The organism is Hahella sp. NS-SX17, assembly GCF_057367735.1.
In genome coordinates this window covers 3,290,235-3,520,920 of sequence record NZ_CM170632.1, presented here as the reverse complement: position 1 = coordinate 3,520,920, position 230,686 = coordinate 3,290,235, and the positions used below count along the sequence as shown (strand labels likewise).

181 protein-coding genes, 1 pseudogene and 1 riboswitch (2 of these 183 only partly in view) are annotated in these 230,686 nt (G+C 55.3%); of the genes and pseudogenes, 62 read left to right on the top strand and 120 right to left on the bottom strand.

Translation table 11 applies throughout. The features are described 5' to 3' along the window. Window positions 1–428 carry the 3' portion of a bacterioferritin gene (gene bfr, locus AC2IBB_RS15665; protein ID WP_486333766.1) on the top strand. The gene continues 37 nt to the left of window position 1, outside the view, so only the last 428 of its 465 coding nucleotides appear in the window; its start codon lies off the left edge, out of view; it ends in the stop codon at window positions 426–428. A gap of 15 nt (window positions 429–443) precedes the next feature. Here the strand turns inward: bfr and AC2IBB_RS15660 are convergent, their stop codons facing one another. The 4 genes from AC2IBB_RS15660 to AC2IBB_RS15645 all read right to left on the bottom strand — a co-directional run bounded on the left by AC2IBB_RS15660 (window position 444) and on the right by AC2IBB_RS15645 (window position 3,908). After that, a complete protein-coding gene (locus tag AC2IBB_RS15660; RefSeq protein WP_486333765.1) occupies window positions 444–1,184 on the bottom strand; it encodes a substrate-binding periplasmic protein in 741 nt (246 codons plus the stop codon). Between the two features lie 278 nt (window positions 1,185–1,462). Further along, window positions 1,463–2,587 carry a sulfite exporter TauE/SafE family protein gene (locus tag AC2IBB_RS15655; protein ID WP_486333764.1) on the bottom strand — a complete coding sequence of 375 codons (1,125 nt, stop codon included), beginning with the start codon at window positions 2,585–2,587 and terminating at the stop codon, window positions 1,463–1,465. 118 nt (window positions 2,588–2,705) lie between these two features. Further along, a complete protein-coding gene (locus AC2IBB_RS15650) occupies window positions 2,706–3,437 on the bottom strand; it encodes a response regulator (RefSeq protein WP_486333763.1) in 732 nt (243 codons plus the stop codon). Between the two features lie 99 nt (window positions 3,438–3,536). Next, window positions 3,537–3,908 (bottom strand): hypothetical protein, encoded by a 372-nt coding sequence (locus tag AC2IBB_RS15645; protein WP_486333762.1) that lies wholly within the window; start codon window positions 3,906–3,908, stop codon window positions 3,537–3,539. 423 nt (window positions 3,909–4,331) lie between these two features. On the opposite strand from AC2IBB_RS15645, the gene AC2IBB_RS15640 reads away from it, so the two are divergent. Then, entirely contained in the window at window positions 4,332–5,231 is a 900-nt protein-coding gene (locus AC2IBB_RS15640; protein ID WP_486333761.1) for a hypothetical protein, read from the top strand. Window positions 5,232–5,453: 222 nt separating this feature from the next. On the opposite strand, the gene AC2IBB_RS15635 is transcribed toward AC2IBB_RS15640, so the two are convergent. Further along, on the bottom strand, window positions 5,454–6,263 hold the full coding sequence (locus AC2IBB_RS15635; protein ID WP_486333760.1) for a phytanoyl-CoA dioxygenase family protein: 810 nt from the start codon (window positions 6,261–6,263) through the stop codon (window positions 5,454–5,456). Window positions 6,264–6,643: 380 nt separating this feature from the next. On the opposite strand from AC2IBB_RS15635, the gene AC2IBB_RS15630 reads away from it, so the two are divergent. From AC2IBB_RS15630 to AC2IBB_RS15605, 6 genes are all read left to right on the top strand, one after another. After that, a complete protein-coding gene (locus AC2IBB_RS15630) occupies window positions 6,644–7,885 on the top strand; it encodes a diaminopimelate epimerase (protein WP_486333759.1) in 1,242 nt (413 codons plus the stop codon). A gap of 77 nt (window positions 7,886–7,962) precedes the next feature. Next, a complete protein-coding gene (locus tag AC2IBB_RS15625; RefSeq protein ID WP_486333758.1) occupies window positions 7,963–10,239 on the top strand; it encodes an MFS transporter in 2,277 nt (758 codons plus the stop codon). A 13-nt stretch (window positions 10,240–10,252) separates the two neighbouring features. Continuing rightward, complete coding sequence (locus tag AC2IBB_RS15620; RefSeq protein WP_486333757.1) at window positions 10,253–11,758, top strand: hypothetical protein; 1,506 nt, start codon at window positions 10,253–10,255, stop codon at window positions 11,756–11,758. 150 nt (window positions 11,759–11,908) lie between these two features. Continuing rightward, the gene (locus tag AC2IBB_RS15615; RefSeq protein ID WP_486333756.1) at window positions 11,909–13,087 is read left to right on the top strand and encodes an ABC transporter substrate-binding protein; all 1,179 of its coding nucleotides are present in this window, start codon (window positions 11,909–11,911) and stop codon (window positions 13,085–13,087) included. Between the two features lie 48 nt (window positions 13,088–13,135). Then, the gene (locus AC2IBB_RS15610) at window positions 13,136–14,311 is read left to right on the top strand and encodes an ABC transporter substrate-binding protein (RefSeq protein WP_486333755.1); all 1,176 of its coding nucleotides are present in this window, start codon (window positions 13,136–13,138) and stop codon (window positions 14,309–14,311) included. 2 nt (window positions 14,312–14,313) lie between these two features. After that, entirely contained in the window at window positions 14,314–16,845 is a 2,532-nt protein-coding gene (locus AC2IBB_RS15605; RefSeq protein ID WP_486333754.1) for a cache domain-containing protein, read from the top strand. Between the two features lie 58 nt (window positions 16,846–16,903). Here AC2IBB_RS15605 and AC2IBB_RS15600 read toward each other — a convergent pair whose 3' ends face one another. The 6 genes from AC2IBB_RS15600 to AC2IBB_RS15575 form a co-directional block, all read right to left on the bottom strand. Beyond that, entirely contained in the window at window positions 16,904–19,429 is a 2,526-nt protein-coding gene (locus AC2IBB_RS15600; RefSeq protein ID WP_486333753.1) for an EAL domain-containing protein, read from the bottom strand. Window positions 19,430–19,556: 127 nt separating this feature from the next. Continuing rightward, window positions 19,557–21,611, bottom strand: coding sequence for an elongation factor G (fusA, locus tag AC2IBB_RS15595; RefSeq protein ID WP_486333752.1), 2,055 nt, complete (start codon window positions 21,609–21,611; stop codon window positions 19,557–19,559). Window positions 21,612–22,078: 467 nt separating this feature from the next. Beyond that, entirely contained in the window at window positions 22,079–24,871 is a 2,793-nt protein-coding gene (locus tag AC2IBB_RS15590; protein ID WP_486333751.1) for an Hsp70 family protein, read from the bottom strand. Between the two features lie 2 nt (window positions 24,872–24,873). Beyond that, on the bottom strand, window positions 24,874–26,730 hold the full coding sequence (locus AC2IBB_RS15585; protein WP_486333750.1) for an Hsp70 family protein: 1,857 nt from the start codon (window positions 26,728–26,730) through the stop codon (window positions 24,874–24,876). Beyond that, window positions 26,727–27,320, bottom strand: coding sequence for a DUF2760 domain-containing protein (locus tag AC2IBB_RS15580; RefSeq protein ID WP_486333749.1), 594 nt, complete (start codon window positions 27,318–27,320; stop codon window positions 26,727–26,729). Before AC2IBB_RS15580 ends, AC2IBB_RS15585 begins: the two co-directional genes overlap by 4 nt. Window positions 27,321–27,636: 316 nt before the next feature. Next, window positions 27,637–27,852 (bottom strand): hypothetical protein, encoded by a 216-nt coding sequence (locus AC2IBB_RS15575; protein WP_486333748.1) that lies wholly within the window; start codon window positions 27,850–27,852, stop codon window positions 27,637–27,639. A 456-nt stretch (window positions 27,853–28,308) separates the two neighbouring features. Here AC2IBB_RS15575 and AC2IBB_RS15570 point away from each other — a divergent pair, with 456 nt between their 5' ends. Further along, window positions 28,309–28,596: an HlyU family transcriptional regulator gene (locus AC2IBB_RS15570; RefSeq protein WP_486333747.1), complete on the top strand. Its 288-nt coding sequence runs from the start codon at window positions 28,309–28,311 to the stop codon at window positions 28,594–28,596. 9 nt (window positions 28,597–28,605) lie between these two features. Here AC2IBB_RS15570 and AC2IBB_RS15565 read toward each other — a convergent pair whose 3' ends face one another. Next, window positions 28,606–29,325, bottom strand: a complete 720-nt coding sequence (locus tag AC2IBB_RS15565; protein ID WP_486333746.1) for a DUF4272 domain-containing protein — start codon at window positions 29,323–29,325, stop codon at window positions 28,606–28,608. Between the two features lie 410 nt (window positions 29,326–29,735). Between AC2IBB_RS15565 and AC2IBB_RS15560 the strand changes: the two genes are divergently transcribed. Next, on the top strand, window positions 29,736–30,602 hold the full coding sequence (locus AC2IBB_RS15560; RefSeq protein ID WP_486333745.1) for a cytolethal distending toxin subunit B family protein: 867 nt from the start codon (window positions 29,736–29,738) through the stop codon (window positions 30,600–30,602). A gap of 23 nt (window positions 30,603–30,625) precedes the next feature. Then, entirely contained in the window at window positions 30,626–31,147 is a 522-nt protein-coding gene (locus tag AC2IBB_RS15555) for a ricin-type beta-trefoil lectin domain protein (protein ID WP_486333744.1), read from the top strand. A gap of 76 nt (window positions 31,148–31,223) precedes the next feature. Here AC2IBB_RS15555 and AC2IBB_RS15550 read toward each other — a convergent pair whose 3' ends face one another. The 3 genes from AC2IBB_RS15550 to AC2IBB_RS15540 all read right to left on the bottom strand — a co-directional run bounded on the left by AC2IBB_RS15550 (window position 31,224) and on the right by AC2IBB_RS15540 (window position 33,562). Continuing rightward, window positions 31,224–32,054 carry a class I SAM-dependent methyltransferase gene (locus AC2IBB_RS15550; RefSeq protein ID WP_486333743.1) on the bottom strand — a complete coding sequence of 277 codons (831 nt, stop codon included), beginning with the start codon at window positions 32,052–32,054 and terminating at the stop codon, window positions 31,224–31,226. Between the two features lie 99 nt (window positions 32,055–32,153). Beyond that, window positions 32,154–32,672 (bottom strand): hypothetical protein, encoded by a 519-nt coding sequence (locus AC2IBB_RS15545; protein WP_486333742.1) that lies wholly within the window; start codon window positions 32,670–32,672, stop codon window positions 32,154–32,156. A gap of 116 nt (window positions 32,673–32,788) precedes the next feature. Beyond that, entirely contained in the window at window positions 32,789–33,562 is a 774-nt protein-coding gene (locus tag AC2IBB_RS15540) for a hypothetical protein (RefSeq protein ID WP_486333741.1), read from the bottom strand. 128 nt (window positions 33,563–33,690) lie between these two features. Here AC2IBB_RS15540 and AC2IBB_RS15535 point away from each other — a divergent pair, with 128 nt between their 5' ends. After that, window positions 33,691–34,572, top strand: coding sequence for a hypothetical protein (locus AC2IBB_RS15535; protein ID WP_486333740.1), 882 nt, complete (start codon window positions 33,691–33,693; stop codon window positions 34,570–34,572). 1,049 nt (window positions 34,573–35,621) lie between these two features. Here the strand turns inward: AC2IBB_RS15535 and AC2IBB_RS15530 are convergent. The 4 genes from AC2IBB_RS15530 to AC2IBB_RS15515 all read right to left on the bottom strand — a co-directional run bounded on the left by AC2IBB_RS15530 (window position 35,622) and on the right by AC2IBB_RS15515 (window position 40,667). Next, complete coding sequence (locus tag AC2IBB_RS15530) at window positions 35,622–37,475, bottom strand: sensor domain-containing phosphodiesterase (protein ID WP_486333739.1); 1,854 nt, start codon at window positions 37,473–37,475, stop codon at window positions 35,622–35,624. A 219-nt stretch (window positions 37,476–37,694) separates the two neighbouring features. Continuing rightward, entirely contained in the window at window positions 37,695–39,050 is a 1,356-nt protein-coding gene (locus AC2IBB_RS15525; protein WP_486333738.1) for a phytase, read from the bottom strand. A 103-nt stretch (window positions 39,051–39,153) separates the two neighbouring features. Then, a complete protein-coding gene (locus AC2IBB_RS15520) occupies window positions 39,154–40,443 on the bottom strand; it encodes a DUF2254 domain-containing protein (protein WP_486333737.1) in 1,290 nt (429 codons plus the stop codon). Window positions 40,444–40,484: 41 nt separating this feature from the next. Then, window positions 40,485–40,667, bottom strand: a complete 183-nt coding sequence (locus AC2IBB_RS15515) for a hypothetical protein (protein WP_486333736.1) — start codon at window positions 40,665–40,667, stop codon at window positions 40,485–40,487. 201 nt (window positions 40,668–40,868) lie between these two features. On the opposite strand from AC2IBB_RS15515, the gene AC2IBB_RS15510 reads away from it, so the two are divergent. Further along, a complete protein-coding gene (locus tag AC2IBB_RS15510) occupies window positions 40,869–41,318 on the top strand; it encodes a hypothetical protein (protein WP_486333735.1) in 450 nt (149 codons plus the stop codon). Window positions 41,319–41,469: 151 nt separating this feature from the next. On the opposite strand, the gene AC2IBB_RS15505 is transcribed toward AC2IBB_RS15510, so the two are convergent. The 4 genes from AC2IBB_RS15505 to AC2IBB_RS15490 form a co-directional block, all read right to left on the bottom strand. Continuing rightward, window positions 41,470–43,833, bottom strand: a complete 2,364-nt coding sequence (locus tag AC2IBB_RS15505; protein ID WP_486333734.1) for a DNRLRE domain-containing protein — start codon at window positions 43,831–43,833, stop codon at window positions 41,470–41,472. A 93-nt stretch (window positions 43,834–43,926) separates the two neighbouring features. Next, entirely contained in the window at window positions 43,927–44,595 is a 669-nt protein-coding gene (locus tag AC2IBB_RS15500) for an Lcl C-terminal domain-containing protein (RefSeq protein WP_486333733.1), read from the bottom strand. Beyond that, on the bottom strand, window positions 44,592–46,118 hold the full coding sequence (locus AC2IBB_RS15495) for an ethylbenzene dehydrogenase-related protein (RefSeq protein ID WP_486333732.1): 1,527 nt from the start codon (window positions 46,116–46,118) through the stop codon (window positions 44,592–44,594). Before AC2IBB_RS15495 ends, AC2IBB_RS15500 begins: the two co-directional genes overlap by 4 nt. A gap of 599 nt (window positions 46,119–46,717) precedes the next feature. After that, window positions 46,718–47,293, bottom strand: a complete 576-nt coding sequence (locus tag AC2IBB_RS15490; protein WP_486333731.1) for a TMEM165/GDT1 family protein — start codon at window positions 47,291–47,293, stop codon at window positions 46,718–46,720. Between the two features lie 7 nt (window positions 47,294–47,300). Beyond that, window positions 47,301–47,472: riboswitch (yybP-ykoY riboswitch) on the bottom strand. A 439-nt stretch (window positions 47,473–47,911) separates the two neighbouring features. On the opposite strand from AC2IBB_RS15490, the gene AC2IBB_RS15485 reads away from it, so the two are divergent. The 5 genes from AC2IBB_RS15485 to AC2IBB_RS15465 all read left to right on the top strand — a co-directional run bounded on the left by AC2IBB_RS15485 (window position 47,912) and on the right by AC2IBB_RS15465 (window position 53,663). Then, window positions 47,912–48,667 (top strand): peptidoglycan-binding protein, encoded by a 756-nt coding sequence (locus AC2IBB_RS15485; RefSeq protein ID WP_486333730.1) that lies wholly within the window; start codon window positions 47,912–47,914, stop codon window positions 48,665–48,667. A 3-nt stretch (window positions 48,668–48,670) separates the two neighbouring features. Further along, the gene (locus tag AC2IBB_RS15480; RefSeq protein ID WP_486333729.1) at window positions 48,671–49,216 is read left to right on the top strand and encodes a DUF5991 domain-containing protein; all 546 of its coding nucleotides are present in this window, start codon (window positions 48,671–48,673) and stop codon (window positions 49,214–49,216) included. Continuing rightward, the gene (locus AC2IBB_RS15475) at window positions 49,213–49,539 is read left to right on the top strand and encodes a hypothetical protein (protein WP_486333728.1); all 327 of its coding nucleotides are present in this window, start codon (window positions 49,213–49,215) and stop codon (window positions 49,537–49,539) included. The genes AC2IBB_RS15480 and AC2IBB_RS15475 overlap by 4 nt, the downstream gene beginning before the upstream one ends. A 465-nt stretch (window positions 49,540–50,004) precedes the next feature. Beyond that, window positions 50,005–52,338, top strand: coding sequence for an immune inhibitor A domain-containing protein (locus tag AC2IBB_RS15470; protein WP_486333727.1), 2,334 nt, complete (start codon window positions 50,005–50,007; stop codon window positions 52,336–52,338). 425 nt (window positions 52,339–52,763) lie between these two features. Continuing rightward, on the top strand, window positions 52,764–53,663 hold the full coding sequence (locus AC2IBB_RS15465) for a DMT family transporter (protein WP_486333726.1): 900 nt from the start codon (window positions 52,764–52,766) through the stop codon (window positions 53,661–53,663). Window positions 53,664–53,738: 75 nt separating this feature from the next. Here the strand turns inward: AC2IBB_RS15465 and yfbR are convergent, their stop codons facing one another. The 15 genes from yfbR to AC2IBB_RS15390 form a co-directional block, all read right to left on the bottom strand. Further along, window positions 53,739–54,344 (bottom strand): 5'-deoxynucleotidase, encoded by a 606-nt coding sequence (gene yfbR / locus AC2IBB_RS15460; RefSeq protein WP_486333725.1) that lies wholly within the window; start codon window positions 54,342–54,344, stop codon window positions 53,739–53,741. 82 nt (window positions 54,345–54,426) lie between these two features. Beyond that, window positions 54,427–55,065 carry a cation efflux transmembrane domain-containing protein gene (locus tag AC2IBB_RS15455; RefSeq protein WP_486333724.1) on the bottom strand — a complete coding sequence of 213 codons (639 nt, stop codon included), beginning with the start codon at window positions 55,063–55,065 and terminating at the stop codon, window positions 54,427–54,429. An 87-nt stretch (window positions 55,066–55,152) separates the two neighbouring features. Continuing rightward, a complete protein-coding gene (cadR, locus tag AC2IBB_RS15450) occupies window positions 55,153–55,590 on the bottom strand; it encodes a Cd(II)/Pb(II)-responsive transcriptional regulator (protein ID WP_486333723.1) in 438 nt (145 codons plus the stop codon). A 54-nt stretch (window positions 55,591–55,644) separates the two neighbouring features. Further along, window positions 55,645–56,571: a TolB family protein gene (locus AC2IBB_RS15445; RefSeq protein ID WP_486333722.1), complete on the bottom strand. Its 927-nt coding sequence runs from the start codon at window positions 56,569–56,571 to the stop codon at window positions 55,645–55,647. Window positions 56,572–56,963: 392 nt separating this feature from the next. Further along, window positions 56,964–58,814 carry a protein kinase domain-containing protein gene (locus tag AC2IBB_RS15440; protein ID WP_486333721.1) on the bottom strand — a complete coding sequence of 617 codons (1,851 nt, stop codon included), beginning with the start codon at window positions 58,812–58,814 and terminating at the stop codon, window positions 56,964–56,966. Between the two features lie 17 nt (window positions 58,815–58,831). After that, entirely contained in the window at window positions 58,832–60,418 is a 1,587-nt protein-coding gene (locus AC2IBB_RS15435) for a dihydrolipoyllysine-residue acetyltransferase (RefSeq protein ID WP_486333720.1), read from the bottom strand. A gap of 10 nt (window positions 60,419–60,428) precedes the next feature. Further along, window positions 60,429–61,406, bottom strand: a complete 978-nt coding sequence (locus tag AC2IBB_RS15430) for an alpha-ketoacid dehydrogenase subunit beta (RefSeq protein WP_486333719.1) — start codon at window positions 61,404–61,406, stop codon at window positions 60,429–60,431. Further along, a complete protein-coding gene (locus tag AC2IBB_RS15425; RefSeq protein WP_486333718.1) occupies window positions 61,399–62,586 on the bottom strand; it encodes a thiamine pyrophosphate-dependent dehydrogenase E1 component subunit alpha in 1,188 nt (395 codons plus the stop codon). The genes AC2IBB_RS15430 and AC2IBB_RS15425 overlap by 8 nt, the downstream gene beginning before the upstream one ends. Window positions 62,587–63,043: 457 nt before the next feature. Then, window positions 63,044–64,201 (bottom strand): hypothetical protein, encoded by a 1,158-nt coding sequence (locus AC2IBB_RS15420; RefSeq protein ID WP_486333717.1) that lies wholly within the window; start codon window positions 64,199–64,201, stop codon window positions 63,044–63,046. A gap of 55 nt (window positions 64,202–64,256) precedes the next feature. Beyond that, complete coding sequence (locus tag AC2IBB_RS15415; RefSeq protein ID WP_486333716.1) at window positions 64,257–65,126, bottom strand: hypothetical protein; 870 nt, start codon at window positions 65,124–65,126, stop codon at window positions 64,257–64,259. 241 nt (window positions 65,127–65,367) lie between these two features. Continuing rightward, window positions 65,368–66,234 carry a hypothetical protein gene (locus AC2IBB_RS15410; RefSeq protein ID WP_486333715.1) on the bottom strand — a complete coding sequence of 289 codons (867 nt, stop codon included), beginning with the start codon at window positions 66,232–66,234 and terminating at the stop codon, window positions 65,368–65,370. Window positions 66,235–66,481: 247 nt separating this feature from the next. Continuing rightward, window positions 66,482–67,390 (bottom strand): DMT family transporter, encoded by a 909-nt coding sequence (locus AC2IBB_RS15405; RefSeq protein ID WP_486333714.1) that lies wholly within the window; start codon window positions 67,388–67,390, stop codon window positions 66,482–66,484. A gap of 86 nt (window positions 67,391–67,476) precedes the next feature. Continuing rightward, window positions 67,477–68,541: a PLP-dependent cysteine synthase family protein gene (locus AC2IBB_RS15400; RefSeq protein ID WP_486333713.1), complete on the bottom strand. Its 1,065-nt coding sequence runs from the start codon at window positions 68,539–68,541 to the stop codon at window positions 67,477–67,479. 55 nt (window positions 68,542–68,596) lie between these two features. Next, on the bottom strand, window positions 68,597–69,982 hold the full coding sequence (locus AC2IBB_RS15395) for a Y4yA family PLP-dependent enzyme (RefSeq protein ID WP_486333712.1): 1,386 nt from the start codon (window positions 69,980–69,982) through the stop codon (window positions 68,597–68,599). Between the two features lie 19 nt (window positions 69,983–70,001). Continuing rightward, entirely contained in the window at window positions 70,002–71,144 is a 1,143-nt protein-coding gene (locus AC2IBB_RS15390; protein WP_486333711.1) for an NAD/NADP octopine/nopaline dehydrogenase family protein, read from the bottom strand. Between the two features lie 554 nt (window positions 71,145–71,698). On the opposite strand from AC2IBB_RS15390, the gene AC2IBB_RS15385 reads away from it, so the two are divergent. After that, window positions 71,699–72,616, top strand: a complete 918-nt coding sequence (locus AC2IBB_RS15385; RefSeq protein ID WP_486333710.1) for a LysR family transcriptional regulator — start codon at window positions 71,699–71,701, stop codon at window positions 72,614–72,616. A gap of 148 nt (window positions 72,617–72,764) precedes the next feature. Further along, window positions 72,765–73,484 (top strand): SDR family NAD(P)-dependent oxidoreductase, encoded by a 720-nt coding sequence (locus AC2IBB_RS15380; RefSeq protein ID WP_486333709.1) that lies wholly within the window; start codon window positions 72,765–72,767, stop codon window positions 73,482–73,484. A gap of 130 nt (window positions 73,485–73,614) precedes the next feature. Here the strand turns inward: AC2IBB_RS15380 and AC2IBB_RS15375 are convergent, their stop codons facing one another. Beyond that, a complete protein-coding gene (locus AC2IBB_RS15375; protein ID WP_486333708.1) occupies window positions 73,615–74,592 on the bottom strand; it encodes a calcium/sodium antiporter in 978 nt (325 codons plus the stop codon). A gap of 463 nt (window positions 74,593–75,055) precedes the next feature. Between AC2IBB_RS15375 and AC2IBB_RS15370 the strand changes: the two genes are divergently transcribed. The 3 genes from AC2IBB_RS15370 to AC2IBB_RS15360 are packed head-to-tail and all read left to right on the top strand — an operon-like array spanning window position 75,056 to window position 79,094. Continuing rightward, complete coding sequence (locus AC2IBB_RS15370; protein WP_486333707.1) at window positions 75,056–75,586, top strand: heme NO-binding domain-containing protein; 531 nt, start codon at window positions 75,056–75,058, stop codon at window positions 75,584–75,586. Beyond that, window positions 75,583–77,976: an ATP-binding protein gene (locus AC2IBB_RS15365; protein ID WP_486333706.1), complete on the top strand. Its 2,394-nt coding sequence runs from the start codon at window positions 75,583–75,585 to the stop codon at window positions 77,974–77,976. The genes AC2IBB_RS15370 and AC2IBB_RS15365 overlap by 4 nt, the downstream gene beginning before the upstream one ends. Then, window positions 77,973–79,094, top strand: coding sequence for a response regulator (locus AC2IBB_RS15360; protein ID WP_486333705.1), 1,122 nt, complete (start codon window positions 77,973–77,975; stop codon window positions 79,092–79,094). Before AC2IBB_RS15365 ends, AC2IBB_RS15360 begins: the two co-directional genes overlap by 4 nt. 78 nt (window positions 79,095–79,172) lie before the next feature. Here the strand turns inward: AC2IBB_RS15360 and AC2IBB_RS15355 are convergent, their stop codons facing one another. From AC2IBB_RS15355 to AC2IBB_RS15315, 9 genes are all read right to left on the bottom strand, one after another. Then, on the bottom strand, window positions 79,173–80,276 hold the full coding sequence (locus AC2IBB_RS15355) for a protein-glutamate methylesterase/protein-glutamine glutaminase (RefSeq protein WP_486333704.1): 1,104 nt from the start codon (window positions 80,274–80,276) through the stop codon (window positions 79,173–79,175). Next, window positions 80,273–81,232: a chemotaxis protein CheD gene (locus AC2IBB_RS15350; protein WP_486333703.1), complete on the bottom strand. Its 960-nt coding sequence runs from the start codon at window positions 81,230–81,232 to the stop codon at window positions 80,273–80,275. The genes AC2IBB_RS15355 and AC2IBB_RS15350 overlap by 4 nt, the downstream gene beginning before the upstream one ends. Next, window positions 81,205–82,044: a CheR family methyltransferase gene (locus AC2IBB_RS15345; RefSeq protein ID WP_486333702.1), complete on the bottom strand. Its 840-nt coding sequence runs from the start codon at window positions 82,042–82,044 to the stop codon at window positions 81,205–81,207. The genes AC2IBB_RS15350 and AC2IBB_RS15345 overlap by 28 nt, the downstream gene beginning before the upstream one ends. Continuing rightward, the gene (locus tag AC2IBB_RS15340) at window positions 82,044–82,556 is read right to left on the bottom strand and encodes a chemotaxis protein CheW (protein WP_486333701.1); all 513 of its coding nucleotides are present in this window, start codon (window positions 82,554–82,556) and stop codon (window positions 82,044–82,046) included. Before AC2IBB_RS15340 ends, AC2IBB_RS15345 begins: the two co-directional genes overlap by 1 nt. A 67-nt stretch (window positions 82,557–82,623) precedes the next feature. After that, on the bottom strand, window positions 82,624–84,285 hold the full coding sequence (locus tag AC2IBB_RS15335; protein WP_486333700.1) for a methyl-accepting chemotaxis protein: 1,662 nt from the start codon (window positions 84,283–84,285) through the stop codon (window positions 82,624–82,626). A gap of 90 nt (window positions 84,286–84,375) precedes the next feature. Continuing rightward, window positions 84,376–86,514, bottom strand: a complete 2,139-nt coding sequence (locus tag AC2IBB_RS15330) for a chemotaxis protein CheA (RefSeq protein ID WP_486333699.1) — start codon at window positions 86,512–86,514, stop codon at window positions 84,376–84,378. Between the two features lie 206 nt (window positions 86,515–86,720). Continuing rightward, window positions 86,721–86,987 (bottom strand): STAS domain-containing protein, encoded by a 267-nt coding sequence (locus tag AC2IBB_RS15325; RefSeq protein WP_486333698.1) that lies wholly within the window; start codon window positions 86,985–86,987, stop codon window positions 86,721–86,723. A 32-nt stretch (window positions 86,988–87,019) separates the two neighbouring features. Next, window positions 87,020–87,388, bottom strand: a complete 369-nt coding sequence (locus tag AC2IBB_RS15320) for a response regulator (protein ID WP_041598726.1) — start codon at window positions 87,386–87,388, stop codon at window positions 87,020–87,022. Window positions 87,389–87,592: 204 nt separating this feature from the next. Then, window positions 87,593–89,299: a putative bifunctional diguanylate cyclase/phosphodiesterase gene (locus AC2IBB_RS15315; protein WP_486333697.1), complete on the bottom strand. Its 1,707-nt coding sequence runs from the start codon at window positions 89,297–89,299 to the stop codon at window positions 87,593–87,595. Window positions 89,300–89,607: 308 nt separating this feature from the next. Here AC2IBB_RS15315 and AC2IBB_RS15310 point away from each other — a divergent pair, with 308 nt between their 5' ends. The 6 genes from AC2IBB_RS15310 (at window position 89,608) to AC2IBB_RS15285 (ending at window position 96,356) form a co-directional block, all read left to right on the top strand. Next, window positions 89,608–90,786, top strand: coding sequence for an ATP-binding response regulator (locus tag AC2IBB_RS15310; protein WP_486333696.1), 1,179 nt, complete (start codon window positions 89,608–89,610; stop codon window positions 90,784–90,786). Between the two features lie 149 nt (window positions 90,787–90,935). After that, window positions 90,936–91,802 (top strand): alpha/beta fold hydrolase, encoded by an 867-nt coding sequence (locus AC2IBB_RS15305; protein ID WP_486333695.1) that lies wholly within the window; start codon window positions 90,936–90,938, stop codon window positions 91,800–91,802. Window positions 91,803–92,277: 475 nt separating this feature from the next. Then, window positions 92,278–93,192 (top strand): 30S ribosomal protein S6--L-glutamate ligase, encoded by a 915-nt coding sequence (gene rimK, locus AC2IBB_RS15300; protein WP_486333694.1) that lies wholly within the window; start codon window positions 92,278–92,280, stop codon window positions 93,190–93,192. 57 nt (window positions 93,193–93,249) lie between these two features. Further along, window positions 93,250–94,119, top strand: a complete 870-nt coding sequence (locus AC2IBB_RS15295) for a mechanosensitive ion channel family protein (RefSeq protein ID WP_486333693.1) — start codon at window positions 93,250–93,252, stop codon at window positions 94,117–94,119. 23 nt (window positions 94,120–94,142) lie between these two features. After that, the gene (locus AC2IBB_RS15290) at window positions 94,143–94,970 is read left to right on the top strand and encodes a magnesium transporter MgtE N-terminal domain-containing protein (RefSeq protein ID WP_486333692.1); all 828 of its coding nucleotides are present in this window, start codon (window positions 94,143–94,145) and stop codon (window positions 94,968–94,970) included. A 51-nt stretch (window positions 94,971–95,021) separates the two neighbouring features. Beyond that, a complete protein-coding gene (locus tag AC2IBB_RS15285) occupies window positions 95,022–96,356 on the top strand; it encodes a magnesium transporter (protein WP_486333691.1) in 1,335 nt (444 codons plus the stop codon). A 47-nt stretch (window positions 96,357–96,403) separates the two neighbouring features. Here AC2IBB_RS15285 and AC2IBB_RS15280 read toward each other — a convergent pair whose 3' ends face one another. Beyond that, window positions 96,404–96,694, bottom strand: coding sequence for a hypothetical protein (locus AC2IBB_RS15280; protein WP_486333690.1), 291 nt, complete (start codon window positions 96,692–96,694; stop codon window positions 96,404–96,406). 325 nt (window positions 96,695–97,019) lie between these two features. Here AC2IBB_RS15280 and AC2IBB_RS15275 point away from each other — a divergent pair, with 325 nt between their 5' ends. Continuing rightward, on the top strand, window positions 97,020–97,379 hold the full coding sequence (locus AC2IBB_RS15275) for a hypothetical protein (protein ID WP_486333689.1): 360 nt from the start codon (window positions 97,020–97,022) through the stop codon (window positions 97,377–97,379). 176 nt (window positions 97,380–97,555) lie between these two features. Here the strand turns inward: AC2IBB_RS15275 and AC2IBB_RS15270 are convergent, their stop codons facing one another. Next, window positions 97,556–98,386, bottom strand: coding sequence for an SDR family oxidoreductase (locus AC2IBB_RS15270; protein ID WP_486333688.1), 831 nt, complete (start codon window positions 98,384–98,386; stop codon window positions 97,556–97,558). On the opposite strand from AC2IBB_RS15270, the gene AC2IBB_RS15265 reads away from it, so the two are divergent. Next, entirely contained in the window at window positions 98,387–98,773 is a 387-nt protein-coding gene (locus AC2IBB_RS15265) for a winged helix-turn-helix transcriptional regulator (protein ID WP_486333687.1), read from the top strand. Between the two features lie 43 nt (window positions 98,774–98,816). Here AC2IBB_RS15265 and AC2IBB_RS15260 read toward each other — a convergent pair whose 3' ends face one another. Continuing rightward, window positions 98,817–99,551, bottom strand: a complete 735-nt coding sequence (locus AC2IBB_RS15260; RefSeq protein ID WP_486333686.1) for a hypothetical protein — start codon at window positions 99,549–99,551, stop codon at window positions 98,817–98,819. A gap of 65 nt (window positions 99,552–99,616) precedes the next feature. Beyond that, on the bottom strand, window positions 99,617–100,000 hold the full coding sequence (locus AC2IBB_RS15255) for a hypothetical protein (protein WP_486333685.1): 384 nt from the start codon (window positions 99,998–100,000) through the stop codon (window positions 99,617–99,619). A 220-nt stretch (window positions 100,001–100,220) separates the two neighbouring features. Between AC2IBB_RS15255 and AC2IBB_RS15250 the strand changes: the two genes are divergently transcribed. Both AC2IBB_RS15250 and AC2IBB_RS15245 read left to right on the top strand, forming a co-directional pair. Further along, window positions 100,221–100,940 (top strand): HupE/UreJ family protein, encoded by a 720-nt coding sequence (locus tag AC2IBB_RS15250; RefSeq protein ID WP_486333965.1) that lies wholly within the window; start codon window positions 100,221–100,223, stop codon window positions 100,938–100,940. A gap of 10 nt (window positions 100,941–100,950) precedes the next feature. Beyond that, window positions 100,951–101,547 (top strand): hypothetical protein, encoded by a 597-nt coding sequence (locus AC2IBB_RS15245; protein ID WP_486333684.1) that lies wholly within the window; start codon window positions 100,951–100,953, stop codon window positions 101,545–101,547. Between the two features lie 352 nt (window positions 101,548–101,899). Here AC2IBB_RS15245 and AC2IBB_RS15240 read toward each other — a convergent pair whose 3' ends face one another. Next, complete coding sequence (locus tag AC2IBB_RS15240; protein ID WP_486333683.1) at window positions 101,900–103,105, bottom strand: carbohydrate-binding protein; 1,206 nt, start codon at window positions 103,103–103,105, stop codon at window positions 101,900–101,902. Window positions 103,106–103,387: 282 nt separating this feature from the next. Here AC2IBB_RS15240 and AC2IBB_RS15235 point away from each other — a divergent pair, with 282 nt between their 5' ends. After that, entirely contained in the window at window positions 103,388–104,539 is a 1,152-nt protein-coding gene (locus AC2IBB_RS15235; RefSeq protein WP_486333964.1) for an IS4 family transposase, read from the top strand. A 50-nt stretch (window positions 104,540–104,589) separates the two neighbouring features. Here the strand turns inward: AC2IBB_RS15235 and AC2IBB_RS15230 are convergent, their stop codons facing one another. The 14 genes from AC2IBB_RS15230 to AC2IBB_RS15165 all read right to left on the bottom strand — a co-directional run bounded on the left by AC2IBB_RS15230 (window position 104,590) and on the right by AC2IBB_RS15165 (window position 136,468). Beyond that, window positions 104,590–105,003, bottom strand: a complete 414-nt coding sequence (locus AC2IBB_RS15230; protein ID WP_486333682.1) for a hypothetical protein — start codon at window positions 105,001–105,003, stop codon at window positions 104,590–104,592. 149 nt (window positions 105,004–105,152) lie between these two features. After that, window positions 105,153–105,533, bottom strand: coding sequence for a Rid family detoxifying hydrolase (locus AC2IBB_RS15225; RefSeq protein ID WP_486333681.1), 381 nt, complete (start codon window positions 105,531–105,533; stop codon window positions 105,153–105,155). Window positions 105,534–105,581: 48 nt separating this feature from the next. After that, window positions 105,582–106,955 carry a hypothetical protein gene (locus AC2IBB_RS15220; protein WP_486333680.1) on the bottom strand — a complete coding sequence of 458 codons (1,374 nt, stop codon included), beginning with the start codon at window positions 106,953–106,955 and terminating at the stop codon, window positions 105,582–105,584. 138 nt (window positions 106,956–107,093) lie between these two features. After that, window positions 107,094–108,455: an HlyD family type I secretion periplasmic adaptor subunit gene (locus tag AC2IBB_RS15215; RefSeq protein WP_486333679.1), complete on the bottom strand. Its 1,362-nt coding sequence runs from the start codon at window positions 108,453–108,455 to the stop codon at window positions 107,094–107,096. A gap of 38 nt (window positions 108,456–108,493) precedes the next feature. Then, complete coding sequence (locus AC2IBB_RS15210) at window positions 108,494–110,269, bottom strand: peptidase domain-containing ABC transporter (RefSeq protein ID WP_486333678.1); 1,776 nt, start codon at window positions 110,267–110,269, stop codon at window positions 108,494–108,496. After that, on the bottom strand, window positions 110,266–111,222 hold the full coding sequence (locus AC2IBB_RS15205) for an NAD(P)-dependent oxidoreductase (RefSeq protein WP_486333677.1): 957 nt from the start codon (window positions 111,220–111,222) through the stop codon (window positions 110,266–110,268). Before AC2IBB_RS15205 ends, AC2IBB_RS15210 begins: the two co-directional genes overlap by 4 nt. Continuing rightward, the gene (locus tag AC2IBB_RS15200) at window positions 111,219–115,784 is read right to left on the bottom strand and encodes an alpha/beta fold hydrolase (RefSeq protein WP_486333676.1); all 4,566 of its coding nucleotides are present in this window, start codon (window positions 115,782–115,784) and stop codon (window positions 111,219–111,221) included. The genes AC2IBB_RS15205 and AC2IBB_RS15200 overlap by 4 nt, the downstream gene beginning before the upstream one ends. A 40-nt stretch (window positions 115,785–115,824) precedes the next feature. After that, window positions 115,825–118,710 (bottom strand): non-ribosomal peptide synthetase, encoded by a 2,886-nt coding sequence (locus AC2IBB_RS15195; protein WP_486333675.1) that lies wholly within the window; start codon window positions 118,708–118,710, stop codon window positions 115,825–115,827. Between the two features lie 159 nt (window positions 118,711–118,869). Then, window positions 118,870–120,201, bottom strand: a complete 1,332-nt coding sequence (locus tag AC2IBB_RS15190) for a PLP-dependent aminotransferase family protein (RefSeq protein WP_486333674.1) — start codon at window positions 120,199–120,201, stop codon at window positions 118,870–118,872. After that, a complete protein-coding gene (locus AC2IBB_RS15185) occupies window positions 120,198–126,458 on the bottom strand; it encodes an amino acid adenylation domain-containing protein (protein WP_486333673.1) in 6,261 nt (2,086 codons plus the stop codon). The genes AC2IBB_RS15190 and AC2IBB_RS15185 overlap by 4 nt, the downstream gene beginning before the upstream one ends. Beyond that, window positions 126,455–133,153: an amino acid adenylation domain-containing protein gene (locus tag AC2IBB_RS15180; RefSeq protein ID WP_486333672.1), complete on the bottom strand. Its 6,699-nt coding sequence runs from the start codon at window positions 133,151–133,153 to the stop codon at window positions 126,455–126,457. Before AC2IBB_RS15180 ends, AC2IBB_RS15185 begins: the two co-directional genes overlap by 4 nt. A 450-nt stretch (window positions 133,154–133,603) precedes the next feature. Further along, the gene (locus AC2IBB_RS15175) at window positions 133,604–134,656 is read right to left on the bottom strand and encodes a serine hydrolase domain-containing protein (protein WP_486333671.1); all 1,053 of its coding nucleotides are present in this window, start codon (window positions 134,654–134,656) and stop codon (window positions 133,604–133,606) included. 331 nt (window positions 134,657–134,987) lie between these two features. After that, window positions 134,988–135,737: an IS5 family transposase gene (locus AC2IBB_RS15170; protein WP_486328406.1), complete on the bottom strand. Its 750-nt coding sequence runs from the start codon at window positions 135,735–135,737 to the stop codon at window positions 134,988–134,990. Window positions 135,738–135,823: 86 nt separating this feature from the next. Then, window positions 135,824–136,468: a hypothetical protein gene (locus tag AC2IBB_RS15165; protein ID WP_486333670.1), complete on the bottom strand. Its 645-nt coding sequence runs from the start codon at window positions 136,466–136,468 to the stop codon at window positions 135,824–135,826. A 471-nt stretch (window positions 136,469–136,939) separates the two neighbouring features. On the opposite strand from AC2IBB_RS15165, the gene AC2IBB_RS15160 reads away from it, so the two are divergent. The 4 genes from AC2IBB_RS15160 (at window position 136,940) to AC2IBB_RS15145 (ending at window position 140,480) form a co-directional block, all read left to right on the top strand. Continuing rightward, a complete protein-coding gene (locus AC2IBB_RS15160) occupies window positions 136,940–138,088 on the top strand; it encodes a hypothetical protein (protein ID WP_486333669.1) in 1,149 nt (382 codons plus the stop codon). After that, the gene (locus AC2IBB_RS15155; RefSeq protein ID WP_486333668.1) at window positions 138,085–138,834 is read left to right on the top strand and encodes a hypothetical protein; all 750 of its coding nucleotides are present in this window, start codon (window positions 138,085–138,087) and stop codon (window positions 138,832–138,834) included. The genes AC2IBB_RS15160 and AC2IBB_RS15155 overlap by 4 nt, the downstream gene beginning before the upstream one ends. Window positions 138,835–139,100: 266 nt before the next feature. Continuing rightward, window positions 139,101–139,604, top strand: a complete 504-nt coding sequence (locus tag AC2IBB_RS15150; RefSeq protein WP_486333667.1) for a hypothetical protein — start codon at window positions 139,101–139,103, stop codon at window positions 139,602–139,604. Between the two features lie 207 nt (window positions 139,605–139,811). Then, on the top strand, window positions 139,812–140,480 hold the full coding sequence (locus AC2IBB_RS15145; RefSeq protein ID WP_486333666.1) for an HAD family hydrolase: 669 nt from the start codon (window positions 139,812–139,814) through the stop codon (window positions 140,478–140,480). A 275-nt stretch (window positions 140,481–140,755) separates the two neighbouring features. Here the strand turns inward: AC2IBB_RS15145 and AC2IBB_RS15140 are convergent, their stop codons facing one another. The 5 genes from AC2IBB_RS15140 to AC2IBB_RS15120 form a co-directional block, all read right to left on the bottom strand. After that, window positions 140,756–141,256, bottom strand: coding sequence for a hypothetical protein (locus AC2IBB_RS15140; RefSeq protein WP_486333665.1), 501 nt, complete (start codon window positions 141,254–141,256; stop codon window positions 140,756–140,758). A gap of 219 nt (window positions 141,257–141,475) precedes the next feature. Further along, entirely contained in the window at window positions 141,476–142,015 is a 540-nt protein-coding gene (locus tag AC2IBB_RS15135; RefSeq protein ID WP_486333664.1) for a hypothetical protein, read from the bottom strand. 338 nt (window positions 142,016–142,353) lie between these two features. Continuing rightward, window positions 142,354–142,791, bottom strand: coding sequence for a hypothetical protein (locus AC2IBB_RS15130; RefSeq protein WP_486333663.1), 438 nt, complete (start codon window positions 142,789–142,791; stop codon window positions 142,354–142,356). Between the two features lie 105 nt (window positions 142,792–142,896). After that, complete coding sequence (locus AC2IBB_RS15125; RefSeq protein WP_486333662.1) at window positions 142,897–143,754, bottom strand: hypothetical protein; 858 nt, start codon at window positions 143,752–143,754, stop codon at window positions 142,897–142,899. Then, window positions 143,735–144,313, bottom strand: coding sequence for a hypothetical protein (locus AC2IBB_RS15120; RefSeq protein ID WP_486333661.1), 579 nt, complete (start codon window positions 144,311–144,313; stop codon window positions 143,735–143,737). The genes AC2IBB_RS15125 and AC2IBB_RS15120 overlap by 20 nt, the downstream gene beginning before the upstream one ends. Before the next feature lie 649 nt (window positions 144,314–144,962). Between AC2IBB_RS15120 and AC2IBB_RS15115 the strand changes: the two genes are divergently transcribed. Then, a complete protein-coding gene (locus AC2IBB_RS15115) occupies window positions 144,963–146,891 on the top strand; it encodes a M66 family metalloprotease (RefSeq protein ID WP_486333660.1) in 1,929 nt (642 codons plus the stop codon). 294 nt (window positions 146,892–147,185) lie between these two features. Here the strand turns inward: AC2IBB_RS15115 and AC2IBB_RS15110 are convergent, their stop codons facing one another. The 5 genes from AC2IBB_RS15110 to AC2IBB_RS15090 form a co-directional block, all read right to left on the bottom strand. Further along, window positions 147,186–147,737 carry a GNAT family N-acetyltransferase gene (locus AC2IBB_RS15110; RefSeq protein ID WP_486333659.1) on the bottom strand — a complete coding sequence of 184 codons (552 nt, stop codon included), beginning with the start codon at window positions 147,735–147,737 and terminating at the stop codon, window positions 147,186–147,188. 72 nt (window positions 147,738–147,809) lie between these two features. After that, the gene (locus tag AC2IBB_RS15105; protein WP_127970261.1) at window positions 147,810–148,067 is read right to left on the bottom strand and encodes a YjhX family toxin; all 258 of its coding nucleotides are present in this window, start codon (window positions 148,065–148,067) and stop codon (window positions 147,810–147,812) included. Between the two features lie 324 nt (window positions 148,068–148,391). Then, window positions 148,392–150,380, bottom strand: a complete 1,989-nt coding sequence (locus AC2IBB_RS15100) for a methyl-accepting chemotaxis protein (RefSeq protein WP_486333658.1) — start codon at window positions 150,378–150,380, stop codon at window positions 148,392–148,394. Window positions 150,381–150,843: 463 nt separating this feature from the next. Beyond that, the gene (locus AC2IBB_RS15095) at window positions 150,844–151,350 is read right to left on the bottom strand and encodes a hypothetical protein (RefSeq protein ID WP_486333657.1); all 507 of its coding nucleotides are present in this window, start codon (window positions 151,348–151,350) and stop codon (window positions 150,844–150,846) included. A 112-nt stretch (window positions 151,351–151,462) separates the two neighbouring features. Beyond that, window positions 151,463–152,401: a HEAT repeat domain-containing protein gene (locus AC2IBB_RS15090; protein ID WP_486333656.1), complete on the bottom strand. Its 939-nt coding sequence runs from the start codon at window positions 152,399–152,401 to the stop codon at window positions 151,463–151,465. 295 nt (window positions 152,402–152,696) lie between these two features. Between AC2IBB_RS15090 and tcyJ the strand changes: the two genes are divergently transcribed. From tcyJ to tcyN, 3 genes are read left to right on the top strand one after another with little or no spacing between them, the layout of a single operon-like run. Next, on the top strand, window positions 152,697–153,497 hold the full coding sequence (tcyJ, locus tag AC2IBB_RS15085) for a cystine ABC transporter substrate-binding protein (protein WP_486333655.1): 801 nt from the start codon (window positions 152,697–152,699) through the stop codon (window positions 153,495–153,497). Next, window positions 153,494–154,162 carry a cystine ABC transporter permease gene (gene tcyL / locus AC2IBB_RS15080; protein WP_011397554.1) on the top strand — a complete coding sequence of 223 codons (669 nt, stop codon included), beginning with the start codon at window positions 153,494–153,496 and terminating at the stop codon, window positions 154,160–154,162. The genes tcyJ and tcyL overlap by 4 nt, the downstream gene beginning before the upstream one ends. A gap of 5 nt (window positions 154,163–154,167) precedes the next feature. Further along, a complete protein-coding gene (tcyN, locus tag AC2IBB_RS15075; RefSeq protein WP_486333654.1) occupies window positions 154,168–154,944 on the top strand; it encodes an L-cystine ABC transporter ATP-binding protein TcyN in 777 nt (258 codons plus the stop codon). On the opposite strand, the gene AC2IBB_RS15070 is transcribed toward tcyN, so the two are convergent. Together AC2IBB_RS15070 and AC2IBB_RS15065 are read right to left on the bottom strand one after the other, a co-directional pair. Then, window positions 154,920–155,621, bottom strand: coding sequence for a gamma-glutamyl-gamma-aminobutyrate hydrolase family protein (locus AC2IBB_RS15070; protein WP_486333653.1), 702 nt, complete (start codon window positions 155,619–155,621; stop codon window positions 154,920–154,922). The genes tcyN and AC2IBB_RS15070 overlap by 25 nt on opposite strands. Continuing rightward, window positions 155,594–156,580 (bottom strand): amidoligase family protein, encoded by a 987-nt coding sequence (locus AC2IBB_RS15065; protein WP_486333652.1) that lies wholly within the window; start codon window positions 156,578–156,580, stop codon window positions 155,594–155,596. Before AC2IBB_RS15065 ends, AC2IBB_RS15070 begins: the two co-directional genes overlap by 28 nt. A gap of 371 nt (window positions 156,581–156,951) precedes the next feature. Here AC2IBB_RS15065 and AC2IBB_RS15060 point away from each other — a divergent pair, with 371 nt between their 5' ends. Beyond that, window positions 156,952–158,046, top strand: coding sequence for an efflux RND transporter periplasmic adaptor subunit (locus AC2IBB_RS15060; protein WP_486333651.1), 1,095 nt, complete (start codon window positions 156,952–156,954; stop codon window positions 158,044–158,046). Next, on the top strand, window positions 158,043–161,171 hold the full coding sequence (locus AC2IBB_RS15055; RefSeq protein ID WP_486333650.1) for an efflux RND transporter permease subunit: 3,129 nt from the start codon (window positions 158,043–158,045) through the stop codon (window positions 161,169–161,171). The genes AC2IBB_RS15060 and AC2IBB_RS15055 overlap by 4 nt, the downstream gene beginning before the upstream one ends. 66 nt (window positions 161,172–161,237) lie before the next feature. Here the strand turns inward: AC2IBB_RS15055 and AC2IBB_RS15050 are convergent, their stop codons facing one another. From AC2IBB_RS15050 to AC2IBB_RS14975, 16 genes are all read right to left on the bottom strand, one after another. Beyond that, on the bottom strand, window positions 161,238–161,504 hold the full coding sequence (locus tag AC2IBB_RS15050) for a hypothetical protein (RefSeq protein WP_486333649.1): 267 nt from the start codon (window positions 161,502–161,504) through the stop codon (window positions 161,238–161,240). Between the two features lie 88 nt (window positions 161,505–161,592). Continuing rightward, complete coding sequence (locus AC2IBB_RS15045) at window positions 161,593–162,078, bottom strand: hypothetical protein (RefSeq protein WP_279506391.1); 486 nt, start codon at window positions 162,076–162,078, stop codon at window positions 161,593–161,595. A gap of 318 nt (window positions 162,079–162,396) precedes the next feature. Continuing rightward, on the bottom strand, window positions 162,397–162,654 hold the full coding sequence (locus AC2IBB_RS15040) for a hypothetical protein (RefSeq protein ID WP_486333648.1): 258 nt from the start codon (window positions 162,652–162,654) through the stop codon (window positions 162,397–162,399). Continuing rightward, window positions 162,648–163,133 (bottom strand): hypothetical protein, encoded by a 486-nt coding sequence (locus tag AC2IBB_RS15035; protein ID WP_486333647.1) that lies wholly within the window; start codon window positions 163,131–163,133, stop codon window positions 162,648–162,650. The genes AC2IBB_RS15040 and AC2IBB_RS15035 overlap by 7 nt, the downstream gene beginning before the upstream one ends. A 25-nt stretch (window positions 163,134–163,158) precedes the next feature. Then, the gene (locus AC2IBB_RS15030; RefSeq protein ID WP_486333646.1) at window positions 163,159–163,482 is read right to left on the bottom strand and encodes a hypothetical protein; all 324 of its coding nucleotides are present in this window, start codon (window positions 163,480–163,482) and stop codon (window positions 163,159–163,161) included. Window positions 163,483–163,728: 246 nt separating this feature from the next. Continuing rightward, complete coding sequence (locus AC2IBB_RS15025) at window positions 163,729–163,998, bottom strand: immunity protein Tsi6 family protein (protein WP_486333645.1); 270 nt, start codon at window positions 163,996–163,998, stop codon at window positions 163,729–163,731. 107 nt (window positions 163,999–164,105) lie between these two features. Next, the gene (locus AC2IBB_RS15020) at window positions 164,106–164,492 is read right to left on the bottom strand and encodes a hypothetical protein (RefSeq protein ID WP_486333644.1); all 387 of its coding nucleotides are present in this window, start codon (window positions 164,490–164,492) and stop codon (window positions 164,106–164,108) included. 222 nt (window positions 164,493–164,714) lie between these two features. Beyond that, window positions 164,715–165,149 carry a hypothetical protein gene (locus AC2IBB_RS15015; protein WP_486333643.1) on the bottom strand — a complete coding sequence of 145 codons (435 nt, stop codon included), beginning with the start codon at window positions 165,147–165,149 and terminating at the stop codon, window positions 164,715–164,717. After that, window positions 165,133–166,116, bottom strand: coding sequence for an RHS repeat domain-containing protein (locus AC2IBB_RS15010; protein WP_486333642.1), 984 nt, complete (start codon window positions 166,114–166,116; stop codon window positions 165,133–165,135). The genes AC2IBB_RS15015 and AC2IBB_RS15010 overlap by 17 nt, the downstream gene beginning before the upstream one ends. A 491-nt stretch (window positions 166,117–166,607) precedes the next feature. Next, window positions 166,608–166,928: a hypothetical protein gene (locus AC2IBB_RS15005; RefSeq protein WP_486333641.1), complete on the bottom strand. Its 321-nt coding sequence runs from the start codon at window positions 166,926–166,928 to the stop codon at window positions 166,608–166,610. Then, entirely contained in the window at window positions 166,925–171,046 is a 4,122-nt protein-coding gene (locus tag AC2IBB_RS15000) for an RHS repeat-associated core domain-containing protein (RefSeq protein ID WP_486333640.1), read from the bottom strand. Before AC2IBB_RS15000 ends, AC2IBB_RS15005 begins: the two co-directional genes overlap by 4 nt. Before the next feature lie 265 nt (window positions 171,047–171,311). Next, the gene (locus tag AC2IBB_RS14995; RefSeq protein ID WP_486333639.1) at window positions 171,312–172,289 is read right to left on the bottom strand and encodes an ATP-binding protein; all 978 of its coding nucleotides are present in this window, start codon (window positions 172,287–172,289) and stop codon (window positions 171,312–171,314) included. A gap of 17 nt (window positions 172,290–172,306) precedes the next feature. After that, window positions 172,307–172,669 carry a hypothetical protein gene (locus AC2IBB_RS14990; RefSeq protein WP_486333638.1) on the bottom strand — a complete coding sequence of 121 codons (363 nt, stop codon included), beginning with the start codon at window positions 172,667–172,669 and terminating at the stop codon, window positions 172,307–172,309. 158 nt (window positions 172,670–172,827) lie between these two features. After that, on the bottom strand, window positions 172,828–173,973 hold the full coding sequence (locus AC2IBB_RS14985; protein WP_486333637.1) for an iron-containing alcohol dehydrogenase: 1,146 nt from the start codon (window positions 173,971–173,973) through the stop codon (window positions 172,828–172,830). A 310-nt stretch (window positions 173,974–174,283) separates the two neighbouring features. Continuing rightward, window positions 174,284–177,454 (bottom strand): efflux RND transporter permease subunit, encoded by a 3,171-nt coding sequence (locus tag AC2IBB_RS14980; protein WP_486333636.1) that lies wholly within the window; start codon window positions 177,452–177,454, stop codon window positions 174,284–174,286. Between the two features lie 9 nt (window positions 177,455–177,463). Beyond that, on the bottom strand, window positions 177,464–178,681 hold the full coding sequence (locus tag AC2IBB_RS14975; RefSeq protein ID WP_486333635.1) for an efflux RND transporter periplasmic adaptor subunit: 1,218 nt from the start codon (window positions 178,679–178,681) through the stop codon (window positions 177,464–177,466). A gap of 163 nt (window positions 178,682–178,844) precedes the next feature. Between AC2IBB_RS14975 and fepB the strand changes: the two genes are divergently transcribed. After that, complete coding sequence (gene fepB, locus AC2IBB_RS14970; RefSeq protein ID WP_486333634.1) at window positions 178,845–179,909, top strand: Fe2+-enterobactin ABC transporter substrate-binding protein; 1,065 nt, start codon at window positions 178,845–178,847, stop codon at window positions 179,907–179,909. A gap of 84 nt (window positions 179,910–179,993) precedes the next feature. On the opposite strand, the gene entS is transcribed toward fepB, so the two are convergent. Further along, the gene (gene entS, locus AC2IBB_RS14965; RefSeq protein WP_486333633.1) at window positions 179,994–181,280 is read right to left on the bottom strand and encodes an enterobactin transporter EntS; all 1,287 of its coding nucleotides are present in this window, start codon (window positions 181,278–181,280) and stop codon (window positions 179,994–179,996) included. A 146-nt stretch (window positions 181,281–181,426) separates the two neighbouring features. Here entS and fepD point away from each other — a divergent pair, with 146 nt between their 5' ends. From fepD to AC2IBB_RS14950, 3 genes are read left to right on the top strand one after another with little or no spacing between them, the layout of a single operon-like run. Next, entirely contained in the window at window positions 181,427–182,464 is a 1,038-nt protein-coding gene (gene fepD / locus AC2IBB_RS14960; protein WP_486333632.1) for a Fe(3+)-siderophore ABC transporter permease, read from the top strand. After that, window positions 182,461–183,510 (top strand): iron-enterobactin ABC transporter permease, encoded by a 1,050-nt coding sequence (gene fepG / locus AC2IBB_RS14955; RefSeq protein ID WP_486333631.1) that lies wholly within the window; start codon window positions 182,461–182,463, stop codon window positions 183,508–183,510. The genes fepD and fepG overlap by 4 nt, the downstream gene beginning before the upstream one ends. After that, entirely contained in the window at window positions 183,507–184,367 is an 861-nt protein-coding gene (locus AC2IBB_RS14950; RefSeq protein WP_486333630.1) for an ABC transporter ATP-binding protein, read from the top strand. The genes fepG and AC2IBB_RS14950 overlap by 4 nt, the downstream gene beginning before the upstream one ends. A gap of 17 nt (window positions 184,368–184,384) precedes the next feature. On the opposite strand, the gene AC2IBB_RS14945 is transcribed toward AC2IBB_RS14950, so the two are convergent. Next, on the bottom strand, window positions 184,385–185,065 hold the full coding sequence (locus AC2IBB_RS14945) for a glutathione S-transferase family protein (protein WP_486333629.1): 681 nt from the start codon (window positions 185,063–185,065) through the stop codon (window positions 184,385–184,387). 1 nt (window position 185,066) lies between these two features. Further along, the gene (locus tag AC2IBB_RS14940) at window positions 185,067–185,465 is read right to left on the bottom strand and encodes a DoxX family protein (protein WP_486333628.1); all 399 of its coding nucleotides are present in this window, start codon (window positions 185,463–185,465) and stop codon (window positions 185,067–185,069) included. 101 nt (window positions 185,466–185,566) lie between these two features. Here AC2IBB_RS14940 and AC2IBB_RS14935 point away from each other — a divergent pair, with 101 nt between their 5' ends. Beyond that, window positions 185,567–186,433, top strand: coding sequence for a LysR family transcriptional regulator (locus tag AC2IBB_RS14935; RefSeq protein ID WP_486333627.1), 867 nt, complete (start codon window positions 185,567–185,569; stop codon window positions 186,431–186,433). A 387-nt stretch (window positions 186,434–186,820) separates the two neighbouring features. Here the strand turns inward: AC2IBB_RS14935 and AC2IBB_RS14930 are convergent, their stop codons facing one another. The 8 genes from AC2IBB_RS14930 to AC2IBB_RS14895 all read right to left on the bottom strand — a co-directional run bounded on the left by AC2IBB_RS14930 (window position 186,821) and on the right by AC2IBB_RS14895 (window position 194,519). Then, entirely contained in the window at window positions 186,821–187,384 is a 564-nt protein-coding gene (locus tag AC2IBB_RS14930) for a protein tyrosine phosphatase (RefSeq protein ID WP_486333626.1), read from the bottom strand. 17 nt (window positions 187,385–187,401) lie between these two features. After that, entirely contained in the window at window positions 187,402–188,208 is an 807-nt protein-coding gene (locus AC2IBB_RS14925) for a class I SAM-dependent methyltransferase (RefSeq protein WP_486333625.1), read from the bottom strand. A gap of 171 nt (window positions 188,209–188,379) precedes the next feature. Further along, window positions 188,380–188,844 carry an NUDIX domain-containing protein gene (locus tag AC2IBB_RS14920; RefSeq protein ID WP_486333624.1) on the bottom strand — a complete coding sequence of 155 codons (465 nt, stop codon included), beginning with the start codon at window positions 188,842–188,844 and terminating at the stop codon, window positions 188,380–188,382. Then, window positions 188,841–189,707 carry a UDP-N-acetylmuramate dehydrogenase gene (gene murB / locus AC2IBB_RS14915; RefSeq protein WP_486333963.1) on the bottom strand — a complete coding sequence of 289 codons (867 nt, stop codon included), beginning with the start codon at window positions 189,705–189,707 and terminating at the stop codon, window positions 188,841–188,843. The genes AC2IBB_RS14920 and murB overlap by 4 nt, the downstream gene beginning before the upstream one ends. Continuing rightward, window positions 189,707–191,005, bottom strand: coding sequence for a UDP-N-acetylglucosamine 1-carboxyvinyltransferase (locus AC2IBB_RS14910; RefSeq protein ID WP_486333623.1), 1,299 nt, complete (start codon window positions 191,003–191,005; stop codon window positions 189,707–189,709). The genes murB and AC2IBB_RS14910 overlap by 1 nt, the downstream gene beginning before the upstream one ends. Further along, entirely contained in the window at window positions 191,002–191,940 is a 939-nt protein-coding gene (locus tag AC2IBB_RS14905; protein ID WP_486333622.1) for a GSCFA domain-containing protein, read from the bottom strand. The genes AC2IBB_RS14910 and AC2IBB_RS14905 overlap by 4 nt, the downstream gene beginning before the upstream one ends. A gap of 30 nt (window positions 191,941–191,970) precedes the next feature. Beyond that, window positions 191,971–193,152, bottom strand: a complete 1,182-nt coding sequence (locus tag AC2IBB_RS14900) for a serine hydrolase domain-containing protein (protein WP_486333621.1) — start codon at window positions 193,150–193,152, stop codon at window positions 191,971–191,973. Window positions 193,153–194,096: 944 nt separating this feature from the next. Further along, window positions 194,097–194,519: a hypothetical protein gene (locus AC2IBB_RS14895; RefSeq protein ID WP_486333620.1), complete on the bottom strand. Its 423-nt coding sequence runs from the start codon at window positions 194,517–194,519 to the stop codon at window positions 194,097–194,099. Between the two features lie 181 nt (window positions 194,520–194,700). Here AC2IBB_RS14895 and AC2IBB_RS14890 point away from each other — a divergent pair, with 181 nt between their 5' ends. Together AC2IBB_RS14890 and AC2IBB_RS14885 are read left to right on the top strand one after the other, a co-directional pair. Next, entirely contained in the window at window positions 194,701–198,267 is a 3,567-nt protein-coding gene (locus AC2IBB_RS14890) for a response regulator (RefSeq protein ID WP_486333619.1), read from the top strand. 129 nt (window positions 198,268–198,396) lie between these two features. Continuing rightward, window positions 198,397–198,870 carry a hypothetical protein gene (locus AC2IBB_RS14885; RefSeq protein WP_486333618.1) on the top strand — a complete coding sequence of 158 codons (474 nt, stop codon included), beginning with the start codon at window positions 198,397–198,399 and terminating at the stop codon, window positions 198,868–198,870. Here AC2IBB_RS14885 and AC2IBB_RS14880 read toward each other — a convergent pair. Further along, complete coding sequence (locus tag AC2IBB_RS14880) at window positions 198,852–199,145, bottom strand: hypothetical protein (protein ID WP_486333617.1); 294 nt, start codon at window positions 199,143–199,145, stop codon at window positions 198,852–198,854. The two genes, AC2IBB_RS14885 and AC2IBB_RS14880, sit on opposite strands and share 19 nt — an antisense overlap. 475 nt (window positions 199,146–199,620) lie before the next feature. On the opposite strand from AC2IBB_RS14880, the gene AC2IBB_RS14875 reads away from it, so the two are divergent. Further along, window positions 199,621–199,767, top strand: a complete 147-nt coding sequence (locus tag AC2IBB_RS14875; RefSeq protein ID WP_486333616.1) for a hypothetical protein — start codon at window positions 199,621–199,623, stop codon at window positions 199,765–199,767. A 455-nt stretch (window positions 199,768–200,222) separates the two neighbouring features. Here AC2IBB_RS14875 and AC2IBB_RS14870 read toward each other — a convergent pair. Beyond that, a pseudogene (locus AC2IBB_RS14870) lies at window positions 200,223–200,387 on the bottom strand (ATP-binding protein); the annotation flags it as partial. A gap of 155 nt (window positions 200,388–200,542) precedes the next feature. Between AC2IBB_RS14870 and AC2IBB_RS14865 the strand changes: the two are divergent. After that, window positions 200,543–202,561: a hypothetical protein gene (locus tag AC2IBB_RS14865; RefSeq protein ID WP_486333615.1), complete on the top strand. Its 2,019-nt coding sequence runs from the start codon at window positions 200,543–200,545 to the stop codon at window positions 202,559–202,561. A 345-nt stretch (window positions 202,562–202,906) separates the two neighbouring features. Here AC2IBB_RS14865 and AC2IBB_RS14860 read toward each other — a convergent pair whose 3' ends face one another. After that, window positions 202,907–203,389, bottom strand: a complete 483-nt coding sequence (locus AC2IBB_RS14860) for a P-loop nucleotide/nucleoside kinase family protein (protein ID WP_486333614.1) — start codon at window positions 203,387–203,389, stop codon at window positions 202,907–202,909. Between the two features lie 220 nt (window positions 203,390–203,609). Next, window positions 203,610–204,665 carry an alpha/beta hydrolase family protein gene (locus AC2IBB_RS14855; RefSeq protein WP_486333613.1) on the bottom strand — a complete coding sequence of 352 codons (1,056 nt, stop codon included), beginning with the start codon at window positions 204,663–204,665 and terminating at the stop codon, window positions 203,610–203,612. 332 nt (window positions 204,666–204,997) lie between these two features. Here AC2IBB_RS14855 and AC2IBB_RS14850 point away from each other — a divergent pair, with 332 nt between their 5' ends. After that, entirely contained in the window at window positions 204,998–205,573 is a 576-nt protein-coding gene (locus AC2IBB_RS14850) for a hypothetical protein (RefSeq protein ID WP_486333612.1), read from the top strand. Window positions 205,574–206,210: 637 nt separating this feature from the next. Here AC2IBB_RS14850 and AC2IBB_RS14845 read toward each other — a convergent pair. The 3 genes from AC2IBB_RS14845 to fes all read right to left on the bottom strand — a co-directional run bounded on the left by AC2IBB_RS14845 (window position 206,211) and on the right by fes (window position 216,730). Next, the gene (locus AC2IBB_RS14845) at window positions 206,211–214,841 is read right to left on the bottom strand and encodes an amino acid adenylation domain-containing protein (RefSeq protein ID WP_486333611.1); all 8,631 of its coding nucleotides are present in this window, start codon (window positions 214,839–214,841) and stop codon (window positions 206,211–206,213) included. A 166-nt stretch (window positions 214,842–215,007) separates the two neighbouring features. Further along, window positions 215,008–215,229: an MbtH family protein gene (locus AC2IBB_RS14840; RefSeq protein WP_486333610.1), complete on the bottom strand. Its 222-nt coding sequence runs from the start codon at window positions 215,227–215,229 to the stop codon at window positions 215,008–215,010. Window positions 215,230–215,284: 55 nt separating this feature from the next. Further along, window positions 215,285–216,730, bottom strand: a complete 1,446-nt coding sequence (fes, locus tag AC2IBB_RS14835; protein ID WP_486333609.1) for an enterochelin esterase — start codon at window positions 216,728–216,730, stop codon at window positions 215,285–215,287. Between the two features lie 357 nt (window positions 216,731–217,087). Here fes and AC2IBB_RS14830 point away from each other — a divergent pair, with 357 nt between their 5' ends. Continuing rightward, window positions 217,088–219,205 (top strand): TonB-dependent receptor, encoded by a 2,118-nt coding sequence (locus AC2IBB_RS14830; protein ID WP_486333608.1) that lies wholly within the window; start codon window positions 217,088–217,090, stop codon window positions 219,203–219,205. A gap of 1,528 nt (window positions 219,206–220,733) precedes the next feature. On the opposite strand, the gene AC2IBB_RS14825 is transcribed toward AC2IBB_RS14830, so the two are convergent. The 4 genes from AC2IBB_RS14825 to AC2IBB_RS14810 all read right to left on the bottom strand — a co-directional run bounded on the left by AC2IBB_RS14825 (window position 220,734) and on the right by AC2IBB_RS14810 (window position 222,591). Beyond that, complete coding sequence (locus AC2IBB_RS14825; protein ID WP_486333607.1) at window positions 220,734–221,171, bottom strand: hypothetical protein; 438 nt, start codon at window positions 221,169–221,171, stop codon at window positions 220,734–220,736. Between the two features lie 6 nt (window positions 221,172–221,177). After that, complete coding sequence (locus AC2IBB_RS14820; protein WP_486333606.1) at window positions 221,178–221,648, bottom strand: NUDIX hydrolase; 471 nt, start codon at window positions 221,646–221,648, stop codon at window positions 221,178–221,180. 84 nt (window positions 221,649–221,732) lie between these two features. Further along, window positions 221,733–222,209 carry an NUDIX hydrolase gene (locus AC2IBB_RS14815; protein ID WP_011397624.1) on the bottom strand — a complete coding sequence of 159 codons (477 nt, stop codon included), beginning with the start codon at window positions 222,207–222,209 and terminating at the stop codon, window positions 221,733–221,735. Window positions 222,210–222,231: 22 nt separating this feature from the next. Next, window positions 222,232–222,591: a VOC family protein gene (locus AC2IBB_RS14810; RefSeq protein WP_486333605.1), complete on the bottom strand. Its 360-nt coding sequence runs from the start codon at window positions 222,589–222,591 to the stop codon at window positions 222,232–222,234. Between the two features lie 407 nt (window positions 222,592–222,998). On the opposite strand from AC2IBB_RS14810, the gene AC2IBB_RS14805 reads away from it, so the two are divergent. Continuing rightward, window positions 222,999–223,661, top strand: a complete 663-nt coding sequence (locus AC2IBB_RS14805) for a hypothetical protein (RefSeq protein WP_486333604.1) — start codon at window positions 222,999–223,001, stop codon at window positions 223,659–223,661. Between the two features lie 36 nt (window positions 223,662–223,697). After that, on the top strand, window positions 223,698–224,393 hold the full coding sequence (locus tag AC2IBB_RS14800; protein WP_486333603.1) for a hypothetical protein: 696 nt from the start codon (window positions 223,698–223,700) through the stop codon (window positions 224,391–224,393). Between the two features lie 89 nt (window positions 224,394–224,482). Here AC2IBB_RS14800 and AC2IBB_RS14795 read toward each other — a convergent pair whose 3' ends face one another. Then, entirely contained in the window at window positions 224,483–225,055 is a 573-nt protein-coding gene (locus tag AC2IBB_RS14795; protein WP_486333602.1) for an isochorismatase family protein, read from the bottom strand. Window positions 225,056–225,164: 109 nt separating this feature from the next. On the opposite strand from AC2IBB_RS14795, the gene AC2IBB_RS14790 reads away from it, so the two are divergent. The 5 genes from AC2IBB_RS14790 (at window position 225,165) to AC2IBB_RS14770 (ending at window position 229,353) form a co-directional block, all read left to right on the top strand. Beyond that, complete coding sequence (locus AC2IBB_RS14790) at window positions 225,165–226,055, top strand: LysR family transcriptional regulator (protein ID WP_486333601.1); 891 nt, start codon at window positions 225,165–225,167, stop codon at window positions 226,053–226,055. 132 nt (window positions 226,056–226,187) lie between these two features. After that, complete coding sequence (locus tag AC2IBB_RS14785; protein ID WP_486333600.1) at window positions 226,188–226,451, top strand: FeoA family protein; 264 nt, start codon at window positions 226,188–226,190, stop codon at window positions 226,449–226,451. 16 nt (window positions 226,452–226,467) lie between these two features. Beyond that, window positions 226,468–226,704 carry a FeoA family protein gene (locus tag AC2IBB_RS14780; protein ID WP_011397629.1) on the top strand — a complete coding sequence of 79 codons (237 nt, stop codon included), beginning with the start codon at window positions 226,468–226,470 and terminating at the stop codon, window positions 226,702–226,704. 31 nt (window positions 226,705–226,735) lie between these two features. After that, a complete protein-coding gene (feoB, locus tag AC2IBB_RS14775; RefSeq protein ID WP_486333599.1) occupies window positions 226,736–229,120 on the top strand; it encodes a Fe(2+) transporter permease subunit FeoB in 2,385 nt (794 codons plus the stop codon). Next, on the top strand, window positions 229,117–229,353 hold the full coding sequence (locus AC2IBB_RS14770) for a FeoC-like transcriptional regulator (RefSeq protein WP_486333598.1): 237 nt from the start codon (window positions 229,117–229,119) through the stop codon (window positions 229,351–229,353). Before feoB ends, AC2IBB_RS14770 begins: the two co-directional genes overlap by 4 nt. A 3-nt stretch (window positions 229,354–229,356) precedes the next feature. Here AC2IBB_RS14770 and AC2IBB_RS14765 read toward each other — a convergent pair whose 3' ends face one another. Together AC2IBB_RS14765 and AC2IBB_RS14760 are read right to left on the bottom strand one after the other, a co-directional pair. Beyond that, on the bottom strand, window positions 229,357–230,523 hold the full coding sequence (locus AC2IBB_RS14765) for a fatty acid desaturase family protein (protein WP_486333597.1): 1,167 nt from the start codon (window positions 230,521–230,523) through the stop codon (window positions 229,357–229,359). Window positions 230,524–230,558: 35 nt separating this feature from the next. Continuing rightward, window positions 230,559–230,686 carry the 3' portion of a ferredoxin reductase gene (locus AC2IBB_RS14760; protein ID WP_486333596.1) on the bottom strand. It continues 1,015 nt past the right edge of the window, so 128 of the gene's 1,143 nt are visible here — the last part of the coding sequence; its start codon lies beyond the right edge, outside the window; the stop codon is at window positions 230,559–230,561.

Genomic DNA, 230,686 nt, shown 5'->3' with positions numbered 1-230,686 from the left:
CGGTATTAGGCAATGAGTTAATCGCCATTAATCAGTATTTCCTGCACGCGCGCATGTACAAAAACTGGGGACTGAAAGAACTCAACGAGCATGAGTATGATGAGTCCATTGATGAAATGAAGCATGCGGACAATCTGATCAATCGCATTCTCTTTTTGGAAGGCCTGCCCAATTTGCAGAAACTGGGCAAACTGCGCATCGGTGAAAACGTACGCGAAATGCTGTCCTGCGATCTCAGCCTGGAAATGGACGCCGCCAAAGACCTTCGCGCCGCCATCGCATACTGCGAAAAGCATGCGGACTATGTAAGCCGGGATCTGTTTCAGGACATTCTGGAAGACGAGGAAGAGCACATCGACTGGCTGGAAACCCAACTGGACTTAATGGACAAAGTGGGCGAGCAAAATTACCTGCAGTCTCATATGTGAGGACGTCATCAGCCTTTATGGCTGCAGGGGTTGCTGGTAGCGGTAACGCTCCAGGACGCGGGCGTATACGCCATCGTCCTGCATGGATTTAAACGCGGTGAGCCATTTCGCCGCTTCCAACGGCCCCAATCCAGACGATCCCGCCAAATAGATACGCACACGAATGCCCACCGCGCCCCGGCGTATTGCATCGTCAGGATACCCCAGGTCCCGCTGCGCCTGCCGCATGACGTTCCAGGACCCCAGCCAGGCGTCAATGCGTCCCGCCGCCAGCTTACGCACATTCAACTCTTCGGTGTAAACCTCCTGCACGTTGAGCAGCCGCTGGTCACGAATGATCTGAGCGGATGCGCCGCCGATCAATACGCCAATGTTCAGCTTTCTGGCCGCATCGAAACTGGAGATATCCACCTGACTCGCACGAAGCGCCGCCAACAGAAACTCTTCCTGCAGTATTTCCGTCAGCCATTGATAATCCGGGCCCCGTTCAGCAGTTCGCGCCACGGGAACCATCAGCGCCTCCTGCGTGTGTTTGGTCTCATGCAGCGCCCGTTTGAACGGCATCAACTCAATGTTTCCCGAGTGACCTACCCGTTGCGCCATCTCTCGGAGCAGGTCGCAGGCCACACCGCGCACTTTACCGCGCTCCATGTAGCAAAATAGCGGCGCCTCGCCCGCGATCAAGCGAGGTTCAGCCCGTAGCGTGGCGGTCATCACAAAGGTAAGACAAATCAACAATAACAGCCTGTAACGCATCGTGGGCTCCCCTTGCTAGGGTAATGCGCCAATCCCGGGCGAATCCGATTTTGTATATGAGGCGGGACCTTCGATCAATCAATATAAGACTGTCCTGATCTACAGATCCTGATTCACTAAAGGTAGGAGCGCAGCAGCGCCAAGTCAAAGTGAGCGGCCAAAACAAACTGGCTTATTTCATTGATAAAAACTTGAAAAGCGGCTGGAGGCTTTCCGGCCGCTTACTCGTCATTACGTGAATCCAGGCTGTCAGTGTTGTCCAGCCACGAAGAGCCGCCTCAGCTCACGTCCGCCGCTTCCACCTGTTTCACAGTGGGCCCCTGAGACGGATAGGGATTCTGAGACAAGGACTGTCCAGACATTTCCGCCAGATACGCCAGACGAGTCTTCGCCGCCTGCTTTTCCTTGGCCTCTCCTACCAGTACCGCACCCCAGGCGCGCAGACGTTCAAAGCCATACAGGCAGACGCCCACTGCGCCCACGGCCATCAGAACGCCGCCCACGCCCAACGTGTGACGCTCTACGGAGCAGGTCCAGATAAACTGTCCCACGCACAGCACCGCTACAAATAACAATGTTGGTTTACGCCCGATCAAGTCGACGATATAAGCCCCCAACGGTGCGCCCAGGGCGACAATTGGGGCCGCCGCCAACCAGTTTTCATACACGCCGGGCTGCATGCCGGTGGACAGATTCTTGACGACCACGCCCAGCACGGACGTGAACGCCATAATGACAACGGACGTCGGGATAGCGATCTTGAGGTCTGCGCGGCACAACAGCACCAACGCACTGTAGATCACCATATCAATGCCAACGCCGGTCACGGAAGCAACGGTTGCGCCCGCACACAAACCAAGCATGGCGCCAACGCGAAAATCCCAGTTTTCATCAAACTCAGTCATGCCGCTATGGCCGGCGATTTCGCGGATGCGATACAGATGCAGGATGCCAAAGCTGGCCCAGATCACCGCGAACACAACCTTGATCAGTAATCCGGGGACATAAGGGGCGACAAAAAAGATGCCCAGAGGCGTACCAATTAACGCGCCAAACATAGCGCCGAACAACATGGACCAGGCAAGCGGCTGACGGCGGGCGAGAATAAAAATGCTGGCGCTGGTCATACCGATCGCCTGCACGGCGAAACTAAAGTCCCGCCCCAAAGTCGCCGGCATTTCGAACAGCAATACCAATACAGGAAACCCAATCGTGCCGCCGCCCATGGGCGTAGACCCGGCGGCGTAACTCCCCAGCGCCATCGCCAGGGCAATCGGCCAGTGCTCCGTCACCTCGCCCCATTGATCGAGGCCGAACACCAGGAACGCCCACACACTGTAAAAGCCAACCAGCCATAACAGCCAAATCCAAATGAATTTCTTGCGCGGAGCTTGTATCGTCATAAAAGTTACCAGGCGTTAATTGCAACTGAGCCTAGATACTAAAATGACGCTCCTGTCGGCTGCTATGGACAAAACCGGGACTTACTGTCCCAGGTTTGGTTATTGCCCTGCCCGGCTTTTACTGAAAATCCGAAGGAAAAACATAGAAGACAATGCGCTCCACGCACCCGTCGCTGTCTCGGAAAGGCTTAATCAAAGTTTCCGTTTTCAGGGAACCGCCATCCTTACGCCGCAAATGCAGCTCGCCTTCCCAGCAACCTCGATCCACCACATCCGCGTACAGCGCCTGATACGCCTCACGGGCCTGCCGCTCTGAACGTAATGCGGATGACGCCACGCCGACCAGCTCATGCGGCTCATAACCCAGCCAGAAGCAGAGTTTCTCATTGATATCCGTGACCACGCCGGTGCGATCGATCACCACCACCCCTTCCCTTGCGCTGTCGAGAATCTCCCGAAACGCCTGAGCGTCCCCCCGCCCCGCCGCCGAACGCAATGACTGGGTCACCACGCGCACTAAATCCTCATCGTTCCAGGGTTTGCTGATGAATGTGCTGACGCGAGCGCTGTTGACCGCATCCCGCAACATGGAGAACTCACTCAAGCCGCTCATCAGCACTCGTTCGATACGCGGATACTTGTGACCGACTTTTTGCAAAAACTCCACGCCGTTCATGTAAGGCATGTTGAAGTCGGTGATCACCACATCGAAATCGTGCTGCTGCATCAACCGTAGTGCGGCCACGCCATCGTGAGCGGAATGGGAGCGGTAGCCCCGTCGATGCAGCAGACGGGTCAGAGATTGGGTCACCCCGGGCTCATCATCAACCAAAAGGACTGCGCCGTTCATTGAATCACCCTCTTTCGCTTGATTGTGATTCAAGTCTAGGCGTCAGTCCCCGGTTAGTAAGCGAGGTTTTGGTAAATTAGGGAAACGGTTTGTTATGTCTTATGACCGGATTTGCAGCGCTCCCAAACCCAATAATCCCAGCCCGATCAGGCTGAGTCCAAATACGCCCGCCACGGTTGGATTGGCGGATAACGAAGAGCCGCCGGATATCGATTCTGACGCAGTCAAAACGGCGCTCGCAGGGGCCATATCCGATGACTTGCAGAAGTCCGTATTGATGTAAAGTCCGCCTCCCATGCCGCACTTGCCGGCAGGCAAGCGATCAAGCTGCGGCTCTTCATAGCCGTACTTGATATTCATGCTTTCCAGGGGGCGTTTGATATCGTACTCAGTAGAGTCCGTTGAGGCGACATAGGCCGCTTCCGCGTCCCACGCCAATAACAATAAGAGCCATAGCGATATTGTTTTCATGGTTTCCTTTCCTTGTAAACCGCAAAAGCGCTTCCTGACTATTTCCAGGATCTTCGAACGGCGTTACTCCATATGATTAGATTATTAATCCTTTGGTTGAATCCCGTCCATCACTTTTTGCGACACAGGTCACATTTTCTATAGAAAACTTAACAGTGTAAATTTATAAAAAAGGAAACGCTTTCATATCATAGAAGCCTTTCCACCACTCGTTTCTTCCACTAAGCATAGCGCAAGTGAGCTTAATCGTTTTAGTAATTTTACGTATGGGATGTGTTACAGAAAGGTAATTAAAGTTCGCCTCCCTGTTATTAATCAGGCAGAAAAATAGTCTCCTTCTACTTTTTTGTCTGCAATGACAGGGGCTGCGCAGTTAGCGCGTGGCGTACATCCCTATTTTGGTTCTCTTGGAAAATATAACGAATGAAAACACGTAGCATCGCTTTGGTATCGGTATTAGCTTTGCTCACAGGATGTGGCGGTGGTGGAGGCGGCGGCTCTTCATCAGGTAATAGCTCAACGGGAAAAAACACAATCAGCGCCTATGAATTCTCGCTAGCCAGACAGGCGTACGCCATCACTTATGCGCCGCTGGCGGAAGCACGGTTATACAGCTTCCATCTCTTTGAACTCGATGACAAGGCGTTCCCCGATTCTCTGAATCAAGAAAAAAACGTTACCTGCCCTAATAGCGGTTACTACACCGTCAAGTTCAAATCGCTGGAAGCTAAAACACTCACACTCACTCAGGCTTTCTTCAACTGCTCCATGGACTACGGAGTCATGGACAACATCACTTTCGTGAGCGGCTCTCGCGACATCTCAATTGAGCTTCCAGAAGGCGATGCGCTTGAAGTGACGACAAAGTCAGTGAATGACGACGTAAACGTCTCTCTGGACGGTCTGCCGTTTGAATACTCAGGCGTCATTACTTCCAAAGTGACTCGCAACGATGGAGAAGACAACTACCCGGTCAAGATGGAAGTCACCCTTGGCGGCGACGTCAGCCTTCTCACGGACGCGTATTTCACATTGAATGAGATGCATAAAAGTATTTCTCCCGTTCAGTTCACGATCAAGCCAAACGCCGTTTTGCCAAGGGTCATGAAAGTCAAAACCAATGGCTCCGTCATGCTGGAGAGCCTTTCGCTCAAACAAGTACTGGTTTACCCAGGCGATAAAGAAGGAGATGGCGGCCTCCTCGGCGTAGAACGCGACTCTCTATTCGAAATGGACAGAGGAAGAGTGATCTTTATCACTAATAAAGATCTGGGCGGGCGCACTTCCATCACTCGTCTTAATGATCATTTCAGTGACCTTTAATAATTGACGGCAAAGCGATCAACTTTGCAGGCAAGCTGCGCAATGACGTCTTTACGTCAACGCACTTAAACGATTTCGATCGACCGCTCCCGACGCAAGACGGTTTGCTACTTCTCATTGTCGGGAGCGGCTTTTTTTCAGCGCTGAATAGGCGCCGCCCGCTTTGACACCATGCTGCGCTTATCTTTTACAGAGCTTATCTTTTCAGAGCTTGTCTTTTACTTACAGGCCCAGCCCTTTGTATGTGTAATAACCGGTGACAATCTTGCGCTCGCCTTCTTTCAACACCGTTGAGCGGTGTAACGCGCGCGAATCAAAGATAAACATGGTTCCTTTCTTGCCGGTCACGGTCTTTTCTTTGTATTTCCAGAGCTTACGAATCGTCGCCGCCTCGTGAGGCCAGAACATGCCGGAATAGTCGGTCATTTCCGTGTAACGATTGTTTTCATCCGTGCGGAAATGCAGAAAGTAATTGTACTCCGGCCAGTAGCGCCACAAATGGTTCTTGTGACTGCCCAGAGTAATCGTAGTCGGCGCCTGGTTTTCTGTAACATCGGTGAGGTATACCCAGACTTTTATCCGGTGACGCCAGTCATCGAAGTGATGATGGTTGGACTGGGAGGAGGTTCCCACCTCCCTCTTCTCTTCATAGAAGGTTTTCAGCAACTCGCACTTACTGGAGCAGTATCCCTTGATCAGACTGAGGACCATGGGATCTTCAAAAATCTTACGGGTCATCGGCGCAGCGTTGACGACATCGTAAACGCGGGAAATGCCGGTATCGATATGGCCATTGGCGACGCGGGTGATGTCCTGACGCTTTTTGGCGGCTTCAATGTCATCAAGGAACTCATCCACCTGCTCCGGTGAAAAATATTCCTCAAACACCACACAACCGTCCCTGTTCAACGTGTCCAGGTGCTCTTTGTATTCCTTCGCCACCGGGAAAGGAGAAAGAGCGCAACGAATTTTGTAGTCCAATTTCTGTACTAAAAAATCCACCATTGAATCTTTAGCGTACAAGCTCAGCATGTCAGACTCCTTCGGCTATGCGGGCGTCGCCGATAATCAAAAAATAATTTAGCTTAGCCGCTCACAACTGCAGAATGTCAGCAGGCCGCTAAGATATAGCAGAGCGGACGCAAATGACTGTAAGCCTCTGTGGAAATTTGCAAGCGATACGCCCCATCCAGATACACAGATAGGGAGCCCGATCGGCTTATGTATCAGAATTTGACAATACATTTCTCACAAAACTTCCATCACTTCCTCGCGCCCTTCGCGATCACAGTTAATAATCTAAGTTTACCAATCATTTCCAATTATCGCCGTTATGCAATGGCGAAGAATTTAGACCATGCTATTTTCTATGGCGAATTTGTACTGTTTGTCACCAAGTGAGGTCACTCCAGATGTTCATAGATAAGAACGAAACAGCAGTAACCGCGAAAACTGTTCCTTTCGTTAAATACACTTCCTGTGGTAATAACTTCGTTATTGTCGACGCCACCGAGGACAGCGTATTGGCGGAAATGGAATGGTCCGCGTTCGCACCCAAGGCCACAAGCACGACTTTTGGCATTGGCTGCGACAACCTGCTGGTGGTGCAACGCTCGAATGCACGGACGCTGGACGCGATCGCTAAGGATAGAAACTACTGGGACGCAAAGCCGGATTTATCCGCTGCGGACTATGTTTTCAGAATGTTTGAGCCCAACGGTGAGGAAGCCGCCTGCTGCGGCAACGGCCTGATCTGCATCGCCGACTTTTTGCGTCGCAAACACGGCGTAGCGGTGTCCAATATCGCCACTGAAATCCCGTTGTCCACTCCTAACATCATTTCCATCGGCAGCCTCGGCTACGACGGCAGCTGGGTCAATCTGGGCATGCCCCGCCATACTCCGACTCAACTGGTCAACCGCGACAGCCTGACCCCGCTGGATGACACTATCGACATCATCGAAGAACTCACCATTCAGTTCCGCCGGGACGACCTCAAGCCCTTTACGGATGCGTCCACTTTGACGATCAAGGGCTATCTGGTGTTCACGGGAGAGCCCCATCTGGTGATTTTTCCGGACCACGACTTCTCCGTGCCTGAGCTGGCCAACTTTATTTTCGGCGCCACTCCCGAAGGCCATACGCCAGAAGACAGACGTCGTGGCTTGGGCGCCTGGCTGGTGCATCGCATCGGCACTTTCATCAACAATCGCTGCCGCCATATTTTCCCCGAAGGCGTCAGCGTCAACTTCGCCCGCATCCATAATGTGGACTCCGTCTCCAACCGCTGCTTCGAACGGGGCATCAACCGTGAGACGCTGGCCTGCAGCACTGGCGCGCTGGCGGTGGCTTACGTGGTGCAACAGTTGTTCTCCATGCCGATTACCAATATCAACCTGCTGCCGATCCGTTGCCGCGAAGAAGATCCGGATGCAGTGATCAATATTCAGCAAACCAGCGATGGCTGGGTATTGACAACCAAGCCCTACATGCTGTTCGAAGGTCAATATCGCATGCAGCCGATCAACGTGACGGCGCCCACCGTCAACGAATATCTTATGGCGGAGAGCGAAGCGCGTTTATTTAAGCAGCGCCTGACTCTGGAGGCGGCCAATTCAGCCATCATCCGCAAGCGTTTGATGGCCAAGCAGTAATCTATTCGTCTGATAGTAGTCTGGAGGTATTTCAATGAGTTACGATCGTCACACTTAGCTAAGAGGACCGTCGCTACATGGACGCGCTAAACCCGTTGCGGTTTTCCGCAAGAATGACGTTGCTGTTGATTCTCACACTGCCCCTCAGCGCTTTCCTTTCTTATGTTGTATTCGAGCGTTTGCACGAGCAGCACTTTCTGTCCGCGTCGCTGTATGACGCGGGAGCCGTAAAACTTCGTATCCAGGATACGATAGATTCCGAGAATCTGAGTCAACGTCGATCCGAGCTTGCGGACAGGCTGCGGGAGTCCGCCGCATACAACGCCGTATTGCAGGGCCCCGGCGTTCAGAGCAGTCGCGCGTCCGCCGTCGCCGAACCGGAGCTGGCTCTGGCCCAGGATGGCGAGATCATCCTGAGTACAGACGCCAGCCAGCTCGGCGCCGAGCTTCCCAATGCTTATCGCCTGAAAAAACTGCTTGATAGTGAACTGAAATATGCGTCCACGCCGGAGCGTTTTCAGATCCTTCTTCCAGATGCGCAGTCCAACTCGAATCTGGCCGCCATGCTCTCATTGGATAAGGCCGCTATCGCCGCCAACGGCGATCATCGCGCCCGTCAGATATGGGATAGTCTCGCGCAAGGGTTCATCGCCGGTTTCGCCGCGCTGGCGGCCATGACCTTGCTGTTGATGTTGCTCAATCGGGTGGCGAACGTCTCCATTGAAGAAGGCGACGGCAAAGGCGCCCGTCGCTTCGCCCGACTTGCTCGCGCCTGCGCCGGAATTATCACTGCCGTAAGCGCCCATGGAGCCCTGTTCTTTTGCGCATGGCTCGCCATTCAAACGGACCTCGCCACGACCCGCGGCGACGCGACGCAGAGCCATGCGGAATTCATCGCCCTGATCGCGGATAACTCCACGATTATGCTGATCGCCCTGTTGATAGCGGTGGAAATGTCCGTCGTTCTGTTCGCTTCGCGCACGCCAACGGAAGCGCCGCAAGCGACCGAAACCGCTCCGTCAGCTCCCTCGCCCGCCGCCTCCGAACTGTATAAGGCCATGCGCCCGGCGATATTCCTGTTTCTGTTCGGCGTGGACCTGTCCATGTCGATTCTTCCCCTGCACATGGAAAGGCTGTATGAAGTCATGCCAGGCATCTCCAGAGAATTCGCGCTGGGGCTGCCCGTTGCGGTGGAATTCTTGTGCGTGGGCATCGCCATCTTTGTTTCCGGCGCCTGGCTGGATCGTAAAGGCTGGGTGCAGCCATTTTCCGTCGGTTTGCTGTTGACCCTCGCGGGAGGACTGTATTCCTGGCAGGCGCCTGACGCCCTGCAGTTTGTCCTGTCCCGCGCTATTCTTGGCTTCGGTTACGGCCTGACCCTGCTGGCGGCGCAAGGCTTTGTCGTCCGCCACACCAACACCCGCACCAAAACTCAGGGATTGGCGCACTTATTCGCTGGTTTATATTCAGGCAGCATCTGCGGCGCCGCCACCGGCGCCCTGATCGCCGAACGCTTCGGCTACGAAGCCGTGTTCCTGACCGGCGCGCTGCTGGTGTTCACCGTCGTCGCCTATGCCGCCATCTATTTGCGTCAGGGCGCATCCGGCCCAGCCAGGCCCCAGAGCGCCGCCAGCCCGGTGACGCAAGGCGGAGAAATCAGTATCTGGCGCTTCCTCGGCGACCGCAACGTGCTCGCCGTCAGTCTGCTCAGCAGCCTGCCCGCCGCCATCGCCGCCATTGGCTTCATGCATTATTTCACTCCGGTCTACCTCAGCCGCATTGGCGCTCCGGAAGCCAAGATAGGCCAGATTCTGATGCTGTTCGGACTCTGCCTGACCTTTCTCGGCCCGCTGGTCGGACGTCTGGCGGACCGAATGCCAAGCAAGAAAATTCCAATTTTCATCGGCGGCCTGTTGGGCAGTGTGGCGTTCCTTTCGTTCATCGGTCTGCAGGGCGTCGCCGCCACCTCTTGCGCGGTCATTCTGCTGGGGCTGTCGAACTGTTTCGTATTATCCTCCCAGAGCGCGTACGTTCTGCATCTGGACGTCAGTAAAAAACTGGGCGAAGGCAAAGCGCTCGGCCTGTTCCGAGCCTCCAGCCGTATTGGTCAGATGCTCGGTCCCATGTTGTTCGCCGGCTTGGTCGGGCTCTCCGATATTCGTCACGGGGTGGCGGTGTTGGGCGGCGTCTACCTGATCACCGTCATTCTGTTTCAATTGCTGGCCGCGCGGGAGACGCCCGCAGGCGACAGCGGCAAAACGGCGGAAAACGCAGCGCAACCGGACCTCGGTTCACAACGCCCGCAAACTCGTCAAAGCCAGAGCGCATTATCCAGCCGCCGCAAAACCGCATAAGGACCTCAGCATCATGGAATCACTCCTCTCGGAAAGCAGCCTGACCGATTCGCTGCTGGCCAAGATTCGCACGCGTCTTCCCGTCGTGGACGCAACCCTGCAAAACCACGCCGCCTCCCTGGTCTGCGACTATACACGGAGCGGCTTCCGCATCGCCCAACGCAGTTACCAGCCCCGCCAGGACTTGGCGGATGCGCTACGGACCTACGTAGCCCCCCTGCTTGGCGACGCCATCGCCGAAGCAGTCAGCGCAGACATTCTGCATCACCCGGTGGCCCTGACCGCCAATCATCATGGCGTGGACTATTTCGCCCAGTCCGTGCAAGGCACGCTATTGTTTGGATTGTCCGCCGCCACCACCACCTTGCCAGTATTCGCCTGCGCCAATATTCCTCTCAATAACCTGACCTACCCTCGCGGCATGTTGCTGTACCCGGAGGCGAAGTTCGCCGACAGCGCTGACAGTGGCGGATTTCCGCTAAAGATCCCCTTGTTCCCCGACCGCCTGAAGCGCACCATCGTCGCCCGCGCTCCCGCCCTGGACGCAACCATGCTCCAGAATGCGCAAAAGCGCGTGCGCGCCGCTTGCAGCGAAGATTCCCGCCTGACCAAGGCCGCGCTCGACATTCTGCATGACGACTATGAGGCCCAGGCGGTAATGTCCGCCGCCCATTATTCAGACCAGGCCGTGCTGTTGAATCAACGAATCTGGCGCCGTCTGTTCGCCGCCGACGTCGCCGCGCCGACGCTGGTGTATCTGGAAATGGAAAAAATAGCGACTATGCTTCTGGAATATGACTTGGCTAACCCGGATAGTCTCGCATCCATACTCTTTTTCGAGCAGCCTTTGTTGCGGGCTCTGGACGCTGAACTGAAGGGAGTCAACGGTTCCGGCACATGTCTGTTCTGGGGCGTTGACGACGCCGGGCGCAGAGTATCACTCGGCCTGTCGGCTGAAGACGGAGGCGCGGCGACATTGCGTGCAGTAGACGGACAACAAAGCGACTACGCAGTTCCCGTGGCGGCCGAACCGTTACTGCAGGAACTCCGCGCGGGAAGGCTAATGCCTTCTTTATTCACGAATTTTCTTGTCATCGCACTGGCACGCGGCGTAACCTGCGCCGGCGGTTACTATCAGGCTTCCTATTTGCCCCGTATGCAGCGAGGTGTGATGAACGCATTGCATCGTTACAACGGCGAAGACGCTCGCTTTCAGGCCATCGCTGAAACCTTCACAGGTTTCTATCTGTCTGGCATGCAAACCGTCGTCACCCGCACTCGCGACGATGGCTACGCGCCAGCGGGGCCGGTTGAGATAATCGCCGCCGGCGGATTGGACGCAAAGGCCATCGCGCGCATTCGCGCCATGACCGTGGAGCAGGCGCACATCGCCTCCCTGCTGGAAACGACGGCGGATGTCATAGCGGGTCAGGAATCCATGCCGGCGGGCTGGACAGCCGCTCTGGCGGATGAGTGCCGACGCCGCCTGGAAGGTATTCCCGTAACCATCCCGGTGTAAAATGGCCTGATAGTGCGCTATAAGAGCGCAATAGAAACAAAGGGTTAAATGGACAAAGTTGCAGTAGCGCAGTAAAGCAGTCAAAGCGAGTGAGGTGTTAGGGAACTATAATTGCGAAAACGAGTTTGGGGAGAATAAGGAGAATAGCGAATGAGGATAAAACTTTATCTGGTCGCTCTGACAACAATGATATTGACGCTGCCCGCCAGCGTCGCCACGGCGGCCACATCCGCCAAAGTCGAAGCCGCTTCCAAGTTCAGCATGGAGCCGACGACCAATGAGGGTAAACGCTGGCGAATTGGCTACTACGAAGGCGGCGAATACCCGGACTATCAACGGGAGTTGATTGTCACGGTGCGCTCGCTCATGGATCTGGGCTGGATCAAAAAGACAGATTTACCTCTCCAAAAAGGCGATCAGACCAGCGATCTGTGGCGCTGGCTGTCGGAGTCCGCGCAGAGCGACTATATCGAATTCGTCAAAGACGCTCACTACAACGCCAATTGGGACGATAACCTGCGCGCCCAGATGAAAAAAGACATCATCAAACGTCTCAATGAAAAGAAAGACATCGATATGATGATCGCTATGGGCACCTGGGCCGGACTGGATCTGGCCAACAACGAACACAGTACGCCCACGCTGGTGTTTTCCGCCAGCGACCCCCTGTCCGCCGGCATCATTAAGAGCATCGACGACTCTGGTTACGACCATTTGCACGCCACCATGGACCCCTTCCGTTATGATCGGCACATCAGGGTGTTTCATGACATCGCCGGTTTCAAACGCCTCGGCATCGCCTACGAAAATACCCAGAATGGCCGCAGTTACGCAGCGGTGGACACCATCGAAGCGTTGAGTAAGGAACTTAAGTTCACCATCGTGCCCTGCTACACCAAAAGCGATATCGCCGACGTCAGCATGGCGGAGCACAGCGTTCTTGACTGCTTTCAGAAGCTGGCGCCGAAAGTGGACGCTATCTACATCACCGAACAGGGCGGCGTCACCCGGAAAACGCTGCCGCTTATCGTAAGAACAGCTCAAAAGCACAACATCCCCACGTTTTCTCAGTCCGGCTCGGAAGAAGTCCGCTATGGCGTTCTGGCCAGCCTGTCCCAGTTCAATTTTAAGTACTTCGGCGAGTTCCACGCACAAACCATCGCGCGGATTTTCAATGGGGCCAAGCCCAACCAGCTGCCTCAATTGTTCGAGGAACCGGCGAGAATGGCGCTGAATTTAAAAACAGCAGAGATTATCGGGTTTAACCCCTCCCTGCTGTTACTCGGCGCCAGCGATGAAATTTATAGAGAGGTTGAAGCGCCCCAATAAGCGCAACCGCCCGCTCCCAGAGCGGGCGCCTGCAACATGGAGCATGTCATGCGCAATTCGATTACCAGGTCTGTCTCTCTCCTCACAGGCGTGCTGGGACTCGCGCTCCTGCTCGCCTTGACGCCTCCCTCCGTCGCCTCTCATCCCCCTGACGCACCGCAGTCGCAAATCCCGCCTGCTCACGCCCCCTGGCGGCTGGCCTACTATGAAGGCGGCCCCCATGACAACTATCATGACTACCTGGAAGCGACCATTCGCGGTTTGATGACGCTGGGGTGGATCGAGCAGGCGGAGCTGCCATCCAGCAGCATCGACGCGCGCACGCTTTGGACCTGGCTGGCGCAAAACGCCAAAAGCCAATACCTGACGTTTCTGGACGACGCCTACTATTCAGCCGACTGGGAGCAAGGGTCCCGGGAGAAAGTCCGCAAGGATATTATCGATAGAATGAACCGGCAGGATGATATCGATCTTGTCTTCGCCATGGGCACCTGGGCCGGGCAGGATCTGGCCAACGATCGCCATCACACCCCGGTATTTGTAATGTCCGCCAGCGACCCGATTCAATCCGGCATCATCAGAAACGCCGAAGATTCCGGCTATGAACATGTGTTCGCCCGGGTGTCGCCCCAGCGTTATGAGAAGCAGCTGCGCGTATTTCACGAAGCCGTCGGCTTCAAAAAACTGGGGGTGGCCTACGAAAACTCCGTGGACGGGCGCGCTTATGCAGCGCTGGAGAACATAGAAAAAGTCGCCAAGGAGAATCGCTTCAAAGTGGTAAGTTGTTATACCCTTAGCGATATTCCGGACAACAGCAAAGCGGTGGAAAGCGTACTTTCATGCATCGACAAGCTGGCGCCGGAGGTGGACGCGCTGTACATTACCATGCAAGGCGGCGTAAATGAGCGCAGCATTCCGAAGATAGTTAAAATCGCCAATCAGCATAAAATACCCACTTTTTCCCAACTGGGCTCGGAAGAAGTAAAATACGGCGTTTTAATGAGTATGTCGCGACCGGACTTTGAATCCGTCGGTAATTACCTGGCTTCCTGCCTGGGTCGGGTTATAAACGGGGCGAGCCCAAGAGCCCTGAAACAACTGTTTGAGGAGAAAACCAATATATCCCTTAATCTTAAGACGGCGGAAGTCATTGGCATTTACCTGCGCGCAGACTGGCTCGCCGCTGCAGACGAAATTTATCGAGATATACAGGTTCCCGATTAAACATGGTTCGAGCTAACAGCCGTTTTTTCAGCCGCTACCGTTTTTACTCGCTAAGAACCAGGATAATTTCTCTCATCCTGTTGATCATGACCACCGTGGCGCTGTCGATTCTTTACTTCACCCACCGCGATGTGGGCCGCGCCATGCTGCACGCCGAAGAATCGTCAGCGCAGAACGTGTTGAAGCTGGTCGAGCTGAATATCAAGGGCGGATACGATCAATTAACCGGCGACAAGATAGAGATCCTCTCCAACCTGCAGAGTGATTTGCAGAGCGTGTCAGAGATCGCACAGTCCTCTTTCAGGGTATACGGGGAGCTGTATAAATCCGGCAAAGTCTCGCAGGAAGAAGCGGAGGCCATGGCCTTCAAATGGCTGCGGGAAGTGCGTTTCGGCGAAGTGGAAGTCTTCGTGTTCAACCGTCAAGGCGGCGTTATGGCCCACCCGGACCCCAGTGTGGAGGCGACTTACATCACTTCGCTACGGGACTTCAAAGGCCGCGTCATCTATCAAACCATGGCGGACGATAATCTGGACGCTTCCGGCGACAAAGCCATCTTCAACTGGCGTAAGCCCGGCAGCGACCGCGACAGTCGGCATATCGGCTATTTCCTGCCCCTGCCCGACTGGAAACTGACCCTGGTCGCCATGGTGGATTTCGAGTACGTTGAAGCGGAAAGCAGGAAGAAGATGAGCGCCATCATCGACAGCCTGCGGAAGACCTTTCCTGACATAAAAGTCGCCAATACCGGTTACGCTTACTTGTTCGACGGTCAAAGCGAAGTGCTGGTGCCGCCTCCCAGCAAAAGCGGCGAAGCCGAAACGCCTCAGCCGCTGAATGGCGAACAACGGGATCTGCTGACAGAGCTGATCGGCCAAATCGCCGCGCAGGAACAAATCGGTCAGGTGGTGTACCACTACAGTGATCCCTTTGTCGTTGGGTCCAGGCCCGATCAGGAACGGCAGGTGGTGGCCTATGTCAGCTATTTCAAACCCTTCGACTGGTATCTGTCTGTGGTGGTGCCAGTAGAGGAAATCTCCGCCCCGGCGGAGAGTCTGGTGAAGAGTCAAAGCCTCGTCATCGGTTTCTTCTTCATCGGCAGCATTCTAGTGGCCTTTATCTGGGTGTCGCGCATATCCCGGCCTCTCGACTTTCTCACCAACTACGCCAAGCAGCTGCCCTCCCAGGACTTCCTCAAAGACGAACAGCCCAACAGCACCATTCAGTCCCTGGCGGTGCGCTCCCGTGATGAAGTGGGGCGTCTGGCGGAGTCCTTCATCTTTATGGAAGTCGAGCTGAAAAAGAACATCAAGGAAGCCTGCCGCGAGAAAGAAGCGGCGGAACAGGCCAACCAGGCGAAGAGCGAGTTCCTGGCCAGAATGAGCCATGAAATCCGCACGCCCATGAACGGCGTGCTGGGCATGGCCAGTATTCTCGCTGACACGCCGCTGTCAGAAAAGCAGCGCAAATACCTGGACACCATCGTCAGCTCTGGCGAATCGCTGCTGAACATCATCAACGACATTCTGGACTTCTCCAAAATAGAAGCCGGCAAGCTGGAGCTGGATAACCATGCATTCAAGCTGCCGGAGCTGCTGTCCTACCTCACGGATATCTTCTCGCCCCGCGCGCACAGTAAAGATATAGAGCTGAGCTGCGCCCTCAGCGACGGCATACCGGAAACTCTGATCGGAGACAGCGGACGCCTGCGGCAGATTCTCACCAATCTGGTGGGCAACGCGCTCAAGTTCACGCAGCAAGGCAGCATTCAGATCATTGTGGAGATCTGCGACGAGGACGCCCGCAATCTGAAGCTGAAAATATCGGTCTGCGACACCGGCATCGGCATTCCCCAAGAGAAGCAGCAACAGATATTCGAGTCCTTTTCCCAGGCTGACGGGTCCACTACCCGCACCTATGGCGGCACCGGTCTCGGTCTGAGCATTTCCAAGAGTCTGGTGGAGCTGATGGGCGGCGAGCTTGGCGTGGAAAGCATTCCCGGAGAAGGCTCCACCTTCTGGTTCTCCGTCTGGCTGGAAAAAGACCCCGCCACCAGCGGCGTCTCCACCCTGTCCGCTAAAACAGGAACCGGCGTCACAAGCCGCAGCCAGAATCCGCCGCTTAGCGGGCGCGTTCTGCTGGTGGAAGATCATCCGATCAATCAGGAGTATGCCGTAGAGCTGCTGAATATGATCGGCATCACTGCGGACATTGCAGAGAACGGACGCGAAGCGCTGAGCCGCCTCGCCAAGAACCATTATGATATGGTGCTGATGGATTGTCAGATGCCTGTCATGGACGGCTATGAAACCACCATGGCCATCCGCGCCGCAGAGCAGTCCCACCCCGGCAGCCGACGGTTGCCGATAGTAGCGTTGACCGCCAACGCCCTGCCCGCGGACCAACAGCGTTGCATAGACTCCGGCATGGATGATTTCCTGGCCAAGCCGTTCAATATCCAGCAATTGTATACGTCACTGGCGCGCTGGCTGCCCCCGGCCAAAACGCGTATCGCGGACCGCAGCGCAAAATAGTGGCTCAGATGAACCGCCACGAAGCCAAGAGAAGAACCGGAATGATCAAGACAGGCGTCTAGACGCCTTTCTCGTATTGCTTGAACGCCGCGCCAAGTGTTTCCTGCAGGTGCGTGTTGTCCCAGGGTTTGGATATATAGCGATATATCTCACCCTGATTGATCGCCCCCTCCAGACTTTCAGAGGAGCCGTGCCCCGTGAGCAATATCCGCAATGACCGCGGATGCATGGTTTTAATTTTGGAAAAAAACTGTACGCCGCTCTCTCCCGGCATCTGCAAGTCCGACACAATCACCGCCACTTCACGCCGCGCCAGCACTTCGTACGCGTCTTCCGTGTTTCCCGCCACCAGCACCTCATAAGCTTCGTCACGGAGAATCCGCTTGATGCTGCGCAGGATGTTGACGTCATCGTCCACCACCAGCACTGCGCCCTTGTCATTGCTGCGGCCAAACTCGCTCATATCCAGCCGCGGCCGTTCCTTGAGCATGGCGCAGACTTTGTCTTCCGGCAGCGGGCGGCTGAAATAGAAGCCCTGTATCGCATCGCAACTTTCCGCTGCTAACAGTGAAATCTGGCCGGCGGTCTCCGCCCCTTCGGCGATCGTCTTCAGGCCCAGGCTCTGCGACATGCGAATAATGGCTTTGACGATAGAGTAGTCGTCAGGATTATTTGTCAGCCCGGACACGAAGGACTTATCGATTTTCAGTTTGTTAACCGGAAAGCGCTTGAGATAGCTGAGGTTAGAGTAGCCCGTGCCAAAGTCATCAATGGACAATGACACGCCGATATCCTTGAGCCTCTGCATGAGAGAAATTGAGGTGACCGGGTCCAGCATGGAGAGAGATTCAGTTAGCTCCAGCTCCAGATATTTGGGCTCCACCATGTACTGATCCAGCGCGCGCTTCACCAGCTCTTCGGTTTTTTGCTCCATAAACTGCAGCGCGGAGATATTGATCGCCACCGGCACAATTTTCAGTCCTTGCCGCCGCCAACTGTCCAAACGTTTGCAGACCGCGAATATCACCCACTCGCCAATGGCGGAAATTAAACGCCCCTCTTCCGCGGCGGGAATAAAATCCCCCGGCGGCACCAGCCCCAGTGTCGGCGACTGCCACCGTATCAATGCCTCCAGTCCGATGATCTTACCTGTGCTCAAGTCCACCTGCGGCTGGTAGTGCAACACGAACTCGTCGTTTTCCAGCGCCAGCTTGAGGCTGCTTTCCAGCTTCAGGCGTTCATTGAGGCGATCCTGCATCTGGTGCGTAAAGAACTGGTAGGCGTTGCGCCCTGATTCTTTGGCTCGATACATGGCGATGTCCGCATGACGCATCAGCGCTTCCACGTTGTCGCCGTCTTCCGGAAAACTGCTGATGCCCAGGCTGCAGGTAATGGAGTGATTCTGCCCCAGCAACAAGACCGGCGCACTGACAGAAGCGATCAGACGCGCCGCCAGATGGGTCAGGTCGCCCTCGCTCTCCAGATTATCCACCAGCAGTACAAACTCATCGCCGCCAAACCGGGCCAGCGTGTCGCAACTGCGAGTGCATTCCTGCAGCCGCTTCGACATGATATTTAGCAGCTCATCGCCAGCGTTATGTCCCAAGGTGTCGTTGATGAGCTTGAATTTGTCCAAGTCGATAAAAATCAACGCCAGCCGCGACTCATTGCGCAATGCATGATTGATCGACTGGGAAACCCTGTCCAGAAACAGACTGCGGTTAGGCAGGCCGGTCAAAGCATCATGAGTGGCCTGAAACTCGATCGCCGCCTCCTGACGCCGTCTCTCAGTGATGTCCCGCAATACAAACATGTGAGAAGGCGAACGGTGATAGGAGATAGGAATACAGTTGACCTCCACCTCCACACGATTCCCGTCCAGCTGCCGCAACAGCATGATCTCAGGCGGCCCGGCGCTCCTCTCCGTCGAGCAGGCCTGCTTTAACTGCATCACTGCGTACTCTTTCTGGTCATCGGAAACGAAATCCAGTAGAACGCGGCCCAACAGTTTGTCCGGGTCGTCCGCTTTTAGCATTTTCACTGCCGCGGAGTTCAAGAACACGATGCCTTCGTCGCTTTCCACCAGGATAGCGTCCGGCGTCGTCTCCACCAGTTTGCGATAGCGTTGCTCGCTGTCTTTCAGGTGTTGATAGGCGGCTTTCAGTGCGATATGGGTATGCACCCGCGCCACCAGCTCCTCCACTTGAAAGGGCTTGGTGACATAGTCCACGCCGCCGGCGTCAAAGCCCGCCTTCTTGCTTTTGACGTCGCTGAGCGCCGTCATGAAGATCACGGGTATATCGTCGCATCCGTCCAGTTTTTTCAGCTTACGGCAGGTTTCGAACCCATTCATTTCCGGCATCATGACATCCAGAAGAATGAGCGAAGGCTGGCTCTGCTCGGCGATTCGAAGCGCCTGCAAACCATTTTCGGCGGAGATTGTGCGATAGCCTCTGCTTTCCAGACAGGCCACCGCGACATCCAGATTGAGCGGCGAGTCGTCGACAATTAGTACCGTGAACTCAGAGAGATCCTCTATCGTGGCGCAATCCTCGAATCCATCAGCTTGCAAGATAGTCGTCATGAAAGAGACTCTGATTCCCGTTAGCCATTATCCAAAAGATAGCTCCGCGGCCATAGATTTCAAGGCCGCTTGCAGCGCCGCCGCCCTAATCACGCCGTCATATCCGGCTAAGCGCCTGTCATGCGGCTTATCCACCGCTTTGTTTTTGTTTGTAGCGATCCATCAACTCATGTTGCAGTTTCGGGGGCGCGTAATCGTAATGGCTGAACTCAAGCGTGTAAGCTCCTTCACCGCCAGTCATTGATTTCAGTTTGGACTGATAATTGTCCAGCTCCGCCAAAGGAATCAACGCCGTTACCGCAGCCCGGTTGCGACTGAGCGCGTTGCTGCCGGTCACCATGCCCCGCGAGCCGGAAATATCTCCCGTGATATCCCCGACGCTGGCCGCCGGCGCGGTCACATTAAGTCTCACCATCGGCTCCAGCACCATGGGTTGAGCTTTGGTCACCGCGTCCAGAAAGGCTTTCTTACCGGCGGTGACAAAGGCGATTTCCTTGGAGTCCACAGAGTGATGTTTCCCGTCATAGACCGTCACGCGCAGGTCCTGCAGAGGAAACCCGGCGATGGCGCCGCCCTCCAGCACCTGGCGCACGCCTTTTTCCACGCCAGGTATGTATTGAGAGGGGATCGAGCCTCCCACCACTTTGTTTTCAAACTCAAACCCCTTACCCCGCTCCAGCGGCTCTACTTTCAGAAACACCTCGCCAAACTGTCCGGCTCCGCCGGTCTGCTTTTTATGCCGGTAATGCCCTTCCGCCGGTTTGGAGATGGTCTCTTTGTAGGCGATGGAGGGCGGATGGGTGATCACCTCTACATTGAACTGCTGTTTCATACGCTGCAACACGACGCGCAAGTGTAAATCGCTGACACCGTACATCACGGTTTCGTTCAAAGAAGCGCGATGCTCCAGCTTGAGGCTGGGGTCTTCCGCACAGACTTTCTGCAAGGCGTCAGACAGTTTTTGCTCGTCGCCTCTGCGCACCGGCTCCAGGGCGATGCCGCAGATCGGCGGCGGAAAGTCGATGGATTTCAGGTGGTATTGCTCTTCATCCGTCGAATCATGCAACACAGAGTCGAATTCAATGTCATCCACCTTCGCCACCGCGCAAATATCCCCGGGGACGCCGTAGCCGGTCTCCCGCGTCTTTTTCCCTTGCAGCTTCAACAGGTGAGCGACTTTGAAGGGCTTACGGGCGTCCCCCACATACATTTGCGTATTAGGCGTGATGCGCCCCTGATGAATGCGAAACACGCCCAGCTTGCCCATATAGGGGTCCACGGTGACTTTGAACACATGGGCGATGGCGTGTTTGTGAGGGTCCGGCTCCACCGCCACTTTGCTGGCCTCAGCGCCCTCGCCTTTCAAGAACTGTGGCGGGTTGCCTTCCAGAGGCGTCGGCATCAGGTGGGAAATGACCTTCAGTAATTCCTCTACGCCTGCGCCGGTGTGCGCCGACACGAAGCAGACTGGAATCAGGTGGCCTTCGCGCAGGGCCTGCTCAAAGGGATCATGCAACTGGGCGGGATTCAGCTCCTGGCCCTGCTCCAGATAGACCTCCATCAACTTCTCGTCCACTTCCACGACTTGATCGACCAGCGCGCTGTGCGCCTGCTCCACCGAAGAAAAGTCTGTGACGCGGCTTGCATCCGGCGCGAAATAACAGTCTACGACAGCATGGCCGGACTCCGCCGGCAGATTAATCGGCAGACACTCAGAGCCGAACGCCTCGCAAATGCTGTCCATGAGTTGACCAAAGTCGATATCGTTCATGTCTATCTTGTTGACGATGATCATGCGGCAGAGTTCGCGCTTTTTCAGCGCCGCCATCAGCCGTTCCGTGACCATCTCAACGCCCGCCTGAGCATTGATGACCACTGCGGCGGAGTCCACCGCCGGCAAGATGCTCAGTGAGCGGCCAAGAAAGTCAGGGTAACCGGGGGTGTCGATAAAGTTGATGTGAGCGTCGTCGTAATCCAGGCTGCAAACAGAACTGTAGAGTGAATGCCCCAGTTCTTTTTCCTGCGGATCGAAATCGCTCAGTGTCGCGCCTTTTTCTACGCTGCCGGCGCTGGGGATTTCCCCCGATTTGACCAAGAGCGCTTCCAGCAATGTCGTCTTGCCGCAGCCGACATGTCCCAGAAGCGCGATATTGCGGATATTTTCTGTGTTGTACTGCGCCATAGCTCTTCCTTTTAGTAAGTGGAGACGACTTGCGTCGTCGAACGGGAGCTTCGGCCAGTATCCCGCTCGCATTTCGCACGGAGGACCCGTCGAAAAAACGAACTGCGATGGATTCTGGAAGGAGTATTTCTATGAATTAAAGCAGAAAAATCAGGTTTTGGGAAAAGGCGGGGTCAACAAAAACGGAAAAAGAAGTAATGGGCATATTCAGCGGAAATAAAGCGCAATTTTGCACAGAAGTCACCCTGCGCTAAGGAGATACTATCCCTGTCCGACAGCGGTTTCAGAAGCGCTTACCCCGCTTCTGACTCCCCTTCCGCTTACGGAAGCTGCTCCTGGCGACTGCGATCACTGGAGAAGCTCCCCAGCGACCGAGGCGTTAATGAGCCAGGGTGGGCGCCTCGGTTTTTTTCCTCATCCAGGCCGACGAAACTGGCGTTAGCTGGTCAGCTCTGACGATTCTGCGACTATTCCATCAACAGCTTGAGGCCGGACGGCAGCGCCTCGCCAAATACGCGTTTGGTTTCCGCTTCATCCAGCTCCACCACCTGTGACGCCATGTCGACCCAGACCGCAGGCGCTTTCACGCTTTTCAGCGCAGCAATCACCGCATCGCGATCCGCTTCGGACAGGTCGCGCACGCGATCGCCGCTCATTCGCGACAGCATGACTGTGGCGAACGCCGCTTCCTGGTTCTTTTTCCAGTCCTGCTTGAGCAACTGCGGCAGCCACCCCGACACAGTATCTGCGGGAATGACGTTGTGAGCGCTGCCGTGGAAAGGTTGTCGCGAAGCAATGCGTCCCAACGCCCACCAGCTGGCGACCGGCTCACTGGGTTTCTGCAAGCGTTGCAACAGCCACTTGGCGACTTCCACTTTGGTCGCCACCGGTAAGCGCTCCAGCGCCGCCGCCAGACGCACCATGTCCTCATATGACTTGAAGGCCGGGGTCGCCAACAGCTTGCGACTACGCAATGCGGCCGGATTGATATAGACCGCCGCATCCTTGTACACGCGCTGTTGCTGCTCGCTGTTGAGTCCTCCGGCGACGCGACGCCAGAAGGTCCACCATTCGCTCCACAGCTGCCCTTCTTTATCGAACTGCAGGCCCTGCTGGTACATTTTCCATACCTGCTGTACGCGCCAGTCGTCCAGCGGGTCGCCAAAGCCAGGCCGCAAACAATAGCCGGCGAAGTTCAACCAGATACGCTCGTGCGCCGCTGAGCGGCGGCGGTTCCTGGCGCCTTCCAGAAACTTATCGAAAATAGCCCGCAGCGTGGGCATATCCCATTGGTCGCGTTTGCCGAGCAGCTTTTCCAGATCGTTACGCAGGGTTTTGATGGAATCGCCGCCTTTCTTGTCAGAACTGTACGCGGCTTCGATTTTGTTCGCCGCTTCAGCGAATTTGGCGGGCAGTTGCGCCCCACAGTCTTCCGCCGGCGTCTGTTTGCGTAACTGAAAATCCAGGCGCCAACGCGACGGGGTCACGCCATCGCTCTCAATCCCTACACACTCCACCTGCAAAGCGCCGGCCTCCGTCAGCGTCGCGCTCAACTCCACCTCCACTTCCGCGCCGCTGTCATCTGTTTCCGCGCTCAATGCGGACACCATCGGCGGCAGGAAGATGAAATCCTCTTCGTCCATCTCTTCCAGGTCACCGGCGTTGAAGATTTTATCGCCTGTGGAAGACGCCAGATGAAAGCGCACCGGGCGTCCGATGCGCAACGCGAATTTACGACCATGCAGACGAATTTCTTCGCCTTCTTCCGTCGCTTTGGGCAATAAGCAAACGCCAAATTTCTTATCTGCGGCGGCGTCACTGGACGCCTCTACAATCAGAAAATAAGAACGGGCCGAACCGCCGCCAATTTTGATCTGCGCGCCTTTACGCGCCAGCCCGTAGGCCACCGCGCCAAAAGCCACCGCCAGATTGGGGTGCGCATTATCCAGCAGCTTGACCGGGGCGCCGTTCCATTGACTCAGCAACGCCCGCGCCCGCTCGCTGAGTAACGGGCTGTTGAATACGCCGCCGTTCAGCAACAGCACGTCGGGAACCGCCGCAGCCGTTTCGCTGGTCTTTAGCGCCTGTCGGCAGGCATGCTCATGACGGGCCAGGAATTCCGCAATGTATTTGCTGACGGCGGGGTCCGGCGCATAGGGCAAACCAAACTCCACCACCGCGCTGCGGCGTTTGGCGGGACGTTCGCTGAATTCACAGAGAGGAAAGAAGCCGTCCACGGCGATCTGGTGCGCTTCTTCACGGGTCAGCTCGCAGCTTTTGGCGCCGCCGATCAACTTGGCGCCGCCGCCCAGCACGGTCACGGATGCGGCTTCGGGCGCTTCCGGCGACAATAGTAATTCTTTCGCTTTTCGGGTTTGCTGAATCAGCTGGGAAAGCGCCGCTGCGCTGAGTTTACGCGCGCTGGCGATGCGCTGTTCCGCTATGTGCGCCAGCGCCAGATCGATATTGTCGCCACCCAGCATAAGATGGTCGCCCACACCGACGCGATTCAGGGTCAGCTCGCCTTTGCCGGCGGCGCCGGCCGCCACGCTGATCAAACTCAAATCCGTGGTGCCGCCGCCGACATCACACACCAGCAGCAGTCTGGCGTCCTGCAGTAAAGTCTGCGCCTGCTCTTTATTACGAGCGCACCAGTCGTACACGACGGCCTGCGGCTCCTCCAATAACAGTACTTCCGGTAAGCCCGCTAAGCGGGCGGCTTCCAGGGTCAGAGAACGGGCGCCTTCATCAAAAGAAGCAGGCACGGTGATCACGACTTCCTGCTGCTCCAGCAGATCTTGCGGATGCTCCCGGTTCCATGCCTGCCTGACGTGATGCAGATAGCTGGCGCTGGCGAGCAACGGAGAAACTTTGACCACATCTTCCGCTGCGGCCCAGGGCAATATATCCGCCGTTCGCTCTACCTGTGGATGGGACAGCCAGCTTTTCGCGCTGGCCACCAGGCGACCGTCGACCTTGGAGCCCAACTCCCGCGCCCATTCTCCGATCACCACCTGGCCGATCTCGCCGGGCAGCGCCTGGGGACGCCAGGGCAGTTGCAGATGATGCTCCGCAATTTCTCCAGGCGCTGGATGGTAGCGGAAAGACGGCAGCATGGGTTTCCTGGCCAATTCGCCCGGCGCCGCCAACTGTTCGATTTCAAACAGACGGGGCACTGCGTTTTCCGTTCCCGTCGAAATGTCCGTATAAGCCACCACCGTATGCGTGGTGCCCAAATCTATCCCTACCAGATATTTCACTCTCAACCCTCGCGTACGTCGAATTCAACCTGCCATCTTGCATCGCCGCTTCTGGGAATGGCTTCCAGGCAGAGAGTGCCGACTTCCGTGACCCGCGCAGACAGGCGCACTGGCACGATCTCGCCAGGGCGACGCCCTTCTGCTGGCAGCGAGGCCTGAATTTCCGGCAACTCTTCCAGCTCCTCAGGGTCCCAGGCGTCCAGCACCCTGCCCGGTTCGTCGTCGCGACGCAGCGTGGAGCCGAAGAATTTGAAACGGACGGGTTCGCCGACGACCAAGCCCAGTTCCTGGCTTTCCACTTTCACTTCCGAGCCTTCTTCCATACCGAAGGGGGCGACGCACAGAGCTTCCATCGGCGCTTCCATGCCCGGCACCGCCGGCATGGCGCTCTCGATTCCCACATAGTAGGCGCTGGCGATGCCGCCGCGAATGCGCACGCCGCGTCCACGGCGCACATAGCCGTAATAGGCCGCCCCGCAGGCTACCGCCAAATCCAGATCGCTGTCCTGCAGTAGGCGGGCGGCGGGCGCGCCGGCGTCGCTCAGCCAGCCGTTGATGATGTTCATCAGGCGCGAGGACAACGCGGGCGCCTTCAACACGCCGCCGTTGAACAACACCGCGGTGGGTTTGATAAATTCGCTTTCGTTTTGCGCCAACAGTTCGTTGGCGGCGGCGTGTTGTCGGCTTAAGAACGCCGCCAGATGCCGCGTAACCGCGGCGTCTTGGGCGTAAGGCAGACTGATTTGCGTCAGCGCGCGACGCATTTGCTGTTTCGGATGCTCTGCAACGCCGACCACAGGGAAGAACCCTTCCACCAGAGTCTGTTGCACCTCTTCCCGGGTCAACTCAGTACGCAGTGAGCCGCCCAGCAGTTTAGACCCTCGACTGGGTACGACAATCGGCACGGCGTTGACGTCTTGATCCGACAGCAATGCCTCTTTGGCGTCGCGGCAACCGTGTACGATCGCCTGAATTTGCCAGGGCTGCAGCTCTTTGCCTTCTTGCGCCAGTTTGCTTTTCACCCGATAGGCCAAAGCCAGGTCCATATTGTCGCCGCCCAGCAGAATATGTTCGCCGACTGCGACGCGGTTCAGTTCTAAACCGCCGTTCTGTTCGGTGACGGCGATCAAGGACAAGTCAGTGGTGCCGCCGCCGATGTCCACCACTAGGACGATGTCGCCCACGCCCACCTGATCCCGCCAGGAGCCGCCACTGGCCTTGATCCAGTTGTAAACGGCGGCCTGGGGCTCTTCCAGCAACGTCAGGTTGCCGAGCCCGGCGGATTTGACCGCTTCCACCGTCAGGTCGCGGGCGGCCGGGTCGAAAGACGCCGGCACAGTCACCACTACATCCTGCTGACTCAGCGGGTGCTGGGGATGTTTATGATTCCAGGCATTGCGCAAGTGTTCCAGGTAGCGGATCGTCGCCGCCAGAGGAGAGATGCGCGCCACTTCTTCCGGGCTGTTCAGGGGAAGAAAATCGGAACGGCAGTCAACGCCGCCATGACACAGCCAGCTTTTGGCGCTCGCCACCAGGCGAATGGGCGTTTTCGATCCCAGCTCACGAGCGACGCCGCCCACTAGGGCGTCCGCTTTGGCGGTCCAGGGCAAGGCCAGCTCCCCTTCCCCCAGTTCAGATTCGTGGGGCTGATACAAAAAAGACGGGAGTTGTTTCTTTTCCTCAACGCTGCCAGGACGGGTCAGTTGAGGGACCGGCATCACTTCCTGATGCAGTTGGTCTTCATCCGGCAGCTGTCCGTTCTCATCCGCCAGCTCAATATAGGACAACACACAGTTGGTGGTGCCCAGATCGATGCCCACACTATAACGGGGCGATCTATCGGCGTTCATATCGCTCATAGTTCGACCTCCGCCGGCGCGATAATAGCGGCGTCATGTTCTTTGGCGAGTTTCGGCAGCTTCACGTCCACCGCCTTCCAGCCGCGATGCACCAATACGCCGGTGAACGGCGCTGCGCCTGCGACATTGCCAGTCAAACGCACTTCAGAGGCGTTGAATCCTTCCGGCAGAGTGACGCGGCTTTCTTCTTCCTCCTGACGCAGCGGCGCCAGAGTGAAGTATTCATTCAGGGTTTTTTGGCCGCCTTCATGCACAACACGCGCCGCAGCGCCGATATCCGCATCGCTGAATCCGGCCAGGTCTTCTTTCAGGAAATCAATAAAGCGCGCGTTCTGTTGTAACAGGGCCAATAACTGCAAAGCTGAGTCCGGGGTTGAATCTTTGAAGGGGTTAACAGGTTCCGGTTTGACTTCCGGGGCCGGTTCGGCGGGCTTTTCAACCGGTTGTGACGCGGGCTGCGTCGCGACATCCTGTGATTTCGCATTTTTTCTGGCGCTCAGCCACGCCGCCAGAAATATCACTGCGAATACAGCCAATCCCAAATGCATCAGATCAATTGTTGTGGGCATTGCGGTTAAATTCAGATTCATTATTTTCTCTCTTGATCCTTAGCTATGTTGATGCTGGATTCCGTTGCTGATCATTTAATATGCATATGCGCTTCGTTTGAAGCGCAAATACGCGCCGGGCTTGTAATACGACAGCAACAGACAAATAAACTTGTTGGCCCGGGCGGCGGATAATTCGGGCGTGCGAACGCAGTGCGGCGGCGCAGCCGGCGCATATGATAGCAATAACTCTAAGACGAAGTAACACCGTACGGCGGACGACTCGGCGTCTGCCATCATTCTACTGCTCACTATAAAGACTGCTCGTGGAAGAGACGGTTACGTGCGGGAACTTTATTTAGTCTGGTTTATGAGTTTCGTTAAGAGACAGAATATCAATCACGTCGGATATATCCTTGTGGTATTCCTCCATTAACTGATCCAGTTTCCGCTTGAAGTCTTCCTGTTTGCGATCTTTCATGCTTGTGTCCATTTCCTGCAGCGCTTCTGACAAGCGTTGCGAGACTTCGCGTGGGCTGAGCTTTTTCAGATCTTTTAAAATCTTTAACTGCATGTATGACTAATCGTTTTTAGCTATCGGGTTAATTGAAAAACTGTCCGGGAGATCGGCATCCGACGGTGGACAGGTTTCGTTCAATATAGTGGAGGCGGCGCATCAAGACAATTTGAGGCCGATTTATATTACCCTGTTTGTCGTCCAGAACAAACATTCAGTTGTTTATAATACCACGGAGATCTTAATTGATTACTTTAAGATTATTAATAAATGTATCAATCGGTCAAAAAGTCATCATCCTTTTGTGATTTTACCCACTCGATTGCCCTCTCCTACTCGACCAAACACAGAACCTGACCTGTCGGACAAATAGATCCACCCACTTAATACTTCTAAGCGCCGCATATTGAACAGGAACCTCACCCATTTGAAAAATCCAGCGCTTACGCCACAATAAGCGACTGAGCGGGACCTCATAGGTCCTCATTACCTTGTTATAAACAGGAGAAAAGCATGGGCCTGGGCTCATTTTTTAAATCCATGTTCGGCGGCGAAAAAGCCCCTGAGCCAGAAGATATTATCGAACACAAAGGTTTCCAGATAATTCTGAAACCACGTAATCTGGGCGGAAATTACGGCGTCGGCGCGGTTATTCGCAAAGAAATCGACGGCGAGGTTCGTGAACATCAGTTCATCCGCGCCGATCAGATCCCCAGCAAAGAACAGTGCAATGAAATTACCTTGATGAAGGTAAAAACCGCCATCGACCAACTGGGCGACGACCTGTTTCAACCACAATAATCTGACCGCTCAGGTGTCAGTGGTAATAGCGTCCCAGTCCTGATTCATATAACGAATCAGCCAATTAAGCGCGTAATGCCGTTCCATAATGATTTCTTCATTAATAGCGGCATTGCTTGCGCCTTTCATGCGAAGCTCAATCGCCGCCCAATGCAGACGATAATAAAAGTCCGCCATATCAAGTATCTCATCCATTGAGCGAAGCTGCGCTTGTGTCGCCAGAGTGTCTCCAGGATGACTGACAATAACGCCAACGTCCGATTCGACATCGCATATCTGATCGGGCGGCGGCAAAGCCTCTTTATAACCCAACGCCCATAACAATACGTCCAGCCCTTCATAGCGCCAGCTGAATTTGCTCCGGTCTTTTTCCGATGGCGTCGCTGTATTCACAAACGCCAACTCTTCCGGAGAGAAATAGGATTCCGCGCCCCAATTGTCGATAATCCCGCGCACCTGTTCATGGGGCATGCCTTCCGCCTTGACCGCCGCAATGGCCACGGCAATCGCTCTGCGCGCAACGTCGGCCTTCTCTCTTGGTTCAATTGCAGCCGCATCTTCCACTACCGGCAGATTCTGATTCACTGGGCCGCCCAGGGCTTTCACCTCAGCCGTATATTTGCGTTTTCTCTCCAGCTGCGCCGAGGTCGGCTGCGGCGAATCCAGATTGGTTCTCACCACGCCTTGCAGCGCCTCCTCAGCTACCTGAACACTCCGTTCTTCCGCCACAGCTGTTGCTCCTGTCAGTATGAAATTAGAAATGAATGTCGCCAGACACACGCCAAATAGTTTCAGTTTCAATGCAAACCATCTTTAGATACATGATAAAGCGCACAACAAGTTACAACCTATTACTTTTAATCGCAATATAAATGACAACTCATAGGCTTTCAGACAATCTTTACGGTCTGTCGCCGGAAACAGAAAAGCGATCTTTTTCTATCACTCCATCACGTTTATACGTGGCCTTATAAAAACACTTAGCCAGCCATTCATTTAAATCAGGTCAAATATCCTTTATATGGGGATCTTTTAATAAAAAACAGGGAACCAAAACCCGAAGGCATTGTTTAATTGATTCGAATGCGAAGGCATTCGCATTCAAAACGAGAAGATATATCACAATAGAGGATGTTTTAATGCCTATTCAGGTTTATCGATGGATATTTAAACAGCTGTCCTTTTGGACATTAACGTTACTGGTTGTTCCACTTTCTCATGCCGCTTTATTCGACCGTGTCGCCGTTACCTGGAACTTACAAGGCTCCAGCCATGCATCGGAAAGTAAATGGAATGTAAGCATCCGCCAGTTGCTGCGCGGCTCTGATCGCGCACAGGTATTGGCGATTCAGGAAGCTGGTTCGGTTCCTGACTCCGCTGAACTGATGCCGCAGCTTACCCCGCCGCGACTGGATAATCCCCATGCGGTTCAGGTTCCGGTTGAAGAGTACCGTTGGAATATTGGCACACGCTCTCGCCCTGAATACCGTTGGATCTATTTTTCACGCAACGACGCCGGCGCTAACCGGGTTAACGTCGCCATCGTCACGGAAGAGCGCGCCAACCGGGTGATTATCCTTCCTCCTCCCGCCAGTTACGCCAGCGCTCGCCCCATTCTGGGCGTTGAAGTGGGCAATGCCGGGGATACTTACTTCTCCATTCACGCTTCCGCCAACGGGGGAACGGACGCCGCGCTGATCGTAAACGCCGTGCATAACTACTTCGCTACGGCGAACAACAACGCCCCTTTCATGATCATGGGCGACTGGAACCGCAGCCCTCAGGCGCTGAATACGCAACTGGCGACCAACCACCCAGCGGTTCACGCCAATATCAATCTGGTCAATCAGGATTCCGCCACCCAGCGCAGCGGGGGCAACCTCGATTACGCCGTCACCGGCTCCATCACCGGCGGCGCCAATTTAATGCGCGCGTTACTGGGTATCGCCTCTCTGGTCGGACAACTTTCTTCAGACCATACCCCAGTCAGATTTCAACGTTATTAATTAAATAATCAGGACTATTAAATATGTTATCTCGAATTCTACCTGCACTTATTATCAGCGCCGCTATAGCGCAAACCAGCCACGCCCAGGATTATGTCAATGCGGCCTTGGAGAATGTTTATACCGGACAATTATTAGTTAACTATCATAATGGCGCAGGCTATGTATTTACTTACCCTGCTTATGAATATACGGGGAGTGATTTCGAACGCATCAACTGGCGAACGGAGTATCTTGCAGACGGCTCACTGCGTTTTAGAAATGCTTATTACACAGATGTATGTCTGCATGTGGACAGTGATTATTCCGGTGTTTATACGCAAGCCTGCGACAACTCTGATCATCAGCGTTTCACGCCGATTTATACCTCCACTGGCGCAGTGCAATTGAAAAACCGCAGCAATTCCAACTGCCTTTATGTGGACTCAGGCAGTTCCAACTCAAGCGTCTACCATAAGAGCTGTTCCACAGGCTCCATCGACGCCAGCGAGTTATGGGTGATTACGGTTCCTCGGGGCGCGGCGAAATCGTTGCCGACGCAATAAGCATTATTGACGAAGTCACTGGATTGACCCGTTAACAGCCTGGCGCAGGGATGCGCCGACTCAACAATCAAAAGCTCTATTTCCTTGCGACTACTTGCGCAAGCGCTATGCGTCCCTCCTGCAGATTACGCCCTTGATTTTCGGCCATCGCCCGAAACCCCTCCCCCATCAGGACATGCACGCCAAGCGAAGAAAGCCCGTTCTTCCGTATCTTTTCGAGCTGCGCGGCGAACCAGGAACGCGCCGCCTCTGTGGCGTCCACCCAGGCTGAAATACTGAAACCAGCGCTTGCAAGCAGGTTGCGCAGCGTACCCGGCCCGATCAGAAAGCTGGTGTCAGACGTACGCGCCCAGGGCGTTGGATACAACACCGGACCGGAGGGACCGGCTAGAACGTCGTGAATCGCCAGGGAGCCACCCGGCTTGAGGACCCGGTAAACTTCATGGTAAAGCCGGGATTTATCCGGAATATTCATAGCCGCATGCTCGGTCCAGACAATATCGAAGGATTCATCCTCAAACGGCAGATGAGCGGCGTCCCCCTGACGAAAGTCAGTCAGCGCCTCAAGACCCACTCTGGCGGACAGCATGGCCGCAGCGCGACAATATTCCTCCGTCAGATCAATGCCGGTAACGCGACAACCATACTCCCGCGCCAGATAACGCGAGGTTCCGCCAATGCCGCACCCCACATCCAGCACACGTCTGCTCGCCTCCAGCGACACAATCTCGGCCAACTCACGCGTCGCCGCCCGGCCGCGCAGGTGAAACGCGTCCATCGGCGCCAGATCCTCCAGCGTAAGACGATGCAGATCTTTCCCCGCGCCTTCCAGCGCCGCCAATATAAGACTCCCCACATCTTGGCGAGCGTAGTGGTTTTCTATCGCTTCATTGACTTGACTGGGCATATAAAGTCCTTCTCGCCATTATCATGCTTACACTTCTTCCGTTTTAATATCGCCCCTCTGCGCTGAAGCCTCAATACCGGCGTCACGTATTCGCGCCTGTCAGTCCACGAGCATTAGTCCGAACTTCTCCACCTCTTTGCTCGACAGCCTTTCTTTTATGAGATCTTTTTTGGCTTCAGGCAACGTTGTTTGATCAACCAGCACTTGCCATTCGCCAAGCAGTTTACGGTTATATAACCACTCGTAATGGCGGGCGAATAGTCTTTCAGCCAGATGTTTATCGGCGGCTTTTACAGTGTCGATAATTTCCTGATCTTCATTCGTAGAGGCATAAAAATACAACCCGGAAATCGCGCCTTCACATACCGCCATTGCTTCATTTTCCGCGTCGGGAAGACAGTATTTACGGATGGCCGCCAGTGTCGCAGACAAACCTTGCTGACTTGAAACAGCCAACAATTGACTCTTCGCCGCCTGGACTCTTTTTACAACGTCAAGACAAGGTTGATAATTAGCCGACTGACAATCTTGCAACCCGGATTCCGAGGGGGGAAACTCCAGTCCATTATGCGCCAGCCATAATGTGCGGAACTCCGACTCGTACGATTGAGAGTCCACTTCTACATTCCGATCAGAAGCGCAAGCGATTGAAAACAAAAGCATGGAAAAAATGGCCATGCATCGGTATAGATTTCTTCTCAGTCTGACTATTTTTTGCTTCATAGCCCAGCCCACTAATAGGTAGTCCATCCAGGTGATCCAAGTGTTGTTGGCGTTTTCTCTATTCTTTCCATAACATTGCTGATTGTAGAGGGTCTGTCTAGCACTCCAAAGTCAACTTTGCGCACGGCTCCTTCCGCCTTAACTTTAAATATATCACTCCATCTCTTTGCAAAACTGCTTGTATAGCAACCATAAAACTTAGAGGGTGTTTTTGACGAGTTGGAAAACTTGCCAATAAGAGATTTATTTAAGTTAATGGAGTCAACTTCAACAATATCAGAGGTGTGAGCAACAGGTTCACATCCTTTGTTATGATCCAAGCTCAAAAACAAGCCTGTATCGGAGGCATGTCCGCTGTACCAGACGCGACTAATACTGCCGTCTGAAAGCTTTTGCAAGTAGTCCCAGAAGTCTTGAGGCTTCGATATCCCCTTATATTTAATACTATGCTTCGCTGCAACCTGCTGCATTCTATGAATATAGTTGTGCGCGCCCTTGTCTTTTACTTTCTTCGTCGCAGCTTTTCTAATAGAGTGCAACCAATATCCATCGCTTTGAGCCATTTCTACTTTAGAAATTTCGCTATCATCGTCCCACCTGTTTTTGTACGATGGCTCGTAAACCAGCCAATGCACAATCTCTCCAGCCTGTTTTTTATACAGGTCGCGAACTGCTGCTAACTGAACAGGAACGAAATAGTTTGTCCAGCTTTGATCATGCGCTTTATCACAGCCAACAAACTTCCCAGGCCCGCCTATTAAAATAATAAAATTCTTGACGCTCATTTGATCTCCTTTTCAATTAAAAGTTCTATCCCCACACGCACTCTGGCAAACTCACAGTAGTTATCTGAAGCTAACTTAGCCTACTCTTAAAAGTCAAAGTATATTCATCCGCCACAGCCAAGGTATTTATGTCCGAAATACGCACTATCGAATGCATCGTAGACAACCGCACACTGATTCTGGCCCTGGACGAGTTGTATCGCCAGCGCATGCAGTCTTTTGAAGTAAATACGCTCCTGCCGGCGGCCAAAGCGGTGGCGAAGGTATTGGATGTAGAGCCATGTAGTGGGCCGGTAGAGGGTTACTATGCAGAGACAGAAGCGCTGACAGAGTACTTTCAGTTCATGCGCTCTTTACAGCAACAGGGTGCGCGTTCCGCAGATAAGGTGGAAGAGATGCCTGAATTCCGACAGTTGCTGAAAGTCTGCAACGCGGCGATTTATGGCGCTGGCGCCAACTATAGCGGACTCTTGCCTTCACGACATGATCCCCTCTACTACGCACTAAATGCGCTGCCCCCTGATGAGTGGGCGTTGGCGACATTGACGGAATTGGCGGTGAACATCGCCCGGGAGAAAGACGATTATTCATTGGTCGGCATCGCCTCTTTATCCAAGGAGCCCTTACTGATTGCCGCATTACGTGAAAGTTGCGTCTTGTATGGGGCGGTTGCAGCAGGATGCGCGCCCGGCGTTTCTCCGGTTCAGTACCACTACATCTGGAAAGTGGACAAGGAAATTGAAGACGCCTGCAACCGATTCATCAACGAATTCAACTCACTGACGCAAAGCGACATTCTTCCTGCAACGCCGGATAACGCTGAATATTTCTTTGACGCCGCACAGGATGCGGATATTACCGGTCGCTGTGTTCGCATTGGCTATGACGACAGCGTTTATCCCACCCGACATTACCACTGGGCGATTAACGACAGACGCAAAGTCGAGGAATTTTGGAGTGATGAGCTGTGGACAACAGAGCGCTATTGCAACGAAAAACTTTGGCCATGACAAGGCGACTACAAAGTCGACTTAAACCCGGATTGCAACATACAAATTATTGAAGGCGCCGAGACGGCGGTCACTCCTGGCCTCGGCCATTAGCCTTTACTGGATTATTGTTTCTTGGGGGATGCACTGACAACGATGGGCAAGATGTTAGAAAAAGTCATAGATAACCGCATGCTGTTAATCGGGCTGAACTAAAGACGAACGCCCCACCCCGTTCGCCCTGAGCCTGTCGAAGGGCCTCCCAGAGCGCTAGTCCAAACAGAATCCCTTCAAGTGAAAACTATTTTCCCGCTTGATTAGTAACACTTCTGGTATTGCGGGGGACTGCCAGCCCTTCGACAGGCTCAGGGCGAACGGAGTATTGGTTGCTGTGATGCCAATCCGACGTTCAAATAACGCCCTTTATCCGAAAAGGAACAGAAATATTGAGCAAACCCCAAGTAAAACCCCAGCCCGTTCACCCTGAGCTTGTCGAAGGGTCTCCCAAAGCGCTAGTCCAAACAGAATCCCTTCAAGTGAAAACTATTTTCCCGCTTGATTAGTAACACTTCTGGTATTGCGGGGGACTGCCAGCCCTTCGACAGGCTCAGGGCGAACGGAGTCTTGGTTGTTGTGACGCCAATCCGACGTTCAAATAACGCCCTTTATCCGAAAAGGAACAGAAATATTGAGCAAACCCCAAGTAAAACCCCAGCCCGTTCGCCCTGAGCTTGTCGAAGGGCTTCCCAGAGCGCTAGTCCAAACAGAATCCCTTCAAGTGAAAACTATTTTCCCGCTTGATTAGTAACACTTCTGGTATTGCGGGGGACTGCCAGCCCTTCGACAGGCTCAGGGCGAACGGAGTATTGGTTGCTGTGATGCCAATCCGACGTTCAAATAACGCCCTTTATCCGAAAAGGAACAGAAATATTGAGCAAACCCCAAGTAAAACCCCAGCCCGTTCGCCCTGAGCTTGTCGAAGGGCCTCCCAGAGCGCTGGTTCAATAGAATCCCCCTCCATTTTCCCGCTGGACTCAAAGCAATATTCCTCTTTCAAAGAACACGTGCCGTCATATACCAAAAAATTGCAGGGAAACCTCCTCCGGCGGCAATGGACGGCTGTAGAGATAGCCCTGGGCCTGATCGCAATTCATGCTGCTCAGTATTCGGGCCTGGGCGGAATCCTCAACGCCTTCGGCCACCACGATTAATCCCAGCTCCTGGCTCAGGGCGATAATGTGCTTCGCTAAGGCTTTGCATTTGTCGGAGTGTTCAATTCCTGAAACAAAACTGCGGTCTAACTTCAGCTTATGCAGCGGCAACTTGTTCAGGTAACTAAGAGAAGAGAATCCCGTTCCAAAATCATCAATCAAGAAATTGAAGCCCAGGTCCACCATCTTCTGCATATTGCGGAGAGCCGTGTCAAAATCCTTCAGAAAACAGCTTTCAGTGACTTCGAGCTGAATCAGCGCACTGTCCACGCCGGCGCGGGTCACGATTGATTCAACTTCCTGCGCAGTCTCTGATCTCATTAACTGGATCGTAGACAGATTGATCGTCACCGGAACGAGCGGATGCGCATAGTGACTTTTCCACGCAGCCAGTTGCGAGCAGACCTCCTCCACCACCCAGCGCCCTATGTCGGCGATAGCGCCGGTAGCTTCCGCCACGGGAATGAAGTCCGCGGGCGGAACATTCCCCAACTGTTCATCCCGCCATCGCAAAAGCGCCTCCAGAGACTGCAACCGACCGGTTTTCAGGTCAATAATGGGCTGATAGTGCAGATGAAGCGATTGGTTAAGGATAGCTGAGCGTAAACGCTGCTCAATGGCGAAAGCTCTGGACGCCTCATCGGACAGTGATTGTGAATAGTACTGAACATGCGACGAAGCCCCGGCGGTCTTTGAGCACCTGGTGGCGTTTTCCAGCAATGAGGTCGCTTCTCCGCCATCCTGCGGGTAGCTCGCCACACCAACAACAACTTCCAGGTGCAGCGCCACACCTGCGATTTCCACCGACTCGCTAAAGACATCATTCAATTTAAAAGGAAGGGAGTCTCGTAGGTGAGGCGGAGATTTTTCATAGCGGGAAACTTTAGCTCGATGGGTGAATACAGCGAACCGGTCACCTGATAAACGCGCCACGGTTCCTCTGTTTTTGAGCGACAGCTTGAGCCGTTTGCCCACCTCGATTAACGTTTTATTGGCGTTATCTTTACCCCAGGCGCTAATGACATTGGAGAAACGGCAAATATTCACCACGCATACCGTGACAGTATCCAGACTTCCGGCGATCTTGAGGCGCTGCTCAAGGCGATCCAGAAAAAGCCGCTGATTCGGCAGCCCGGTAAGAGGGTCGAAGTAGGCCGACATAACCGTTTCCTGCTGTAATCTCGTGAGCTTCACAGACTGCATAAGCTCGCTTTCCAGCAATCTGGCGAAAGCCAGCAATCGCCCTTTGTCCCGTTCGCTCAACTTACGGGGCTTTCTATCGATCAAACAGCAGGTGCCAATGGGCATCCCCGACGGCCCCCTGATTACGGCCCCGGCATAAAAGCGGATATTGGGCTCTCCGGTGACGAGAGGGTTCAGGCAAAAACGAGGGTCCTCGTTTGCATCCTCCACCACCATGGCGTCAGGCTCAAAAATGGCGTGCCCGCAAAATGAAATTTCCCTGGAGGTCTCCTGCACATTGAGGCCATAGGCGGACTTGAACCACTGCCGGTCCCGATCAACCAGCGACAACAGCACTATCGGCGCATCAAAAACGTCCGCGATCAGTGCGGTCAGACGATCAAACCGTTCTTCGGCTTCTGTGTCGAGAACTTTCAGGCTTTCAAGGTCTTTGATGCGCAACGCTTCAGAATCAGGGATGGGCGCAGGGGTGAAACCCTTCTGATCAGGTTTTTTCTTCGCCGAGCACATGCTTTTCCCACTCCTCCAGGTCGTACTTTCCCTATAGGGTTACGGAGTAAACCTCGTCACGGCTCATTTCAAACGCCAGTGCGCCCTTAATGCGCCATGCCCTTAAATTTAGTCCAACCGTCCATCAAACCCTATCATTTCCCACAAATACTCTCCTTTTTTTGGCCGTCCCTGCAACGACAGGGCCCGCACAGGTCAGGCCCTGTTGATATTCAGACTTCAGCGAGGAAAACGATGCTGACGACGCGGCCCCCAGCTCTCCGTGTCAATCATCAACGGAGGAAACTGGCTGTTGGCGACGTCTTGCCAAGGTACGAACTTGAAGTTGGTGTTATCCCTTTTTTCGCCCTCATCATTCAGCTCATCCGGGGTGTTGTCGCCATCCTGCACCACCAACAGACCGTAGGGGAAGTCAGGACCCAGATTGACGTTGATGACGGCGCCCCCGTCCGTTTCCTGGGTTCTGTCCGTATAGGGACCGTCGACGATGGCGAACTCTCCCACATAGGCGTTGCTCCCCTGCCGATCATAGACGACGTAACGGTCGTCCCCCTGACTGGAGGCCAGCAGATAGCCGGATTTTCCTGGCCCGTAATAGATGGTCAGGCCTTCGACATCCGCCTTCAGATGCTGACCGCCCTGTCCAGGGTCCTGATCCCACAGCAAAGTGCAGGCGTATTCTTCTTCCTCCTCGTCCCACTCCCGCGTGTAGGGGACGCCAAAGGACGCTACGACATCCACTAACTCGGCTTCGTCCGGATCATCCATCGGAATCCGCCAGATACCAACCTGTTCCTGCGCCGCATACAAAACCTGATTGCGCTCATCGATCACCATCCCCTCCACCTGGGGGTCCTGACCATCCTCATCCTGACAGGGGGACCATTCCACATCATCAGACAGCTCAAACTCATCAGGCAGATCCGTCAGTTCATCCACCTCATAAGTCATGAGGCCCTCTTTGGTCATTTTGAACTCCGCAATAGCCAAGTCCGCGTCTTCACGCTGACTGATCACCGCGTAGCCGTCTTTGTGCTTTTTCCGTTTGGATACGGCCAAGCCATAGCCCGTACGCTGCTCGTTCACTTCGTCCTGATCATCAGAGAAAATCCAGGGGGCGTCCGGCGAGGTTACATCCGTTAATGGATCGATATCAGCGCTGTGATAATCAGGGTTAATGCGGTAAAAACGCAGCTTGTCGGAACCGCGGTCGATAACCACAGCAAAGTCATTTTCGTGTCTTCTTGCTTTTAAACCATAAACCACATCGACATTGTTGAAGCGTCCGGGCGCATCGCCAGCGCTGGGAGGCATCGGCGCCTCAATGCGCTGCAGCGTCTGTCCCTGCAGGTTCAATACAACCAGACCGCCCTCTTTCAAAGTGGCGATGACCAGGCTTTTAGCGGGATCGTCAGGGTGCGCCCAAATGGCGGGGTCGTCCGCATCGGAGTTGTTACCGGCGTCATCGTCATAGAATGCTTCCGATTCGAAACGGGCGACCACTTCAGGTGGTGCGGCAAATGCGTGGACGGAGAGAGCGGCGAGTGTAAAAGGCAGTAATCTAGAGAGTTTCATTCCTTCAATTTCCTTCTGATTTCTTATCCGTGGCGCACAATGAATTTCCATTGCGTTTAGGAACTTAGACTCTTTTTATTACAATTAAAATCGCCTCTTTAGGTTACTGCTTATTGTCGTCCCTGGACGATAACTCACAACACAACCCGGTATTGCGAATCACCTCCAGATCGTCCTCCAGAGTTAAGCGCTGCTCCGCTCGGGCCAGCGCCAGCCGGGAGTGCTTTTCCGCCATGTCACGCATGTCTCCGTCTCCGTAATGAGCCAGCGCATAGAGCGTCTCCTGCAATCGTAGCTGAACTTCAGGGGCGCCTGCGCCTTCTCTGGCGATATTCGTAAAAGCATCATCGAACATATCCCACAGAGAGAGTTCAGGGACCTGCACCCGATCAAATTCACAGGTCTCGGCAGCTTCTTTTTTCCCCTCTGGCGCCATCCAGAGAACAAACAGACGCCCCAACGCCCCGACAATGTCACGCGCCGTGCCGGGGTCGTTGATGGCTGGCGACAGTCCCCGAATAGCGATCTCCGAGAGCACCGTCAAACCAAAGCAGGGATCTTCATCAAAGAGGCGGTTGCGCCCGATGACAAAGGCGCTCTCGAACTTATCCGTCTCAAGCTCCTTATCGCCGCCGACGATGAAGGCGATAGGAATGCTGGGAGTGACAAAAGCGCCCGGCAACGCTGCAACCCGAATATGCACGTCATGCTTCTTCGCGCAGGCTTGCAGTTTGTTGCACTCGATATGCTGGACGTAACCGACTTGGCGGGTATACAGCGGGCGCCCGTCACGGGAGGAGCCTTCGATTTCCGCACAGCGCATCGTAGGCTGCGCGCGCCGACGCTTCAGCGACAGTGACGTAGCGGTCTCTACTTTCTCGATCACCGAACCCAGACGCCCCAAACGGGCGATGCGATCCACCCAGCGCACGAAGGTGACAATCACCACCGACAGTATCGCAAGCGTGATGGAGCACAGCACGAATCGTCCGCTGTTGCCGTAATAGCCGTTCATCAGGGCGACCAACGCCACAATGCTGAAAATAAAGGCGCCGATAAAGGTGGACAGCGCGTTCTGCGAAACATCGTCGGCGATCACCAGCGCGAACGTGCGCGGGGTCGCAGTGCTGGCGGCGGACGCATAAGCGGACACCATGGAAGCCACCGCCAAAGTAGCAATGACCAGCATGCTGGCGGCGCAGATCTTCAACAGCTCGATCAAGGATTCCTTCGACACCTCCGGCGTCCACTGCTCCCACCCCATCTCAGCGCCAAACGAATCCGCGCCCCGGGACGCCAGCGCCGCTGCAATGGAAAGCAAACAGACAATCAACGGCTTGATCCAAAGCCGCTCCCGGATGCGGTTGAGAATAAACTCCAATTTATCGAGCATTCCGTTTCTCTCCTGAGTTCAATGTCGCACCAGCGCGGCGCTTATCTGTTAACGAAGCTTATATAGTTCATGTCCAAAACCTCCCAATCTGTCCAACCGTCCAGCAACCGCTCTTTAATCACACAATCCTTCAAGATCTGAAAGCAGGCATGCAGCATGACGCTGTCTTTATCGCGCCACTCTTTATCCAGAGTATCAATTTCCAATCGGTTTGAGGGTTTCATTCTTAATTATCGCTATAGTCCGGTTATCAAGAAAAATCATGCAGTTCGGCAAGTTAACGCAGGTTTCACGACAGTAAAGCAGTTCGCTTTGCGAGCGCAACTTGAGCCCGGCCGCAATCCACGCAATAATCCCCGGCCCCGTTTTTATACGTTATTTACGCCAGTTTTAGTCACTACGGGGCGGTCATACAGGTAGCCAAGATGTACGATTTATCATTGAAAGTTAAAGGTTTTCAGAATACAGCGTCAGCGAAGCACGGCAGTTGCCTTGCGCAATGCGAGACGCTGGCCGGAAAGATTTTTGTGGATACGGATCAGCGTTGCGATCTGTATGCGCTGAACGCCATGCACTACCACTTGCGTTTACCCAGCAAGCTGATTGTCGACCCTACCATCAGTCAGTTTTTTGATGTTCCGCCCAACTATCAGCCTGAGGTGTTCGTGGGCGATATGATGGATTTGAAACGCCATCTCAGCGAAATGATGGCCCGTTTCGGCGTCGCCAAACATCACCGCGCCATTTCCGTCAATATGAGCAGCGTCGACCAGTTACTGACGCTTTGGTCCACAGCGACAGCTAAGAAGACTGGAGATCGTCTGGTGAAACATGTGGGCTCCGCCAGCGGCAGAATCAGGGCGTATTATTCTTGAATCGCTGACATTGGCTTCATCCTTTCGCCCAGCGCAACAGGACTGTCACAGGATCTACGGTGAGATGGCGATGAAGGATGGCGCGGCGATCCCATCCGCGCCATCCTTAAACAGCTATAGATCTCAAGAGCGATCTACAAACAGGTAGACTCTACAACTCGTACTCCACGACCAGTTTCGGCGCGCGGCTGCTTTCTCTGCTTTCGATGTCCACGCCGTTGCTGGTGCCGTCGGATGACAATACCACTCCATTGTTCGGCGCGCCGGACAACCAGCTCTGCACCAGTTCCACACCGGCCGCGCCCAGATTGACGGACAAGGAGCCATTGTTGGAAGGCGTCAGCGTCGCTATTTTGGAGCCGGAGGTTTCCGCGTCGCTCCATTGCGCCGCCCCCTCACTCCAATCGCCTTTCGCCGCATACAGTGAGTATGACCCGCTGGACGGATCAACGATGGAGAACTCCGCTTTCACGCTGGTGATCCTAGCCTGAGCGGGCAACTCGCTCAGATTCCAATGCATCAGGACGCGTAATTCCTGGCCGCCGTCGCTGCCATCCGCTTCCAGACGGCTGGTGTTGCGTCGACGCCCTTGCGAACCGACAGAGACGTCCTGATCGGAGGAAAGCGATTTGGAGCCACGCCCGGAAGGATCGCTGCCGGACTGGTGAGCCACTATTAACTTGGCGGCCTGACCGCCTTCTCTGGAGACGAAATCAACGCCGTCGGACGTGCCCATGCTGGCGATAATCAGGCCGTTATTGGCTTCTTCGCCCGAGATCCAACCTTGCACCAGGCGACGGCCTTCTTCGTTCAGGCGGATGCTCACCCCCCCTTTGCTGGACGGAGTGAAACTTCCCACTTTGGCGCCAGTCTGTGACGCCGCGCTCCAGTCCGCGCCTTTTTCCGACCAGCCAGTGGAACCTGCGTAAACACTGTATTCGCCACTGGAGCTATTGACGACTTGCAAGGCCAGCTCTACAGAATCAACGCTGGCGTCAGCGGGTATCGCGCTCAGGTCCCAGGACAACAGGGCTCTTAGTTCCTGACCGCCGTCGGAACCATCCGCATAGACATCGTTGCCGTTATTGTAGAAACCATCGCTGCCGACAGTAACATCCTGACCCGCCGCAACAGTCGTGGCGTCGCCATCCCCGGGATCGCCCGGGTCGCCGGGATCACTGCCGCCGTCCACCTGCGTGAGGCCATCGCCGGAGCGGGTCAGTTTCATGACTTCTCCCACTGACTGCGGCTTCCAGAGGTTCAGGCCAGTGGGCAACGCCAATGGATCAGCGTCGCGCTGCGCCTTGGAAAGGCCCGTCACATCGCCTTCCCCAGAGAAACGAGCAGTACGCACCAGCACCTCATCGCCGGAAAACTGCACGATTTTCAACTGGGCGAAGCTGTCCTGATCGATAATCCAGTTCGCATAACGATCCGCGGATCTCGTGGGCGCGCCCCAACTGCCCTCACCCACATACAGCGTGCCGGCGGACGCCTGCGCATAGCCGCCGTTATCCGGCACAACCGGCCAGGTGTATTTCACCAAATGGCTGTCCGACTCGAACGACAGGTTCATCTTGTAGGTGTAAAACGGCTGCGCCCATTCGTACATCTTGTCGTACTTGGACGGCTTTGACGTCGTGCGCGGGAACATGGGCTTGTGATACTGAGTCATGCGCCATGTCACGCTGGAGCCGTCAGAGGCGAGATCCGCCTTAAGCCAATCCATTTGCTCGCGCCACTCAGCCTCGTATCCAGAATTGCGGAACTCGGTGTTCAACGTATAGAAGCGCGCCTGACCGCCGCCAATGGTGAAGGCGAAGTAGGTGTCCTCCAGCGTACAGGAGCCGTCTTTGTTGGCGTCTACGCCGAACACCTTACAGATAAAGGTCTGGTCATTGTCCTCGTGGTTACCCACTGTAGGAACCAGCGGATACACCCGTTTGTAATCCACGCCGTCGATGACGTCGTTGGAATAGGTTTCGGTCCAGTTATCCAACCACTCGTCCACTTCGCTGGCGCGATTATCGTCGGTGAGATCGCCGCCAAACAAAACGAATTGAGGACGCACTTTGCTGACCAGCCGATTGCCCTGACGACGCGCCGTCGGGTTACTGCGGGAGTCGCCGCCGGCGATGAAGGTCAGGTCGCCGGCGCTGTCCGGCGCCGTGGTGAACCAGAAACGGTCGCCGCATCCTTTACTGTCGCAAGCGCGAAAGTAGTAGTTGGCGCCGGGTTGCAGGTCCGTCAGACGCACGAAATAGCTGCGTAGACTGCCGTCGAAGGTGTAGTTCTTCTGATAGGCGGTGTTCTCCCAGCTGGACTCGTCGGTACTATCGCCCCACAGAAGATAAGGAGAGCCGCCGGAGCCCTCGGAAAAGGCGATAATAGCTTCATGGGCGGGATCGTGGTCCCAGACCACGCGAATCTGCGTCGGCGCCGCCAACGCAGTGGACCCGGTCGCCGCCAGGGTTAAACCGGCGATTACGGCGAGAATGGGTTTATCGTTATTCATCGGTTGTAGTTTTCTCCAGGTAGTTTTAGACATTGCGACGCACCGGCCTGCCGCAGCCGGATATTCCCCACGTCGCTCCCTTGCTCATCTCCGCTACTGCTCCATGGAAGACACCAGCCTCGCCCACGCTACGGTGCGAGGGGGCAGGGCCTGTTCACTTCCCTGATAAAAATTGAATGTCATGACGCTGAAATCGCCACTGTCTCCATCCCGCAACGTGGAGGACCAATAGGGTCCAACGGCGGTTCGAGGAAACAAGTAGGCGTTGATCATGGGCTGGCCAGGGTAGGTTTCCCTATCCTGCAAAGAGCGTAATTCCTCAATGGTGGGTAAACGCCAGGAGGCGACGCCGCAATATCGAACGCGGTTGAGGGCCTGGATCAGATCACCGGTATCGCAGGGCTCGATATGCTCGCCGAGAATACAGCTGCCCCGCCCGGCTTCACCACGATCGCCCAGCCGCCAGGAAAAGCTTGATTTGTAATGATGGACGTTCTCCTGCCAGCTCTTCACTTCCCAGATCACGTTATTGCGGGCGTCCGCCACGCAGGCCCATGGCCCGAGTTTAGGAGCGACTTCCGCGCCGTTCGCGTCCAGCTTGCGCCAGCGCGCCAGTTCCGCCTGCATCCGGCGTTGCGCATGTTCGCCGGAAGCGCCGGCGTCCTGTCCTCCGTTGACGGTCATGGCCACAATCATCGCAGCCGGGGCCACAATGCTAAGAGCGATTCCCGTGATGATCTGAGTTCGCAGTCGCTTGCTCATGGACTTACCCTCAAGCGAATGGGACGGTGATGATAGGCATGACGGGTTTGCGCATGATCAAAGGGCGCCACCCACATAAACACGCCGTCCTCAATCGCAATATCAAAGGCGGACCCCGTGTCTCTGGCGCGGGCCAGCTCCAGATGCCAGCGCCCGTCACGCCATTGTGCGCGACCGCGCACGTCACCGCGATCGCCTTCGTAATGGCTCATCCAAAGCACGGAGGGCAGCCCTTCACCCACAGGCGTCTCATCACGCTCCGCCTTGTATGTCCGAGATCCATACCAGGTCATGGCGTTCTCCCCTTTTGTCACGCCCGGTCCGTCGCGGGGCGTGCGCAGAGGCGTCACGCCGCTGGTGCGAAACCATTCCCAGTTCTGGCGCACCCCGCCGTCCTCCACCGGATCGGGTTGATAGCCGGCTTTGTATCGAGGGCAAAACGCACAGGCCGCTTCCGGCTTGCCGAAGTGGTCGTCGTCCAGCACCGCCATATCGCCGCCGCGCACTGCTTTCCAATGCCAGACGTCGCGAATCGATCCGTCCGTTGTATAGTGATAGCCCCGACCCGAACGGCTGGCCGGATGCCCATCCAAAGGCCGGCTCCCCAGATGAATACTGTGATCCCCCCCAAAACCGCCGCCTTTAGACAGCATCACCGCCAGCTTGTCTTCGTAATAGACGCGCTCATCGTCTTTCTCGAAGCCCGCATGCAACGCCTTCCAGCCTGTTTCCGTTTTTTGCAGAGGCAGGTGGCTGTAGTCCGCCTGCGGATCAGGCCAGCTAATGAAGAAATAGACCGTATAAGGACTCGCCAACGCCTTTACTTCGACAGGAATGACGGCGTGATAATCATTGCCCTGGTAGGTGGTCACCGTCAGGGGTTTAGCATTCGCCCATGCTTCTTCGTCTGGAATTCCGTCGATTTGAATGCGCGCCTTTTCCGCCAGCGGCGCGACGGTCAACTCCTGGCTGTCCGCGCCCCCGCCCCACCAGAGCGTAGCGCCCGCAACGCAGGAAACCGCCAGCAAGCCCAGCCCCTGAGAGAATTTGCGTGGGATAAAGACCGCTGGCAAAAAACGCCCGCCATGGAGCGCCAGTTGCTCCGTCAAATGAGCGACGATCAACGTCAGCAGAAGCAAAGCGCCCCAATAATGAATCGCCAACACCCAGTCCAACACGCCTGCGCCCACTCCCAAATAGAAGACGACGCCGCTAAGAAGTTGTACCGGTAAAGTCAGATATAAGGCTCGTATCAGCAGCCCTTTGGGGCGATTTTGTGCAGCGTCCGTGCGCTTTTTAGCCCAGGCGAACAAAACGGTAAGACTGACAGCCAGCCACCCCAGCGCGGCGCCAAGGTGCCAGGAAATCATATCGCCCTGAGGGGCGACGGCAGTCCAGTATGCCTGCAAAGGCCAGTCGCCGTCCGCCGCCAGACGCATACCGCTGGAGAGACTGACGGTGAACAGGGAAATCGCGCAAAGATGAAGTAAAACGCGTAACCAGTGAGAAGCGGGAAAAATCATTTTCTGTTGTTATCGATTTAATGCACTCCGCCCTCAATGGCCCGGGCTTATGGAAATGCAAAGTTAAAGATGACTACCAATAGCGTTACTTCTATATAAATCATTGTCGAATAAGGAGTTTTCATCCTAAAACTCGAACATCGTCAGAACAATTGCCTTTCCTGCATAGTCCAATCAAGTGAAATCAGATCAGACTGCATTTGTGAAAGGCATGCAGCCTAGTCATCTCCTGTTGCAGGCGCATGACATAACGCCGAGAGGGAAACCAGATTTTGTGGAGGCGCAGCGCTTAACGGTGGGGGTTGGCGCCGGATAAATTTAGTGTGAGCGTTCATAAAACATTCCTTATTTCATGAAGACAAAGTGTGACGTGGGGTGTCACCCGTGCGAGTGTAAGTCCTGCTTAAATTTTAGCCCGCACGAAATGCAATTCAATCTCATTTACGCACGTTTCACAACCTGGATCACTATCAATCAGGCAGACAAATAGCTTCCTTCTATTTGTCTTGTCTGCTATTTGTCCGCAACGACAGGGCCTGCACAGGTCAGGTCCTGTCTCCCGCGGCTGGCCGCTGCACAAATTAACAAGTCAGAGCGACTCAGAATCCCAGACTGGCGCCGACGCCAAGCAGCGTCGCAACGCCCAGTACGATAAAGATCAACGCCGCCGCGCCGTGTACGGCGCGCACCGGCATGCGATGAGCAATACGATCCCCTAGCAGCACCGCAGGCGCATTGGCGATCATCATCCCCAGCGTCGTACCAGCCACCACCCCAAAAAAAGAAGAATACTGCGCCGCCAGCGCGACAGTGGCCACTTGGGTCTTATCGCCCATTTCAGCCAGAAAGAAAGCCACGACCGTGGTTCCAAACACGCCCAGTTTCGCGAATTTCGCCTCGCTTTCGTCGAACTTGTCGGGAACCAGCATCCATCCGGCCATGGCGATAAATGAGACTCCCAACACCCAGCGCAATATTTCCGGTGTAACCACAGACGTCGCCCAGGCGCCCAACGCGCCGGCAAAGGCGTGATTGAAAACCGTGGCCACGAAAATACCGAGAATAATGGGAACCGGCTTGCGGAATCTGGCGGCGAGAATAAACGCCAGCAATTGCGTTTTGTCGCCAATCTCTGCGAGGGCGACGATGCCGGTGGAAATCAGAAAAGCTTGCATTTGGGATATCTCCTGGGCCGGACTTAACCATATGACTACGCCTCGCCCCGGCCCAACCGGTGCGGCATAGTCAAAGGTCTTGCCAAGTTATGGAACCGTTTACGCCATGGCCTGTGGGCCAAGTGTGTTGACGCAAACCTCTTCAGGGCGAAGAGAGGCTACTCCCCAGTGACGCGGCGCATACTAGTGCAATGCGCCGCATAAATCCAGTGCATGTTTGTATTCGCCATAGCGCGCATCCTGCCGGCGGGAAACTGTTGTTGCGTATTGATGAGGAACATGGTCCCAGCTGATGGGAATGCGCCGTGGCGAACATCTTTTCAGATCGCCGACAGCAGGACTTGCAAGGGGTCTTCGCACACTCTGACACAGGCAGGTCCAGGCTCCCAGCGCCACTGTAAAAAATGGGAAAAGGCGGGATTAAATCATGACATTATCTATCATAATCAAAAGGTTGCAGGCATAACCTTATCGGACGATAAGTTAGTCCATACGCCCGGTTGTTCCCGCTTCGGTCAAGTTTTACTCTGCCTTGCCATGTTATTTATCAGACGCATCCATACGCCTGATTAGTAACACGCCGATCTCATGGTCATGTTAATAACTTCAAGGATCGACATGCAGAGTATTCAACAATCCGTAGGGCTCAGCGGCGTCAATAGAAAAGCCGACGTCATCCTCGCTCAGACACTGCTGAACCGCTTCGCCAAAACCCATAGCTCGCGCTTAGTGGTGGATGGCGTGGCAGGCGGCGCCACCGTTTCCGCCATCAAACGATTTCAACGCGATAAAGCCGGCATGAGCAAACCCGACGGGCGCATTGATCCCGGCGGACGCACCTTGAACGCGCTGCTGGAAGGCAAGCGCCTGCGCATCGCCTGGGGGAGCCGCACCTCCTCCACTTTCAACAACAAGGTCATCAAAATCGCCGCTGCGATGGGTATGTCTCCAGACTACCTCATGGCCTGTATGGCGTTCGAAACCGGTGAAACATTCAGCCCCCGCATCACCAACGCCGCCGGTAGCGGCGCCATCGGTTTGATTCAGTTCATGCCCTCGACCGCAAAGGCGCTCGGCACCAGCGTTCAGGCGCTCAAGGGCATGTCGGCGGTGCAGCAATTGAAGTACGTGGAAAAATATTTCAGCCCCTATCAGGGACGCCTGCAGAATCTGGAGGATGTCTATCTTGCGGTGCTGTATCCCGCCGCGGTGGGTATGAATCCGTCTCAGGCCCTGTTCCGGCGCGGTACGCTCACCTATACCCAGAACAGTGGTTTTGATAAAAACAAAGACGGTATCATTACCCCCGCAGAAATTTCACTGAAAGTCCGCGCCGCTTACGAAAAGGGTCTTACAACGGGCTATATGGGATGAGCTATGACCGCACGCCAATCAATTTTATCGCTGTTTCTGATCACCATCGTCTTACCGACATTCGCTGACGAGCCCGATGACTCCACGCTGATCGTCAATTGGGACGGGCGTTATCGTTACGAATCCCAACAAGGGAATTCCGCTGGCGGTTCGCCAATCATAATGATCCACCTGTTGACCGTGGCCAAAGGAGAGACGCCCTGTCGCCTTGAAATCAATGGCTTCCAGACAGCGGAGAACCTGGTTTGCGCCACCGAAAAATCCGGCGCGCGCATTGATATCAACTTCGTATCCCATGCCGGCGGTTTGGTGAAAAACAGCTATGGCGTGGAAGTCTACAAACCCGGCGAAACGCTGTTTTCCCTGGAGCGCAGCGCGCAGGACGGCGATCTTATCACCCACTGGGGAGCATTGGCCCCGGACGGAGTGAAAAGTCAGAGCGGCGCCTACTTCGTGAAAGAAGCGTCGGAGCAATCCCTTTCATCGCCGCAACAAAAAACCTTAGACTTATCGTCTCCAGCCAATCAAAAAAACGAGTCAAGTGAATGATGAAACTATTTAAAAGGACCCTTACCAATACACTACTATCCCTGCTGATCGCTTCCGCTCCCACCCTGGCCTGCGATGACGATCACGCCGGGCCGCAAGCCGGAGCGCCGGCCAATATCGAAAGCGTCATCAAAAAACTGCGCACTGAAGGCGCCATTCCAGAAAGCGCTACTTACGCCGAAGCGGAGGAAGCTGCGCGGCAGTATTTGAGAGAAAAAGCGCATGCTTCCGCGCAGTCAAAAAAGCTCACCGAAAAAACTAAATCCGGGATCGATTCCGGTCAACCGCAATACTCGCCCGCCCCCTCTCCCAACAACTCCTGACACGCACGGCGCGGGCTCCGGGCCTGCGCCGCTCATACTAAAGATTATTTACCCAAAGTACTGATATTATAGAATTTTTTCTGGTTTACTAATTAGCGCGACCACGTAAGCGCTTGCTTATGAGGCCGTTTAAAAGGAAGCAAGGACGTCTCCGGCGTCCCTCCGTAATGTACGTTATTGGGGACGTTTGACCGCTAAGGACATTCCTTATCGGATCGGCAGGGAAACTATAAAACCAAATGGCTTTTGTGATCGTCATCCGTCACCGTTCAACGGTTGCATCGACTTTCACTAGGCGTCGCGGGGACTTGGCGTTCACCTGACCGGCGCGGCATCCGCGCCTGTCCGGGCGAACTACTTTTTTATCTCGTTTTGAGATCCGCCGGCAATCAACTTGCCAGCTTTCCCCGCTTGGGCCGAAACCGGCTTAACACAAAAGGGCAATCAATAAAAAAGGAATTAATCATGCATAAAAAAAGCATACTGTCGCTCGCTATATCGGGGCTGCTCGCCTCCGCCTCGCCATTTGCGGCCAACCAGCCGCATCAGCATGGCGCAGGCGCTTTCGACCCCAGCATCGCAAATGAAGGCCGCCTGATCCAAATGCTGAAGGCCGGAGGCAAAATTTCCGAAGGCGCTACGCTGGAAGAAGCCACCGCCAAATTGCAGGACTGGTTAAAAGAACGCAAAGCGCACGAACTGCAGCGCGCTCACATGCAGGCCACAACTTCAGCTACCGCTGCGGCGCTGGCTGAAGTCCCCCGCCGTATAAACAGCGACCATCTGAGAGACCAAAGATGGCGGGAGCTGGACAACCGCAAGCTGTTTCCCGATAACCTGCAATTGGAAGAATGGACCGAAGGCGCCCGTAAGGCCAAAGTACTCGCCATTCTGATGGAGTTCCCGGACTTTCCGCATAACTCCATCCAGCCCGGCGAAACGGACATGTACTACGAGGACTATAACCGGGAGCACTTCCAGGACCTGTTATTCTCCGGCTCCGGTTACGAAGGGCCCAATGGCGAAAACCTGATCTCCATGCGTCAGTATTATGAAGCGCAGTCCGGCGCCAGCTATTCTGTCGAAGGCAATGTGGCGGGCTGGTACATGGCGCAGAAACCAGCGGCGTTTTACGGCAACAACGTGGACGGCGACGCCCGCGCTCTGATCCGCGAAGCCCTTTTGGCCGCGGCGGCGGACCCCAATGTGGATCTGAGTGACTACGACATCGAAGACCGCTATGACCTGGACGGCGACGGCGACTACTGGGAGCCGGACGGTCTGGTTGACCACGTGATGGTGTTCCACTCCGCAGTGGGTGAGGAAGCCGGCGGCGGACAACTGGGTGAAGATGCAATCTGGGCGCACCGCTGGAACCTGGGGCAAGTCTTCCCAATCGAAGGCACCACATCCGAGTCCGACAACTGGGGCGGCCTGATGGCGGCGTACGACTACACCATACAGCCAATCTCCGCCGCAGCGGGCGTATGCGCGCATGAATACGGACATGACCTGGGTCTGCCGGACGAGTACGACACCCAGTACACCGGCAAAGGCGAACCGGTCTCTTACTGGTCGATCATGTCCAGCGGCTCCTGGGCGGGCAAGATACCGGGCACCGAACCAACCGGTTTCAGCGCCTACGCCAAAGAGAAGCTGCAAGGCATCTGGGGCGGTAACTGGCAGCACGGCGCCACCCTGTCCATCGACGAACTGGACCGCAAAGGGGAAGTATTGTTGCTGGACGAAGCAGTCAGCAAAGGCTCCAACAACGATGTCATCCGCATCGACCTGCCGAAGAAAAAACGCGTGATCACCACGCCGACCAGCGGCCAGTACGCGTACTTCGGCGGCAAAGCCAACGACCTGCACACCAGCATGTCCTACGAGTTGGACCTGACTTCCGCCACCTCCGCCAAACTGGCGTTCAAAACCTGGTACGACATTGAAGCAGACTGGGATTACGGCTACGTCATGGTGGAAAGCGAGTCAGGAAAAGTCAGCCTGCCGGCTCCGATCACCACTGACGCCAACCCCAATGGCAATAACCTGGGCAACGGCATCACCGGCGCGTCCGAAGGTTGGGTGGATGCTGAATTCGATCTGTCCGCTTACGCGGGTCAAACCGTTAAAGTCAGCATTGAGTACTTCACCGATTCCGGTACGCTGAATCCCGGCATGTACGTGGATGATATCGCCCTGTCCGTAGACGGAGCGGTGGTGGCCAGCGACAACGCGGATTCCGCGCCAGTATTCACCTTGGATGGCTTCGCCACCAACGAAGGCTTCACCTTGTCCAATCGCTACTACCTGATGGAATGGCGCACGCACAACGGCGTTGACGTCGGTCTGGAGCGCATCAGCGTGTCCGGTAAATTGATGTCCTTCAATCAGGGACTGGTGGTTTGGTATGTGGATGATTCCTGGGATAACAACCATGTGGGCGTTCACCCCGGCGAAGGCTTCCTGGGCGTGGTTGACGCCGACCAGAGAGTGGTGAAGTGGGAAGACGGGGCCGTCGCCTCCACCAAGTTCCAGTTGCATGACGCCGCATTCAACGTTATCGCGTCCGAGCGCCTGAAACTGGACCTGACCGATGTGGACTCCGTTGGCTCCACCATTAAAGACCAAAACCGTCGCCCCTATCCGCGTTTCATCGATCGCCTCAACTACATGAGCGACGAGATTCCTGATGCAGGGCGCAACATTCCGGAATTCGGCCTCAACGTTCTGGTGCTGTCACAAAGCGCCGATGGCAAAGTAGGCAAAGTTCTGGTGAGAAACACCACTTCCCGATAGTCACCCTTACGACTATTCGCTAAGCGCCCTGCAGGGCGCTTTTTTTATGCGTCGGGGCCAGAGATGCTCCTGTTGCGCCACCGGCACGGAACCCAGTATCTAGCTGACTTATAACTGATTTCTCTCCGATGCTTGATTCCCGCATTCCCGGGCCGTAAGATCAGCGTTCGATCATATTCAACGATTTGCAAACATGACCCAAGCTCAGGACATCGCCAAAGCCTCCCCTGCATCCAGTCTGGATGTTGGCCGCGTTAGCGTCCGGGATGTTTTCATGTTTTGCTTCACTCCCCCGCCCCGTCGCCTTCAAGCTGGCGCGCCTCCGCCGCCCGCACTTCATTGAAATAAATTTCGCGCCTTCCGCTTGAGGTCAGCACTGCGCTGACGTGGTCGGCATGTCTTTTCCCTGCGACGGGCAATTAATTATGTCTATAAATCGAACGACGCTACTGTCTTTGGGCGCGACGGCGCTCTTCGTGCTCCTGTGGAGCAGCGGCGCTATCTTTTCCAAAATGGGTCTGGAGTCCGCCTCCGCTTTCGCCTTTCTCCTCCTTCGTTTCACCATCGCTTTTATTGTGGTGCTGAGTATTGGCCTGAATCGTAGCCAGTGGCTGCCGGCGCCCGGTACGCGACTTCGTGTGGCGGTGACCGGTTTACTTATGATCGGCGGTTACTCAATTTGCTACTTCAAAGCCCTGGAGCACGGCGTCACGCCGGGAGTGCTCGCCACCGTGCTGGGCGTGCAGCCTATCCTGACCTTGCTGGCGACAGAGTCCGCCTTTTCCCTGCAACGTCTCTCGGGACTCTTTCTGGCGTTATCGGGACTGGTTCTGGTGGTGTATCACAGCATTGGACTGGCGCAAATTTCCACGGCCGGCGTGGTGTTCGCCCTGGCCGCCTTGGGATCGATCACCACTGGCGCCATTCTGCAGAAAGGCGTCAAGCAGTCGCCCCTAGCAGTTCTGCCGCTGCAGTACGCCATGACGCTGCTACTGTGCCTTGCATTTACGCCTTACGAGCCTTTAACCGTGACAATCAGTCTTCGCTTTGGCGTGGCGCTGTTATGGCTGGGGGTCGTTATCTCAGTCATCGCCACGCTACTGTTGTACAGGCTTATCCAGGCCGGAAATCTGGTGAATGTCACCAGCCTCTTCTACTTGGTTCCCGGCGTTACCGCCGTCATGGACTACCTGTTTCTGGGCAATCGAATGTCTCTTCTGAGTTTGCTTGGCATGGCGGCTATTCTGCTCGGACTGACTCTGATCTCCAGGACGCGCCAAACACAAAGTGATGGTTTGGAGCCCGTTGCGGCGACGGAAAGGTGATCACTTAAGGCCTTCTTACATAGCTGGGTAGCGCCCAACACAGGGCGCTGCTTCTATGCCCTGGCGATGACGGAATCAGTCTCGCGTCGGATCGTGGTGTTTCAGTAGCTCATCCAACGTCAGCAGATAACTGTCCACGAAGGTCGCCATGAAATATTCCACTTCCGGCATCTGCAGCGCACGGATGCGCGCCTCCACATCCGCCTTGGCGTCCTCAAACTCCTTGTTGCCTGCGGCCACTTCCATCTGACACTTGAGATAAGCGCTGATCAGATCAGCCGCTTTGACGAACTTCACGGCGGCGGCGTCAAACTTGTCATGCAGCAACAGAGACTCAAAAGGGTTTTGCAGTTCGTCCGGCAGCGTGGACAACACTTCTTTTTCCGCTTCCCGTTCAATGGCGTGATAAGCGTGCTTGATCGCGTCGGAGTGATATTTGATGGGGCTCGGCATATCTCCGGTGATGATTTCCGAGACATCGTGATACAAAGCGGCCACCGCCAGGGCGTTAGGGTCGACATCGCCATTGAACTTGCGATTGCTGATCAGCCCCAACACATGGGCGATGGTGGCCACCTGCCAACTGTGCTCCATGACGTTCTCCTCCACCACATTCCTTTTCAACCCCCAACGTTTGATCCAGCGCAGGCGTTCAAGGTAAGCGAAGAATTTACTGGTCATGGGCGAGTCTCCTGGGGCAATGTCGGCGGCCGGTAATAAAGACGAATTATAACCGTCCGCCCTCGTCTACGCCCAGACGTCTTCAGGCTTCCGCAGCCCCTTCATGATCGCGCCGCAGCTCTTGTCTGGCGTGGCGGAATACCTGGATAGCGGCGCTTAGCGCCAGACAGGCCATGACGCCAGCGACGATCAGGTCAGGCCAGGCGGTCCCGGAGCCGAATACGCCCAGCGCGGCGAACATGACGGCGATATTGCCCAACGCGTCATTGCGAGTGCATAACCACACGCTGCGCATATTGCTGTCGCCCTCTCGGTAGGCGTACAACATGGCGGCGACGCCCAGATTGGCGACCAGCGCCAAAGCGCCGATAATTCCCATGGTGGACGCATCCGGCAAGGTTCCCGCCATAGCGTTCCATGCCGTCGAACCCAATACCCACACGCCAAAAGCGCCCATGGAGGCGGCCTTCAGTAATGAAGCCTTCGCCCGTATGGCCAATCCCATGCCCAACACCCAGAGACTGATGCCGTAGTTGGCCGCATCTCCGAGGAAGTCCAGTGAGTCCGCCAGCAATGATACGGAGCCAGCCTGCAACCCGGACAATAATTCCACCGCAAACATGCCGCCGTTGATCAACAGGGCCCAAAACAGGATTCTGCGATAACGTCCGTCGACTTTCGGTTTTTCTTCATGCTCATGGTGACAGCAATGCATACCCATTCGTTGTTCTCCTTACATTTGGATATGCTCAGGTTAAAGTCTGGAGTCGCTACAGGGTCAAGCGCCCAGTAGAAAAAAATCACCCCATCAGGAAGGGGGCGTTTCCCCGTGACAAGGACACTCGCCTTCCGCCGGATCGTGATTCAATCCTGTCAGAATGCCGCACTCGGAAGCGCGATTGTGAATACGACACTTATCGCGCAGGGATTGTAGCTGCTCCCTGAGTTTCTCCAGGTCGGATATTTTCTGCTCCAGCGCCACCAGATGGGAATCCACCAGGTCATTGACCTCGCCACAGTCCAGAGAGGGGTGATCGCGAAAATACAGCAGGGATTTGATTTCGTTGAGAGACATATCCAGAGAACGGCAATGGCGAATAAAGTTCAAGCGCTCCAAATGACTGCGTCCGTACTCACGATAACCAGAAGCGCTGCGCGGCGGCGCCGGCAGCAGGCCTATTTTCTCGTAATAGCGGACGGTTTCCGCATCGCAGTTTGTCGCTTTCGCCAGCACGCTGATTCGCATGATTTCCCCTCGTCCGATCGCTGTCGCCAATAAAGTGAAAGCGGAAAGCGACGCTTATCGGGTGACCATATAAATACGCGTTTTGCCGCTTTCCGTCTTCTGATAATACAGCTCAGAGCCGTCGCCGGAAATGGAAGGCGCTTCCGCCATCGCATCCTCGCCAACTCCTGTCACCTCTACCGGCGATTCAAACGGCTGACTGGTGGAGCCGCGCACCGCTCGCATGATCAACGCGCGGTCACGATTATTGGCGCGGTCCGCCAGCAGGATACGGGTAAAAAACAGCTCCAGCCCATCCGATGAGATCGCGGGACTGTACTCGATATCCCGTGAGTTGACGTTTTCCATCACTCGCGCGACTTCACTCTGGTCGTAATAGTAGGTAGCGCCGCCGCGGTGGGTGGCGAAGTGAATATCGGCCCGCAGCAGCTGCCCGCTCATGAAACCGCCCGCGCCCCAGGCCGCCTCAGTGAAATACAGTACACGGCTGTCCGGGCTGACTTCCGGTCCCATATTGCCCTGAAATTTGCGGGCGAAGGCATTCGCCTTACGAGGCGGCAGTCCGTCAATCGCGCGCACGGATGTCAGCTTGCCGCCGGAAAAGCGTCCGCTGCGCACCATGGAGTCCACCCCCGTGTCGGAAAATACCAGATTGTTATCTACGTCGATGGCGGGCGCGCCTTGCAGATATTTCTCGTCCTCGCCCTCAAGGCTGATCTGGCCGCGATAAGCCCAGCCGCCATTGGCGTTACGCTCGGCGTAATGCAACAGGCGTCGATTGTTCTCAGCGCCGCCGTTAAAGAACAGTGTTTTACCGTTGCGGGAAATGTAGGGCTCTTCCTGATTCATCGGGGAACCGTCAGGCCCGTTGGGGAGACCGGAAATCGTCACCTGCACAGGATTTCCGAAATCAGCCGCGTGGGTGAACCCAGCAGCGGAGGCCAGCGTCAATATACAGGCGGTCAAAACGTTATATCGCATATGCATTCTCTGTATGGTCTTTCGTTGTTCTACTCCCTACAGTGAACATCCCTGATATTTGTTCTAGTTTTTCCCACAGCTTTCCCCATTCTGCCGGGCCTTGAGGGCAAATAAACCAACCTTCGTCACAAAAGAAACGAAAACCAGTTCACGTAATGCGCCGCCCCATGTTGGCGGGCGTCCAGGGAGGGAGCCAGTAAGGCCACCAGTTATGCAAAAATTACGCCCCGATTACTGCTTTAAATACAGCACGTAATAACGCAACTTTCAAGTTATCTGGCGCCACAGAACGTAAAGAAATGCACTAAATTGGTGTTTTAGTGGAATGATAAAGCGCCAACTTGGCGCACTTTGGTTTACAAACAAAGGCGCGCCTCTTTGTAGGGCTGACGTTAGGAGATCGAACTGGCGGTTTGCGCAACCACTTCATCACGCGGGTTCTTCGGATAATATTTTTCCGGCAGGTGCTCAATATGCGAAAAGAACTTGGTGTCCTTATAAGGCATTTTCATGAATCCCGAGACGCCTAATCCCTTGATCAAGGGAATAGCGGCGATGATGGCGTCCAGACAATAACGAAATTCCTGTTCTCGGGAGGGGTCAAGCAGGCGGTAATAACTGTGGATCTTCAAGTGGGTGGGCAGGCTCTCAAAAATGATCAGCCCCGTATGATGTATATTATTAAGAAGTTCCAGTATCTCCATGATTTCTATAGGAAGAACAAGAAATTCTTCTGGGTCGGGACCGTCTTCAAAATAGGAATGCACCCGGGTTTGATCTTCCAGATCCGGGGTGGCGCTCACCTCGTAGCCCAGACTCAGTCCTGACTCGGGAATGAAGGGTTTATCCGGCCCGTCGCGGTCTACGTGTAAGGTGTCGCGGGCGTTAAACAGACAGCTCTTGAACACTCCCTGCCGGTGTATCGCCCGCGCCAGATTCACCATATTATTCACGGCGGCGACAAACGCTGGCTTTAAATCCGGGTCACGCAGATTAAGACTGGTGTCGATATACACGCCCTCCTTCTCCCAGCGCACCGCCAACCCGCCTACCACAGGATAGCGGCCAAGACGGCTGACGGCGGCGATGAACGCTTTTTCGACCTCTCCCATGCCCTGCATGAAATTCTTGTAGTAGCGATCCAACTGCACGTCGTTAATCTCTTTCAGCTCTTCCTTGACGCCCTCTTCCCGCAGGAAGGACTTGCGCGAGCTGTACACCACTGTATCGATGCCACGCTTCTGCGGTCGCACCCAGACCGGCGCCAGCGGCGTTTCCTGAACCGGCGGCAGATCCAGCATGACCAGTCGCGCCATGCGCGGCATATGGCGCAGAAAATAGTCCCCCGCCTTGGCGCGCACGGCGGGATCGTCATCCATCATGGCGTCCAGCATGCGCGCAAACTCCGCCGGCAGGCCAAGCGATACGGCGGGCAAGGCGCGATGGCCAAAACGGCAGGACTGCCCGGACGCAAGCGCATACAAGGTTCCCGCCACGCCCTGCTCGTCGAAACGAGGCGACGACAGGCCGCCATTGAGCTGCTCGTCGCCGATAAAGTAGACGTCGCCCAGGCGAGCATTGGTTTGTTGCAGGTCGCTGGACATCAGCTCCATGACGTTGGCGGAGACGTATTGATTGTTCTCGTCCAATTGCGCAAAGACGGCGGAGCCCCAGTCGATCAACGCCACCTGCTCGGTTTCAGGGTCATACACCAGATTGGAAGGTTTTATGTCGCCATGCACAAGAGGGCGTCCCGCCGGACCTTTATCTGAGCGGAGATTTCTTAATATATCAGCAAGTTGTGCGGCAATCTTAATAATAAGTCGAGGTGGAAGCCGTCCTACTTTGAGAGAATATTGCTCAAGATCCACTCCCGGCGCGCGCTCCATCACCAGAATGGACTGCCGGCGAATGCGCTGGAAGGCGATCAGGCTGGGCACTCTGGGGTGCTCCACCAATCCCAGCATAAACGCTTCTTCTTCAAGGCGATCCTGCAAGTGCTGGGGCAAGGTGATGCGGGAAAATTTGAAAACATACTGTTCGCCGCCGGCGGTGACGCCGGCGAACACAAAACCGTAGGCGCCCTTGCCCACCATTTCTATATCCCGATAGCCAAGCTGCTCAAGCTGGACCTTGCACAAGGCAACCCAGTCCTTGAGCTTCTTGGCGTCATTGTGACTGAGCAGGTAGATCGACTGCTCTTCCGGAATATAGAACTGTTGTAGTTTAGGCGCGCCGGTCATTCACTCTCACAGGGTTATCAGCTCAGATGCAACAACATCGAAGTCGGGTCCTGCAGGTAAGATTTCCACATATTGCTGAAGCGGGCAATGGTCCCGCCATCGATGATGCGATGATCCCCTGACCAACTGATGTTCATGATCGAGCGCGCCACCACCGAGCCCTCGCTGTCGAATCTGGGTACGGTCTGGGTTTTGCCCAGCGCCACAATCGCCACTTCCGGCAAGTTGATGATTGGCGACGCGTAGGTGCCGCCCAGCGCGCCAATATTCGAGATGCTGATGGTGCCGCCCTTAAGGTCTTCCTGACGCACTGAGCCATCCCGCGCCGCATTGGTCAGCCGCTCCACCTCCCGCGCAATATCGAGAATGCTGCGGCTTTCCACATGCTTGACGTTGGGCACCAGCAGACCGACTTTGGAGTCCACCGCCATGCCAATATTGCAATGCGGCAGATAATGAATCTCTGTGCAGTCTTCATTGACCCGGCTGTTCATAATCGGATGTTTGAGCAACGCCAACGCCATGGCTTTCATGATGAAAGGCATCAACGTCAGACGCACGCCCGCTTTTTCCGCTTCCGGTTTGAGCTGCTCACGCAAGGCCAACAGGTCGGTGACGTCGACCTCATCGCCAAAAGTGAACTGCGGAATGGTTGTGGCGGCTTCCACCATGCGTTTGGCCATGACCGCGCGCACGCCGCGAATCGGCTCCACTCGCACTTCGCCGATGCTGGCGGGTGTTTCCGGGGCTTTGCTTTGCGCGGGCGCAGCGTCAGCCTGCAGGGACTTCTGATACTTATGGACGTCTTCCTTCAGCACTCGCCCATGCTTTCCTGAGCCTGGCACGCGGTTCAGGTCCAGAGACAACTCTCTGGCCAGACGTCGCACAGCGGGGCTGGCGGGGACTTTAACCCGTCCTGAGACCTGCGCCGGTTTCTGCGCAGACGACGCCAGACAGGCGGACCTGGAGGCGCTGTCGCCATTGACCCTGGCGGTCGTCGCAACAGGCGCTGCGCCATCCGCTTCAAAGGAGAAAAGGGGCGTATGCACTCTGGCGATATCGCCTTTCCCGTAATGCAGTTTCACGATGCGTCCGGCGCGAGGGGCGGGAATTTCAACCACCGCCTTGTCAGTCATCACATCAACGACTGGCTGATCCTCTTCCACATGGTCGCCTTCCGCCACACGCCATTCAACAATTTCGCACTCTACGATACCTTCGCCGATATCCGGCAGGATGAAGTCGTCCCCGCTCTTCCCGGCAGGCTGAGACACTGGAGGTGAACTGTCCTCCACCGCTGCCTTGCTGTCCGCTTGTTTGACCTCCGCCACCGGCGCAGGCTCTTCATTGGCCGCTTTCGCAGCGCCCGCCATATCCACTGCAAACAAAGGAGAGTGCACTTTGGCGGTGTCGCCCTCACGGTAATACAATTTGGCGACGCGGCCGCTATTGGGCGCAGGAATCTCCACCAAGGCTTTGTCGGTCATTACTTCCGCCACAGGCTGGTCTTCCTGTACGAAGTCCCCTTCCTGCACCAGCCATTTAACCAACTCACACTCAACAATGCCCTCGCCAATGTCGGGCAAAATAAAATCAGTCACCATCTTCGCCCCCTTAAAAGTTCACGCTCTGTTTAATCGCTTCATAGATCTTCAGGGGATCCGGCAGATACTCTTTCTCCAGCACCAGCGGGAAAGGCGTATCCAGACCGGTCACCCTGGCGATGGGCGATTCCAGATAGAGGAAACAGCGCTCCTGAATGGCGGCGGCGATTTCGCCGGCGAATCCGCCGGTCAAAGGCGCTTCATGTGAGATCACCAGACGCCCGGTTTTCAACACCGAATTGGCGACAGTATCCACATCCCAGGGAAGAATGGTTCTTAGATCGATAATTTCGCAGGAAATGCCGTCTTTTTCCGCCATTTCCGCTGCTTTTTCGATGTATTCCATTTGCGCGCCCCAGGCCAGCAGGGTGATGTCTGAGCCTTCCTTCAACACCTCCGCTTTACCCAGAGGCAGCTCATAATCTTCCTCAGGCACCTCGCCTACAGAGGCGCGATAGATGCGTTTGGGCTCGAAGAACACCACCGGGTTAGCATCACGAATGGAGCTGAGCAGCAACCCTTTCGCCTGATAAGGATTACGGGGAACCACAATCTTCAGGCCCGGCGTGTGCGCAAAATAGGCTTCCGGCGATTGTGAGTGATAATGCCCGCCTGAAATGCCGCCGCCGTAGGGCGTACGAATAGTCAGGCCGCCGACATCAAAGAGGTTGCCGGAGCGATAACGATATTTGGCGGATTCATTCACAATCTGGTCGAAGGCGGGAAAAATGTAATCCGCAAACTGGATTTCCGCCACCGCCAGATGGCCTTGAGCCGCTAATCCGTTGGCGAAGCCGATAATGCCCTGCTCCACCAGCGGCGTGTTGAAACAGCGGGCGCGACCGTACTTCTCCTGAAGATGACTGGTGGCGCGGAAAACGCCGCCGAAAACGCCGACATCTTCGCCGAAACAAATTACTTTTTCATTCTCCGCCATCGCAATGTCGAGGGCGTTGTTGATCGCCTGTAACAGGTTCATCTTAGCCATGCGTCATTCTCCCCGCGCTCTTGGGATACGCGTCCGGATACTTGCGGACATGCATCTTGAGTTTTTCTAATTGTTCATGCAGTTGCGGGGTCACTTCGTCGTAGACATCCGTCACCAGCGACTCCACCGGCGGCGGCGGCCGTTTCTCGGCTTTCTTCATTGCGTCCAGCACTTCCTGGCGCATGCTGTCCTGAAGTTGCTTTTCTTCCTCCTCGGACCACCACTTTTTCTTGATAATCCAGTTACGCATACGCGCAATGGGATCTTTGGCGCGCCAGACGTCTTCTTCTTTTTTGCTGCGATAGCCGGATGGGTCGTCGGAGGAGGAGTGGGCGGCCAGACGATAAGTCATGGCTTCGATCAAAACAGGTTCATTTTCTTCCACCGCGATCTTGCGCGCGGCCTGGGTCGCCAGGTACACCGCCAGGATATCGTTGCCGTCTACGCGAATGGCGCGCATGCTGTAACCTAACGCCCGCGGCGCAATGCCGTCTGCGGCGAACTGTTCGCTGGAGGGAGTGGAAATGGCGTAGCCGTTGTTACGACAGAGGAAAATAACCGGCACTTTGTGCACGGAAGCCATGTTCAGCGCGGCGTGGAAGTCCCCTTCAGAGGCGGCGCCTTCGCCGAATACAGTTACGGTGCACAGCCCCTTGCCTTCCAGTTTCTGACCGTAGGCATAACCGGCGGCCTGAGGAATCTGGGTGGCCAGAGGCGAGGAAATCGTCATGTAATTGAGTTTGGCGGAGCCGTAGTGAATCGGCATTTGCCGGCCCTTGCCATAATCCAGCTCGTTGCCGAACAGCTGGTTCATGAACTCATCCACCGAGAATCCGCGATAGGCCAAAGCGCCCTGCTCCCGGTATTGAGCCATGATCATGTCCCGGTCATCCAACGCCGCAGCGAAGCCGACAACCGTGCCTTCTTCGCCGGTGGATTGCAGGTAAAAACTGAGACGCCCCTGACGCTGAGCGGCCAGCATGCGTTCATCCAGCACACGGGTGAACACCATGGTGCGGTAGATCTTCAGGGCTTCTTCCTGATCCATCTCCGGCAGCTTAGCCCCTTTATAGGTCGCGCCATCCTGTTTCAGGACCTGAAAGATGGGAAACTTAAATTCATTTCCCTGAATGAATTCAGGTTTATGAATAACTTCTATTGTTTTTGTTGTTTGACTCATAGGGTCCTCTTCCTGGATACGTTCGGAGGCAAGACGGGCCCCTTTTGAAGGCTCCGCTCCACTTTCTACTGTAGACGGTAATCCACCCTGAGGATAATAGACTTTAGTGACGTTGACGTAAACGTCAGCATTGAAAAAAGATGCGGACTGTTCAATCCAGTGACTACAGAGTTTTGTGCGGCACGAAATTGCTCGATATATCTGCTTTCGTAAGCAATTGAAAGCCCCTCCTGCGTGATCAGAGGAGCTCAGGAGACAAAACCCATGTCGTCCCATAAAAGAAGTCTCTCGGCTTGCGGGCATCAATCGCAAGAGATAACCCAACAGCCGAGCGAATGTTATGTAGGTGGGGGATAGTTAGATATCTGAATCCGTGATTACAACTATCGTGTCAAAACAAGCGAAATCGATTAATACGCTTGAACTGATAACGACTGACGATTATGGAAAGGTTTCATCAACCCTTCCATTCCTGGTTGCCTTTGCCAAAGGCTGTGGACACAAATCCTGGTACATTCCGGGCGTACGCGCTGAACTTGCCCGCACTTTCCTTGGCTAATACGTAACCAGACACACCAAAAAAAACCGCAGCCAAAATACTACTGGCGGAGGAGAACATTTCATAACTTTTCTCAAGCACTGTGTAGCCCGCAGCCCCGGTCACTCCAGAGATAACAGACTTTGCCGCAAGTTTTTCCATTTCCGCGATAAATGCTTGACGAGCGTCTTTGTTACCTAAAATATCAGTAGGATTAACCTGAACGCCAGCATAGTGTAAGCCCACTTTTTCACACAGGTCTTTCAACGCTTTTTCCGTGGTGTTTTTCCCTCGTGGGTTGGAAAAATACACAATCTGATTTTCCAACTTATTCCCAGCGGCAATTACATTATTGGCAAGAGGGTTACTTTGAATAGTTTCCAGGGCTTTTACAAAAGAGCCCGCCCCTTCGCCATGAATCAGCCAGCGAATATTCGCGTTTTTCTTTTGCGCATTCTGAATCATGGAGGCTATGTTTTTCACGTACTGCTGGTTGTTGAAATCATTATTCAGCCAGACCAGAGAAAAGTGGCTACCCGCCTGTTTGACGGTGTTTGGACTGAAGGCCACGGAGTAGGCGTTGGCGATATGGACAAAGATCTTCTGACCAGCTTCCTCTTTGTTTGCAAACTTACCCACCACCGCTGCGGTATGGGCACCGCTCCACTGATGGCTAAGTTCCATCACCGTCTGTGGTTTATTGTCTGTTTCCCAATCTTTTTCCGCCTGATTCCAACCAACTTGGTAAAGCCCAGGATTATTGCTGGTAGCCGGCTCAAGGCCTTTTTCGTCGACACACAACCACAACACTTTGACATCACCATTTGGCTCAATACTGTATTGCAACCGCATAGCCCCGAAGTCTTGTTGTTTCATCCCGCCGGTCTGGGCGCCGGGAGTCAGCGCCAGCGTATAGATAGCCCTGTACATACTGGTCATGTAAAAGTTCCCGGAGTGCTGACGCTTAATCCTCAGCCAGTTGTCATAATTCCGCTTATTGATCAGCACATTGCGCTGCACATTGGGATCTTCTTCTTTAGTGATAATCGCAGGCCATTGTGGGTCCTTAAGAGACACAACTTTCTCCTCGTTTAAGTTCGTTATTTAGATGGTTTCCGGTGAGCAAATATACTTAGGGGACAAAAGACGGCGGTGAGGAACCGGGTTTAAGAATCACCACACGGGGTTCGCCTATGCCGGACTCTCCATACCGCCATTCCGGGTACACCCAGTTTTCCGGCTCCCGCTGGAGTGAAATGCGGGCACCAGGCCAGCGCTGTCGGGCCTGTTCCTGCCGGGCTCGGGCCGAGGGACTATGTTTCAACTCGATATGGTGGCAGACCTTGTCCCGCAGGACATTCAGGTGTCGGATGGCGTATTCCACGGGGGCATAGCCGTTGTTATGGAACATTAGACGAAGGTAATGGCGGTCATCCAAGGGGGTCACGGCGTAACTGGAGTATTGGGCCCGCATAAAAGCCTCCTCTTCAATCAGCTCTCCCAAGTTCTTATGTACTTCATAGTGCACCCATAAGCTATCGCCCGACTGACGCACCGCCCAGTTCACTGGTGCGATCCTTTCACCTCTGGCTGGAGTATTCGGCCCCATTTGATAAATTAAGTGTATTAGCGCCTGCTCCAGATGATGGGGGTTAAAACAACTCATCCCTTCCGGCAGGCAGTTAGCCCGTTCCACGACCGCAATGAAGGTCGTATAACCCAGACGCCTCAAGCGCCAGAACGGGCCGTAATAATCCCAGTTTCGCTTAATAAACACGGTGCTGGAAAAGGGGTCATCAAGGGTGCTGTCACGGTACAGCGCTGGGTCATAAATATTGACCTGGGAAATCGGTGCTTGTACGTCCTCAAATCCATCAGAATCGTGATGAGGTGGCAGTTGCAAACACAGTTTGGCGCCGCTTAAGTCAATTTCGATATTTTCTGGTTTGTCTAAGCCAGGAATGTAGGGATGTCTGCGGGAGGCGAATAAGCGTTTTAGCATAGAATATTTGGCGTTAATCCATTTCTGCCCTGTCAGCATAAGCGACAGAGGCTACTCACTATATGAAGGGTATCGCAAATACTAGGGACAGGCTCTAATAGGGTCAATCGTCCATATTACTTATGTTTTGTTGGTCGTGGGCCAGCGCGTGGATTGCTGGCCATGTGAAATGACCACAATGTGCAGCGTTTTACTCTCGCACAGGTACGTTTTTCCAGATGTTTCCAGCAAGCAAATTTACTTAGGGCACAAAAGTCGGAGGCGGCGAACCGGCCTTCAGTATCACCACACGGGGTTCGTTGTCGTTTTTTCCATCTCGCCACTCTGGATACACCCAGTTTTCAGGTTCTCGGCGGGGAGAAATGCGAGCATCTGGCCAGCGTACTCTGGCTTGCTCCATTTGCGCTCGGGACGAGGGACTGAGCTCCAGCGTGATATGTCTGCATACTTTGTCTCTCAGGGCATTCATATTCCGAATTGCGTCTTCCACTGGTACATAACCATGATTATGAAACATCAGACGCAGATAATGGCTATCATCCAGAGGCGTCACCACATAGCTTGAATAACTAGCCGCACTGGAAGGTGAAGGCGCATGGACTTTGCTTAGATCCTTGTGGATTTCATAATGCACCCACGAGCTACCACCTAAATTCCGAACTACCCAATTAACTGGCGCTAATATTTCTCCAAAATGTGGATTCTCTGGCCCCATACGATAAAGCAGACGTATGAGGGCTTGCTCTAAATGATTAGGGTTAAAGCAACTCATCCCTTCTGGCAAACAGTTAACCTGTTCCACCACTGCAATAAAGGTGGTGGAGGCCACTGGCTGCATACGCCATATTGGGCCGTAATATTCCCAACCCCGCTTAATGAAGAAAGAGCTCGAAAATGGATCTTCAGGTGTACTGTCACGATAGATTGACTGGTCATAAATATTGACCTGGGGAATAGGAGCTTGCCTTGCTTCAACCCCCTCATAATTGTGATGCGGCGGCAGTTGCAAGCACAGCTTGGCGCCGCTTAAGTCAATTACGATATTTTCTGGTTTGTCTAAGCGAGGAACGTAGGGATGTCTACGGGAGGCGAATAAGCGCTTTAACATGGGGTACTTGGCGTTTGTCAGCGTAAAACGAATAAAGGCTACTAAATGTTGAAATCAGGGATACTAGAGATGAGGTACAGCAGGGTCAATCGGTCGTTTTATTAGCGGCATGCGCTGAATTCCTGTGACAACTTCGCCTTGAGCGCCTTTATATCGCAAAGCATTGGGGCTATAAGGTGTTTCGGCTGTTGATGATAGAAATCAGAAAATCATCGGTTTTCCCGGGTCGCCTGGACCCGGGACTCAGTCAGGATGTCTTGGCGTTGTAGGTTTTGCCTCGCCGCAAGGCTCGTGGAATGGGTAGTTTCATGCCGTTTTTCACTGACACCATCAGTACGGACAGGAAGATGACTCCGCTTCCTAATAAGGTATAGATGTCCGGCGTTTCATCGAAGAACGCCCAGCCGATCAGGTAGGCCAACGGTAAAGAGAGATAGCTGATGTGGGCGGCGATGGCGGCGCTGCCGATACGCAGGCCGACTATCCAGAAGTAGCTGTATACAGAGCCTAATACGGCGATCAGGCCGATAAAGGAAAAGTCTTTTACAGACACCGGCGACCAGTCCGCCACCGCCATGGGGCCCGACATCAGAATCGTCAGGATCGCCAGCCAGAACATCAGGCTGATAGGGCTTTCCTGAGAGCCGTACTTTTTAGTGCCGATATGTAGCAGAGCGAAGCCCAAAGCGCCGGCGAACGGATAAATAATCTCCAGCGGCGTGAAGTCGCCACTGGGTCGGGCGATCAACAGAACCCCGATAAAGCCGACAAGTGTCGCCAGCCAATGTCCAGGCGCTACCTTTTCTTTCAACCAAAGCGCAGAGATGGGCACGATAAACAAAGGCTCCGCGAAGAAAATCGTCACCACCACCGCCAGCGGCAGATTGGCGAGAGAATAAAACAGCAGAAAGGAAGCGATGCAGTTGAGCACGCCGCGCATCAGGTGCGCTTTCGGCGTCTTCCAGACGAAAATATCCGCGCCTTCTTTTACCGCCATGGGTATTAAGAGCAGCGCAGCGAAGCACCACCTCAGGAACAGCAGCTGCCATGTGTCGACTTCTTCCCCCACCTGTTTGACGAAAGCATCCATCCCTGTGCCAGCGACGACAGCAATAAAAACAAACGCCATGGCTTTGCTATTGTGTGTGTTTTCCATTTTGGTATCCCTGTTTTTTATTCACGGTTGACTGCTCGGCGTTCACCCCCTTGTGAACGCCAAAACCGCATCGCGTCACGCCTGTGTCAGAGACACAGGCTCGCCGCTCTGGCGTCCGCCGCCGCCCGGGCCTTGTTGATCCTCCCGGGAGAAGCGGGCGTCAGCCAGCGGTTTAACTCCTGATGCACGCGCGGCTCGAACAGCCCCCTCTCGTTCATCCACTCATCATTGAAAATCGTCGGCAGATATTTTTCCCCTCCATCACAGACAATACAGACCATCGTCCCGCCGCCACTCAGGTTCTGAGCGAGCTTGACGCTTTGATACACCGCGCCTCCTGCCGAGCCGCCAATCAACAGCCCGCGCTGACGCGCCAGATAACGGCAGGTTTCAAACGCCTCCGCATCGGTCACCTGATAACCGCAATCCACTAACTCCCTACGAAACGCCGCGCCGATGGAGTCACCCGGTGGAACGCCGGTGCCGGATTGGTAGTAAGGCCCGCCCTCATTTCGAAACACCACTGACCCCACCGGCTCTACGCCAAAGATGCGAATATCCGGACAATAGCGCTTCAATTCCGAGGCCACGCCGGTGATGGAGCCTCCAGTGCCGACACAGGCCACCAGCACATCGATGCCGCCATCGGTGTCGCGAATCAGCTCATGAGCCAGCGTGCTGGAGTAGCCGCCTGGATTCGCCAGGTTGTTGGACTGATCCATAAAACAGGCGCCCTCGATTTCACTGGCCAGACGCGCCGCCGTCAGCTCTCTCTCCACCGTCGCCACCTCATCGTCGGCGTAATCGCCTTTGACGATATGCACTTCTCCGCCATAGGCCTTCACCGCCATGACTTTCTCGGCCGCGGCGTGATGATCCATCACAGCGATAAAGCGAAAGCCCATTTCCGCCGCCAATAACGCCAATCCGGTTGCGGTATTGCCGGAAGACGACTCCACGATGACGCCGCCCGGCTGTAAACGCCCCTCGCTCAGCGCAGTTTCGATCATGCTGCGGGCCATGCGGTCTTTCATGCTCATGCCGGGATTGAACTTTTCCAGCTTCAGCAACAATTTCCAGGAGCAGTCCTGCAAAGGCAGCTCCAGTAGAGGGGTCTCGCCGATTAATTCCGACACTTTCGTTTTAATCATGTTCATTCCTTATTCGTTATATATCAGTGCTTTCCAGTCCTGATTGCGAAACTGCTCAGAACGACTCATCCAATCGCCATGACCAATCGCCATGCCCTCCTTCATGGGCGTCGGTTGCGACTAACGCAAGTTTTTGCGGTGTCGGCGCACGATGAAAACGGGTCTCCATGAGATCCATCTGATAACCGGCGGTGTTCACAAAGGCCAGACAATCTCCTGGTTGCGGCAGATTCTTGAAAGGAATCCATCGCTTCGTCAGCACGTCCGACTCCAGGCAGCTACCGCCTGCGATATAGGCGACGCCAGCATCGCCCTGGCCAGCGCCAATCACGATCGGGTCGACCAGAAATTCCGAATGGAACCAGGTTTCACAAGCGCTGAAGCTGAAGCCGTCGATGATGATGACGTGCTTATCCGCCCCCAAACGTTTGACGCCTTTGACGCGAAACAAGGTGGCGCCCGCCTGATCCACCAACGCCCGCCCGGGCTCGGCGTATAAGGCCACACTCTCCTGACGCAGGCGTTCGCGATTGCCGCAGGTCGCCAAAATGTCCTCCAGCGCTTCTTCCTTGACGCGAGGGGACCAATAGGGATAAAAATCGTCCGGGGGGCGGCCGTCTATATAGTATTGAGGCCCGTTGTACCTTTGGAACGCCTCCCAACTGTCTCGGGAGAGGTATCGGGTCGGAAAGCCGCCGCCGATATTAACGCCATGGGCGTTAAAGCCCAGTTCACGGAAGTAGCGAATCATTTCAATGGACACCGCCAGCGCCTCGGCCCGCTGACGGATGGAGTAACCTCCCAGATGAAAGGCGACGCCCTCCAGCTCAAGTCGCCCTCTGAACGGTTTCAGCGCATCCGCCAGCCTCCTCAACATCTCGCTGTTCATACCAAAGCGACTGGCGCCGACGTCGCCGTTCCAGCGCAGCTTGATACGGGCTTTACCCCCTTTGTGAGACGCCAGCAGCAGCTCCTGCAGGCCATGGAATTCTTCCGCCGAGTCGATGGCGACGACCGCTCCCACTTTCACGCCCAGCTCGACAAAATCAGGGCTCTTGAAAGCGCCGGACAGGGAGCATTTATCGCCCTCCACGCCCGCCGCCAGGGCGTCTTGCAGTTCGAACAGGCTGGAAGCGTCCGCCCCCACGCCATTGATCGCAGCGGCTTTAAGAAAGCTGTCGCAGCGGTTGACCTTCATCGCATACAACAGGTCTCCGCGGATGTCGGCGTTGGCGTAGACCCGCCGAAAGCGGTAAAGATTTTCTTCAAATATCTGTGGAAACATCAGGTGTACGGGGGAGCCCTGCGCTTCCATCAGAGCATTCACCCGGGCCGGATCGGAATCCAGCACTCTTTGCGTCAGAGGATGAATCAACGGCGCCAGACAGGGCGCAGCCTCTCCTCTCACGCCGCCTTGCCGGCATGATTTAATTGTCACCATTACTACCCTGCTCCTTCGGTTAACGCACCAACGCCATGGGACGTTGCGGCCAACCCGAGGGGAAATAACGTGTGATGCTGTCTTCAAAGCCCCCGCAGTATTCATAAGCCCAATCACGAATTTCAGTGAGCATGGGGGTATATACGTTCAGTCTTTTAGCGGCTTCCAGGAAGAAATCCATACCGTAAGGCACATCTTCCGTGAAAATACGATGGCGACGATTGACTTCAAAACCGCCTTCGCACGTCAGCATGGGAATCTTGATGCCGGCATAAGCCGGGTTGGTGCGGAAGGTGGTGTACAGTGTGCGTGGATCGGAGATCTGTCTGCCGTATATTTTCACGACATCTTCGTGCAGCGGCAGAGCGAACGGAAATTCAGAACGATAGACGTCTTTCAGCGCAGCCAGAATGGCCTGCTGCTCTTCGTCGCATTTTTTGATGAGATAGGCGGCGAACTCCGTAAGATCCTCATAGAAGTTCAGCCGTTCCTTGAAGGGCTTGCCGTCCCACTGCGAATACGGCCCCACCAGAGAATACAGAATTGGCAAGTGCTCTATGGGGTTGCCGGCGCAGGCGCTCAGCTCAATGTAGTGCTCCACCCGGCTCGCCGGCTGGTAGAACAGCTTCTCCAGGGCTTTCTTGGCCAATTCCACTTTGATATGGGTTGGATTGGAAATGGCGTAAAACAGTTCCTTCTTGAACCCGAGTATGCTCACGCTTTGGCCCGGCACAAGATGGGACGCCATTACCGGCGTGTCCTTGATGCCCCAGGCGTACACATTGGAGCGTCGGCCGATGTGATAGTCCACCATCCAGTCGAAAGCGCCCCAACCGGGTATCGCGCATAGCTGCACGACCTTGTCTTCAGAAATCAGATTGGCGATCTGCGCCAATACGCGGGGACGATCGTTAGCGGGATTGGTGATAAAAATCAGATCCGCCTGAGGTATGACTTCGGCGGGATTGTCCGTCACCCGCACCGGCTTGGCGTGTAGATCCTCTCCATAGGGGGTGGATACGACAATCTGGCCATTGGCGCCCAGTCTTTCGTTTATTTCCTGGGCTTTCCGGGTCAGCATCGAAACTTCCTGCCCTCGTGAGGCGAAAATACCCAGAAGCGCGTGGGCTTGTTGGCCCCCGCCAATGATTACGATATTCATATTGCGAACTTCCTTTCCATTACTTCTTGACTTGGAACATTGGTTTGTCAGGTCAAACGCGTTACCTTACGCTTGGCGTTGCTGCGTTATATCGCTCTGAGCCGGGTCCTGCAATTGCCTGCAACATCCGGGTTTGCGGCGGGCTTTCCATGTGCGCCCCTGGCCTGGGCGTCATACGCTGGAAAATCATTGGATGAATGTCGGGTTTGGACGCCCGTTGTATCACAAGCCTCCAAACAACCACCCACAAAACCAGCGACGAATCGAACGGTGCGTGGACGGAGAGTTGAAATACCAGGCCAGTCAGGAGGAAAATCCCTCTAACCGGCATGACGACACATCTATCCGGCCGACGGTCCGCCTCTCATTGCGCCAGTCAAACCGCCGCATTCCGAGAACTAAACCTGTCGCCGCGAACAGTGACAACCTTGTCAAAATCATGCAAAAAGCAACGTTACAATTTGTTTTTATTTAGAAAAAGATATTTTAATCGACTCAAAAAAGTAAATTGATTATATTGCACATCGCTGTGATATTTTTTCCAGGAGGGATGTATGAGGAGTAACTCACGGCCTTCATTAAAAGCCTTGGAAGTTTTTGAAGCAGTCGCCCGCCACCAGAGTTTTTCTAAAGCGTCAGAAGAGCTGTGCATCAACCACAGCGGGGTCAGCAAGCATATCAAGTCTCTGGAGCTGCATTTCGAAAAGCGGCTGTTGGTGAGAAACAACAAGCAGGTGCAACTGACAGACAGCGGACAGCGTCTGTGGGAGCAGCTAACCCAGGCCTTTGAAATCATTCGCGGCGCCTGCGGCATCCCCCACGAAAAGAACTTTATCGAAATCAAAGTGCCCGTCACTTTCGCCATTCGTTGGATGCTGCCGCGCCTCAGCCGCATTCGCGAAGAAACAGAGCTCAATCTGAAGGTGACGACCGCCTGGCGTCATTCCGTCGATTTTCTGAAAGAACATTACGATATGGGCATCATCTTTTGCGATGACCCGTCCGAGGAGTTCTTTTACGAGGAAAACCTGGTCGCCGTGTGCTCCAAAGACTATTACGAGCAATTGCGCGGATTGAGCGACCAGGAGATCATGAATCAGGCGAATTTCATCAGCCCCAACCCCTCTATGTCCGACTGGGAACTGTTTTTCTCCCATACGGGCCTGTCCAGCGCTCAGGTCAGTGCGGACCGGATGCTGATCATGGACTCCATGGAATCCGCCATCACCGCCGCCGTGAAATTCAGCGGCGTCGCTGTCACCGACGTACTTTACGTGCAAAATGAACTGGCCAACGGCCAATTGATCAACGTGTTTTCCCGCACCGTGAAGACTGGCCTGGGCTATAAGCTCACCTGCGTCCCCTCGTTACGGGACAGCCGGGAATATGAAACCTTACAGAAGTGGGTTACCCGCGAGGCCAACAATCAGCCGGCGCGCATCATGGACAAAGAGGCCGTGACAGCGGAATAGCTGTGACCACGGTCTTTCTTCCTCGCCCTCTTTCCGCCGCACTGCATTACCGCCTCTACCGCCCACGCTGAACCTTTCCGTCGTCCTCTGCGTATCATTCCCAGTATTCGCCAAAGACATTGCAATAACCTCACACAGATAGCCCAACATGACCCAATTCCGCATCGTTATCGTCGGCGCTTCCGGCGCTATTGGGGCCGCCCTGACCTATCGGTTCGCCAGCGAGCCCGACGCCGAGGTATTTGCATTCTCCCGTTCGCCTCGCACTTGGGAGCACAGCAATATCCAGTCAGGCCGCCTGGATTTTAGCGATGAGGAATCCATTCAACAGGCTGCGAAGATCGCCGCCGCTTCAGGTCCAATTGATAGAGTGATCGTGGCGGCGGGTCTCCTGCACACGGCGAGTATGCGACCTGAGAAGGCGCTGAAAGAGCTGGAAAGAACGAACTTTGAAGCCTGCTTCCTCGCCAATGTTATTGGTCCGATGCTGGTGGCCAAACACTTCCTCGGACTGTTACATCCAAGCCGCCCTGCGGTTTTCGCCGCCTTATCCGCCAGAGTCGGCAGTATCTCCGATAACCGTTTAGGCGGCTGGTACGCTTACCGCAGCTCTAAAGCCGCCCTGAATATGGGGCTCAAGACCGCAAGCATTGAGGTGGCGCGCCGCAATAAACAGGCGATTGTCGTCGGTCTGCATCCTGGCTCCGTGGCCAGCGCCCTCTCCGCACCCTTTCTGGAACGCGTCCCGCCACAGCGGCTTTTTACGCCGGATCAGGCCGCAGGGTATCTCATGAAGGTTATCGAACGATTGCGCCCAGAGGACACCGGCAAACTATTCGCCTGGGATGGTAGCGAGATTCCGTTTTGAGGCCTTCAGTGGGCTAATAATGCGAGTCAGGATTTGTCCGGCGTTGCAGGAGATGCTCGCCGAGATACACTCAGGAAGATAAATCATCCGCAGGCGTCGGGACTCAGTCCCAACGCCCGCTTCGATCTGTTTAAGCAGCGGCCACCACGGTGTAGCCGAGATAACTGGTGTAGGCGATGTACACCGCCACCAGAATACCGCCTTCGACGCGGTTGATGCGGCCCTGTTTGCCTTTGAAGCCATAGCCCATGACGAATAGCGCCAAGGTGAGGCCAGCCATCAGCGACCAGTCGCGGTACAGGACTTCCTGTTGCACTTCCAGAGGATGAATAGCGGCGGCGATGCCGACGACGGTGAGCGTGTTGAACAGGTTGGAGCCGATGACGTTGCCGATGGCGAGGTCGTGCTCGCCTTTACGGATCGCCGCCAGCGAAGAGGCCAGCTCCGGCAGCGAGGTGCCGACGGCCACGATGGTCAAGCCGATGATCAGGTCGCTGACGCCCAGGCTGTGCGCTATGGTAACCGCGCCCCACACCAGAATACGGGAGCTGACGATCAACAGGATCAAACCGGCGACCAGCCAGAATATGGCGCTTTTCAAAGGCATCGGATGCGCGATCATTTCATCGTCCACCTCTGACGCCAGGGCGTCGGAGCGTTGCTGCATGCCTTCGCGGATGGTCCAGCCCATCAGGCAGGCGAACACAACCAGCAGAATCGCCGCATCCAGTCGAGTCAGGTCGCCATCCCATAACAAGCCAGCGGATAGCAGCGTAACCGCCGCCAATATCGGCAGTTCTTTACGCAATACCTGTGAGTGCACGGCGATGGGGCTGATCAGCGCCACCAGACCAAGAATCAAGGCAATATTGGTAATGTTGGAGCCGTAGCCGTTGCCCAGCGCCAGTCCGGGATTGCCCTCAGACGCAGCCAGGGCCGACACCACCATTTCCGGGGCGGATGTGCCGAACCCCACGATCACCATGCCTATCAGCAGGGGCGGCATGCCTCCATGCTTCGCCGTCGCGGCGGCGCCTTCCACAAAACGATCCGCGCTCCAAACCAACAGCGCCAGGCCAGCGACAATAGCAAGCAATGCAAGCGTCATGCGATCACCTCGCCATTAGCGGAGTTCGGCGCGTACGCCCTGGGTGCGACCGGATTCCAGGGAACGGAGCCCGCGTTAAGAAGAGCAAGTAGTTTCATCATATGCAGCCTCTGGGGTGGAAGGATAAACGCCAAGACGCACGAAAAACATCCACCCCTGGGTGTTTTTCGTGCGTCTTAGGTCTCATCAATCCTGGGAGGGACACGATCGCCACGGACTTTGCGCCCGGAGACTGTTGACGACCGTCCCGGCTGTCGCCGGGAGACTACTCCCCTAAGAGTGGGCGAATCCTAGCAAACTCCGCTGAGCGGGACAACCGAAACCCGCAAGCGCACCGGCCTGCGCCTCCGAAACCCTTGCGCCCCGCGGCTTAGCCGCCATTAACAATCGCTCAGGTTACATTGCATTGCTCACCTTCACTGCTACAATTTTGATAACGGAGCTGCTCAGGAAGAGAAGAAAGATGAAAGGCATCGTTTTCACCGAATTTCTGCAACTGGTGGAAGATAAATTCGGGCTTGAGGAAGTCGACGCTCTCATTGATGAGTCCCACGTGTCAGGGATATACACCTCCGTAGGCACCTACGACCACAACGAAATGGTCGACCTGCTGAAAACCTTAAGCACCCGTCAAAGCGCCCCCATACCCGACTTGTTGAAAACCTTTGGCGAACATCTGTTTGGTCGCTTCTATGTGCTGTATCCGCAGTTCTTCGAGGGTATCAACAACTCTTTTGAGTTCCTCAGCAAGATCGACGTTTATATCCACCAGGAAGTGAAGAAGCTCTACCCAGACGCGGAACTGCCGCGTTTCGACTGCTCGCAGCCGCAGCCCAGCCAGTTGCTGCTTTTCTACTATTCAACCCGACACCTGGAAGACCTGGCGGAAGGGTTGATACGGGGCGCGCTCGCCCACTTCAATGACGGAGCCGTACTAAGTCAACGAACCGAGGAAAAGGACCATATCACCTTTGAGCTGAACAAACCCCAATGACAACCATCGCCGTACTTGAACGCGCCCTCGCCCGGGAACGCGCCGCCCGTCATCAGGCGGAGCAATTGCTGGAGCAGAAAGCCAGCGAACTCTATGAAAGCCACCTGCTGCTGGAGGACGCGCTGCAAAAGACCGCAGGTATGGTGCATTCCTTGGGCGACATGGTCAAAGATCGCACCAAGCGGTTGGAGGAGGCGCGAGACGAAGCCATGGCCGCCAACAAGGCGAAAAGCCTGTTTATCGCCAACATGAGCCATGAAATACGCACGCCCCTGAACGGCGTTATCGGCATGTTGCAGGCCATGTTGCAAGGCGACCTGTCCCGGGACCAAAAAGCGCGCGCGAAGACCGCTTTCACTTCCGGCAAACTGTTGCTGGCGGTGATCAACGATCTGCTGGACTTCTCCAAACTGGAAGCGGATAAAGTCAATCTGGAGCGCATTCCCTTTTCGCTCGGTCGTCTGCTGGATAGCTGCCTGCCTGTCGTCTGCGGTCAGGCTTCCGACAAAGGGTTGCGCCTGACCCTCAGTCTGGCCGCCCACCTGCCTGATCAGATAATGGGTGATCCGACACGTCTCAAGCAGATTCTCTGCAACCTGCTCTCCAACGCCGTGAAGTTCACCAAACAGGGAGAGGTGACGCTGTACTGCTACCCGGTGGAGGACCGCCTCGTCTTTGGCGTCGCAGACACGGGCGTCGGCATTCCCACAGATCGACAACAGCAGATTTTCGAGCCGTTCAGCCAGGCGGATGACTCTCATACGCGACGCTACGGCGGCACCGGGTTAGGCCTGTCCATCAGCTCCCGGTTAGTCGAAGCCATGGGCGGACGCCTGCAAGTGCGCAGCGAGCCCGGCGCCGGGGCGGACTTTCACTTCTCCTTGCCCTACCACTCAGTGTCTTTGGACGGTGCGACTCGGGAACCGCCACCCGCTCCCTGGGCTGACAAACCTATTCTGCTGCTGGCGGAAGAATCCATTGCGCCATTTTTCAAACGTAGCCTGCGAGAACTCGGCATCGCCAATCTGGCGCCCTCCAGCTCTACGGAGGAGGCCATGAAAGCCCTGGAGTCCGCCTACCGGCCCTTTGATCTGATATTGATCCATCAGCAGGCGCCGCCCACGGCCATTTTGAATTGGCTGCGCGACAAACACGGCGATCAGGTCGTCACCTCCGTACAGGTATTCGGCTCCCAAATGAATCTGGCGAACGATGAGAATATCCAATACACCGAGTTACGGCCCCCTATTCGTCCCCATGACTTATTCATACTGCTGCAAAACCATTATGTAGGCGAAATCTGTCGACCCTGCTGTCTGGATGACGATCCCGATGACCCTATCGAGCAAAGCTGGTGGTTCGGGGGCTCCAGGGTGCTGCTGGCGGAAGACAATGTGGTGAACCAGGAAGTGGCCATTGACCTGCTCAGCTCCGTCGGCGTCAAACCCGACGTGGTGGACAACGGCCTGTCCGCCGTCCACGCCGTGCAAGGAAAAGAATACGACCTGATACTGATGGACGTACAGATGCCGGAGCTCAATGGCCTCGACGCCACTCGCGCCATCCGCGCCCTGGGAGGCCGCTATGCGGACATTCCCATTCTCGCGATGACCGCACATGCGCAACAAAGCGACCGCGATCTGAGCCGTGATGCAGGCATGAACGGCCACATCGTCAAACCCTTCGCCGCAGAGGAACTGTTCCAGACCCTGAGCCAATGGCTGCAAAGCCAAACCCCCGCGCCTCCTAACGGGAAAGACCTTCACCCCGAATCTGCCGGAGCCCACGACATTCCCTCCCTGCCAGGCCTCAATATCACTGAAGCCCTGCAGCGACTGGGAGGACGATGGCCCCTGTTCCAACGCATTCTCAGCAGCTTTTATGAAAAGTGGTCGGATACGCCCCAGGAACTGCGAACACTGACGGAGCAGAACGCCGTGGGGGAGATCTCCATCATCACTCATGGCCTGAAAGGCAGCGGCGCCACTATTGGCGCTGAAACCCTGGGGAAAGCCGCCAGCCTGGTGGAAAGCGCCGCCCGCGCAGGCGACCATGGCAAAATCCACGACCTCATGGGCCCTCTATTACAAGCACTGGAGGAAGTGCTGACGGGACTATCCCGCCTGGACCGGCAAGAAACCGCACCTGCGTCATCGACTCCCAGCCAGAAGCATGCTCCGTTACTGCCGCAATTGCTGCTTCTGAGGGGCTACCTGGAAAGCGACCTGGGACAGGCGCAAAAATCTCTCTCACAACTTCGCGCAACCATCAGTGATCCGCCACAGGCCAAATTGCTGTCGGCGCTGGAGGAAGCCTTGTTCCAATTTGATATCGAGCGGGCTCAAACCCATTTATCCCAACTCATTCAAACTCAGGATGAACCACAATGAGCGACGAAAAGCCCCATGTGATGATCGTCGACGATTCTCCTAACGACCTGCATTTTCTGCTGGAGAACCTGAAAGACGACTATGCGGTGCAAGCCGCCACCAGCGCCGCCAAAGCGTTGCAAATGGCGGAGAAAGACTCGCAACTGGATGTAGTGCTGTTGGATGTGACCATGCCGGAAATGGACGGCTATGAATGTTGCCGACGCCTGAAGGCGAATCCCGCCACGCAGCATCTGGAAGTCATTTTCGTATCCGCTCACGATACCGTGGAGGAAAAGCTTGCGGGCTATGATGCGGGGGGCCGGGATTACCTGATCAAACCCGCGCAACCGGACGTGCTGCGGAAAAAAGTACGCATGGCGATCCAGCAAATACGACAGGCCAAGGCGGGAGAAGAAGCCCAGCAAGCGGCGATGTCCACCGCGATGACCGCCATCACCGTCGCCGGCGAGCAAGGGGTGATTCTGGAGTTTCTGCGTCGCAGTATGAGCGTCGACAGTCTGCAGGATCTGGCGGGGCTGGTCATTGATACGCTGGAGGAGTTTGATCTGCAGGGCTCCGTGCAGATCAACCTGGAGAACGACAAAATCAGTCATAGCAGCAAAGGCTTCGTCTCGCCCCTGGAGTCTGAACTGCTGCTCCGAGTCAAAGATCAGGAACAGCGCCTGCTGGAGTTCAACAAACGCTTGTTAGTCAATATTCCGCCCTTCTCACTGTTAGTGCCCAAAACCCCGGATGATGAGGAGAAAAAAGGCCGCGTCCGCGACAACTTGTTGCTGTTGCTGGAGTGCGCTGAGTTTCGCCGCCAGGGACTGGAGAACCAGATACTGATAGCTCTGATAGAAGGCGTATTGAGGGACAGCCGCAAAGCCCTGAAAGAGATCAACGATATTCGCGAGCGACAACATAAAACCGCCTTCCAGGTTCTGGAGGAAACGCTGGATGAGCTGGTGATCGCCTACGACAGTCTCGCTTTACTGGAAAGCCAGGAAAAGACCTTGACCAAGGTGGTGCGCAAAGGGCTGGAGCGCACTTTCAAAACCTACGAGGAAGTCACCGGGCTGGATGATCAGTTACAGGCCATTATCCAGCGCATGGAGCACTTCCGGGGAGCCTGACCGCTCCCATTCTCCGGCGCGGATGGCGCATGCCTGCTGTGTACTGAAACGTCCCCGTCGCCACAAGGCTGAACGTCATCACCGCTGGGCGCTGGCGGTGAGAGAAGCGCCCATATCCAAAATACACTGCGGAATACGATCCAAGGATATTTCCCGGACTACCGCGCCGATTTTCGCCGCCTCTTTGGGCATGCCGTAAACGATGCAGGAGCGCTCATCCTGACCAATAGTCAGGGCGCCGGCGTTGCGCAACTCCAGCAGCCCTTTGGCCCCGTCGTCCCCCATGCCGGTCATGATGACGCCTAACGCATTGCGACCCGCTGTCTGGGCCACAGAACGGAACAACACATCCACGGATGGACGATGCCGGTTCACCGGAGGCCCGGTCATGATCTCGACAAAATACTGTGCGCCACTGCGCCGCAACAGCATATGCTTGCCGCCGGGAGCAATCAGCGCACGCCCCGGCGCCACCTGATGGCCGCTTTCCGCCTCCAGAATTTCCAGTTCACAGATACTGTTCAAGCGCTCCGCAAACGCCGCGGTGAATTTTTCCGGCATGTGCTGGACAATCACGATACCCGGGCAATTACGGGGCAGCCGCGTCAGCACGTACTCCAGAGCCTGAGTGCCGCCGGTAGAGGTGCCCAGCGCGGCGATTTTATTGGTGGCGCTGAATGCGCCGCCGCTGCGCAGCGGTATCACTGCGTCGGCGGTCAGCTTGGCGGGCGTCGCCGTCGCCTGAGCCGGCGCAGCCATGGATGACATATTGCGCATGTTGGCTCTCGCCGCCGCTTTGATTTCCATGATCAGTTCGCCAGCGGCGCTTTCCAGATACTCTTTCACCCCCACAGTCGGCTTCGCCACCACCGCCACCGCGCCGGCGGCCAGCGCCTTCATGCTGGTCTGCGCGCCCTTGCTGGTCAGACTGGAACACATCACCACCGGCGTGGGCCGTTCCGCCATCAGCTTTTTGAGGAAAGTGATGCCGTCCATACGGGGCATTTCCACGTCCAGCACCACGACATCCGGCCACTGTTTGCTCATCCTTGACTGCGCAAAAATCGGGTCCGCCGCAGCGCCGATCACTTCGATATTCTTGTCCCGCTCCAGCACCTGCTGCAGCACTTGCCTGACCACAGCCGAGTCATCCACCAGCATGACTTTGATCTTAGTGTTCATCGGCTTCCCTTCCTTAGCCACACATCGCCGCTCCAGACGTCGAACACCAGATTGCGATGAGCCCGGCCGCCGAGGTCTTCGCCCACCAGCCGAAATCCATGATGCTTGAGCAGGCGATACGCCGCTTCAATGTTTCTTTTACTCACGTCGATAGAAGACCCCTCCAACATAGAGCTGCCTCCAAAGATTTTGACCTCGTATTCCGGCGGCCGCGTGTTCTCCTTCTTTAAGGCGGCCACCAACAGTTGCATCGCCTCGTCCGCATAACGCCCGTCCAGCCCGTGATTGGACGCTGCGCCGTTACGCTGCGGAAGCATGTAGTGACACATGCCTCCCAGGCGCTTTTTGGGATGCCACAGCACCACCGCCACGCAAGAGCCCAGCAACGTCTTCATGCGGGTGTCCGCATCGGAGAAATACCATTCCCCCGGGTCCAGATAAACCTCCAGAATATCCTGCGGCGCTTTTCCGGCGTCGACCATGCTGGGAGCGTCTTTCTGAATCCAGACGTCCCCGTTCCAGACATCGAACACCAGATTGCCGCTGCCGTTATGATCCAACGCCAGCTTGAGGCCAAAATCATGCAGCAGCCTGCCCGCTTCTTTCGCCGTCTCGTCGGCGCCGGGACCATCGAAGACAAACAGCTTCGCCTCGAAACGCCGAGGCGGCGCCCCCGCGCGCACCATTTCCAGTTGCAACAGACTCAACGCCGCATCCGCATAGGAAGCATTCAGCGCCCGACCGCAGGGCTCGCCGGCGTCCATGCGCACTTTCCTGAAATGGCACATCCCTCCCAGTTTCAGTTGGGGATGCCACAGCGTAATGATCCCCCCTTCTCCGAGCAGGCTGCGAATGCGGGTGTCGGCCTCCGCCAGATACAACTCCCCTACGTCCAGAAATATCTCTAGGGGCTCCTCCGGCTTTATCGTTACGGTTTGCGATACACGGCGGGACATATCTGCTCTAGCTGCTCCGTCACGCCATTCAGACTCTCCGACCTGCCGATGAACAAATGACCGCCCGTATGTAAATGCTGAACCAACTTCGCGATCAGTTGGCGTTTGGTGTCCGCCTGAAAATAGATCATGACATTGCGTAAAAAAATGACGTCGAACTGCCCGACATTGGGCAGTGTGGCGTTTAAGTTAAGGTTTCTGAATTGCACGGCGCCGCGCAGTTTTTTGTTCACCAACAGATTACCCTCCTCCGGCCCCACCCCTTTCAGGCAATAGCGCTTCAGATAGTTCGGCGGCATGTGCTGCGCCCGTTGCATGGAATAACAACCCCGCTTGGCGTGATTAAGCACATCGGTGGAAATGTCAGTCGCCAGAATTTCCCAGTTAGCCTGTCCCAATGCGTCATCCAGCAGCATGGCGATGCTGTAGGGCTCTTCCCCTGTGGAACAGGCCGCGCTCCACACCCGGAACGCGCGGCCTCGCGCGCGCTGGGGCAGAATATGGCGCTGCATATAGTCGAAGTGCTGGGGCTCACGGAAAAAATAGGTTTCGTTGGTGGTCAGGAGATTCAGTGCGATCTGGCGCTCGTCCGCGTCGGCGTCGATCAGTCGCAGATAGTCTCCGTAGCTTTCCAGGTTGTGCGCCTGCAAACGTTTGGCGAGACGGCCGGTGACCAGATTCTTCTTGGCGTCGGTCAGAAAGATGCCCGCCGCATCATGCACGAAGCGTTTAACAACGGCGAAATCCCTGTCGCCAATCCGATATAGCCCGGACTTGGGCGTAACGCCCTCGCCAACCAGGGTTTTGGTCATCAGGCCACGCTCTCCTGTATAACTTCCGCCAGACTGGTGATTTCATCGACGGAAAGCACCCTGTCGATATCCATGACGATGACGAAACGATCGTTGGACTTCCACATGCCCTGAATGAAGTCCACCCGGATCTTGGCGCCGAAGGCCGGCGGCGGCTGAATGTTGGTCGCGGGAATATCGATGACCGCGCTGACGCTGTCTACGATCACGCCCATGTCCTGGTTTTCTTCCCCCGAGCCCACTTCCACAATAATAATGCAGGTGCGCCGGGTCACCTCTCTTTCCGTTTTGCCAAAACGGCAGCCCAGATCAATCACCGGCACCACCCGGCCGCGCAGGTTAATCACGCCACGGATAAAATCCGGCAGGGTTGGAATCGGAGTGATGCCGCCATACTCAATGATTTCTTTGACCCCCAACAGCGGAATCGCATACATGTCCCCGCTTTGCATAAAGGTCAGGTACTGTTCGCTATCCGCGGGCTGAGCGCTTGTCTCCAATGCCTGAGCCATGTCCGTCTCCTTATTAATCTGGCAGACAAATCGCTTCCTTCTCTTTGCCTGCGACGAAGGTTTCCGGTTAAAAACGGATGAAGTGCGCTTCATCCGGCTCCTGCGTTTCCGCCGCCGGCTTGTTGACCACCCGCAAAGGTTTGACCTTGGCGGACGGCTTGGCCCCGAACTCTCTCTGTACAGGCGAAATCGTCCGCGCCGCGCCAGACAGGCTGTCGCCCAATTTAAAAAACGCCATGATATGCTGCAGTTGCTGCGCCTGACTGCTCAACTCTTCCGCTGTCGCCGCCAGCTCTTCGCTGGAGGAGGCGTTGCTTTGCGTCACCTGGCTGACCTGGGTCATAGCGGTGTTGACCTGGGCTACGCCGCTGGCCTGCTCGGAACTGGCGGCGGCGATTTCCTGCACCAGGCTGGCGGTTTTCACAATGGAGGGCACCAGTTCATCCAGTAGCGTACCAGCCCGTTCGGCGCGATCCACGCTGTTGTCAGCGAGATTGCTGATCTCCTGCGCCGCAGTCTGACTGCGTTCCGCCAACTTACGCACTTCCGCCGCCACCACAGCGAAACCTTTGCCGTGTTCCCCCGCCCGCGCCGCTTCAATGGCGGCGTTCAAGGCCAACAAGTTAGTCTGGTAAGCGATGTCATCAATGATTTTGATCTTGCCGGCGATATCGCGCATGGCCGTGACTGTGGCCTGCACCGCCTGTCCGCCCTCTTGCGCTTCTTTTGACGACTTGGTGGCGATGTCTTCGGTGATTTGCGCGTTTTCCGTATTCTGTGAAATGCTGGCGTTCATTTCTTCCATGGACGCAGTGGTTTCCTCCACGCTGGCGGCCTGTTCGCTGGCGGCCTGGGACAGGGATTGCGCGGTGGAGCTGACTTCTTCACTGGCGGAGGACAGGTTATCCGCCGAACTGCGCACCTCGCTGATGATGTCGGTGAACTTCGACACCATCTGCGACATCGCCGCCAGCACCTGACCGGTTTCATCCCGGCTGCTGACATTGACGCTCACATTCAGGTCGCCCTCAGACAGCCGATAGGCTACATCCGCCGCATGTCCCAGAGGGCGCGATATCGCGCGGGAAATAATGAACCCCAACAGCAGCCCCAATACAGCAGCGACGCCGATCACCGCCAGCATCACCGTTTTGCTGGTAGTGTACAGCTGGTCATTGGATACAGAGGTGGCTTTCGCGTTTTGCTCGATCACCAGCACCAGCTCATTCATCAACCCATCCAGCGCATCCGCCTTCGGACGCAGAGTATTCATGGCGAAATCGGTCGAATCCCGGCTCGACACCAGACTTTCCTGCCTGATGATGTTCAACAGGCGGTCACGCAACGGAATGAATTCCTGGTAAGCCCGATCAAGGTCTTTATACAGGCGTTTAGCCTCATCGGTTTCCGCAAGGCTTTTGGAAATATTCAGCTCGGTATTCAAGGCGGTGTCGAACTCCTGCACCGAACGCATGAAAAGCTCTCGCTCTTCTATGGTGCTCGCCAGCATCAGGTTGCGGAGCGCGCGGCTTTGGTTGAGAAGCTGGATATTGGCTTCCTTGATATGGGAGATGCCCAAGGTGTCGCGTTCATACATCTTGGTGTCGGACTCGTTGATTTTCCCCATATTGGAGATGCCGAGGTAACCCACCACCGCCATCAGTATGAGCATCAACAGAAAGGAGCCTATCAGCTTTACGGAGACTTTCAGATTATTGAACCAACCCATGATCCCTCTCTCCTATTTCCAGCGTTTCTTTCTCTGCTACTGGCGTTTAGTCAATGAATTCATTACATCCGCTTGGACGTTCGCACCGGCTCAACCCGCCGCTATTTTCCTGCCTGCGAACTGGTTCTGGGCGTTTTCCGCCCGGGTGACCAGTTCCGGGATATCCAGTATCAGCCCCACATCGCCGCTGCCCAGCAATGTGCATCCGCTGACCCATTTCAACGGCGAGAATATGTCTCCCAGCGGCTTGATGACGGTTTGCAGTTCGCCCATTAAACGGTCCACCACCAACCCCGCGCGGCGACCGGCGTACTGCACCACCACCACGCTTTGCCGATCAGCGGGACGACCGTCGATATTGAATAATTCCCGCAAGCGCAGGAATGGCAACGCCATCCCGCGCAATCCCATGAAGTCGCCGCCGCCGTCGCCATTCAGTTCGACGCACTCGTCAACCACTTCCATGGGCACCACATATTTGCTTTCTCCCACGCCCACCAAAAAGCCGTTGATGATGGCCAGGGTCAGCGGCAGCCGCAGGCGAATGGTGGAGCCTTTGCCCAGTGCGCTCTCCACCTCCACGCTGCCGCGCAGTTCCTCCAGGGTTTTCTTCACCGCGTCCATGCCCACGCCGCGACCGGAGACATTGGTCACCTGTTCCGCCGTGGAAAAGCCCGGTTCAAAAATAAGTTTGAAGATCTCTCCGTCGCTCATCCCTTCGCCGCTGCGGATCAGTTGCTTTTCGATAGCCTTGGCGACGATTTTTTCCGGGTTCATGCCACCGCCGTCATCGCTGACTTCAATGACAATGCTACCGCGCTCATGAAAGGCGTTAAGACGAATCACGCCGGTGGCGGCCTTGCCCCGCTCCCGTCGCAGGCGATCTGGCTCGATGCCATGGTCGATGGCGTTGCGCACCAGATGGGTTAAAGGTTCGCTGATGCGCTCCACCAGAGTCTTATCGAGATCGGTATCGCCGCCGCTGACCACCAGTCGGATGTCCTTACCCAGATCGCGGGCGAGGTCGCGCACGACCCGTTGAAAGCGATTGAATGTGTCGCCGATTTGCACCATGCGCAGGCTGAGCGCGCAGTCTCGCACGGCTTCGATGAAGCGGGTGGAGTTGGCGATAGATTCATGCAGAACCGCTTCTTGGGTGCGATCCGCCCTCACCCGCACTTCCGCGTTGGCGATCATCAACTCGCCGATCAGATTGATCAGATGGTCCAGCTTCTGGGCGTCGACTTTAAGGAAACTGTCCTGACGCGGTTTCTTGGTCGCGCCGGACTGTTTTTCCAGCGCCGTATTCACCGTTTTCTCTTGCACGGCGTGGCGGGCGACCAGTATTTCTCCAAGCCTGGGCCTCTCGGGTACGCTGTCCTGCTGTTTCAGGGCCTGCTCAAGCTCATTACGCGTCACCGCCCCGCTCTCGACCAGAATCTCACCAATCCGTTGCTCTTTATCCGGGGCCTCTTCAATGGCTTTATCCCAGGTTTCCGGATCGCCCACCGGGGTGATGCGCACCTCGCTGCTGGCGCTGACGAATTCAAAGGCGCCCTCAATCTCTTCTTTATCCTGTTCGGTGATCAGATCCATTTCAAAGGCGAGATAACAGGACTCCGGGTCCATTTCCTGCGCCGCCGGCATATGCCCGCAGAAGGTGGTGACCCGAACCAGTTCGCCAAGGGTGGAGATGTAATGCAGAATGCTGAGAGGGTCCATGCCGTCGCGCAGCAGATCGCGTCCGCAACGCAGGGAGATATGCCAGCCTCGCGCCTCCTGTGGCGCCGCGTCCGTGTCTGCTTCCGCCTCAGGCGCTTTAAGTGCGGCGGCGGAGCCTGGCAGATAGCGTTGCAGCTGAGCTTGCAGCACAGAGCCTTTGCGCAGCAGCTCATCGTCAACGGCGTCGGCAAGAGAACTTTCCACCAGCCGCCCAATCTGGTCGCCGCAGCTTAACAGCAAGCTGATCAGGTCGCCGTCGATGTCCAGGCGGCCATCCCGCACCGCGTCCAGCACGCCTTCCACATCATGGGTGAAAGCCACCACATGATCGAGTCCGAACAGCCCGCCCGACCCTTTGATGGTGTGGGCGGCGCGAAACACCGCATCCACCAGCTCCTTTTTGGCGCCCTCCTCCTCCAAGGTAAGCAGCGACTGCTCCATTTCCGATAACAGCTCTTTGCTTTCCTGGGCGAAGGCTTTTAAAGCGCCGCTGAAATCCAGGCTCATTATCCGTATTCCCTTTCCGTGACTCAGGCTGCGGATTCCATTGCAGAGACAGGCTCAGTCGCAAGCGAGAACTCCGCCAGCCCGACATGTCTTAATCGTCATATCGGCGTTTGTTCGCCATCCGGGCGTTGTAGAGGGCCTCCTTCCCGAACCGCCGTCACGGCGGCTCAATTTTCTTGCTCATACACTCACTCGAAAAAACAGCGCTATTCCAGCATGTCGGCAAGTCCAGTCAGCGTGAACACTTTGTTCACCGCCTCGCTGGCGTTCACCAGTCGCGCACCCTGGTCCCGCTTCGCCAGTATCAACAATTGCAGCCCCGCTCCGTCCAGCTCCGTCAGCTGGCTGAGGTCTATATCGACATCCTTGTGCTCAAGCAAAGGCGCTTTCGCCTCCGCCGCACAGTAGATCGTCAGCTCGCCGCTCAGGGTCAGCCGGTTTTGCTGGGGGTCATGCTGAGAATCTATGTTCATCGCGTCTCCCTCCCTGAGCCCGTCGCAGCGCGTCAGGGCAGTATCAGTTTCTGAACGGCTTTGAGCATGGCTTCCGGACGAAACGGCTTCACCATCCACGCCTTGGCGCCCGCCATCTGACCTTCCATTCGTTTATCTTCGGTGCTTTCGGTGGTCAGCATAATGACCGGCGTGAATTTATATTCAGGCAGGCTTTTAAGCTCTTTGACGAAGGAGATGCCGTCCATGACGGGCATATTCACATCGCAGACTATCAAGCTTGGCTTGGCGTCAGGCAACTTCCCCAGCGCGTCCTGGCCGTTTTCCGCCTGTATTACGTTGTAGCCTGCGGACTTGAGCGTAAGGTCCACCATTTGCCGCAGAGAGATGGAATCGTCAATGATCAGAATGGTCTTCGCCATAGCATTCGTCCATTTGCGCCGGTGCGTTGTTGATCTTTTTTAAGGGCCCGGTGTGGTTGTTGCGTCATCGCTGACGTCGCTGAAACATCAACCGGTTCTTCAGATGCCGTCCTAAATCTCTAATCAGTAAAAGTAAATAAAGTGTAGTTCAAAATTCAGCCACCATATTCAGCTATGCAAGTCCCGTCTGACTCCCAAGACGCCTTAGGCAGGCGTCTTGAATCCATTGAACAGCATCGCCGTCGCGTTGGCGGCGGGCGTCGGTTTGCTGAACAGGTAGCCCTGCGCTTCATGGCACCCGAGACTGCGCAGACGCTGTAGCTGATCCGCGGTCTCTATGCCTTCGGCGATGACCTTGAAGCCCATGTGCTCGGCGATGGCCAGAATGGCTTGGACAATGGCGAAATCATCCCCGGAATCGCAAATATTGCTGATGAAGGAGCGGTCAATCTTCAGGCGGTTGAAGGGGTATTTTCTCAGATACTCCAGATTGCTGTAGCCGGTGCCGAAATCATCGATGGCGATGTCGAAGCCCTGGCTCCACAATTCCCGTAACTGTCCGCCGCCTTTCGGGTCCATCAGGCTGGTTTCCGTCAACTCCAGTTCAAAGTCATTGGGCGACAGGCGATAACGCGTGAAGAGGTCAATAAAATCCTGGGTGAACTCATCCCGATGCAGTTGCACCGGCGAAATATTAATCGCCATCCGCAGGCGTTTGCCCGCCCGCTTCCACAGCGCAATCTGCTGGCACACCTGCTCCATCATCCACAGACTGATGTCGTAGATCTGCCCGTTTTCCTCCGCCAACGGAATAAAACGCGCCGGACTGATTTGACCTTTTTCCGGCGTTTTCCAGCGCAGCAACGCCTCAAAGCCCACCAGAGACTCTTGCAGAATATCCACCTGGGGCTGGTAGTAGACTTCAAACTGCTGTTCTCTCACCGCCTGAAACAACGCCCGCGACATCCACCAGCGTTCGTGATTCTCGACGTCCATTTCCGGCGCGAAGCGTTTCACCAGATTCCCGCCCTCTTTCCTGGCTTCCAGCGCAGCGATTTCGGCATGGTTGAACAGCACCATCCACTCCACCCGCGGGTGTGGCGGCGGCGCATATCCCACGGAGAACTTGAGAAAGAATTCCTGCCCTTCCACCATGATCGGCAGGCTCAACTTTTGCTGCAGCTGGCGCAAATGGCCCGCGCCAGTTTCCTCGTCAGCCTCCAGCACCACGCCGTACTTGCCGGAACCCAGGCATCCTAGCAGCATGCCCGGGGGAAAGATGGACGACATCCGCTCCACGACAGTGCGGCTGATCTGACGCTCAGATTGATCACGGTCGTGAGAGCTGAGCAAACCGATCAGAGTCTGATCCATGTCCACTTCACAAACGCACACACAGATACTGGCGTTGTTTTTCTTCTTGATGAGCGTGTCGATCAGCTCCATCAAAATGTCTTTCTTCGGCAGTCCAGTGACAGCGTCGTACTCCTCCAGCAACCGTAGATTCTGGTGCTGGAAGTCGTGCAGTTTCTTGAGCTTGAGCAGGTTGTTCACCCGCGCCAGCAGCTCGCGCCGGTTGAATGGCTTGCTGACGTAGTCCTCCGCGCCGCACTCCAGCCCCGATACGCAGGAGTCGCGGTCGGCCAGAGCAGTGAGAAGGATAATGGGAATATGTTTCCAGTGATCCTGGGACTTGATTTCACGAGTCAGTTCAAACCCGGTTTTACCGGGCATCATAACGTCCAGAATAATCAAATCCGGTTCATAGCCAGCGACGGCGTCGATCACTTTGCTGGCGTCATTAAGAGGGATGGCGTCAAATCCTTGCGCCCGAAATATATCCGTTAGCAGTTTGGTGTTGCGCTGCTCGTCATCAACAATAAGCAGCCTGCTACCGTTGAGTGGGTGCATGACTACAGGCTCCTGCCGTTGAAAGGATGAATGTTACAGAACAAGGGTTTTCAGCGAATAAAGATCCCTCTACAGCATGGAAGGAAGCATATCGCGTCCAGGCCTCAGCCCGGCTAATCCGCTTCATGAGCGTCTGTCTATTAATACAGTCCTGAATTTGATTTTTGTCAAATTAGCGGTAATTTTTATATTAACAAGGCAATGATATTGGCCTGTTTATGCGCTTCAGCTAAGTGATCAGGGACGGGAAATCGGCGGCGTGCATCTTCCCTCCCCGCAACTGTGGTCTGTTACGCCTGGAGGGCGCCATGAGCGAAGAAACGGACAATGCATCCATCCTGATCGTTGACGACAACCAGAATAACTGCGACTTGCTGACCCGCCGCCTTGAGCGTAAAGGGTTTCGCTGCGCCATCGCCCTCAGTGGCCGGGAAGCGTTGCGACAGGTGCAGGAACAGCGTCCCGATCTGATCCTGCTCGATGTCATGATGCCGGAAATGGACGGCATGGAAGTGCTGGACATTCTGCGCCAGGACTTCAACTCCGTGGAACTGCCAGTGCTGATGGTCACCGCCAAAAACGCGCACGAGGACATCATCGGGGCCTTCGCGCAAGGCGCCAATGATTACATTGAAAAGCCGGTCGACTTTCCCGTCATGCTGGCGCGCATCCATCACCACCTGCAACATAAAAGACTCGACGACGAACTCAAGCGCAGCCAGCGGCAGTTACAGGAGCAGAACCGACAGCTGGGCAAGTCCAACCAGTACAAGATTAATTTTCTGTCCTCCATGTCCCATGAGCTGCGCACGCCTCTCAACGCCATCCTGGGTTACTCCGAGGTGCTGGTGGACGGCATGATGGGCGAGCTGAACCCAAAGCAGCTGGAGTATTGCAAAGAGATCTACGACAGCGGCTCCTACCTGCTGATCATCATCAACGACTTATTGGATCTCTCCAAAATCGAGGCGGGTAAACTGGTGCTGGAGATCCAGCCTACCCATATCGAAATCCTGGTTAACAGCGTTATCGGCATCATCAAGGAAAAAGCCTCCCGACACGGCATCGTGCTGCTGACTGACATTCAGACGGACATTGGCCCTGCGGAGCTTGATCCACTGCGAGTCAAACAGATTCTCATCAATCTGCTCAGCAACGCCATCAAGTTCACCGACTCGGGCAAACAAGTGGGCCTGAAGGTCAGTCTTCATGACGACCAGGAGTTGCAGATCCAGGTGTTCGATCAAGGCTGCGGCGTCTCGGAAGAAGACCTGCAGCGTATTTTCCTGCCCTTTGAACAGGCTGAATCCTCCATGAAAAAGAAAAACGTGGAAGGCACCGGCCTGGGTCTCGCCCTGGTGCACAAACTGGTGCTGCTGCATGGCGGCAGCATTGAAGTGAAAAGCGAGCTCGGCCAGGGCAGTAGCTTTTTCATCCGTCTCCCCTATCGCGCCGCGGCGGGAGGGTCTTGCGACATGATCTATTAACGCTACTGGCGCTCCTCTGAAACCGCCAAAGCGCTGACCAGAAACGGCCCGCTTAATTTTACCCCCCTTTTATTGACTTAACCGGGCCAATCCCGTTAGGCTGCGCCTCTAAACTTGATGGATCACTATAAATTTCAGGATGTTACCTAATGGAAAATGTGAGCTATCGGCAGGCGCTGATAGATAGAATGGGCGCGCCCATCGCGCAAAACCAGGTTAACGCAGGGAATATCAACACCGCCTATCTGTCCGCTGGCGCTGGAGCGCCGGTGATATGTCTGCACGGCGCCGGAGCCGGCGCGGTCACTTGGTATCCCTCTCTGGGCGCGTTATCCCAACACTTTCATGTGATCGCGCCAGATATCGTCGGTTACGGCGAGTCCGACAAACCTGACGCCCCTTACGATCGCCCTTATTTTTCCACTTGGCTGCAGAAGTTCATGGCGGCGATGGATATATGCAAAGCGCATATCGTCGGTCTGTCCCAAGGCGGCGCCATCGCCCTGCAATTCGCCCTGGATTGCCCGGACAAAGTAGACAAGCTGGTGTTGGTGGACGCCGCCGCGTTGGGCGCGCAGCCTTCCCTGCGCCCGATGGTCGGCATGATCTGGTTGAACAGTTTCCCCTCTGCATGGGCGAATCGTTTTTTCGCCCCTTCGCTGCTGTTCGATACCAATAACCGGGACCCCAACCACGCTCATTACTCGATTGAAGTGCTCAAACGCCCTGGCGGCAAAAACGCCTTCACTCAAGGCCGTGGCGCAGCAGTAGCGGCCCTGCCGGAGGAAGCGCTGCGGCGTATTCACAACGAGACGCTGATTATCTGGGGAGAACAGGACCAACTGTTCGCCATTGAACATGGCGAGGCCGCGGCCAAGCTGATGCCAAACGCTAAACTGCACCGCATTCCCCGCGCCGGTCATCTGCCGCTGATGGATCAGCCAGAGTTGTTTAATGAGGCCTTGTTGGATTTTCTGGTTTCGACAACCCCAACGACCGCGCCCCCCTGCGGCTGAATGTCAGTCGTTTTGTAGTCCATCTTAATGTCGGAAGGCGCTTCGCTTTTCCAACCTACTCTGTTAAGGACCTACTCCGTTTTGAAAAAACGAGTGGAAGTATTCAATTAAAACGTTTAGTTCCCGCTTTCGTACGCATTCCAGTACACGGCAATAAACGTAGGCTGGATAAGCGAAGCGCCATCCAACACGCCCTCTAACTTCCCCCTAAAAAAAGCAGTGGCGAGAAACGCTATGAACTCGCTACGTCTGCGCTTTATTCAAAGACAGGTTCCGGCGATGAGGCCCACACCGCTGGCCTTGCTTTGTAAACAAACGGGCACTATGGCGCTTCCTGTCTATACTTTATAACGCAGTATGAACTTATCGCAGTGCGAATTCATAAACGTCTATTAACCCCTTCTTTTCGTCAGGGGCTGGCAGGCTGTCACAGGGAGGTCAGTAGCCCCGCAACCGTCACAAGGAATAAAAAATAATGAAAATAGGCATACTCTCAAGAAACTCCAAACTCTACTCAACATCCCGTCTGGTGGAGGCAGCCCGCGAACGGGGGCATGAGCCGCGAGTGGTGGATGTCCTGAAGTGCTACATGAATATCACTACCAACGCGCCCACGGTCCGCTATCGCAGCGGCGGCGTCTCTGAGGAATTGCAGTTCGATGCGGTGATCCCCCGTATCGGCGCCAGCGTAACCACTTATGGCTGCGCGGTGTTGCGTCAGTTTGAGGTCAGCGGCGTGTATTCTGTTAACGAATCCATCGCCATTACCCGTTCCCGCGACAAACTGCGCGCCCATCAGTTACTGGCCCGCAAAGGCGTGGGGCAACCGGTGACCAGTTACGCGCACTCTGCGGACGCCACCAATGACTTGATCGAATCCGTAAACGGCGCGCCGTTGATCGTCAAGGTCATGGCCAGTACTCATGGCAATGGCGTGGTGCTGGCGGAAACAGATAAAGCCGCCGAAACCCTGATCAACGCCTTTCGCGGCTTGAAAGCGGATTTCCTGGTGCAGGAGTTCATCAAAGAAGCTGGCGGCAGCGACATCCGTTGTTTTGTGATCGGCGATAAAGTAGTCGCCGCCATGCAGCGCACCGCCCAGCCGGGAGAGTTCCGCTCCAACCTGCATCGCGGCGGCAGCGCCCAGGTGGTGAAGCTGCGTCCGGATGAGCGGCGCCTAGCGGTGCAGGCGGCCACGGTGATGGGGCTGGATCTGGCCGGAGTGGACATTATCCGCTCCAGTCACGGCCCGCTGGTGCTGGAGGTCAATTCCTCCCCTGGCCTGAAGGGCATTGAAAGCGCGACCAACAAAGACATCGCCGGCGCCATCATCGACTACATTGTCAAGGACGTACGAAAAGGCCCTAACAAGCCCAAGGGGAAAGGATAGCCCCTCGTTACCCAGCGCTGGCGTTAGTCTTTTTTCTTTATCATCAAGAGAGCATCCATGGACCCGATACAAACTCAAGATTGGCGGGAACTCTTACATCAGACCTATGAACAAACGATTCAGCAACTGATCGCCTTTACGCCCAATATTCTGGGCGCACTGGCGCTGTTCTTCTTTGGTTTCTTTATCGCCCTGGCGCTGGCGCGCGCCGTGCGCACCGGAGTGACTCTGCTGGAGCGTCTGCTAGGCCGGGTGTTCGCGCGCTTTTCCACCAGCCCCTCCTCGCTCAAGCTGAGGCAGTCTTACACCAATGTCATCAGCAAAGCCGTGTTTTGGTTGGTGCTGCTGTTTTTCATCGCCGCCGGGGCCAACAGTCTGGGGTTGAACATCGTCTCCCAGTGGATGAGTCAGCTATTGCTGTATCTGCCTCATTTCGCCGCCGGCATGCTGATCATGCTGGGAGGATATTTGCTCAGCAAGGTGATCAATCTGGTGATGACCTCAGCAGCGGAGTCCGTGGGCATCAGACAGTCGGCGCTCATCGGTCGCAGCGTCCAGTTCACGGTGATCTTTATCGCCGTCGTGATCGGCATCGAGCAGATCGGCATCAACATCCAGTTTTTCACCCAGTTCACCATCATTCTTTCCGCCGTCATTGCCGGAGGCTTCTCCCTGGCCTTCGCCCTCGGCGCCAAGTATCTGGTGGCGAACATCATTGGCTCCCAGCAGGTGAACAAACTGGTGCAACTGGGCGATGAAGTCAGTATCGCGGGCGTGGACGGCGTCGTCGTCGACATCACCAGTTCCGTCATCGTGCTTGAAACGCCGCAAGGCAGAACCGCCGTCCCCGGCTCTTTTTTCATGGAGCACGTCAGCCGGATCAAAGCCGGGACCACGCACCACACCAAACACAACAAAGAGACATAGAGCGCCGCAGAGGGAATTTCGCCATGACCGATCAGACTTATCAGCTCGCGTTCAGCTTTCTGCGTCAGGAGCCCCGGGCGGCGGCGCGTTTGCTGGAGGACAGGGACACGGGGGAAGTGGCGCAGTTCCTCGCCAACGCCCCCCTGCCCGTCGCCATCAGCGTGTTGAAGGAAATGCTTCCCGGTTTTTGCGCCACGGTTATTCACGCCGCGCCGGAAGGCAGCGCCACGCAGTGGACCGCCGAAATAGGCGCGCACCAGCTCTGCAACATTCTGCGCCACCTGCCGCCCAAACGCAGAGAGACCGTGCTGAACCTGCTGCCGTTGCCGCGTCGTACGCTGTGTCAGCAACTGCTTTCCTACAGCAGCAGCATGCTGGGCGCCTGGACCGAGATCGACGTTCCCGTTTTCACCCGGGACATGACGGTGGAAGACGCCATGACCCGTTTGAAAAAACGGGAATTTCAGGAGGAACGAGTCATTTTCGTGCTGGATCATCAACGGGAGCCCCTTGGCGCCATTCCCGCCGTAAAGCTGCTGCGCGCGTCCAAACAGGTCATGCTCGGCGCACTGGTCAAACCCTCCCTGGCGTGCCTGAACAGCCGCCTTTCCCTGAGCAACGCCGCCAGCCATCCTCTATGGACATCGCAAGACTTTGCGCCGGTTGTGTTTCACCACAACGAGTTCATGGGGGTGATCTGGCACAGCCGCTTGCGCGAGCTGCTGTCCACGCATTCCGACTGGTTGAACGCGCCGCAAAAACCGTCAGGGTCGGCGGCGCTGGATTTGCTGCGCGCCCATGGGGAAAGCATGCAGGCGATGGTCGAGGTGGTGCGCGACTCCCTGGTATGACCTCTTCGCAGACAAGGCGTATGACATCTGAACTTCTGGCAAGGAACCTCTATGGATAACACAACGTCTTACATCAAAGACACTGCGCAACAGCTCACAGACGCCTATCTATTACGTTTTCCGGCCAAGGCCGCGCGTGAAATCGCCAAGATGCCGAACCAGGAGGCGGTCTCGCTGTTGAGCCAGCAGCCCGCCGCCGTCGTCGCCAACTTATTCCCTCATATGCCTCCGGGACTGGGCGAACAACTGATCGCCGACTGGGACCCTGTCGCCGCGACGGAGCTGCTCCTGAAACTGGATATCCAGCTCGCCGCTGCGCTGCTGTCACGCCTGGAGGACGAGCAGAAAGACTCAATTCTGGCCCGTATCGCCGCCGCAGAAAAAGCGACGGCTAACGAGCTGACCGAACTGCTGTCCTATCCGCTCAACACGGCGGGTCGCATGATGGACTCCAAGGTGCAGATGTTTCACTCGAATCTCACCGTCGAAGAGGTGTTGCAGCAGATAAGATACCGGCGTCCCAAATACATGGACGCTTTTTTTCTAATCAACGACGAGCGCAACGTCACCGGAATATTTGAGTTAAGCGACCTGATTCTCGCCAACGCCAAGGACAAAGCCTCCAAGGTAGCGCGGCCCATCACCGCTTCTTTCAGCACGCTGGACCCGGTCGACGACGTGGTCGAGAAGTTCGAAGGCCTGCGGGCCAACAGCCTTCCCGTGCTGGATGTGCATGATCAGGTAGTCGGTGTGATTCGCAGCGGGGATATCTACCAGCGCACGAAAGAGGATCTCGCCTCCGATATGGCCTCAATGGTGGGCGCCAGCAAGGACGAAAAAGCCCTTTCCAGCAGCTGGTTCGCCGTGCGCAAACGCATGCCATGGCTGCAGATCAATCTGGTGACGGCCTTTGTGGCCGCAGGGGTGGTCGGCGCCTTCGAAGGCATCATTTCCCAGTACACCGCTCTGGCGATCCTGCTGCCTGTGGCGGCGGGACAAAGCGGTAACGCCGGCGCTCAGGCGCTGGCGGTGACCATGCGCGGGCTGATTCTCAAGGAAATCACCATCCGCAATATGGGGCAGGTGTTTCGCAAGGAAAGCTTCGCCGGTTTCCTCAATGGCGTCATTATTGCGGTGACTTGCGCCATTGGCGTCTGGATCTGGAGCCGCTCTATCGGCCTGGCGCTGATTATCGCTCTCGCGATGGTGTTGTCGCTGACCATCGCCTGCGGCGCCGGCGCTCTGGTGCCCATGGCCCTCAAGAAGCTCGGCCTGGACCCGGCGCAATCCTCCTCCATCGTGTTGACCACGATCACCGACATCGCCGGTTTTATGTCATTTCTAGGGATTGCGACCTTGCTGTCAGGGTTATTGCCGGTGGGATAACAGGCTTGCTTGATCTGTATCTGACGCTGACTGGCCTCTCACGGAGGTTAGTGCCTGACCGTGGTTTCCCGCCACTCGGACACCGCCTGACTCACTGCGGCCAGATGAGCGTTGGTGATATCCCTGGGCAGGAACTCGTTCTGAAAAGCGTTGATCCGCGTCGCCAAATGATCAATGAAAGGCTTGCCTTGGGCATGATACGCCTCGCACTCCTCCTCATTAAGTTCGATCAAGATAGAAAAATCCACAAATGAACGGGAGCACCTGGCGTCGAGGTAAAACTTCCTGTCCTGCTCAAAAAGAAACCACGAGCCCGGCTCATGCAGCATTACATACACAGTTTGATCCTGCCTTTTATAATTGGATTGAGTGTGAGGGGCGCGCCAGGATCAATCATGCTTCAGCGAAGCTGTTAAAAAGCTATCGCGCTGTCATGGCCGGCTGCAACCCTGTGATTTTTTTCTACTTTATAGTTTCCAGGGAGTGATTACGAGAAATCAGTGAAAACAGTTTCCAAATATAAATGCACGCCAGACTTTCTTTCCCGCAGCTAGCCGCCGCGCAGGCGCATTCATGTGTCTAAGTGATTGGAATTATTAACTTTACATCGTTAATAAAAACGCGAATAGTTAGCGCCCTTTTAACGCCCATAGACATAGAAGAATGAAGATCCAGTCCCAATTAATGCTCGCAATGTGCTCACTTTTAATCGGTTGCTCGCCCAATCAGACCCAAGAACCCACAGAAGTGGCGTTCACTTTCGGCGAGACCTCCATTACCGCGCCGATTAACGAAAACAGCGCCTTTGCAAGCACGCAGGAAACAGACAAGGAAAAAGTACAACTCTCCGGGAAAATCCAAAAACAGGATGCGGATTACATCGTGGAAGTCGAATTCATCAGTGAGGAAAAAGCGCCTAAAGAACGCCACAGCTTTAACTCAACCGTCCTGGTGAAAGCGGATGAGCCTTTGGTCGTCGGCCATCTTGATGATGACGAATTTATCATCAACTTGAAAAGGTAATCGCTGAAAAAGAATATGGGGGCGCCCGGCCATAGATAGAACCTTACAAGGTCTCGCGATTATACGTTGAGCTATTGCGCTGGGATCGCCCCTCCAGGCCACCCATAGCGGTATTTACACCTGACGGTTACCGGTAATGTCAGGTTGATTCTTTTAAAGAAGAAAAACTTTCCCGCTTATAAATTTCCCACTCCGCCGTCCACCAACAGCTCTGCGCCCAACATGTATGCCGATTCATCCGACGCCAGAAAAACAGCGGCTTTCGCCAGTTCCAATGGCGTTCCCATGCGCTTTAAAGGCACGAGTTCCTTAACCTCCTCTATCAGTTCCTGCTGCCTTTCCTCCGATAAACCAAACTTCTGAAAGGCGTCAGTATGGGTTGGGCCAGGGCTGAGAGTATTAACGCGAATTCCTTTGTGATGCAGCTCCCCGGACAGCGTCTTCGATAAAGAAATAAGCGCCGCCTTGCTCGCCGCGTACACACTGCTTTGCGCTAATCCAATGTGGGCGGATACGCTGCCACATAAAATAATAGACGCCGAGTCAGACAATAAAGGCGATAATGACTGTATTAAAAAGAATGGACCTTTTAAATTAACGTTCATGACTTTGTCAAAGCAATCTTCGTCCCATTCTTCCAATGGTTTATGCGTTACATCGCCTGCATTTATATATACAATATCAATGCGCGGAAATTTATCAGATAAATGCTGCGCCAATATAGTTTGCTGATCTGCTTTTCCTGAATCATTCTTTATTACCAGCGCAGACTCTCCCAGTTGATCTTGCGCATACTTCAACCCGGATTCATTACGCCCGGTTACCGCGACGGTCGCCCCTTCAAGTTGAAACTGTTTAGCGGTCTCCAAACCGATTCCCGCCGTTCCGCCTGTAATTAACGCGTACTTCCCATCCAGCCTTTTCGACATACTGTTCGCCTTGACTTGCAATTCATTAGAGGATTTATAGTATAGGCAGGCTATTTCAGTTAAAACAGTAGGTTCCAAATGGATACTAAAGAGAAAATCAGTTGTTCGGATAAAAAAATTGAGGATGAACCACGGTGTCCAATGACTGACTTCATCAATATCGTTTCAGGAAAATGGGCGATCCCCACCTTATATCGCTTGATTATTACTGACGATATTATTCGGTTTGGCGCCCTGCAAAGAGGAATCGGCGGCATTACGCAGAAAGAATTAACCAAACAACTCAGAACGTTTGAATCATTAGGCATCGTTTCCAGACAGGAATACCCGGAGATGCCGCCACGGGTTGAGTATCGGATTACAGAACTCGGAAAAACGCTGAAACCGACACTGGACTCACTGGCCCGTTGGATGACCGAGCATAGAGATGAGTTACTGGCGAATAGTCGAAGCAGTTCCTTCTAAAGGGGGGATATTTTACAGATCGCCGACGTTTTTCAACAATTCCTTAGATTTCGGAGAAAAATCTACGCGCGACATCCCAGTCATGCTCACAATCCAACCAGTCTTCTACATTAAGAAGCTCGCAGCATCCAGGCGTCGCGGCGAGAAACTGCTCCAGCTCAGCTTTTCGTTTTATCCTATTCCTGCTAATTGAGAATCCTGAAAATTTGAGTGCGTACATCGTTTTTAAGTACAAAGCGACTTTTTCATTTGCACTGATGGACTCTAACCATTGCAACGCAATAGTGGAATCTGTATCGCCCACATCACTTCCCATGGGCAGATGTGATTGGCTGGGTATGCCTTCCGCATCATCAAATACAATCCAGTTCATACCATCTAAGGGGAAGCTTAAATCCATCAATCGTTTTCTGATCATGAGCAACGCCAATGGTAGCGACGAAAATACTATTAATTCATAAAATGCGTCGGAGTCATCCGTTTCCCATTCGCCTTCATCGTCCTCATACTCTCTAACGAATATGCCGTTATTCAATAGCTCACTTTGAATCTCTGTGACGATTGAATCACCGAAGCTGTCGTCACTTAAATCATCAACATCACACTCATAGTTGCTAAACTTGTAATTATATCTAAAGCTAAATTGCTCATACCCAATAGCGATAAAGTCACCGCCGGCGGGCTGACTATAATTACTTTTTTCCAGCAGGCTTATAATATGCTGAAGCATAGGGTCATAGTACTCGACAAGCCTCTCAACTATCTTCATAAACTGCATTATATAAGCTCCGCGAATTTCATAACCAACGAGCCAAGATAGAAAACTTCATTTGAGTCGCCCCACTAACTTCTAAACTTAGTCAATTTACCTGATTCATCAACCGCCGCATTCACCAGCCCATTCAGGTCCAGGGACGGGTTCGATTCGAGGCAGTGTTGCAGGATGTTCAACGCCACATGGGGAGCGAACATATGTGGGCCGCGAAACCTTAGCAACAGTGTTTGAATTTTCTCGTCTTTGCGGGGATTCAACGCCTTGAAGATTTGATCCCAGTCGGCGTCCATCCGCACAAGATCTGTCACGACTTTGCTCGCGATACGGGCGTTCCTGGCGCTTATTCTGGCGGACCTCGCCTCCAGTTTATCCCGCTTGTCCGCCTCTTCCAGCAGCCAGCTGGCGTCTAAAGGATCTTTTGGTGAAGGTTTCGTTTTGCGTTTCTTGGCCATAATAATTGAGACATGCGACGAGGCTGATGAGTATCGAATAACCGTCTTCTGACTTCAACGCTCTTGAAGCGCAGACTAACGCCTGACCCGCCCTTTTCTTCACAATAATGACAAGTTCAGCATTACGGCTGATAGGTTCAGTTTTACAGCTGGGCTATAGTTTTTCGGCAAATACGACAGCGACCTCATACATAGACCTTGGAGGCCTTGCCGGGTGGTTTTGACTTCTTTCACTCAATATAAGAATAAGACGGTTAGCGCTCGCGGCTCATCCATTCTCCTGCTGCTGCTCGCCATCGTCGCCTCTCCCGTATTCGCCCACGGCGTGGCGGAAGGCGACGCGATGTTCATCGAGCAGGTCGAAGGCATGCGCCTGATTCCCTTTATCTATCTCGGCGCCAAGCACATGGTGACGGGCTATGATCATCTGCTGTTTCTTATCGGCGTGATTTTTTTCCTGTATCGGATGAAAGACATCGGCGTTTACGTCACGCTGTTCGCCATCGGCCACAGCATTACGCTGTTATATGGCGTATTGAGCGGCGCTCACGTCAATCCTTATCTGGTCGACGCTATCATCGGTCTGTCCGTCGTCTACAAGGCGCTGGATAATCTTGGGGCTTACCGTCGCTGGTTCGGCTTTCAGCCCAATACCAAAGCGGCGGTGCTTATTTTCGGCTTTTTCCATGGCTTCGGGCTGGCGACGAAGCTGCAGGATTTCACGCTGTCCCAGGATGGCCTGATCCCTAATATCATCGCTTTTAATGTAGGCGTGGAAATCGGCCAGTTGCTGGCGTTGAGCGCTATTCTCATCCTCATGAGTTTCTGGCGCAAAACCGACGCTTTCGCCAAGCAGGCTTTCACCGCCAATGTGCTGCTGATGAGCGCCGGATTTATGTTAATGGGCTACCAACTCACCGGTTTTTTCGCGAGTTCTTGAGGTAATCGACATGCATGACATCACCCACCACAACCGCGCTGAATCGCCATCCAGCAACACACTGTTTAAAGCAACTGCTCTCGCCATGGTCATTGGCGCGGGCCTGCTCGTCACGACGGTGCTGCCAGCGGAATACGGCATCGACCCCACCGGCGTCGGCGGCTACCTGGGCCTGACCCAGCTCAACGCCATCGCTCCGCAGGAAGTGACAGAGCCAGCGGAAGAGCCCATGATCAGCGACGCCCAACTCGCCTCCCTGCTCAATCCGGTATGGAAAAGCAGCGCCCCACTGCGCAACGACACCCTGACCATCACCCTTGGCCCCAATGAAGGCGCTGAGATCAAAGCGCAAATGCAGGAGGGCGACCGCTTCATGTTCAAATGGGAAGCCCAAGGCCCCGTCAACTTCGACATGCACGGCGAACGCCCCAATGCCGGCGACGAATTCACCAGCTATTGGACAGGCAGAAACAGAACTAGCGCCAATGGCGCTTTCCAGGCCCCCTTCGAAGGCGCTCATGGCTGGTACTGGCACAACGGCGGCGCCCAACCCGTCACCGTAACCGTCACCACAACCGGGTTTTATGAGAAGCTTTATAAGCTCTAGTCGCAGGGGCTTCACGCCATGTCAAAGAAGACAAAAAACGAACGTCCCCTCACGCTTATTCCCACTCCATTCGCCCTGAGCTTGTCGAAGGGCTTTCCCGGGCGATTTAGGTAAACCCTAGCGCGATCACTCGGTACTCAATAACCTTGAGAACACACATCTCTCCGCGCTTACTTTCTACCCCGTTCGCCCTGAGCCTGTCGAAGGGCTTTCCCAGGCGATTTAGATAAATCCCAGCGCGATCACTCGGTACTCAAAAACCTTGAGAATACGTATCTCCCCGCGCTTACTTTCTACCCCGTTCGCCCTGAGCCTGTCGAAGGGCTTTCCCGGGCGAATAATGAAAACACTCCTACCCCAGAGCCGTTATCTGCATGCCTGTTTCAATGAATTTGTTAACAGGCTGTCTCTCTGGAAAGCCCTTCGACAAGCTCAGGGCGAACGGTGATGAAATCGGGAAAATTTTTGAAGTAGAGGGATTGCTAAGCTGATTTTCTTTTAGCGGTGGTAACGCTCTGGAAAGCCCTTCGACAAGCTCAGGGCGAACGGTGATGACATCGGGAAAATTTTTGAAGTAAGAGGGATTGCTGAGCTGGTTTTCTTTTAGCGGTGGTAACGCTTTGGAAAGCCCTTCGACAGGCTCAGGGCGAACGGGGAAGCGGGAAGCGGGAAGCGGGAAGCGGGGACAGGTTTTCAATGATTGGTGGGATATGTCAGATTGTAGTGGTCTAATAGTCTCGGACATGTGCGCAAGCTGATACTGGTTAGCGCCCGCCCACAGGCGGGATACGTCAGGGTCTGGTCCCGGGCCGTCCCCAAAAGTGAATTGTAGGGCGTTCAGGTTGAAGCCGGATTGCAGCATGGTGACTCTCAGAGTATGCGCGCCTGGGCTTAACTCAATGCCGGCGTCAACCCAGGTCCAATTCTGCCAGCCGCCAGTCACCGGCGCCGTCACTTCCACCGCCCTGGCGCCGTCGATACTCACGGCGAAACGGCCTTCGGCGCTTTCCGCCGCAACCAGTGAGGACATGGTGTAAACGCCGCCCTCACTGACGTTAACGCTGTATTCGAGCCATTCCCCGGGCTCTATCCAGCCAATGTTATAGCCATTGCTGGTGCTGGGCTCGATATCCACGGCGTCCTGGCGCAAAGCGCCGCCTTCGTTGGTCGGGGTGGTGTCCTGGAAAGCGCCATGATCATAGTGCTCCGCCTCCAGCACGCCCGGTATCGGGATAGGCGCGCCGTTATAGGGACCTGAGTCGCCATGATCATCGCCACCGTCGTCTCCACTGCCGCCGTCACAATCAGCGGGCCCGACCCGCTCCCACAGAGATCCTACCTCCGGCGTCCAGCCAGCGCCGGGATAGGCGGTGTGCGTCACCAAGGCGCGATAGACATCACCTTCATACAACACTTCCTGCGCAACCTGATATTGGCCGCCCTCAGCCCAGCTGGCGGGACAACCGGCGGCGAAAACGCCCTGCGCGCCAGCGGCGCCGATGCCCGCGAGCAGCAGCTGAGCCGATAAGAGGGCGAGTCGAAATTTCTTCTTTGGCATGAATCCAGTCCTTTTTGGTCGTCGTTATTAGGGCGCGTTCCCGAGTCTAGAGTGGGAATACGTCCCAAACGCCCCCCAATGGCGTAGGAAACCAGATTTTGAAGCACAGGCCTTCGCGCCTATGTGGTAGTCGCCAATTGCTATAGTTATGCGACTATAACGCCGACAAAAAGCGCCGCCACATCACTGCTGTCCCACAGTTTGGGATAAATAAGAAAGCCTGAATCTCTGTTGTTACAATGGATCTGCGAAGAAACTATTAAACAACAAGGGATTCAGGCTTTGTCACATCATAACACCGCTTTCCAACAACTCCTAAAACCGCTTCTCAGACATGAATTTGAGGGGCTGGCCAAACAGCATCATGTGGGGCAAAAATTGCGATCCGCCAGTCGCTGGGATCAGTTTATTGGCATGGCCATGTCGCAGTTGTCTGGACGCCAGAGCCTGCGGGATATTCAGTCAAATCTTGAAGCCCAGCGGCATAAACTCTATCACCTTGGCGCAAAGCCCATTGCTCGAACCACGCTGGCCAGACTGAATGAAAAGCAACCCGCCAAACTCTATGAAGCCTTGTTCTACAAGCTGCTTTTCCGTTGTAGATCTCAGCCAGGAAAACACAAATTTCGCTTCAAGAATCCCTTGTATTCTCTGGATGCCAGCGCGCTGGATCTATCGCTTAAACTCTTTCCGTGGGCTGCTCACCGCGATGACGCGGCTAATGTAAAGCTCAGTGTTGGACTTAATCACGCGACTGAAGTACCGGAGTTTGTGGCATTGAGTAACGGTCAGGAAAACGACATGATCCAGGGTCGTAAGTTCTCTTTCCCCAAGGGTAGCATCCTGGCCTTTGACAAAGGCTATGTGGACTACCAGTGGTTCGGAAGTCTGACAAAACAGAAAGTCAGCTTCGTTACCCGGCTTCGAGCAAAAGCCGTATATCGGGTGCTTGAGCGCAAACCTGTTGTAAGAAACTCAGGAATCACCAGTGATCAGGTGATTGAGCTAAGCAGTGCTCACGCAGTCAAGCGGGGAGCCCCCAAGTTGCGTCGAGTTGGTTATCGGGATGCTGAGACCAACCGTCACTATCAGTTTTTGACCAACAACTTCACCCTGGCAGCCACAACCATTGCAGCCATTTATAAGGATCGCTGGAAAGTAGAACTGTTCTTCAAGGCAATAAAACAAAACCTCAAAATCAAAGCCTTTGTGGGGACCTCAAAGAATGCCGTTCTGACGCAGATTTGGATTGCCCTTATCGTTTATCTGTTGGTTGCTTTTGCACGCCATAGCGCAAGGGAGGGATGGTCAGTGCAGCGAATGCTGAGGGTGCTGCAGCTAAATTTGTTTGAAAGAAAGGCGCTGGTAGAGATCTTTAATCCTAGTCCACCGCCTAACCAAAAAGACCAGCCTCAAATGAGGCTGGTCTTATGACTGTCAAACTGTGGGACAGCAGTGCCGCCACATACGTTTTCATGCTTGAATTATTCTACTTGGTAAAGCTGTTTCAGCTTTTCTCGGGCGTCATACCCCCAGGCTAAATCACGCACCTTGCCGCCAACTCGCTGCAAAAGGAGAGGAGTCTGGTATACCGCGCCAATTCCTTCGAACACCTGATTCAAATCTTCCATGGTGCGAGCATGAGACACGTCATAAACGTACGTCGACAGACTGGGGTGGAAGCCGGAAGCGACAATGGCGTCAAGCAGCGCCATGTCCTGAGTTGAGTATGTGGCGACGCCGATGATCAGGCAGTCTTCACTCTCTCCACTGCCCTTTTCATAGAGCTTCAAGCAATCTGAGTCAGCCGCCAACTCAGAAAACTTCTCGCTAGCCTTCCTTTGCCTGTCCAGCGCACTCTCTTTCGTATCTTGGCTTTTAAGTAACTCAGTAAACATATAAAAATCAGCATTCATCGCAGGGAGACAAGGCTTGACAGGTGCGGGCCCTGTCGTTGCAGACAAACAGTAGGAAGCTATTTGTCCGCATGATTAAACAGTATCCGGCAAAGAATATCCCCATCTATGCCGGATTGATAACAATGCACTTACCCCAGGCACATAATGCCGTCCAGTTCGATTTTGGACTGCCTGGAGATTTCTTTCACTGTCAGGCGTATGCGCGCGGGATAGGGTTCCTGGAAAAATTCCGGCAGGACTTCATCCAGGTAGGCGGAGTAGGCGCTGTCGATGAAGTAGACGTTCAGTTTCACCACGTTTTCCAGCGAACCTCCCGCCGCTTCGCATACCGCCTGCAAGTTGCGGAAGCATTGCCGATACATTTCCTGGGGGGAGTCCTCCACCAGCGCTCCGGTTTTGCTATCCATGGGCAATTGCCCGCTTAGAAACACCATATTACCGTACTGCAACCCTTGGGAATACTTGCCCTGCGGGGTTGGAGCGCCTTCGGTTTTTATCTGCACTTTCATCTAACTTCTCCTGTTCCAGGCGGTGGTTCGCGTCTCGGTTCACCAGAGTCAAAGCGACGCCGCCGCATTTGCGTTTTCTCGCAGGGTTTCTCTTTCACATTGATATTGCGCCAGGGCTTCCAGCGCCACTGTCGCCGCGCAGGGGTCGAGGGGCAGCGCCCAGCCGGAGCGCGCCTTGCCGTTGGCGACATTTACAACTCTGGATATCGCGCTTGCGCGCACATTCAGCCCGCTGGCCTCGGCGCCCACCAGAAACAGTCCCATCACCAGATGGTTCTGTTCACTCTGGCCGTCAAATCCTGTCGGCAGATCGAGACTGCCGCCGGTGACGAATTCCTGGGCGATCCACTCGCCGCCCGTCGCCAGCAGACGCCGCTTAAGTTCGCTCATATCCGTGTCGGCGCCGATCATGATGTCCTTGCCGCCATAGGAGTTGAGCGCCTTAAAAATGTATTTGTTCTTGTTCACCAAGGCCGACATCAATCTGGCTTTGGTCAGCGCGAAGGTTTTAGGAATGAAGCGTTCAATCGCCTCAATCTGTTCTGGACTCAGTAAACGCCGATAGCGCTCCTCATAGAAAAACGCGAACCATCGTTTACTCATGCGGATATCGCACTCGAACGTGTTGACGATGGCGGCGCCGCTGGCCCACAGACGACGGAAGAAGGGTTCGCAAGCCAACAGCTCATCCATGGAAAATATGCGATAGACCAGGACGTCCCGCCCTGCCTCCGGACCCAGCAGCGCCCCGGGATAGTCGGTTTCGTCGTGAATACTGACTTCCACTCCCGGTAAGGCCGCCCTGACCTGTTGCGCCAGTCCCTGAGGCGAGAAATACCCCATCTCTCGGATATTGCTGCACGCCAGCAGAATGACCTGGCGAACACCTTCGTTTCTAACACGCTGCGCCAGCAGGTCGGCGATAAGGCGATGCGGGGAAACGCCCGCCTTCATTTCGGGAATCCCCAACTCAGCGGCGTAACGCCCGTAACAGGCGAATTCCTCCGCGCCGCCGATGGCCGATCCATAGTTGAACTCACAGAACACGAAGCCCTGTGAGGTAGGCACGATATCAAAGCGGGCGATCAGCTTATCCAGCGCCAGCAACTCGTCCCAGTCAACGTAAGGCTCAAGCGCCTCCGGCAAGCCGAACTCACGCAGCAACGCCGGTTTTCCCCACTCGTCCAACAACGTCCGCAATACTGTCGTCTGCGCCGCCGCCAGCTCCCGCGCCGCGGAAGCCAGCGCCGTGTAGGCTTCGCGCTCCACAATGAGCGGAAAAGGCAGCAGACGAATTTTATACGCCCCATCCGCCCTGATAGATTGCATCACCTCATCCCAGACGCCGGACTTCAGAATGTCCCCCGCCTTGCGTTGAAAAGCCGCCATCCAGACGTCGTTTTTGGCCAATGCCGAATTCACTTGAGCCCCTCCTGGTTAGTTCTTCCTGGTAGTTCTTTCTGGTTGATCACGCCGCCGTTCCGGGTCGCCACAACCGTCCCCCCTGTGCCGGCCAGCTTCTCGCAGCGCTTAAACGGTTGATGAATATTTCTTGCACGGTCATCGCTCCTTAAAACTCTCGTCCATGCCCTGAATGATTGGACCGACAATGTACTCAGCCAGTTGACGCCGACCGATCTTAATCTCCGAAGTGATGTTCATGCCCGGCATCAGGTTGATTCTGGCGCCGTCGACTTCGATGTAATTCCTCGCCAAAGCAATCCGGGCCCGATACACCAGCCCATAATCGGGATGCTGAAACGCGTCATGGGACACCGAGGACACCACGCCTTCCACTACGCCGTACTTGGTGAAGGGAAAGGATTCAATCTTGATGCGCACCGGCTGCTCGCTCTCCACAAAGCCGATATCCCTGTTTTTGATCCAGGATTCCGCCTGCAACACCTCCCCTTCCGGCACAATCGTCGCCAGTGAGTCAGACGCCAGCACCGTCGCGCCGGTCGTCACCACTTTCAATTCATGCACGGTACCGGCGATGGGCGCCTTGATGGTCTGTAGCTGCAACTGGTGACGGTTTTTCTTTTCCTCTTGCGCCACCTGATCCTGCCTGCGCTCCAATGCCGCCAGTTCACTCAACAGCTCCCCCAGACGACTGCTTCTGTGAGTTTGCCGCTGCTGTTCAAGCTCTGAAATATTGATCGCGTACTCTTGGGCGCGCCCCTCCTCTTCATCCAGGCGGTTAACGGTCTTGAGGTAACTCTCCTGCACTTCCAGCAATGCGATCTTGCTGACGTTCTTCACCGCAAAGGCGGCTTCATGGGCTTCCACTTTTTGCCGTCCCAGGGGCAACAGCCTCTGCAGTCCTTCTATCTGTCGCAACGAGGCGGCGCGCTTCTGGCGGAAAAAACGCTCCTGTTGACGCAACTCCGCCTGTTGCAACCTGAACTCCTCGAACTGCTTTCTGAGCAGGGCAAGTTGCGTCGGGTCTTCCGCCACCGCGCTTTCCGCGGAAATCTGCCTGTCTGTTTCGCCCCGTTCAGGACGATCAGGAGAATAACCTTCAATCAGTTGCGACAACTGCATCAGCCGTGCGCGCCGGAGCCTCAGGTCTTTCTTTTCCGCCAGAAGCTTATCCAGCTCCGCCAGGGTCTCCGTCGTATCCATCTGCATTAACAGAGCGCCTTGCTCCACCCGCGCGCCTTCGGTGACGAATATTTCGCTGATGACGCCCTCCCTCGGCGCTTTGATGACTTTCAGCTTGCCCGCATAAGCCAGCGCGCCGCGGGCGCTGGCGATAATGTCCACCTCACTGACCACCGTCCAGGCGATGCATCCCACGGTAAACAGGCTGACCAGATACAGCAGCAGCCTTCCCAACAGGCTGGGAGGCGTTTGCTGGGTTTTGATGTAAAGCGGATCGAACTTCAATTCCGCTTTCATGGTTTCCTTTAGATTTCCCATATCAATGTTTTCCACTCATAAGACCGCTCACGCCGACATCAACCGCTCACCAGCTCATCTTCCATAGCGCCAAGCTGAAAACGGAACGCTGTGGAATAAAAACTGTCTTTATCGATCAGGTCGTAGTGACTGCCCTGGTCTATCAGGCGCCCATCGTCAATCAGCACAATCCTGTCCGCATTGCGAATAGTGGCGAGGCGATGAGACACGATAATCACCGTACGCCCGGCGCAGATCTGCGGCAGGTTATTCTGGATGATGAGTTCCGACTCGTAATCCATCGCGCTGGTAGGCTCGTCCATAATGAGAATTTTAGAGTCGTTATAGATCGCTCTGGCGATCGCGATGCGCTGCCTCTGTCCGCCGCTCAGGCTCGCGCCGAACTCGCTGACTTTGGTGAAATAGCCTTTCGGCAGTCGCTCAATGAACTCAGACGCGCCGGCCAGTCGGGCGGCGCGCATAATGTTGTTCATGTCGACGTCTTCTGTGGTCAGGCTGATGTTTTCGACGATGGTTTTGTTGAACAGGAAAATATCCTGAGGCACCACCCCGATGAACTTGCGCAGGGATTGAATGTGGACCTTGGAGATGTCTTTTCCGCCGATGGTGATGCGTCCCTCGTCCGGTTCATAAAAGCGTTGCAACAGCTTGGTCACCGTGGTCTTACCAGAGCCGGACGGCCCTACCAGCGCCACCACTTCGCCCGCTTTGAGAGTCAGATTGAAATCCGACAACGCGCGCCCGCCTTCCTGGGGATACCTGAAGCTGACGTGCTCAAAACGTATGTCGCGCACATTTTCCTCGGTCAAGTCCTGCCCGAATGCAGCGCCCTGCTGTCCATTCCCGTCAAGCTTTTCCTCCAGCTCATGGCCGAGAATATCGCCCATCTTATCGATAGAGACCCGTATTTCCTGAAACTCCTTCCAGAATTCAGCGGCTTTCAATACCGGGTTGGTCACTCGCACCGACACCATATAAAACGCCACGAACTGCCCCACGCTGAGAGTGTGTTCCATCACCATATGGGCGCCGAAAAACAGCACCCCCACCACAATGACGTTATTGATGTAAGAAACCATTTGGCTTGCGACGCCAGAAGCGAGGGCCGCCCTGAAGTTGCTTTGCCCCTTCGCGGACACCAGCCGACTCCAGTTGTGCAGGTGATAGCCTTCAGAGCGGCCGGATTTGATGGTGGAAGCGCCGTTGACGGTCTCCACCACAAAGGTTTCAACCGCCTCCTGCGCCATGAACTTATCCACCATGCGCGCCTTCAGCTTCGGAGTGACGATAAACGCCACCAGGAATTGCAGCGCCAGCCCGCTGGCGACCACCAGAGTCAGAGTCGGACTGTAAAACGCCATCACGAAGATAAACAGAAAGGAAAACCCCAGAGAGCTCACCAGATTGATGGTATTGGGGCCGGAGACGAAACTGATCACCCGGTCCAGCTCCTTAACCCGGGCCAGCACGCCGCCGCGGGAGTGGGAGTCAAAATAGCCGATGGGAAGCCCCAGGATATGCTCCACCAGCTTATAGCCAAGCACGGCGTAGACCCGGTTCGCCATGTGGGAGAACATATACTGCCCGATCAGCATAAACGCCACTTCAAACAGCAGCACGCACATGATGGCGATAGTGATGACGCTCAGCGTGGAGTAGGCCTCGTAAACGATAGCCTTATCCAGCACAACCTGGGTGAAAAAAGGGATTCCCAGCGAAAAGATTTGCACGAACAAGGACGCTCCAAGCACCTCGTACAATAATCGCCGGTGTTGTTTGACCGGTTCGAGGAACCAGCCTCTCGAATTTTTCATTGCTCGTTCCTTGCGAAGAAATCACGCATCCTCGCCGCCAGATGGCAGGCGACATCCTGCAGGGCGTCACGGGCGCCGGCGGCGATATGAGGGGTGTAGTACACCTGCGGATGATGAATCAGAAAGTGGCTGTAGGTGCTGCGCTCCGGAGATCTGCCGTACTCGGGGTCCGGCTCCAGCGTGTCCAGCGCCGCCGCGGCGATGACGCCCTGCTCCATGGCCTCCAGCAACGCCGCTTCGTCGATCACGCCGCCGCGGGAAGCGTTCACCAGCAGCGTTCCTTTGCGCATGCGCGCAAAAGCGTCTTTGTCGAGCAGGCCACGGGTCTCCGCCGTCAGGGGCGTTTGCAGGCTGATGATGTCGCACGCGCCATATAGTTCATCAAGTTCGGAGGCGAGCTGGAAGTTGCTCACGGGGGGCGCCTGGGCGGGGTCCAGATAAGGGTCATAACCGTACATGCGCGCACACAGAGGCGCGATCTTGTTGACCACGCCACGGCCGATATGGCCCAGACCAATCACGCCAACCGTGAGTCGCGCCAGATTGCGGCCCTGCCAGAGATGGCGGCGGAAGTCGTTGCGGCGGGAGCCCAGATGCGCCTCGTTGAAGCGATGACACAACATGAGCATCATGCAAAGCACATACTCGGACACGGACTCCACATTGCCTTCCGGCGAAGTGATGACCTCCACCCCGAAACGACGGGCGGCGGCCATATCAATATTGTCGGTGCCGGACCCCGCCCGGCCGATCACTCGCAGGCGGGGCGCCCGGCTCAACAGCGCTTCATCAATGAAATTGCCGCTTTTAATAATAAGTCCGTCATAGCCTTCCAGTTCCCGGGCGATCTCTTCCCGACTGTATCCGCAACCGTTATCCAGGTGAGCGAACTCCCGCACCGCCGCCACGCCTTCTTCCGCAATCGCGTCGAGTAACAGTATTCTTGGCCTCATTGCATACTTCCTCCCCGTGTCAGCTTCTCCAATGTCCGGCAAATCAAATCCGCCGACTCCGTCAACATGCTCATGTGGTCGCCTGGCGCGGTAACGAGGTCAATGTCTCCCGCACACAGGGTTTCCAGACCGTTCAGAGGTTTATCAAAGTTGCGCTCGCCCGGCGCCGCCCGGGAGGGTTTGATCAAGTGCACGTCGCCTTCATAGATATCAGGTCGATAGTCGGCGATCAGGCGGCTGTCCTGATGCAAACGCTGCAACTGGCGTTGCGCCTCCGCTTCCTCCAGACCAGTTTCCTTCAGTTGCGCCGAGAGCAATTGGCGCAGCCTGTCTTCGTCCAAAGCCGCATCCGCGGAAGATGTGTTGAAGCCGGGATCAAGCAATATCAGCGCGCCGATATCCATGCCTTGCTCCCGGAGCTGCGCCGCTGTCGCATAGGCGATGGTTCCGCCCAGAGACCATCCTCCCAACAGCGGCGGGCTCTCCCCTCTCAGGGCGTTCACCTGCTCCGCGTAGTAGGCGGCCAATGCTTCCACGCTGCGTTTTGCGTCTTCCAGTTCAGGAGGATCGAAGGCGATTACGCGCAATCCTTTGGGAAGACTCGGCGCCAAAGGAAGGTAGGCATGCCCGCCTCCGCCGGCGGGAGGAAGCAGGAACAACGTCTCCCGTGCTTGCGCCGCATTCATCACCAGATAAGGCGCTGAGTTCGTCTGCGCCGCGTCCTCTTCGAGATAAGCGGCCAGGTCGGCGATAGTCGGCGCTTCGTAAAGCTTGGAGATAGGTAAGGAGCGCTCCAAAGCCACTTCGATCTTGTGTTGCAAACGTAGCGCAGAGATCGAGTCCAGTCCCAGTGAGAATAAGTCCGCTTGCAGGTTCGCCGCGCCGCCGCTGAAAGCGTCTGGAAAGAGTTCGGCAAACAGCGCCGCGATTCTGTTTTCCATCGCGGTCGCCGCTGTCGGAATGCTTGCTTCCCGTTCCAGTTCCTGACGCAGCGTCACCACATCCACTTTGCCGCTCGCGGTCACTGGAATACGCGCGACCTGGCGCAGCTCGGATGGCGTCATGTACGCAGGGAGTCGTTGCAACAGATAGTTTTTCAGCTCATTTGCAGGAACCCCGTCAGCCGCTCCCGGCTTTAGCGTATAGAAAGCGATAATACGGGACCCGCCTGGCGCTTCCGTGGACAGCGCCACGGCTTTACCGACATCGGGATGAGTCTCCAATTGCAGCTCAATGGCCCTGGGCTCGATACGGTAGCCCCTGACTTTCAGCATCCGCGTGCGGCGACCGAGATAGCAAAGCGCGCCATTTTCGTTGACATACCCCAGATCCCCGGTGCTCAACGCCCGCTCCGGTGCAGACTGGGCGTCGTCCGCCGCCAGGTGGAAGAAAACATCTTTCTCCTGCTCCGGCGTCCCATAGCCTCGCGCCACACTGGCGCCGGCGAGAACGATCTCTCCTATTACGCCTCGGGGCGCCCATTGCCGGTTTTCATTCACCACACAGGCGGCGCTATTGCGAATGGGCCGACCGAGAGGCGCATATTCACGCGGTGATGGACGCTGGCGCTCCCCGTTGTCAGGGGCTGCAGTCAGGTCCGCATACACGACGGAAGCCGCCTCGGTGGCGCCGTAGCGATTCAGCAAACGCACTTGCGGCAATGCCTCCCGCAGCCTGCGCACCAGCGCCAGAGGCGCGGCTTCGCCGCTGATTTCCAGGTAGCGCAGTTCCGATAAGCGGGAGATGTGGCCATTATCCACCATCAACTGCAACATGGTCGGAGTCATGAACAAGCGCGATACGCCCCGCGCCGCCGCCAGTGCGGTGAACGCATCCAGATCCGTCTGGACTCCTTCCGGGAACACGTAAAGCGTCGCACCCTGGATCAGCGGCTCGAAAATTTCACGCAAGGCGGGGGCGAACGCCAATAAGGTTTTGAAGCAGAACACTTCTCCCTCTTGCGCAGGAAAGACGTCCTGCAGCCAGCGCAGACGGTTGCAGTGAGAAGCATGATCGCTGAGCACCATCTTCGGCTTGCCGGTGGAGCCCGACGTATAGTTAACCGCGCACAACGTCGCCGGCGTTATCTCCGCCGTCGCTGGCGCGCAGACGCCGTCGAGCGCGCGCTCAAAAGTCAGTACTGGCAGCCCCTCGACGTTAAAGTCGCAGGCTTCGTCGTTAAAGGTCAGCATCGCCTGCAAGGCGGCGTCCTCAACCAGGTCACGCAACAGGGCGTCAGGAAACGCCCGTTCCAGACTGACCACCGGGCAACCGGCTTTCACCACGCCTATGACCATGGCCGCCATTGCGCTGCTGCGCGCCGCTCTGACGCCGACAGCGCCAGTCACTCCCTTGGCGCAAAGATGCGCGGCGACGTTATCGCTCATCCGATCCAGTTCGCGATAGCTCAGTGCGCTTCCCTGCTCATCCAGCACCGCCACACGGTCGCCGAAAGACGCCACGGCGTTTGCGAACAGGGAGGTCAGCGTCTCCGCCCCCGCCGTCCTCGGCCCCATCAATCGCGCCGCCGGCGGCGTCGCTTTCTGCGGGAGTGCGTTGAACGCGGCGACCACGGTTTCGACGATATCCGTCGCCACATATTCGGCGAAGTTAACCGGCTTCCAGCACAGCCGCACCGCCAGGCTCGTCCCCTCCTGCTCAAATGTCAGCGTCAGGGGAAAGTGAGAGGAAATGACCTCTTCCTGTTCATCAAGACGTAACGGCGTATAGGCTGTCTGCGCCGTCCGCGCGAAGTTCTGGAAAGAGAACAGGACGTCGAACAACTGCCCGCCGGCGCCCAGTCGCGCAATCTCTTGCAAGGGCAAATGCGCGTGTTCCATGGACGCCGCCATCTGCTCCTGAATTCGCTTCAGATAATCCAGCGCCCCCTCGGCGTCTTCATGGGCCGCCGCCACCGGTAAGGTGGCGATGCATGGGCCGATAATACGTTCCGCGCCCGGCAGCTCCGGCGGGCGCAGACTCGCCATGGCCCCCCACCGCACCGGACCGCCCCGGTAGTAATGGGACAAGGTCATTCCCAACAGGCCGTTGAACGCCGCAGACAGCGTCACGCCTTCCTGCCGTAATCGTTCAATGCTGCTCGCGGCAAGCTCAAAGGTTAAGGTTTTCTGGCGGTATTCCGTCTCCTCGGCGCCTGCTTCGCCCACCGCGATCAGCTCCGCTTTCGCCGTCTGCAAGGGCGACAGCAATCGCCGCCAGTAGGCGGCGGCCTCTTCCGGCCGCCTGCGGTTCAGCCAGTTGACGCAATCCGCATACTGGGCTGGCGCGGCGGGGAGCCTGTCGTCGTCGCACAGGGCGAGCAACTCGTCTAGCAGCACAGAGACGGACTGACCATCCAGAATCAAATGATGGGCCGTCAGAATGAGACAATCGCTGTCCCCCCCTTTAACCAGCACATATCGGATCAAGGGCCCCCGCGCGATATCAAACGGCTCACTCTTCTGCGCTGCGCAAAGCGCCTGCAACGCCTCGTCGTCGGTCACCTCGTCGCGCACCGACACCTTTGTTTGCTCCGCAGCGCCGATCTGAACGCTGAAGCTTCCGTTGGCGGGATTGAAGTCATAACCGGAACGCAGAATCGAATGACGCTGCGCCAATCGACGGCAGGCTTCCCTGAACCGCGCTGACGTCACCGGGCGCTGTAAACGCACCCGCCACTGCACGATGTAGCGCTGCGAGTGCGGATGGCTGCGCGCATAACCAATCAGCCCCTGCTGAAAGGAGGAAACCGGCCAGGCGGACGTCTCCTGCGCCCTCGTTTGCAGCAAGCGTTGCGCCGAGGCCGCAAAGGCCTGCGTCAAGGCTTTGAGAGCCGTCGCGGCCAGAGGCAATCGACCATCCAGGTACAGACGACATTTAAGCGTCCCGCCTTCCAGCCATGCATTCAGGTCAATCAGATAGAAGGGTTTGAGTTTCTCGCCGCCGGTCGAGCTAAGCAGACTGTGGGGCCGCGCAAACAGCCCGCTCGACTCAGGATCAGATTGGGCCGCCTCCGGCTTTGCCTGCCCCAGTTCGCCGAGATAGTTAAAAGAAATCGCAGGCTGGACGGCGACGGCGTCCGCAATGCGTTGCGGCGCCAGATAACGCAGAACGCCATAACCCACGCCGCCGCCCGGCACGAAGCGGGAATGCTCCCGCACCTGTTGATACATCTCTTCTTCATCATCCAGCACGGGATAACAACAGGGAAATTTACAGGTAAACCAGCCTATGGCGCTGGCGACGTCAATGGTGTCGTCCTGTGACTCATGGTCGCGTCCATGCCCTTCCCGTTCGACGCCGACTCGTTCAAGACCCAGCGCCTTACCTGAAGCGCAGGCCAAGGCGGTCAGCAGACAGTCCTGAATCCTGATATTGTCCCGCAGACCCATAGCGTCCAGCGTCAGCAGAGTTTGCTCGCCTGCTGTTTCATTTTGGCCTTCCACTATTTTTTTTATGGGATCGGCGCGGCCCTGCTCGCGCCAATACCCCACTTCGCCAGAACGCAGCAGAGAAGCCCAGGCGTTCTGATTCTGTTCAATCCATCGTTTATAAGTGCTCATACCACAGATGCTCGTAATTAATTTGCGTCGCGTCTCCGGCTCAACCAGCCGCATATTCCTGCTCTATCTCATCCATCAGCAGGCTCCAGGACACCGCATCCACCGCCAGATGATGACAGGCGAGAAAGATAACCGTCCTCGCGCCCGCTTCCCGATACAGATAACAGGCCAGCAGGCGTCCCGCGTCGATGTCGATGTCATGCAGGGCTCGCGCCTTGCACGTTTCCAGGTCGAGGTCCGATTGAGCGGTCAGGTCCGCGAAGGCGAACGCCTGCCGCCCATCGGAAGCGCCAACCGCGACAGACTGTTGTAGCCACAGGCCTTGTTCTTCGAAAAACCGGACGCGCAGGGCGTCATGCCGTCGCACCACACGATCCAGGGCGTGCGCCAGTTTTCGGGCATCCAGTCCGGCGGGCGCCAGATAGGAGGCATGCATCAAAAAATTGCGCTCTTCGCCGCTGTCAAAAAACCATTGTTGGATGGGCGACAGCATGTATTTCTCCGAAGGCGTCGTTTCCGCAACCACAGAAGGCGACGCCGCGGCAGTTCGCTCTGCGCCGGCGGGGCTTCTATCGCCCTCCGCCTGGTCCGCCTTCTCCGCCGTCTCCATATGCGCCACCCTCGCCACATCGCTCAGGCGCGGCGACCTTACGAATTGCTGCAAGGACAATTTGACATGGCGCCGTCGGCATTTGGCGATGACCTTCAACATGGAGAGCGAATCCCCTCCCAAGGCCAGAAAACTGGCGTCTGGCGTGATGCTCTGTACGGGAATATTCAGAACCTCCGCCCAGATTTCCGTCATGACCCGCTGGGCTTCTGAGTCGCCGCGCGCTTCTGGCGACGAAGCCGTCGCCACAGGAACAATGGCGGACGCCGTTTCACCCGTCTCAGCGTTTCCAGCCAGCATGGCGCGCAACGCCTTGCGGTCCGCCTTGCCGTTGCCCGTAACCGGTATCGTCGACACGGTTCGCCATTGTTGCGGAACCATATAGTCCGGCAGCAAAGTCGCCAGAAACGCGCTTAATGCGCTGTGATCAACGCGCTCGCCGGAGGCGGCCCGCACAAACGCCGCCAGACGCTCTTCGTGGACCAGAGTAATGGCCGTGGCGACGCTGCCGTGGCGCTCCAGGGCGGCGTCGATTTCCTGCAACTCGATGCGCAAGCCGCGCAGCTTCACTTGATCGTCCTTTCGCCCCAGATACTCAATGTTTCCATCCGGCAGCCTGCGGGCGATATCGCCAGTGCGATAGATACGTCGAAAGTCAGCGCCAAACCGTTCTGCATAGGGGTTGGCGACGAAGGCTTGCGCGGTCAGGTCGTCTCTGTTGAGGTATCCCCGCGCCAGACCTGCGCCAGCGAGACACAAATCTCCCGGAACGCCACAGGGCGCAATACGTCCGTCGCAATCCAGGATCAGGCACTGCATGTTCTGGATCGGTCGTCCGATGGGCGGCGTCACCGCCGCTCCCTGCTGGCTGCAGTCCCAGAAAGTCACGTCAATTGCGGCTTCAGTCGGTCCATACAGGTTATGCAGCGCCACGTCCGGGAATGCCGTCCTGAATGCGTCGATCTGGCTGTAACCCAGGGCTTCGCCGCTGCAGAACACCTGTTGCAGACTGCGGGCTTTACCTGGCCGCAGCAGGTTAAGGAAAGCGGACAGCATGGACGGCACAAAGTGAGCGGTGGTGACGCCCCAGGCGTCCATGTAATCCGCCAGCGCCTCCGGGTCTTTATGCATTCCTGGCGGCGCCACGACCAGCTCCGCATTACAGGCGAGAGGCCAGAAAAACTCCCAGACGGAAACATCAAAGGTATAAGGCGTTTTCTGTAATACCCGACTACGTTCGGTCAACGCATATTCGCGCTGCATCCAGTCAATGCGGTTGGCCAGGGCGCGGTGGCTCACCGCCACGCCCTTGGGAGCGCCCGTTGAGCCGGAGGTGTAAATCACATAGGCCAGGTCCTCCGGCGATACCGAAATGTCCGGCGCAGGGACCTTCTGATCCCCGTTCAGATCATCTACGCAGATGACGGTTACGCCCATCCCCTCAAAGCGCTTGCGATCTCGCTCACTGGCGATCAGCAGATCCGCTCCGGAGTCCCGCAAAATGGTTTGCAGACGCGCATCAGGATGTTCCGGGTCCAGCGGCAGATAAGCGCACCCGGCGCGATGAGCCCCATACAGGGCCGCGGTCATGGCGCTTGAACGCTCCAGGCATACAGCGACAATTCCGCTTCTCGCCTCGCCAGAGCGCGCGCGTTCGGACGGACCTGACCCTGCATTAGCGAGACAGGACAGTATTCGCCCTGCGACCTGATTCACCTTGTTGTTCAGCGACTGATAAGTATCGCGCTCACCGGCGCCGGACAAGGCGATTTTATGCGGACTGATCTCCGCCCGGCGCGCAAAGTCCCGATGCAGGAAGGGCCCCAGCGCCACGGGGATTTGCTCCCCCGTGGACAGGGCCAGAGCGATGTCAACCCGGGCGTCGTCCATCAAAGGCAAGGCGCCGACGCGCTCATGGCTTTTCCCCGCTGCGGCGCGCAGGACGCAAGTAAAGCTATGTTGCACGTCTGCGATGAATTCCTGAGCCAGAGATTCGCCGTTATAGCGCAACTCGAAAAAAAGGCTGTCGTTAATCTCTTCGAACAACAGCGCCAGCCCGTCCCGCCAAAGATCGGCGTCCATGGTTTCAGCCAGCCCCTCGCATACCGTCAGATTTGCCGGGGTCGCCATGGCGCAGTCGGTTTGCGGTGAGCGCAGCGCTTTGACGCCATTCGCGACATCAATAATCGTCGCGTCATCGTCGATCTGCACTGACGCCGCCCCGCACACGTCCTGCGTCCGCCAGGCCAGCGTGAACGACGACTGACGCGTGTAGCGATACATAGTTATCGCCAGCGACGCGCAAACAAGGTCCATTGCAGAGCCGCCCCCGAGGGACGGGACCGAAAATCGCGTTTGCCGCGGCGTATGCCCGCGCCAGCCGCGAACAACCGGTAAACGCAGCGCGTCGGGCGCAGTTTGGGCTGTATGTGAGCCAAAGTTGAATGGTTGCATAGACATCCTCTGATTCCACCGCTAACTGACTGTGTCGAACGAGTACTGAGCGCAATTAAACCTTCCGCTCAAACTGCCTATGCTTTTAGCCACTTGCGCAGCGGGCGCATCATCCGTCAAAGCGAGTTTGAACAGAGCGGCGATCTCTCGCATCTCTCCCGTCCCCATGCCAAAGCGGGTGATTTCCTGTACACCGATCCGGATCAGCTCCCGCCCGAAAACCGTCCGCGCATTGGTGCTGATATTGCCTTCCAGCAACTTCTTGCAAGCTTCATAGCTGGATAGACCTGACGGCGGGGCCAGCAATATCTGATTGCTTTGGGTAAACTCGCCTCTGCTGTTAGTGAACAGAGTGAAACCCTCCCCCGTCAGCGCCTCGGACAAGGCCTGAGCGTTTTCCACCACTTTGGCCGCATAAGCGTCGCCAAACGCCTCCATCTCCATGATGGTGAGATACAGCGCCAGGGAGTGGTGGGTGTGCTGACTGGAGACCAGGGCCTTGCCCATCTTCTCCATGGCGGGGGCCGCCAGGGCTTCACTGGCGAAATGGATCAACCCTTTCTGAGGACCTGGCAATGTCTTGTGGGTGTTGCCCTGAACCAGATCGAAGCCGCACGCCAGAGGATCGAGGTAACGCCCGCCCATCAGCAGCCCCAAGGTGTGCGAGGCGTCATAAACCGCGATGACGTCCGGACCGATGATGTCCCGAATCTGCTCAAGAGGCGTTGGGTACAGCGGAGAACTCTCATCCAGAAACAGCATTTTGACTTTGTGGCTGGCGCAGATTTCCTTCAGGTGACGCAGACAGAGGGTCAGCCTCTCCGGGTCGTGTTTCAACGTCATACTGCGGCGCCCCAGCATGGTCGCCATGTTGGCGGTGGCGAAATGGCCGCCGCTGTCCGGGTCAATGGACAGCACCAGATCGCCGGGCTCTGTCAGGCTGGAAAGCGTGCAGATCATCGCATGCACCCCGGACAGAGGCCGGAAGTCGGTGACGCGGCCGCCCAGACGACGCTCCATCACGTCCTCCGCCATGGACTCCAGCCGGTACAGGTCCGGCATGCCGCGAAATACAAAACCGCCGCGATTGACGATGCTTTGGAAGTGATAGTCTTCCGGCACGCCGATGTGATAGCGGGAGCCAAGACGGGACGCCATGGCTTTCTGTACAAAGCGCGAAGGCGCGTTTTCGTTGGCGGTCATGTGCAGTACGCCGCTTTCCCTGCGCTCTTCATGAGCGGCGAAGTTCTTCGCCATGTTCAACAGATTGAGCGTGTCCATGGAGACGCGTCTGCTGGCGCGAAGAGTGACGTCAACGGGTTGTGACGGGAGTTCTGAGGTGTGTTCAATCATTGGCCGTTTCCTTGCGTTTGCGTGGATGACTGCAACAGGTTGAGGGGAGCGTCAGAAGCGGCTCCGGCCATCCATTCCAGAATTGATGAAAGAGTGTCCAACAGGTATTGCGCCTGGCTCTCGCTGAAAGAGGCCCGGTTGTAGCCGACTTTAAAGCGCAGCGTCCGTCCGGGGAGCGTCACCAGGGTCAGGGGGAAGCTGGTTTCGTCTTTGTAGCGGACTCTCTCCGTCTGCAATGACGGCTGCGCCGGCGCAGCGGGATAGTTTTCATACACCAGCAAGGTATCGAACAGGGTTGCGTCGCGGCAGGGCGCGCAGCGCTGGATGTCCGGCAACCCCAGGTAGCTGTATTCGTCCCGCTCGTTCTGCGCGCTGTGCAGTTGCTTTAACCAGGCGTCCAGCCGCGCGTCTGGAGGACAGTCGACAACAGCCGGAAGCGTATTGATGAAAAGCCCGACCATCGCTTCAATGTCCGGCAGCGCCCCATTGCGTCCGGATACCGTGACGCCGAACGCCACCTCACGCCGTTCGCATACGCGGCTGAGCAGCAGCGCCCAGGCGCCGGCCACCAGCGTGTTCAAGGTGACTTCCGCCATGGCGGCGCGCTGCTGCAGGCGTTCACTGAGTGCGGCGTTCAGCGTCGAACTCAGATTGCCCTGCCCCTCTTTCGATTCGGACTCAGGAGAAGCCAGAGACTGGCTCAGCAACAGGGGCGAGCGACAGCTGGCCAGATGGTCGCGCCAGAAATTTTCCGCAGCGCTGACGTCGCGCTGCAATAGCCAGGACACGTAGTTTTTAAAAGGTGGCGCCGTCGCCAGCGACGGCTCTTTTTCTTGCAACATCGCGAAGTAGATCTGTCGCAATTCATTCAGCAACAGAGACAGACTCCATCCATCCACCAGCGCATGATGGGCCGCGAGGGTCACGTACAGCGTATCATCCGTCGTTCTCACCAGCGTCAGGCGCAATAACGGAGCCGCTTCAATGGCGAAATCCCGCCGCGCCTCCATCGCCATCAGCTCGCTTAAACGACTTTCCTGCACCGCCGGGTCCAGGCTGCGCCAGTCATGCATCACGCAGGGAGGCTGCGCATCCGCGCACACCACTTGCAGGTAGCCGTGCTTTTCCGATAACGCAAAAGCAGTGCGCAGTACGTCATGGCGGCGACACAAATACAGCCATGATCGCCGCCATAGCTCGGGATCGACATGGCGCATGCGATCCTGCCGCAGCACCACATACTCCCCCTCGCCCGCCGCCGCCAGAGAATGAAACAGCATGCCTTTCTGCATCGCGGTGGCGGGATATGCGTCCTGCAGATCCGGATAGTCATGCAGCCATTGGCTCAACGCCTCCCGATCTGGCGCCGCCAGGGGGAAATCAGACGGGGTATAGGTCCGCCGCTGCGCCGTCGCGCAATGCGTTATGACGTCCCGTAGCGCGGTCTGAAAACACTGGGCCAGGGCGTCAATGCTGGCGTCCTGGAACGCGCCTTGTGGATAGCTGATGACAAAGCTCAGTCGTCCTTCCGCCACTTTGCCGTTAAATTCTAAGGCGTACAGCGCCCGCTGCGCAGGTGAACGGTCCGCGCCGCAGGGAAGACCTGCGGGCGCGAACGGTGCGTCCTCTTCACGACGCCCCCACTGCCCCAGATAGTTGAAGATAATCGGCGTCTCGGCTTTCCGCTCCGCCATGATCACGCCCGCGTCCCGACTCAGATAGCGCAGCACCCCATACCCCAGTCCCTTGTTGGGGGTCGCGCGCAGGCTCTCTTTCGCCGCGACGACGCAATGCGCCACCGCCTCATCCTCCCCCGCGTTTCCCATATCCAGCAACACGGGGTATTTGCTGGTGAACCACCCCAGGGTTTGATCGATGCAGAGGTCTTCATTAAACGCCTGTTTTCGATTATCCGTCTGCATGCCCGCGGACGAAGGTTCGTGATCCGACGCAGACCCGACGCCGGACCTGGATAAATAAGCGGACGGCTGCTCGCGGCCATGCCCTTCCAGATCCACACGAAACCGGCGCAGCCCGCGCCAGCGCCGCATCGCCAGCATCAAGGACGCCAGCAGCAGATCATTGACGTCCGCGCCGTACGCCTGTGAGCAGTCCTGTAGCAGGCGGTTCGTTTCCGCTTCGCCCCAGTCCAGACGACGGGACGTCAAAGAGCCAATAACGGGGTTTTCGATGGCGTCATCCAGGGACAAAACATCCACCGGCGCCTTCAGCACGCCGCGCCAGTAATTACGCTCCTGCAACAGCGCTGGAGCGCGCGCGTAGGCCTGCAGGCGGTCACCCCAGCGTTGCAGCGAGTGCGTTTTATCACCCAGGCGAACCTGCTCGCCAGCCATCGCCAGGGTCATGCCCTGCTTCAGGTCCTCCAGCAAAATGCGCCAGGAAACGCCGTCGATAATCAGATGGTGGGCGATGACCAACAGTTTCCCGGCGCCATCGGGTCCGGCGAACCACACCAGCTTACATAAGGGACCGGTTTCGATATTGAGACAACGCTGAGCCGCTTCCGCCTGCGACAGCAGCCAGGCGCGCTCGTCCTCGTCATTTCCTTCCTGCGGAAAAGGCCGCAGCTCGAATGCCAGCTCAACCATGGCGTCCTCAAAGGGTCGATAGGCCGCGCGCCACTCCCCTTCGCGCTGAGTGAAACCAAGACGCAAGCCGTCATGTCGCAATATGACCGCCGCCAGTGCGGCCCGTATCTGTTCTTCCCGCAGACCGACGGGCGTCTTTAATAAGGTTGCGAAGTTAAAATGATTGAGATCCACCGTCTGGGTTTGAAAAAACCAGTGCTGTATCGGCGTCAGCGCAACCTCTCCGGCCACTGCTTCCTGGGACGCCTGTGACGCCGGGGTTTCGGCCGCGCGGCGCGCCAGTCCCGCAATGGTCGGCGCTTCAAATAACTCTCTGGGAGTGAGATGCAGTCCCTGCTTGCGCGCCTTGGACAAAATCTGAATGGCCAGAATGGAGTCGCCGCCCACTTTGAAAAAGTTGTCGTTAACGCCAATCCGGGACACCCCAAGCACCTCGCGCCAGATCGATGCGAGCTGACGCTCTTCGTCCGACTGCGGCTCGGCTTTCTGCTGGCTATCGTCTTGCCGCGGAGGCGGTAGACGCGCCTCGTCCAGTTTGCCGTTAACCGTCAGCGGGAGGGATTCAAGGGGAATCACCCAGGTGGGAATCATAAATCCTGGAAGCTGGCGGCTCAGGGCGTCCGTTACAGCGTCAGCGAACGCCTGCCGGTCCGCTGACGTCGTTAAAACGGATTTATCCTGGGGCGTCACATAGGCCGCCAGACGCGCATCTCCCGCAGAGGAGCCGCCTTTGGTCGCAATCACCGCCGCCTTGTGCGCCATGGGCAGCGCCGTAATGTGCGACTCTACTTCGCCGACTTCAATGCGATGCCCGCGAATTTTCACCTGCTTGTCGATGCGCCCGAGATATTCATAATCGCCGCTTGGCAAACATCGCATCAAGTCGCCGGTTTTATACAGACGCGCCTCCGCGCCCTGAACGCCGCGCTGCAAAAAGTCACCGACAAAGCGCTCCGCCGTCAACGTGTCGCGATGCAGATACCCCAACGTCACTCCGGCGCCGCCAACATAGGCTTCTCCCGGCGCGCCGGGCGGGACCGGCCGGCGCCGCGCATCGCACAGATAGATCTGCAGATCCGCCAGAGGACGCCCGATGATGCTGCGCCCCTGTTGCAGATCCTGCTGCTGGATGCGTCGGAAGGTGACGTGCACGGTGGTCTCCGTGATGCCGTACATGTTGATCAGCGCGGGCTGGCCCAACGGATGTCTCTGCGTCCAGCGTCGCAGCATGTTGAAATCCAGCGCTTCGCCTCCGAATACCACATAGCGCAACGATAGCGGCGGCGCATCTTCAAGCTCCGCATCCTGAGCGATCAACTGGGAGAAGTAAGTGGGGGTCTGATTCAGCACCGTCACTTTTTCCTGCGCCAGCAGACGGTAGAAGTCTTCCGTGGAGCGTGCGACCCAGTAGGGCGTGATCACCAGCTTGCCGCCGTACAGAAGCGCGCCCCAGATTTCCCAGACAGAAAAATCGAACGCGAAGGAATGAAACAGCGTCCACACATCGGTTTCATCAAAGCGAAACTCCCGGTCCGCGGCGAAAAACAGGCGACTGACATTGGCGTGCGTCACCATGCATCCTTTCGGCGCCCCGGTGGAGCCGGAGGTATAGATGACGTACGCCATACGCTCCATCGCAGGCTTCAATACGCCGCCTAACTCCTCCGCACGGAGCGGGCTTGCGTCCAGATCCGGCGCGCGTGCGGCGGCCTCCTCCATGGTGATAACCGAAACGGCTTGGAGAGCGCTCCAGTTTTCCAGCACACGACGATCCGTCAGTAGCCAGGGCGCTCCGGAATCTTCCAGCACATACGCAGCGCGACTTTCCGGGTAGGAAGGGTCAATGGGAGCGTAGGCCGCGCCGGCCTTCATAATGGCCAGGATCGCCGTGACCAGCTCACAGGACCGCTCCAGGCTCAACGCCACCAGATCGCCAGCGGCCACTCCTCGCTCAGCCAACAGCCGCGCCAGCCTGTTGGAGGCGTCGTCCAGCTCCCCATAGGTCATGGTCACGCCATCGCAGGTTAACGCCGTCCGTTGCGGAAATCTGGCGGCCATGACGGAAAACCTTTCATGCAACAACTCTCCTCCCGGGGCGCCGGCGTTTCCTGCGCTGGGGATAGGGGCGCGCAACGCCATCGACTCCGACGGGCTGAGCAAATTAAGATCTCCCACCGCGCGCTCGGGATTGGCGGCAATTTCCCCCAGCAGAAGTATCAGCCGTTGCGCCAGATTACCGATAGAGGCGTCGCTGAACAGATCCGTAGCGTACTCAAATTTGCCGCTCAGTCCGGCGCCGGTATCTCGCAGGGACAAGGTGAGATCGAACTTGGAGACGTGACAGTCCTGGGTCAGAAACTCGGTCTGCAAACCGGCGAACGCCAACGACTCAGCGAGATTTTCCTGTAAATCGAACAACACCTGAAACAACGGCGTGTGGCCCAGGCTGCGCTCCGGCTGCAGAGTCTCAACGACCGCGTCGAAAGGCGTCATCTGGTGCTTGAGGCCGCCGCGCACGGTGTCTTTAACTTGTTGCAGCAGCGCGCGAAAGTGCTTATCGAGGTCCACCCGGTCATACAACGCCAGGGTATTGATAAAGTATCCGACCACCGGCTCCAGTTCGGGAAAAGCGCGGTTATCCACCGGCGTCCCAACCACAAAATCGGCCTGACCGGAGAAGCGGGTCAGTAGTACTTTGAACGCCGCCAGCAGAGTCATGTAGAGCGTGGCGCCTTCCTGCGCGCCTATGCGTCTGAGTCGCTCCAGCGTCTCCGCATCCACTTCAAAGCGGTGAATCGCGCCCCGGGTGGACAACTCAGCAGGCCTGGGGTAGTCAGTCGGCAGCGATGACAAAGCCGGCGCTTCGCCAAGCTTTCGCCGCCAGTACTCCTTGCTGGCCTGCACCCGGTCATGTTTGAGCAGGTCCTGCTCCCAGACGCAATAATCGGCGAATTGCAGAGCCGGCGCTGCAATGACCGCCCCATCGGTCTGATAGGCCTGCGCCAGCTCCCCCAGCATCACGCCGACAGACCAGCCGTCAGAGATAATGTGATGCATATTCAAAGAGAGCACATGATCCTGGGGCGATATCCGATAGATTGTCGCCCGGAAAAGCGGCCCGGCTTGCAGGTCGAACACGCGCAGCCTTTCCTGTCGCAGCTTTTCCTCCAGGTCTTGTGGAGCGATTTCCTCCACCATGGGCGCCCACTCTTCGGGAGCGCTGAACCGCTGCCGCACCTGGTCATTCTCGACGACGAAGCAGGTCCGCAAGGCCTCATGACGGTGATACAGCCCACACAGCCCCCGCTGCAGACGCTGAACATTCAGCGCGCCTTGCAGTCGTATCGCAAAGGGCATGTTGTAGGCCGCTGACGGTTGCAGGCTGTACACCGCCCACAAACGTTTCTGCGCTGACGACAGAGGCGCCCCCCGAGCCTCTCTGGCCGCAGGTCTTGGCGCTTCCGGCGCGGCGAGCGCGTCTTCCGCCTGCTGCAGGAAGGCGATCACGGGCGCCTTATTCTCTTTCAGCCAGCGCAATTCCTCCGGCGTCAACGCTCCCTTGAGCGCACTCACCCGCAGCGCGCCCTGCTCCAGATATAATCGGATGCGCCTGCCCTGCAGGCTTTGCATGAACTCGACCACACTCATATCTCGAAATCCTCATACTGGCTCGCTTCCTCCGGGGTTACCGCTTCGGCCTGACGCGCCAGCGTTGCGGCGGCGACAAAACCGGCCAGCGCCCGAGGCGTACGCAGGTCAAAGAAACGATCAATGGTCAACGGCCACCCCTCGCGCCGACTGAAGCGCGACACCAGACGGGCCGCCATGATGGAGTGTCCTCCCAGACCGAAGAAATCATCCTCCACCGACACCTCGGCGACCCCGAGATATTCCTTGAAGGCCTCCACCAGCGCCGCCTCCTCATCCGTCTCAGGAGCGATAACGACTTTTTCGCTGCGGGCGCTCTCCGCCAATGCGGAAAGCGCCTTGCGATCAATCTTGCCGCTGGGGGTTAACGGAAATTCCGGCAGTTCGATATAGACGGCGGGAATCATGTAATAAGGAAGCCAGCGCACCAGATAATCCGCGTAATCCGGCATTGGCCCGGGGTTCCGGGCCACCAGATAGGCAGTAAGAATGTCCGCGCCGTCGGCGGCTTTTTCCACGGCGATGATCGCTTCCTGCGTTCGCTCATGGCTGAGCAACGCACGTTCAATTTCAGCCGGTTCGATACGGAATCCACGCAACTTGATCTGGGCGTCCGCGCGCCCAACGAAGGTCAATACGCCCTCCAGGTTGTAGCGCACGATGTCGCCAGTGCGGTACATCACTCCGCCATCAAAGGGGTTGTCGATAAAGCGGGCGGCGTTTTCCTGCGGATTGCCGATGTATCCGGGAGAGAGTCCGGCGCCGCTGACGTAAAGCTCACCGTCCGCGCCGACCGGCGCGCGATTCATTTGCGCGTCCAGCACATAGAGACGGTTATTGTTGACCCTTACGCCGATGGGGCAACGTCCGCGCAGATCGCTGCTATCTCGGGGGACGCTATAGAGGGTGCAACAAATGGCTGTCTCCGACGGGCCGTAACCGTTGATAACGCACAAGTCTGGATGGATCGCCTGCAACGCCGACAGCGTTTCCAGCAGCAACGGCTCCACCCCTACCAACAGTCGCGTCAGCGCCAGGGGAGCGCCTGCGCCGCTACGCTCCAGCAGCGAGTTAACGAAAAACGGCGGTGCGTAAGCGGAAGTGATCCCCGCGTCCCGCAGCCAGTCGTAAAATTCGTGGGCATCGCGACGGGCCGATTCCGGTGTAAAACATAGCGTCGCCCCCAGCGTAAGCGGAGCGAAAATTTCGTAGACGGAAACATCGAAGCTCAGACTGGTCCACAGGGAGCAGCGCGCATCCGAAGACAGCGGGCTACGCGCCTGAAAGTCGTCCAGCAGATTAACCACGCTGCTGTGAACGACAGGAACCGCCTTGGCGCGTCCCGTGCTGCCGGAGGTGAAGATGACATAAGCCACGTCCTCGCCGGTCGCCCCGGATAAAGGATTGTCCGGGGCCGCCTCCATCAGTGCGCTTACGACCCGAACCTCATCCAGCGCCAGGACGCGGTGATGCCCTTCCGGCAGCGCTCCCTGAGCGGCCTGGTTGCTGATGACCAGCGCCATACTGGCGTCTTCCAGCATATGGCGAATGCGTTCCGACGGATAATCCGGGTCGATTGGCGCATAGCCGGCGCCGGTTTTCATGACCGCCAGCATCGCCACGATCGCTTCCGCGCAGCGGGGCAGACACACGCCAATCACCTGTCCGTGGGAGACCCCTTGCGAACGCAAATAATGGGCCAGGCGGTTGGCTCTGACGTTCAGATCGCCATAGCTGATGCGCGCCCTGGCCTCCAGAGCATGGTTTTCAAGACTTTCCAGGGCCCAGGCGTCTGGGTTTTCCAATGCGCAGGCTTCGAAGAGTCCGTGCAACGTGGCCCTTGGGTCCGGCGCGACTTCGCTTCCTCCGTGATTGAAAGAATCCAGCAACTCAGCCTCAGCGGGACCAACGCACGGGATGGCGGAGACCGCTTTAGCCGGCGCCGCCGCCAGCCCCTTCAACAAGGTTTCCAGATTCCCGGCCAGCCTCTCTGCACAGGGTTCGCTGTACAGGGACGTCAAGTAACGCAGACGTAACTGCAGCCCCTGGTCTGTCTCCACCAGAATCAGCTGCGCCTCAACGCCGTCCATGTCAGCCGGTCCCCAGCCGACGCTCAGCGATGGCGCCCTCTGCGACGATCCCATCGCTCTGCTGATGAACTCAAGCGGAGCCGGTTGCAGGCGCTGACCGTCTGCGTCCATTTTCAAAACTGCCCGCACAACCTCTTCAAAGCTGTCGGTCCCGCGCACGCATACAGGAATGGGGATGGCGACGCCGGTCTGCGTCACCTTGACGACCACCTGATTTTCAGCGCCGTTATAACGGTGGCTCAGCACCGCCGTCGCCGCCAGCACAAGGCTATCCAGCGCAGCGCCGCAACGCCGCCCACAGGTCTTCAGCGCCTGCACCAGATCCGGCGCAAGTTCGTACAGCCGTTGCGCGTATGTCGCCTCACCCTGGCGTGACGCCGACGCGGACTCTCTGTCAAAAGGCAGCCCCCCACGCGTCCAGCCGGCGACCAATGTGCGCCGCCACTGGGACAACGCAAGCCGCAGTTTATTTTTATCAAAAGCGACAGGGGTAGACCTGATGTCCATGCCCTGCTCGGGATCTTGCATCAATCGCCGACAACGCTCGCGGACAGGGTCCAGCTCCTGGCCCGCAACGCCGCCTACATAGGCCACCCAGCCCGCGCCGTCTTTCTCCACTACCGCGCTGACGCCCGGGACGCTCTCTATCAACGCCTCAAACTCTTGCGCCAGCCGCTTCGCCGCCCGCAAGGGATCCGCGATCAACGCGATGCGGCCATCGCCTCGGCGACGGGCTTTCACGCCAGTGTTAAACAGACGCTCCCCGTCCTGTGCGACCCGCATACGCAGGGCGTCCAGCTCGCTCAGCTGCTCATACCCCTGCATCAAAGCGGGTCCGCTCAACCATAATTGTCCCACGGCATGAACTGGAACCGATCCGCCTGCGCCGTCAAGCACGCTGGCGCAGACTCCCGGGGCGGCCTCCCAGGCATATTCGCCGCCGCCAGTCGCCAGCAACGCCGGCCCGCTCAGTTCCGCGACAGCGAATAGCGTTCCTTCGGCAGGGTCGTCCAGGGTCACCGGGGAAATATCACTGGGCCAGGCGAATTGTTTTACGTCGGATTTTTCCGCTATCCCTCCCATCTTTTCCATCTCTCCCATCACGACCGTCACGCTTTGCGCTGTCAGCCATCCTGAGAACGCCGACGCCTCTCCGGCGAACGTCGTCAGAGGGGCCCCCGACCTCTGGCTTAACGCCTTCGCCAGGGCCTGATCTCCCGGCGTTGCGGCAGGCGCGCAAGCGATCACATCCGCAGGGCTCAAACGCCAGTGCGTAATCAGCGCGTCGGCGGCGGACGCTAAAGCGGCCTCGCTGAAGTTCATCCATTTGCTACTGTCCAACGAGGTTGCGACAAAACGATGCTCGGCGCCCACCGGACTCATCCCGCCTTCGGCGCTCTGCGCTGCGCTGAAGCTTTGCGGGAGGAAAGCGGGCGGGCGCGAATCGGCGGCCTTCTGCAGCATGTCATCCAGGGTTTGCGCCTGCCGCCGCAATGCGGCCTGAAACAATGCCTGGAAGCTGTCAACCAGCGCCTGCGCCAGCTCACGGGAATAGAGGTCGGTATTGAATTCCCAAACAAAATGAACAGGGTCCCCCTCCCCCCGTTGTCCCTGCCGGGGAATCGCCACCACAGACAGATCAAACTTGGCGGAACGGCCGCTGACCGCTTCATAGAGCGACATATCCAGACCCGGCGCGCTTAATTCCGGCGGCGGCGCATCATGGAAGCCGAAAAAGACCTGAAACAGCGGGTTGTACTCCAGTTGGCGCTCCGGCTGCACCGCCTCCACGACTTTCTCGAAAGGCAGCTCCTGATTGTCATAGGCGTCCAGGGCCACGGATTTAACCTGCTGTAATAACGCCTCGAACGTGTCGCCATCTTCCGGTTGAATGCGCAGTGCGACCGTGTTGATCAACATTCCGATGATACGGTCCGCGCCGCTCCAGCTTCGGTTGGCGAAGCCGGAGCCGATGCAGAAGTCGCGCTGCTCGGAAAAGCGCGCCAGGGTCACGGCGAATACCGCCAGGGAGAACATAAAGGGCGTCACGCTATGCTCTCGACAATAGGCCTCACACTGGTTCCAGAGGGCGCGTGGCGTCTGCAACCGGATACTGTCGCCATGGAAGCGCTCACCGGTTTGCGGACCATCCACAGGAAGTGCGATACGGGCGGGCGCGCCCGCCAGACGTTCACGCCAGAACTGCGCCTGCTGCGCCGCTTCCGGCGACGCCACCCACTCACGCTGGGCGATGGCGAAATCGGAGAACTGCAGCGCCGGCGCGGCGGGTTGCTCCCCTGCGCCGGTTTTATACCGGTAGTAACCCAACAGCGCTTCCAGGAACAGGTTGGAAGACCAGCCGTCATGCACCAGGTGGTGCTCAACATGGATAAGGACATGCCGGTTCGGCGCCAGTCGCGCCAAGGCCCAGCGCGCCAACGGCGCCGTCGCCAGATCAAAAGGCGCGTTGTAGTCCTCATTGGTCAGGCGCACGCATTCATCGAACTGCCGAGACTCAGGAATGTCCTGCAGGTCGATGACAGGCAACTGCAGCGGGCAGTTTTCTTCTATCCGCTGCATCGGCCTGTCGTCTTCGATCACCAGGGCGGTGCGATAGATTTCATGGTGGTTAATAATCTGCTGCAGCGCCCATTCCAGCGCGGCCAGGTTCAGCTCACCGGTCAGGTTAAGCATCGCTTTGGCGTGATAAGCGCGGCTTTCCGGCTCCAGACTACTGAGAAACCAGACGATCTCTTGAGAATGTGAGGGAACCGCCAGCCCGTCATACGCCGCTTTCTCGATACGATTACCCGTTGTTTCCGACTCCCCGGACAAACGCTCAATGCTGTCCGCCAGACCGCGAACAGTCGGCGCGCCGTAGAAGGCCTTAAGAGGAACGCGCACGCGCCAGCGCCTTTCGACCTCCGCCAGCAATCCGATGGCGGCTACGGAATCACCTCCCGCGGCGAAGAAGTTGAGATCAATATCGTTGATATCCCACCCCAGCACAGACGCCACCAACGCCGCCACGGCCTTCTGCCCCATCGTTTTTGGCGCGCTCCCAGCTTGTGAGTCCGGCTGCGCCGCGGTCATGATCGTTTGCTCCGCAAGACGCGCCAACGCCTGACGATCCACCTTGCCGCTTGCGTTCAGCGGCAAACGGTCCAGAAGCTGAATCCGGCTCGGGCGCATGTATTCAGGAAGGCGCTCCAGCAGAAAGTCCTGCACCCCCTGCGCGCCGCCATCCAGCTCACCAGGCGATACATAGGCCACCAGGGTTCCCTGAGCCGGCGCCACGCAGGCGGCGCTCACTCCCGGGGCGGACATCAGGCACGCTTCAATCTCCTGCAGCTCCACCCTGTATCCGTTTATGCTGAGCTGATTGTCCCGCCGTCCGACAAAGTGCAGATCCCCGTTGTCATCGGCGTATACAAAGTCCCCTGTACGGTACATTCTGCGCCCGGCCTCAGGCTGGATGGGGTCCGCCACGAAGCTGCGCGCCGTCTGCGCAGGGTTGTTCAGATACCCTTTGGCCAGATTGGCGCCGGCGACGCATAATTCGCCCACCTCCCCCTGAGGAACAAGGCGATCCTGATCATCCAGCACGTAGACGCTGACGTTATCAATGGCCTTACCGATTGCCGGCAGCCCGGTTGCGCCGGTATCAGGCTCCACCCGCATGGCGGTGGAGCAAACCGTGGCTTCGGTCGGCCCGTAAAGGTTGAATACCGGGCAGGGAAACTGCGGCGGCGGGCGACGTTTTAAGGCGTCGCCCGCGGTGGCCATCACGCGCGGATAGCGACCTGTTTCCGCCTCAGGCCAATCAAGCAGGAACAGCATTTCCATTAGAGGAGTGGGAACCCAGGCATAGGAGACGCCAAAAGCGCCCATCAATTCCGCTAGTCCCTGCGGGCTCACTTTGTCGTCATCGTCCACCAGCAGGAGGCATGCCCCGCAACTCAATATTGGCCAGACTTCCGCCACGGCGGCGTCGAACCCAACGCTCGACATAAAGGTCCCGACATCGGCGGCGCTCAACGCAAACGTCTTTTGGTACCAACGCGCCATGTTCGCCAGCGCGCCCTGCTCCACCATCACGCCTTTGGGTTTGCCGGTAGTGCCGGAGGTGTAAATCACATAGGCCAGATCGTCCGGCCTCAGCGGCGTTTGCGGATTGCCCGGCGCTGGGGCTTCCCAGTCCAGCTCCGCAATATCGATCGCCTTGAAGCGCCCTGCGCCGGGGTGGATTCCTTCGCAAAGGTTCGAATTGCTGATCACCGCCCAGGGAGAGGCGTCCGCCAGGATAGCCTCCACTCTGCCCTGCGGCGTCTGCGCCTCCATCGGCAGATAAGCGCCGCCCGCTTTATGAACCCCCAGTATGGCGCTTAGAAAGTCCACGCCCCGCGACAGCCTGACCGCCACGATCTCCCCAGAAGGCATCCCCAGTTCAAGCAATTGGCGAGCGATCAAGTTCGCTCTGGCGTTCAGTTCTCCATATGAAACGCGCGCCTCCCCCTCGATCACCGCCGTGTGGTCCGGGGTCGCTTGCGCCACCCTTTCAAAACTTTTAACGCAAATAGATAAATCCATGTCTGCAGCCGCCATGTCGCATTAATCCTCTTTCTCAAAGAAACTCGTACCGCCTGAATTCAAGGCGCAGATAACCCTGTCGGATGCACGGAAAACACCATGCATGACATTGCATTAACTCGATTGAAACGGCGGGACGTGTTCCCTTGATAGCGCCCGACGCCATACTGGCGCCGGGTCAACGGCACGGCGGGTCCATCCCTGGAATGTGACCGCACAGAACGGTCTTCGCCTGCAGGGCGAGTGTCAGAGAGGAAGTATGCAGCGCTGGGCGTTCTGCCGCCCTAAGCACTGGAAAGGCCGTGCGATTCCTTTAACTTGCGTTAAGAATCCCGCCTCGGAAGTCACCCCTGTCAGGGTGTGAGATACGTATAGGTAGTAGATTCCATTGTTGTCCTTTCCCTTATTGCACTTCTTCTGTTAGTCCAAGTGATTTTGAACATATTTATCATTATCTGGTCGTTGTCAGTTCAACGATCGCCTTAGCGCATTTCTTATACTGTCGTGCGGAAAAAAAGCGCGGGGCAGGTCTTTCAGGGACCAGGAAATATTTTCCAGCACCACCATACTGATCTTCTTCTCCGGATAATAAATCAAGGTCGAGATATACCCCGGCACATAGCCGCTGTGACTGAATTCCAAAGGTTTATCTTCAAGAATCTGGAGCCCGTATCCATACCCCAATTCCCCCCAGCGATATTGCCGGGAGTTGGAGGCGTGAACCATCTGACGATAGTCTTCGGGCTTTAACAAGGCGCCGCCATGCAGACACGCATTCCAACGGTCAAGGTCAGCGGCGCTGGAGACGACGCCTGAGGAAGGCAAGTGCTGATACAGCTTCTCATTGTCCATGCGCTTCAATCCCACGCTTTCCTCACTGAAACCCGCCACGAGCCTGGGGGCGTCTTTACGGGCTGGTTTTGCGCCTGCGAAGGAATGCGACATACCGCATTGTTTGAAGAGTTCCGCCGTCAATTGATGATAGCTCCTTCCAGACACGCTCTCGGCCAGCCTTCCCAGCAGGTCGAAGCCATAGTTGGAGTACGCAAATCCTTTACCGGGCTCGAACAACAGGGGCTTGCCGGGAATTGAGACGCCAGAACTATGGGTCAGCAACTGCCTGATCGTCACACGATCCGCCCACGCTTCCTCCAGCTTGAGTCCAGATGCGGGCAACGTGGCGTCCAGCTTCAGTTTGTCCGCCTCCATTAGCTGCAGGACGATCACCGCGGTGATTTGTTTGCTCAAGGAGCCAATAACAAACTGACTCTGCAAATCCAGCTTGTTCCCAGGAGCATTTAAAGCAGCCGCTGGAGAAGTCTCGGAAGAATAGGAAAACAGCTCTTCCCCTCCCTGGGTGATCAGCACAACGCCACTGAAGCTTCGCGGGGTTTCAGCGCCGAGTAGTTTTTTAAATTGTTCGGTATCGAAAGGCGCAGCCGAAAAAGCAAACGCGGAAAGAAGTGAGAGAATAAAAGCAATGCACAGCTTCAGCGAAACTGTTTGATAACGAGTCATCCTGATAACACCCAATGCCAGCTGATAGCCCAACGGGCGCTTCGATTTAAAATCGTAACATCCCGTTTCCTTTTAGGTTTCGGCACTTTGCCATGAATAACCTTACTCAGCAAGCGGGCTTTTACGCCTTAACGCAATATTGAAAAGCCCGCTCTGCGCCCGCCTTCTTTCCACCTCAGAAGTGGTGCAGGGATTCAGGTTAACACCCCCTTATGCCACTTAGTTATAAAATTATTCGATTTAACACTGTTCGTTAAACTACGGCGCTTTGGAGGTTAAACAGAACTGTAAATAAGCCTCTATCCGCCCCTTCCTAGGGCCTGTTGACGTTTCACATCGGCAGCCATAAATACCCACAAGCCATGGCTACCATACTTTCATAGTTTCTCTTCAACTTGTCATATCTCGTCGCGATAGCCCGGTACTGTTTGAGTCGGGCGAAGGCATTTTCCACCAAATGGCGATACTTGTATAAACCCCAATCCATATCGTCATTACCTTTGACAGAGTTTCGCTTTCTCGGTATCACGGCCCTGGCCCCCTTCCTTTCGATCTGTGCCCGCACTCGTTCACTGTCGTAGCCTTTGTCTCCGACAATCGCCTCTGACGAGGGAAGCTTTTCAATCAACTCCGCCGCTGCTGTGCAGTCATTGACCTCGCCTCCAGTGATCTCAAATTCCACTGGAAGACCATAGGCATCCACGGCCAGATGCACTTTCGTGGTATTGCCCGCCCGACTCTTCCCAATCGCCTGAGGCTCTTCCGTACAGGCTCCTGCGCTGTGCTGATGGGCCTTCACATAGCTGCCATCAATGAACCCCCATTCCAAATCCGGCTCGCGGACCAAGCTCCGGAAGATCCTCAACCACTTGCCTTGGGTAGACCAGGAATTGAATTTTTTGAACACCGAATTCCAGTCTCCAAACTGCCCTGGCAAGTCTCGCCAGGGACACCCCGTCCGCATTCGGTACAACATGCCTTCCACCATCATTCGTAGTGTGGGCTTGTTATAGATTCGCTCTTGCAGCATGATCTCTTTCAGCTTCGACCAAAGCTCGTCACTGAGCATCAATCGGGGCATCGCAAACTCGTTTTGTTGTTGGTGTGGGAACCGCAATATGACGAGTTTGCGCCTATCTATCACCTATGACGAAACGTCAACACGCCCTAGGCCCCCAGCCAGGCGGGTCGACCATAAAACGCCCTGGCCATGTCGCCGCCGTTAAGAATCTGTTCTTCAACGGTCACTCTTTCCACCCGGGTGACTGGCTGCGTATTGGTTCCGCAAAAGCTCATGGCGATGTGTCGGCCAAAAGCGTCTCTTTGGCCGGTGAGCAGGACGGCGTGTCCCAGTTGGTAGTGTCCGTTGTAGAGAGGTTGATTGCGGTAGGAAAAAACAACGACGTCGCCGCGATTGAGCGAGCCGGGAAATGGCGCAGGCCAGGGATAGAACGTATCGTTGTGAAACATGTTGCGCATGATCTGCACGCCCCAGTTACGCCCATTGATCACTCTGGCGGTATGCGCACGGTTATAACGATCAGAGAAAAATTGTCTCGGCGCCTGGGCTGCGGCGGCGGCCAGAAACAGCATTTCAAAACAGCATATTTCTATCTGATTGGGACCCATCGTCAGCGGGTTGGGAACATTATGATCCAACCCTCTGGCCCAGCGCTCCATGGAGCTGGTATAACGCCAGCGACGCCCCATGACCTGAGGCGGCATGACTAGCGGAGACCATGTAATCCGCCGGTTCTGTTGATGCCACTGCTCAGCAATATTAATCGCGTTTTGCACATGTATTAATGCCATAAATAAATCCCTGATCCCTGCTGAATTCGGTGTTCAGACTTTTTTATTAATCCCAGCTCAACTTCAAAGCGTCAACCTTCCGCTTCGTTCTTTTGCGCGGTATTTTCTGCTTAAGTTAGCGTCCACCCTAAACAAAACCCTTTATCGTTTTTATTAACATGGCAATGGTATTGGCATATTCATAACCAGACGCATGGATGCGCCTGACCTAGAAACCCTGTTCAATTACTGACGCCATTTCCACCCGCCCATAAAAACAAGTATTGTTGCCTAATCGAACCTGACGCCACCTGTCCATCCTTTCGCGAAAAAGCCGTACTTTCCTTTTATTTTCATGATAATTAGCGAACTTTTTCACCACTTATTTGCAAGCTGTCTTTTAGACCAAACAGCCTCGAACAAAAGACAAATTGCCTTTATTGGTTAAATTACTAGAATCATTGCTTCTCTTGCACACCTAAGGAAAGCGAAATGCAAAACAACAACCTCCCTGCTCAGCATCAACTCTTGCCGCTGGAAAACCCGCTCCCTGCCTGGAACTCTCAAACTCCCAAGGCTGGCAAAAAGCTGATGATCACCAGAGAAGCAAATGTCTTTATGCGCAGCCTGAATCTGTATGAGAAAACCCAGGTATACAAAGAGGCCCTCAAACTAACCAGCGACGGCGGCTATGGCTGGAACAGCAGAGGCTTTCAGAAAGCGCCCATGTTCATGCGTCATAAGATCTGCTCAGGCGGAATCAGTTTTATGTACAGCGTGAATCCCGAGATGATTGTTATTAATCGGATGACATTAGAGCGAGGAGCCACAACTCTAGAGACTCCAGTTAACATGCAACAAATGGAGCTATTTGAAATTAAACGCAGGTCCGGGGTCAGGTGGCATGAAGAGTTAGATCCAGTTCAGATTCGAGATTTACGTGATGCATGGAGCAGTCCCTTATCTGTTAAAACGATTAATACAGAGCATGTCGCTATTAACGGCATGTCAAATGACCTCAGAAAAGCCACTTGGTTGATGGGAGTGCATGTTGATACTGCATATTGGGAGGACAGAGCAAGAGCCTACACGCTGATTTACAATCCCACTCGGGGAAAGTTCGATATCTTTGAATGCATAGCAGATAGAGTATCCTCCACAAAGATCGCTGAATTCCTTGCCGTCATGCTGATAGAGAGCCAGCAAAAAGGCATAAAACGGAAATGGACGGCTCATAGCCAGGGCGGCATTATCCTGACCCGAGCGGTTGAACTGGTGAATATGCGCGGAGTCAAATTAGAAGGGCAACAGGTATCTATTCATGCAGGCGGAAACTATAAGAAACGCGCAGAGAACGCCTTCAACAAAGCAGGAATGACAATAGATGAAATAAGCCGCGATCATCCCAGTGACTTTGTGCCTAACCTTCTAGGTTTCAACGATTTATCTCCCGGTTCGCTCTGGCGAGGTCTGTGTAGCGCAACCCTCGTGCTTGGAGATAAACGTCCTATTGAGGCTAGCCCGCATACACTTCCCTACCTTGGTAGAGAGTCTGCTATACGGCATTTACAAATGAACGGCTATCACAAGAAAGCAGAAAGACTGGCAAAACAAACTATGAAAGAGTTAGGCCTTTTATGATCAATCAACTACTCAAGTCGATCTTAACAGGCAAAGGGCCGGATTTTTCAGAACTGACCGCGAAGGAATGCCGTATTGGCGACTATGAGTTGCGCTATAAGCTGCCCGGGAATGTTATTGATACAGGAAGAGCCAAAAAAGCCAGACCTCGACAAGTCAATTTGCAGCCAGACTTATTCAACTCCTATGAAAACGAGCAAAAGTTTAATCGTACTTTTGTGCGAATGGATTTTGAGTGGTGGGCGTATAGAGGTGTATTCCTTCAAGGTCATCTTGGCAAACTCGGCGACTTGAGTATGGACATTGATGTCAATCGCACCATGCCCCACTCGCCAATCAAAGAAGGCGACCTCGATAGTTTAGAGTCCTACCTGAAACAAGAATATTGGACATACTACGAAACAGACGAAACAGGCGGCGGCATAAACCTGAGAGCCAGACAGCACTACGAAAACAACAAAGTTCTGATGGGCGACACGCCTGTCTCAGGCTTTCTGGTGAAACTACCTGATCCCTACACCAAAGAACGCATCAATGGCGCCGACTGGCTCGCCTACCACATCAACTCGGAAGGCATGGCCGGACACCACCATACCTACTACTGGGCCTATCCCCTAAACAAGGATTTCTACCTCACCATCAGTTTCTGGATGCAGCTCGAAATAGGAAATCGCTCTATGCGGTCCGAACGCATGCGCGATGACGCAAGGCGCATCATGTCCATGATGGAGCTTTACAAGAGCTGATAATGATCGACCAATTACTCAAATTTGCCTTAACAAGCAAAGGGCCAGATTTTTCAGAACTGACCGCGAAGGAATGCAGGATCGGGCGCTATGACTTGCACTACAAGCTTCCCGGAAATGTAATTGATATTGGGAGACCAAGAAGGCCAAAACCGACGCAGCTTAATTTGCAGCCAAGTCTATTTAACTCATATGAAACCATGCAAAGGTTCAACCGGGCTTTTGTACAAATGGAATTCGAATGGTGGGCTTACAGGGGGCTATTCTTGCAAGGCCATTTCGGCAAACTCAGCGACATGAGCGTCACCATCGACGTTAACCGTGCAGAACCCCAGTTCCCGCTAGTTGAGGGAGACCTCGATAGCCTGGAGACATACCTGAGAAGGGATCTATGGGACTACTACGAAACTGAGAAAAATAAAGACGGAAAACCTGGAGCCAACTGGGAGGCGCGGTACGCATTTGAACACCCAGAGGAAATGAGCGCCCAAGGTTACACTCCACTCGAAAAACTGGCGTTAGTCACCCATCTGCCGGAAGTCTACTACAGAGAAGAAATTAACAGCGCCAACTGGCTGCACTACGGCATTCGCGGCGAAGGCGTCGGCCGAGGTCTCAATTACTACTGGGCTTATCCATTGGGCGCTGGTTACTACCTGACGTTCAATTTCAATTTGACCTCCGAAGTGGGCGACAAGGAGTTGAGATACCAACGCATGTACGAAGACGCCAAGCGGATTATGTCGATGGTTGCGCTTCGAAAAGCCTGATAGTTAAGAAATTATTGGGCTTACTATGATCAAGCTGCTGCTGAAGCGACTTTTAACAGGCAAAGGGTTAGATTTTTCTGAACTTACCGTGAAGGAATACAGGATGGTGCGCTGTGACTTGCACTTCAGGCTACCCGGAAAAGCCAATTTTGCCTTTTTCGAGTAGACATACATATTATATCGCTTCAAATGAAAACGATTGACAGAATGGCACCAAGAAAAATGAATTTGGTTATTTTTGACTGTGATGGAACACTCGTCGACAGTGAACATTTATGCAATTTAGCTCTACACGAGGAGTTAGCTCTACTAGGCTTAGAAAGCAACCCGACAACGCTCTTAAACAACTATCGTGGAATGAAATTAGCGAGGATCATCCAATCCATAGAACAACAGTACAGAACAACACTTCCAAAAGAATTTGAAGTCAAGTATCGACACAGGATGAATCAGCTAATATCAACAAATTTAAAGCCTAACAATGGGGTACTAGAGTTATTAGAAGCGCTCGACATTCCCTTTTGTGTGGCATCTTCAGCTCCAATTGAGAAAATCCTACTCTCGCTGAGAGTAACTGGATTGCTGGACTACTTTAAAGACAATATTTTCAGCTCATATGAAATAAATTCTTGGAAACCTGAACCGGATATTTTTCTACATGCGGCAAAAAGTATGAATAAATCCCCCGCAGACTGTCTCGTTGTAGAAGACAGTTATGTTGGCATCGAGGCGGCATTCAATGCCAAGATGAAGTCCGCATACTACAGCCCGACATCTGTCGACAAACCCAAGTTCAATGAAATTATTATCAACAATATTGTCGAAGTTATAGATGTCATTAAAAATAAAAGATCGTCTATCTCAAGCTTATTTTAAAAGGAGCCTCTAACAATTAGATTTTTAGCCAGAAGCGCAATCATTCTGAGAGGACGGAGTAGATGGTATCGATCACAGGTACGGTTCGGAAGATCAAGAAAAATCAGCTCTTGATAAATATCCTCACGGGCACTACAGCAAGACGTGGTAGGGTAAGGTGCGCCGGTATATTCGATACGTTGGGGGTGACCATGATTCCAATTCTTTAAAATTGTTGGATTAGAAATCAGCCTAAACCAAACTGGGCAGGAGGAAAAAGTAAGGCCGCTCCTTCTCTAGCTAAAAGGTGTTTTAGCTCTTTCCGAAACAATATCATCTATAGCTCTAGAAAACTTCTCTCCAACATCCACAAAATTCCCAACTGGAATTACAGAAGAATATATCTCATCCCTTCGTCCTTCTGGCAACCTTTTATCCCTCCATAACACCTTAAGAGAATCTTCAAAAACATAAAAGTAACCCTCAAACTTATCATCAAAGCCATAGACGGGCATAAAAAAATACGTCCCAGTTTCGTCCATCACTTGCTCTTGAAATACCCCATACATCTCTTCATCATCCTTTCCATTATACCCTGCAGGTAACGAAAATATTTCAACTTGAGATATTACAGAATAAAAAAATCCGCTAACTGTAGTCAAATAAACACACGCATCGCGACTTCCATATATTCTCCCACTCATCCACAATATACAGTTACCTACAGGAATCCCAAGTTTTGGACTGAGCTCATATTCAATAGCAAATATGTTTTTATCGCCAACAATATCACTCATTTTTTAAGCTCCTTAAAAATTTCAGATGGCACAGAAGTATTGATCAACCTTCTGTCCAGCCCGGATTTATTGGGCGTAAAATGTAATCCAAATCATCAAGGATCATAGATAAAATCACCCACCCCGATTCGAGAAGTTCAACAACTTTATCTAATTGTGACATCATAACTTACCATTTTATTTAAGAAAGCTCTGAAAACAAACAGATTTAACTACCCCCTATCTACGCTTAACAATTCTTCTCTTTAAAACCATTAGAGTAGCATATCTAACACTCTCATTTTCGCTTTTACTAAGCTTTTCAAGTATTTCATCAGCTGCATCGCCACAGATTCCAGCGATTGCATACATAGCAGCCTTATTTATATTAAACAGGTCATCCCAATGAAAGGACCTCGTTGAATATAGTTCCAACACTGGCAATGCGCTCTCACATCCAATCAAACCAAGTACCGTAAAAGAGAATTCTATTTCACAAATGCATGTATAAATTTCATCATCCGACCGACTAGCCAGATTTTGCAGTAACTGGGATATTGGCTCAGCAAAGTCTGATAGGCGGTATATATAAGCGGCTTTCAGTAGCACTCTCATCTTTGATGGGTCCACTTCCTCTATCAAGCTTCTAATTTCGCTTATGATATAGTTTACAACCTCCAAGTCAGCATCAATACTCTCTAACTTAGCTAGCAGCTCAGCACCACCCAAAGCCCCTGATGATCCTTCTTCATAAATTTTCAAAAATTGATAAATGCTCATTTTTCATCTAATTCCTCAATTACACTGCAGTCTAGGATATCGACTAGTAAACAGCTACAAGTGATAATAGAGAATTGGCATAAGGAGCGATTTAACAGATCAAAAAGACAGCTCTAGTGGTAAACGTCCTCATAGGCAGTACAGGGAGATAGGATGGGTAACGCGCAACGCTGAATTTGAAGCATTAGGGGGTTAACCATGACCCCACGCCTTTACAAATAATAGATTAATCTTCAGCCTAGACCGAGTTGGACTGGATGTAAAATGTAAGGCTCCTCCCCGCCATTGCGCTCTCATCGACTTGCGACTTGATTGACTCAGAGCATTACTAGTTTTCGTCAAATTTCTTTCAAGCTAACAATTTCCCCATTATTTCTCTCAATATAAAGTTTTTTAATAGCTTCAAATCCAACATAAACTTCCCCATCAACATCATCAAGAAGGAGCTGCCACTCACTAGCAACAATAGCCGCGCAATAAATATAAAGAGGCATATAAACAGTCGCATTAGGAATAACTAAAGGTAGAACAATACTGTACTTTCCAAGGCATTCATCCCAAATCGAAAAGTCGCTATAATCCGCTCTATTAACATATTTATCATATCCCATCGAAGCATCATATCTCACCCCAACAGTGTCATCACCATACTCAAAATAAAATACAGCATCATGATAGACATCACGCCCCTCATAAAACCCATGCCCAAGTAAAAATTCACGTAAATCTTCTAAATGAAGTTTTTCTTTAACAACAAGAACGGCGTCATAAATCATTAGGTTCACCCCTCATTTTCAAGAACAGACTCCAGGCATTACAGGGAGATATGAAGTGGAAAATCGCAATACTAACAATATAGGGCTCCAATCATGCCCCCCCCTTTATCTCAAAACTTCACGATTAAATTTCACAAAGCATTCTGGACGCGCCTGCTTAAACCGCTCCAACTCTTCTCTACTTAAAACGTCAGCCTCCACATATAGACTAGAAAGTTTTGGGAGATTAAAAACTTGATGAAAACCAAAATTTGTCACGCCAACACCATACAACTTAAGCGCTTTAGTATCTTTCAGTCCATCACCTTTAAGAATATTAAAAAAAATATCATCCGTCACATTAGGCCCCATCAATGTCAGATCATCCCCGGCATTAATAAACTTCAAGAACTCCGGCCCCTTAAAACCATCAATTAATATCCTATCCTTATACAACTCCATCTTTAAAAAACAGTCACCACGCACCGTTAAAGATGACAAGCAATTATTTAAGTCAAAAAAAATTGAAAACTTAAAATCATTCACAGCATAAATTCTAAAATACTTTAACCGCCCTTCTTTTTCCCAAACATATTCCTGAAAAAAGATTTTTTCTATATCAAAATGCTCCAACTCAACAAGAAGTTTATTAAAATATTTTGCTCGTGATAAAGCCTCCCCGTTTTCGTACTGAATAACCATTGAAATCTCACCATCATAAAAATAGTATCCAATGCCATTATAAAGTTCACCTTGATAAAAAAACGGTTCTTCTATTCCTTCTAAGCACGCAACATTAACTTCTTGAATACTGGTTTCATAGAGTGGAAATGGCGGAGTGTAATCTCCAATCATTTTCCCTTTTCTGAAAACCTTTTTTTCAGCCTTATTATTGGTAATATCTATAACAACACCATCCAGTAATCTTCCGCGATAAAACACTTCGTCATCATGCGATTCAATATTACCTTTTTCTATTATCATGACTAACATTCAGCTCTTTAAATTGCTCCAGGGCAGTCGGATATGGCCAACAGGCTCCACCCAATGCGACTGCCTCCAATTCCAATTCATTATCACTAATTACAGAGCACATAAATGAGCCTCCATGAGGAAAATCAGGGTGTCTAAAATTATATTCCCACATGTGCATGTCGGGCGCCCTGGCAAGCGGCGGCTTCAATTTTATCGTTGAGTAAAAGCCGACTCCTGTTTCTTGCCAATTAAAGCTTTTTGCCTCATGTATGCGCTCTCTGATTGCTTGGCTTAGATCATCTTCACCACGGAAAATGAGCTCAAGCGCCAGAATTTCCTGCTGCCTCAGCATGTCACCCCCTCTCTCACTCATCGGGCTAGCACATCCCCGCCCCTCTCTTGAGGCTTCAGTGGACTCAATAATCAAGGCAATACGAATCTTTCCTTCATCTTGATACTTCAACTTCGAGAAGCAGGCATTTTTCACCTGTGGAAAAGAACGTAAAGCGCTCACTCGCTGTTGATTTAAGCTTAGCGGAAAACCAATCCGACAACGTGCTTCTGTCATGAAGGTCACCGTTTGCATAGCTCCAAGCTAATAAACAACAACATCAGATAAGGCGAAGGCTGATAAAAATGAGTCAGCAGAAGCCACCGCCCCCAGCAGTCTTCTTTGCGATGATCGCCACGCCCCATCCTAGTGCACTGATTCCCAAACAAAAAACCACTACGCACCAAAATCGCACCGCACTTTTCTTCAACTTTGCGGGCTGGGTCACGGTAGGGAGAATCTGTTGTGATTGAGGGTTGTAGGTGAAACTTGTCACGATTAGTTTAAGCGGCTAATGGGTCACTCCATTGCAATGGATTACCGGTTTAAGGTTTCGTTGTACCAGTAAACTACTCCTTAATGCAGATGATGGCGTCACATCTATCAGGTGGAGCAGTGTATTTTCCTATTAACGCGCTTCGAGGAAGTGTTTGGAAAAGTATCAGGGAGTGACGCCACACCGCCGACACAGAGAGCCTGTCGATCCTGTATTTATCAGGAATACGCGACAACGGTTCTCCCTGCATAGTCAGACGCCCTCACAGTCAACACGCCGACGATTCAAAGAAAAATAAAACTCATGACTTCGCACTGACGCCAGCGATGGCGCCGTAGAGGGGTCTTACACCGCTAAACAACTGATTCGGAAAATAGATGAGGTGCTTTTATGAAGCTATCTATGATCATGGTTTTGTTAGTATTAGCTGGACAATTGTCCGGCTGCGGAGGGAACGACGACAATAAATCGGAAGGGACTCATACGAGCGACGATAGTAGCAGCGATGTGGCGCCCGACGATAATTCTTCATCCAATGATGACGCCCCGCTGGAACCGACCTCGCTGCGTTCGGTTGAGTTCGCCCAGTCTCACGTTATTCCTCCGAGCGGGCTTAGCTGGGACCTTAAAGAATCCGGCGAGCTGCAATTGGTCGAAAAAAGAGACACCCTGGTATTGGCCACCTTCGACGAGGCCGTGCAGGCTGCGGAAGTGCGCGTTTATGATAAAAACCATCAGTTACTTTCTTCCCTGAACCTGTCAAAGCCGAGTGACCTTCCTCCCACTGAGGGCGACGATCTGCCCTACTCGGACGACGCCTGGTCGGCGGTGATTCCGTCTGACGACATGTCTAAAGGCGTGAATATCCGCGTCGTCGCGCAAGGTAAGAGCGCATCGGAAACCGTCACGCCCGCCATGCATCCTGAATTGGATCTCACTATTCAATCGCTGCCCTTTCTGATCTACGGCGTCAACGAAAGCAATATCCCGTTTAAAATCGACGACCTGAAAGTAATGTTCGCAGACCCCGACACCGCCGGACAGGGCTTTGCGGGAATGCCCTTCTCAAAGACTCATATCGTTAACCATCCCTTGGGAGTATTTGAATCGGACTATCTGATTGCGCCTCCGTCAGGCTCGGCTCCGGCGAAGAAAGTGGAATCCGCGGCGGACCCGGACTATTCCAGGCCGATTCTGGATATGGTCTGGCACATCGAATACGCCACTGGGGACATGGTGCTGAACAAAATCACCTTCGCCCCTTCCATGCTCATCGACCACTCAAAAACCGGCCCGATTAAAACCCGAGGGTTTGGCGGCGTGGCATACACAGGCTCAGGGGCGTCCATGGGTTATCCCTCTCTCGGACTGCTTTGGCACGAAGGCGGGCATGCGTTAGGGCTTCCACACTCGTTGAGCGGCAGCAAAGATCTAAGAGGCCCCTACTACCCTTATGCGGAAGGCAGTTTAAGCGGTTCAGTCTGGGGGTATGATCAATACAAGGGCTATTTCCGCTCTCCCCTTACCGCACCGACTTCACGCTACTTCGTCTGTAACGGAGAAAGAGGCGGAGGCGTTTTCCAAAAAACCCCGGAGGGACGCTGCTATCGATTCGACCCAATGCACTCTGCGGACGAGCAAAAAGACCCCGACGCCGACTTCCCGTTATTCTCTGATTTTAATGCAGGAAAAATGCAGCGCTGGGTGCGTAATCGCGCCAGAATGAATCCCTCCAACGATGGTTTTCAGGTGCTTGACGACAACGGCGACTGGGCGGACTTTGTTCCAGAAACCAAACACTACGCGGGATGGCATATCAAGGAACACTTCCCCGTGTCGTTTGATGAAACCACTGACTTCATCATGGTCACGTACAGCCTCGCGGGGACCGACGCTGCATCGCAGTTCTATAACCCGATCCGGTATAAGGGAAACGCCATTGCGTATGTTGACGCGATCAATCAGGACGACCTCAACAGCATTAACGCCGATATCTCAAGCGGCGTCAGAGCCAAATACTCCGACTACTGCCGACGCCAGGGGTGTGACTTCACCCTCAAGATCACCTACGAAGACGGCTCGACCTCATACCGAGTGTTAAAAGGAAGCGCCCGCAAGGATTGGCAGCCTTCTGTGTGGAAGGACGACTATCTGAATGAAAACAGTAAAGACAGCTATCTGTTTTGGGCGGTAGCGCTGGTGGCGCCCGAGGGCGCGCCGAAGGTGAAAAAGCTTGAGCTGCTCGACACGCCCATGCTGTGGAATTTGAGCCCCACCGCCGTTATGGCGGCGAAAGCGCTGGTCGTCAAACAGCTTTAGCTGCTAGACAGATACAGCTTGCCCCCAATGCTTGGGCGTTCAGCTTTAGAAAACCGAAGCGAATTATTCGCCTTGGTTTTCTTGTTTATCAGGCGGACAAATAGATTCCTTCTATTTGTCCGCAACAACAGGGCCTGCACATGTCAGGCCCTGTCTCCCGCGGCCCGCCGCCGCGCAGGCGCATCCATACGCCTGGTTATTAACATGCCAATATAATCGCCATGTTAATAACAAGAGCGGAATCAAGCTTGGGGGAAAGTGTCACGCTTTTTAAGTCGCCGTTTGCGAAGGTCTTTAACTGGAGGCGTTAGCCTCTAACTCAAAGGCTTCATCATATTTCACCACGCCGACTGGCGTCTCTCCGCCAAATCCCAGCGCCATAAAGTACTCCGCAGGAACGTCGGGTAACTCCAACCCAGAATGAGGTTTGAAGCCGAAACGCCCATAGTAGTCGGGTTCGCCAAGGAGCACACATCCAGCGGCGTTGTTATGCGCTTGCAGGCGCTTTAACGCCTCCCGGATGAGCGCGGAACCAACGCCCTGTCCTTGTCGATCCGGGTGTACGGAAACCGGACCGAGACCATACCAGTTCTGAATATTAGCGGCATCGGTTTGACCGGAACGGTGACGGCCCTGGATGGTCACCGGGGAAATGGCGATGTGGCCGATCAGTTCGCCCTGCGCTTCCGCCACCAGTGAAATGGTCAACTTACCACGCTGCCGGAGCCCGTTGACGATATGCTGTTCCGTATGACTGGCATGGGGCGCGTTCAGGAACGCTTGTTCGGTGACGCGGGTGATGGCGTCCAAGTCGCCGGGTTGTTCATTGCGAATAAGGTAGTTCATATGCTGCCTCGTTATTACTAGCTAAATATGACTGACCCTGGCGCACTGTGCACAGCCGCCAGGGATAAAGATCTACTGATTATCCAATTGCGGACGTACGGCTTTCAGCCCGGCCATATTGATTTGATAAGGCTTTCCGCTTTTTGAATGGATAAGGCGTTTGTTTTTGAGTTTAGTGAAGACCGGCAACGTGCAGTCGGCAAGCACATAGCCCTCCCGGGTGTAGCATTCAACGAATGTCACCTTACCTGAGGTATTACGTGTAAATATAATGCGGCCGCCTTTGGCGAGGACGTGCAACGTCCGTTGTTCCGGCTTGGAAATGTTCATGTTGGAACCTGTAGCAGTAATCAAATATGCGACACGGCAAGCATGCGTTCATGCTCGCCACGAAAATGCGCGTATCGATAACCGAAACTCCTGAGAAAACAGGGGTTGGGTTATCGGATTACTGCTATCTCCAACATATACACCTCTTGAAAGGCTGGTAAACAATTCCATCCCGCTGCTTTTCAAGCTGGGATGAAATAAAAAATTCTGATTGAAAACAGACGCTTTGCGTCAGGCGGGGGAAGTTAGCCTATTTTTCCTGCAGGCGTCAAGCCTGCCGGAGGCGCTTTCCGGCGGCGACTGGGGTTAGAATGAAAGGCCGCGTTACAACTTAAAGCGCGACACCAGACCGTTCAGCCCTTCGTTGGCGCTGGACAGTTGATTCATGGACGCCTCGGAATCCTGCGCCAGTTTGGTCAGCTCGCTGATGATCATGGAGATTTCCGACATGTTCTCGCTGATCTTATCGCTGACCTGGCTTTGTTCCTCGGCGGCGGTGGCGATATGGGTGTTGAGGTCGTTGATCTCATCAAAAGAGCTGAGCACTTTGTCCAGGCCCTGAGTGAGTTCTTCGTTGTCCTTCACCACCACTTCACTGCTGTCCTTCATGCCGGACATGGCGTTCACCACAACAGACACGCCGCTCTCCAGGCGATTCAACATGCCGTCGATTTCTTCCGTGCTGTTCTGGGTGCGGGCGGCCAGTGCGCGCACCTCGTCCGCCACCACGGCGAAGCCCCGGCCCTGGTCCCCTGCTCTGGCGGCTTCGATGGCTGCGTTGAGGGCCAGCAGGTTGGTCTGCTCGGCGATGCCGCGAATCACATTGATGACATTGCTGATCAACTGCGCTTCCTGACGCATGGTGTTGACGTTCTCCACCGCCTCCGACACCCGACGGCTAAGATCCACTACACTCACCCGCGCCCGCGACACCGTCTCTTTGGATTTCTGCGCAGAGCGGCTCGCTTCTTCTGTGAACGTCGAAGTTTCCGTGGCGTTCTTGGCGACAGATTCCGCGGTGGCGGCCATCTCCGTGACCGCGGTGACCACCTGCTCAGTTTCACCCGCATGCTTGTTCATCATGCGATAGTTTTCTCTGCTCTGCTTTTCCACCTCCGACACAATGCCGGAGATCTGTTTGCTGGATACCGACAACTCACCGATCATGGCCGCCAGGTACTTGATGAATTTATTCACCGACTCCGCGACGCTGCCCACTTCGTCGTGGCTGCTGATTTGAATACGCTTGGTCAGATCCGCTTCGCCAGTGCTGAGAATATCGATATTGGCGCGCAGCACGCCCAAACGTTTGCTCAATTGCGTGAAGGCCAGGAAGCCGAAGAAAACGATCGCCAGCGCAATGGGAATCTGTATCGCCGCCAGGGTGGACATCACCGAGTCCGTCGCCGCGCTCAGCAATGAACTTTTAATGCTGACCGCCAGCAACCAGGGCGTACCGGGCACGTCGCGGACAAAGAAGGAATAATCCTCGCCGTCTTTGGCGTTTTCATACTCGCTGGAATAAGTCTCTTGATTGGACGCGGAGCCCAGGTAGTCTTTGACCTCCGCCAGAAAAGCGGACTGCGACGCCAGCTCGCTGACGTTCTTCAGAATCGCATCGCCCTGCAATCCGCTGCTGTTGTTCAGAATCTTGCCGTCCCGTTCAAAGATCAGCAGTTGGCCTTTCAGCTCTTTTTCCTTCTCCGCCGCCAGACTGTTGAAGAAGCCGAGGGTCACGTCAATGGTGGAGACGCCGTAGGCTTCTCCATTGGCCATAATGCCCATGGAGCAGTTGGTGCGCGCCTCTGGGCTGGCGGAGTCGCGATAGGCCGCCGCCCAGGCGCATTGTCCGCGCGGCGCGTTCAAGCCATTTTTGTACCAGCTCTGCTCGTAATAATTTTGCGATTCCGGTGAGTTCCAATAGGTGTTGGTGACCAGCTTGCCGCTGCCGTCGCGATGGATAAAAGTGCTGTTCTTGACGACATTGCTGTCCCGTTTGCGCGGCAACGGCCAGACGCCGCCGCCAAACACCTGCTTCTTGCCGTATTGATCGATCATTGCGCCCAGTTGCTTGTCGATCTGGTCGCTTTCCAGTAAGGGGACAGTCTGGGTGATCACCCGTTGTTGCGCCTGTACTTCGGACAGCTCCGACAGGATCTCATGAACCAGGGCGTGCAGCACGCCATCGATATTCCGCTGCTCTCCCTGCACCAGGGTGGGCGCCACCCAATGCTGTATTCCTAACGCCGTAAATACGCCGACGATGGCCAGAAACACGATTAAAAACAAGGTGTATCTGTAACGTATGGACATGACGTCTCCCCGAATGTGCGCCTCGGTTACTGGATATTTTGGGTCGATTCAGGATGCGAAAGCCGCATCGCGACTAACTATAAGATATAGCACTAAATTCCAGATTTTCCCCTTTACGGCGCAGGAGCCGCGGAGAAAGCCGTCGCTCGCGGGCTTTTCCATAGCGTCGTTTTGATAGCGCGGGGAGCTTGCGTAGGGCCTGATACACACGAAGAGGCCGGCAAGCCGACCTCTTCTGATTTTTTGCGGTTCCTTGCATGTATTGCGCCTCCTGCTGCAATTCCAAAGATCTCCCTATGCAGAGTTCCTTTCTCTCTTTTCTCTTTCTTGGCTGCGTCCTTTCTCTGTCATCAGGCTCTAACAATGGTTTTATATCGACCTTACAACGGCCTTTCATCGATAGCCCGACGCCACTTTTTGCCGCCGCTCAGCGGCGGTTTGCTGCGCTGCGGAGTCGCCCGCCTTAGTCCATCACAATCAGGGACATGTCATCCATGCGCACCCGTTCGCCGTTGGTGTAGCCCATCAATTGGCCGATCACGCGAATGCGATACCATCCAGTTTGCGAGGCATAGAAGGTCCCATGGGTTTCATTGCTGCTCCAGGTCCCCAGAATGTTATCGCCGTGGCCGGTGCAGAACGCATTGTCGCTGTTTGATGGCGCAATGATGGAGACGCTTCCATTGGGGTAAGTCACCTCCAGATTGATATCGAACCAAGTGTAGTTATCCGCGGATTGAACAGCGCATTCCGCGTTGAAGAACACCGCCCGGGTGTCCACGTTGCTGACATAAACATAAGCGATGGTTCCGCCGCCTGAAGTGATCGGCAGAGCATGCGCCGCGCCATCAGCATAAACCACCGGGTTAAGGTAGTAAGCGCTGGATTCGACATCCGCGAAGCTGAAAGCGGAGGCTGCGCCCAATAGCGCGCCAGCGGTCAAGGAGATGAGTCTTTTTTTGGTTTTCATAGTAATGCCCTCTTGTTTGCTCGTGTTGAAGCGCCCACCGCCCTCCGTCGTCAAATAACCTCTAAGGCGACGCAGGAATGTGTGCTCTGTGAATTTCGGATGAACTGGAGCGCTACGGGGTTTGCCCCTGCTGCTCGCTGTCGGTCAAGGCCGCTATGCGGCTTGCGGAAAAGAGTGAGTTGAGAATGGCAGTCGCCTGCTCTTTGACGAAGGGATCGCTGTCGCTTTGCATGGCCAGAGCCAGATCCCGTCTGACAGTGGCGTCGATATCCTGCTGGCTCATCAGCTGATTGAAAGCGATGGCGCGCACCAGCGGCGACGGGTCCTGCCGCGCCAGCCGGCTCAGCTGGTCGAACGGAGCCGCTTCCCCCCGCTCCGCGAAAGCGCTCAGCGCCATGGCGCGGGTATCCGCATCGCTGGATTGCAAACCCTGATCGAATAGCTCGCCCACCTGATCAGGCGTCGCGCTCAATAGACGGGTGCGATACTGGCTGACGGGATTGTCGTCCACCGCCTCAGCAGGCGCGGACGCATAGAGACTGGCGTTGAGAAACAACAGAGACTCCGTCAGCTCTATCTGCTCTTTCGGATACAGACTGATCGCCGCCAGAGACTCGCCGTGATAAAGATCCGCATGATTATAGGCCTGAGAGAGGCGCTTCATGGCGTCGGCAATGGATTCGTTGACCACCAACAAGGACAGCTTGCCATCCTGCAGACGGTCATCCAGATAAAACCGCACCCCGGTCAGCGATTCCAGTTTGTTAGTCAGTAACGATAGTGGATAAGCGTTCACATTGATTGTGACCAAGCCGTTAGCGGTGACGGCGATGGTTCCGTCCGCAGGCGCGGTTTCGCTCTCTGGCGCCGGGATTTCTTCCACTACATAGGCTGGCGTGGCGCGTTCAGACGCAGTCGCTTTGACGCTTGCCGCGGAGGCGACTTCAACGCGCTCATTAACCGGCTTTGCGCGCTCCCCGAATAAATAGATGGCGGCGACGCTGATCGCCGCGCCTAAAACGATGGCGATGGAAAAATGAATGGTTTTCATAGCTGCCTCCTGCATTTATGATCCATGGGCTCCGCAACAAACTGGCGGCGCAGCCTAATGGAAACCTTTGCAACAACGTGGTGTTTTATCGTTGCCTGTCATCAGCATGGAGTCAGTTTACGAAGGGGCGGATCAGGGGGCAGTTAACTATTTGGACGCAAAAATGTGACATTGTCACGAAATCGCAGAAACAATATTCATAAAACGAATTAGTACATAATTTTTAATTATTTTATTGCATATAAGAAGACACCTAGAATTGTCCGATCTTTATCACAGGCCATGGGAGGCTTTTATGAAATTCAATCGCTTACGTCGCACTCTTGTACTTGGCGGCCTGGGTCTGGCCCTTGCCTCCGCGTTAGTCACCCCCAGCTTCGCCGCAGAAGACCTGCTGCAAAGCATCCAAAAAAGGGGCTCCATCCAGGTTGGACTGGAAGGCACTTACCCTCCATTTAACTATCAGGATGAAAACGGCCAGCTCACGGGCTTCGAAGTGGAGTTCGCCAAAGCGCTGGCGGATAAATTGGGCGTGAAGGCGGAATATCAGACCACCAAATGGGACGGTCTGCTCGCTGCGCTTGAATCCGAGCGCCTGGATGTGGTGATCAATCAGGTGACCATTTCCGACGCACGCAAAAAGAAATATGACTTCTCCGCCCCTTACACGGTGTCCGGCATTCAGGCGCTGACCCGCAAGGATCTGGCAAGCGAAATCAACGGCCCTTCCGATCTGGCCGGCATGAAAGTAGGCGTCGGCCTGGGCACCAACTATGAAACCTGGTTGCGGGAAAACTCACCGCAGGCGGAAGTGAAAACCTACGACGACGACCCCACCAAATATCAGGATCTGCGTTTCGGCCGCATCGACGCCATTCTGATCGACCGCTTCGCCGCGTTCGAACTGTTGAACAAGACTGGCGACGCCCTCACTCTGTCCGGCGCGCCATTCTCTCGTCAGGAAGCCGGCGTCGCCTTGCGTAAAGGCAACCCTGAGCTGCTGGCGGCGATCGATAACGCCATCGCCAAAATGCGCGAAGACGGCACGCTGCAAAAACTGTCGGAGAAATGGTTCAAGGCTGACGTAACGCAATGATCGAAAGCAGCCTCAAGCTGATTGCGGACTCCGCCCCATTCCTGCTGAAAGGCGCCGGATATACCGTCGGACTCAGTCTCGGCGGTATGTTTTTCGGCCTGATACTGGGCTTCACGCTGGCGATGATGCGGCTGTCCAGTTTCCGCGCCCTGGACTGGACCGCCCGGGTCTATATCTCTTTCTTCCGCGGCACCCCACTGCTGGTGCAGCTGTTCATGATCTACTACGGACTGCCGCAATTGGGCGTGCGTCTGGAACCGCTCACCGCCGCGCTGATTGGTTTCTCTCTTAATATGGCCGCCTACGCGGCGGAAATCCTGCGCGCCGCCATCGCCTCCATCGACCGGGGACAATGGGAAGCCGCCGCCAGCATCGGCATGACCCGCACGCAGACGCTGTATCGCACCATACTGCCGCAAGCCGCGCGCACCGCCCTGCCCCCGCTGGGCAACAGTTTCATCTCACTGGTGAAAGACACCGCCCTGGCGGCGACCATTCAGGTGCCCGAACTGTTCCGGCAGGCGCAACTGATCACCGCCCGCACCTTCGAAATTTTCACCATGTACCTGGCCGCCGCGCTGATTTACTGGGTGCTCGCCAGTGTGCTTGCGCACTTGCAAAACCGCCTGGAAGCCCGGGTCAACCTGCATGAAAAGGACGCCTGATTGCTATGATCACCCTGCGCAATTTGACCAAACAATTCAAAGGACAAGCGGTGCTGAAAGGCATTGACCTGGAGATTCAGCCCGGTGAAGTGGTCGCTATCATCGGCCCCAGCGGCTCGGGAAAAACCACGCTGCTGCGCTGTATGAACCTGCTGGAGGAACCCAGCGGCGGCCATATCCGCGTCGGGGATTTCGACATCGACGCCGACCGTCCTCTGGGACCGCAGCAAGGCCTGATCCGTAAGCTGCGGCAGCATGTCGGCTTCGTCTTCCAGAACTTCAATCTGTTTCCTCATCGCACGGCGCTGGAGAACGTGATGGAAGGCCCGGTGGTGGTGAAGAAGGAGCCTCGCGAGCAGGCCGCGGCCAAAGGCCGCAGTCTGCTGGCCCGTGTCGGCCTGACCGGGAAAGAGGATGCCTACCCCAAACGCCTTTCCGGCGGACAGCAGCAACGGGTGGCCATCGCTCGCGCCCTGGCCATGGAGCCGGACGTGATTCTGTTTGACGAGCCCACCTCCGCCCTTGATCCCGAACTGGTGGGCGAAGTGCTGGCGACGATTCGCAGTCTGGCGGAAGAAAAGCGCACTATGGTGATCGTCACTCACGAGATGAGTTTCGCCCGGGATGTGGCCAATCGCGCCATCTTTATCGACGGCGGCGTGATCGTTGAGCAAGGCGACGCCAAAACGTTGTTCAGCAACCCCAAGGAAGCGCGCACCCGCCAATTCCTGAACAAATTCCTCGGCGACAACGCCGCTCAACCCCTGCCGGAAGACGCGTGAGCGTGCTTCCGGTGTGGTTGCTCCTGCAATAACCAGCGAAACAACGCGAACTGCGACGGCAGGTAAAACAGATATTCCGGGTGCCACTGCACGCCGATAATCTTGCGCCCGCTGACGCATTCCACCGCCTGCACGATAAAGTCCAGATCGCGCCCCACCACTTTCAGGCCCGCGCCGGGCACCTTGATCGCCTGATGATGCAAACTGTTGACCCGCAGTTTTCTGGCGCCGCAGATGGCGGATACCCGTGAGTCCTGTTCCAGCTGCACCTGTTTGGTGGGCAACAATCCCGGCCGGTTGTAGGTGAGCTTGCGCATATGACGAATGTCCTGATGCAGCGCCCCGCCCAGCACGCAGTTGATCAGTTGCGCGCCGCGGCAGATGCCCAGGAGGGGGATGTTGTGCTCCAGGGCCTTGTGAATCCAGGCGATCTCCAGAGCGTCGCGATCTGGATCGATCCTGACCTTCTCATTGATATCTCCGTTGTAATGCTCCGGGCTGATATCGTCGCCGCCGCCAATAATCAGTGCGTCTAAGGGAATGCCGCTAGGCGCATGACGCACGCTGATGCGCTCCGGATGCGCGCCCGCCATGCGCAGCGCCAATTGCGCGCACCACCAGGACGGCGACCACTTGCGGCCGCTGCCGGTTACGCCAACCCGGAGTCTTGTACCCATTGTTCCATAGTCTCTATCCAGTCATGACGACTGACGCCCAATAAGGGACGCCACGCACTCAGATAGGCGGCGCTCAGACGTTCGATGTCATCGGAGCGACAAGCCAGTTCCTCCACCACCCACCAGCTGTTCCAGGGAACCGCCAAATTCCAGTCAGTACGATCAATCAACGAGTTCGGCAGACGGTAGTGAAAAGTCGGGCGCGCCTGAATGCGTTCATCATCCACCGCCCGCCGCACCCGTTCGCCGTCGATTTCCGTCAGCAGCGGCAGCATATCCAACGCGCGGTTACGAGTAGGATTATAGGCGAGATAGTCGATAAACAGCCGATTCAGGCTCGGTGAGGGGTCCGACAAAAGTTGTCGCACGTAGGATTCGGGGTAAAGATCGATGTAAGGGCTGATGCGCCTTGTCAGGTCCACTTGCAGGCGCTCAACCAGCCACCACTGCAGCAGACTGAACGCCTTCAGGTATGCCGCGATGGCGGCGGCGTCGAGAGAGGGAATTTCGGGATTGATGTGCACGCCAAAGGCGGCGATAGGAGAATCTTCCGTACCTTGCGCGCCGGCGTCTCTCAGAGCGGCCACCATGGGGTCCAGGGCCGTCAGCCCGGTTATCGGCAGCGGCGGACACACCACCTCCATCGGAACCAGCAGCTTCGCCGCCTGCCCCAGCAACTGCACCCACTCGTCTTCCTCTTCTCCCTGCTGCCGGGCGGCCTGGCGTTTGAAGTAATCCCAGTCCACCTCGACACTGAAATTCCCCAGTGACTCGGCATGGAGTTTTTTTTCCGCCGCCGAGCCGGAAATCACCTGCGCGCCCAAGGCACTCTGCAACGCAGCCACGGTTTGCTCCAGAGTCAACCCGGTGAATTCCAGCTCAAACCCGACCAGACGCACCTCGCCATCGCCTCTGCGGATGATGGATGGGGTTTTGAAGCTGCTGTCGACGGCGTTCATGCTGTGACCTCCGTGGTTGCGCTCCGGCGCTGCGGATTCATGAAAGGGATTGTAGCATCCGACGCCGCTCCGTGACTGCGACGTCCATTACATACGTCTTCGATGACTGGATTTATACGCACGCAAGGCGGCGTCCGATGCCTCCCAATCCCAGAAAGTACGCTATATAGACAGAAAGATTACGAAGAATTCAGGCGAGCAGAATTCTGCTGAAGCCTCCAAACCAAAGTGATAATCTTTCTCGTATAACCATGACGCCCACGTTGGCGGCGCCGTCAGCGTCCGAAGCGAGCCCACCACGCCAGGCCGCCCCGAATCCGCCGGCGCGCACGATGCGCTTGTATTCACGTTTCAGGCTAAGGACTCAGGACATGTCTTCACGAACGCTGAACGGGGCGCTTGCAGCGGCCCTGATTGGTATATGCATCGCAGGAACGGCGCACGCAGCCGGCAGACCGCCCACCTCTGTCGTCGCCGCCTCGGCGCAATCCACGCCCTATTACGACAAGATAGAAGCCCTCGGCACCGTCAACGCCAATGAGTCGGTGAACATTACTCCCAAGATCACAGAGAAAGTCGTCAGCGTCCACTTCGAAGACGGCGCCAGCGTGAAACGCGGCGATGTATTGATCAAACTGGATGATGAAGAGGAACAGGCCAACCTGCGTTCAACCCTGGCGGTGCAGGCGGAACGGGAAAGCGCCCACCGTCGCGCTCAGGAACTGTATAACCGCCGCGTCGGCAGCGAAGCGGAGCTGGACGCCGCCCGCGCAAGGGTGGATCAGAGCAAGGCGGAAATTGAAGCGCTGCGCACCCGCATTGCAGCGCACCAGATCACCGCGCCGTTCAATGGCGTGCTGGGGCTGCGCAACATCAGCGTCGGCGCCCTGGTGGAGCCCAGTAACGTTTTGACCACCCTGGATGACCTTAGCGTCGTCAAAGTGGACTTCGCCATCCCCTCCGTTTTTCTCGCTAACCTGAAGCCTGGTCTGAAAGTGGAAGCGGAGACCAGCGCCTATCCCAAACAAGTTTTCAGCGGCGAACTCAAGAGTATTTCCCCCCGAGTCGACCCCGTGACGCGCACCGTGCAGGCCCGCGCGCTGTTCGACAACCCCGGCCAAATGCTGTTGCCTGGCATGTTGCTGCAACTGGACCTGCAATCGCGCCCGCGCACTGCGCTGGTGATACCGGAAAGCGCCATCGCAACGGTGGGAACCTCCCATTACGTTTTCGTCGTCACCCAAGGCGAAACATCGAAAGCGCAACGTCGCCAGGTGGAGATCGGCTCCCGCAAAGCCGGCAAGGTGGAAATTCTGCAAGGCCTGAACGAAGGCGATCTGGTGGTCAGCCATGGTCTGGTTAAAATCTCCGATGGCTCCGCAGTAAAAGTCATCGCCGTGGATGACGGCGCCCTTAATGTCGCCAAGCTGTTGCAAGGCGAGCAGCAAGCGGAACAAACGGAATGATGCTCTCAGACCTCTCCGTCAAACGACCGGTATTCGCCTCCGTCATCGGTTTGTTGCTGATCGCTTTCGGCTACCTCTGCTTTGAACGCTTGCCGTTGCGGGAATATCCCGCCATTGATCCGCCTGTCGTCAGCGTCACCACCGACTATCCCGGCGCCGCCGCCAATGTGGTGGAAACCCGCATCACTGAGGTGATCGAGGAGCGCATTTCCGGGGTGCAAGGCATAGTGTCGATCTCCTCTCAATCCAGTAACGGCCGCTCCCGCATCACCATAGAGTTCGACATCGGCCGCGACATCGACGCCGCCACCAACGACATTCGCGACCGCGTATCCCGAATCGCCGACAACCTGCCGGCGGAAGCAGAGCCGCCGGATATCGCCAAAGAAGACAGCAGCGACGATGTGATCCTGTGGTTGAACCTGTCTGCGGTTAATATGACGGTGCCGGAATTGACCGACTACGCCAATCGCTATCTGGTGGACCGCTTGTCGGTGCTGGACGGCGTCGCCCGCGTGCGCGTCGGCGGCGGCAAGGTTTACGCCATGCGCATCTGGCTGGACCGCAGCGCCATGGCCGCGCGACGCATTACAGTGACGGATATCGAAGGCGCGCTGCGAGCCGAAAACGTAGAGTTGCCGGCAGGCAGCATCGAATCCAGGGACACCCAGTTCACCGTGCGCACCGAGCGCAATTTCCATACTCCGGAAGACTTTCGCAAACTGGTCATCGGCGCTGGACAGGACGGCTACCTCATCCGCCTCGGCGACGTCGCCAAAGTAGAGCTGGGCTCAGTGGAGGAACGAGGCATCTTTCGCGGTAACGGCGAAACCATGGTCGGCGTGGGCGTCACCAAACAGTCCACCGCCAACGTGCTGGACGTAGCCCGGGCGGTGCAGGCCCAGGCCAAACGCATCAATCCCACCTTGCCGGAAGGCATGACCCTGCAAGCCAGCTACGACTCCTCCGTCTTTGTGGAAGGCGCCATCAACGAAGTGGTGAAAACCCTGTTCATCGCCATCGGACTGGTCATTCTGGTGATCTGGGCGTTCCTGCGCGACCTGCGCGCCACCCTGGTGCCGGCGGTAACCGTACCGATCTCCCTGATCGCCACCTTCTGCGCCCTGTACGCCTTCGACTTCACTATCAATATGTTCACCCTGCTGGCGCTGGTGCTGGCTATCGGGATGGTGGTGGACGACGCTATTGTCGTGCTGGAAAACATCTATCGGCGCATGCATGAACACAACGAGACGCGACTGGTGGCGTCCTTTCGCGGCAGTCGTCAGATCGGCTTCGCGGTTATCGCCACCACTATGGTGCTGATCGCCGTATTCGTGCCAATCGCCTTCCTGCAGGGCGACATCGGCCGTCTGTTCTCCGAGTTCGCCCTGACTCTGGCCGCCGCCGTAGCGTTTTCCAGCGTCATCGCCCTCACCCTGTCCCCGGCGTTGGCTTCGAAGATTCTGCCCAGTGACGATAAAGCCCAGGGGCTGAGCGAAGGCGGTCATTTTTTCCATAAAGTACAGCATGTCTACGGCAGGATTCTGGCGGGCTGTCTCAAAGTGCGCTGGTTATTTGTTGTCCTGATGTTAGCGATTTGCGCCGGCTCCGTCTGGCTGTATAAAGATTTGCCGGAAGAGTATGCGCCCAAAGAAGACCGCGGCGCGTTCTTTATTCTGGTGAACGGCCCGGAAGGCGCGACTTACGACTATATGCTCGATTATATGAACGAAATCGAGCGTCGCCTGATGACGTTTGTCGATTCCGGCGAAGCCCAGCGGGTGCTGGTGCGAGCGCCCCGTGGGTTCGGCAACATCGAAAACTTTAACTCGGGCTTCGCTCTGGTGGCGTTGAGCCCCTGGGGCGAGCGCCGCTCCGCCTGGGACATCATGGACGATGTACGCAAGTCCTTATCAGATTTACCTGGCGTGCGCGCCTTCCCGGTCATGCGGCAGGGATTCGGCGGCGGCATCTCGAAGCCGGTGCAATTTGTCATCGGCGGCGGCACTTATGAGGAACTGGCGGAATGGCGCGACATTCTGTCCAAGGAAATCGACGCCTCCAATCCAGGCCTCGCCGGCGTGGACTTCGATTACAAGGAGACGCGCCCTTATCTGTCCGTGCAGATCAACTACGACCGCGCCGCCGACCTGGGAGTAAAAGTACAGGATATCGGTCGTACTCTGGAGTCTGTTCTCGGCGGCCGCACCGTCACCACTTATCTGGATAACGGCCAGGAATACGACGTTATTGTCGAAGGCGAACGCGACGCGCAGCGCACCCCCGCCAGTATCCAGAACATCTACGTACGATCACAGCGCAGCGGCGAGTTGATCCCTCTTTCCAGCGTGGTGACCCTGCGCGAATTCGCCGACTCCAGTAACCTCAATCGCTTCAATCGTCTGCGCGCCATCACTCTGGAAGCCAATCTGGAGGACACCCTCACCCTGGGCAAAGCGCTGAGCTATCTGGAAAATCTGGTGGAAACCCAGCTTCCCGCTCACGCCCAGATTGACTACAAAGGCCAATCCGCCGATTTCCGGGAGGCGGGAACCGCGCTGGCGACCACCTTGGTATTGGGCATTCTGATTGTGTTTCTGGTGTTGGCGGCGCAATTCGAAAGCTACGTGCACCCATTCGTGATCATGCTGACCGTGCCTTTAGCGGTGGCCGGCGGTATGTTGGGCCTTTATGTGACCGGCAATTCGCTCAACCTGTACACGCAAATTGGGTTGATCATGCTGGTGGGACTCGCAGCGAAAAACGGCATCCTGATTGTTGAGTTCACCAACCAATTGCGGGATCAGGGACTCACTTTCGATAACGCCCTGGTGGAAGCGTCCATGGCCCGTCTCAGACCCATTCTGATGACTGCGGTCACCACCATCGCCGGCGCCGTGCCCTTGATGTTGTCCGACGGACCCGGCTCGGAAACCCGCTCAGTCATTGGCATCGTCATCCTCTGGGGCGTCTCCGCCGCCACCCTGTTTACAGTATTCATCGTTCCCGTGGCGTACAGTCTGCTGGCCCGCAAAACCCGTTCCCCCAAAGCGGTGGAAAAACAGTTGGAAGAAGAACTCAAGCTACATGAAGATCACGCCATAGAGCATCTGGCGGATTAGATTGCTTCCTCATAGCCCGTCGAGCAACACACCTGCCGACGGGCTATGGCCCTTAGCGAGTCTTTGTCATCGCTGAGTTGGCCCATTTGGAGTTTGCTTTGGGTGGACAGCAGGAGTAATTCTTCGCCCCTCATACAGCGCACTATCCCGCAAAAACTCCCTGGCTAACTGCGCCGCTGCGACTTGGTTATCCCTCACCCTGGCGATTTCCTGCTCATTCAATTTAACGCAGATATCCTGAACAAAAGGCCCGCCAGTCAGAAATGTCAGATACCAATCCTCACCTTCTTGCATCAGCAAATAGGAATACGCCTCTTTGAAAATAACCTTCAACAAGCCACCTCAAAAGAAAAAGTAAGTCTCTGGCAATTGCCCGACGCCTTGATTTTTGATAATTGATTATTACCGTAATTAAAAAAATCTATCTATTACTACTTTCGTCATCATAATAAGAAAGCTTCCTGCTGACGACACGCACCCAGTCATCAACGTCTATTTGATCATCGGTTTCAACAGAAAGAAGCTGAGTAAACATCTGAGTTGAAGTTACTATTGCCCAGATAGAAAAAAGACAGGCCTCATAATCGTCTTGTGTTAAATGTGGAAATTCAGACAGTATCATCCCTCTAATATTTTCGTTAGCCCAGATACTGTCTAATAAATCAGCAACAAAGACATTTCCATTTATCGTAGCTATGCCTTGACGTATAACCTCTCCCTCTTTCTCTGTGCTTGCCCAATGCAGCTTACTCACAAGATTAAGTGATTCATCAGAGGTAGAACCATGAAGAAGCATCCCCGCCCTTATACGATCAGTGGCCCTAGGCAGTTCCTCATTAGGCGTCAACCTAGTCGACAGCTCCTTAATAATGCAATTAAGAACTTGCTTTCCACTGCCTTTTCTCATAGTCATGCCTTATGCTTTTATTTGAAATTATGCCAATTTCAGTTTGGGAAAAATCAGTCTGACAACCCATGAAAAAATCACAGATAAAAGAGCATACTTAAAAAGTATCAAACTTAAAACAGCACCTATTTTCACTGTCAATAATTAACGATAATCTTTTATAGTCAATCCCACTCACGCAGAAAATAACACTGTCTTCTGATGTTACTTCAATATAAAACCTGACGCATAAGACGAGCCAATTTGGTCTTTGGTCGAAACAGCAGTACAGGCCATCATGCGACTATCTGATCCTACCCATTAAACGGTAGAACTGATTTAGTTCTTAGGAGTTTGTTTGGGATAGATGGACGGCGTAATTCTTCGCCCTTGATACAAGGTGCTATCCTGCAAAAACTCCCTTGCTAGTTGCCCTGCTGCGACTTGATTATCTCTTACCCTCACTATTTCCTGCTCATTTAGCTTCACGCTGGTATCATATATCCCGACTCCTCCTGAAAGAAAAGTCAGATACCAATTTTCTTCGTCTTGCATCAGCATATAAAAATATGCTTCTTGAAAAATAAGCTTCAACATCCCTCGTTAACCTCCCTCATACAGGCAAAGACCACATCGCTTCCAAGCTTTTCGATATAGCTCGCATGAATCTCCAGTTCGGGCTTCACTGCGTCATATAGGCCAGCGTGATGCAGTAAAGCCAAATAACGCAGTAAGAGTAGCGCCGCCGGGCTGTCATGACTCGAAAAGAGGTTAACCTCCCCCATCCGTCCCCGATTTTTTTCCGCAAAATAAGAAGACAGATTCGCCAGTAGATGAGAAAGCTCCTCACCCGTCACGTCAAGCCCAGTCATATAGGCCAAAAACGCCTGTTCGAATATCTCACCATTCTCTTCGGAGTCACCCACAAAACGACAGACTTGACCACTGATATTAGCCCCATGCACATGTCCGAAATAATCCGGACTACGGACGAAATACCGACCTTTACCACGGAAAAAGTCATCTATCTCATTGTGATTGAGGGCGTACTCAAACGTGTTGGGGTTGCTGGTCAAGATTTATCTCTCATGGCTTCTACACTCAAGTTTCATTTATGAGCGCACTAACCTCCTTTTTTAATTTTTTCAAAAAGAGTGTCTTCTCTGTTTTATCGGTTTCCAACAAAACCATTTCTTTAATCGCAGATCTGGCTTTAGAGTATAGGTGTTTTGCCTCAAGAGGCTGCATATAGTTCTGTAATACTCTTTCCTCTTCTTCAGCTATATCAACTTCTACGCTTGTAGGACGTAGAGTTAAACGACCTTCTTGAACAGCCATTTGATATCCAAAAAAAGTAATAGCGGCGCGCCCTATCTTAATGTAGAGAACGCCGCCATGCTCCTGAAAAACATCCAGCTTTTCCATATCGCTTAGACCTCATTAAAGATAATGTAGTGGCCCCGAAAGAGTAGAACCATCGCAGGATATAGACTCTCATTACTGGAGCAATCAATCAGCGCACGATAATGTCGATAACCAGGACAACATCCATTAAAGGTATTGAGTGTCGGCTTTTCGTACAAATCCACATCATTAGTGGATATACATTATGCGCCCCATTCCTTTAAACTACCCAACACCTTCTCAAGATAGATCAGCAGACGTCTATATCTAACTTTCGAGCTCCAAATCAAATGCAATATTTTGACACTTCTTTAAAATTTGCGACAATTCTGGGTCTGACTCTTCAAATTCTCTAACAGCGAAGTGCCCAAGAATTATTTTATCTAGCTTACTTTTATCTTTTTCTTTTCCATCAATTATCGTAAGCAAATATTTAAGCTGCCTAGCCATACTATGATAAATTTCAAAATCCGGTATTTGCTTAAGCCTTCCTTCATTTATTACTATAGCTTTGCATAGTGTTTCTTTTTTATTCATCCAACCACCGCTTTGTAGCTCCCTTTATTAGCCCTAGCGGAGATTGGCTTTGTTCGCCTACTGCCAGGGCTCAGCGCATACTGCATAATGGTCTAATCACTGCCAATTCAGTAATTATCTGTCACAAGCCTTTTATCTACATATCTGATCCTGTTCTGCGGCCCATGGCCTGCATATTCGGTATAGGTTAAAAATACCGCCTTACAAATCATGCAAACATTTATATATGACTCATGGTAAGGATAAAAGTGAATGGCTACTGGAGCATCCTTGCTCCAATAATTAGTACCGTCTACATGATATTCGCTATAGCCATTCCTTTTTATTGACTCTTCTGCGCCTTCAAACTCTGCTATGGCTTTGATATTTCTCCTAATATCAGGAGTGATATTTACCCATGATTTTAGATCGTGCTTTTTGCAATATTCACAGAAGTCAATATCAATCTCTTCGTCTAAAAGACGGAGAAACGAGTTAATATTTATTTTGACCATTTTTTCTCTTTAGTATGAGCAAAATTCGTCATTTAGAAATAGCGTCAACAGTAATAAAAATGGGCGTATTCATATCGCATCTAAGTGCAGCAGCCATCATTTCAAGATGAATTTGGAGCATGAGGGACAACCCTCACGCCCAGGCAAATCGCACTATATGACTCAAAACATAAAGTCTCCCATCTTAAAATCATAAACTTCAACTCACTAGCCATCAAAAGTTTAATCAGCACTCACTCCCTTCAGGTGCTCCCTCAGCTTTAGTAAGTGCTTGCGATAATTTTCAACCACATATACTTCATCTCCATCAAGCTTATTTGTATAAAAATCTCTCAAATCTGCTTCGCAAGCATCGATCAATTCTCGATCCATCCCTTTGCTTCGGTAATTCTCTATTTTATCTTCAGAAAACGGAAATAATTTTATATATTCAGATCTTTTTTCGAGAGCATTATTTAACGCCAATTCTGTAAAATTTCTCAGACATTCACCCAATGCACTTATATACGCATCAGTCACAAATATACACAAATCTATATTTTCAGAATAATATTCAAGATATTCCTCATATCCTTTTTCATCTTCATCAAAGTCATATATATATGGAGGAAGGAATGAGAGTCTAGACTCTTTTATCTTATCAATCATTTTTTTCACAATCTTTTTTCCAAACATAGTTTTCAGGAAGAATTTTTTCCAAAATAAACCCATCAGAAACAGGCGAGATAGTTTTATCCCTCACCTGATTATTTATACTATTTGGATTGTCAACTTTAAAGTAAGTATGTATCACAGGAGTATTTATTGGAACACCGTTAGCCCGTTCAAATGAGAATACAGTTTTCTCATTTGTTAGCCTATTATATGCAATATATCTGTTTTTCTGCTTATATATTTTAGTATTCACCGAGGCAATGACAGCTCTTGCCTTTTGATCATATAGAACTGGATCTATTACTCCACTACCATTCGTAGCCTCTATTGGATGCCTTTCAAAAGCATGGTAATCAAGCTGGTTACTATATATCATTCCACTATCAGCTCGAATACTATCTACTTCCCACCGCGCATTATCTGAGATTTCCTTCAGTATCATACTCTTAAAAGCTTTATGGATGTCCTTTACCCTTGAGTCTATCGCACCCTTCGTGTATTCGGGATTATCAGGTCTGATGTCTAATGGCTCTTCAGTTTTAACCTTTTTCCCCTTTTTAGCCATCAGCCCCAGCGGGTCAACCCAGTGAACCGGGTTAAGGGCGTACTGGTAGCAGTTATGCCCTCCTGGTAGGCCAATAGGGTCTTGACTGATGAAGCGTGCAGTTACCGGGCAATAATATCTTTGCCGGTTGTAATGCAGGCCGGTTTCTTCGTCGTAGTATTGGCCCTGGAAGCGCAGTGGGTTCTGTACTTCTTCGATGTCTTGCAGCGCCAGGTTTCCGTAGGCTTTGTAGCGGGCGGACCAGACGACTTCGCCTTCCGCATTGGTCATTTCCTGTGGCGTGCCCAGGTGGTCCAAGTGATAGTGGTAGACCTGCTTATCCTGGATGAACGCCAGCGGACGGAAGCTGTTGGGTTCGTAGACGTAGACTTTGTTCAGGTGGTTGCGCTGTTCAGATAACAGCACGTCGCCGTTCCAGAGGAACTCGGTCTTGCTGATACGGCACCCTAAAGCGCCGTATTGTAAATAAGCCGCTTGATCCAGTTATTCGCTACTTCAGCGTCAAACTTCTGAACCTGCGGATCGCTGATATCAACCGCGTTATAACCTAGTCAGACTTCGTTTGTGTAACGTTCGTTGTGTGTTTTCTAGCGCTATAACGTAGGCAAGGCGTGTACTAAAAGTCTAAGCCTTATAGCCTTATTGTGGGCGCGTAGAAAGCCCAAGATGCTTACTCACCACAGTGATCACAACATGATTAAATACAGACTGAGGTAGGATTTAGGACCTCTCTTTCTAGTCGCGTAGAAGACTTCTACGACAACGCCTTGCCAGAAATAGTCAACGACTTGTGCAAGGCAGAAGTCATCCACTAAAACGCCCCCTGAAAAGGGCTGGATAAACTCAATCAGCCCCTCACTTGGGTGAGTGGTTCAACATTTATCAAAATATTGACATCAATATATATCCTTCCTCTCAATATTTTCTATATCAATCTTCAATAGCTCTAAAAAATTAGGCCCACACGGCTCTCCATTAACATGGAACTCCGTCTCAACCCCACTTTCTTTAAGTTCATTTACCATCTCATAAACCAATCTCCAACCACAGTAAAACTCTGAGACTTTCAGCCGAAAATTACATATAGGTATTTTTCTTTTTATTGAATTTGCGATAGATGAAACAGGTATTTTAATATGTTTTCTAATTATTTTTATGGTTGAAGCGAGATCGTCTTCACTGAAGACAAAAACCTCAATGTTCAAATCTTTTTTCATTTAACTATATGTCCTGTTTTTGCAGCCGAACCATCTTTTTTTCTTCGCGTCACAGATGTAACCGACTCATTTTTAAGCAACACCGGCTTTTCTATTCTCCACCAAGTTCTCTCTCCCCATTGGCCGAACCTATTTGCGCCCGTATTAAATACGTTAATATCTCCACTTGCATTAGATGCAAATTTAGTCGAAGCCATGTTCCATAACTTAGCTGCTTTTCCAGAGTCCATATCATTTGATTTGGAGAATAAATCTAACTGCTCAAGAACTTTTCCTCCCGATGTCTGCTCTAATGTCGATTTACCATTAGCTTTTGCCCAAGTCTGGGCAACAAGCATATTATTTACTCCAGGATGCCGTGAAGTTCCCCAAAATACTGCACCATCTTTTTTCGTACTAAAGTCAAGTTGATCGCTTCTAATCATTTCTCTTATTTTGTAATAAGCTCTGTCTGGATCATTTAATACTAACTCTTTTAGTTGATCTATCTCTTCCTGAGTAAGCTCTTTACAAGTTAACCCAAACGGATCCACCCACCCCGTCGGATTCGGCGCATATTGATAATTGTTGTCTCCCCCCAACAGTCCAACGGGGTCCTGGTTGATAAACCGTGCGGCGCTGGGGTCGTAGTAGCGGTGCCGGTTGTAGTGCAGGCCGGTTTCTTCGTCGTAGTATTGGCCCTGGAAGCGTAGAGGGTTCTGTACTTCTTCGACGTCTTGCAGCGCCAGGTTTCCGTAGGCTTTGTAGCGGGCGGACCAGACGACTTCGCCTTCCGCATTGGTCATTTCCTGTGGCGTGCCCAGGTGGTCCAGGTGGTAGTGGTAGACTTGTTTGTCCTGGATGAACGCCAGCGGACGGAAGCTGTTGGGTTCGTAGACGTAGGTTTTGTGCAGGTGGTTGCGCTGTTCCGAGAGCAGCACGTCGCCGTTCCAGAGGAACTCGGTCTTGCCGAAGGCGTCCTGTTTGGCGATGCGGCGTCCCAGGGCGTCGTATTGGTACTCCGTCTTTTGCCCATCTTTTTCGATGGCGACCAGTTGGTTCTGCTTGTTGTACTGGTAACGGGTTTCCAGCTTGCCGCCTTTGCCGCGTTTTTCGCGGATCAGGTTGCCGGCGGCGTCGTATTCGAAGTGGCGGTCGCCGTGGAAGTTCAGGCGGTTGCCTTTGGCCTGGTTCTGGCCGTCGAGAATATTGCCCGCCGGGTCGAAGGCGAACTCTTCGTTGCAATAGCCTTCGACCGTTTTCAGGCGATCGAGGGCGTCGTAACGGTAATGGGTGGTTCCTTTTTTCAGGTCGTCGATCAGCGCCAGATTGCCACTGGCGTCATAGCCGTAGCTGCGCTCGATGATGCGCGCTTTGCTCTGACGATGACTGACCCGATGACGAATCAGACGTCCCATGACGTCGTAGTCGTAGCGGGATTCCGCCGCGCCCTGGCGGCGACGTAATTCGCGTCCGTCCTGGTCCCGTTCGATGCTGGTCAGGACGTCGCCGTTGTGGCTGACCTGGGTGAACAGGCCATGGCGGTCATAGTCAAAGCCGAGGACGCCGCCGTTTGGCAACAGTGATTGGATGCGGGCGCCCAGCGGGTTGTATTCGTGACGCAGACGTTGGCCGTCCTGGATTTCCTCCGCCAGACGTCCTGTCGGCGTATAGGCGAATTCAAGGGTGCGGTATGGGTTGCTGGCCTGCGTTAATTGTCCGTTGGCGTTGTAGGCGAAGCGGCTGATGTCGCCGTCCGGGCTGTGTTTTTCGCGCAGGCGGCCCATGGGGTCGCGTTTGAACAGTGTGGTGTGTTGCGCGCGAATGCGTTCGTCTTCGTGTACGCCTTCGATATGCGCCTTCAGATGGCCCGCCGGGTCATACTGATATTGCTGCACCCGACCGTCGAAGCCGATTTCCTGAATCAGTCGTTCGTTGCGGTCATAGGCCAGTTCATAGCGCTCGCCTTTTTCGTTGATCAGGCCGATCAGGTTGCGTTCTTTATCGTACAGATACTCAAAGCTCTGACCAGCCGGGTCGATGCGCTTGCGCACCTGGGCCAGACCGTCATACACGTATTCCGTGCAACGGCCGGCGGCGTCGATGAAGTGCGTCAGCTGGTCGTTGGCGTTGTAACGCATTTTGAGGACGGAGCCGTCCGGGCGTTTGACTTCGGTGACGTTGCCGTTGCGGTCGTACTGATAGGCTGTGGTTTGCCCCTGATGATCGGTGGCGGCGCGGACCTGTCCCTGCGCATTGTAGGCGTAACGGGTGGTGTGCTGGTTGTCCGTTTCGCTGACCAGTTGGCCTTCCCGGTTCCACTGCAGTTCCCGGGCCTGTCCCAGTGCGTCGATGATCTTTTGCGGCAGGCCCTGGGCGTTGTATTCGTATTGGGTCTGCGCGCCTTCCGGGTCAGTGATGCGGGCCAGCAGGCCCTGTTCGTTGTACTCGCGACGCCAGACATGGCCCAGAGCATTGGTGATCGCCACCGGCATGCCGTCGTCGTTGTAGTCGATCTTGTAATGGCCGCCGTTGGCGTCGATCAGGGCGGTCAACTGGCCGTTGTCATTGTAGGCGTAGTGGGTGCTGTGGCCGTTAGGATCGGTCTGCTCCACCAGATTGCCGGCGTTGTCGTACAGGCGTAGGGTGATGCCGCCCTCTGGATCGATTTCTTTAACGATCTGGCCGCGATCGTCGTAGTGGAAGGTGGTTCTGCCGCCGTTGCTGTCGATGGCGTGGGAAGTCTTGTTGGCCGGGTCCCATTCGAAACGGTAGTCGTAGACGCCCTGATCGCCCCACTGACGCACGCAGCGGGCGGCTTTGTCGTAGCGGCTCCATTCGAAATAGAAGCTGAAGCCGGTCTTCAGGGTGCGGCGGGTGATGACGTGATTACGATAGGCGTAGGATTCACCCGCGCCGGCGGGGTCCCGCACCTGCGCCAGATCCTGGGCGTCGTCGTATTCGTATTTGGCCAGGGTGTCCACATCGCCGTCCGCGCGCAGCGACTGGATCTCGCAGATCAGTCCCTGAGCGTTATGCAGCACGTACAGGCGTTTGCCCCAGCTGGTCTGAATAAGGGTGACCGGCCGCTCGTAGCCGTCCAGGTCCTGCCAGTATTGAATACGCACGCCATTGCCGACGCCATCCAGCAATCCTTCCAGACGGTAGACGCCATCAGCGCCTACGAACAAGCGGGTGGGTTCGCCGCGTTGTTTCAGTACGTAATGGGTATCGTCGATCCGACGCAGCTCCAGATGCTCAGCCGAATTACGAACGGTCTGGCCCGGCTCCGCCAAAGGAAAATCAATGTAGCGGCCTTCGTCCGTGGTGAAGACCAGACGCCCTTCCTGCTCCTCCAACTGCTGACACAGCAAATGAGTCCAGCCCACGCCCAGACCGCGTTGATGGGGATTGGAGGATTTATAGGTGCGTTTCCAGATAATCGGCAGAGGGCCGGCGACGGTGAAATCGGTCAGATCCAGCAATTCCTCGCCGGTGACCATGCTGATGGGTTCGCCGCTGGTGCAGACATTTTTGTTATCCGGCGTGGTCGCGCCATTATCGTTGCTGCCGGATTTTTCACTGGCGCCGCTCTCATCGGTCGGTGTTGTATTCGCCTGAGGCTGAGCGGGCGCATATGTCTTGGGCGCGGACTGGTGACTCGTAGACTCTCTTGGCTTACTGCTCCACCCCGGATTGCCATTAAGCGCGGTCACATCCATGACTTCGCCGGTGATCGCCGGCGGTGGCGGCGGCGCAGGGTTGGCGCGATTGATCAGGCGTACGGCCAGCGTCAGTTCAGACACATTGGGTTTGAGGCCGTCTTCACTCTCACTGACAACGGAGCAAAATGGCTTTCTTTTGTCGGTAAACACCAACAGGATTTCGCCCCGTTCGAGCCCTTTAACAAAGTCTTCTTTCCATTTGCGCAGATGCCGTGAACCTCGGCCGGGAAACGCGCCAAACGATGAACGAAAGTGACTCCCCTTTAGGTGGTTAACGACATCGCCGACTTTAGCGTCTATGTTCAAACAACGCTCGGCGTAGCTGGAGGCGAAGAAAGGTGATTCAACAAACGGCAGGTCCGCAACGGTGATGTCAGACCAATGCTTAAATACATAACTGCGAGTGGAATACATTCGGAGTACGTCCTTTGTAAAGCGACACAGCAAGCCAAACGGGCCATGGCGTCATGAAAACGGTTACTGGTAACTGGGGGCGATCAGCGAATACCTTAAAACTAACAACGACACATACCGCCCACTTGCCTTACGACACAACGCGCCAATCTCCATGAGTTTGATTTACGCGCATACGTAGCCAGTTAAGCGTTAGTTCTGGAGATTTTCCTTCATTATTCAGGTGGTTATTTCGTGATGTAAGCAACGTTTTGTGATGATGGCGTCAATTATCTTCGGACTTGCTCTTAAACATCTTCAAGGGATCAGCCAGAGCTTCTGCAATTAGACTCTTAACCCTCCGGTTACAAAGGCGACTTTTCACCGGTCCCGCAAATTTCGGATCATGCATAACAATACTGATCAACGCAGTGTCCGGCGCCCACCCCGCTTTGTTCAATGCGTGGCGAAAACCGTTAACATGCGCGCCATGGTCTTCCGTCTCGCAACCATTCACCCAGGATTTATAGCAAGGAGAGGAGCCTCCCTCGCCAATAGCTGCTACTTCAAACTCAACATCTTCTGTTCGGCCTTTGAACCGGAACATTTTGGGGCTAAAAGCCCATTTTGGCCCGCTCCACATCAGATACGCCAGTTCCAACAGCCCCTGTTTAGAGACATAGCGTTCTCCATCACACTCTACAATCAGTCCAGAGTATAAGTGAGCTAGCTCAAACATCGATTTCCTGAGCTGGAAGAAGTCAGGCAAACGATTATGAAACACTGACGGATCAAGAGTGAGTTTAATGGAACTGCCGCTCGGGCCGTCGTACCTGAAACGTTCCAACGGCGCTATTACCTCGCCTTTTCCGAATTCTTGTCTCCATCGCCATGCGCCATTAGAGCTTTCGATAGTTAGCTTTTCTGAAACTGCGTTTACCGCCGCCAGCCCAAGTCCGCCTCCCAGCACATGTATATGAGGAGCATGGTCATCCGCCGTTGGTTTATCGTGATGATGGGTGAGATAGACTTCGACAGGATCATGGGCGCCATCTTCTACTGGAAATGGAAAACCCGGGCCATCATCAGCGACTATGATTTCACGCTCGCTAACATCTATCTTCAATGTCGTCGCCTTGTCCGCCAAAAATAAATCCACAATATTCGCGACAAGCTCGTAGATAACATGATTGACGGCATTGTGATCAATATCGCCAAAGTACATGCCAGGACGTTTTCTCACCGCGTCTTTAAAGGACAACATGTTTCATTCTCCAGCGCCTAACTATCCTTTTTCGCCCAATACATCTGCTTATGGCCCCTATCTTCGTAATCTTTCACCAGATTCAAAGCTTCGGATTGCGTCATGTCACCCTGGATGAAGAAGGTATTGTTGTTATCGTCCTGGCGCCAGACTGACCAGTTTGACGCGGCTTCTTCGACAAGGTCTGACGGTTCGAAGGCGGTTTGATCCAAAGGACACTCTTTAATGACGAAATGGTCTGTCAGGCCGTGAAATGACGTTCGTTCAGAAAAATCTGCAATGGCTTGATCGGCCTTGGCCCGGGAGGTGAACACGCCGTTAAAACCAGAAGGGGTCGAGTGTTGGGAGGGGGAGAAAAATAACGCGTAGACGAGTTGCATGGCTAATCATCACCTGTCTGAATGGAGCGTTTCAACGGGTGATGATTATACCTGAAATTGTCGTCAGAAGCCTTTGAAATCTGAGGTTTAAAGCTAACTGGGCTTCCCTGCCCTTGGCGCATATTCCCTATCTGAAATCCTGCTTAGCGCGGCTTTTATCAAGCTGCGCGCTTCAGGATTTCCCGACTGACGTCCAAGGTGATTGCGCGATTTTCACCCAGTGCGGTCATGCCGTGTTTTTCCAGCGCGTCCACCAGGGCCGGAACGGCTGTGTCGCCTTCGATGCCAGCATGAGAGAGTCTGATGGGGATCTCCAGACTGCTGTAAAGGCGTTCGATGGCTTCGATCGTGGTTTCCGCCAGATTGTCATCCTGAGGCAGATTGAACACATTGCGCCCCATTTGCTCCAGCTTGGCGCGCTTGTCCGCCATTTGCACGCGCAACAGCGAGGGCTGCACGATGGCTAGAGTGCGGGCGTGATCGACCCCGTAAAGCGCAGTGATTTCATGGCCGATCATATGAGTCGCCCAATCCTGCGCCACGCCGGCGCCGATCAAACCATTCAATGCCTGGTTGGCGGTCCACATCAGGTTGCTGCGCCATACATCGTTGTCACGCTGCGGGAACTCTTCCGCCAGACGCACCAGATTACGCAACAGCGCTTCCGCGTAGCCATCCTGAACCCAGGCGTCACTGTTATGGGACAAGTACTGCTCACAAATATGCACGAATGCATCGACGACGCCATTGGCGACCTGACGCTCCGGTAGAGATTTGATCACATCCGGGTCCAGCACCGCGACGCGAGGCAACACCAATGGAGAGCCGAAGGACAGCTTTTCTTTTGTCGCGGCTTTGGTCACCACAGAGCCGCCATTGGACTCTGAACCCGTGGCCGGCAAGGTCAGCACCACGCCCAAAGGCAGCGCGCGAGCGACGGTGTACTTGCGGGTGAGAATATCCCAGCCATCGCCGTCATACAGCGTCGCGGCGGCGATATATTTGCAGCCGTCGATGACAGAGCCGCCGCCGACCGCCAGGATGTAATCCACCTTCTCACGACGCGCCAGCTCAACGGCTTTGTCCAACGTCTCCACCGTAGGGTTGGCCTCCACGCCGGAGAACTCCAGCCAGGAATGATCTTTCAGCGCGTCTTTGATTTGATCGTAAACGCCGTTCTTTTTGATCGAGCCGCCGCCGTACACCACTAACACCTTTTGATCTGCGTCGATCAATGAGGCTAATTTGGCGATGCGGCCTTGCCCAAATTCAATACGGGTGCTGTTGGAAAAAGAAAAATTCATACTCACTTCCTTTAAATCGCAATATCTTTGCAGGCGCGTCGACGCAGAGCGGCGCTGGATTAATTGCGCATACTCGCAGAGGGCCTTTCACTACGAGAAACAGGAAAACATCCGCGTCGAATATGGGACAGGAACATACTCCTATCCCGAGAGGAAACAAAGCGTCCCCTCCGCCTTAGAAGGCAGTTAGATAGAAATAGGCAAGCATTCGACAGAATCGGGATAAATACAAATGATCAACGCGGCGCCAGCGACGGTGCGGCGCCGCGTTTTATGAAAGGAATAGATCAGGCTGTCGCATCCGCCGGGATTACGCCACTGCCCCGGACTTTTTCACGGCTGCGAACGCCCTGCGTCGCCCTGTGAAAAACGCACCCTTAACCCACAGATAAAACAACGGCACGAAGAAAATCGCTAACGCTGTCGCCGCCAGAACGCCGCCCAGGACACTGGTCCCAATGGCGTTTTGACTCGCTGAACCGGGTCCGGTGGAGAGCGCCAGAGGCGCTACGCCGGCGCCGAACGCCAGCGAAGTCATCAGGATAGGACGCAAACGCAAGCGCGCCCCTTCCACCACTGCGGTCATTGGCGTAACGCCCTGGCGCACCGCCGCTTCAGCGAATTCTACGATCAGAATCGCATTCTTGGCGGAGAGCCCAATCGTCGTCAGCAGACCTACCTGAAAATAAATGTCGTTGGGCAGTCCGCGCCAATACACCGCCAGCAACGCGCCCAGTACGCCAAGCGGTATCGCAGGCGCCACGGCGCAAGGAATCGTCCAGCTTTCGTACAACGCCGCCAGACACAGAAACACAAATACGATGGACGCCAGATACAGTAGCGGCGCCTGCCCGCTGGAAAGCTTGTCCTGATAAGACAGCCCGCTCCACTCGAAGTTAGTTCCAGGCAAGCTCGCCGCCTGTTTCTCCACCTGCGCCATCGCCTCGCCGGAACTGACGCCCTGGGCCGCCGCGCCAAACAAAGGAACAGCGTGCAGTCCGTTATAGCGATTCAACTCTGTCGGCCCATTGCGCCATTGTGTCGCGCTGAAAGCCGAGAAAGACGTCATGGCTCCGCCCTCGCCGCGCACAAACCAGTGACGCAGATCCTCCGGCGCCGCGCGATAGGGCGCATCCGACTGCACGATCACTTTCTTCACCCTGCCCTGGTGCACGAAATCATTCACATAAGAACCGCCCCAGGCTACGCTCAGGGTCTCGTTGACGTCCTCCAGCGCCAATCCCAGGGCGGAGGCTTTCTCGCGATCAATATCCACGCGCAGTTGCTGCACATTGCGGTCGGCGCCGGCGCGCACGTAGGAAAACGCCTCGTCGCCCTGCAGACTTCGCTCCAGCTCCGCCGCCGCGTCGGCCAGTCCCTTAGATCCCAGTCCTCCCAGATCCTGCAACCAGAGTTCAAAGCCATTGCTGCGCCCCAGGCCTTCAATCGGCGGCAACACCATGCTGTAAGCCTGGGCGTCACGAAAGCGGCTGAACGCTGCGGTAGCCCGGTCGGCGATCGCCTGCGCGCTGTTTGCGGCGCCCTCTCGTTGCGACCAATCCTTCAGCGCCACAAAACCCATGCCGGCGTTTTGCCCCGCACCGTCAAAGCTGAAGCCGGACAGGATATACACCGTCTCCACATTCGCCTTTTCCTGTTGCAGGAAGTAGCGTTCAATTTCTTGCGCCACTTTCGCCGCACGGTCATAGGTGGCGCCCGCCGGCAGATTGAATTGAACTAACACAGTTCCTTGATCTTCGTCCGGAATAAAGGCGGTAGGCAAACGCCAGTACACCAGCGCCATCAATCCAACCGCCACAATATACGCGGCGCTGAAACGAACCGGCCGCGACAGCATAAATCTCAGCCCGCCGACATAGCGCTGCTGAAACCTGGCGAAGCCGCGGTTAAATGCGTTGAAGCCGCCGGTGGACGCCTCGCCATGGTGCAGGAACCTGACGCAAAGCGCAGGCGTCAGACAAATCGCCGCCACGGCCGACAGCGCCATCGCCGCGACCAAAGTCACGGAGAACTGTCGATAGATCACGCCCACAGACCCCGAAAAAAACGCCATGGGCAAGAAAACAGCAGCCAGCGCCGCCGCCACGCCGATCAGCACTCCGGTAATCCGATCCATGGATTTCAGCGTCGCTGCGCGGGCGTCCAGACCTTCTTCGCGCATGATGCGCTCAACGTTCTCCACCACGACAATGGCGTCGTCCACCAGCAGACCAATCGCCAGCACCATGGCGAACAGACTGAGCGTGTTGACGGAATAGCCGGCTGCGGCGAGGACCCCAAAGGTTCCCAATAAAACAACGGGGACCGTAATCGCCGGGATCAAGGTCGCGCGCCAGTTCTGCAGAAACGCGAACATGACCAGCACCACCAGCGCCACCGCCTCCAACAAGGTCTGCAGCACCGAGTGAATAGACAACTTTACGAAACGCGTCGTGTCTTCCGGGAAGGCGACTTTCACTCCTGGCGGAAAGACGCCCCGTAACTGCGCCACTTTCTGCTTAACCGCCTCCGCCACTTGCAGAGCGTTGGCGCCGGGCGCCAGCATCACCGCCAACCCGGAGGCGGGATGTCCGTTCAGTTTGGTCGTCCCGCCATAATCCTCCGCGCCCAGCTCCACCCGCGCCACGTCTCCCAATCGCACCACGGCGCCGTCCGCATCGGTCTTGATGATGATGTCGCGGAACTGCTGCGGCGACGTCAAACGAGACATGGAGGTAACCGTCACATTCAATTGCTGGCCCGGCCTGGCGGGCAGCGCCCCCAACTCCCCTACCGAGACTTCCGTGTTCTGCGCGGCGATGGCGTCGGTCACATCTTTGGGCATCAAGCGAAAGCTGTTGAGTTGGTGCGGGTCCAGCCAGATCCTCATGGCGTAGGGGGAACCAAAGTTCTGCACCGCGCCCACGCCGTCGACCCGGCTCAAAGGATCTTGCAGGCTGCCGGCGAGCCAATCGGAAATGTCCGTGTCGCTGAGGCGATCGCTGGCGTCGTAGAACCCCAGAATCATGAGAAAGTTATTCTGCGACTTGTTAACCGTCAGCCCTTGTTGCTGCACTGGCGCAGGTAATCTTCCAGCCGCCTGGGCCGCTTTGTTCTGCACTTGCACCTGGGCGATGTCCGCGTCGGTTCCATGCTGAAAAGTGAGCATGACTTCCGCCGCTCCGGACGAACTGCTGCGGGAACTGAAATACATCAGGTTATCCAGCCCTTTCAGTTCCTGCTCCAGAATCTGCGTGACGCTGTTTTCCACCACCTCAGCGGAAGCGCCGGGATAATTGGCGGAAATCATGATCGTCGGCGGCGCAATATCCGGATACTGCGATACCGGCATAGACATTAATCCCAGCACGCCGGCCAACATCACCACTATCGCCGCCACCCAGGAAAACACCGGGCGATTGACGAAAAATGCAGCCAGCCGTCGCTGGTTCGGGGCGTCCCCCTGTATGGAGTCTCGCATCGCCGCCGCCTATTGTTTCAGCGCCGCCGCGGCGACATCGAAGTTGAGTTCCGTCGCCAGCGCCGGTTCGCCGGGAATGGCGTTCAGCAGTCCCTCCACAATCACTCGGTCCCCGGCCTGCAGGCCAGCGCCGACAATCCAGTGATTGTCCTGCGCCCCCAGAATACGCAGTCGCCGCTCTTCGACAACCTCCTCTGCGCTGACCACCAGCGCCGTGGCTTCGCCACGGGCGTTATGGGTCACCGCCTGTTGTGGGGTCAGATAGACGCCGGAGCGCACGCCTCCCGTCAATTCCGCGCGTACGAACATCCCCGGCAGCAGGAGTCCGTCAGGGTTGGGGAATTCCGCTCGCAGCGTCACAGAGCCTGTCGCCTCATTGACGCTGACTTCAGTAAAGCGAAACACGCCGGGATGAGGATAGTCGGAGCCGTCTTCCAGGGTCAGTCTGACGTCTTTGGTATCCTGTGACCCAGGCTTTTCCAACAGGGTCTGACGCAGCGACAGCAGTTCACGGCTGGACTGCGCCAGGTCCACATAAATCGGGTCCAGTTGCTGGATCAACGCCAGTGGCGCGCTTTGGCCTTCCGTGACCAACGCCCCTTCACTGACAGCCGAACGCCCGATACGACCGGGAATAGGCGCGTCAATGCGGGTGCGCTGCAGATCCACCGCCGCCAGTTGCAGCGCAGCCTGTGCGGCCTGCACGGTCGCTTGCGCCTGACGATGATCGCTCTGAATGTCTTCATGGTCCTGCCGGCTGACGCTTTTATTGGCGGCCAGCTCCGCATAACGCCGACTCTTGCCGCCGAGACTGTCCAGACGCGCCTGCGCCGTCGCCAAACTGGCCTGCGCCTGATCGTACATTGCCTGGTAACGGTCGGATTCGATGCGATACAGCGCCTGCCCCTGCTCCACGACAGCGCCTTCTACAAACAAACGACGGTCGATAATGCCGTTCACCTGGGGACGCACCTCGGCGGAGCGGTACGCGACAGTCCGCCCCGACAATTGCACCCGTATTGGCGCATCCTGCGGCGTTAGCGTCACCACGCCGACTTCGGGAGGCGGCGGAGGGGTGGGCGCAGGCGCTTCCTGGTCGCGGCATCCGGTCAATAACAGGGGGAATAGCAGATAGCGAATTTTTTCCATGATGACTGCGTTCGATACTTCCTGAGTAAGAAGAAACGCCAACGAACGGCGCGCTTCCAATTTATTGATTGTGGACAAGAATCACTTAATGATAATAATTATCATTTGCGTTAACATTATATGAGTTCTGACCGCCATCCTGTCAACGCGTTAGCGCCGCTTTTCGTCAACGATCCAGGCAAAGCCAGCGCCAGCGCGACTTAGGGCCCAATCAATCACTCCAAGGGGTAGAGATATCACGATGCTGCACAATCGCTTTTTGTTTCTTTTCCTGACGCTGTGCGCCAGCCTGCTGACCGCCTGCGGCGCAGACAGAGACGTCGCCGCCAACACGTCGACACAGGCCGCGCCCGCCCTCACCGTTCAAAACGCGTCGACCTGGCCGAGAACGCTATCCACCTCGCAAGGCGACCTCACCATTGAGCAGGCGCCACAGCGCATCGTCTCCACCAGCGTGACCTTGACCGGCGTTCTGCTGGCCATTGACGCCCCGGTGGTGGCCAGCGGCGCCTCTTCACCCAATACTGAGGTCGCGGATGCGCAGGGATTTTTCCGCCAATGGGGGGATATCGCCCACCGCCGCGGCGTACGCCCGATTTATCAGGGAGCGCCCGACGCGGAAGCCATCATCGCCGAACAGCCGGATCTGATTGTCATGGCGGGAACCGGCGGCGATTCCGCCCTCGCCCTTTACGAGCAACTCAGCCTTTTCGCGCCGGTGTTAGTGCTCAACTACGACGACAAAAGCTGGCAGGAACTGGCCTCTGCGCTGGGGGCCGCGACGGGGCGCGAGCAGCAGGCGCAAGCGGTCATAGAAGAGTTCAACACCCAGGTCGCCAGCGTCAAAACGCGCCTGCAACTGCCGCCGCAACCGGTCTCTGCGCTGGTGTATTACGAAGATGGCTCCGGCGCCAATCTATGGACGCCGGATTCCGCACAAGGCCAGCTGCTGCAAGCGCTGGGCTTTGAAATTGCGACGCCGCCCTCCCATGTCCAGGGAGGAACCCTGCAGGGCGAGCGCAAAGACATTGTCCAGCTTGCAGGAGAGAATCTCTCCGACGGACTCCAGGGCCGCACCATGCTGCTGTTCTCCGCTGATGAGAGCGGCGTCCGGCGCATCAATCAGGACAAGTTTCTCGCGCATACGCCCGCTATTCTGAGCAACCGGGTATACGCTGTGGGCCTGGACACCTTTCGTCTGGACTACTACAGCGCCAGCAACCTTCTGCAGCGGCTGGCCAGCCTGTTTCCTGAAACGCCCGCGGCTATCGCTGACGCTAACTCGTCATTCATGAACCGCCCTTAAAACCTGTTACGCCTCCTAATCGGCGGACTCTGACTCTCTTTGCCCCTTTACCCACTGCGCTCAGCGCAGCGGGTAAACTCAGCATCAGGCGGGCTCTTCACTTTCCGCAACATAGCCCGCCATGGTTTCAGTTTCATCGGCAGCCGCGCCGGATTGCAGTCTGCGCAGCGAACCGAATCCTACCGACATCAGCGCCCCCGCCGCGGCGATCGCAACGCCGAATGAGAAAACGCCCAGCACTGAGGTCACCGCCTTGGCCAATGCGCCCAACCCTACCGCGCCGACGCCGTCGCCGACCACATCCTGCGCGCTCCACAGGCTGTTCACCCGGCCCAACAGTCGATCCGGCGTGTGGCCCTGCACCAGCGTGAACTGCAACAGAGAGGTGATGGAGCCAAGGTAACCGACCAGCGCCAGCGCCGCCAAAGCAGGCCAGATATGCCCGACTACGCCCAGAGAGGCCACCGCCAATGCGGACGCAATCAACGTACTCAGCATTAAGGCGCCGGGGCGTCGCCAGCCTCCCACCCAGCCACTGGTGAAAGCGCCCAGCATGGCGCCCAGGGGGACGGCGGAAAACATCAGCCCCACTTCAAAAGCGCCGCCGCCATAGCCCTCTTCGGCCAACGCCGGAAACAGCACGCGAATGGCGCTCAGGGCGGTTTGCGCCGTGCCTACCAGAATGACTGCGCCCACGATTTTATGGCCGAACAAGAACTGGAACCCTTCCTTCAGCGCCTGCAAGGGATGTCCCGGAGGACCGTCGCCAGGCTTCAGCGACGGCAAACGCACCAGGGGCAGCAAGGTTGCGACGGTGCCAACGCCCGCCAGAAAGTAGTTCCAGCTCACGTCGGCGGAAACAATAATCAGACCGCCCACCGCCGGCGACATCACCGCGCCAAAACGCACGGTAAGCATGCTCAAGGCGCCGGCGGCGGCCAGATTTTCCCGACCCACCAAGGTCGGAATTGACGCCATTAACGCAGTGATGCCCATCGCCCCGAAAAAGCCGTCCCAGGCGGAAACGACATAGAGCGCCAGCAGCGACGGCGCCGCGACAAAGCTATTCAACGCCAGGGCGAGAAAGCCCGCTCCACAGAGAAACCTCGCCGTCAGAATGAGTTTGCGGCGATCAAAACGATCCGCCAGAACGCCGCCGCACATGAGCCCGACGAACATGCCGACGCTGTCCAGAGCCATGGCCAAGCCGACCTGCAGCGTGGAGCCGGTCAGCTCGTGTATCTGAACCGGAACGGCGACGGTGAGAATGCCGAGCGCGAATACCGACATCATTCGCGCCACAAAAACAGCGCGAAAGTGTGAGTTGTTTTTGAGCAGACTGAAGTCCACAAAGATAGATGATTTGCTCATTACACCAGCCAAAGAATTGATGAATAGAAGTGATTTCCCTGCCTCTATTCGCAGGATCGCGCAGGAGTGGTTTTACCCGTAGGCGCAGCATGATAGTATACCAATCGTTAATACAAATCATTCTCATTTGCATTTGAGCTGAATATTTGAACGACGCCACCCTCACCGCTTCCGCCCCCTCTTCACCGCCTCGTTACCGCGCGCGATGGGCGATATTCACGACAAGCCTGCTGTTGTTGGCCTTCATCAGCGCCCTTAGCTTAATGTTGGGAGCGAAGGCGATTCCCTTCCCCATCGTTCTGGATAGCCTGCTCGGGGTGACTGACGGCGCAGACGCCATCATCGTTCTGGATAGCCGCTTACCCCGTACGCTATTAGGTCTGTTGGCCGGGGCCGCCCTGGGCGCCTCCGGCGCTCTGATCCAGGCATTGACCCGCAATCCGCTGGCTGAACCGGGCATACTTGGCGTCAACGCTGGCGCCGGACTCGCGATGGTGCTGGGGGTGGCGTTCTTCGGCGTTCACTCGCAGCAGGGGTATCTTGGACTGGCTGCGCTGGGCGCGCTGCTTACGACGCTACTGGTGTTTTTCGCCGGCTACTACGGAGCCGCGCGTATGGACCCGTTGCGCTTTGTGCTGGCGGGAGTCGCCATTGGCGCGGTGATGTCTGGAGCCGCATCCGGCGTCACCTTACTGCACCCTTCCGTCTTCGACACCATGCGTTACTGGAGCGCCGGTTCACTGAACGTGCGCAGTCTGGAGCCAGTGACGTGGGTCGCCCCCGTCATCGTCGCTGGCGTTATGCTGGCGCTGATTCTGGCGCGCCCCCTTAACGCCATCGCCATGGGCGAAGATCTGGCGACGGCGCTGGGAGCGAATCCAAAGTGGGCGCAGGGCTTATCCATCCTGGCGATAACATTGATGTGCGGAGGCGCCACCGCCGCCGCAGGCCCCATCGCGTTTATCGGCCTGATGATACCTCATATCGCCCGCTGGCTGATGGGAGCGGATCAACGCTGGATCGTCCTGCTTACAGTGACGCTATCCCCTTGCTTGTTATTATCTGCGGACATTCTGGGGCGCTTTCTTACCCCAGGCGAACTGCGCGTTTCCATCGTCACCGCCTTCCTTGGCGCTCCAATGCTGATCTGGCTGGCGCGTCGCCGGCATGGAGCAGCCAGATGAATCGCGTCGACCATTTTCTGATTGGCGGCGCGGACAGCGCTATCAGTCTGCCCATCAATAAACGCGCGCTGCGCCTGGGCGTCATCTTATGCGCCGCCTGTCTGGGATTGAGCCTGCTCGCGCTGGGCTGGGGAACGTTGACGCTCACATTCAGCGATGTCGTGCAGGCCTTATTCGGAAATGCCCAAGAGCAGATACAGGTTGTGGTGACGCAGTGGCGGCTGCCCCGAGTTACCGCAGCGGTAATACTCGGAGGGGCCCTGGGCGTCAGCGGCGCGATTTTCCAGTCGTTACTCCGTAACCCTTTAGGCAGCCCGGACGTGGTCGGTTTCAATACCGGCGCATATAGCGGCGCGCTGCTGGTCATCGGCGTCTTTCAAGGCGGCTACTACGAGACCGCCGCCGGGGCGCTGTCAGGCGGTTTGGCGACGGCGATGCTGGTTTACGCACTGGCCTGGCGTCGAGGAAGCGCACAGGGGTTTCGTCTGATCATTGTCGGCATCGCCGTCAGCGCCCTGCTCAACGCCTTCAACACCTGGCTCATGATCAGCGCCAGCCTGCAAACCGCCATGTCTGCGGCATTGTGGGGAGCGGGTTCATTAAATGGCGTCACCTGGAGCAAGCTGTCTCCATCCCTGCTTTTTTGCCTGTTGGCCATCGCCGCCGCGATCCCGATGCAGCATCGCATACGCATACTCGCCATGGGCGACGACGCCGCTCAGGCGCTAGGCGTACCGGTTAATCGCTCCCGTCTGACGCTCATGCTGCTGGCGGTGTCGCTGACCGCCGCCGCCACCGCCGCCACCGGCCCCATCAGTTTCATCGCGCTGGCGGCGCCGCAGATTACCCGACGCTTGCTGGGCGCCAACGACATCAGCCTGCTTAACGCCGCCTGGATGGGAGCATTATTGCTACTCGCGGCGGATCAGATTGCGCATCACCTGTTCGCCCCCAGCCAGTTACCTGTCGGCGTCGTCACTATCAGCGTGGGCGGCGTCTATCTGGCTTGGCTGCTTATCAACGACTCACAACGGAAAACCTCATGACGCGACAGCCCTCCCCTTTACATATCGAGCCTCCTCCCCCCCGTACGCCGCGCTTGCAGGCGCAGGGATTGACGGTAGGCTATGAGGAGCGCGTTATCAGTTCAGACCTCAGTGTGGCCATCCCGGACGGGTCGTTCACGGTGATCGTCGGTCCCAATGGATGCGGCAAGTCCACGTTGCTGCGCAGTCTTTGCCGCCTGCTGAAACCCGTCTCCGGCGAGGTACTGCTCGACGGTCAGGACATCCACCGCTATCCCGCCAAACTGGTCGCGCGTCAGCTGGGGTTGCTGCCGCAAAGCGCCAACACGCCGGAAGGCATCCGGGTGCGGGATCTGGTGGGCCGAGGTCGCTATCCTCATCAAAGCGCCTTTCGCCGCTGGAGCCGGGAGGATGAAAACGCCGTAAACGAAGCCATGATCAGTACCGGCGTCGAAGACCTCGCCGACCGCATGGTGGATGAGCTTTCCGGCGGCCAGCGTCAGCGCGTCTGGGTGGCCATGGCCCTGGCCCAGCAAACGTCTTTATTGCTGTTGGACGAACCCACCACCTATCTGGATATCACCCATCAGATCGAATTGCTGGAGCTGTTTCGCACTCTGAACCGCAGAGACAACCGCACCCTCATCGCGGTGCTGCACGATCTTAACCACGCCTGCCGCTACGCCACTCACCTCATCGCCATGCGCGACGGGGCCATCATCGCTGAAGGCCCGCCCGCCAGCATCATTTCCGAAGCGCTGGTGGAAGAGGTCTTCGGCCTGTCCAGCCTGATCATTGAAGACCCCGTGAGCCATACGCCGCTGGTGATACCCAGAGGCAAGGGACATGCGCAGGCTCTGTCGATTACAGACAATTAGGGAACCTCTGAAAAACGCTATGCCTTCGCCCCGGCTTGCAGCAGTTGCGAAAGATAGCTCTGTTTGCGAATGACAAAGGCTATCAACGCCTGCGCGAAGTCCGCATCCACCGCGTCGATGACAGACTGTCTGGCGGCCAGCTGCCGGCGCCAGACTTCGACCTTCGCCAGTCCCTTAAACAGATCGATGTTGATTAAAGAGTTAAACACGTCGAAATAGCGAAACACCGGCGCATAAACAGCGTCCACAATCATGAAGTCGGCGCCTGAAAAGTAAGGGCCGACAATCACGTCTTCCAGCCGTTCAAATCGACGCCGAAGCTGTTCTTCCGCCTTGCTGAAACTCTCCTTGTCCTGGGCGGAATAATACCTGCCGATCGCATCCAGGGTTTGTGAGCCAAACTCAATCCATGACCGATGCCGCGCCCGTAATTTAGGGTCCGCCGGGAGCAGGCTTCCCTCCGTGACTTCATCGAGGTATTCGCAAATCACCGCCGATTCGAAAATAGCGTCCTTGTTGTCTACCACGAGTAAAGGCACTTTTCCTGTGGGGGAAAGCGCCAGAAACCAGCCCGGCTTGTTCGCCAGATCGATATCCGTGCGTTTAAACACAACGCCTTTTTCCTGCAGTGTGATCACAGAACGCTGCACGTAAGGACATAACTTAAAGCTAACCAGCTCAATCTTTCCGGTATTCATTTCAGACCTCCTTGGCGATGGCGTAACGTCCATTGCCCAGGAAAATCTGGGTGGCCGCCATCAAGACCAAAACCAGTGGGTATTCCCAGCCGCCGCCTTCATTTGCAAACAACCAGCCCGCGTCCCAGTGCGCCCATGTCGCGCCAAGCAGAATAGGCGCAACCATGGCGGCGGCGATCTGACTATGAAAACCAACGATAAGCGCAATCCCGGACACCGCCTCCACGAAGAAAACAAGGTAGGCCAGAAATGCCGGCAGGCCGATAGAGCTAAAAAATTCAGCCGTGCCCGGCAGGGTAAAAACGACCAGCTTTAAATACAGGCTATGGGTGATCAACACCACGCCCAGCGTCACGCGCAATAGCAAAGCCGCCAGTTCATAGTTTCGGGAAATAGTCATGTGCGTCTCCAAGTGAATAGTGATGTTTTCATTCTATTCATTGCATTAATGCGTTATCAGTTGTAATTTTTGAAATCCTGAATTGCAAAAATGCATTAGTTATGGACTGGAATTCTCTGAAGATACTCGCCCTGGTCGCCCATAAAGGATCTATGTCCGGGGCGGCGAAAGAATTGGGCGTCAACTACACGACGGTGTTTAGACGCATGGAGTCGCTGGAGAATGAGATCGGCGGGAAGCTGTTTGAGCGCGGTTCAAAAGGCTATGTCGCGACGCCATTGGCGGAGAAGATGCTTGTGTTCGCCAACCGCATGCGCGACGGCGCGGAGCAGATCGAACGCCAGATTGTCGGCAGGGAGTTTCAACCTAGCGGCGTCGTGAAGATTACCGCTCCCTTCAATATTGCTAACCGTTACCTGCCGGAGGCATTGCGCCCCCTTGCGCAAGACTATCCCGACATCACTTTCGAGATACTCTCCAGTAACGACGATTTCAATTTGAATTCACGGGTCGCCGACATCGCCGTAAGAGCGACCCGCTCGCCGCCGGATCACTTGATAGGCCGCAAGGTCGCTTCGATCCCCTGGGCGATGTTTGTCGCGGAGTCGTTTATGGAGCGCTTCGCGCAGCCGCCAACATTAGAAACCCTGGCGGACTACCCGCTTATCGGCGCGTCGGGAAGCATGCTCAACCTGCCCGCGTTTACCTGGCTTGAGAAGCATCATGCAACCACCATCGTAGCAAGGTGCAACGAACTGACCGCCATGTCCTATTGCGCAGAAAGCGGACACGGCATTGCATTTCTACCAGTGGATCAACGCCGCAGCGGATTGGTCGAGTTAGCGGAATTTGCGCCCGGAAAAACCAGCGACATGTGGGTCTTGAGCCATCCGGATTTAAAAAAGACCGAACGCATACGAATCGTTGTGGAGCAGCTTGTCAGCTATTTTAGGAGTCTGGATTTTTAAGACTGGAATGTAGCCGGGATTGACGCCCCAGCCGAAAACTCCATTTCTGAGCATCAAATCAGCTAACTGACTTCAGTGACAACTGGATAATGATCTCCGCCTTGCTCTACCACTGGGTAGTTCAGATGGCTGACAGTTGAAGTCGCCTCCGACAATAAAAGTATTTTCGCCAATACTGTTAATCAGAGACATCGCCGTTGTGGCGTCAAACTGACCACTTCCACCAGCATTAGAATGCAGCGTTTTTCCACCAAGGCCTGGGCTGGCCCCTGGAATAAGGCGACAGCACTTGGAGCAGCCAGGGGATATAAGCAGCGGAAGACAGGACCTGACATACGCCCGGCCCTGTCGTTTTCGGCTCATTTGATTATCGACATCTCGCGGACATCAACGTTCTACGCGGGAAACAATCCCGCGTTTTTTATTGAGACGCCGGTAGCTCTGCAACCTGAAGGGGTGCTGACTCCGGTATGCATCCAGAGGGCTGAGCATTCGTCCGTCGCGCCCCAACAGACTGTCAATGACTTCGACTATGCGCCGGTTAGGCCAGGGCTTACAGGTGATATTGGTTAGATCGTTGAAGGCGTCCGCTTCCTTTCCTTCTCCGTGAAGTAGCGAAAGCACTCCGTACCCTAAGGCGGTGGATCGACTTACCCCTGCATGGCAGTGTATGACCAGCCGGTTTTCAGGGTTCTCCGTCACAGGCTTTAATCTAGCCAATGCATCGGCAATCAGAGCGTCGAAATGCTGAGTCTCCCCCGCTCTCTCCTGATCATATAACCGGAGTATGTGGTGCTCCCTGACAACCCCCGATAAATCGGGAACGCTGCGACTATCCAGATCTGGGTCCAGCAAAGACACCACATGCGTCGCCGAACACTCTCTGGCCCTTCGCTCCGCGTTCCAGAGGCAGGTAATGGTTAAAAAGCCCTTCGCAACTCTTGGCGTCATGACACATTCCCCATCAATTACTGGCGAATCGCCGTCACTTGAAACAACTTGAGCGAGCCGATCAGAGAACCAGGATCAGAGGCGAACTGAACCAGCTTGTTATAGATTTTTTCAGCTTGTCCCGGTTCGATCAGTTTGTGGTGTATTAGCTCCGCGGATAACTGTTTAAACGAGTACGCCACGATCAGTTTCTCTCTGGCGCTCTTCAGCACGGGTTGCTCGATATGAATATCGCTCACTTGCAAAGATGCCGGCATATCGTTCAGGAGACGGTGTCCGTAGTCATAATTCACCCCTTTAATTTTGCCCAGCTCAAGCGTCAGCTCATTGGCGTAATAGAACTCAGACAAGTAGGGGTAGCAGAACAGGCAGGACACTTCAGGCTCCTCAAAAACAGCCGCTCCGCCAGGATTCAAAAGCCCTGCGACTTTTTCCAGATACCTCTGTTTATGCGGTTGATGCATTAATACGAAACGACCGTAAACACAGTCAAAACGGCGCTCTATCTCTGTGGTGTTGATATCCGCTTCCATCAGGTCCACGTTTGAGAGCTTCTCGCCCTGAACCCGTCTCTCCGTCTGCTGGAGCTGCTCCTTAAAACAATCAAGGCCGGTAATCGTACCCTGCTCGCCGGCCAGCAGACCGGCCCAATAACAAAGCAGACGCCCATGCCCACACCCTACCTCCATTACCGTCTTGGGACGATAACGCTCAAAGACCGCATGACGAATGTATTTCTCGCTTATTTCGCTGTATATATCATTTAATATATCCAGCCGTTCGACATCGTCATTCCCTATCGCCAAGGCATATTCGGCCGCCATCGCAAACTCCCTGAATAATTAATCCGGCGGACAACCAGTCTCCTTTTGTTTGTCCGCAACCTGTATGTCTACAACCTGTATGTTTGTCCGCACCTGTATGTCCGCCACGACAGGTCCTGCGCATCCGTGCGCCGGGTTATGAACCTGTCATATCAGCGCCAGGTTAATCCATCACCAAGTATTGGAAACGGCTTGATTCCCTAGGTACTCTTCAATCCTCCGTCGCGTTTTCTGCGTCGTATCCTCGGGGAGCGAATCCAGCAGAAACCAGCCGACTTCAGCGATTTCATAGCGGTCATTGGTCGCCACATCGCCTTCCTGATTCTTAGCCACATACAAAATGGGGAAGTCATCCAGGTTGCGCCATTTATTCAGGTACACGGCGAACAGATCGACATTGTCGTCGAGCGTTACGCCGGTTTCTTCCAGGACCTCTCTCCGGACGGCGTCGATCGGCGTTTCGCCATTATTAACAGCGCCTCCTGGCGTATGCCACCCCTCTCTATAGGTGTGCTTGACCAAAAGGACGCGGTTATCGGAGTCGAACACCAGCGCCCGCACGCCAACCGTTTTCGCTCTAACCGCCCGTCGGCCCAGGTTTTGGATGTGGCGTCCCAACTCAATAATTAACTTCATAACACTATTTGTTCCATTTCAATGTCCAAGCCATAGTTCTTTTTGATCGCGCCACGTATTTCCGTGGCCAGGCGCTGTATGTCCGATCCGGTCGCAAACCCTGTATTCACGATAATACCCGCATGCATATGGGAAACCATCGCGCCATTCACGGAGCGGCCTTTCATTCCCAGGTCTTCCACCATTTTGCCGACCGGGTATTGGTAATCAGGTCGCTTGAAGACGCTGCCGGCGTTCGGAAGGTCATACGGCAGTTTCGCAAGCCGCGTTCGCAGCGTCGATAAAGAGACCGAGCGAATGTCTCCATTCTCTCCTTCCGGCGCTTTATCAGTCAGAGCAATCTTCACGGAGCAGATGATCTCATGCTTCCAGTTCACAAAATCGCTATGCCGATACGAAAAGCCCAGCTCCTCTCCCGTGCGCCTTATTAAGCTATGGTTACGAGTATCCAGAGATTCAACCCATTCGATTGACGAACCGATATCCTGACCGTATGCGCCAGCGTTCATGTAGACCGCGCCGCCCAGAGTTCCCGGTATGCCGATCAGCTTTTCAAGCCCCCACAGCCCGTTGGAGACGGCGGCTTCCACCACCGACGACAGCGAAACGCCGGCGCCCGCTATGATGTGATTTCCTTCCACGCGGATGAAGCGATTGAACTCCGTGAGAACGACCAGGGGAAACCGGTAGTCAGGTTTCGATAAAATGATGTTGCTGCCGCCGCCAATCACGGCGAACTCCGTTGAGCCGATATACTGCAGATGGGATATCAGCTCGTTTTCATTCTCAGGTATAGCAACCAGCTCCGCAGTCGCATTCACTTTGTAGGTGTTATACGCCAGTAGATTGATATTTCGCAGCATCACACCTGCAACCCTCCGCCCAGGGACTCAATGATGGATTCCACATTGGAGTACCCCCGCTTGATGTAGCCGTAATTATCGATATTGCAGGCGACTCGGTTTTTCAGCGCGTAAAGCAGGACCGCCATGCCGCCTCTGAGATCCGTCGCCTTTACGCTGATCGGGTAATGACTTTTATCTTCGCGGCCCTTGGGCTTGACCACTATTTCTGAATTACAGACGGTGATATCCGCCCCCAGCCTGACCAGCTCGTCCACAAATCGAGTGCGTTCAGGCATAACCGTATCGCTGATCACACCCGCCGTATTCAGCGTCGTGCACAGCACCGTCAATATGGGCTGCAAGTCAGTGGGAAACCCTGGATAGGGTTCCGTGCACAACCTGATGGCGGTATCGCTGTCTATTTGTCTGGCGTCGATAATCAATGCGCCGCCGTCACGGTTAACTTTACAACCGAGTTGAAGCAGGATTGATATCACCGCCGACATTAAATTGATCGGCGCGTTATTCAGCCGTACGCCAATGCCGAATATCGCCGCCGCCAGCGCATAGGAACCAGCTTCTATGCGGTCGTAAATAGGTCTGTGCTCCACCATGTCGACCACCTGCCGGTTCGATGACGCCACCTCTATCATGCGCCATTTGCGTCTGATCGAGATCCCGATCTTACCCAGATACGCAATGACATCATCAATTTCCGGCTCCGTGGCGCAGTTATGAATCAGGATCGGCTCGCCACTCCGTGTCTCCGCGCCGGCGGCGCACAGTATGGCGTTCAGCGTCGCCCCCACCGAGGGATAAGGCAAATTGACCACATTTTCAGATGGCCGCACTCTCTTCCCTCTGACGCCGCCTTCCGAATCGCTGACTTCACAGCCCAGACTCGTTAACGCCTGCAGGTGAAAATCTATGGGCCGGTTGAGATCGCACCCGCCGGGCAAACCGACTTCAGAAAAGCCGCATCGCGATATCAACGCTCCCAACGCCAGGATTGAATACCTCGTTTTCTTGCACAACTCCGGGCAGGTCTGGTTGGCTTCAATGCGGCTTGCGTCAATGTCGACCACGCCGTCCTCGACAGATACTTCGACGCCATAAGACCTTAGGATCTCAATAACAATTTTCACATCAACTAAAGTGGCGCCATCCCCTATGAGAAACCTCGTCCTTCCTGCATGCAAAATCGACGCGAACAACAACGGAAGAATGGAATTTTTAGCGGAAGAGATATTGATGCTGATGCTCTCTTCATTGATAGACTTAAAGCTTTCAAGCGTTGCAATAGACGGGATATTCATACACGAGGCACCTCAAATCCTTTTATAGTGGGGAATTCCTTTTCATCCTGAGCGAATATATTCGTAAACTGTTTACATACATAGTTTACTTTTTCTGCAGTGACATGCCTTCCGTCCGACTGCCAGCAATTATCTTCGGCGGCGATATATTGAAACATCTCATACGCAGGGAAATAACTCACTTGATGACCTCCCTCTTCTTCAATCTCATCCAGAAATTGGTGCACCGCCGCAACAATATTGGATTTCGAACGTGTGTTCGCGATACGCGGGTCAAAACCGGCGCCGGTCGTTTTTAATGGAACGGGAGAAACAGTGATGACAACAGGTCTTTTATAATCGCTCGCAGAGTTAATCAAATCCACAATCGCATGCAGATCACTTTTAATTTCTTCCGCCGTCTGGAAGCGATTTCTAAAGTTATAGTTTTCACGATCAAGGGAGCTGAGCGGAGCTCTGTTTAAAATACGCCACTCATCGCCTACTTTCTGTTCCCAGACTTCCGACAGACCAAGGGTGACGACAAAAGCGTCCGCCTCAATCATGCCTTCACGCCCCGCCGCTTCTATAGCGGTAATTAGACTCTTTAATTCCTCTTCAGAATTCGCCGCCACAGGGTGGCGTCCCGCATCAAAATACCTGACGCCACTGTCAGTAGACGCTTTCCATATAACAGACGCTTTTGATTTTCCCGCAGCGCTGCTTAACTCTTCTTTAATCGTGGAAGAGTTATAATGTAACCCCCATTCCGGGGATACTATGGGCACGCCATGCTGTGTTATCCAGCGCCCAAAGTTCACGGCGAAACAACTGCCGATCGCAAAAAGGCGAGTCTCTTTAGTGAGCCACTTTTCTGGATTTCTTGTTAAGTAAGGCGACTGATAATCAGTGGGCCATTTATTTCCAATATACGATATAGAACTATATTCGCGCATGAGTCCTCCATGATTATAACAACCGGCATCTTAGGGAAACCTGTTCCCGCCGATGCTCTGGTATACGGCATTAATCAAACCTTGTCCGCGATGATTCAGGTGCAGCTCGCCGCCCATTTTGTTCATAGTGTAGGCAAAGCTGACATCACAATCCGGATCTGCAAACACGACATGTCCGCCCGCGCCGACATGCCCAAACGCGCTGTCGCCTATAATGAATTTGTCCTGATCGCTCAGTTCGCCGAAACGTCTCATCACACCCAGCCCATAACGGGCCGGCGTCAGAAACGTAGCGTCTTCCTCCGTCTCGGAAGAGACCGACGTCATTAACGCCAGGTATTCCCGGCTTAACAGCTTTCCGTCATCCATCATCAGGCTGAACAGTTTCGATAAGTTAAAAGCATTGGTGACGCCATTGGCGGCGCAGAGCTCCGCTTCATATCCGCTGCTGCGGTTAACAAAGTCTATGGGGTATTTTTCGATAACCGCCTGCAGCGAGCCGGGACGGTCACGCGCCGCCTTCCTGTAGGCGCACTCCGCCGGAGCCTCCGCCAACAGGGTCTTGGCGATGCGATGCCTGACCTTGGCGGGAGCGCCAATCCAGAGATCAAGCCCCAGTGGTTTTGATATCCGTTCTTGCACGAACTCTGTCACCGACATACCCGAAATCGTCCGCACCAGACGCCCCACCAGCCAGCCAAATGTATAGGGGTGGTAACCGACCACATCTCCAGGATTCCAAAAGGGTTCCGCCTCTTGCAGCAGTTCGGTCATCAATGACCAATCGCCCCATTCGCTGGACAACAAAGCGGAGTTGATGGTCGGCGCTCCGGCGGTATGATTTAAAAACATCTCCACCGTGGTGGCGTGCTTACCGTTCTTGCCGTACTCAGGCCAAAAGTCAGTCACCCGCTGGTCCGGCCTCAACAGCCCATCCTGCATCAACAGCATTGCGCAAAGACTCACTACCGGTTTGGTGCAGGACCAGATGGTCACCAGGGTATCTTCCTCCCACTGGCTCCCCGGCGTTATGCCGTCACTGCCGCCGTGAAGAGTCAGGACCGCTTCGCCCTGCAAGTGAATGCAGGCGGAAGCGCCCACTTCTCCGTGATGCTGGAAGTTCTCAATAAATTGTTCAGCGACTGACCTGAACTTGGGATCGTAATAACCAAAGACTTTATTGCCGTTTAAATCTATACAGATGCTTTCCATAATTTATATACAGCTATACTTGATTTAATAACCTGCCCAACCTTCTACCTTCCACCAACAGGGATGCTTAATTGAAATAGAAAATTGACACAACTGAATGACCGTCTACATTCAATGTAATAAATCAGTTAAGAGGAGCTGGTAATCGACATTTCATACCTCCTTGTAGTGACAGACAAAGACTTGGCGCTACGGACGCCTGGTCAATAGTAAACCTGCATTTAATAGAAATTTTAGAAACCAATTAAAATGCGTGAGCCTTCCAAAAAATGACAACCTATAAAAATATTTTTACCGTAACGCCATCAATTATACGAAAGTATTAACCGACCAAAATATACATCTGTATATATTTATGCCAGTTCGATAATTTGTTAAACGGTTAATAGAGTTTAATCCGCTTATAATTTAGCTGCTTTGACGCCTATGAAATAAGTTCACCCATAGACTACTCCTTCCTTTAACTTCCAATAGAATCATAAGGCGCGCCATATCCGCCAGCTTAACAAGGTTATCTTCGAGGTAAGATATTGCGCCCAAATTTCATGCCTTCTACTGTTTGATTTGCTAACGAAAGGTACAATAGTGACCGTAACGACACCCTATGATTGGTTTTATTTAAGAGACTTGGAAAAGTTGCTTTTTGTGCGATAAAAGTTATCGATTTGATATAGATCAAACTACCGTTAGAGCGCCCCATGAAGCCGCTTTATATCTTGGTTAAAAAGCAAGGCTTTATTACTCTAATCCGAAGAAAAAATATTACAGTAAGTTTCCATTTTTGATCATTGATTTGTCTGACGAAACCTCGTTAAGAGACTCCGTAGAATATTGAAAGGAGCTGGAGAATAATTCGCGGGGTTTATTAATCAGGCAGGCAAATAGCTTCCTTCTATTTGCCTGAACGACGCGGCTAGTCGCGCAGGCGTTTACGTGAAAAGGGATTACTCAATGCTTCGATACGGCCCAATGACTTTCTTTTCAAACGCAGACCAAAGCGCCTTTTTATCACTCTGCCGCATAAAGGCCTCCCGAATCCTGTTCAGACTATCGCCATCATGAAGGACAGCCAACTCAACGATGTTTTGACTTACACAGTCTTCAAGATTATTCAAATCCGCCAATACTCCGCCGCTGGCGCTTTTTAACTTTCCATCAACGTCAACGCTCCAGATCGCCTCGGACATATCCACCTGCTCCAGCGCCAGGGTTTCAAGATCCACGTAAAACCTCAGTGATCCGTTTGCGGTGTTGACCGGGCCCTGAAATACACGCCGGATAAGCGCAAGTTCATCAGCAGACGCCTCCGTAGCGCACTCCAGATAATCTCCAATCAGCTCTTTTAGTCTGTACTTATTTAAATTCAATATTTATCACTCTTCTCAAGACACGTTGTGGCGGTCAACTGAATAATGCCGCGGGCGACGCCATTCCCGCCCTCACCTAGATTTACCAACTATTAAGACTACACTTATGACAACCAGGAGGTATAAGGCGACTTGAGCGCTTCTGGATCATGCAGATTGCATTGCTTATGGAGAAAGCATTATGCAAACAGGCTCCTCATACAATAACCGCGGGCTCGGGCTTCGAGTAGCGGTTCTGACTGTGTTCGCTTCCCTCGTCATTGTTCCCGCCGCCCATTTTGTCACAAGAGTCGCCGAGATCGATAAGATCCTGGCGCAACAGTCCGCCGAAGTCTCCGGACAGGCGCAGCTTCGTATTAATCAGTTCAATAACGAGATTGAAGAATACATCCACATCACCCAGTTTCTGTCCAGAACGCCGCCTATTCAGGGGATCATCCGCGCATCCGCCAATGACGGTTATGATCCGTTGGAAAATAATCGCCTTGAAACCTGGGAGAAGCGGCTGGAGGTCATATTTCGCGAATATCTGCTGATCAATAGCACCATCATGCAAGCCCGCTTCATCGGGCTCTCCGACAATGGCAAAGAACTGGTGAGAGTAGAACGGGAAAGCGGCGGCGCCATTATGGCCATCCCCGTGGACAAGCTGCAGGAAAAGGGAAACAGCCCATATTTCAGAGAAGCCATTACCTACAAAAAAGGGGAAACCTATGTCTCCCCTATCAACCTGAATAGAGAAAATGGCGTTGTCGTCACGCCGTTCACGCCCACGATTCGTTTTGCGACGCCTATCTACGACAGTCTCGGCGCTCCTTTCGGCCTCGTCATTATCAATGTCTTCGCCGAACCGGTTATTACCTCAACCCTGGTGGATAATCTTCCTCCCAACTACACGGCTTACATCACCACCGCCAATAACGACTTTATCCACCATCCGGCCAAAGGGATGGAGTATGGATTCGACCTCGGCAAAAGATATACCTGGGCAGACGAATTTGTGGACCCGCCGCAGACGGGAGTAATGACCCCGTCCCGCATCAACGCACTGCGCTATTACACTTACCCTTACCAAATTCCGCCTTTGGACAGTTACGCCAAAGCGCCGTTGAATTTCATTCTCGCCATCCCCCAGTCAGTCGTTCTATCCGCCGCCGCCAGCGCCGCCTGGGTGCAGGCTGGGATACTGATGGTCATTCTCGTCCTGTCCGGGCTCCTGATGTATTTTTACTTGTCCAATCTGGGTCGCAAAGTGGGGTTACTGAAAGACCAGGCGCGTCTGTCGGCAATTATCGATAACTCCAGCGACGCCATCATCAGCACCTCACTCCGCGGCGTGGTGGAGAGCTGGAACAAGTCAGCGGAAGATATGTTCGATTATGTGGAAAGCGAAGTCATAGGGAAAAATCTGGCGAAGCTGATCGTGCCCGATCGACTGAAGAGCGAGTATGCCGACGCGTTGAAAACCATCAGCCAGGGACAATCGATCAAAGGGGTTCATACCTCGCGACAGCGTAAGGACGGCGCGCGCGTAGAGGTTTCTGAATCGTCCTCGCCAATCAGATCCAGATACGATGGCGGAACGATCGGCGTCGCCACCATCATTCGGGATATCTCAGAAAAAGTAGAAGCGGAAGGCCAGATCAAGGCGCTGAATCAAAAGCTGACCAACGATGTGAAAGAGCGTACGCTGGAACTGAGCGAAGCGATGGATAAAGCGCAAACGGCGAATAAATCGAAATCGGAATTTGTCGCCAATATGAGCCATGAGATCCGCGGCCCCATGTCTTCTATCGCCGAAACACTGCAAGTGCTGAGAAGAACGTCACTGAATTCTCAACAGGAGGATTGTGTAGAAAAACTGGAGAGCGCCTCACAGTCCATGACCTCTTTCGTCAGCGACTTGCTGGACTACTCAAAAATTGAAGCCGGCCAGCTTGAACTGGAGCCGCACGCCTTCAATCTTGACAAGCTATTGCGGGAAATCAGCTATCTGGTCTCCGCTCACACTGAGAGCAAAGACATTGAAGTCATTTTTTATCTGGACCATAAGATTCCCAATAATCTGGTCGGCGATGAGGCCCGGCTGAAGCAAGTCTTGATCAAGCTGCTAAGCAATGCCGCCAAATTCACCAATCAGGGCGAAATAACCTTGGCGGTAAAACTGTCCGTGATGACTCAGGATGAACTGGAGCTCAGGTTCAGCGTAGAAGACACCGGCATCGGCATGACGGAAAACCGATGCCATGAAATTTTCGAGGCATTTGTTCAAGATGACGCCTCCGCTTCCAGAAGACACGGGGGAAGCGGACTGGGTCTTGGCATCTGCAAACAGCTGGTTGAGTTGATGGGCGGAGAGATCCGGGTGCGCAGCGAGCTTGGCGAAGGCAGCGCATTCAGTTTCAGTGTCAAACTGGCGGTGGATGAAAACCGGACCGGTGAGCTCAATATCAATCGGCCGGAACTGAGGTCGCTGCGCATTCTTATCGCCGATGACAACAAACGGGCGGCGGCCTGCATCAAAGAGCTGGCGCTGACGCTGGGGTGGAACTCCGACATTGTCCTGACTCTGCCGGAGCTGGGGGCGCTCTCTCAGGATACACAGAAAAAATACGACGCCATTTTCGTGGATTTGAATATGGTCAAAGCCAGCGGCGCCAACCCGACGGAGGAATTGAAAAAAATACGGCGCACCCATGCGCCCCCCGCCCTGATTTTGATGACCAACAGTGGCAAAGCCATCCCCGGTCTGCGTGACGCCCAGATCGACGCCGCTTTTGACGGACTCCTGTCCAAACCGGTCACGCCGTCGATGTTGCTGGACTCCGTCGCCGAGGCGAGAGCGTCGCAATCCAAAGCGGCGCAGAAACGACGCAGTCAGGCGAGCAGCGTAATGAGCGGGTCCAGTCTGTCCGGCATCCGCATATTGCTGGTGGAAGACAACCTCACCAATCAACAGATTGCTTCTCAGCTTCTACAGGCGGAAGGCGCTTTCGTGGATATCGCCTCAACCGGGAAAGAAGCGATCAGCGCCATCACTCACGCCGGCTCACGATTTGATATTGTGCTCATGGACATCCAGATGCCGGAAATGGACGGCTATGCGGCGACCCGGGCGCTACGGGAAAAATTCGGCTACAAGACCCTGCCCATTGTGGCCATGACCGCAAACGTGCTCGAAAAAGACAGGGAGGAGTGTCTGGCGGCAGGCATGAATGACCACATCGGCAAGCCCTTCGACATCAATGAGCTGTGCCACCTTATTCTCAAATACACCGACGAAGACCGCCTGGACAAAGCCGTCCATCCGCATGCAGCCGGCGACGTCACTCTGGAGTCCGTCTTCAATAAAGGCGCGGAAATCGGCATCAACGTTAAAGAAGCCGCCGGACGTTTCGGCTCCAATTTTGCGGCGTACCGAATCGCCCTGGAGGGCTTCGAAAATGACGTCAATCGACTGCTGATCCATTTGAGCGTCCCGTTTAACACGGAAGACACACGGGAGATCGAGAAAGAACTCCATATCATGGGCGGACTTTCTAAAACCATCGGCGCCGACTCCCTCTGCATGCTCTGCAAACGGGTCGAAATCCTCATCCTGAACAACGCCCTGCGCCCACAGGTCGTCTCACTGCTGCGCCGCTCCCTGGAAGCCTCCCTGCACGCATCCAGAAAAATCCTGCTCTATCTGGACGAACTGGCGCCCCAGGCCAATCGCAGCGACTCCAAGTCCAACAGAGCGTCATGACGCGCAGACCGACGCCACGGGAAGTTTAAGAGGAACTTCTCTGCCTGGAGAAGACCCTCTTTGTCCTTATACTGATCCGCCGCCAGTGAGATAAGATGTGAGTAATTTAAACGTCGGACGCTCCTTCACATGACTCAACTCAAAGCACTCACGCTCAACAAACTCATCCACGGAAAAACCAAAGTTACTATCCTGATCATCAGCGGCATCCTGCTGCTCAACGCCTGCGCCGCCTTCACCTCAACGTCCGCCAAACAAGGCTACCTCAACCTGACTTACCAGGACTTCGGCCCACCCTCCCTGGCGACGGATCTATTAGGCTCCGAATGGTGGCAATGGAATCCCCACGGCGACTCCAGACCAAGACACTACGACGTCCGCGTGATCGTCTACCGCAACATGACAGAGAACGACATCCGCAAACACTTCCCCATCGACCAAGCCACCGAAAAAGACTACCGCTACCTCCCCTACACAACCGCCATGACCTACCTCGACGCCAACATCACAGCACTCGCCTCAGATGACGCAAGCGTTATGCAGGAAATTAGGGAGCAGTTGATTCAGACCAGAGGAAAGATTGTTCAAGCGCTGGGGGATTGAACCGCCTGCTCTTTGTAGCCAATTCCAATCTGCCCGCCCCGTTCGCCCCGTTCGCCCCGTTCGCCCCGTTCGCCCCGTTCGCCCCGTTCGCCCCGTTCGCCCCGTTCGCCCCGTTCGCCCCGTTCGCCCCGTTCGCCCCGTTCGCCCCGTTCGCCCCGTTCGCCCCGTTCGCCCCGTTCGCCCCGTTCGCCCCGTTCGCCCCGTTCGCCCCGTTCGCCCCGTTCGCCCTGAGCCTGTCGAAGGGCTCTTCGAAACACAAGTAATTCATCAGCCATATCAGCGCCGTCTCAAGCTCCGCAAGAAATACCACGATTATCTCGTCCAGCAGTTATGATTATGGCGATTTCAAACAATCTCCCTGAATGTTGATAAGGGTTATTGCCTTGAATAGCGCTCTGGGAAGCCCTTCGACAGGCTCAGGGCGAACGGTGGGGCAGGATGGGTAAACGGGGCCTCCCTTCCTACCCACTGCCCAACCTGGCTTCATCTTTGATGCCATTTATCAGGGGATAGTTGAGTTACACGCAACCTTATTTGGAAGCTAATGCGGGTCAGTTATGAGCAAAGTCACTCCATTGATCGACAAGATAGAAAAAGAAGAACAAAACTTACCTCCCCATATACGTGGTGAAAGGTTTCTCAGGCGCTCGAAATTCGTTAACGACTAGCTTAACAGTGAAAACGATGGTGACGACGAGCCCGAAGACCTAGCATGGGGAAAGGCAAATAAAGACGGAGGCTTTGTTCCTGATGACGAAGAAGAATGAAAATCAGATGCCCGAATTTGAAAAACAGAGGACGCCTCTTCGTGGAGAGACTGCCCCAAAAGATGCAAAGTTTGTAGCCACGCAAGCCGCACTAAAGTATGGCCAAAAATTCGAAGCCCCCAATAAATAGTAGTCATTTGTTGACAGCTTTCCAGAGCCCCCTCTATAAGCTCGGGACAAACGGTGGAAGATACGCCCTGGAACATGAGAATGAGTGACGTGAACTAGGGATGAATAGGCGGTTGTGCTTTAGCTGCCGCCGCCTTTCTAAGTACCCAAGACCGCAGTTCCTTAAAGCCCCTCTTCCTATACGAATAGCCCAGCATACCGGACAAACACTGATTGCCTCCAGGCAATTTCAGCCTTAACTCCTTTCAGGCTATATGCTCATGATATTCGAGAATTTAGCGCCCGTCTAAGCCGCCACCTGTAGTTGGCTTGAGTTATTTGCCTATATTTGAAATGTGTTTACTAGCAAGCTCTGAAACCCCATCAAAGGACAAGTGCGCAAACCGCTGAAGGTTGCCACCCATTCCACGTGAAGGCTGCCACCCATCAGAGCGTAGCGACGCGGGGTTTCTCTTCTTACTCCGAAGTCTCGGCGCCCGTCAACTTTGCCTGCTGTTTCCGCATGGGTTCGACCCTGAGATTGATCTTGTAGGCGTTGTGAACCAGACGATCCAGAATGGCATCTGCGAGGGTCGCGTCACCGATCAGTCCGTGCCATTCCTCAATGGGTAATTGGCTAGTGTAGTTAGCACGCCCTATCTAAGTGTTTGCTTTCCACAATCAGAAAGCCCAAGTCCAAAACAGATCCAAAGAGCTGACACGTCCCTTTAATCAGGGCAGACACAAGGAATAAGTTTTGTGTAGAATCCGCCCGCCGAATTAGGGATGTATGAATAATGAAACTCAACTCCGTTCCAGTGCTGGAAACAACCTTTGAGTCGCTCAAAGCTACAAAAGACGCCTATTTTTATGAAGCGGTCTTTTACATAGCCGAAGACTATACCGACAACTATCTTTTTAGCCCTGCAGACTTACCGATTCAACTATATGGGACCATGCTCTTTGGTATGGCTAGTGAAGGGTTTAAAGGCGCGTATACCTGTTACACGCCATACAATGGATCAACCCTCAATATCAAGCATCTCATCAGGTTCATCGAATATATAGACGAGCCTGAGTTGCTCGCGGCTTTAAAGCACTGTGAAAGAAAGTTAGAGCAATTTAATCAGAGTGATATCGCGTCACATGACCGCGCCATAATTGATAATAAAAAAATTGAGGACGCCATCCACGCTATCGTCTGGGACAATAAGGTCTGCGAATTAATTTGCAGTGAACGTCTATCTCAGAAGGTACAGGAACTGTTTTGGAAAAATCCGCCTCTATTTATCAGTAGCCAGCAACAACTTAACGATTGGCTGATCGAACAGATAGATGCTATCCCCAATTACTGGGAGCGTATTAAAAGCAGCGGCTCCATTTTTGCGGAAGTTAAAGAACTTCTCTATGCGGCCAACGAACGCTATATGAGTTACAGCTCAATCTACTACAGCGATGGACCATTTAGACTATTAAAGGTTCAAACGACCAAAGGGATGCGCTTTGTGGCATGTTACAAGGATGCGTTGGAGCTGAGAGACCTTCAAACTGGCCAACAGCTTGCGTGGATAGACAAGCCCGAACTCCGGTCAAATGTGGGTGCGCAGCACCGCATTTCATACGAAGAAGCCAAATTATGGCGCTACGATACGAAAGAAAACAGAGTCATATTGCCTCCCTCTATTCAAAAACAAGAAGCGCCCGGACAATCAGCAAAACCTAATACACCAAAGGGCTTTAAAGGCGGCTCATTACAGTCCTACTATGAGCACCTTGAGAAAGACCAGGAATTTATGGAGCGTTTTGATAGCGACGGCGCGTTAGCTCGGCGTTACCTGTCGTTGCGCGGCGGAAAGACTATCCTGTTTGCAAACTTTGCCAGGCCGATAGATAGAGACCTGGAGGGAATGCTGGAAAAAAATCCCGACTTGACTTCCAATATTGAGGTTCAGGCGCTTCTATCTGAAGTTATCGAGATCATACAAGCTTACGCAAAGCGACGCGAAGGGGCTAAACAAGACCTCACCGCAAAGGAGCTCCATGCGTTTTTGAAATTCTCCAACTACAAACACCATTTGGACAAGTTTGAGTGGTTTCTGTTTACCAATAAGAAGCAGCTCTCCCCTCCTAAGCAAGCTCCATTAACGAGAAAAGACAGGTTAAAGCAACACTATCGCTCTTGGTATGACCACGTACTGAATACACTCCTTCCTTTTCGAGTGTTTGGCATCGACAAATCGACACCGGCGCGGGAGTTTGCCGCCGATATCGCTGAACGTAAATTGATCGACAGAAGCTACTTGAGGATGATTGACGCAGCCATCAATGAGCTTGAACGTCAAAAACCAGGGAAGTCGCCAACTCTCGGTCAAGTGGGAGAGGTTTTCACTAACTCAAATCTTGATATCAGTGAAAAGCAATTCTACCAATCATTGCGCCCCATTCAGGCTATTAATGAGGTGCTTGCCGTGCTCCTTATTTCGATTATTGCGGCTGTCCTTCTATGCCTATGGAGAATCCCACCCCTTTTGTGCTTAACGCAGGCCGCAATATTCACTGTCGTCGGTGTACTTATTATGCAATTGTACTTTGAAATTTGGCGACTATTCGGTAAGTTCGAGTTTGTAAGGAAACATGCGAGCGACATACTATTCATTTGCATTCTCATATGCTTTTATCAAATCTCCAAGGCCGTCGATTTTGATCCTTACCTCAAACTTCATCTATCAGCAATGTCGTTAATTGGGTTTGGCGCTGTTGTTTCTCTCCAGATCACCGTCATTAAAAGGTTCCTACCAGGGAAATACCCTTTATAGCCGCTTTCATTGTTAGATAGATTGAAGCAAAGCTGATTGTAGGGCCTGCAAGAGTGAGCAGGCCTATAGATCAAGTATCGCGTCCACCAGCGTCTAAGCAAATATGCTCCTCGACCTCTTCTTGAGCAATGTCCGTAGCATGTTGTAAAAGCCCGGGGTTGGGGTGGACACGGAAGTTGAAGTTGGGATCGTTTTCACCGCTGGAGCTGATTAGAGGTTTTGGATTAGCGCTCTGGGAGGCCCTTCGACAGGCTCAGGGCGAACGGTGGATGGAGTGGAGCCCATTTGTGGTCGAGTGAGTGCAGCAAACCACAAGTGGGCGGATCGTGGGTGGGTCCGTTGCCGCTACTCGTTATGCTCAATAACTGTGACGTTAAAGCCCTCATCGGGAGAGGGCTCGACGAAGTATTTGGTTATTTTCACAAACATTTCCTCAGTATCCGTTTCGGCTCGTTCCGGTTGCTCGATGCGTCTTTTGGCTATTTGATTCAAACAAATTTCGTTGAGCGCTTTTATGTATATTAGCTCGTGATCAGCGCCAATTTCGGTGAATATGCTTTTTAGCCAACCTCTTTGCCCGATTGTATTGGCAGGAAAATCCATCACGACATCAGAGCCCGTATTGAGCACATCTTGCACAAGCGATTTAACCAACGTCTTTATCATATTTGAATACTTTACATAGTCTTCAACACTACGAATTTGCGCGGGATATAGAGATTCGAGCCATATATCTTCCGAGAACAGAACCGCCCCCATCTCTTTTGCCAGTTCTTTGGATTTAGTTGTTTTACCCGCGCCCATTTTTCCACACAAAAGCACCAACATCTGGCTCTCCCTACTACTTAAATTTCTATATTTGCAATTGCAGCCCCATCGCCAGAAGTTCCAGACACGCCTAGCATCGTTTCAACCACCGCTACATGCGTCCGTTAACAGTATTCCCTTCCAGAGAGGGATTAAGTATGCCTTTTACTCCACTCGGGATCGAGGCTCTGGCTATGTCTCTATTACCAACCATGGCTTGCCAATTCGAGGAAGCTACCCACTATTGCGCCCCCTCCAACGCCTGTTCAAACGCTCTCGAAACCAACTGAACCAGCTCATCATGAATTGCAGGCCGTGAGCGCCTGCCACCGTCGGTGCATATGGGTTCTCCAATCTGTTCTTCTTCGGCGATGTCCGCCGCATGAGGTTTGCATTCGCCAAACAGGCTGTAGTGACTGGCGTCGTTGATCAGTGTGTAGGTGGCGTCAGGGATGGCCTTGGCTATGTCAGAAGCCAGTGCTGTTTGCGGGATCTTTCCTGGCGGTCCCAGATTCACCAGTGCGACGGGGGTCGTTATGTCTTTGAAAGAGTCGCCTGCAATAACGTCTATGGGCACAGGGTCGATAGCCATTGCGAAACGGATGCGTTGATCACGATAGTCACGGCCCGCTGGCTGAAGATCCATTTTATGGAGATCCACGCCGCTTTGCCGTACCCATTCACACAAAGACGCATTACGCTGGTCGGTATCACAGTATGACGCAAGTAGTTCAGGGTCGAGGCGTGCGCCCGCCATCAGCAAGGCTGCGCCGCCGCCCATGGAGAGCCCGAGAACGCCTACCCTGTCAAAGCGTGAATGTTCGCGGAAAAACGCATCCGTCTGCATTGCATTAAGGGCGTCAGTCAGATCAACGGGCCGCAACCAGAGTTTCATCGTTTCAGCGGCCGATCTATTCGGCCCGGTGTTACCGGGATGAGTCGGCGCGACGACGATAAATCCCCCCTGCGCCAAAGGCTTGGCCATCCAACTCATAGCCTGAGCACTTCCACCCAGACCTGCGCCATGGGAAAGCAGGATAAGCGGAAATTTTCCAGTGGCGATGGGTGCGTTACGCGCGGCGGGAACGCCGGAGAAAAAAATACTGTCGCCCAATAACACCGGTTCACCACCCTCGTTAGCTGGATACCATACCGTCACATCAAGACCGCCAGCGTGCTGCTCCGACGCCACACTCAGATGCCGCACGCCCACATGATCCGCCGCCATAACAGTACAGCCCGACGCCATACCCAACATTAGGATCAACCAGTAAAGAAACCTGCCAAATACCGCCATTAGCCTCTCCATATTTGTGCTGTTTAGAGGGCTGCTGACGACAACCCCAAAGACGGCTATTAAAGCGGAAAAGCCCGTACGGTAAGACCTTGATCGCGTTTTAGGACGTGCTGCTGGAATAATTTCCCAGGGAGAATGTACTTTGAAAATACATGAAAAAGCACTCCCAGATGTGTGCCTCCTTGCATCAACCATCTTCTACATCACCGTAATTAAGTACATATAAAACATACTGTTAGCTATCAAATAGCTGACGTAAAAGTATACCGCATGGCCATTGACACCCTTTTCAACGGGAACCTAAACTCCCCAGCCTTTTAATGAGTTGGTTCATGGACACTTTTTTCATCGACGACGACGGATATGAATTTCAACAGATTCTGCTAACACAATTTGATTTAAAGCAGCACGCGCCTGCGGACATACCCCGCCACGAGCTTTATCTCTTCTCAGATTCGAACCTGAAAATGTCTGGCTGGTGGAAACCGTTAGAAACTGCCTTTGAACCAGTTGAAGATTATCCTGATGGCGAGATACCTGATTTATCCAAATGGGTTGGCGCTTCAATAGTCCTTTCTCCAAGAGCGTTTGAGGCTTTAGGAAAGAAGCTTGAAAGGTGTGGTGAACTCCTTCCGTTGAAAATCGGTGACTCGACTTATTATTTATTTAACTGTTTAACCGAAGGACGAATCGACGAGATTAACAGCAAGCCCCATAAGTTAGGAGAGGAGCCTTCGGAACCTTTCACGGTAACCTTCAATTCAGAGGACGTGAGAGACAAATTGGTGTTCAAAACCAAGTATGACAACTGCTCAAGCCTTTATTGCACTGAAGAACTTAAGCAGTTGGTTGAAAACCATGAGTTGACAGGCGTGAGCTTCATCAGCACGGGAGAGACTCAAGGCTAGTTAAGGCACGAAAGTGCCCAGAGGCTTCCACTTGCCAGTTTTCCGGTAAGGTGCGGGTGGCGACGAACATGTGAATGTCGCCGCTTCAGCATCCAGCAGGCCGAGGAATCACCAAGCTCGCAATTTGGCGACAAGTCCATGGGCAGAGGGGGATCGTTTTCACGACTGAGGGTGTTAGTGGGTTTGGGTTAGCGCTCTGGGAAGCCCTTCGACAAGCTCAGGCCGAACGGAGGAGTGGCGCGATGGCGCTTTGGTCTGCGCGCCCTATTCTTATTTTTGCTGAGCTTGTTGGCGCCCCGATCAAAATTCAAGTCAAGTAGACATGGGGTTCCAACACGATATGCCCAATCTGAAATATGCCAGCTAATGGCTCAAAACCCTGATTATGTTTGAAGGCGTGCGCTTTTTCGGAACTATGTGAAGATGTATGCAGCACCCTCTCAAATTGAATAAGCTAGTTATTTCGATTTACGAAACGCCTCTTAGATGAGTTTCGGCACTGGTCATGTTGGAAGGCGCTGCGCTTTTCCAACCTACTTGAGATACGAGAGGATTTTTCCGCATTTTGTAACGCTCCAAGGTTCCCTCCATGGGCCAGGGAAAGGCCCTGAGGCTGCCGCCCCAAGGCCAGATTCAATCAGCGGTCGCCACCTCCTTCGCTCATTTCCGTCAGCAGTTTATTTAGCAGCGGTCCCAGCGTTTTCAATGTCTCGGGGGAGACGATGTCTTCGTGGTTACAGTGAATGTCGTGACGGGTCATGGTGCGAATGTAGGGCTTCCAGCTACCTTCCACTTGCCAGTTTTCCGGTAAGGTGCGGGTGGCGACGAACATGTGGATGTCGCCGTCATAGATCGGCGTTTGCGCAGTGGAGAGGAGTTTTACGGAGGCTTCGTAGTTGGCGACGATTTGTTTGAACATCACCGCTTTCTCCTGCTCAACGAAATCATCCGCCGCGGCTTCGGCATCCAGCATGAATTGCTCCTTCTCACGCTCGACTTCCGCATGCGCTTCTTCTTCCGTCGGGCCGCTCCAATCCTGACCTTCTGGTGGATACGCATCCAGCAGGCCGAGGAAGGCGACATCTTCGCCGAGCATACGCAGCTTCGCAGCCAGGCCGTGAGCGATGGTTCCGCCCAGCGAATAACCGATCAGATGATAAGGGCCACGGGGCTGAATGCGACGCAGCGTCTGCAAATGACGTTCGCATATCGCATCGATATCGTCGCTGGCGGCGATTGCGCCTTGAGCGCCCGGCGACTGCAAGCCAATCAATGGAATATGCGTCGGCAGGTGGCGCACCAGACCGCTGTATTGCCAGGCGAATCCAGAGGCGGGATGCACACAGAATAACGGGGCGCCGCGCCCGGCGCGCAGGTGCAAGACTTCGCCAAATCCAGCGTTGGCGGGATCGTTCATCGCGTTCTCGTCCGCCAACAACGTCGCCAACTGCGCCACGGTTGGCGAGGTCATAATCGTCCCGACGGATACAGGACGCGCCAACGTCTTACGCAGCTCCGCCGCCAGATTCATCGCCAGCAAAGAGTGGCCTCCCAGCGCGAAAAAGTCATCGTCCGCCGCCACAGTCGGCAATTTCAGAATCTGCGCAAAAACGCTCGCGATCTGGGCCTCCAACCCCGGCCTTGGCGCCCGGCCCTGGACCTCTTTCTTCACCGCTGAGGGTTCCGGCAGGGCTTTGCGGTCCAGTTTGCCGTTAGCGCTCAGCGGGAATTCGCTTACAGGCACGATGGCGACAGGGACCATATGGGCCGGCAGAGTTTCCGCTACTTGGCGACGTATGGCGTCGGCGTCAATGTCGTCATCATGAGGGATAACATAGCCGACGAGTTGCCGGTTATCCGCGCCCGCCATGATGGCGTCGCCGTTGTTGATCACCCGGGCGTGAACGACCGCCCGTTTGATCTGCGGCAGGCTTTGCAGGGCGGACTCGATGTCACCCAGCTCGATACGCTGGCCGCGGATCTTGAGCTGATCGTCACTGCGTCCCAGATACTCTACATCGCCATTCGGCAACCAGCGCGCGACATCTCCGGTGCGATACATACGCGCGCCCTCGCCTGCAGCGTCAGCGACAAAACGCACGGCGGTGAGATCTGGACGTCCCAGATAGCCGTCCGCCAACTGCACGCCGCTCAGATACAACTCTCCCGCCACGCCGACCGGCGCCGGACGCAGCCAGGGGTCCAGGATACGCAACTGCGTATTCCACACAGGGCGTCCAATCGGCACGCTCAACCCCGTATTCTCACGCTCTTTATCGAGCAGTCCGGACGCCTGTTTATAAGTGACGTCCACCGCCGCTTCCGTGGGCCCATAAAGGTTGTGCAATGGGGCGCGAATGTAGACGGAATACAAATCCGCCAGTTCGCGGGAAAGCGCTTCGCCGCTGCAGAAGACACGACGCAGTCCGCCACAGGGAACCTCCCCCTGACTGGCGATAGCCGCCGGCAACCGGTTCACAAACGCCGCCAGCATGGATGGCACAAAATGCAGCGTCGTCACCTTGTGGCGCTCGATCAGCGCCAGTAGCTCATCCGGGTCGCGATGCGCCTCCGGCGGCGCCATATACAACGACGCTCCCACCATATGCGCCCAGAAAAACTCCCACACCGACACGTCGAAACTACAGGGGGTTTTCTGCAGCACCACATCGTCGGATTGCAGTCCATACTCCGCCTGCATCCAGACCAGACGATTGACGATAGCCCGGTGCGACACCAACACGCCTTTGGGATTGCCGGTGGAGCCGGAGGTATAAATCAGATAGGCGGGATGAGCCGGCGTCAGCCCCGGCGCCAGCGCATCTTCTCCCCACTGCGGAGGTTCCTCCTGCGCCACTTCCGCCGCCAACTGATCGAACAGCATCAGTTCTCCCATGGCGCGGAAACGCGAAGCCTGCTCCGAAGAAGTGATAATCAAACGCGGCGCGGCATTGCGCACCATGTAGCCGAGGCGCTCATCCGGGTATCCCGTGTCCAGCGGCAGATAGGCCGCGCCGCTTTCCAGCACCGCGGTCAGGGCGAGGCTCAAGCGAGCGCTTCGGGGCAAGGCCACCGCCACGATATCTCCGGTATTGACGCCAGCCCGACGCATTTTCTGCGCCAGCGCCAGCGCCTGGGCGCGCATCTGTCGATAGCTCAGGCGATGGGTTTCGTCTTCCAGCGCTACTGCATTCGGCGCCTTACGCGCCTGTTCCGCCAGTAGTTCGCACAAGGTAGCGTTAGCCACGGCGGCGTCAGTGGCGTTGACGTCGTCAATCAGGTGGCGCTCGCTTTGCGTCCGCAGGTCCACCTGGCTCCACGGCGTATCAGGGTGATAAGCGAATTGCTCCAGCACCGTCAGCAAACGCTGCGCGATAACCTGCGGCTGGGTGACCGGTTCCCGATATTCAATAATCAGTCGCAGGCTGTCGCCGGGCAGCACCATAATCGTTAGCGGATAATGGGTGTAGCCGCGATTGCGGATATGAGTCAGCCGCGCGCCGCGGTAATCGCGGGTGGTCAGCGCGCCGTCATCCGGGTAGTTCTCACTGACCAGCAGAGTGTCGAACAGCGTCGAGGCCCCCGCCAGCCGCTGGATGTCCGCCAGGCCCAGGCAGTCATGCTCCAGCAGCGTCACCTGTTGCGCCTGTAACTGCTGTAACGATTCCAGCAACGTCTGCTCAGGACGAAGGCGAACGCGCACCGGTATCGTATTACTGAACAGGCCCACATGCTCCTCCAGCCCATCCACGGGGCTGAAGCGTCCCGACACCGGCGCGCCGAACACTACGTCGTCACGTCCGCTCAATGCCAACAACACCGCCCCCCATGCTCCCTGCATCAGCGTATTCAGGGTCAGTCCACGCTCTCGACAGCAGGTTTGCAGGGCCTCTTCCAACGCCTTCGGCAAGGTCAGCTCCAGCTCTTTCACTTGCGCCTGAGGCGAAGCGCCTTCAAACAACAAAGTCGGTCGCGCGTCCTTCAACGCCCCCCTCCAGGCGGTGGCCGCCGCCTCAGTGTCCCTGTCGCACAGGGCGCGCACCACCTGCGCATAATCGGAGCGCGTCGGCGTCAAGGTATCCGCGCCATCGCCATAGGCGTGCAGGAAGTCCCGCAACAGAATCGGCGTGGACCAGCCGTCCACCACCAGATGATGGGCGGTTAAAAACAGGGTATGCCGGTTATCGCTGTGATGAATCAGTCTGGCGTGCAACAAGGGCTGCGCAGGCAGTGCGGCGAGGTCGAATTCCCGCTCCAGTTCTTCCTGCTCCAGACTCCATAACTCCCGCTCCAACGCCTCTCCGCGCAGATCGCCCAGATAACATTGCGACCAGGGCCAGCGGCGTTCGCCGTCGATCACCAGCGGGATCAACTGCAAGGGTTCTGCGAGGACTTCCGTATCAAACGCCGCCGCCATTTGCGGATGGCGGCGCAATACGGCTTCCAGCGCATCCCGCATCCGCTCCACGTCCAGGGTTCCGGTGAAATCCAGACGCGTGGTGGAGTTGTATTTGCTGGCGGCCTCTCCCAACTGGGCATGGAACAGCAGCCCCTGTTGCAAAGGCAGCACCGGCAACGCCGCCGCCATCGCCCCGCAACGGGCGCGTAAATCGGACAACTGCCGTTCATCCAGCGCGACTTCCGCTATCACCGCTTCCGCCGCCACCAACGTATCCGCCGCGGCGCCGGGGCGATAAGCGGCGAAATGATCCAGTTCGCGCAGGTTCTCAACAATGCGCTGATGCAGACGGCCAATCAGCCAGCGATCATACAGGCCGTCCGCCCAGGTCCAGTTGATCGCCAGTCTCGGCTCGCCCTTGCCTTCCTCCACGAATATATTGATTTCCAGACCGTACAACATGGCCAGATCGCCATCGATATCCACGGCGAACGCGTCTTTGAAGCGCTCTCCCAGATTGCGTGGCGTCCAATATCCCTCGCCGGCGCTGAAGCGTCCCAGATAGTTGAACAGCACCTGGGGACGATGCTCGACTTCCAGCATGGCCAGCTCGTCCCGACTGGACTTATCCAGATAGCGCAGTACGCCATAGCCCAGGCCGCGGTCCGGGATGCGTCGCAGACTGCGCTTCACTGCCCGCACGGATTCCGCGCTGTCCCGCTGCCCCGCCAGCACCGCCGTCATGTCGAAAGCCACGGGATATTCCGCCGTCAGCCAGCCGATAGTGCGGGCCGGATCAATGTGCTCCTGTAATTGCTCGCGTCCATGAGACTCCAAAGAGAAACGCACACCGGGTGCGGCGCGTTCTTCACAGAACGCTTTCGCCACAGCGGCCAGCAGAATTTCTTCAATCGTCGCCCGAAATGCTCCCGGCAACGTCTGCAACACTGCGCCAGTCAGGGGCGCGTCGGCCAGCGTTCGCCATTGTTGCGCCGCGCCGTAATTATCAGACACCGGGTCAAGAGGGCGTCGCGACAACAAAGGCAGGTACCCTTGCAGCATATCCCGCCACAGCGGCATCTCGCGGCGTCGCGCGGGAATCTCTTCACTTAACGCCCGTGACCAGTCGCGCAACGAGGTTTCTTCCGCCGCCACCTTGGGCGCGGCGGCGCCCGCAGCGGCTTCACAAGCCGTTTCCAGCGCCCGCAACAGCACCCGCCAGGATACCCCGTCGACCACCAGATGATGCAGCGTCAGCAACAGCCATGCGTCACCCTCTCTATCGGTAATGCGCCAGACGCGCATCATTACGCCGGCGGCCGGGTCCAGCTCCGCCGCTGAGGCTGCGAACAGTTCGTCCGCCAGCTTGCCGAATGCCTCCGACTGCGCGCTGTGAGCGACCTCCACGCGAGTGAGTATGCGGCTGTCGAGCCCTGCCTCAATGTCTTTGATCGCCAGACCTTCCTCTGCGATATAGGCGCGCAGGGCGGGATGCGCCCGTTGTAATGCGTGCAGCGCCTCGCGCAGATGGGGCGGCTGTATGGACGCAGGAATGCGCAGCATCACCCCCTGGGCGAAACGGCGCTCCCAGCCGTAGTGCTCAGCGAACCAGCTTGGCGCCGGCAAAGGACCGACCGGCCCCTGTATCAGACTGACGCCGCCTCCCGCCTGCTTTTTCAACGGTTGCATGGCCCGGCTCATACGCGCCGCCGTGCGCTGGGTGAAGACATCCTTGGGACGTAGTTGATAACCGCTGCGGCGCAACTCAGCGCCCAGACTCATGGCGGAGATACTGTCGCCGCCCAGGTTGAAGAAGTCATCGTCGACACATGTATGCTCCAGCCCCAGCACCTGAGCGATGGCGGCGCACACCAGTTTTTCTTCCGCGGTGACCGGCGCTTTTCCCGTCTGACGGGATGACGGACGAATGGTCGGCAGCGCCTGTTTGTCGATTTTGCCATTCACGGTCAATGGCCACGCAGGCAAAATCGCCAGGGCGGACGGCATCATGTAATCCGGCAGCATTTCAGAGAGTTGGCGATACAGGCGATCGCGCAACGCCTCGTCACCATGGCGCAGCCCTTCGTTGACGGTGCAGTAGGCGGTCAAACGATGGCTGGCGCCCGCCGTGGCCGCCGTCACTACCGCGCCGCTGACGCCCGGCAACGCTTCCAGAGCGTGCTCCACCTCGCCCAACTCCACACGGAAGCCGCGCACTTTCACCTGACGGTCGCTGCGGCCCACGAATTCCAGTTGTCCGTCCGGGGTCCAGCGCACCAGATCGCCGGTGCGGTACATCAGGTCGCCTTGCCCTTCCGGGTCGGCGACGAAACGAGCGGCGGTCATGCCCGGTCGCGCCAGATATCCCCGCGCCAGTCCGGCGCCAGAGACATAGAGCTCGCCGGTGACGCCCTGCGGCGCGTAGCGCAGCGCCTGATCCAGCACGTAAATCCGGGTATTGGCGATCGGCCGTCCCACCACCGGCTGCTCCGCCGCACCGACGCCAGCGCCCAAAGCATCCACCGTGTATTCCGTGGGGCCATAGAAGTTGTGCACATGTAATTTCGGATACTGCTTGACCCTGCGCCAGAGTGAAGGCGGCGCCGCTTCGCTGCCGATCAGGATCAGGCAAGGGTGCGACGCGCCTTCCCGCATCAGCCCGCAATCCAGCATCTGTTGCAACATAGAGGGCGGCACATCGAAGGCGTCGACGCCGCGTTCATGCGCCAGCTCAACCAGGGCCTGAGCGTCGCGGCGCTGTTCTTCCGTGCAGATATGCAGCTCCTGTCCCAACAGCAGCCAGATCAATTGCTCCCAGGAAGCGTCAAAAGAAAACGAGGCGCTGTGGGCCGCACGCACCCGACGGCCATGCAGTTGCATCATGGCTGCGCCGTACAGGGACGCCTGATGCGATAACAATAAATTGAGCAGACTGCCGTGGGTCACCATCACCCCTTTGGGCGCGCCGGTGGAGCCGGAGGTGTATATCACATAAGCCAGATGACCGCTGCGCAATGGCTCGGCGCGTTCTTCATCGCGAAGCGGCGCGCCGGACCGGGCGTTCACCCGTTGTTGCAACGCCGGGTCGTCCAGCGCCACGCAGGGAACAATCGCCGCCAGGGCGTCCTGCGTCGCCGCGTTGTGGACCAGCGCCAGTTTCGGACGGGCGTCTTCGAGCATCAGCGCCAGACGCTCCGGCGGATAATCCAGGTCTAAAGGAAGATAGGCCGCTCCCGCCGAAAGCACCGCCAGAATGGACACCACATAGTCCACGCCCCTGGGCCCCGCAATCGCCGCCAGATCATCCGGAGCCAGCCCTTGTGCGATCAGTTCACGCGCCAGACGGGCGACGCGGGCGGAAAATTCCGCGAAGGTCAGGCATTCCTCGCCGCAGCGCAGCGCGACCTCTTGTTCGGAAACCGCTGCATTCGCCTGAAACAGGTCCAATATGGTTTGCGTCCCGGCCGGCGTCGCCACCTGAGGGCCTGCGGACCAGGTCCGTAGACGCGCCAGCTCTCCTGGCCCCAACAAAGGCAGGTCGTCGATCGACGTTTCCGGCTGACGCAATGCGGATTCCAGAAAATGCGCCAATCGCTCGCAATGCAGCCGCAACTCCTGATCCGCATAACGCTCAGGATTGGCGGTCAGCTCGATCACCAGCGCGTTCTGCTCCATCCACAGCCCGAACTCCAGGTCTTCCACCGGGCCGGCGGCAAGCACCTGCGTCACGCCGGGCGCGCCATCCAGGTCCAGGCCCTGATCGTAGATCTTCAGGTTAATCGTGGCGGCGTATAACCCTCTGCCGGAGCCCACCACGCCCACGTCCCGTTGCAGTTGTTCCGCATCGTAGCGCTGACGACGACGAATGCGGGCCAGCTCCGACGTCAGCCGACGCGCCAGACTGTCGATGTCCAGCGCGCCCTCCATATCCAGTTGCACCGGCAGTACATTCACCACGGGACCGGAGGCGTTCAGCGCCGCCGAGCCCATGCGTCGCATAAAGGGCATTCCCACCACAATTCGCGTGCTTCCGGTCATCCGGCGCAAATAGGCGAACACGCCGGCCATGGCGATTTCATTCGGGTTCTGACGCGTTTCTCCCATCGTGGCGAAGCGCTCCAGAGGCAGGCGCAGCCGTCGTTTGAGCGTATTGACGTTGGCGAACCCCGCCGCCATTTGTCGCTCTCCCGCCGCCAGGGACACCGGCTCCGCCAGGGCGGCGGCGTAATCCCACCAGAAGGCGCGGTCTTGAGCGAAGGCGTCGGACGCCTGATAAGTCTGATATTCCCGCACCACTTTGCTGAAAGGCGTCAAACGCCCCGGCTCCGGGGCTCGCCCCTTGCGCAAGGCGTTGTATATCTCGGCGATGCGGCGGGTGATGGCGGCGAAGCTATAGCCGTCCACACTGACGTGATGGTAACGCTGATACCAGTACCAACGCTCAGGGCCCACCTTGATCAGCATATGCCGATACAACGTCTGGTCCTGTTCACCACGCCAGGGCGTTCCCAGATCGTCGTACATGACGACGCCGGCCTGGCGCCTGGGGTCTTCTTCCGTCGTCAGATCCAACAAGTCCGGGACATGCACGTCGTCAACGCACCGGTTCATCGGCAGGCGTTGCGTCACGCCTCTGTCGTCCTCAATAAAACAGGCGTGGGGAGTATCCGTCTCCGCCAGCCCCATGCGTATCGCACGCTGCAAAAGAGGCGCATCCACCGCCCCCTGTAAATCCACATAATGAGCCACCACGTAGCTGTTGCGTCCCACCGCAATCTGATCGGCGAGCCAGATGCCCATTTGCGTTCCAATCAGAGGAAGTTCCACCTCCTCTGGCGCCAGAGAGTTCTTACCTGAAGTTTCTAACACAATGCCTTCCCTCTTGTCGGCCGGATATATTCGAATCGGGAGTGTTGGGACAGACGCTCTACGGCGTCGTTAATAATCTGGCGCCAATGCGCCTGCGCGGAAAAAAGCCGCGGAAGACGGGGCCTGAAAGACGCAGGACCTGTCGTTTTCAGAAAGCTGAAAAATGCTATTTTTCTGTGGGATGAGCAGGTAATCGGGGGCGGATATCGGTCCAGTTCTGCTCGATATAGTGAATACACTCAGCGCGCCTGGCCGGCCCCAGCACATTACGCCAACCGGGGGGAACCGAGGTGATTTGCGGCCATAGACTGTATTGCCCACAGCTGTTGATCAGCACCAGGAAAGGCAGGGATTCGTCGTCAAACGGGTTGGGCTGTTCTGTATTCATAGATGAGACTCCTTTAAATGCTATCGCGCCGCCGCAGCGGCGTCTGATTAATCCGTCAGCCAGGTTGTTCCAGCAGCCAGCGCAGGCCTTCTATGAGTCCGCCGCGCCAGCAGAGCCAGTCGTGACCGCCTTCGAACAATTGGTAATTCACATGATGGCCGGCGCGTTCAAGCTCTATGCGCAGGGTTTCGTTGAGGTCGATCATCACATCCTCCCGCGCGCCGACTTCCTGATAGATGCGCAGCGGCCGGGCGCTGAGGCGGCCTTGCGCCAGTTGCTCCGCCAGCGCGCCGCGTTCTCCGGGGCGACGCACTGCGCACTGCCCCAAAGGCGCATGCAGCAGCTCCACGTAGGGCCACCAGAAGGAGCCGGACTGGCTAAGCACACAGCCGAAACGCTCGGAAAACGCCAGTCCGGCGTACATCGCCGCCAGTCCTCCAAAACTCTGTCCGGCCACGATGGTGTCCATGGCGCGGCTGGAGAATGGCGTCACCTTAGCCGCCAGTGGGATGAGTTCGTCCTGCACCGCTTCCCAGAAGCGAGGGTTGCAGCAGAGCTCTTCGCTGCGCCGTTCGCCGTCAATGGAATCGATCATCACATAGACGGCGGGAGGCAACGCGCCCTGGCGGGTTTCATATTGCAAGGCGGAAAACGCCGGCATGCGGGTCGCCCAGTGCTGGCCATCCAGCAGAATGACCAGAGGACGTCGGCGAGGATCAACGTTGTCGCCCTGCGCCTCTTCCGGGCTGAACACCCAGATTTTGCGGCGATTGCCCAGGGTCTCGCTGCTCCAGTACAGTTCCTGCAGCATCGCACCGCCGTCATCGCCAAAGCTCCCTTCGCCGGCGTCCACCCAAGACCAGGCGGTTTGCGCCGGCGCCTGAGGCAGATGCAAGGCGGACGCCGCGCCGCCCCAGCCTGCGCTATAGGGCCGCTGGGGATTCAGTGGATCGGCGATGGCCTGACTCATCACATCCCGCCACCAGACCCGCTGGCTCATGCGCCGTCGTTCTTCGCTACCGCTCCACCGGGGCGGCAGATAGTCTTTCGTGACAGGGGCCAATGCATAGGTTCCGCGCCAGTTGGCCGGTAAGGTCGTCCGCCAGCGCCACACATCCGTCCCGGCGATGCGCTCCAGGCTTTGTGGATTAGGGCTGCGGTGATTGGTGACGGAGTTGACGTCGATATACACGCGCCGAACAGGCGAACGGCTTTCGTCTCCGTGAGGGTCGCGCCATATAAAGGTGACGCGCGCCTGACTGGCGTCAATGGACTCCACCAGGGGCGTTCCCTTCTGTTGCAATGAGCGCCACCAGAGATCGTCGCCAATAACGCCCGGCAGTCCGAATGCGTCGAATTCCGTGGACGAAGCAAACGCCTGCGACAGCGTAGTTGACGACGCCAATGCGGTTGACGACGCCAGAGAGGCGGGCGGTCGTTGCGCGCTGGATGATTTTTGTGGGATTGGGACCGGCATTCTGCGGTCAATGGCCTCAGACATGGTTTTCACCTTCCCGGGACGGCGCCCGGCGTTCATTTCTTCCATCTGCGATGGACTCGCGGTAATCAGGAACGGTAAAGCCGCGTCGGCTAACGAAATTTCCGCCCTTTCTGCATCAGTGTTGTTTTACATAATAATAATGATTATCATTTGCATTCAATAGTTATTTGCGAATGATTCTCATTTAGACAATCATCCGTCCGCACTGCGCCGGTTTCCGATGCAGATAGTCAGGAATGCCTGCGGACATCACCCGAGGTCGTCATCCACCCTCCTCTTCGATCGCATTAACAGGGAGCCAAGCACAGGGCGCGTCCGCCAGCGGCGCACAGCAATTACCAACTATCTGGGGAGACAATGATGTTCCTGTTTCGGGATAAACGATCGAATCCACGCCTGCACCCCTTGGCGTTCGCCACCAAAGTCGCCGTCGCTACGCTCGCAGGAGGCATGGCCGCCCATGCTGCGGCGGAAACCCTTGCACTGGCGCAGCCGGATCGCGTCAAACAGTCAGCAAGCACCACCCTGGCGCCAGTGGTGGTGACAGGTGAAAAGATCGACCGCGACCTGCAGGAGTCCACCAGCGCCGTCACCGTACTGGACGACCTAAAAGTGGACACCGGCGAGACGCAGTCTGTCTTCGAGGTGGTGGATAAAGTGCCGAACATGATTGCGAACCCCTACGGCGTTCCCAACATCCGGGGCGTGGAGGGCTCCGGCGCGGCGAACGGCAGTTTCGCGCTGGTGGCGGGCTCGCGCCCCAAAGTCAGCACCAGCGTCGATGGCGTTTCAGAATCCTGGTTCGGCCAGGAGTATGTAGACGCTAATTTATGGGACGTGCAGCAGGTGGAGGTATTACGCGGACCGCAATCCACCACTCAGGGTCGCAATTCCATCGGCGGCGCGATTGTCGTGCTGACCAAAGACCCGACTTATCATTGGGAAAGCGCCATTCGCGCTGGCTATGAAACCGCCGACAGCAAGCAGCAACTTGCGTTGATGACGTCCGGCCCTCTGATCGACAACGAACTGGCGTTCCGCCTCGCCGCCAGCGCATCTCAGGGCGAGGGTTATATCGACTACCCTATCAGCGATCAGGAATGGCCCTGGGACCCGTCTGAGTCCAAACGCTACAACCTGCGCGGCAAATTACTTTGGGAGCCTTCCGCGTTGTCCGGCCTGTCGGTGAAGTTCACTGCGACGCACCGCAGTCAGGAGGGCGAATACCTCAATTTCGTCAACGGCGACTTCTTTGACTATGAGCTGAACGGAGACGTGTCCAACACCCGTTATCAGGACTCGGACAGCGCCAGCTACGCCCTGGACGTTCAATACGCTCTCAATGACGCGCTGACCGCTTACCTGACCTTGAACCACGCCGACACCAACGCCAAGTTTGAGGAGTACGCTTCCCGCGTGAGGGATATCGATCTGAGACTGGATCTGGAAGAGCGAAGCAACTCGCTGGAAGGCCGTCTGGTGTATGACCCTGCGTCGGGCTCGTTAAGCGGCGTGGTGGGCGTCTATCTGTTCAAACGCACTCAGGATCTCACAGTGGTTCCCGCCACCTTCACCGGGGATGACGATGTCAGCACCGTCGCGGTTTATGGAGACGCTACATTCGCGCTGACTGAGCGTCTCGATTTAATTTTGGGCGGCCGGGTGGAAAGAGAAAGTCAGGAGCGGGATATTCTGGCGTGGCCCGGTACGAGTTATGAAGGCCGGGTGCTGACGGATATCGGCGAAACCCTGTTTCTGCCCAAGGCCGGCGTCAGCTATCAGGCGACGCCGCAAACCACGCTGGGTCTGGTGGTGCGCAAAGGCTACAACCCGGGCGGCGGTTCCCTCGACTGGGATGACAGCAGCTTTTATGAATACGAGAAAGAAGAAGTCATCTCGTACGAAGCCAGCAGCCGCTCCAGCCTCTGGGATAATCGCATGACGGTGGGCGTCACCCTGTTCGCCAACGAATACGACGGCTACCAATCCATTCTTAATCGTCGTTTCGTGAATATTCCAGAAGGCCGCAGCTACGGCCTGGAAGTGGAAACCAACGCACAGGTGGCGGCGGGCCTTGAAGTATTCGGCTCCGTGGGCCTGCTGAAAACGGAAGTCACCCAAGCCGTCGCAGGCGGGCCGGACATCAAAGGCAATGAATTCGGCTACGCCCCCAGCGTCAACGCCAACCTGGGCTTCACCCAGTATTTCGACCAGGGCTACTTCGCCGGGGCGGACGTCAGCTACGTCGGCGAATACTACTCCGACGTCACCAACAACGACGACCTGACCGCCGGCGATTACGTGATCACCAACGTCAACGCCGGCTACGAAAACGACGACTTCACCGTGCGCCTCTACGTGAAAAACCTGTTCGACGAAGAAGTCCTCTACCGCCAGACAACCACCTGGGCCTCCACCGAAGCCCAGGTTGGACCACCCCGCACAGCGGGCATCGTGGTCGACTACCGACTCTAGAGTGAGACTGCGCTCAACCCTACCCTAGAGCGCAGCAGACCGCCAAGGACGGCCGCAGCTGCAAACCTGCAATCAAAGTCTGTTTTTGGGTGAGCTATGCTCACCCTTTTTTTATTGAGTCGCCCGGGGAGGCCCTTCGACAGGCTCAGGGCGAACGGTGGTGGGGGCAATTGGAGGAAGAAATGGTTGGACGTTGACTTTACTGAGTCATAGAACGGGAAGCTGTCCATGGCATGGTATCGCCGAGGGGGAAAAGCTGCTCGCCCGGAACATTTAACGTTACTTATGCCTATCGAAAGACAAAAGCCCAATCGCCGATTGATCGTACCCAAAACCGCCCCGCCCTCACTTCCCCCGTTCGCCCTGAGCTTGTCGAAGGGCTTTCCAGAGCGTTGATCCACAAACGATAATCCCAGCCTCCATTGAGTACTCTGAAGGAACAGAGCAACTTTGCTCTTTGCCGCCCGGGGAGGCCCTTCGACAGGCTCAGGGCGAACGGTGGTGGAGTATAAGTCGGGCGATATGGCTGGAAGTTGACTTTGTTGAGTCCCAGGATGGAAGGCTGCCCGCTACAAGGCATGGCCTCAGAGGGCAAAGCTGCGCGCAAGGGATACTGGGTTCGACTTATACCTCTCGAAAAGGGAAAGCCCAAGCTACCACTAACCATATCCTAAACCTCCCTGCTCTCACTCCCCCCGTTCGCCCTGAGCTTGTCGAAGGGCTTTCCAGAGCGTTAATCCACAAACGATAATCCCAGTCTCCATTGAGTACTCTGAAGGAACAGGGCAACTTTGCTCTTTGCCGCCCAGGGAAGCCCTTCGACAGGCTCAGGGCGAACGGTGGTGGGGGCAATTGGAGGAAGAAATGGTTGGACGTTGACTTTACTGAGTCATAGAACGGGAAGCTGTCCATGGCATGGTATCGCCGAGGGGGAAAAGCTGCTCGCCGGGAACATTTAACGTTACTTATTCCTATCGAAAGACAAAAGCCCAATCGCCGATTAATCGTACCCAAAACCGCCCCGCCCTCACTTCCCCCGTTCGCCCTGAGCTTGTCGAAGGGCTTTCCAGAGCGTTGATCCACAAACGATAATCCCAGCCTCCATTGAGTACTCTGAAGGAACAGAGCAACTTTGCTCTTTGCCGCCCGGGGAGGCCCTTCGACAGGCTCAGGGCGAACGGTGGAGGGGTCAATTTGGAGGAGATGGTTGGACGTTGACTTTACTGAGTCATAGAACGGGAAGCTGTCCATGGCATGGTATCGCTGAGGGGGCAAAGCCGCTCGCCAGGAACATTGAACGTTACTTATGCCTCTCGAAAGACGAAAGCCCAATCGCCGATTGATCGTACCCAAAACCGCCCCGCCCTCACTTCCCCCGTTCGCCCTGAGCCTGTCGAAGGGCTTTCCAGAGCGTTGATCCACAGATGGTTAACCCTAGCCTCCGTTGAGCCCCCTGACTCATTACTGAAATAGCGGGACAACTTGCTCTTTGTCGCCCGGGGAGGCCCTTCGACAGGCTCAGGAAAACCTAACGCGCGTTCAAGAGATGTTTAAGTCGCTCATTCGCGCTCTCCAATGAGATGAAAACGACCTCACTCGGCTCCATCATCATTTCAGAGTCTACGAGTGATATAAGGCCCTCTTGGGACATTTCGCCGGCAATCACCAACGTCTCTAATTCCCGTTCGCAACCCGCAGCGATGACGCCCGCCATCGCATCTCCCCACTCGTATGTGAGTTTTGAAAAGTCAAACACCAACGCGTCTGGGTCAGCAAAGGTAATGGCCGCCTGGGTCGTCGCGGCCATGTATCTGGCGTCGGTATTGCCCTTACTTCCAAATCCGTAGTTACCGGAGAAACGCATCAGCAACACGGTTTTTGCGGCGGCCCCGTCCAGTTTGTACAGAAAAGGCTGACAATCAATGTCATGTTCAGGGGCGATATTCAACGGCTGTATTTCATTCATAAATGCTTACTTCAATTCGTTGATGTGGATGAACTCAACTTCCTGCGGCAGCGCCGTCAATCGTCCTTTGAGAAATTGCGGCCATAGATTTAGTGAGGCGACGTCCGCCAGTTTGACCCAGCGAAATACGATGTCGACGTCTTGCTCCAGTCCTCTGACGTCTTGGCCGAAAGGGATGGCGTTTGGGTCTTGCAGTGTAGTCAGGTAGTAGGTGGCGATTTCGTGGCTTTTCACGCCACCGCGGGCGTAGAAGTCTTCCACGAACCAGAGTGGCCGGACGATGTTGGCGGCGACGCCGAGTTCTTCCTCCAGTTCGCGGATAAGGGTGGTGTGGGAGAATTCGAAGAATTCCACTTTGCCGCCCGGCAGCGCCCAGAAGTCGCCTTTGACGACTTTATGCAGCAAAACATGGCCATTGTGGATGATCACCGCCACGCTGCGGAATTTGAATCGCTTATCGCCGCTCTCGAATTTCAACGTCCCTCTCCTCTATTAAGCAGTTTTCCCAATGCCCTTTCGCTCAATAGCGCACCCATGAGCGAAACGCGGGGGAGCCAATAATCAGCTTTCGATTTCATTCACTGTCAAAAACTCAACGCCTTCAGGCAGGGAGCGCAGGCGGGTTTTGAGGAAGTCGGGCGCCAGTTCGATTGAGTCCAGTTCACTCAGCTTGAACCAACGGAAGATCAGGTCGACATCTTCCTCCACGCCCGGAAAATCCACATTAAAAGGAATGACGTCAGGATCGGCCAGCTCAGTGAGATATAGCGTGGCGATTTCGTGGAAACGCGTCTGCTGATACTGGAAGAAATTCTCTACGTACCAGAGAGGGCGAATCACGCGAGCCGTCATCCCCAGTTCTTCCTCCACTTCCCGCGCCAGGGTATCGCTGGAGAATTCGAAGAACTCCACGCGACCGCCCGGCAGCGCCCAGAAATTGTCCTGCACTGCTTTATGCAGCAGCACGTGATCCTGATGCATAATCACCGCAGCGCTGCGGAAATTAAAGCGGTTGTCGCCAACATCAAACTTCAACATGGTTTACTCCTTGAAAACCGGTCTAAATATTTTCTCCAAATCGCCACAGCACGCCGCTGGGGTCCGTCAGGGTAAAGTCCAGCATGCCCCAGGGCTGCTCCATCACTTCAGAGAGACGAACCTCGTATTTCTCTACTACGCCCGACTCCATCACCTTCTTCCGCCAGGCGTGAATGTCCTTCACCAAGACATGCATCATGAAGTTTTCAGCGTGTTCCTGACGATAAAAGTCCTGCAGTAAAAAGCTGCAATTCCCATGATGGAAATAAGCGACGCCGCCGCCATCCGAAGCCTGGGTGAAACCCAGATCCCGATAGAAAACTTTGGACTGCTCATAGTCTTTTGCGGGGACAAAGGCTTTGATTTCTACAATCTCTTCCATAGCGATTCCTCTTGGTATGAGTCGGGCGGGACGTATTCGCTGACGGGCAGCGCTGCGACAAGCAGGAACAGTCTACACTTTTTGCATTTAAATCATACCTTTATGCACCAAACGGGACACTTGTTATGGCGCATAAATAAACTATTAGTCAGGCAGAAAAATAGCGTCCTTCTATTTGACCGCAATGACAGGACCTGCACATGTCAGGCCCTGCTTCTCCGCTAATAACCGCCTAGGGAATCGTCCCTCCCCAAAACATCCCCTATTCCCTTATCGCCACAGGTTTTATATTGGCTGCCTGCAGCCGCATTTTGACGCAGATCGCGCATCGCCATAGGGGAAACAGGGCGGGTCGTCGCCACACACTCAATGGCGTGTTCCAACAATGGATAAAAGGACTTAACTCTATGGCGAATGAATCAGGCTCTTCCCCCACCCTCTCCACTGAACACGGCGATATTTATGTAAAGAAAGGCAAGGACGCCGCCCTTCAACTCATCAGAGAAATGGACAGCTACGCGGCTAACCTTACGCCCGACCAGACCTGCGCGGAAACCCTCGGCATGTGGGGCGCGGTTGGGGCCATCGCCACTACCGTCGGAACCATGGCCTCAATCATCGGTATAAAAAAGAAAGGAAGCGTGAATGAATTTGAGCTGGAAATCATTAATCATTCCAGTTACACCATCGCGCCGTTTCAAAGCAAATCCGATAACTTTGGCTTTCAACAGGCGGTACGACCGCTAGTGCCGGGCGAAACCGGCTCAATCAAAGCGAAAACCTCCGGCTTTCAGCCCGGCAAGTCCCATTACGACTTCACCTTTATGATTGGCTCTAACGTCAGTAACTGCGTGGACGTGCATACCACCATTGAATTGCGAAACTCAGGCGTGTGGCGTTTAAACCACTTTTATATCGATGGACACGACTTATGGTTCAACGAAGATGGTTACAGACGCGCCTACCTGGGCTTCGCCGGTAAAGACGACTATGCCTCCTTCAGCCTCAGCGACATGGGCGCCAACCAGCAGAAAGGCAAAGTCTCGCTGTTTTTTTCAGATTACGTTTAAGCCTCCAGACAGCCTACAACCAACAAGGAAACATTCATGGATATCAAAGACGCGAATCTGAACTACACCACCACCAACGGCTCCTTTTCCATCACCCAGGGCCACGGCACAGGACAGCAGGCGGTCAGTTCCTTCCACAAATATTACCTGAGCAGCTTTACCAACGCCTCAATGTCGAGGGACATAGAAGGCGGCGCCAGCGGCTGGGATAAACTGGGGGCCACCGCCAGCGTGGTCGGCGCCATCGCCGGTGTGGCCGGGCTGGGTTTGGGCGACAAAGGCAGCGAGGATCTGGTCGTATTCGATGTAAGAAATCTCAGCGCCATGCCCTTGGTGACTTATGACGTCAACACGTTCGGCGGCGGCGTGAATATCGACAAAATCCCTTCGCCATTAGGATCGGGAGAGTCCTCCACCTGGGAAATTTCGTCCAACGGAGAGTTTGAGCCGAATGAAGACAGCGCCGCCATCAGCTTTCTCATTGGCGACGCCAACCGGCACATTGAGGTGACGCTTTACTACGCCATGGGCGGCGGCAACCGCTGGTATATACAGAAGGCGATAGTTGACGGCGTGGCGTCCGGTCTCATTCCCACCGGTGATTACGGTGAAGACAACATGACCTGTCTGTGCTTCACCAGCGGCGATTACGAGACGCCCTCCTTCTCCATATTCACCTACTCAGTGTTCTACGCCAGCGCCAGTAGTTATATCGTGTTTGCGCCTTACTGAGCAAAGTTCAACAGCGTCAGCCGGACGCAGAAAAAGCAGAACGGCTCGCCGAACGCCGATCTGCTGATCGCTCCCGCTGCATATGCGGACTAGCCCAGCAGCAACGGAAACGCCACTTCACCCGCCGCCGACGCCCAGTTGCGCACCAGTTCAGCCACCATGGCGTTGGTGCTGGTCAGCCGCACGCCGGCGCGCTCCATACGTCGCCAGGACATTTCTTCCGCGATCTGATTGGTGGAGCCACAGGCGTCGCACACGACCTGTACGTTAAAGCCTTCCTCCACCGCGCTGATGGCGGGAGAAACCATGCACACGTCCGTGGTCACGCCAGCCATGACGAAATTGCGTTTACCAGTTATACGGCACGCTTCCGCAAACGCTGGATCATCCCAGGCGTTCACTACGCCAATACGCTTGATGCGGGCGGCGAACGCGTCCGGGGCGATTGCTTCCAGTTCCGGCATCAGAGGGCCCTGCACGTCGACATTGGTTTCCTGGCTGGAAGTGAGCACCAACGGCATGCCCACGCCCTTGGCGAATGACGCCAGAATGATCACGTTGCGCCGCAACAGCTCCAGAGGCGTAGTGGACGCCCAAGTATTCGTGCCGGTCTGGTGATCGATAAGAATCATCGCGGTGTCGTCAATGTTAAAGCGTTGCATCTCAGTTACCTCGTTAGTGGAGTCAGTGAGATACTACATTGATCCATTTGAAAGATAATGGCCGCGATTGCTATTCTCTTTTTCATATTTGCAACAATAACCAACCACTATGAAAGACCTGTCCGCCCTGCAAAACGTCGCCCTGTTTGTGGAGGTGGCGCGCACTCGCAGCTTCAGCCGCGCCGCGGAGAATCTGGGTTTGTCGACAGCCACCCTGTCCCGACGCATCCGCGCGCTGGAGCGTGAGTCGGGAATCAGCCTGTTCGCCCGCACCACTCGCCGCGTCGAGCTGACCGAGGCCGCGCGGCGCTACTTCGAGCGTTGCGAACGTCTGGTGGATGAGGCTTTCAGCGCTCAGGAAGCCCTGTTCGAAGAAGCCAAGCGCCCGCAAGGCACGCTGCGACTGTCCATGCCGGTGGACCTGGGCGTCCACTATATCGCCCCCTTGCTGCCGGAGTTCGCCCGTCGCTATCCGGGCATTGATTTCGAAATCGATTTATCGCCGCAACATCGCGATCTGGCCATCGAGCAGATCGATGTGGCGATCCGCCTTGGCGTGGTGAAGGATCAGAACCTGGTCAGCCGACGCATCGGCTGGATCGAGCAAGGCCTGTTCGCCTCTCCGACTTACCTGCAGCGTCAACCTGCGCCTTCCCATCCCGACCAGCTCAGTGAACACGACTGCATCATCATTGGCGCGCAGGCCCAGGCGGTCTGGCGCCTTCAGCGCGCCGAGGAAACCGTAGAGGTTGCGGTTAAAGGGCGGTTCGCCGTCAACAATGTCAGCCTGATGCGCGTACTGGCGGAACGCGGATTTGGCGTCGCCAGTCTGGCGACAGTGCTGGCCCGCGACGCGCTGGCTGAAGCGCGCTTGATGCCCATACTGACGGACTGGACAGTACCCCGACTGCCTGTGCAGGCGGTCACTTCCTCGCGCCTGCAAACCGCCTGCGCAAAAGCGTTTATCAGTTATCTGGCCGAGCGCTTCACCTCCATTTGAATCCAGCCGCTCCCAGACCTTTGATCTGAGTCAGATTCCCCGCAAATACCTCTTTGGTGTACTGGATTCACTTAATAATAGCGTTAAGAATAGGAAAGATTCTCAATCTCACTTTCATTTAAAGGCGGTCGTATGAGCACGTTCGAGCATAAGCCTTTCCCTCTGGCGCTGGCGCAAGAGAGCGAAAGAGTGAAAGTTCATCTGTTACGCGGGGGCAAAAGCCTGGAAATGCGTTTGACCTCACTGGGGCTCAACGTGGGATGCGAGCTGACCGTGCTGCACCGCAAGGGCGCGGATCTGGTCGTCATTCGCGCCGATTCACGCCTGGCGTTGGGCGCCGGTATGGCGCAGAAAATCATGGTGGTGCGCGAAGGCGCCGCTACAAGCCGTCACTGAGGAGAATCCCGCGACAATGAGCAACGTCAGCCTCAAAGATCTCAAAGTCGGCGATCAGGGCCGCGTATTAGGCTTCGGCGAAGGCGGCAAAAATTATCGCCGCAAACTGTTATCCATGGGCTTGACCCCCGGCGTCGAATTCAGCGTCACCCGCTATGCGCCTATGGGCGATCCAGTGGAAATCCTGGTGCGGGGATTTCGCCTCAGCCTGCGCAAAGACGAAGCAGGCGGCATTCTGATAGAGAAAATCTAGCCTTCTCTGAGTTCATTCATCTTGAATTCAGATGTATCAGCCCGGTCCCAAGCAGTTTTTTGGAGAGAGCAAGTCGATCATGGCCAGTCCCGAGCGCAACGCGGAAAAATACGTCATCGCAGTGGTGGGCAACCCCAACTGCGGCAAAACCACCTTATTCAACGCACTGACCGGCTCCAAACAGCGGGTGGGCAACTGGCCCGGCGTGACCGTAGAGCGCAAGAGCGGGCGTTTCTCGTTTCAAGGCGTGGACTTTGAGCTGATCGATCTGCCAGGCACCTATTCCCTCGACGTCTGTGAAGAAGACGTTTCCCTGGATGAGCAAATCGCCAGAGATTTCGTCGCCGGGCGCGAAGCAGACCTCATCATCAATATCGTCGACGCCTCCAACCTGGAGCGCAACCTTTACCTCACTTGCCAGTTGCTGGAAATGAAAACGCCGTTACTGACGGCGCTGAACATGATGGATGTGGCGGAGGAGCGCGGTCATGCGGTGGCTCACGACAGGCTGGCCAGTCTGTTGGACTGTCCCGTGGTTCCTATTGTGGCGGCATCCGGCGTCGGTCTGCCGCAGTTGAAGGCGGCGATTCTGGACGCCGCGCGCCGCAAACATGTCTCCAACGCCAACATCACCTATCCCTCCCCTGTCGCCGAAGCGCTTAATGCCCTGACTCCCATGCTGATCAAGCATAGCGAAGGCAAATGCGATCCGCGCTGGCTGGCGACGCGGATGCTGGAAGGCGACGCTTCGGCCTTGAAACTGGCTGACGCGACGCTGCGCGCCAAAGTGGAGGAACTGCAAGAAAACGTAGTGCAACAGCTGGAGGACGACATCGATATCTGTCTGGCGGACGCCCGCTATAGCTTCGTCAACGAGGTAGCAAGCGCCAGCGTCAAACGCAACCATGAAGTGCAACGCAGCCTATCCGACAAAATTGACCGCGTAGTCCTGAACCGCATGCTGGGCATTCCCATATTTCTCGTCGCCATGTACTTGATGTTCATGTTCACCATCAATATCGGCGGCGCCTTCATCGATTTCTTCGACCAATTTACCGGCGCGCTGTTCGTAGACGGCTTCGGCGCGCTGTTAACCTCCCTCGGTGCGCCACAATGGCTGCGTCTGCTGCTGGCGGACGGCATGGGCGGCGGCGTGCAGGTGGTGGCCACTTTCATTCCGGTGATCGGCTTTCTGTACCTGTTTCTGTCCGCGCTGGAGGATTCCGGCTACATGGCCCGCGCGGCTTTCGTCATGGATCGCGCCATGCGCGCCATCGGCCTGCCTGGCAAAGCTTTCGTCCCCTTGATCGTGGGCTTTGGCTGCAATGTGCCGGCGGTGATGGCCACCCGCACAATGGAAAGACAGCGGGACCGCATCATGACTATCATCATGGCGCCCTTTATGTCCTGCGGCGCGCGCCTGTCGGTGTACGCTTTGTTCGCCGCCGCGTTTTTCCCTGTCGGCGGCCAGAACGTAGTGTTCGGGCTCTACATTATTGGCGTCGCCATCGCCGTGCTCACCGGTCTGGTGATGAAAACCACCCTGCTGCAAGGTCAGGCCACGCCCTTCATTATGGAACTGCCGCCGTATCATATTCCCACCTTGAAAGGCGTTGGCATTCGCACCTGGGAGCGCACCCGCGGCTTCATGTTTCGCGCAGGCAGGGTGATCGTACCAATGGTGCTGGTGTTGAACGTGCTCAATTCCATAGGTACTGACGGCTCCTACGGCAATGAAAACAGCAATAAATCCCTGCTGAGCGAAATCGGCGGCGTCATCGCCCCCGCGTTCGGACCCATGGGACTGCGCGAAGATAACTGGCCCGCCGCGGTAGGCATTTTCACCGGCGTGTTGGCGAAAGAAGCAGTGGTCGGCGCTTTGGATTCCCTGTACAGCGACATGGCGCGCCTGGAGGCCGAAGCCGCAGGCGCAGAACCGGAACAGGACCCGGAATTTAATCTGCTGGACAGCGTGGCGGCGTCCTTCGCCACCATTCCCGCCAACCTCGCCGACGCACTGGGCTCCTGGAGCGATCCATTAGGCCTGGATGTGGAGAGCGCCGCCCAGGAACAAGCCGTGGACACGGGCACTTTCGGCGCCATGGCGGCGAAATTCGACGGCGCAGCGGGCGCTTTCGCTTACCTGCTATTCATCCTGTTGTACATGCCCTGCGCCGCCACGCTGGCCGCCGTCTATCGTGAAACCAACCTGAACTGGACGCTTTTCATCGCAGGCTGGACCACCGGCGTCGCCTACGTTGTCGCTACGGTGTTCTATCAAGTCGCCACGCTAAGCCGTCAGCCCGCACACGCCCTGTCCGTCATCGCCATTATGCTGGCGACGTTCGTCGCAGTCCTGGCGGCGCTGCGCTACGCCGGCAACAGGCAGAGCCCCGCCACGGCGGCGCCCCGATGATCCTGTCAGAAATACGCGCCTACCTGCAAACCCATAAGCGGGCGGCGCTCAAAGACATGGCCTGCCGTTTCAATACGGAGCCGGACGCATTGCGGGGGATGCTTGATAAATGGATCGCCAAAGGCCGGGTGGAAAAGCTGCCGCAGGGTACGCCCTGCAGCGGCTGCACCCTTTGCGATCCGGGAGACATAGAAATTTACGTGTGGAAGGAAGCTATTGGTCTGCCTGATTAATAATCAGGCTAGCGCAAGTTTCCTGTCGCGTTGCGCCCGGCGCGCCACCATGGCCTCTGTTTTCTGAGCCGACGGCGGCGCTGATTGGGGCGTAGCAGCCTTAGCGTCTTTTATCGGTAGCGCGTATTTGACGATGCGTTTAAGCACTGAGCCGAACTGCCGCAGAAAAGGCCCGGTATTGTAGTGTTGCCCGTATTTGTCGCAGATGGCTCTGACTTTGGGAGCGATTTCCGGGTAACGATGCGCGGGAATATCCGGGAATAAGTGATGCTCAATCTGATGGCTGAGATGGCCGCTCAACAGATAAAAGCCACGACTGCCTTCAATGTTGCCGGAGCCGTGCAGCTGTCGCAGATACCACTGCCCGCGGTTCTCATTACGGGTTTCCTCTTCGCTGTACACCCGAGTGTCGGCAGTGAAGTGGCCGCAGGAAATAATCGCGTAGGCCCAGACATTGCGTATGACATTGGCCGCCAGATTGCCCACCAGAACTTTAGGCGCGCCAATGCCCGCCATGGCGGGGAACAGCACATAGTCTTTGCCGAGTTGCCTGCCCGCTTTCCGCAGAAAAGGCTTTAACCGGCCCACCAGTTCCCGTCGGCTCATTTTTCCAGTCACCGCGCGCTCCAGCTCCAGTCCGAACAAGGCCACACCCCACTCGAAAGTCAGCGCCTGCGCCACGTTGTAAACGGGCTGCAGCAGGTAAATGGGCCGCCAGGGCTGCTCCGCAGTCAGGCGGGTGATGGTGTAACCAAAGTCACGGTCTTTGCCGAGAATATTGGTGAACGTGTGATGCTCGTAATTATGGTAATGCCGCCAGGCGTCGCCATCACACACGAGATCCCATTCATAACGTTTTGAGTTCAGGGCGGGGTCATGCGTCCAGTCGTATTGACCATGCATCAGGTTGTGCCCCACTTCCATGTTCTCCAGGATTTTGGAGAGCGACAGGCACGCCACGCCGGCGACCACGCCCAAAGGCGTGAAACTGACGTGTAACAACACACGTCCGGCCAACTCGGAATACCTGACAGCCCTTATCACGCCACGAATATGATCCACATCCCGCTGCCCCAGATCATCGACCACCTGCTGACGCAGGTCGTCCAGTTCATTCTGAAAAGACTCCAACTGCTTCGGCGTTAATTCTCGACTGACGGGATGATGCATAATAAATCTCCTTGTTCGTTATGATTCATCAGATATCACACATCAAGAGAGACATCGGTGATGGGAGCGCAAATACACAATTGGATATCTTCACTGCCGCCGCCGGAGGTTTTTCCAGTCACCAGATTACGCACAACGCCCGACTGCTTTCTGGCCACGCAAC

What these genes read in the sequence shown, in the direction of transcription:
- AC2IBB_RS15660 (WP_486333765.1), bottom strand. Translation starts at nt 1,184, where the DNA reads ATGCGTTACAGGCTGTTATTGTTGATTTGTCTTACCTTTGTGATGACC.
- AC2IBB_RS15655 (WP_486333764.1), bottom strand. Translation starts at nt 2,587, where the DNA reads ATGACGATACAAGCTCCGCGCAAGAAATTCATTTGGATTTGGCTGTTA.
- AC2IBB_RS15650 (WP_486333763.1), bottom strand. Translation starts at nt 3,437, where the DNA reads ATGAACGGCGCAGTCCTTTTGGTTGATGATGAGCCCGGGGTGACCCAA.
- AC2IBB_RS15645 (WP_486333762.1), bottom strand. Translation starts at nt 3,908, where the DNA reads ATGAAAACAATATCGCTATGGCTCTTATTGTTATTGGCGTGGGACGCG.
- AC2IBB_RS15640 (WP_486333761.1), top strand. Translation starts at nt 4,332, where the DNA reads ATGAAAACACGTAGCATCGCTTTGGTATCGGTATTAGCTTTGCTCACA.
- AC2IBB_RS15635 (WP_486333760.1), bottom strand. Translation starts at nt 6,263, where the DNA reads ATGCTGAGCTTGTACGCTAAAGATTCAATGGTGGATTTTTTAGTACAG.
- AC2IBB_RS15630 (WP_486333759.1), top strand. Translation starts at nt 6,644, where the DNA reads ATGTTCATAGATAAGAACGAAACAGCAGTAACCGCGAAAACTGTTCCT.
- AC2IBB_RS15625 (WP_486333758.1), top strand. Translation starts at nt 7,963, where the DNA reads ATGGACGCGCTAAACCCGTTGCGGTTTTCCGCAAGAATGACGTTGCTG.
- AC2IBB_RS15620 (WP_486333757.1), top strand. Translation starts at nt 10,253, where the DNA reads ATGGAATCACTCCTCTCGGAAAGCAGCCTGACCGATTCGCTGCTGGCC.
- AC2IBB_RS15615 (WP_486333756.1), top strand. Translation starts at nt 11,909, where the DNA reads ATGAGGATAAAACTTTATCTGGTCGCTCTGACAACAATGATATTGACG.
- AC2IBB_RS15610 (WP_486333755.1), top strand. Translation starts at nt 13,136, where the DNA reads ATGCGCAATTCGATTACCAGGTCTGTCTCTCTCCTCACAGGCGTGCTG.
- AC2IBB_RS15605 (WP_486333754.1), top strand. Translation starts at nt 14,314, where the DNA reads ATGGTTCGAGCTAACAGCCGTTTTTTCAGCCGCTACCGTTTTTACTCG.
- AC2IBB_RS15600 (WP_486333753.1), bottom strand. Translation starts at nt 19,429, where the DNA reads ATGACGACTATCTTGCAAGCTGATGGATTCGAGGATTGCGCCACGATA.
- fusA (WP_486333752.1), bottom strand. Translation starts at nt 21,611, where the DNA reads ATGGCGCAGTACAACACAGAAAATATCCGCAATATCGCGCTTCTGGGA.
- AC2IBB_RS15585 (WP_486333750.1), bottom strand. Translation starts at nt 26,730, where the DNA reads ATGAGCGATATGAACGCCGATAGATCGCCCCGTTATAGTGTGGGCATC.
- AC2IBB_RS15580 (WP_486333749.1), bottom strand. Translation starts at nt 27,320, where the DNA reads ATGAATCTGAATTTAACCGCAATGCCCACAACAATTGATCTGATGCAT.
- AC2IBB_RS15575 (WP_486333748.1), bottom strand. Translation starts at nt 27,852, where the DNA reads ATGCAGTTAAAGATTTTAAAAGATCTGAAAAAGCTCAGCCCACGCGAA.
- AC2IBB_RS15570 (WP_486333747.1), top strand. Translation starts at nt 28,309, where the DNA reads ATGGGCCTGGGCTCATTTTTTAAATCCATGTTCGGCGGCGAAAAAGCC.
- AC2IBB_RS15560 (WP_486333745.1), top strand. Translation starts at nt 29,736, where the DNA reads ATGCCTATTCAGGTTTATCGATGGATATTTAAACAGCTGTCCTTTTGG.
- AC2IBB_RS15555 (WP_486333744.1), top strand. Translation starts at nt 30,626, where the DNA reads ATGTTATCTCGAATTCTACCTGCACTTATTATCAGCGCCGCTATAGCG.
- AC2IBB_RS15550 (WP_486333743.1), bottom strand. Translation starts at nt 32,054, where the DNA reads ATGCCCAGTCAAGTCAATGAAGCGATAGAAAACCACTACGCTCGCCAA.
- AC2IBB_RS15540 (WP_486333741.1), bottom strand. Translation starts at nt 33,562, where the DNA reads ATGAGCGTCAAGAATTTTATTATTTTAATAGGCGGGCCTGGGAAGTTT.
- AC2IBB_RS15535 (WP_486333740.1), top strand. Translation starts at nt 33,691, where the DNA reads ATGTCCGAAATACGCACTATCGAATGCATCGTAGACAACCGCACACTG.
- AC2IBB_RS15530 (WP_486333739.1), bottom strand. Translation starts at nt 37,475, where the DNA reads ATGTGCTCGGCGAAGAAAAAACCTGATCAGAAGGGTTTCACCCCTGCG.
- AC2IBB_RS15525 (WP_486333738.1), bottom strand. Translation starts at nt 39,050, where the DNA reads ATGAAACTCTCTAGATTACTGCCTTTTACACTCGCCGCTCTCTCCGTC.
- AC2IBB_RS15520 (WP_486333737.1), bottom strand. Translation starts at nt 40,443, where the DNA reads ATGCTCGATAAATTGGAGTTTATTCTCAACCGCATCCGGGAGCGGCTT.
- AC2IBB_RS15515 (WP_486333736.1), bottom strand. Translation starts at nt 40,667, where the DNA reads ATGAAACCCTCAAACCGATTGGAAATTGATACTCTGGATAAAGAGTGG.
- AC2IBB_RS15510 (WP_486333735.1), top strand. Translation starts at nt 40,869, where the DNA reads ATGTACGATTTATCATTGAAAGTTAAAGGTTTTCAGAATACAGCGTCA.
- AC2IBB_RS15505 (WP_486333734.1), bottom strand. Translation starts at nt 43,833, where the DNA reads ATGAATAACGATAAACCCATTCTCGCCGTAATCGCCGGTTTAACCCTG.
- AC2IBB_RS15500 (WP_486333733.1), bottom strand. Translation starts at nt 44,595, where the DNA reads ATGAGCAAGCGACTGCGAACTCAGATCATCACGGGAATCGCTCTTAGC.
- AC2IBB_RS15495 (WP_486333732.1), bottom strand. Translation starts at nt 46,118, where the DNA reads ATGATTTTTCCCGCTTCTCACTGGTTACGCGTTTTACTTCATCTTTGC.
- AC2IBB_RS15490 (WP_486333731.1), bottom strand. Translation starts at nt 47,293, where the DNA reads ATGCAAGCTTTTCTGATTTCCACCGGCATCGTCGCCCTCGCAGAGATT.
- AC2IBB_RS15485 (WP_486333730.1), top strand. Translation starts at nt 47,912, where the DNA reads ATGCAGAGTATTCAACAATCCGTAGGGCTCAGCGGCGTCAATAGAAAA.
- AC2IBB_RS15480 (WP_486333729.1), top strand. Translation starts at nt 48,671, where the DNA reads ATGACCGCACGCCAATCAATTTTATCGCTGTTTCTGATCACCATCGTC.
- AC2IBB_RS15475 (WP_486333728.1), top strand. Translation starts at nt 49,213, where the DNA reads ATGATGAAACTATTTAAAAGGACCCTTACCAATACACTACTATCCCTG.
- AC2IBB_RS15470 (WP_486333727.1), top strand. Translation starts at nt 50,005, where the DNA reads ATGCATAAAAAAAGCATACTGTCGCTCGCTATATCGGGGCTGCTCGCC.
- AC2IBB_RS15465 (WP_486333726.1), top strand. Translation starts at nt 52,764, where the DNA reads ATGTCTATAAATCGAACGACGCTACTGTCTTTGGGCGCGACGGCGCTC.
- yfbR (WP_486333725.1), bottom strand. Translation starts at nt 54,344, where the DNA reads ATGACCAGTAAATTCTTCGCTTACCTTGAACGCCTGCGCTGGATCAAA.
- AC2IBB_RS15455 (WP_486333724.1), bottom strand. Translation starts at nt 55,065, where the DNA reads ATGGGTATGCATTGCTGTCACCATGAGCATGAAGAAAAACCGAAAGTC.
- cadR (WP_486333723.1), bottom strand. Translation starts at nt 55,590, where the DNA reads ATGCGAATCAGCGTGCTGGCGAAAGCGACAAACTGCGATGCGGAAACC.
- AC2IBB_RS15445 (WP_486333722.1), bottom strand. Translation starts at nt 56,571, where the DNA reads ATGCGATATAACGTTTTGACCGCCTGTATATTGACGCTGGCCTCCGCT.
- AC2IBB_RS15440 (WP_486333721.1), bottom strand. Translation starts at nt 58,814, where the DNA reads ATGACCGGCGCGCCTAAACTACAACAGTTCTATATTCCGGAAGAGCAG.
- AC2IBB_RS15435 (WP_486333720.1), bottom strand. Translation starts at nt 60,418, where the DNA reads ATGGTGACTGATTTTATTTTGCCCGACATTGGCGAGGGCATTGTTGAG.
- AC2IBB_RS15430 (WP_486333719.1), bottom strand. Translation starts at nt 61,406, where the DNA reads ATGGCTAAGATGAACCTGTTACAGGCGATCAACAACGCCCTCGACATT.
- AC2IBB_RS15425 (WP_486333718.1), bottom strand. Translation starts at nt 62,586, where the DNA reads ATGAGTCAAACAACAAAAACAATAGAAGTTATTCATAAACCTGAATTC.
- AC2IBB_RS15415 (WP_486333716.1), bottom strand. Translation starts at nt 65,126, where the DNA reads ATGCTAAAACGCTTATTCGCCTCCCGCAGACATCCCTACATTCCTGGC.
- AC2IBB_RS15410 (WP_486333715.1), bottom strand. Translation starts at nt 66,234, where the DNA reads ATGTTAAAGCGCTTATTCGCCTCCCGTAGACATCCCTACGTTCCTCGC.
- AC2IBB_RS15405 (WP_486333714.1), bottom strand. Translation starts at nt 67,390, where the DNA reads ATGGAAAACACACACAATAGCAAAGCCATGGCGTTTGTTTTTATTGCT.
- AC2IBB_RS15400 (WP_486333713.1), bottom strand. Translation starts at nt 68,541, where the DNA reads ATGATTAAAACGAAAGTGTCGGAATTAATCGGCGAGACCCCTCTACTG.
- AC2IBB_RS15395 (WP_486333712.1), bottom strand. Translation starts at nt 69,982, where the DNA reads ATGGTGACAATTAAATCATGCCGGCAAGGCGGCGTGAGAGGAGAGGCT.
- AC2IBB_RS15390 (WP_486333711.1), bottom strand. Translation starts at nt 71,144, where the DNA reads ATGAATATCGTAATCATTGGCGGGGGCCAACAAGCCCACGCGCTTCTG.
- AC2IBB_RS15385 (WP_486333710.1), top strand. Translation starts at nt 71,699, where the DNA reads ATGAGGAGTAACTCACGGCCTTCATTAAAAGCCTTGGAAGTTTTTGAA.
- AC2IBB_RS15380 (WP_486333709.1), top strand. Translation starts at nt 72,765, where the DNA reads ATGACCCAATTCCGCATCGTTATCGTCGGCGCTTCCGGCGCTATTGGG.
- AC2IBB_RS15375 (WP_486333708.1), bottom strand. Translation starts at nt 74,592, where the DNA reads ATGACGCTTGCATTGCTTGCTATTGTCGCTGGCCTGGCGCTGTTGGTT.
- AC2IBB_RS15370 (WP_486333707.1), top strand. Translation starts at nt 75,056, where the DNA reads ATGAAAGGCATCGTTTTCACCGAATTTCTGCAACTGGTGGAAGATAAA.
- AC2IBB_RS15365 (WP_486333706.1), top strand. Translation starts at nt 75,583, where the DNA reads ATGACAACCATCGCCGTACTTGAACGCGCCCTCGCCCGGGAACGCGCC.
- AC2IBB_RS15360 (WP_486333705.1), top strand. Translation starts at nt 77,973, where the DNA reads ATGAGCGACGAAAAGCCCCATGTGATGATCGTCGACGATTCTCCTAAC.
- AC2IBB_RS15355 (WP_486333704.1), bottom strand. Translation starts at nt 80,276, where the DNA reads ATGAACACTAAGATCAAAGTCATGCTGGTGGATGACTCGGCTGTGGTC.
- AC2IBB_RS15350 (WP_486333703.1), bottom strand. Translation starts at nt 81,232, where the DNA reads ATGTCCCGCCGTGTATCGCAAACCGTAACGATAAAGCCGGAGGAGCCC.
- AC2IBB_RS15345 (WP_486333702.1), bottom strand. Translation starts at nt 82,044, where the DNA reads ATGACCAAAACCCTGGTTGGCGAGGGCGTTACGCCCAAGTCCGGGCTA.
- AC2IBB_RS15340 (WP_486333701.1), bottom strand. Translation starts at nt 82,556, where the DNA reads ATGGCTCAGGCATTGGAGACAAGCGCTCAGCCCGCGGATAGCGAACAG.
- AC2IBB_RS15335 (WP_486333700.1), bottom strand. Translation starts at nt 84,285, where the DNA reads ATGGGTTGGTTCAATAATCTGAAAGTCTCCGTAAAGCTGATAGGCTCC.
- AC2IBB_RS15330 (WP_486333699.1), bottom strand. Translation starts at nt 86,514, where the DNA reads ATGAGCCTGGATTTCAGCGGCGCTTTAAAAGCCTTCGCCCAGGAAAGC.
- AC2IBB_RS15325 (WP_486333698.1), bottom strand. Translation starts at nt 86,987, where the DNA reads ATGAACATAGATTCTCAGCATGACCCCCAGCAAAACCGGCTGACCCTG.
- AC2IBB_RS15320 (WP_041598726.1), bottom strand. Translation starts at nt 87,388, where the DNA reads ATGGCGAAGACCATTCTGATCATTGACGATTCCATCTCTCTGCGGCAA.
- AC2IBB_RS15315 (WP_486333697.1), bottom strand. Translation starts at nt 89,299, where the DNA reads ATGCACCCACTCAACGGTAGCAGGCTGCTTATTGTTGATGACGAGCAG.
- AC2IBB_RS15310 (WP_486333696.1), top strand. Translation starts at nt 89,608, where the DNA reads ATGAGCGAAGAAACGGACAATGCATCCATCCTGATCGTTGACGACAAC.
- AC2IBB_RS15305 (WP_486333695.1), top strand. Translation starts at nt 90,936, where the DNA reads ATGGAAAATGTGAGCTATCGGCAGGCGCTGATAGATAGAATGGGCGCG.
- rimK (WP_486333694.1), top strand. Translation starts at nt 92,278, where the DNA reads ATGAAAATAGGCATACTCTCAAGAAACTCCAAACTCTACTCAACATCC.
- AC2IBB_RS15295 (WP_486333693.1), top strand. Translation starts at nt 93,250, where the DNA reads ATGGACCCGATACAAACTCAAGATTGGCGGGAACTCTTACATCAGACC.
- AC2IBB_RS15290 (WP_486333692.1), top strand. Translation starts at nt 94,143, where the DNA reads ATGACCGATCAGACTTATCAGCTCGCGTTCAGCTTTCTGCGTCAGGAG.
- AC2IBB_RS15285 (WP_486333691.1), top strand. Translation starts at nt 95,022, where the DNA reads ATGGATAACACAACGTCTTACATCAAAGACACTGCGCAACAGCTCACA.
- AC2IBB_RS15275 (WP_486333689.1), top strand. Translation starts at nt 97,020, where the DNA reads ATGAAGATCCAGTCCCAATTAATGCTCGCAATGTGCTCACTTTTAATC.
- AC2IBB_RS15265 (WP_486333687.1), top strand. Translation starts at nt 98,387, where the DNA reads ATGGATACTAAAGAGAAAATCAGTTGTTCGGATAAAAAAATTGAGGAT.
- AC2IBB_RS15260 (WP_486333686.1), bottom strand. Translation starts at nt 99,551, where the DNA reads ATGCAGTTTATGAAGATAGTTGAGAGGCTTGTCGAGTACTATGACCCT.
- AC2IBB_RS15255 (WP_486333685.1), bottom strand. Translation starts at nt 100,000, where the DNA reads ATGGCCAAGAAACGCAAAACGAAACCTTCACCAAAAGATCCTTTAGAC.
- AC2IBB_RS15245 (WP_486333684.1), top strand. Translation starts at nt 100,951, where the DNA reads ATGCATGACATCACCCACCACAACCGCGCTGAATCGCCATCCAGCAAC.
- AC2IBB_RS15240 (WP_486333683.1), bottom strand. Translation starts at nt 103,105, where the DNA reads ATGCCAAAGAAGAAATTTCGACTCGCCCTCTTATCGGCTCAGCTGCTG.
- AC2IBB_RS15230 (WP_486333682.1), bottom strand. Translation starts at nt 105,003, where the DNA reads ATGTTTACTGAGTTACTTAAAAGCCAAGATACGAAAGAGAGTGCGCTG.
- AC2IBB_RS15225 (WP_486333681.1), bottom strand. Translation starts at nt 105,533, where the DNA reads ATGAAAGTGCAGATAAAAACCGAAGGCGCTCCAACCCCGCAGGGCAAG.
- AC2IBB_RS15215 (WP_486333679.1), bottom strand. Translation starts at nt 108,455, where the DNA reads ATGGGAAATCTAAAGGAAACCATGAAAGCGGAATTGAAGTTCGATCCG.
- AC2IBB_RS15210 (WP_486333678.1), bottom strand. Translation starts at nt 110,269, where the DNA reads ATGAAAAATTCGAGAGGCTGGTTCCTCGAACCGGTCAAACAACACCGG.
- AC2IBB_RS15205 (WP_486333677.1), bottom strand. Translation starts at nt 111,222, where the DNA reads ATGAGGCCAAGAATACTGTTACTCGACGCGATTGCGGAAGAAGGCGTG.
- AC2IBB_RS15200 (WP_486333676.1), bottom strand. Translation starts at nt 115,784, where the DNA reads ATGAGCACTTATAAACGATGGATTGAACAGAATCAGAACGCCTGGGCT.
- AC2IBB_RS15195 (WP_486333675.1), bottom strand. Translation starts at nt 118,710, where the DNA reads ATGGACCTTGTTTGCGCGTCGCTGGCGATAACTATGTATCGCTACACG.
- AC2IBB_RS15190 (WP_486333674.1), bottom strand. Translation starts at nt 120,201, where the DNA reads ATGATTGAACACACCTCAGAACTCCCGTCACAACCCGTTGACGTCACT.
- AC2IBB_RS15185 (WP_486333673.1), bottom strand. Translation starts at nt 126,458, where the DNA reads ATGAGTGTGGTCGAGTTCATGCAAAGCCTGCAGGGCAGGCGCATCCGA.
- AC2IBB_RS15180 (WP_486333672.1), bottom strand. Translation starts at nt 133,153, where the DNA reads ATGGCGGCTGCAGACATGGATTTATCTATTTGCGTTAAAAGTTTTGAA.
- AC2IBB_RS15175 (WP_486333671.1), bottom strand. Translation starts at nt 134,656, where the DNA reads ATGACTCGTTATCAAACAGTTTCGCTGAAGCTGTGCATTGCTTTTATT.
- AC2IBB_RS15170 (WP_486328406.1), bottom strand. Translation starts at nt 135,737, where the DNA reads ATGCCCCGATTGATGCTCAGTGACGAGCTTTGGTCGAAGCTGAAAGAG.
- AC2IBB_RS15165 (WP_486333670.1), bottom strand. Translation starts at nt 136,468, where the DNA reads ATGGCATTAATACATGTGCAAAACGCGATTAATATTGCTGAGCAGTGG.
- AC2IBB_RS15160 (WP_486333669.1), top strand. Translation starts at nt 136,940, where the DNA reads ATGCAAAACAACAACCTCCCTGCTCAGCATCAACTCTTGCCGCTGGAA.
- AC2IBB_RS15155 (WP_486333668.1), top strand. Translation starts at nt 138,085, where the DNA reads ATGATCAATCAACTACTCAAGTCGATCTTAACAGGCAAAGGGCCGGAT.
- AC2IBB_RS15145 (WP_486333666.1), top strand. Translation starts at nt 139,812, where the DNA reads ATGGCACCAAGAAAAATGAATTTGGTTATTTTTGACTGTGATGGAACA.
- AC2IBB_RS15140 (WP_486333665.1), bottom strand. Translation starts at nt 141,256, where the DNA reads ATGAGTGATATTGTTGGCGATAAAAACATATTTGCTATTGAATATGAG.
- AC2IBB_RS15135 (WP_486333664.1), bottom strand. Translation starts at nt 142,015, where the DNA reads ATGAGCATTTATCAATTTTTGAAAATTTATGAAGAAGGATCATCAGGG.
- AC2IBB_RS15130 (WP_486333663.1), bottom strand. Translation starts at nt 142,791, where the DNA reads ATGATTTATGACGCCGTTCTTGTTGTTAAAGAAAAACTTCATTTAGAA.
- AC2IBB_RS15125 (WP_486333662.1), bottom strand. Translation starts at nt 143,754, where the DNA reads ATGATAATAGAAAAAGGTAATATTGAATCGCATGATGACGAAGTGTTT.
- AC2IBB_RS15120 (WP_486333661.1), bottom strand. Translation starts at nt 144,313, where the DNA reads ATGACAGAAGCACGTTGTCGGATTGGTTTTCCGCTAAGCTTAAATCAA.
- AC2IBB_RS15115 (WP_486333660.1), top strand. Translation starts at nt 144,963, where the DNA reads ATGAAGCTATCTATGATCATGGTTTTGTTAGTATTAGCTGGACAATTG.
- AC2IBB_RS15110 (WP_486333659.1), bottom strand. Translation starts at nt 147,737, where the DNA reads ATGAACTACCTTATTCGCAATGAACAACCCGGCGACTTGGACGCCATC.
- AC2IBB_RS15105 (WP_127970261.1), bottom strand. Translation starts at nt 148,067, where the DNA reads ATGAACATTTCCAAGCCGGAACAACGGACGTTGCACGTCCTCGCCAAA.
- AC2IBB_RS15100 (WP_486333658.1), bottom strand. Translation starts at nt 150,380, where the DNA reads ATGTCCATACGTTACAGATACACCTTGTTTTTAATCGTGTTTCTGGCC.
- AC2IBB_RS15095 (WP_486333657.1), bottom strand. Translation starts at nt 151,350, where the DNA reads ATGAAAACCAAAAAAAGACTCATCTCCTTGACCGCTGGCGCGCTATTG.
- AC2IBB_RS15090 (WP_486333656.1), bottom strand. Translation starts at nt 152,401, where the DNA reads ATGAAAACCATTCATTTTTCCATCGCCATCGTTTTAGGCGCGGCGATC.
- tcyJ (WP_486333655.1), top strand. Translation starts at nt 152,697, where the DNA reads ATGAAATTCAATCGCTTACGTCGCACTCTTGTACTTGGCGGCCTGGGT.
- tcyL (WP_011397554.1), top strand. Translation starts at nt 153,494, where the DNA reads ATGATCGAAAGCAGCCTCAAGCTGATTGCGGACTCCGCCCCATTCCTG.
- tcyN (WP_486333654.1), top strand. Translation starts at nt 154,168, where the DNA reads ATGATCACCCTGCGCAATTTGACCAAACAATTCAAAGGACAAGCGGTG.
- AC2IBB_RS15070 (WP_486333653.1), bottom strand. Translation starts at nt 155,621, where the DNA reads ATGGGTACAAGACTCCGGGTTGGCGTAACCGGCAGCGGCCGCAAGTGG.
- AC2IBB_RS15065 (WP_486333652.1), bottom strand. Translation starts at nt 156,580, where the DNA reads ATGAACGCCGTCGACAGCAGCTTCAAAACCCCATCCATCATCCGCAGA.
- AC2IBB_RS15060 (WP_486333651.1), top strand. Translation starts at nt 156,952, where the DNA reads ATGTCTTCACGAACGCTGAACGGGGCGCTTGCAGCGGCCCTGATTGGT.
- AC2IBB_RS15055 (WP_486333650.1), top strand. Translation starts at nt 158,043, where the DNA reads ATGATGCTCTCAGACCTCTCCGTCAAACGACCGGTATTCGCCTCCGTC.
- AC2IBB_RS15045 (WP_279506391.1), bottom strand. Translation starts at nt 162,078, where the DNA reads ATGAGAAAAGGCAGTGGAAAGCAAGTTCTTAATTGCATTATTAAGGAG.
- AC2IBB_RS15040 (WP_486333648.1), bottom strand. Translation starts at nt 162,654, where the DNA reads ATGTTGAAGCTTATTTTTCAAGAAGCATATTTTTATATGCTGATGCAA.
- AC2IBB_RS15030 (WP_486333646.1), bottom strand. Translation starts at nt 163,482, where the DNA reads ATGGAAAAGCTGGATGTTTTTCAGGAGCATGGCGGCGTTCTCTACATT.
- AC2IBB_RS15025 (WP_486333645.1), bottom strand. Translation starts at nt 163,998, where the DNA reads ATGAATAAAAAAGAAACACTATGCAAAGCTATAGTAATAAATGAAGGA.
- AC2IBB_RS15020 (WP_486333644.1), bottom strand. Translation starts at nt 164,492, where the DNA reads ATGGTCAAAATAAATATTAACTCGTTTCTCCGTCTTTTAGACGAAGAG.
- AC2IBB_RS15005 (WP_486333641.1), bottom strand. Translation starts at nt 166,928, where the DNA reads ATGAAAAAAGATTTGAACATTGAGGTTTTTGTCTTCAGTGAAGACGAT.
- AC2IBB_RS15000 (WP_486333640.1), bottom strand. Translation starts at nt 171,046, where the DNA reads ATGTATTCCACTCGCAGTTATGTATTTAAGCATTGGTCTGACATCACC.
- AC2IBB_RS14995 (WP_486333639.1), bottom strand. Translation starts at nt 172,289, where the DNA reads ATGTTGTCCTTTAAAGACGCGGTGAGAAAACGTCCTGGCATGTACTTT.
- AC2IBB_RS14990 (WP_486333638.1), bottom strand. Translation starts at nt 172,669, where the DNA reads ATGCAACTCGTCTACGCGTTATTTTTCTCCCCCTCCCAACACTCGACC.
- AC2IBB_RS14985 (WP_486333637.1), bottom strand. Translation starts at nt 173,973, where the DNA reads ATGAATTTTTCTTTTTCCAACAGCACCCGTATTGAATTTGGGCAAGGC.
- AC2IBB_RS14980 (WP_486333636.1), bottom strand. Translation starts at nt 177,454, where the DNA reads ATGCGAGACTCCATACAGGGGGACGCCCCGAACCAGCGACGGCTGGCT.
- fepB (WP_486333634.1), top strand. Translation starts at nt 178,845, where the DNA reads ATGCTGCACAATCGCTTTTTGTTTCTTTTCCTGACGCTGTGCGCCAGC.
- entS (WP_486333633.1), bottom strand. Translation starts at nt 181,280, where the DNA reads ATGAGCAAATCATCTATCTTTGTGGACTTCAGTCTGCTCAAAAACAAC.
- fepG (WP_486333631.1), top strand. Translation starts at nt 182,461, where the DNA reads ATGAATCGCGTCGACCATTTTCTGATTGGCGGCGCGGACAGCGCTATC.
- AC2IBB_RS14950 (WP_486333630.1), top strand. Translation starts at nt 183,507, where the DNA reads ATGACGCGACAGCCCTCCCCTTTACATATCGAGCCTCCTCCCCCCCGT.
- AC2IBB_RS14945 (WP_486333629.1), bottom strand. Translation starts at nt 185,065, where the DNA reads ATGAATACCGGAAAGATTGAGCTGGTTAGCTTTAAGTTATGTCCTTAC.
- AC2IBB_RS14940 (WP_486333628.1), bottom strand. Translation starts at nt 185,465, where the DNA reads ATGACTATTTCCCGAAACTATGAACTGGCGGCTTTGCTATTGCGCGTG.
- AC2IBB_RS14935 (WP_486333627.1), top strand. Translation starts at nt 185,567, where the DNA reads ATGGACTGGAATTCTCTGAAGATACTCGCCCTGGTCGCCCATAAAGGA.
- AC2IBB_RS14930 (WP_486333626.1), bottom strand. Translation starts at nt 187,384, where the DNA reads ATGACGCCAAGAGTTGCGAAGGGCTTTTTAACCATTACCTGCCTCTGG.
- AC2IBB_RS14925 (WP_486333625.1), bottom strand. Translation starts at nt 188,208, where the DNA reads ATGGCGGCCGAATATGCCTTGGCGATAGGGAATGACGATGTCGAACGG.
- AC2IBB_RS14920 (WP_486333624.1), bottom strand. Translation starts at nt 188,844, where the DNA reads ATGAAGTTAATTATTGAGTTGGGACGCCACATCCAAAACCTGGGCCGA.
- murB (WP_486333963.1), bottom strand. Translation starts at nt 189,707, where the DNA reads ATGCTGCGAAATATCAATCTACTGGCGTATAACACCTACAAAGTGAAT.
- AC2IBB_RS14910 (WP_486333623.1), bottom strand. Translation starts at nt 191,005, where the DNA reads ATGAATATCCCGTCTATTGCAACGCTTGAAAGCTTTAAGTCTATCAAT.
- AC2IBB_RS14905 (WP_486333622.1), bottom strand. Translation starts at nt 191,940, where the DNA reads ATGCGCGAATATAGTTCTATATCGTATATTGGAAATAAATGGCCCACT.
- AC2IBB_RS14900 (WP_486333621.1), bottom strand. Translation starts at nt 193,152, where the DNA reads ATGGAAAGCATCTGTATAGATTTAAACGGCAATAAAGTCTTTGGTTAT.
- AC2IBB_RS14890 (WP_486333619.1), top strand. Translation starts at nt 194,701, where the DNA reads ATGCAAACAGGCTCCTCATACAATAACCGCGGGCTCGGGCTTCGAGTA.
- AC2IBB_RS14885 (WP_486333618.1), top strand. Translation starts at nt 198,397, where the DNA reads ATGACTCAACTCAAAGCACTCACGCTCAACAAACTCATCCACGGAAAA.
- AC2IBB_RS14880 (WP_486333617.1), bottom strand. Translation starts at nt 199,145, where the DNA reads ATGGCTGATGAATTACTTGTGTTTCGAAGAGCCCTTCGACAGGCTCAG.
- AC2IBB_RS14875 (WP_486333616.1), top strand. Translation starts at nt 199,621, where the DNA reads ATGACGAAGAAGAATGAAAATCAGATGCCCGAATTTGAAAAACAGAGG.
- AC2IBB_RS14865 (WP_486333615.1), top strand. Translation starts at nt 200,543, where the DNA reads ATGAAACTCAACTCCGTTCCAGTGCTGGAAACAACCTTTGAGTCGCTC.
- AC2IBB_RS14860 (WP_486333614.1), bottom strand. Translation starts at nt 203,389, where the DNA reads ATGTTGGTGCTTTTGTGTGGAAAAATGGGCGCGGGTAAAACAACTAAA.
- AC2IBB_RS14855 (WP_486333613.1), bottom strand. Translation starts at nt 204,665, where the DNA reads ATGGCGGTATTTGGCAGGTTTCTTTACTGGTTGATCCTAATGTTGGGT.
- AC2IBB_RS14850 (WP_486333612.1), top strand. Translation starts at nt 204,998, where the DNA reads ATGGACACTTTTTTCATCGACGACGACGGATATGAATTTCAACAGATT.
- AC2IBB_RS14840 (WP_486333610.1), bottom strand. Translation starts at nt 215,229, where the DNA reads ATGAATACAGAACAGCCCAACCCGTTTGACGACGAATCCCTGCCTTTC.
- fes (WP_486333609.1), bottom strand. Translation starts at nt 216,730, where the DNA reads ATGTCTGAGGCCATTGACCGCAGAATGCCGGTCCCAATCCCACAAAAA.
- AC2IBB_RS14830 (WP_486333608.1), top strand. Translation starts at nt 217,088, where the DNA reads ATGATGTTCCTGTTTCGGGATAAACGATCGAATCCACGCCTGCACCCC.
- AC2IBB_RS14825 (WP_486333607.1), bottom strand. Translation starts at nt 221,171, where the DNA reads ATGAATGAAATACAGCCGTTGAATATCGCCCCTGAACATGACATTGAT.
- AC2IBB_RS14815 (WP_011397624.1), bottom strand. Translation starts at nt 222,209, where the DNA reads ATGTTGAAGTTTGATGTTGGCGACAACCGCTTTAATTTCCGCAGCGCT.
- AC2IBB_RS14810 (WP_486333605.1), bottom strand. Translation starts at nt 222,591, where the DNA reads ATGGAAGAGATTGTAGAAATCAAAGCCTTTGTCCCCGCAAAAGACTAT.
- AC2IBB_RS14805 (WP_486333604.1), top strand. Translation starts at nt 222,999, where the DNA reads ATGGCGAATGAATCAGGCTCTTCCCCCACCCTCTCCACTGAACACGGC.
- AC2IBB_RS14800 (WP_486333603.1), top strand. Translation starts at nt 223,698, where the DNA reads ATGGATATCAAAGACGCGAATCTGAACTACACCACCACCAACGGCTCC.
- AC2IBB_RS14795 (WP_486333602.1), bottom strand. Translation starts at nt 225,055, where the DNA reads ATGCAACGCTTTAACATTGACGACACCGCGATGATTCTTATCGATCAC.
- AC2IBB_RS14790 (WP_486333601.1), top strand. Translation starts at nt 225,165, where the DNA reads ATGAAAGACCTGTCCGCCCTGCAAAACGTCGCCCTGTTTGTGGAGGTG.
- AC2IBB_RS14785 (WP_486333600.1), top strand. Translation starts at nt 226,188, where the DNA reads ATGAGCACGTTCGAGCATAAGCCTTTCCCTCTGGCGCTGGCGCAAGAG.
- AC2IBB_RS14780 (WP_011397629.1), top strand. Translation starts at nt 226,468, where the DNA reads ATGAGCAACGTCAGCCTCAAAGATCTCAAAGTCGGCGATCAGGGCCGC.
- feoB (WP_486333599.1), top strand. Translation starts at nt 226,736, where the DNA reads ATGTATCAGCCCGGTCCCAAGCAGTTTTTTGGAGAGAGCAAGTCGATC.
- AC2IBB_RS14770 (WP_486333598.1), top strand. Translation starts at nt 229,117, where the DNA reads ATGATCCTGTCAGAAATACGCGCCTACCTGCAAACCCATAAGCGGGCG.
- AC2IBB_RS14765 (WP_486333597.1), bottom strand. Translation starts at nt 230,523, where the DNA reads ATGCATCATCCCGTCAGTCGAGAATTAACGCCGAAGCAGTTGGAGTCT.